The following is a 230,686-nucleotide window of genomic DNA, read 5'->3' as shown; positions in this document are numbered from 1 at the left end:
CGGTCACAACATCTAATGTAGTTGGATTCAGTAGTATGATATTAAATGCTGGAGATATCGAAAGTAAAGGTGTCGAACTGCAATTAAGAGGAGATATTCTGAAAAATGAAACTGGACTTAATTGGTCATCAACTTTGAATTATTCAAAAGACCGAAATAAAATATTAGAATTATATCCACAATTAAATCTGGATACGTATCAAATCGGTTGGACTTGGGGAATTGCAAATCAGGCGAAGGTAGGACAGCCTTGGGGAACATTGGTCGGACAAGGATATGATCGAGTTGAGAATGGGCCGATGAAAGGTGCTATTAAAGTGACTAATCAAGGGTTAGTTAAGCCTAATGCTGGTCAGGTAATTGGGAATGTAACACCGGATTACTTGTTGAGCTTTAGAAATGATTTTAGATATAAAGAGTTTAGTTTTGGATTCATGTTGGATTTTCGTAAAGGTGGCGATATCTGGTCTCAAACTATGAGTCACGCTTATGGTGCAGGTATCGCAGAAATTACTGCTGAAGATGGGATTCGTGAGCGCGCTATTATTGCGGGTAAAGATGTCATGAAAAACGAACGTTTCGTAATGGCTGATGGCAACGGTGGATGGAAGGAAAATACCATTGAAACAAACGCCCAAGATTGGTACGAATCAGGAGGAGTAGCAGCGATGTATGTTTTTGATGGTTCGTTTCTGAAATTAAGAGAAGCTTATGTTACTTATACCTTGCCACAGCATCTTTATAGTAGCATTAAAGGGATAAAACGTGCAAGTGTTTCTGTCATTGGTTCAAATTTAGCATTGTTATGGCTGGATAAGTCCAATACCATGCGATTGGATCCTGAAACTAGTGGGGTTTCTAGTGATAGCAGAGGAGTGGGCTTTGAACAGGCATCGGTGCCAAGTTCAAGAAGTATTGGTTTAAAATTAGGGGTAACATTTTAATCCTTTTAAAAGAGATTAGAATAGTTGAAAGCATAATGATATGAACATGAACAATCTAATTAAGAAAATAAGTATACCAGTTAGCCTGATGGCGTTGATTATTTCAGGATGTACAAAAGATTTTGAAAAAATCAATACAAATCCAGATGCCTTAGACCATGGCCCTCCCTTAAATATTTTAGCCAATGTATTTCGAAATACAGGACAATCATTTGGAGGTGATGTGGACGGCTATGGAACATTTGCTGGTTATATCGTGAAAATCCAGTACATGGATTATATGTCGGGCTTAGTTCCGACGAACAATACCTTTGGTAATCGCTGGTATGCGTGTTATTACAATAATACGCAGCTCAAGGATTTACTGGTAAAGACTGAAAGTACAGCTGAGGGAAATAAAAATGTCCGCTTCTTAGCTCGAATATGGCAGAACTACATGTGGTCCTATTTAACAGATGGATGGCGGGATGTGCCCTTTACTGAAGCAATAAAAGGCACTGAGGCAGAAGGGAATATTTTAATGGCAAAGTATGATAAACAAGAAGATATTTATCCAGCAATATTGGCGGATTTGAAAAAAATTGCTGATGAAATGGCAGAAGGCTTTGGAACTGATGAAATCGGAACTGGTGACGTCATCTATCAAGATAATTCGATAACTTTAAACGAAGAAATGATCAGATGGCAAAAGTTTTGTAATTCGCTTCGTCTACGTTTAGCCATGCGTATTTCAGGTGTAGCACCTGAATTAGCAAGAAAAACCATCGAGGAAATTGCCACCCAGAAAGATAAGTACCCAGTTATGGAAACAAATGAAGACAACTGTTACCTCAGATATCCTGGTGCTCCACCATATTATGAGCCTTGGTATGATTCGGGTATAGTAGGCAATAGAATCAATAATTGGAGCCTATCAGATATTTTTATTGATCACCTTTTAAAAACTGAAGATCCACGTATCGCCTCTATTGCTCAAAAAGCGAATGATGGGGAATATAGGGGATATCCAAATGGAGCAAAATCAGGACCTTCCAGTTTAACTTCTGTTTCATGGATCGGAGATATGTACATGAACAAAGCTGCGGGGTCTACTCCATTTTACAAATCATGTGAAACGTATTACATTCTGGCTGAAGCAGCAATGCTTGGTTACAACGTGGGGATTTCGGCTGAAGACGCTTATGAAAAGGCCGTTAAACTATCCATGGATGATAATGGTGTTTCTGAAAAAGATGTTGCTGCATACTTAGAAGGTGCTGGTAAATTTGATCAAACAAAAGAAAGGATTTGGTGGGATATGTGGGTAGCTCTATTTAAAGAAAATTTTGAATCCTGGTCATTGTACCGGAGAACAGGGATACCTTCTACGAATTATCCATCATTAAATTCTATATATGGGAAGGAACATAATGATCAACCATGGCGATTACCTTATCCAAATAATGAGTTTTTGAATAATAAAGCGAACGTAGAAGCTGCAGCTAGTAAAGTAAAAGACTTTGTTTGGGGTGAACAGATGTGGTGGGATAAACGTACCGGGAAATTTTAATTTCATATGTTTATATTTATTAAGCAGCAGGATGACTTTGGTCATCTTGCTGCTTTTTTTTAGGCTATTATTAAATTAGCCAATCTATATCAATATTTTGTAAAGTAATAAATTAAGTATACTACTTAATTTCTTCTTGGTGATACAAAATACTGTTACACGGTTCCTTATTGGGCAGATAAGTAAGTTTAATGCGGTATTTACAAACAAAAGCCATCCTTCAAGATGGCTTTTGTTTGTAAATACCTAAGTATATCTGAAGAAAACGTCCTAATGATCTCCATAACCTACATCATCCAGTTTTCCTTTAAATACCTTAAATTGAATGATAAAATAGATAATCACTAATACGGCTGCAACAGCGAACCAACCCACACCTACAGATAGACCATATTCGTGGGCTGCCATGTTTTGTACGGTTAAAGAAGGATTGATATTATTTGTAGAAGGTAATAGGATAGGGAACATCGATGCTATGGTAGAACCAAAACTTCCGAAAATAAAAAGCGATGAAAAGACAAAACCTGAAATATCTTTTTGGAATTTTTCAATTCTAAATAATCCAAATAGTCCAACAGCGGCTATGAAGGGGAATACCCACAACCAATAATTGGATTCAAAGTTATGAAGTGAAATCGGCTTTACATAGTGCCATACATATGCCGATAGTAACACTAAGAATAAAAGGATAAAGTTAAGCTTGAAAATAAAGCCTTTAAGGCGTTGGTTTAAGGTGCTCGCTGTTTTTAGGATAATCCAATTGGCTCCATGGATAGTCAATGTAACGACGGCCACTAAGCCCAAGAGGAGGGTGAAACCAGTCGATGACACCTTGGTGCTCGGCCAAAGGATCAAATGTGGGATTCCAGAGTGCTAAAAAGAAATAATGGGGTTCTTGTGTAGAAATACCATTTTCAACCATACCTAAGTTCACGCCGCGAACGACATTACCTAAGGCGGCCCCAAAAAAGAGCGCTAGTAAAAGGCTAGCAATACCAAAAGCTTTGTCCCACATCATCTCCCACATACGGTTATGGACCTGCCCTCTTAGTTCTAAACTAATGGCTCGAAAGATAAGCAACCAAAGTACCAGCATCAAGGGTAAGTAAAAACCGCTAAAAGCCGAAGCATATAAGGTCGGAAATGCAAAAAATAAAACACCTCCTGAAGCAATGAGCCAAACTTCGTTAGCATCCCAAAATGGTCCAATGGAATTGGTTACGGCTTTTCTTTCCTCCTCGGTCTTAGCAAAGAAAAGATGTACGATTCCCGCTCCAAAATCATAGCCATCAAGAATAACATAGATTCCCAGCATGACCATTAATACGATAAACCAAAATATTTCCATAACCTTTATTTTAAATTGATTTGAGCTTCGGGACCTTTTCTTATAATTTTTAAAACAAGCATTAAAAACAGCAATCCAAGCAAGATATAAAGACCTATAAATCCTAATAGCGTGAATAATGCATTTCCAGAGGAAACAGTAGGCGAAACGCCATCGACCATCCGCATTAAATTGTATACCAGCCAAGGCTGCCTACCCAATTCTGCTGTATACCAACCTGCCGTATTAGCGATGTAAGGAAATGGAATCATAAACATCAATATCCACAAAAGCCATTTAGTTTGATAAAGTTTGTTTTTCCACAGAAGAAAGGTTGCCAGCACCATGATTGCAATGAATATCGTTCCTAGTCCTGCCATAATATGGTAAGCATAATATAGACCTGGAATATTGGTTGGGTGTATTGATTCATCAAATTCATTTAATCCCTTAATCTCTGCGTCCCAACGTTGATAGGTTAGGAAACTGAGTACATTGGGAACTGCAATCTTGTTATCTAGTTTCTTATTTTTCATATCAGGCTGTCCGATGAGAACAATCTCTGACCCTCCTTTTTCGGTTTTAAAGATACCTTCCATGGCAGCAAAGGTGACCGGTTGGTATTTTACCACATTTTTGGCGGCCATATCACCAGTTGGAAATGCAACTAAAATAGAGGAAATGACTCCGAATATAACACCAGTTTTTACGAATATTTTTCCAAATCGACTCTGTTTATCGCTCAATAGATAAAAAGCACCTACTGCTGCTACAAAAAAGGAACTGGTAATCAATGAACCAGCTTGGTTGTGTAAGTAAGATGGCCAAAGCCATGGATTATTGAATAATGCCGTGAAATTGTTTAAGACAAATTTTCCATTTGCTACTATTTCATAGCCGACGGGGTGTTGCATCCAGGAGTGGGTTGCAATAATGAGGAAACCACTGGCCCAAGATCCTAAAAAAACCATCAGGCCTGCAAGGAAATGCAACCTATGGCCAAGGAGCTTTTCTCCAAAGAGAAACATGCCCAGAAAAGAGGATTCAAGAAAGAAGGAAAACATACCCTCCATTGCCAATGTCTGTCCAATTATTCCCCCTGTAAGCTCAGAGAATTTAGCCCAATTCGTGCCGAATTGAAACTCCATCGGGATTCCAGTTACGACCCCCATGGTGAAGTTCAAAGCAAATATCTTCATCCAAAATTTGGCGGCATGATTGTAATCTTCAAGCCTTGCTCGTAGAAATTTCCATTTAAAGTAAACGATCATGAGCGAGAGACCCATCGTTAATTGCGGAAACAGGTAGTGAAAGGTAATGGTGAAAGCAAACTGTAACCGGTTGTAAAGTATCATGTCTTCCATAGGACATTTTGATTAGGTTGAAAATGGTATTGAATATAGCTGTTTTTTGTTTGAGAAACAATATAGTACTCTGATTTATTTGGTGTTAAAGATTTAAGGGCATCCTGCAGAATTTTGAGTATTTTGCAGGATGGTTTAGTTTTTTTTAAAAACTATAGGATATACCTATAGATGCATTGTTAAAGACATTGCTTATGACATTAATTTGAGAGTTTTTATCGTCCTGCTCTTTATAACTTTTTTCAGAATATGATATTAGCTGATTGATGCGAGCTTCAATTCCTAGAGCTTTCGTGAATTGATATCGTCCACCTATATGTAAACCGGTCTCAAATGAATTGTAATTTTGACTATTAAAATTTAAAATTGTACCATCTGGTTGTTCAACTGTTTTGTGTTTGAAGTTTCCAAATAATCCATTGATTTCAGTAAATAATTGGACTTTGTCATTATCATATAAATAACGTTGTAGGTTAAGTCCATATTTCATGGTCGTGTATTTTTCTTTATAGGTTGCGTTGATATTGGACGCGTCATATTGTGAATCATTTGAGGTTCCTTGGGTTCGTTTACTAATTCCGATTCTCATTATAGGGCCAAAAGCCCAATGCTTATTGATCCGATATATCAGTTGTGGATTAATCAGGAAATCATGCGCATTTTTGGACTGTACAAAATTGTTATCATTATTCGTTGCGGAATATTGTAATGGTGCAGATAAAACAAATTTTTTTTCTTGTGCATGACTAATTTTTGTCAGGCCACCGATAAAGGTCAATAGGAGTATAGACTGAAAAATTTTCATATTAAAATTGGTATTGTACGCTGAAAAAATTATTGGATAAGATTTGCTCAAAAATACGATACCGGGTTGCTTTAAGCTCGCCAAATTGGTGTTGTACCTGCACAATTGACCTCAAACTCAATTGAAGAGCCCACTTTGGGCTAATTTGATAAGATGAGCCAATGGATATGGAACCGTCCAAACTATTTGATTCTCGGTTAATAGTGACATCTGTCAGGGTTTGAGTATTTTGAGATTCGGCATTATAGTTGATGTTTAATTCAGTAGAAAATTCTTTGCTCTTTTCAAGTGAAGGGGATAATTCTGCAAATACGTTCCATTTTGAAGTTTCCTTATCTCTAAAATAATAGCGGTAAAATACTCCAAAGCTGTTTGTTTTGATATTGCTTTTATAGGAACTTTCTGAATAACCTTCAGAGTGTGTAAATATGTTATTCTGTTCATAGCTCACCTTTTCATGTGAATATTGTATGCCTATGGTCGAATGTCCTGAGAGTTGGTAACCTAAACCTGTCCCTATTATTGGAGCTTTCCTGAAATAAGAGTATTTAGAATTTCCTAAATGTTGCTTGTCGTTGGATTGCTGATAAGATCCACCAACTTCAATAAATAATTTTGATTGTTGCGCAAATGCGACTGATGCGGACAAGATTAAAAAACTTGAAAGTATATATTTGTTCATAATTTGGATTAGTATAGAGTAAATATAGTTAATTTTGTTGTATTTTAATAAGGTTAATTAAAAAATGGTCGTTAAAGAGTAATTTGATTATGAACTGACTGGATGGAGATCTTTTTTACCTTGGGAGTTGAAAAATAAAGAAAATAGTAAACGATCATGAGGGAGAGGCCCATCGTTAATTGCGGAAACAGGTAGTGAAAGGTAATGGTGAAAGCAAACTGTAACCGGTTGTAAAGTATCATGTCTTCCATAGGACATTATTTATGTGGTTGAAATTCATGTTAAATATAGCTGTTTTTGCTTGAAAATCAATGGTATATATTGATTTGATGTTTGATTTTAATCTATAAAATCCAGGTTCTATATATAACAGTATAATAATCTATTCACCATTGAAGATATAAGTCTATGTTGAAATCTTTTGGAGAATGATGTTTTTTACTATAAATATTGCAACTATGTTGCATTTGTTGTAATATTATTTATATTTGCAACAGAGTTGCAATATAACAACTTGTATATGTTAAGTTTTTTACTAAATCAAAATCTAATCATGAAAACAAAATTTATTAAAAGTACATCCGCAATGCTATTCGTTTATGTAGGAATCTTATTCGGCATTGTATCTTGCAAAAAAGATGAGCATGTTCCCATACTCGGTGAAGAAGTACGCGCCTCTTTACAGTTTACTGAACTATTGGGGACAAAGGGAGCGGCACATGGAAATCATTTTCATGGTGTTAGCAGTGCCAAGGAAGGAGCTGTGATTACAATTAATTTTGATGCATCTGGTAACGCAATGTCAAATGATATAACTAATCTGAATGCAGAACTTGCCTATAAGATGGACCTGAAAATATTTGATGAAAGTGGTGCCGAAATTCAACAGCAGTACGTCGAGAATCTCTCGACTGCAAAGAACTATAAAGCATTTCTTACTGCGGATAATTTGATTGCCAATGCAAATTCTGAGACAAATGGTGGTGCTATCTTTCAGCCTCGAGATACATCCTATACCGATGGAACAAAGGTGAATGGTCAATATGAAATGACAGGATTGATATCCTTTTTTACTTTGGGACTTGAAAATAAAGGAAAAACAAAAAATATAACCTATAGTTTACGTAAAATAGAGCCAGGTGTTAAAGTGAAAATTGAACGTGCTGATTTGCTAGATCAGGATTATGCTAATAAATTCAACGGAAAGAATATCTTGGAACTTAAATTTAACATTAGATAAATAAGATAAGCTTGTTTTTTTATAAGAATGGGAGATGGGTATTGAAAAGGTGTAATCTTATGATTACACCTTTTTAATCACTTTTTGAATTTTAAAATAGAGCTTATTAACTCGATTAGAGTCCTCTACTATTCATTTTGATTGGCAATTAGTTTAATGATTTTCCAATAATGTAATGGCATCATATAATACCCCAGCTTCTCCTCTAAAAGTTCCAGATCCTTCGGGTTGATTATCTTTGGTATACCATTCATAAAATCCTTTATTTTTTATAACGCGATCCAACATCGGCTTCATCTGTTCATATGCTTCTTTTTCATAACCATTTTTCACCAACTGTTGAATCATACGGCCACCAAACCAGGTCCAATCGCCACCATTTTGATAACCATACGGGTACATGCCTTTATTTTTGAATGAACCCGCAGGGTAAGTCGGGTAGATGGTCAGACCGATCGTGGCGGCACCAGCATCTTTCACGTTTTTAACCATTTTATCTAATGCTATTTTAATCTGTTCTTTACTCAGTAGATTGGCTTCAATGGCAATTGCTGTTCCACCATGGTAGTAGATTTGATTCTCATCAAAGTCGGACGCAAATGGTGATCCATTGATATAGATATGAGGTATGAATTTCTGATTTTTCTCATCCCAAAGATGTTTCATTGTGTTGGAAGCTATATTATCTCGGATAGGTTGCCAATGTGATGCTTTTTCCGGAACCAACTCCATATAGTTGTCCAAAGCTATTAGAAACATCGCATTATCATAAATATCCAAAGCTATATGTGAGTTTTCGTCTAGATGTACTCCCCAATCATGTTCGGGTTGGACATCGCCCCAGTCCACAGTAGTAGCTCCCCATAACAACCCATAAGTTGTATTGTATCTTTCATTCATTAAGAATTGGAGTGCGTCTCCCATCTTATCTTTGACCGTACTGTTGCCGACTTTAGTAGATAAGAAAGCTGTGTCTTGAGATGCTTTTATATATTTTGAAACAGCTTGGATTAAAGAAGTCTCCTGATCCGTTTCTACCGTATTTTTATGTGCCGCGTGGTCGGGAGCAAGTAAACTGGTCATCGTATAATAGTCCGATATACCATTTTTCAAACTAGACTTTTTTACAAATCCATCTGCAATATTCCCATCAGTTCCTTGTAATTTGAAAAATAGCAATAACTGATCCTTAATCTGTTCATGCGGATGTACCAGGGTAGCCAAATTGATAAAAGTATTATAATCTCTGATCCAAACTTCTTCATATCCATCACCAGCATTGAAACCAGATTTTATGGTATTGGTAGCCATATTTTTGACAAGTTGAAAACTACTGTCATTTTTCATGGTTGACTGCCATTCTTCTTGCTTTCCTTTACTTCCATTCGGATTGCAGGAAAATAGGAGAGCAGAGGATGCTAATGCAAAAAATAGGTGTTTCATAATATTAAATGTTTAGTTTAAAATTGGTTACATTTTGAATCTTTAACAAAAGATTGGATTACTTTTGCCTGTTGCGTTCCAAGGTTTCGAAGTAGATACCATCCTGCTGCTGCAGGAATCGCAAAAGTTTCAACATAATGAAATACTTGTTTCATTCCGTTGGCTGTGGTCAGTTCAATAGCTTCACCTTCCACTAACATCAGGATATGGCATTGATTGTTGGTTTCAATCCGTATTTCTCTATCAAAGTCATAACGAACCACGTCGTAAAAATGATCTTCGTGGGTAGGTAAATGTACTTTCTCGGCTTGATCATCAATCTTCAGAGTGATAGGCTTAACAATTAGCGTCTCGTTGACGACCTCGCCTTTACGGTTAAAATTGAGATTGTCAAAAGCACGTTTGATATTCAATGGACGGGGTTTTCCATCTAAGTCTGGTCTCACCCAATCATACATTTTGAAAGTGAAATTATATGGTGTGGCACTAATTTCCAATACCAGATTATCAATGCCAGATGAATGTACAGTTCCATGGGGGATTAAGTATAATTGATGTTTTTTAGATTCGAACATTTGAATGTATTGATCTATGGCAATGGATTCGCCTGTTTCAAAACTCTGTTCCAATGCGGATCGGAATTTTTCTTGGTCAATATCTTCTTGAAAACCTAAATATACTTGAGCATCTCCTTTTCGGTCTACGATATAGTAGGTCTCATCCTGGGTAAAGTTCTCTCCAAATTCAGATTTTGCATACTGCGGACTTGGGTGACATTGTATAGATAGGTTTCCACCATCAAATGTATCTAAAAAGTTGAATCGGATGGGAAATTCAACACCAAATCGAGACTGAGCCAGTCCGAGGACATTTTTACTTTCAGAAAACATCAATTGATCAAATGAGATTTCGAGAACTTGGTCGTTAGATTTTAATGTTAATCCATTTTCAGGCACAATCATCTCAAAAGACCAAGCATAGTTTTTTGCATTTTGATCTATCCCTGTTAAATGTTCCTTCATCCATTGTCCTCCCCAAACACCCGATTCAAATGTAGGTTTTACCCTAAAATAGTTGATGGACATTTGATGCAATGTTTGTCTTAAATCACGGCCTAATATCCAGGGCAATGTTTCGTCAGACTGTTGGTCAGCCATGATTTCGATTCGAGGTAAGATTGATCTTTTGTGGTCATTCAGTGCTTCCCAATCGATAAAATAATACCTTTTGTATATTTGTTTTGGATCTTTTGAATTACTACATCCTAAATTCCATGCTTGACCAGCACGCATACGTTGGATCAATGTGCTTTTTGGAAGATCGACATACATGAGTGTATTAGTGCTATCTAGAAGAGCTGCACCAACTCCATAAAAGATGATATATTCTGTACTCTCCCTTAACGCCTCACGAAATTGCTCAATTTTTTTTGTATCAAAAAAGGACGATAATGGAAGCAGTGATTTTTTACCAAAAAGAGGATCGTCTCCTCCCAGATAGGGCATGACTAGATTATTGATAATCTCTTCGGAAAGAAGCGCATCATCGATAGCTACGAAATGGGGAATAATGTCGTAATCTTCAAACTCTTTTTTGATCTTATTTATGACAAATTCCCAATTTACACCGATAAAACCATCGATGATATGTATATTATTATCGATTAAGGTATGAGCCAGCTTGGTGAAAGATGATGATATCTCACCTTCTGCTTGGAAAGAAGGCCTGATATCGTACTGTAAAGTTTTGGTGTCTGTGTTGGTATGCATGTTTAATATTTTTGAAATCTGTTGAAGGTATCTGTTGCTTATTTGCGCGCTTTATCTTTCCAATATTTTTCTATTTCCTCTAAAGGTCTACCTTTTGTTTCGGGTAAAAATAACAGTACTGTTATAAAAGCAATAGCACAGAAGAAAGCAAATAGCCAAAAGGTATAACGGGCTCCCCAGGAGTCTAAGATCATGGGTGTTAATTGTCCAATAATAGCGTCTGAAATCCACATGACTAAAATGCTGATCCCCATAGCACGCGCGCGGATAGAATTTGGGAAAATCTCAGAAGCAACCACAAATTTGAGCGGACCAATAGAAAAAGCAAAGAAAAACATAAAAGAAAGAATCGAAATGATAAGAGCAGTATTGTTGATTTCCTGATTTTGTGTAAACAAATAGCCCGTGACGATTAAACTGAGCGTTGTCCCTAATGTTCCGAAAATATAAAGAGGGCGTCTTCCCCAACTATCTACTTTCCAAATTGCAAAACAAGTGAATAGTACATTCGCTAGACCAAAAAACAACTGTGCATGATAGGAATTGCTCATCGAAATACCTGAGTCCAACAGAATGGTGGGCCCATAATAAACAATGGCATTAATGCCACTTAACTGAGAGAATAGCGGTAATAAAACACCTAGTAGGAATGCCTTTCTATATATCGGTGAAAAAAGATCCCTTAGATTGCCCTTACTTTCTGGCACGCTTTCATGCAGGTCAGGAAGATTAAGTTTAGTGTTAATTTTTGTGACATCATCAGTTTCTGCCAACTTTTAATAGCCAGCGCGGGCTTTCAGGAACAAAATAAGCACCAATTGAGAGTAATATAGCAGGAATTGCTCCAACTAAGAACATGACGCGCCATAATCCCTGGTTCTGTGAAGGGAGGTATTGAATAAGTAGATAATTGCTGACGTAAGCGATTAGAATACCGAATGTAATGGCGAGTTGGTAGGTCGTGACGGCTCTACCTCTAAATTGGCTTGGAGATATTTCAGCTATGTAAAGGGGAACCACAATGGATGCAATACCAACACCTATACCGCCAATACCCCTAAAGATAATAAGCATTAGATAGGTGGAGCTGACTCCACAACCTACGGCTGAAATTAAGAATAATATTGACGCTACGGTAAGTACTGGTTTTCTACCATATTTATCGCTAAAACTCCCTGTGAAAAGCACGCCGACTATGCAGCCAATCAAAGCTGAACTGACGAATATCCCCTCTTGGTTTGGTGTCAGTCCGAAGAATTGTTTTACTAAAGGTAATGCGCCAGCTATAACAGCCATATCAAATCCAAAAAGAAGCCCACCTAAAGAAACGATACATAGAATAAGGATGAAAAATCTATTCATATCAAGGTTTATAATTTGTATGTATATACATACAAACATATATTTATTTTTTTAATAATGCAAAAAAACTTACTTTAGCTTAAGTACTAAAAGCGATGAATCTAAAAATAGACCATAAAAGCCCCATACCTTTACATTTACAGGCAGAGGCATTGTTAAGAGAGCTAATCAAATTGCCTGAATATATCGATGGAAAATTACTACCAAATGAAATTGAATTGGCGAAACGATTGGCTATTTCGCGTTCGACTTTGCGATTAGCGATTAATAAATTGGTCTATGAAGACTTGTTAATCAGGAAGAAAGGGATTGGTACGAAAGTAGCAAACGCTAAATTCAGCTCTAAATCTAAGAATTGGCTTAGTTTTTCGCAAGAGATGAAAAACAGGGGAATCGAAGTGAAGAATTTTGAACTTCATGTTAGTTGGGGAATTCCAGATAAGGCAATTTCTCAGTTTTTTGATATACCTCAAGATTTAAAATTACTCAAGCTAGAGCGGTTGCGGGGAAAAAAAGATGACCCATTTGTTTATTTTATCTCTTATTTTCACCCCCGTATTGGTCTGACTGGAGACGAAGATTTTAAACGTCCACTATATGAAATATTGGAATCCGATTTTCACATTGTAGCTGATCTTTCCCAAGAAGAGCTTGACGCAGTGGCAGCCAATAAATTTATCGCAGATAAATTAGAAATAGCGATAGGTGCACCTATTCTGTCACGTAAAAGATTTGTTTTTGATCAATCAGGTCGGCCCATTGAATATAATCTGGGCTATTATCGTGCGGAAAGCTTTACGTATACAGTAGAAAGTAGACGTGATTATTAATGTCATAACATTGGATCTGGTTTATCAGTAAGTATCTTGCCAGATCCATTGTTATGCTAGTTTGCTATTTTTTGTCTAAGGTTTCTTTAGCCCAATCATTCATTAATTGAATAGCTTTGCTTAGCACTCCTGCAGAGCCTTTGAATTTTCCAGAACCGCTAGGAATATTTTTTTGTATGTATATACATTTAAAATTTATTTTATAAGTTTGTGTATAAACCTAATTGATAGCAATGGTAAAATTAATATTCGTGTACTGCTTAGCAATCTTGTCCTGCAATACAAGATCCTACGCACAAAATAAACAGCATTTAACCCAATATGTAAAACCAAATATCGGATCTGCTCATAGTCGATATTTCTTTTATACGCCAGCAGCAGTACCATTCGGAATGGCCAAGTTAGCGCCAAGTACTGATGGAAGTTACGGTAATCCTTCAGGTTGGGAAGCGGTTGGTTATGATGATAGACACCATACAATAGCAGGTTTTCCTCATTTTCATGAATTTCAAATCGGGGGAGTTGTCTTTGCGCCAACCGTTGGTAAAATAAAAACTAATGCCGGTAAGTTGGATGTACCCCATAGTGGTTACCTTTCAGCATTTGATAAAGCAGATGAATTTGCCACATCGGGCTATTATCGTGTCAAACTCAAGGACTACGGTATTCAAGCAGAATTAACAGCGACTAAAAGGGTTGGGTTTCATAAATATACTTTTCCTGAAACAGATTCAGCTAATGTGATTTTCGATATCGGTCATGTGATGGGGGAAAGTGGACCAGTGTTGGATGCTGAGGTCAGTTATGACAAACAACATATCTGGGGTTATGTGGTCACAAGTCCGCTGTATGTTCAAAAATACCAAAAGGGAGCAAACGTGAAAATGTTTTTTTATGCAGAGGTCGATAAATTACCGACCTCATATGGCACGTTTCTGGATGCTGCAATTTATACTGATAAAAAAACAATAAGAGGTAAGGGGGCAGGGCTTTACTTGCAGTTTAAAATGAAGTCGGGTGAAGCAATTGAGTTGAAAACCGGTCTTTCCTATACTTCCGTTGAAAATGCGAAACTAAACTTGCTTCAGGAAGCAGAAAAGTTAAACTTTGAAAAAGCGAAGGAGAATGCCCTTCAGGTTTGGGATAGAGAATTGGGACGTGTTCTTGTTGAAGGCGGTCGTGTAGAAGATCGCACCAAATTTTATACAGCACTTTATCATGCCTTATTAGGAAGAGGATTGGCTAGTGATGTCAATGGTGCTTATCCTAAGAATGATGGTAGTGTCGGGCAAATACCTTTAAATACGAAAGGTATTCCAGTGCATCATCATTATAATACCGATGCCATATGGGGTGCCTTTTGGAATCTAACACAATTATGGTCTATTGCATACCCCGATTATTATAACGATTGGATTCAAAGCCAATTGCTGGTATATAAAGATGCAGGCTGGTTGGGCGATGGTATTGCAAATAGTAAATATGTGTCGGGTGTAGGAACTAATTTTACAGGTCTTGCCATTGCGGCAGCCTATAATGTAGGTATACGGGACTATGATATTGACTTAGCTTATCAGGCTGTCCGTAAAAATGAATTGGAGTCAGAAGGACGGATTCCAGGAGCAGGAAAATTGGATGTGGGTGTTTTTGTTCAAAAAGGATATTCACCCTATGTGAAAGACCAGACCGGTAATCCAGAACTCTTAACGAGTGGTTCACCTTTTGGAGCATCACATACGTTAGAATACGCTTTTTCTGCCGCAGCCGCAGCACAGTTTGCCAAATCATTGAAGCGTGAATCTGATTACGGTATTTTAAATAAATTGTCCGATGCTTGGCGCACTTTATACGACCCATCGACTAAGTTTATGCGCCCTAAGGATAGTGAAGGAACTTTTATTCAAAACTTTAATCCTTATGAATCATGGCGTGGTTTTCAAGAGGGTAATGCTTGGCAATACACGTTCTACGTTCCGCATGCTCCTCAAGAGCTTGTAAAGCTAGTTGGAGCGGACTTGTTTAATAGCCGATTGGACAGCATATTTACGGTCTCACAACGCAATATCTTTGGTGGTGGTGCACATATCGATGCTTTTGCGGGTATTGAAAGTCTATATAATCATGGTAATCAACCTAATTTGCACATCTCTTGGTTGTTTTATTTTTCCGGACGTCCTGATTTGAGTCAAAAATGGGTACGTGCAATCTGTAATGAATTTTATGGTACTGAACCTGTGCACGGATATGGTTTCGGACAGGACGAGGATCAAGGGCAATTGGGAGCTTGGTATGTCTTGTCGAGTATGGGGTTGTTTGATGTGAGAAGTTTAACATCTGAAAAACCGTCTTTTCAAATCGGCGCACCTTTGTTTGATCGGGTAACCATTCAGTTGCCAAAAGCACTACGTAAGAGTAAATTTGAGATTGAGGTTAAAAATCAGGATGTTAACAATATTTATCTGGATAAAATTCAGTTGAATGGGAAAACCTTGTCCAGTTTGGAACTACCATTTGAAGATTTGGTAAAAGGAGGAAAGATGGAAGTTGTGTTAAAGAATAAATAAGGTTCACAGTTGTTACTGTGATTGGCAAAGGTCTATGTCTCTTGAATGGAGATATAGACCTTTTTTCGTTTTTATACAGCTGCGATTTGCTGTTTTTAAACTTGTCTAACATCGCTGTCAGATTTCTGTTTTGGAATTATTTGTTGATCATTTGGATGAAGGGCGGGCTGGTCGTATTTAAGGTTAAGTTGATAAGTTTTTATAATAGTTCTGCGTTTAAGGGGTTAAGTATTAATGCGTTTTTGAAATAAAAGTAGAAACAACTTGCATGCTTGTGTTAACTTTTTATTAACTTAACACTGACGTAATCAAATTCCATATTTGATAATGTATACTTAACAATTTACCAATATTGTAAACCTTTTCTTTGCCAACAAAGAAAATGAAACCAAAAACTATGAAAAACAAGTATGTTCTACTGCCCATTATGATTGGGCTGTCCCTCCCCAATTGGGCAAAAAGTAAACCTGCGTTTCTATCATCTACCTATGATTTGGAATGGAATGGGCTAAAGCAGGAAACCATTAAAGGTATTGTAAAAAGCGATGGTCAGCCAATTGCCGGAGCTTCCATCACTAATCTTTCTACCGGTGCATCCACTCAAACAAATTCTTTAGGATCTTTCGAGATTATGGCCGTTATTGGTCAAGAACTTAAAATCACGATGGTAGGATATCATGCACAAACACTCAAAGTTGCATCGCATGCTTTGCAGGTCAACCTCCAAGAATCGGATCAGGCATTGGATGAAGTGGTGGTGGTTGGCTATGGTAAACAGAAGAAAGTCAATTTGACCGGAGCAGTTACGCAGATCGATTCTAAATTTCTAGAGGATCGTCCTGTAGCCAATGCGACACAAGCATTGCAGGGAGCGGTTCCCAATTTGAATGTAACCTTTACAAACGGTCGCCCAGGTGGGGGTGGTAATGTTAATATAAGAGGTTTTGCATCCATTAATTCCGCCAATGCTCAACCATTGATTTTGATTGATGGTGTACCAGGTAATATCAACACCATCAATCCGCGGGATATTGAGTCAATTTCGGTATTAAAAGACGCTGCAGCTGCAGCTGTCTATGGTGCTCGAGGAGCTTTCGGTGTTATGTTGGTGACAACGAAAAAAGGAAAAGCTGGAAAGATGAATATCAACTACAGTAACAATTTTGGATGGTCTGGGTTGACAGTGAATACTGATTTTATGACCAGTGGTTATGATGCCGCACTATTGAACGATGAGGCATTTGTACGTGCTACTGGTAATCGCTATACAGGTTATACAGATGAGGATTATGCGGAACTTCTGAAACGTAAGAACGACCCCTCATTACCATCTGTCGTAGTGCAAAATAGAAATGGTAAAGATCAGTATGTGTATTACGGAAATACGGATTGGTGGAACGAGATGTACCGTAAAACACAAACCGCAATGGAACACTCGCTCAATTTTTCTGGCGGTACAGATAAAATAGATTATTATATTTCTGGACGATTGTATGAGAAAGGGGGATTGATGAAAATCAATCAAGACAAGTATAATGCCTATAATGTACGCTCTCGAATAAATGCTCAAGTGACCCCTTGGTTAAAAGTAAGTGCCAATACACAATTAAACTCCCAGAATTACACTTATCCAGGTTGGAATACCAATCCAGACAATAACAATAATTTTATTTCAACCACCGTACATGCTTTACCTTCCTATGTTCCTCTGAATCCAGATGGTACAGCAACCTATCGAACCGAATTGAATAATTATAATATTGGTGATGGAATTTTTGCCGACCTATTGCATGGTAAATCTAAAGGGGGGCAAGATCAATTAGAATTCATCAATCTTTTTGAGGCTGTTGTGCAAGTCAATAAAGATTTGAGCATAACAGGTAATTATACCTATACCCATAATCCTGTACACAATTGGACCCGTCGTACACAAGCACCTTGGTCTGTTTTTCCTGGAGAAGTGAGCTTATTGGGAAATGATACTTTTTCTGAAAATATTGTTAACAATCCAAAACACTCCCTCAATATCTTTGCTAATTACAACAAGCAATTAGGAGACCATCAAATTGGTGGAACTGTAGGTTTTAATCAAGAGACAACAGGTTATAAAAGAATTGGTGGAACAGGTAATAATTTGTTATCCGAAGATTTAAATGATTTTGATTTAGGTACCGGTCAAATGCAACTGCTGGGTGGAGCAAATACCTGGGCATTACGTGGATATTTTGCTCGTATCAATTATAACTACAAAGGTAAATACTTGTTGGAAGTAAATGGTCGAGCTGATGGTACGTCCAAATTTCCAGTAAAACAGCGCAATGGCTTTTTCCCTTCTTTCTCAGGAGGATGGCGTTTGTCTGAAGAGGCTTTCATGGAGAATGCAAAGCCTTTTATCAATGAAGCAAAATTAAGAATTTCCTATGGGGCGTTGGGTAATGCACAGGAAGCTTCTGTATATGGTTATATACCTTTGATGGGAGCAGGACTGTCTAATTACATTACTAACGGTTCTAAATCGCAATATTTGAGTATTCCATTGCCCATATCAGCAGATCTGACTTGGGAGAGAACAAGTACATTGAACTTCGGCACAGATTTAGAATTCATGAAGAACCGGCTGAACGTTTCATTTGATTATTTTATTCGAAATACATTGGATATGTTGATACCAGGTAAAACTTTACCAGCTGTATTTGGAGCATCCTCCCCTAAAACAAATGCCGGTGACCTTAGAAATACAGGGTGGGAAGTATCGATGGCCTGGAGAGATCGTGTGGATTTAGCTGGTAAACCCTTTGGATATAATATCGGCTTAGGTTTGTCCGATTCAAAAGCAAAGATTACCAGATTTGATAACGATAAGATGTTGTTGAACAATTATTACGTAGGTCAGGAGTTAGGAGAAATCTGGGGGTATAAAACAGATGGATTTTTTAAGTCTGAAGAAGAAATTGCAAACTGGGGAATCAATCAGGATTACGTTGACAAGCAGCGTTTAGCAGCACCTGGTGACTGGTCGAAATTGCATCCCGGTGATCTTAAATTTGTGGATATAGGAGGTGAAATAGATGAAAATGGAAATAGTATAGGTGCTGATGGTAAAGTAGATAACGGAGATAATACGCTCAATAATCCAGGAGATCAATTCATTATTGGTAATAGCCGGGCACGTTATACTTTCGGTATTAACTTAGGTGCCAATTGGCAAGGTTTTGATGTTTCTGCTTTCTTCCAAGGTATTGGAAAACAAAATTGGTGGCCCGGTGCCAATGCAGATAAATTTTGGGGACCATATTCACGCCCTTATTATTCTTTTGTTCCAGAGAACTTTGAAGAAGATGTATGGACTCCAGAAAATACCGATGCTTATTTCCCGATGTTAAGGGGCTATATCGCTTTAAATGATCGGGGATCTTTGAATGTAAAATCGGATCGTTATTTACAAGATTTGGCCTATATCCGTTTGAAGAACTTAACAATCGGTTACACGGTACCTCAGCAATTTCTAAAACGGATGAAGTTGAGCAATGTAAGAATTTATGCCTCTGGTGAAAACCTTTGGACAGCAACCAAACTGAGGTCTAAATACATCGATCCAGAACAAGCTGCACAAGAAGCGAATGGTCGTTCTTATCCAGTCTCTAAAACAATTTCCTTTGGTTTGGATCTAACTTTTTAAAAACATGAAAAAGACATATTTATTATACGTATTACTAGGGTGTGGTGCCGTATCTTGTAATAAAGAATACTTGGACCGTCAACCTGAATCAAGCATATCGCCAGAAGCTTCTTTCAAAACAGAAAAAGATCTAGCATTATTTACGAAATCATTTTATGATGCAGCACTTCCAACTGCGGAAGGGGTATACAATGAATCTGTAGATAATATTGTAAAGACAACTTTGGATGATCAAATTACAGGAAAAAGGCTAGTTCCAATAACTGGTGGTGGATGGACTTGGGGAAATCTGAGGAATATTAACTTTTTTCTAGAAAATTGTTTCAATACCGTTCCCGAAAATCTAGCTGCTCCGTATGCTGCAGAGGCAAGATTCTTTCGAGCCTATTTTTATTTCGATAAGTTGAAACGTTTCGGAGATGTGCCTTGGTATGATCAGGTATTAAATGAGAATGACGCAGAGCAATTGGAGCGTGCACGCGATCCTAGAACAATCGTAGTGGATAACATCATGGCAGATTTGGATTATGCTATAGAAAATCTTTCAAACGTAAAAAATGATGAGCTCGTAACCAAATGGACCGCATTAGCTTTAAAATCTAGGGTAGCCTTGTTTGAGGGTACATTCCGTAAATACCATACAGATCTTGGTTTGCCAGGTGCAGCAGGTTTATTAGAACAATCCGCGGACGCTGCTAAAAAAATAATCGAAGGTGGACAATATAGCATATACAACGCTGTAGGTGTTGATTCTTATGGTTCCTTATTTCAGAGTGTTAATACTATACCACAGGAAGTGATTTTGGCTCGTAAATTTTCAGACGCACTCCAAATCTGGCATAATGTCAATTACTATACCATTACGGCTTCTTATGGAAAGCCAGGGTTGGATAAAAATTTGGTTAACTCTTACTTAATGAAAGACGGCACTCGTTTTACGGATAAACCAAATTATAGTACAATGACTTTTATGGAGGAAGTTGTTAATCGCGACCCACGTCTCAGTCAGACAATTCGTACTCCTGGATATAGACGGATAGGTGGTGCGGCCCCAATTGCTCCGAATTTTGGTAATTCAGTTACAGGATATCAGTTGATTAAATTTGTAGGTGATGTCAAATATGATAATTATAATCGGTCTGAAAATCCGATGCCAGTTTTTAGATATGCAGAAGTTTTGTTGAATTATGCGGAGGCCAAAGCTGAATTAGGTTCGTTAACGCAGGCAGACTTAGATATTTCGGTCAAATCTTTACGTAATCGTGTAGGTATGCCAAATATGGATTTAGCTGCTGCTAATGCAAAACCAGATCCATTTCTTGCACAAGATTATGACCCTAAAAATATCATGGGAGCTTTTAAGGGTGTGATTCTTGAAATACGCAGAGAGCGCAGAATCGAGCTTGTTATGGAATCGTTCCGTTGGGACGACATCATGAGATGGAAAGCGGGTCAATTGGTTACGCGTCAATTTAAGGGCATGTACTTCCCTGGTACCGGTAAGTTTGATTTAGACAAAGATGGTAAAGATGATATCTGGATTTATGAAGGAGATAAGCCATCAGGTTCGGGCATACAACTGTTAAAGTTGGGTTCTGAAATCCTTTTAGAGAATGGTACAAGTGGCAATGTGATTATTAATAAGCATATCGATAAAAAGTTTGATGAGCGAAAAGATTATTTATATCCTATTCCTGTGCAGGAACTTCAGTTAAATGACAATTTAAAGCAAAACCCGTATTGGGGGGAATAATTTTACATATAGTTCCTATCATTAGCTCATCAGTTATTGATAGGAACTTTTAACCAGAGACCTTTACTATGAAAATTACTTTAAAATATGTGTTACTGTTTTGTGCTTTCTTATTTTTTATAAATAGAAGTTTTGCACAGCAGAACGAAGATGTTAATATAACACATTTACCCTATATACAGGGGGTTACGACCAGTTCCGTCGATATTATCTGGACAACAAATAAACCAGCAACCGGTTGGGTAGAGCTCGCTCCTGACGATTCTTCACATTTTTACCATACCACAAGACCCAAATTCTTTGCGACTGAATATGGCTTTAAAAAAGTGGGAAAAGTTCATCAAGTTACGCTGACCGACCTGAAACCTGGCACAAGATACCGTTACCGAGTGTACAGTCAAGAGGTTCTAAAACATGTAGGTGTTCAGGTTGAATATGGGAAAATTGTAGCGACTAATGTGTACAAAGAAAAACCCCTGGCATTCAAAACACTAGGCCCTTCACCAAGTACGCAGTTTGCTGTGGTCAATGATATTCATGGACGTAATGAGGTGCTCGATAAATTGTTGGATCTTTCTGATTTGGCGAATCAGGATTTCGTGGTTTTTAATGGCGATATGGTAGACAACCTGTTGAGCGAAAATCAGATGTTTGCAGGCTTTATGGATACCGCAATTAAACGATTTGCAAGTGAAAAACCGATGTTTTATTCTCGTGGTAATCATGAAACACGCGGACCCTTTGCCATAGAATATCCTCGTTATTTCCCTACTCCGACAGGGAAGCTTTATTATCAATTCCATCATGGCGAAACAGGGGTTATTGTATTGGATTGTGGAGAAGATAAGCCAGATACAGATATGGAATATAGTGGTATTGTGGATATGGATCGGTACCGAACCGAACAAGCATCTTGGTTGGAAAAGGCAGTAGAGGATGAGACATTTAAAAATGCCAAGTATAAGGTTGTCATTTGTCATATGCCCCCTTTTGGAGGATGGCACGGCGAACAGGAAATATTGGATAAATTTGTTCCAATTCTCAATCGTGCAGGCGTTCAGATCATGCTGAGTGGACACCTACATAAGCACATTATCAAACAGTCATCTCAGGAAGTGAAATTCCCAATTATTGTGAATTCAAATAATAACTTGTTAAAGGTAAATCTCACTTCACAAAAGGGAAGTTTTCAAGTAGTCGATCAGCAAGGTAAAGTAGTAGATGAAGTGGTTTTAAAACCATTACGATAAGGCTGATTGATTGTTGATTATGCTTAATAAGCAGTACGTCATGTGTTGGTAGTTTGTTTGATTTAATAGTGTTTGAGGATAAGTATGCAGCATGTGTTAATAAAGTGTCTATCCTTGGTAATATTGTAGCAGTTTTTCGGTCAATATTTTTATAATTTTACTGAATGGCTCCTAAGTTGTCTAAACTGTTTGTCCATTTTATAACCTATAAATATATAATCGATTCCTAAGCTAATTATGATCAATAAAAACAAAATACTTATCATGATGCTCTTGAGCATGGGTTTTTCTGCTTTAGGGCAGTTTAAGGTACATATGCCGACATCATCTACACAAGCCAGTAAGCATCAGCTGGAACAGATCAAACGTAAATATGGCATGTTCGTCCATTTTGGTATCAATACATTTCACAATGAAGAATGGACCGACGGATCTAAACCAGCTACTTCTTATAATCCGACAGAGATAGATGCTAAGCAATGGGTTGCTACAGCCAAAAAATCAGGTATGAAATATATTATTCTTGTCGCAAAGCATCACGAAGGTTTTTGTCTATGGGATAGTAAATATACTGAGTATGACGTAGCCAAATCAGGGAATAAAACCAATGTCATAGCGGCCGTAGCCAAAGAATGTGAAAAACAGGGGATACGCTTGGGATTATACTACTCCTTATGGGATCGGAAAGAAAATGGGAATGTCAAGGATGTGAAAGCCGATTTTGTCTACAATAAATATATGCTGAATCAAATCAACGAGTTGATAGAAATGACGCAAAAGCATACCAAAGTAGTCGAACTCTGGTTAGATGGCGGATGGGAAAAGGAAAACTACCGTTGGCCCATACAACAGATCTATTCCAATGTTAAAGCACGTGCCCCGCAATGTCAAGTAGGTGTAAATTGGACCATTGGCTCACCGAAAAATGTAGACCAGCATCCTATTCTGCCAGATGATCAGCAGGAATATTTCCCTATACGCTATTTTCCAAGTGATTTTCGTTTAGGCGATCCCTATCTACCAAAAACCCCAGACCCGAAATTATTCATACATCAAGGTCAGGTATATTATATGCCATTTGAGACAACAGTAGTTTCTGGGCAAAAAGTGGTTTTATCATACAGAAGATAATACTCCACGTCCGGTACAAGAATTAGCGGATTTGTATACAAAAGCAACTGCTCAGGATAATATTCTGATTTTAAATGTTGGACCTAATCGCGAGGGGCGAATAAAAGATTCGGATGTCGAAGTATTGCAGAAACTAAAATTAAATCTAGGTCTGTAGCGGTTACAAATATAAGAGGACGTTTATATAAGGTTATTATCTATATTTTTTAAAAACTAAAACGACTAAAGTTAAAGGACTTTCACTTGAAGAGACTCGCAATCTCTGCGAAACATAATTGAAATAAATCTTTCTTATTAATATATTAAAAAATAAAAGCCATTCTGACAAGAATGGCTTTTATTGTTTTTCATTAACGTTATAACGACTATATTGTATATCGACTGTATCCGTCTGATAGCTATTATGAGACGGATAATAGCCTATGTAGTTGACTTATTAGCTATGAAAATTTAAGGACACAAAATTGATTCTCATATATTTTTCAAAAGAGGCATTCCAAAGCCAGCAGTTGGAGGCGGAATCAATTTACCATCTTTTATCTGATATCCAGATAGATCGACATCGTCCGATGTACTCGTTACCCCCTCTATAGTGACTGTATTGCCAAGTCCCCCTGTTAGATGTGCCGTATAATATGTCTTGAGTAAAGACCCCCATGCATGTGGGGAGGCTTGAGCGCCCAGTTTCTTTAATTCTGGCATCAACTTTCTCCAGTTTGTAAAACCAAGACCTTCGATATCGGTAAGATGCACATCCAAAAGTTTCTTTTCAAATAGTTCTTTTAACAGGATTGGATCAGGGTCAGCTTCTCCATCTGCTAATAACGTGCTTATTCCCTCTGCTTTTATATAACCTCTCAACTTTTGATAATCGGCAACGGTTTCATGGAATGGTTCTTCTATCCAAAATAGGTTTACGGAAGGAATACCTTTAAGATATTGGATGAATTGATCAACTGAAAAACCATTATTGCCATCTACTAAAATACCACAATCAGGAAAAGCTTTAGCAACGGCATTGGTTACATCGATATCTCGTTGTAGGCCTTCCTTGAAGGGCATCCATTTATGACCCCGCCCAATCTTTAGCTTGAATTGTCTATATCCCACTTCATAGTCATATCGACATTCTTCCAGTATACGGTCGATACCCGCAGGCTTTTCTGATGGTTCTAGGTCATCAAAATAGATCATGCCACTATAGTAATCAGTAGTGTAAGGTTTTTTTCGACCCAGCAGTTCATAAACAGGCTTCTGCAGTATTACTCCTGCAAGATCATGGAGAGCCATGTCAAAAGGGATATGTCTATCTTCCAAAGTACCCACATTGGATGCAAAAAGCTCCGATACTTTTTTACCCACCAGTTCTTTCGCTATCTGCTCTGCATCTTTTCTTGACCCACGGAGTGATGCCCACCCCATAGCGCCCTTGTCCGTCCTGATACAACATATTTCTACATTAGGACCATAACCGTGTAGGTCGAGACGAGCATTTTTCCCCACAAGACGAGGGTATTTCATCTGAACAGTAGAATATTTAATTTCCTGTATCCGGTGATACGACAATTCCTTTTCTAGCAATTTATTGTCCACGATAGATGTTAATGACATGGCTTGTCCTGCACCATTGTATAATGTTGCAGATGCAATACCCAAGTTTAGAGCCTGTAAAAATGTTCTTCTTTTCATGTTTGGTTTATTTTGAGTTTTGCAATTAGACAGTTGCTGATTTTTAAATCTTTCATTATTTTTTGATATTTTTGACAGAGACTATAATGTCTAATTCTGTGGTTTATAATAGATTATGAAAGTTACGTTAAAAAATAAAACTATTTATAGCATATTTGTTTCAATCGATTCACAAATCGTATCATTATTTTCTAAATAGAACGGTTTAGTATAGGTCTACATATTCCGATCCAGATATCTTGTTTTAAAATGAGGTTATTCTCTAGCCGTTTTCGCAAGGTTGCAATATTTGGAGTAGGGGCTACGGATATTTTGTGCTGTATTGGTTCGAGTGGTCCTGATCCCAGAGCTCAGGAATGTATTGCGGTTACACCATCCAATTGACCATTAAATATATTTTCTAAGCTTAAAAGTTTATTTGGGTAAAGTTTTTGTATCGACACCCTAAAAGTAGTTGATTAGGGTGTCGATACAAAAACTAATTATGTTAATTAAATGTATTTCGAAATTCTAAAGGTGACAAATTCACCTTCTTCTTGAATAATTTATTGAATGATGCAGGATATTCAAATCCCAATTCATAAGCAATCTCACTGACAGAAAGATCCGTAGTTGATAACCTTTCCTTCGCCTTTTCAATCAGCCTATTATGAATGTGTTGCTGCGTACTTTGTCCAGTTATTATTTTCAGTAAACTGCTGAGGTAATTTGGTGTAACATTTAACTGATTTGCTACCTCTGCTACACTAGGTATACTTTTGTTGATCAACACTTCTGAATTAAAATAATCATTCAACAGTTCCTCCAATTGGCTCAAAACTTTATGGTTGGTAATTTGACGCGTTATAAATTGTCGTTCATAAAAGCGGTCCGTATAATTCAGCAACAATTCAACCTGAGCTACAATAATACTTTGAGTAAATTTATCAATGTTAGATTGGTACTCTCGTTGAATATTTTTAAAAATATCGACCATCATTTTTTCTTCTTTTTCCGAAAGGAAAAGAGCTTCATTTACGGCATAGCCGAAAAAATCATACTTTTTAATTTTTTTTGCCAATGTCGTGTTCCACAAAAAGTCGGGATGAATCAGCAACAACCATCCCGAAGGATCGGCTTCGGCATTCTTATCGATCTCTATATGGATAACTTGTTGAGGTGCCACCAAAGACAAAACCCCTTCTTCAAAATCATAAGACTGTTGACCATAATTAAATTTTTTACTCACATTACGTTTTAATCCAATAGAATAAAAATTTTGCACCCATTTGATGTAACTGTATTCATCAGGATAATGTACAAGACTATAGTCAATCAAACTGATCAATGGATGCTCAGGCTTAGGTAGATTACTAAACTTATGAAAGTCATTAATGGAATTAAATTGCTGATTGATTCTCATAACCGTAAATTTAAATAGTTTTATTTAAAATGTTTACCACTCTTGATCCGTTGGTAAAATAAATAATTCTGAAACATCAACATGATCCGGAGCTTCCAAAACATAGATCAAACTATCTGCAATATCCTTTGGTGAGAGGAAAGTCATTTGATCACGTAAGTTTTCCATTCCTTCTTTTAATACGGTATCCGATATTTGATCATAAAGATTTGTTGCAACAGCTCCTGGTTGAATGCTTGTAACGCGAATATTATGTTTTTTTCCGATTTCCATTCTCATAATGTCAGAAAATGCAGCTACAAAAAATTTCGTTCCACAATATACAGACAAACCTTTGAACAATTTACGTCCGGCAATAGATGACAAATTAATAATATGTCCAGACTTTTGGTTAATCAATTCAGGCAATACTGAAGAGGTGACATTTAAGACTCCCTTGATATTTACATCTACCATTTTTCCCCATTCATCGATTTTAAAAGCATCGATATCTGATACCGGCATGATCCCAGCATTGTTCACCAAAATGTCAATTGAACCGAACTGTTCTTTTAATTTAGCGACTCCTTCTATAACGCTTTCTTTGTCAGTAACGTCCATTTCAATAATGCAGGCTTCTCCACCTTGCTTCTGAATTTCAGTCAAAACATGTTGTAATTTGTCTGTTCTTCTGGCAGCAAGGCCTAATTTTACTCCTTTCAGTGCAAGGGCTTTTGCAGCACCTTCACCGATTCCACTTGATGCGCCTGTTATAAGGGCTACTTTTCCTGATAAATTCATATTTCTATTTGTTTAAATTGTTGTTTTACTTTATATATCCAGTTGAGCTGGATAATTCTTTAAATGCATCCAAAGCTTTTTGTAAGGATTGTATTTTTTGTTTTGCAAGGCTATAAGCATCTTCTCCCATAAAAAAATGCACTGGAGGTTTTTTTTCTTTACTCAATTGAATGATTACCTCTGCTGATCTTTCGGGATCGTTAGGTTGATTTCCATTTATTTCATTTAAATGTGCTTGTTCAACCTGTCTAGCGTTTTCATATTCTCCAATTGGAAACTCAGGTGTCTTAACAGAATCCCCAGAAAGAAAATCTGTTCTAAAATATCCAGGGTAAATAAGTGTTGTGTTAATTTGAAAAGACTTCAATTCTTCGGCGAGAGATTCACTAAGCCCGGCAACGGCAAATTTCGTGGCGCAATAAACACCAAATCCAGGGAAATTTGCCACAAATCCACCTATAGAGGAAATATTAAAAACATGACCAAATCGTTGTTTTCGCAGGTAAGGAGTCGAATGCCTGATCACGTTTAATAAGCCAAAGACATTGACATCGAAGTTTTGTTTAACTTCTTTATCTGACAATTCTTCCTGCGTTCCAATCTGGCTATAACCAGCGTTATTAACAATAACATCAATTTGACCAAAATGAGCGATCACTTTTTCAATTGAAGCTTTTACGTTTTCATCATTAGTAATATCCATTTCCAATGGTAGAAAGGAATCTGAAAAACTTGGAATATTCTGTCTCAGAGCACTAATTGTTCTGGATGTAGCAGCTACCCGATAGTTATTTGCTAATAATTTTTTTACCAATGCTAATCCCAATCCTTTGGAAGCACCCGTAATGAACCATACCTTATTTGTATTCATGATCTTTGTATTTGATTATGATACAAAGTTGGTTAGAATGGAAATTATCTAGTTTTCCAAATCTAAGGTTGTGTTGTCCAAATCTAAAGTCTTCATTTTACAAACACCCAATTGTCATTTATTATGGAGATTATATCGTTAAGGAGCCATCAAAGTATGGAATGAAGACCCATTGGCGTCTTGACCTTCAAATGGCAAGACTGTGAGTCGAGACAGTCAATAAGCATGAGGCGATGAGTGGAGTTAAAAGATGCTTATACTACCCAAATAAAATGCGAAGACGAACTAGCCTATGGAGTAGTTTATTCAGTGAGGAATTAAACAAAGCTGTAGGGCAATACGTGAATTAATCACAGTAAACACGCAATCAGTAATAATGATTTGTAATTTTACAACACAAACAGAAAGCAATGGAACAAACAGTTTATAGATATTATTCATTTAATACAACAGTCTCGAAATAATGCGATAAAAGTCGTAAATGTTGAGTTAATTAATTTGTATTGGAATATTGGAACTTACATTAAGCAAAAGCTTTCCATTGCAGAGTGGGGCGATAAAATGGTTGACGAATTGGCAAAATTCATTCAAAAAAACAATCCAGAACTAAAGGGTTTCAATCGTGCCAATTTGTATCGAATGATACAATATCACGAAACGTATGCTTCTGTATAATTTGTCGCTCCAATGGTGCGACAATTCGAAAACAGTGAAAATCAAGAAACTAAAATGGTCGCACCAGCGGTGAAACAATTTGAATTCAAACCACAAGATATTAGAAAAACCATTTTGGTTCAGCTAAGCTGGATAAATAATCTCATTATTTTTTCACGTTGTAACTGGCTTACTTCAATAGGAAATCGTGCCATGGTGGTATTACCATCAACGACAATTATTTCTACGATTATATTTTTTATTAATTTGAAATCGGTACCTGAGCCTTTATCTTCGGTTCTTTTTTGTATTCGTCATTTTATCAAACCATTATTAAGACAGTCTTTTTGTGATGTAAATTCGGACATCCATTCAGTGTAACTTATTTCTCAAATAGTTTTTCCAATTTAGCTATCAATTCTTCTCCTCTTAATCCTTTTGCTATAATAACACCATTTGGGTCTAGCAAGTAGTTTCTCAGGTATAGCAGTTATTGAAAATAGTTTAGCAACCTCGTTATTAATTCCTTTTAGATCTGATACCTGTGTCCAAGTTAATCCGTCATCATGAATAGCTTTTAACCAAGATTTTTTTTCTTTATCAAAAGATACTCCAATGATATCAAATCCTTTTGACTTAAATCTTTCATAAGCTTTGATTAAATGTGGGTTTTCTACACGACAAGGTCCGCACCAAGAGGCCCAGAAGTCTACTAAAACGTACTTACCGCGCAAATCAGACAATTTTATTAAATTTGATGCTGTATCTGGCTGTTCAAAATCGGGTAGTACCCGACCGATGCTAGTCATTTCGTTAATTGAAATCTTAGCGTATATTTCCTTACCTAAATGGGTAGATTTAAGTGATTCAGGATAACTGGATATCCATTTCTTTATTTGATCAGAGTCAAAATTATTGGATTTCATTTCGTTATTAATCAAATACAGACCATAGTAATTTTTAGGTTCATCTAGAATAAAGTTATTTCTAACACTATCAAAAATAGCTAATGATTCATCATCTGTTAATTCTTTTCCTTGTTTATGAAAATCTATAGCGGCATGCCATTTCTTTTTGTAACTATTCTCAATACTATCCAAGTCCGAGTTTTTGATTGTGAAGCAATCTGTTTTAGTTACTAATCCATATTTTCCTTTTACTAACCAGCCTTTGTTGCCATTTACTAATATCGTTCTGCCAGGTTGCACCCAAAAGGCATATACATCAGAGTCGCCTGCGAATTTACTATTATATGTGGGTACACTTAGTGTAAATATAGTAGGCTCTGATAGTGTACCTTTGTACAGTAATCTGCTATTTGAATCTAATGTAACTGTATCTCGCATCATTTTTTCTCCATCAGAATACCTTATGAAATACGTAGCATTAGGTACAGTGTCAATGATTGCTTTTAATAGAAATTCATCTTTTGACTGCGCAGACAAATTATTGGAAAAGCAAAGTAAAAGTGCTAAGCATGAAAAAACACTAATTAAGTTGAACATATTTATAGAGGTTTAAAATTTATGATTCATAGTCACATATAATTATAATCAAAATACAATTAAATTTTTATCATAACTATTATTTTCTCGTCTTAGTGATAATTATATGTTCAATTCATTATCTATAATCAATTGCATGAAACTTATTTGTATTCAATGGTGATAATTTAATGTGGAAAAAAGTGAACGTAAATATGCTTTATGCGCAGCAATACCAGGTATATTTATGGCATTGATAACTTTTTGGGCAGGTTATCTACGAGTCGTAGATATTTATGTGCCTGCACATGATTATCTCTTAGCAGGACTAGCGATAGTGGCAATACATACAAAGTTCAATTTAACTTTTTCTTAAGTATTTTTTATATAATATATTCCTACATTTAAGATAATTATAAACTCAACAGTTAATGAGCATATTTTCTCTTATTCAAAATAAGAAAGAAAATGATTTACAAACTGTATGTTGCTATTTTTTAACAAATATCGAGTCTTATTCAAATTTTATGTTAAATCATCTTCTTTATAATCCTGTTCATTATCCCACATCACACCTATTCTGTCACAGTATTTTTTTCAAATTACTATATTATGGTTACTAGAGCACAATTCTTGGTTATTTTAACAATATTATTGTCGTCTTCTGCTTTTGTGTATGGACAAGGCCATATTAAAGTTAACATCAATCTAAGTGGTATTGATAAAGAAAAATTGGTAATGCATTTTGACGATGGAGTCATTTTAGATGTACTTGACCTAACTCAAGGAGATTCTACTATTATCGTTGATAAAGAAATTCATACACTCTACCCGACCTTTTCTGTTGTATATGATAGGAAATATTATAAAAAATTTTTTGTAGATAGTAACATCGCTGTTCTTAACCTTTATTTTGATGAAAGCAAAACTGCAGACCCATTTTATTATGATGGGAGTACAAATGTTACAGCTATTTATGATACCGTTTCAAATGAGATATACAGTAGCTTGAAAAGGGGACAAATAGCGGAAGTGCTAAAACTGAACGATCTGTTTACAAAGCATGGTCATGAGATTCGCACTAATGATTCTGTTAAATATGAACTTACTAATATAGTTAAAGTTATAAATGCTAAATCAATGGATTATCTTGCTCCATATGCCAATGACTTTTTCTCCTTCTACTATTTCAAAGATCAAGTACTTACATTGGCCAGTTTAATAGAAAATGATTCTGAATATTATAGTAAGTTATTAGCGTATTATAATAATACTTTCCCTGAAGAATTTAGAAATACTGGCGAGGGAAAACAGATAATTGCTCGATTGCAGCAGAAAATATCGCCTGTTCTTTTACAAGAGAATGAAATTATGCCCGATATTCATATTAAAGATATCAATGGGGATGCAATTCATCTTAAGGATCCAAAAGAACGTTTCGTTTTACTGGATTTTTGGGCTAGTTGGTGTACACCTTGTCTGCAACAAATTCCAGATATAAAGGCATTGCGCAACCAATTTTCGACAGATGATTTGAAAATAGTAAGTATTTCCATTGATAAAGATTCAACTAGTTTTCTCAATAGTATAAAGGAGCACAGGATGGACTGGGTTCATAGTTTGGATAGAAGTAGTTCATTGAGCGATTCGCTGGGAATTAGCAGTATTCCAACACTCTTATTGGTAGATCAAAATGGCAAGATCGTTTACTATAAAAATGGTGGAAAACTTGATATGGATAGAATTCGTGCTATTGTTAGGGCGAATTAACGCCAGTAGCAATTGCCATCACTATCATGATCTTCCTATGCTATCGGGAATAAATAAGTGAATGACAAACTATAAAAACTAATGCACAAAATTATGAAAAAATTTCATTTTAAAACTTAAATCTTAATGAGTTAGAATCACTATCTCGTGAGCAATTGAAAAATGTTCTTGACAGTTAATACTGGTGGAACAACGGATGAGAGTCCAACAGAGACGACTGTATAGATGTTTGTGGAGGTTCACTTGGATCATGTACAGGTAGGGGGCAGGCTGTTTGACCTATGATTGCGCTACAAATCCTGCAATAAGTTATAAAGCTTGTGGTTAAAATGGAAATGGAACTATAAGTTAGTTAGGTCATTAAGAGGGTGTTTAAAAGAACGGACATACTCTCTTTTTGTTTGTTATTTTTACAATTATCAGTATGAATAAAAAAGTATTTAGTCTACTTCAGTTTTTATTTTTTATAGTGCAGTTTTTTCTCTGCAATAACAGTTTTGCCAATATTAGTAATCATGCTATTTTAGTAGGAGTCATTAAAGGTAATAAGGGAGAAGGTATAACGCTATATAGGAATGATGAAACTAGTGAATTAATGAATTATTCAAATAGTCAGTATATCCCGACTGATAGTACGGGTCATTTTTATATCAATATCATACTTGATAAAGCAGATTATTACGATATAGGTTCCAATACATTATTTATTTCACCTAATGATTCTATAAATATGGTTATAGATATAGAGGATCCAAGTATCTCCAAATTCAGCGGAATTGGGGCGGATATACAAAAATATCTGAGTGGAAACCCATATTATAAGTCTGCTTCTTATTTGGAAGGAGGAAAAAATATTAGACGTAAACTGGAGGAAAACCTGGAGTTTATTTTGTCCCAGGAACAGAAAAGAAATGTTGAGTTGGGAATATTGACCAATGCTTCTAAATCATTTAAATATATGGAGACTGCCCGTATTAAAGCTGATGTAATCATTAGTTTGGTTCATTTAAGATCATATTATAAAAGAATGTTTGGAATAAAGCAGGGACTTGATTCCATACCAGAACTTAAAAATTACCATTCCAAGGCGATTCCAATTATTGAAGAATATGCCTATAATTTTACAGATAAAAAATATTTAGCTTTAATAAACTATAGATATATCCTGTCTACTATAATAAAATTTAACACTGAAAATAGTAAATTAAAGCCAATAATTCAATGGTCAAAATTTAGTCAACTAAGTTCCGAAATTGATGAGGCAATGAAAACTAATGATGTCGTTCTTTTGAATAAGTTGAAAAAAGATATCATTGCACTGCCTAATGAAGATTATAGAAATGCTGTTTTGAATAAACTTTCTACAGTTTCAAATTTAATTAAGGGGATGAAAGCAGTAGATTTTGATTTTGAAGATTCTGATGGCAACAAGCGAAAGCTATCTGATTATAAAGGGAAATCAATATTTATCGATCTTTGGGCCACATGGTGTGAACCATGTCTTGAGCAGAAACCTGATTTTGAAAAACTTTCAAAAAAGTATAAAGACAAAGGAATTTTTTTATCTATATCATTGGATAGTGATAAAAAGAGATGGTTGACATTTCTGAAAAATAAAGAGATATCTGTAATTGAAGGGTGGAGTAGTTTTAAATCGCTTTCGATGTATAACGTCGTAAGCATTCCAAGGTATATTATTATTGATGAGGATTTTAATGTTTTCATCCTAGATGCTCCAAATAGTTCTTCAAAAATAATCGAAGATTATTTCAGTGCATTATAGGAACATAATGGATATTTATTTGAATTGGTGATTATCAAAATCAAATTTGAAAAGCTAATTGTTTAAAAAAATAATACTGACATATACAAAAACAAAATGATTTATATTTCAGCACGTTACGGTGTATTCTATAAGCAGCAGATGGTGAAATTAATCAACAAATAGCACCTTGCAGCTGTAAAAACAGGTAAGAGCAAAGCACAACTTTTCTTTAGTCAGCAAAAGGGTAGGAAAGGGCTGAATAAAAAGAATTTAAATATTACAAGAGATAGAAGATACAAAAAATCATTCCTAAGTTGAATGCTGCATGACATATTACCGCACCTAAAATAGAGCCAGACCGTTTCCTGAAATGAAAAAATAAGAGACTAACTATAAACATGCTTAATACCCAAATTATTGTTGGTACTGTATAGAAGTGCCATTTATTATTGAGGAATACCAAGCCGAAATGTGAAATATGCGTGATCGCAAATGCCGATGCATCAATAATAGAGGCCTTTCTGTCGCCAAACGATTTTGAAAAACTCTCATGCACAATGCCTCTAAAGAATAATTCTTCACCAATTGGGCTGAAAATCATCCCCGTAATTGCCATTATGATAAACAATATAGTCTTATCACCGTGATTTATTCCTTCCGGAATATTATATGACTTAGCAATATATTGATACCAGTTTTCATAAGAGTTTCCATATAAAAAGTAGCCCATTGCATAAAGGACAATACTTGCAAATAATCCTGATATAAACGCTAATAAAAGCCATTTATATTTCTTAGGCTTTGTCAGCCCTATTTCTCTTCTGCCATGCTTATTTAAAAAGATGAATGGCACTAATGCCGATAGGATCATTATTAATCCAATATAGCCGTAGTTTGCTGTAGCATTTGCATTTAAAACCAATATAAAGCGAGGGATGCAAATAATAAGAATTAAAAATATTCCGAACTTCCAGTTCAAATCAAATAAGTTACTAAAAAAAGGTTTTAGTTCATTTTTATAAGATGTATTCTTTTCCATAATTTATTTATAATCAACGATTAGTTACTATCCCTAATTCTCCTTATTAACCTTAGCTTTCATCAACAACAATTTTAATGACTATATTTTCCATTATATTAGAATGGGTGCCACCTGTTTTCAAATACACTATCTTTAAGTATCTATTTAGGTAGAGGTTGTTTTTTATCCCCTCAGGGAGCTTGTCACAAACTGTGATAAGCTGTTTAATCATCTTAAATACGATGGCCTCATTCTTAAGTACGCCGTACGGAAAGAAGACTATCTGAGTTGCTCTCTGAATTTCAGCATTATTCTTTGAATATCATTTTCAATTTTTCTTCAAATTTTTAAGCGCCCCACTCTCTATTAAAGATTTCATCTGCGTGATTGCTACCTTATTCAATTCAATAAGTCGATCACTCTGTTATAATCCCTGTTGGATGAGTAAAGCATTTATGCTTTCGAGATTGCTCAATACAACCAGTTGCTCTATTGTTGCATCATCTCGCATATTTCCTTTTATATCAGGGTTACTTTCTCGCCATTCCTTAGCTGTGATACCAAAAAGAGCTGTGTTAAGCAAATCCGCTTCATTGGCGTATACAAGACCAGCCTGTTGCTTTGTGATTTCTTTAGGTATTAGATTTTCTTTAATAGCGTCAGTATGGATGTGGTAATTCACTTTTGCCAATGTCCGTTGCAAGTTCCAATTTAATTTTAGATGGTTGTATTCTTCATCTTTGAGACGTTGGAACTCTTTTATTTGGAACTCTTTTATAAGGTATATTTTGAACTGCGGGCTTATCCACATCCCAAATTCAAAGGCAATGTCTTTATGAGCAAAAGTTCCACCATATCTTCCAGCTGTGGCTTTCAAACCTATTGCATTTGTTTTTTCAACCCATTCTTTGACACTTAGCTTATAGCTGTTCAGGCCAGCTTGGCTTTTAATTATGGCAAATTCGCCATAATTTAAATTGGAATTGTAAACGCTTTCCCATATCCCAAGATATTCTAATGTGTTTTTATTTCTCATCTAATTCTTTATCAAATCATCAGTATGTTCAGGATCTTTGTGTCTCGCAATATCTGTTAAAGAAATAAAGTTATTGTCATTATCTTGATAAGTGGCGATACTAATTCCATGGACATCAATATTTATACAGTAGGTATAGGAAGCGAAAGTAATCTTAAAACTATTGGCATGGTATTAATTTGCTATCCCTTTTTTATTGAACCATTGGGTTTTTATTATTATTCAAAAAGTTTTCATTAACTTGTAATTTAATCAATTATTTAAAATATGAAGGGGAAAAATGAATATGTTATTAATAAAGGTACACCACAAGAAGTTAAAATAAAATACAATTATGAATTAACTTATGATGCAGTAAAAGGGAGATATCACTTTAAAGTAGTTCTATTAAATTACACAAAAGAAACCATAGATATATTCAGTGATGATTATAGTTACATAATAAATTCAAGAAATTTACCCGAAGCTTTAAAACACCAAACTTTTAGGGTGCATATCAAAAGATTTTTATTACAGCTTGTAAATAAAAGAAATTAAAGTTAAATAGTATAAAAACCCTCTTAGGAAATGTAAAATAAACTGTGTCAGGGGGTAATTCTCAGTTCGTCAGAGCTGATGATTACCCTTTGTTGTTATTGATCTCCTCCCAAAAAAATGGAACATTTAAAAGTAGAGAATTCGGTATAAAATTACTAATTTTAAATAGGAGGAAAAACGACGAAAAGATCGAAATAAGTTATGCTTTGCATGAGCTCTCTTCGGTCGGTTTACCGAAGCACAGATTGCCTTTGCGATACAGCAGTCTGAAACGGGGCCCCCAGGTGGAGGAAGTCTGCCGCAAGATGGGCATCAGCGAGGCTACATTTTACAATTGGAAGAAGAAGTACGGTGGCCTAGGAGTTTCAGAAACTCCGAAAACTGCGCCAGTTTGAAGAAGAAAATGCTCAGCTGAAGAAGCTTGTTGCGGATCTGGGTTCGGATGTGTTAAAAAAAACTAAGCACAGCGTCTCATGAATCCCTTTGAAATTAAACAATGATGAATAAAAGTATTCTTTCCGTTGAAGTGATTGAAAAACTATAAATAATTTACTACCATAAAATATACAGAGCCGAATGATCATCTGACCATTCGGCTCTGTCTGTTATAGTTCAATCTGCTTTACCTTACGTCGGTAATCAACAATCATCTTATCCCTCACTATCATCCTCATCAGCTGACTTAAGTAAAACCCTATCATTGGACGCTCGCCATTTCCGTAAAATTGTCCACAAGACAATCCATGATAACGATAAAAATCAAATCTTAATCATCATGAATTATTCGAAGTAGTGGAGCTGTGAATTGATAAATAATTTAGTTTAAATGCTAAATTTATTGGCTTTATGATTTTTATTTTTTACTTTTATACTGATAACCAATTATATATCATTATGAGCATGAAGAGAAATGATCTTTCGAAGTATATCGATATTTTAAGTGACTTCGGTTGGAAGTTTTATTTTGGTCGAGAGGAAAACAAGGGCAACCTGATTAATTTTCTGAACAGTCTTTTAGAAGGTGAACATGTTGTTGTCGACTTGCAATATAGTAATGTTGAGGAAGATGGTGATGAGCCGAGTGAGCGTAAGGTCGTTTTTGATCTTCGTTGTGTTGGTGCCAGTGGGGAAGTTTTTCTTGTGGAGATGCAGTTGCAAAATCAAGATTTCTTTTTTGATCGAGCCGTTAGCTACACCTCTCGTACTATTAGTCGTTTAGCAAAAAAAGGCAAGGAAGGTAATAATTATGAGTTACCGCCCATTTATTTTGTTGCAGTCTTAGGTTTTCGTCTCGATATTTCAAATAGAGAAAAGTACTATTATAGCGCCAAGATTATGGATGAGTTTGATCAGGAAGTGCTATACCCCAAGTTGAGCTATAAGCTACTTGTACTACCCAATTTTAATAAATCCAAGAACGATTTACCTACCATCATGGATCAATGGATGTATCTGATGAAGCACTTGGATGAGATTGATGAATTACCTAACTATTTGGATAAAAGAATATTCTCTCGTATCTTTGAAGTAGGAGAACTGGCAAAATTAACGCCTGATGAACAGATGTCATACATATCCAGCATAGATCGAAAACGTGATTATATTAATACGTTGGCATACGCGAAAAAGGAAGGTCGATTAGAGGGTGAGAAGCATGGTCGTACCCAAGCGGAGGCTAAGGCTTATGAAGAGAAGCTCGCTTCAGCAAGAGAGTTGAAAAAATCTGGTGTAAGCAATGAAATTATTTCAAAAAGTTTAGACTTACCTCAAGAAGTCGTCAACAAGCTTTAAACTGGCAAAACTAACGCCTGATAAACAGATGTCATACATATCCAGCATAGATCGAAAACGTGATTATATTAATACGTTGGCATACGCGAAAAAGGAAGGTCGATTAGAGGGGGAGAAGCATGGTCAGAAAGAAGCCGAAGCTAAGGCTTATGCTGAGAAGCTCGCTTCAGCAAGGAAAATACTCGCTAGAGGTATCGAAAAAGACGAGATTAGTGAAATTTTAGAACTTTCCATCGAAGAACTCCGGAGGACTCTGCGCAGCAAAATCTAAAAACTATAAATAATTTACTACCATAAAATATACAGAGCCGAATGGTCAGATGACCATTCGGCTCTGTCTGTTATAGTTCAATCTGCTTTACCTTCGTCGGTAATCAACAATCATCTTATCCATCACTTTTATCTCCATCAGCTGGTTTTGGTAATCCTATCATTGGACTGTCGCCGTATTTTAACGTTATCAGGTGAGTAAGATAGGACCTAAAGTCTGCGCATAATCCATGATACCGATAAAGAACAAATTCTATACATTATGAACTATTCGAAGAGCTGGCTTGAATAATTCAGTATGCAATACCAATTCGTGAATCTCGAGTTGGAATATTTTGGTCAAACCTACTTTATGTAAAAGAGACTTCAAATATGAAGCCCTATTATTTACTATTGTAGGTAGATATATAATCAAGTGTACTAACCCTCTTTGCCAAAGGGGTGTTTTTTGTTATAAATAGTAAGATAGTCAAATGATTTTAAAATTCAAGTTTTTGTCATTAACCTTTATCCCTAACTTGCAACCTCATATTCTGGCTTGAGTAATCTATGGATTCCAATATCGGTCAAGTTTGGTCCGTTCTTTAAAGGTCTTTAAACAAGCTATTGAGCTTTTCAACTTTATTATAAAAAAGATAATTTTAGTAAAAAGGAGCTGAGAATAGATATATAACTAAAATACTTTAAATTAGGGCACTCTATAAATATACTTATAGACAGAAGTAAGAAACTTTTGTCTTTTATACAAAAGTTATGAGTTTATCGAAATTTGATATTACGTTATCGTTATATGTCGAAGTATGGGTATGTTTTCCTGCATAATCGTATAAAACCGTTTCGATACCCAATTCCCTTCCCGCTTTTATTTCAGAATGGATGTCATCGCCAACAACCAATACTTCTTTGGAGCTTAAATTATATTTTACCATAATCTGGGCAAAGATGTTTTTTTTTGTAAGGTCTGACTTCGCTGGATCTACCACAAAACAAGCTTCAAAATCCTTTTCCAGTTCCAACTGCTTAATCTTGCTCCATTGAAGATTTGTAAAGCCAGTGGTCACCAAAAACTTTAAACAGTCGAGTTCTTTCGTTAATTGGTAATCTTCAAACGGTCGTATGGTACTCCTATATTCTAGAACGGATAATACTTCCAATGCTTTGGCGGTAAGTTCCTGGTTAAAATCAAATTCATTTGCTACGACCTGAAAAGGTCTCCGTTGGATCGCATCTTTGACGGCTTCGAGACTTCCGATATATCTCCCGTCCTGTTCTATCAATTTAAATAAATCGCTAAAAAGATTCCCCGCGATCGAAGAGACGGGGTAGATCGTATTGTCCAGATCAAAGATTATTGCTTTTTTTGCTGTCTTTCTCATTGTTAATTCGTTTATTTTTGCCGGTTCTATTGGGTAACTCCCAACCTGTATACTTCTTTATTTTAATGCCGCAATTTCAACACTTTTTATACTTATTAACTATAGTCTTTACCTTGCACATAGTAGGAATAACCAATAACAAGTGATTATCCACTCGTTATTGGTTTCTAGTATTTTTATTTTTACCACTTTTCTAGCCCCAATAGCTTTTTACCACGTTCTGATAATACCGCAATTGGGTAATTACGTTCTCTCTGTAATGGGTCGCCCGGATATGCATCGTCATCAGGAGCCAATCTATCATGCCATGCGTTGACTCGCCATTGTCTCAGCTCTTCGTTGCCTTCATCTGCCGGGATCATAGTGATATACTGTGCCACACGAACTTTATCACTATGGTTGGGGCGGATGCCGTGTGGTTGGGAACTGTTGAAAATCATCAGGTCACCAGCTTCCATTTTCACCTTCGTTGTGGTGAATCCGGTGGTATTCGGTCTAAATCGGTTCCTGTTTTCGGGCTGCATAAGTTTCCATGTATCATACGTCCGATAAAGTTCGGGGATGCATTGAAATCCTCCCATGTTTCTCATCCGTCTGATCGACCAACGCTAAGACTCCCTGAACGTATTGCGGTTTTGTTTCCGGGTCGTAATCCCAATGGATAAATCCTTTATGTTCATATCCGGGCTTTACGGGGAAGTTCAGGTTTGCCCTATCGATACTTACCCATAGCTTTTCAGTACCCCAGATGTCGGCAAAGGCCTGATGGATTCTTTCACTTTGTCGGTTATTCCAAAGGATCTGGTTATTATATAGCTCCACCATGCCGGAATTGTTTAGTTCCTGCATTTTATGATGAGTATCAGCTACTTTGTACCAAGTCTCCTTATCGTTCGGATCTTTACCCTCGAACTCCCAGATAAAGGTTGCACTTTCTGTCGCCTGCTCTTTAGAAATTGCATTTTTTATGATGACATAACCATTATCCAACCAGAACTGCCAATCTTCTTCGGATAATACACGTAGCGGCTCTCCGTTGACCCTGGTTGACAATTTGGGATTGTTTCTCGTCCTCATTGATGGATCGCCGGGCATAGCCAGTGCTTCCATTTTTTTTGTTACTTCCATAATATTACTTTCTTTGGTTTAAAAAAACTATTTGTGCTTATCATATGCTCACAATACAAATTTGACAACAAATAGCGGTCTTCTTTTTAACTCCAATGACCAATACTTGCTCTGTATTGACATTTATTATTATATTTACATTAATTATCTCTCAATACAGTGTTATGAAAATTATTAAAGAAGAAATAGAGATTGATAAAGGACGATCCTTTAAAGTCTTTTCACCCAGGCTTAAAAACTATTTTTACTGGCACTACCATCCTGAGATAGAATTAGTTTTCGTAGAGGCAATCAACGGGATCAGGCATGTCGGGAAGAACATTTCGGGCTTTGTCGAAAGCGATCTTGTACTTATCGGTTCCAATGTACCGCACCTTAATTTTGATTACGGTATAGAAACGGATTACCACCAGATTGTGGTCCAGTTCAATGACAGGTTTATAGAGAACAATATTAATTCTGTTCCCGAATTTCAAAGTATAAGGAAGTTGCTGGACGATTCCTACTTAGGGATATCATTTCATGGAGAAACAAAAACGAGGGTGGTAAAAAAGCTGAAGGAAATCCATCAGGTCAATGTCTTTTCCTCCTTACTCGATCTCATGGATATTTTGCAGACCCTTGCTGTTTCGACAGAATTTGAAAAATTGAACAGCGACGACACCCGTATCAAGTTCTTCTTGAATGATAAAATACGGATGGGAACAATCTATGATTATATCCACGAGAATTTCGATAAAAAACCTGATGTTAATGAAATATCCGACATCGTGCACCTGAGTACCTCGGCATTCTGCCGGTATTTCAAAAAGCAGACCGATATCACGTTTACCGACTTTGTCAACCGGTACCGCATCAATCAGGCTAAAACCTATTTACTACAGGAAGCCTCAATATCAGAGGTATGCTACCGTGTCGGTTATGAGAGCATTTCTTATTTTAACAAACTGTTCAAACAGCTGGTAGGTGAAACACCCTCTGCTTTTAAGCAAAGGTATAGCACAAAATCAAAAGAATGATTAAGTCTAACTGTGGGAATTAGTCATTTCTGTAGTCGTCACCGTTCAATTTTCCTTCGCTGAAATCCTTTCCTGTAAATAACTACCCAGATATAGTTATAATGGACAGCTTGTTAAAAAACAGCTAAAGTCGTATAATAAATCACTACCCATTTAAGAGCAAGCAAGCAAGAGCCTAAGTTATGTGGATTTTATTCGCATTTATTTATTGTAGGTAATTATTGCCGTTTTTTAATGTTATCTGGTTATTAGGTGAATAAGTTAGAACCTAAAGTTAGCGGATAATCCGTGATGCCGATAAAAATCAAATCTTAATCATCATGAACTATCTGAAAAGTTGACTAGTTTTTTTACAGTATCATCTTCTATTTTTATAACGCATCCTATAGGCTTTAAATCGAATATTTATATTTTTAACCAGGTTGATCAGGTATTTAATGATTCGGTAACAACCATAACCTATCAAGGCCATTATTAAAACTGTTATGGTATAATCCAGCCATTTAGGTAGGGAGTTTCTTAATACAAAATATCCCATAAACATTAAATATCCAACGATGTAGCATAATATTTGAAAACCTTTTTTCCAGCCAAACCAAACGGATAGATATAGGTAACTGCTTATTATCCCTACACATGGTAGTATATATACCAAGTTGGTGCCCTGTAGCTTCGGTTCGTATGGTGCATAAAATAACCTGCCGATAATAATGATGATCGCTAAGTTTAAAAGTATTTTAAAGATCCAACGGATATCAATTATAAACATAACTCTTTATTTTAATTCATTTAAATCAATTGTCGATTATTTTTTTATTTAAAACCCTTATCCCTCACTTTTATCTCCATCAGCTTGCTTAGGAAATAACCCTATTACTGGACGCTCACCATCTTCGTGAAAGATTTTTTTTGGTTAAATATCCGCTGTTATGCCTTACTATAGAGAAATATTGTTCTATTTGATTGGGTACTATCGTTATTGATGCGTGTAGATTTCTCTTTTTTAAGTTCGTTATCTACATATTTACGTAGCAATTCGTAGATGCGGCCAGATTCAAGTGTAAAGTCGAATTCCTTGGCAAAATCAACAACCATTTCAGCGATTGATTTTGGTTTAAGAAAATAATCTGTATGTAAAATGATGTATTTAATCATTTCCCGTTGCCATTTATTCCCATTCCCAGTAGGTTTTACTGAAAATTCGAGACTTTTATCCTGAATTATAGCCAGTTTTTCTAGTCTATAATTCGTTTGGAAGCTAATGACCTGATCTTTAATTTTATTATTAATGGTCAGTTTCTTACCTCCATTTGTAAAATCGGATAGTAAGATTCCGCAAGCTTCACAAATTTTATCTACGGTTTCCAATGATACAGGAACTGTTCCTGAATGATAGCTTCGGAAAGAACTAACTTTCACATTTGTATAGATAGCAAACTCTTCCAAACTCAAGCCTATTTCTTTCATTAGTGTATTAAAGCGTTTGCTTATGAACGCTGCCAATACTTTATTTTGTGTTCTAGCCATATTTTATTTGTATGAAAAATATTTTTAATAACATATTCTTGCATTTCTCATACAGTTGTATTATATTTGTCTTACAATCAGTTCACTGGTTGGAGTCTCGAGCATCGAAACGGCAAATTTCATCAACACGAGACGTAGGGTTTGCGAACCCCCATACTTTTTGTACTTTTACAAATCGAAAGGGGCTAGCCTCCCTATCTGGATTTGTGTTGAGGTTCTTTGCCGTACCAGATGTTCAATGAAAGATAGTAGAGGCTAGCCTTTTTTATTAGCCTAAATCTTCATCTAATGAGACTTATTTTCATTAACCAAATATTTTAACCAAATAAATGATGAAAATAAAAGAGTCCAAAAATCCACCCATGTTTCAGCTGATCCAGGATTGTGCTGTGCATAGCACTATCAATGCGTTGTTTAAAAACAAGATCCGACAACCGGAATAACTTGTTATGCATTAAAAACCAAAAGAGGCCTATCTTCCCGAAAGGGTAGGTAAAAGCACGCAATAATGGTAAATAGCCATTATAATAGCTTAGCTTCTAGTGGTTTCTCCGATTCGTATTAGCGTTATTATGCCATAAGCAATTAAACATTTGTTCCTTTAAATCTCACACTTTAAAAGTAATGAATATTTTTTGCAAAACAATAATTACGCTTCATAAATGTATAGATATTCTATATTTTATCGAATCGGATTTTATTCGAATACCTTAAAAATGCAATACTGAAGACCAATTATAACCAGCACGAAGACGTATAATTGCATTTTTTCACCTTATTTTTTAACTGTTGAGCGGTTGAACAGGCTGTGTAGTACCTAGGCTATACCATCCAATCCGCCTTCAACGAAACTTTTAAAATAATGCAAAAATCTTGCAATAGGGAGAGTTATGTGCTATCCCCAAGGGAAGAAATGTCTTTAGTTTTACTTAAAAAACGTGTTTCAATTATCAAAGAACCAATTATGATAAAAGATTTACTTATACAGTCATTGAAGAGACCTGTCCGAGTTCCTTATGAAGGGAGGCATGCGCATGCGCTGAAAAGTCTTGTCAAGGGAAGACCTAAGGAACGCTATTATTCGTTCCTGAATCCGTCCAAAGAACAAGTAAGTTCTTACAGTGCGGTCGTGCGTGATGACCGACAAGATGTACTCCGTATATCACTGGCTCATATGGCTATTTATGAGTGCTACTTATTTGCGCTAGGACTGCCTACCAATTTTCCGACAGAGCAGATCATCGTATATGGTTACGAACGAGACAAATACATTCCCTGTAAAATCTGTCCTGATAGTGAAAAACATCTGTACGATTATGAGCTCACCGTTCCTGCCAATACCGAACGAGAAGAATACCGACAGTGTATTTTGAACGATCTGAACGAACACTTTCAGTTAGATGTCCGCGTAGAGAAGCTTTCCATCGTGAAGGACAGTCGGCAGATCATGACCAAACGCGGTGAATCCGTGGAGCTCATCTGGCAAGAACAGCCAACGATGATCATGAAAACAAAGCGAGGAATGGTAGGAGGGATAATAAAAAATAGACTGTCTGCAAGTAGTTAAGAAAAAAGGATTCTAATCTTTCCGCCCCCTGTAAAACAGGAGTAAAACATAGCCTGAAAAAGGGTAAGGGGAGTGTTATGCCTAAAAATTTAAATTATGAAAAGAAAAATAAACCATATGAACAAGCTCTGGGGATATCTCCGGAAGCTATGTAAACATAGGGGAGATGGTGTTCTGCTGATGAGCAAGATGCTGTTTCTTACCCTAATCTTGAACTCTTTTATGGTTAGTTTATATGCTCAGGCACCCCGCAAGGACAGCGGGGTGAATGGGCAAAAACAGGAACTCACAGGGCGTGTAGTATCCGCCATAAATGGAAACGCTTTGCAAGACGTATCCATACGTATCGATGATGAGAATCTAAAAATCCGAGCATCCAAAGACGGAACTTTCCAATTACTCGTCAAGAACCGAAAAGGGAAAATTAAATTCAGTTACGTCGGTTATAAGACAGCTGAAATCAATTATACTGCAGGAGTATCGTTAACGGTGAAATTGATACCCGTAGAGAATGTATTGGAGGAGGTTGATGTAGTATCCACTGGTTATCAGAAAATACCAAAGGAACGCGCAACCGGAAGCTTCGAGTTTATCGACAATAAACTGTTCAATAGAAAGGTCTCGACAGATTTTGTAAGTAGGCTAGAGGATGTGGTACCGGGACTTGCAGCAAATAAGGTGTATAGCAATCGGGGAAATTATTTGAATGTCAGTATTAGAGGGATTAGTACAATGGGGCAAGATCGATATCCGCTAGTTGTTGTTGATGGTGTAGCTTATCCTATTTATTCGACAGACTATGGAAATGGTAATTTTAACAACATAAACCCTAATGATATAGAAAATATAACCGTGCTCAAAGATGCAGCTGCTGCATCTATATGGGGTGCTCAGTCAGGTAATGGCGTTATCGTGATTACTACTAAACGAGGTAAATTTAAACAACCTCTCGAGCTTAGTTTTAATAGTAATTTAACTGTTGTTGAAAAACCTAATTTATACCAATACCCACAAATGAGCTCATCAGACTATATTGATTTAGAAAAATACTTATTTGATAAAGGATATTGGAATAGTAGAATGAATCGTATAACAACTAGTCTAACTCCGGTGATTCAGCTTTTAAAAAAGAAAAAAGAGGGTAAAATAAATGAAAACGAATTGAACACCGAACTAGATAGATTACGTAAGATTGATATGCGTGATGATTTTGATAAATATATTTACCGCCGCGCAATTAATCAACAATATAATCTAGGGTTAAGAGGTGGTGGTGAGAAAGTTAATACTGCTGTTTCTGTAGGATATGACAAGAACATAGGAAATTTGGTTACTTCTTCATACAGTAGATTTACAGTTAAGAATAATACTCAAATCAAACCTGTTAAACGATTAACTGTCGATGTCGGAATTACCTATACCGAATCAAAAAAAGTGGATAGTGAACGCCCTATGGGATATAATAAAATGGCTTTTGGCGAAGCCAATTATCCCTACATGGAATTGGCTGATGCTAATGGTAAACCGTTGGAGGTAGATGCTGTTGTTAAAAATCCAATTTATCGGGATACAGCTGGTGGAGGTAGATTGCTTAACTGGAATTATTATCCTTTGTCTGAGTTATATCAAACCAAAGAAATTCAGCCGACGAAGGAAGCGATGTTAAATTTAAACTTCAATTACAAAATTTCTAATAGCTTATCCTTAAATGCTGTTTATGGATACCTTAGAAATGATTTTGATCCTGAATACTGGCAAGGCATAGGGTCACAATATCTTCGTGATAATATCAATTATTATGCTGAATGGCGTGGGCCTGAAGTAATTTGGAACTGGCCGGTTGGAGACTATAGATCTATTACACATTGGAACAGTTATCAAAATCAAGGCAGAATGCAAATTGATTTTAATAAGCAGTTTGGTAGTAATCACCAAATCACTGCCATAGTCGGTACTGAAATTAGAGAGTTTGTCAAAGATATGACCAGTAGTGTTTATTATGGTTACGATCGCGAAACGGGATCTTTTAAGTCTCTTCAATATGGAAAAATGGTCCCAGTTTCTCAATGGTGCACAGGGTACTAGTACTTTAAGTGATAAAAATCAATTGGGTGGTTACACAGATCGTTTTTTGTCATACTATGCGAATGGTGGATATACTTACAAAGACCGATATATTATTAATACTAGTTTCAGAAAAGATGCATCCAATTTATTTGGTGTTAAAAGTAATGACCGTGGCCAACCATTTTGGTCTGTTGGTGGGGCTTGGATTTTGACAAAAGAGGATTTTCTGAGAAATAGTGTATTTGATTTCTTAAAACTGCGAGTGACTTACGGTTATAATGGTAATGTAAATACCAGTAAGTCTGCATTTCCGATTATTGAGGTTCAAAGTGACCTTCAACCTATAACTAATCAAAATTATGCGTTTATGATGTCACCTCCCAATGCAGATCTGCGATGGGAAAGAGTTGGAACATTAAACTTAGGATTGGATTTTTCTATCAAAGGTGGTCGATTATCGGGGTCAATTGAACATTATAGGAAGAAACCAAAAGATTTAATTATTCTGACCAATGTAGATCCGACCACTGGATACTCGACTCTGATGGTTAACGGAGGTAATTTAGATATCAAAGGATGGGATATATCGCTTAACACCAAACCTTTAAAGTTTGATGATTTTGAATGGAGTAATAATGTGGTCTTTTCATATAATCGATCTATAGTTGTTCAATCTTCTGTAGAAGATCAACGAGGTGTAAGTAAGATTAGCAGTAGTAACTATATGATGATGACTCCAGTCGCTGGCATGGATCTCTTTAGCCAGTTAACATTTAAGTGGGCTGGGCTCGATCCGCAGACTGGTGAGCCTCAGGGATATGTTAATGGTGAGGTTTCCAAAGATTACATAGCTATTTACAACAGTAAAACTTCAGATCTTGAAAATCATGGTTCGCTTATGCCTTTATATTTTGGATCATTTAGAAATAATTTTCAGTATAAATCATGGGAGTTGTCATGTAATATCTCTTATCAATTGGGACATGTTTTTTTAAGAAATACGTTCACAAATGACAATTTCATAGCCAATAAAATTGGACATGCTGATTATAGTAAACGTTGGCAAAAACCAGGTGATGAATTGATAACTGATGTTCCTGCTTTTACCTATCCTAACAATTATTACGGAAGTAGATTTTACATGATGTCATCAGCATTGGTAGAGCCAGCAGATCAGATAAAACTACGTGATATCCAGTTTAGCTACACTTTTCCAATGAGGAAAAACACAAAGTTTAAAAATTTACGACTATATGCTTATTTCCAAAATATTGGAACAGTATGGCGCGCAAATAAATTGGGTATTGATCCGGAATATGGAAATTCTTTGCCTGATCCTTTGAGTAGTTCACTTGGTTTAAGTTTTAATCTTTAATGCGAAATATTATGAAAGCTATTGCTATAATTATTATAAGTGTAGGGATAATGTTTACCTCATGTTCCGAGTTCTTGGAGAAGAAACCCAATATTAAACTTGTGGTTCCTAAAAGTTTAAAAGACGCTGAACTATTGCTCAATGATTACAATACTATGAATACCGGATTTCCTATATGGGGTGAGATTTGTAGTGATGATTATTATTTAACAGAAGAAAGTTGGACTGCTATATTAGATATCGATCATCGAAATGCCTACGTATGGCTTGATGAGCCTTATGTAGATGCCACACAATGGCAGACAGCCTATAAAAAAGTGTATGTAGCAAATCAAATATTTTCTGTTTTGGAGGGACACGTTGGCGAAAAGAACACTGAACAGTATAAGAAAATTTACGGATCAGCTTTATTTTTTCGATCATTTGCCCTGCATCAATTGCTTGAGGTATTTGCACCAACTTATAGTGCTGCAACATCAGCTACGGAAATGGGTATTCCGTTGCGAGAAGATCCAAATATTGGAGAGGTTTCCGTTCGCTCGTCAATAAAAGACTGTTATGATAAAGTCATAGCGGATTATAAAACGGCTATCCGAAACCTCCCTGTACAGGAAGTTATTCCTGGTAGACCTCATCGCGCAGCAGCGTATGCGGGACTGAGTAGAGCATACTTAGATATGGGGAATTATGACCAGGCCTACCTGTATGCTGATTCTTGTCTGCAGCTGAAGCCAGATTTAATGGATTTCAACAATTTAGACAGGTCAGAGGAATTGCCAATACCTCGGTTTAATCCAGAAGTTTTATTTTCTGCCATCAGTACTTTTACCAGTTCAAAAGGATTTTATATTGCACTTGTTGATTCTACCTTATATAAACGATATGATGATGAGGATTTGCGGAAATACATATTTTTTCAAGATAACAGTGTTCCTGAAGGATCCTATTTATTTAAAGGTAATTATGATAATAATACAAGTCAGTTATTTGTTGGACTTACCACCAGCGAGGTTTATTTGATTAAAGCTGAAACAGGTATGCGGATAGGCAAAGTTCAAGAAGGATTGGCCGCATTAAATACCTTATTGAAAAAAAGATGGGAAGTAAATAAGTTTACAGAGATCCTCCCTGGAGATCCTCAAGAATTATTAAAATTAATTTTAACAGAACGACAAAAGGAGCTCTTGTTTAGAGGCCGACGTTGGGCTGACTTAAAACGTTTAAATCTAGATACAAGATTTCAGAAAACACTGGTTAGAAAAATAGGTGGAAAGGAATATCGCCTAGAACCAAACAGTAAAAAATATGCCTTTAGGTTGCCAGAAACGGTTGTTGACCTAGGTAAAATACCACAAAATTTAAGATAATCTTAATTTAAAATATCATGAAAAAATTAATATTAATTACCCTGTTTTCATTTAATATATTATTCAGTTATGCTTTGGCACAAAATGTCAATCTTGTTGATCGAAGTGAGGAGCTTGTAATTGGTGAAAAATTTATTGAACCAAAATCGATTTCAATGATGCGAGGTAATATAAAATCGATCGATTGGAAATCATTAGAAAATAAAGTAGTCATTCTAGATTTTTTTGATACTTTCTGCGGCACTTGTATTAATTTTATGCCCAAATTGCAAGAGCTCCAAAATAAGTATGCTGATAAGCTTCAAATTATTAGTATTACTTGGCAGGACAAGCAAACTATGGAACAGTTTTTTGCAAAGAACATATATTTAAAAGAACATTCGGTAAATCTACCAGTTATATACGCTGATAAGCAGCTCGCTTCTTTTTTTCCACATAAAGGAAAACCTCATGTAGTGATGCTATACAAAGGGATCGTAAAAGCTATAACCTTTCACCGTTCTATTACAGAAGAAAATATTAATGCACTCTATGATAATGGAAATATTGATCTACCATTAAAGAATGATTTTGGACATGCAAATTTGCAGACAAGTAGTGATGATAACATAATTGCAGGTACTTGGATTTCAGGATATCAGAACGGCGTGCCTGTTCAAGCATTAAAAATTGAGCAAGACAGTATTACAGGGAAATATAAAAGTTCCGTTTACAATAGGTCTATTTATCGATCATTACTGAACTCTTGGTCTTTTATAAAGGTACCTACCTATGTATTGTTACCGTCCCGGGTGATTTGGAAAGTAAGAGATTCTTCGATATTTGATGATTTCAAAAGAGAGGGTGAGGTTTGGTATCGAAAATTTGGTATATGTTATGAAAGAATAGATCAGAAAGGAAGGTCAGATGCGGAGCAAGCTCAGGTTGTTCTCGATGATTTACATAATTTCTTTGGTTTGAAAACCTATTATACTACTAAGGAAATGAACAGTTTGGTGCTGGAATCTTGCCCGAAAAAAGACAATTTGGACTTAAAAATTAATAATAAACGGGTTTATGAAGGAAGTATTGGATTAGCAACTTCACTTGATTTTAAAGGAGTATTTCCACCTGCAGTGGATGAAGTAAAATTAAATGAAAATATTGGAATTGGTGATTATAGTAATTTAGAGGAGTTGAATAAACAACTCGAAACTTATGGGATAAGAGCAAAATTTGGAAGAAGGACGTTGGAGGTTTTTGTAATTGAAGAAATCTAGTTTTTAAAGAAAGCAGGGGAGTTTCCCTGCTCTCTAGACTTTTGATCAATTATGGTCGATCTTTTAGTAGTACATTGGCAGATGATATACAATTTTGCAATGCTAAGATCATTTCATTTTGTAACGAATTTGTAATGACCGGATTATTGCTTCCGTCATTTGTAGCACGAATTGCACAAATCTGTTTTGAACCTGTGCAATTAGGTTTTGAGACGACCAAAGTATAATGTGCAGGATTCGTTGGATCGCTCCCAGTAAATAAATACCAATTCATATTTTTAAAATTGAATTTTATAAATTAATAAGGGTATGGCTTGTCACCATACCCTTTCCCAATCTAATTATTCCAAGAAATCAAGGACGATCCTTTAATTCTACATTGGTACTTGGCGAACCATTATGTAAAGCTAATATCATCTCATTCTGCAACGCATTCGTAATTACAGGATTTCCAGCACCATCATTCATTGCCTGAATAGAACAAATTTGTTCAGTACCAGGACAATTTGGTTTTGTAGCGCGAAATGTGTAATTCGAAGGTAAAGTTGGGTCAGAGCCCGTTAATTCAAACCATGCCATACCGGTAGATTTTAAGTGAAATTTATTGGTGTTACTTCAATGTGTATCTCTATACACATTGCATGTTATCATAATTATTTGCACGTGAAATTGCTGTGGCGTACCAACTGGCACACCATCCGTACGCGGCTTTTTTGGTTTTATTAATGTCTGCACCGCATTGCGGGGAATGTTGCGTGTCGACGTCCCTGTGCGTCGCGCACCGGACCGGCACAACAGCAATTGCCCAATAGGATCTTGCTACCCAGCGCAAGCTGATCGACCTCCTTGCAGCGTAATGCTGATGGCCAGAAGCTTGAATGCAAGCTGTCTTGGTATGTGCAATTTGGCTGCCGCTCAGTAAATCCTTTTTGGTATGTCTCTTGTTGTTCCATGTTTACCTCTTGTTTAAATCAGATCGGAAATACGCTTGATAATTGTACTCGTTACGTGCTATTTTCTTCTTTTTGTTTCGGGCATATCATGCGATGACCGATCTGATATTTCAAAGGTGAACAGAACTTTTTGGTGTTATTTGCGATTTTGACACCAATGAATTGCGATTTTATGCGCAAATGTTTGCGCATAAAATCACAATTATCTTGAGAATTTACCTTTCCAGAGTTTAAATGAAGTTTAAAGTGTTGGAAAGGATATTGTTAGCTTTTTGTTCAAAAACCATTTCTATATAATTGTCTTAAATATTCAACGCTGACACCCATAAAAAGCGCTAGTTCTTTATGTTTGATAAGCGTTCTGATGTATGGGTATTTTTTTAATACAAATTCATATTTATCAAAATTGGGTGTGCTAAGTAATTGTTGCCTATAGTCGATATGTTGCTGTTGCTTATCGATCAGATAGGTGTAAAATTCGAAGAACTTACTATTGCTTTGATTGATGGCGTGCAACGCTTGCCTAATGATGACATAGGCTTTAGTATCGCTTGCCGCTCGGAACTGAAAATTATGTCGGCTGTTAGGAATTAATAAGGGTTCGCCTGATAGGACGTAGCGTACCGGACAGGTCTTGTCATATTTACCCATCATACCCTCGGTAAGGAGATATAGATCTCCCCAATTGTTGGTCAATTGTTCTCCTTTGGTGAATTGTACTTCTTCAAATGCATCGGCCAGTTCAGGGATATCTGATTTCCAATTGGAATAGATGTCTTTAAAAATGGTATCCATTATTTCTTCTTTGGTTTTTCTCATATTTTGGTTTATTAGGGTGTCTTATTTCCCACCTCATTCATCAGTCCCACTCCGATGAAATGTCCCTGTACTGACCGAACCTGGGTGTCCGGTCAGAGGTGGGCCATTCCCATTACTTCGAATTATTGCTTATACTCCAGTAATTGATTTTTTGGGAATACAAGGAAGGATTGTGATCGGTGCAATTTTCCTTAATTGGTTTACTGAGCTGAACGATATCGAATATGGATGGAAATGGGGATTCGTGAAGAAGTAGTATTGAATAGTGAACTGGGGTCAATAACGACCAGATCTTTGACATCCTCTCCTGGAGCTGGTGTGTCTTTCTGAAATTGTATTGCTTGTCCAGATTCCCATGTTTCGGCTATGCCTGTTCCGGTAGTTTCCTTAAAGTCACTCGTCATGTTTAAAATATATACCTGTTGGCTGGGGCTCATGTCGAAATAATCAAGTAGGAACTGCCCTAGATCGGTACGTACCAGATCGATGACTACCTGGCGATCGGTGATGTTCAAAAAAAATAAATAATGGTGAAATGTCGCAACACCTGCGTTGTTGAAAGAATTTTTCATGTTTGTAAGTTCAGATTTAATGAAATGCAAATAAATACACATTTTTTGATGCTGTCAAGGGACATTTGCTATGAATATCCCAAATGTTCACATTTGTGAACATTTGCTTATCATTATAATAATAGCCCGTATTTTAACCTTAATTAAGGTTTTTGTTTGTTTTTTAGTAAAAAACATTTTTTATAGGTTTTATTATTTAAAAATGGGTTGTATCTATTTTTAATTTTGCTATAATTGTTGCTTTTTATAAAACAATTTGTTAAAAATCTATGCTTACAATTAAATTGAACTCCAAACATGTCTGGTATGCTACTGGAGTTGTATTCTATGCACTTTTAATTAATTTGGGAAGTGCTTGGGACAATCTGATGCCCCGAGTGGAGAGACCCATAATTTGGTTGACTATTTTGCTCACTATTCCCTTGCTAGTACTTTATCTGTATTATATAGCTCGAGTAATGCATGCCTTTAATTTTGGTTCAAGGTTTCAACAACTACCAACAACTGTCAAGTTGATCTTATTCTTGCTAGCTACTGTATTTGTCATTTGGGTATTTCATTTGATTTTATTGTATACCGTTATAGTAGGGAGAACCAGCACTTCACTTTTCTCTATGGCCTATTTTAAGGCCGATTTCTGGTTTTTTATCATCCCCATATTTCTTTATTGTATCTACCTGTTTTTTCATCCAAAGCTGTCGTTATTCTCTTTTGGTGAAGAGAAGAGGTTGTTGGCGGAAAATCAATTGTTGAAAGTTAATAACAGTTCTTTGGTAAATGTTAATCGCAAATTGGTGGATATAAAAACCGAATTGTTGTCGCAGAATAGAGCACTGTCTAGCAGTAAGGAAGAGTTGAAAAAATGCAATGAAAACCTGTCTGTTGAAATGAAGGAAAAAGGGCACTTATCCAAACAATTGCTGATCGAAAAAGAAGCCTTGACCCATGAGGTTGCACTGTTGAGCGACAGGGTCAAGCTATTGGAAGAAGGGATGGTCATTTCTGAAGAAAAATCACTACCGATACTTTGGGTTGAAAGCCGTAAGGTACATGTACTGTTGAACTACATCTATGAAAGGAACCTGCATCGGGTTTCATCTACTGAAATTCTAAAATTTGTATTTGAACTGATGATCATGGAAAGGGTAGAAAATGCTTATTTTGCTATTTATGCTGATGGAAGTAAATGGTTATTACCTACTGTGGTTGCAAATCAATTGATGGAAAATCCGTGGATGGTAAAAATTTCTAAGGATGCTTTTGTCAATATGTTGTATTGTGAAAAGAATTTGAAACCGGGGGTGCACGGGAGTGGTAAAAAAGATGTCGTTATGGTTGCTTTTTTTAGAGCGATCATAGATGATAAACTGGGTAATGAACGTATGACCAAGCTGTTGAAAACAGGTCGATTAAAGGAAAGATATGATAATTTTTGGGAGTATGATAACTTGCTAAAAATGGATGTTGCGAGATTGTACGATACCTTTCATTCAGATTTTGTAAGTGATAGTTGAAATGAATGACCGCTTAGGTATTGGGTTGCGAGGTGGTGCAATCTTGATCTTGAAACCCATGGATTCGGTGCCGGGCTTTAACAGTAAATTTTATGTTAAGTTTAATAAAACGAATCTGCCAACAACTGGAAACCATTATCAGTCTATTGGAAAAATCTGCACCTAAGGAAGAGCCATCTTTGCCTGTGCAACTGCAGCAACATGCGATCATCGAAGACGATTTTTCGAAGATTTCTGGATTGATGGATATCAACCAGGTGGTTGAGGTCTTGAATATTTCGACCGCAACGTACTACCGCTGGGTAAGGCAAGGGGAATTGGTACCGCGAAGAAAAGGAAAACGCCATTATTTTTTTAAAGAGGATCTAGTCCAACAATTGGCAGAAGGGAAACGGAGGGGGCGGATCTAGTCCTTTTTCGGGACAAGCTGTTCGAGGTTTGTTCGACGGTTGTTCGAGTCCGCTTCGATACTTGTTCGGGACTTGTTCGACTCTTGTTCGGGAGCGCTTCGACTGGGCTTCGACAAAGTGTCGAATAACAGCCGATAAAGCCCCTTTGTCAAACCGTATCTGTCTACCCACAGATACGGACCAATCTTGATATAAGGTCGAACCATCGTGCATGGTTCGACCTTTTTTTATTGCATCGATTTTGGTCATTATTCTAATCATTATGATAGTAGATGATAGGCACTACTATCATCTACTATCATGTCCTATCATTGTTCTTTTTACTTTGTTTTTGCCCCTACTTTAGTTCTCGATATCAGTAATGGCCGGCATGCAGGTCTATTTGTAAACAATTGAAAATTAACAAAATGGCAAAATTTTTAAAAGGTATAGTCGGGGCGTACTCCGGTAAAGTGGGCAGCATCGTAGGAAGCTCATGGCGAAGTGTAGATTACGTTCGTTCACTACCAAAAATAACAGGAAAAAAGGCGACGGATGGTCAGATTGCACAACGTGCTAAATTTGCTTTGGCAGTAGCATTTTTATCTCCAATCAAAGATTTGCTCAACTTGGGGTACTCGGACAAATCATTGGGAAAAGCAACGGGTTATAACAAGGCCTTACAGTCTTTGCTCAATTCGGGCATATCGGGTACGTACCCAGCATTGGCAATAGATTATGCGAAAGTGGTGATTTCAAAAGGTGGCTTATCCAATTTAATGGGCGTTTCTTGGTATGAGAATGCACCTGGTGAATTGGAATTGACTTGGACCCCCGAGACGAATAAATTTAATGCTTTTGATGACGATTCGGTGGTACTACTGATGTATAATAGGACCAAAAATTTCTTCAGTATTCTGGAGTCGGCTACTCGGGTAGAAGCGATGGTATCGTTATCATTGCCCCTTAGTTATGCTGGCGATACGCTGGAGGGTTGGATTTTCACGGGTCATCGTGATGGGGTAAAAACGTCGTTGAGTTATTATCTGGGCGAATTGGTATTGGCATAAACGAAAAATTAGTGTCAATGAGTTTTTAGGGAGGTGAGCTTTGGCTTGCTTCCCTAACTATTCACAATTGGTTAGGATGATTTTAAAATCTATGCTCATATCTATCTAATTCTCTAACCAAATAACTTTTATACAAATGAAAAAGATACTAAAAAAAATAAGTCGTGTGTTGCAAGTGGTCTTGTTGGCGCCGGTAAAATTGCCAGGGAAAGCGTTGAATATCCTGAAATATATAGCGCTGGGATTGGGGGTAGTGGAGACGGTGTTGGATAAAGAAGAGGAGACTCCTGAGGAAAGGGCAAATCGGGAGGAAACCTCCTGTGTCGAATGATAACCAACCATCGGTAGATGCGCGAGTTGATGAAATGTCTGCAGAGCAAGAGGTCGTGCAACATAAAGAAATGGGGGTACTGGATGAAAATGAATGATATCCGTATGGGTACTGTGGGTGGCACGCTGTGCTCCATCTGGGCGTCGGTTTCTTTAGGGGATGTCCTACAGACCGTAGTGATGGCAGTTATAGGTACAATAGTGAGTTTCCTTACAAGTCGATTGTTGGGGAGAATGGGCCGTAAAAATTAATATTATTGAAGCATAAATATGAACCGATTGGGGAGCTAAATCATGATCACTTGAATTAGCTCCCTTATATACCTGAACTGTTTGATTGTTTTACATAGCAAAACCAGGTAATAATTTTGTTTTTCTAAATTTAGTTATATTTTTGAAATGCAGTTTTATGTCTGACTATTAAAATAACCAATTAAAATGGAACGAGAAGAGGAAAGGATTAAGGTTAATGAGTTAATTACTGGAAGTAAATCAGCTTTTGAATTCTTGTACCATTACTATCGCCCCTTGATCTATACAGCGATTTTTAAAATGATAAAATCTCATGAATTGAGCCAAGAAATTTTTCAGGATGTATTTGTCAGAATTTGGGGCCAACGTGAGAACTTACACCCTGATAAATCTTTTAAAGCCTATATCTATATGATAGCCAAAAATCTAATATATGACCATTTCCGCCAAATATCTGCTGATCGGGTTAAATTGGATACTTTTAAAAGTTTTTATCTTAAAACCTCCAGTAACGATATTGAAACTGCTCTTGATCTGAAAGAAACTCAAGCTTATTTAGATCAAATATTAGAGATGGTACCAGAAAAATGTAGACATGTGTATGTGCTCTGTAAATTGGAAGGGAGAAGTTATGAAGAGGTGTCAAAAATGCTTAATATCTCTATTGCCACAGTGAATAATCATATCGTAAAAGCAACTCGAATTATTAAAAACAACTGGAAATCAGATGTTTATTTATTATTTTTATTTTTTCACATTTTTAAGTAGTTGGTTTTTCGTTACGATTCGTATTACTTACAATCAATACCAATAAACCATTGCGTGAACAAGAATTAAATCAGCTATTCGCAAAGTATTTGCGAAAAGAATGTGATGAACAAGAGTTAGAACTTTTGTTCACTTATTTTGACGACGTCGATTATGAAGATAGTCTAAAAAATCTAATAGAAGAGAACTGGTCTGAAGAATTAAGTGATAATCTTGATTTTCAACTTAAAATGCGTCATGCTTTTTTGAAGACAGATCTGCATCTTGCCCAATATGTAGGACGTGATTCATCCAAAAGATTTTCTAGAGGATTTATTAGATGGATGCCTTATGCAGCTGCTTGTTTATTATTGGCAGTTTCCTTATCCTATTATGTGTTCATCTTAAATTCTGATACGACTAAGGAAACTGTTAACGAAATGGTAAGTACACTGACTGTACAACCTAAGCTGAAATTTGCAAATGGACATGTGATTGATTTGGACACTCTAAGCAATGGACGGAAATTGTTATTTGAAAATAGTCGGGCTCGTGTTGTGCAAATATCAGTAGATAAAATTCAGGTTTACAACAATAATAGCCAGTCGGATATTATGGAGTGGGTGCAACTTGATGTACCTAAAGGAAAGCATGTTCAAGTGATATTGGCTGACGGTAGCTCTGCTTTGGTCAATTCGATGTCTGAATTTAAATTTCCACTTCTTTTTAATACCGATAAAAGACAAACAGAACTCGTGGGGGAAGGGTATTTTGAAGTGGCACATGTAAATAATAAAGCTTTTTATGTTAAAACTCCGGATCAATTGATTCAAGTATTCGGAACTAAATTCAATGTCCGGAATTATGGAGATGAAGATGTATCTTCTACGGCCCTGTTTGAGGGTAAGGTATCTGTTAAAGTAATTCGCGATAATCAAATAGAGGCAGAGCGTTTTTTGAAGCCTGGCGACCAATTGGATATACCAAAAGATCAAAAAGAAATAAATCAGAAAACAATAACGGACCATGCTGAGATATTGGGGTGGACCAAAGGAAAGTTTGTCTATAACAATACACCGCTAAAAGTTATGTTAAAAGATCTGACCCGCTGGTATAATGTGGAAGTGGATTGGGAAACAGTACCCAATTTACGCTTTCAGGGGACTATACCGCAGGATTATACCATAGTACAGGTTCTCGACTTATTAAACGAAGTTGGTAATCTACATATAAAACTAATAAACAATCAGTTAACCTTTAAAAAATGATTATGATAAAAGAAAACCCAAGTTAAAAAACGAATCGGATGTGGTACCAGCACACCCGATGATGTCAGGAATCTAAAAAAACTAATCTTATTAACCTAACCTTACAAAAGTATGAATTTTAAAATTCTATACAAGAAATTGTATGATGTACTCTATTGTCTAAAAATCAAGCATAAAACGATTATATATGACTTATTGATTATGAAATTAATCGTCACAATGACCCTTTTGGGTACTTTAGTTTCCTATGGAGCGGCATTTTCTCAAAAAATAACGCTGAAAGTAAAAAATGCTCCCTTTGCAAAAATACTGGAACAGATCAAGAAACAATCAAATCATGATATCTTTTATAATGTTGATTTTATTGAATCGCTCGGTAATGTCGATGCCGATTTTAATAATATGGATTTAGAAGATGCGCTTAATGTATTGAAAAAGAAGCGAGCCATAGGTTACAAAATAACAGACGGTATGATATACTTGTTCCCGCAGAAAGAAATGCAAACGCAGAAATGGACGGTGAAAGGGAAGATTGTAAACGAAGAAGGCGAGCCCATTGTTGGTGTTTCGGTGCTTGAGAATGGAACTTTAAATGGGACGACTTCGGATAATAATGGTCATTTCACACTAACGGATTGTAAACCTAATGCAACAATCCAATTTTCATATATTGGTTATTTTATGCAAGTGGTACAAGCAGGGCAAAACGATATATTGATAACAATGATTCGTGATGTTGCTGCATTGGATGAAGTGGTTGTAGTGGGATATGGTCGTAGCAGTCGGAAAAAAATCAATAGTTCTATCAGTACGTTGGATATTGATAATGTAGCCAAAATGCCCGTACAGTCAATAAATGATGGTATTGCAGGACGTATTCAGGGTGTAATCGTGACCAGTAGTTCGGGTGCTCCAGGTGCCAAAAGTTCAGTATCTATCCGCGGAGCAGGTACACCGCTTTATGTTATAGATAATGTGATTCGTTCAGCAAATGACTTTGTCAATATCAATCCAGGTGATATCGAAAGTTACTCTGTCTTGAAAGATGCTGCTGCGACAGCACTTTATGGTGCACAGGGTGGAAATGGTGTTATTTTGGTAACGACTAAAAAGGGTAAGGATGGACAGATGGATATCAATTATACATTCAATCAGACGCTTTCGCAACCCACCATATTTCCTGAAAAATTGAGTTCTTATGAGAATCTGAAAGCGATCAATGATGTATTCAAATTTGAGGGCTTACAGATACCTACACCAGAAAATATTCTTGAATATTACAGAACACAAGAAAAACCATTTGAATATCCAAATACCGATTGGCAAAAAGTTGGCATGAAAGATCATGCTACAGAACAGAGACACGATCTATCGGTAACTTCGGGAACGGAAAAATTGACGTATTTTGCATCTGGGTCTTACTATAATCAAAATAGTAATTTGCGCACGGATAATAATCATAATAAGCGCATGACTTATCGTTTGAATACGGTGAGTAATTTTAAAGAGGTAAATTTGAAAGTAACTACTGGGTTGGATGGTTACGTAGAAGATAACGTGATCCCGAGTTCTTCTACGGCTTCTTCTTATGGTGCATTCTTTCAACATATACAACAAAAGAAATCTTCACAGCTTGCTTATAATGAATTTGGGTTGCCTTCTGCAAACACAACGGATAATCCTGCGGTAGAAACTATCGGACCAGTCGGGTTATTATAAATCCAATTCTCGAATATTTAATGGTATACTTTCCTTGGAATATACTGCACCTTTTTTAGAAGGATTGACCTTAAAGGCGAATGGAAGCTATAACATGTGGAATTCGAAAAATAAATCATGGAACTTAACTGCTCCATCTTATGCCAATGGAAGTATGACTCCTATATTGGGCAATCCACCAAATCTAACAGCAACTCGAGGCGACGGAAGTACATTATTGCTACAGGGTTACTTGCTTTACAATAGACAGTTTGGAAAGCATAATGTCGATTTTACAGGCGTTTATGAACAGGCTCAAAATATGGGTAGTTCAGTTACAGCAACGCGTCAACAATATCAGATTTTGTTTGATCATTTTGTAGCAGGACCTACAGTAAATCAGTTGGCCAATGGCTCGGAGTCTGAAAGTGGCCGTGCGGGTTATGTTGGACGCCTATCTTATGATTATGATTCGAAGTACTTCTTAGATGCCTCACTGCGTTATGACGGACTGGATCTCTTTCCAAAACAAAAACAATGGGGTACCTTTTATGCCTTTTCTGGAGGCTATGCCATTTCTGAGGAAAGCTTTTTTAAAGAACTGAAAGAACGTAATATCATTAATTATTTGAAAATACGAGGTTCTTATGGACTGGTAGGAAGTGCAGAAGGAATTACACCGTTTTCATATGTACCCGGATATTCAATCAATGCAAATGCATGGGTAGTAGATGGTCGACCTGTACAGGGTACTTCAGAGCCAGGCAGTCTTCCGAGTACGATGTTTTCTTGGTATAGCATCCGTGAACGGAATATCGGATTGGATTTTAGTTCGATGAATAGTCGTTTAAGTGGTTCATTCGATTATTTCTATAAACGTACCACTGGCTATGTAGTCGCTGATACACGTTACGCAGCAACATTGGGAATAGGTCTTCCCCCAATCAATTTTGACCTAGGAGCAATGCGTAGACATGGTGCTGAATTTAACTTAACATGGAATGATAAAAAAGGTGATTTTTCTTATAAAGTAGGTGTTAACTTTACTTATTTCAATCAACTGTGGGAACGTAATCCTGGAGAGGATGAGGCCGCACTTAAAAATCCATATATAAGGGAGTCTGGAACGCTTAATTTGGGTGTTGCAACTGGATATACCGGTCAAGGATTTTACCAAGAGAATGCCGATTTACTGTATGACGCTCGTCGTATCAGTTCAATCAATGTTATTGCTGGTGATTTACGCTACCAAGATTTTAATGGTGATGGTAAGATCGATGGCAATGATCAGACTCGCATTGGTAATGCGTCATTTCCTAGAATCAATTACGGTACGACAATCGATCTTGGATATAAAGCTTGGTCACTTTCTGCAGTACTTATGGGGTCAGGCAACAGGGATCGCTATTTCGGAGGTATCATGCAAGGCAATAATCCTGATAATATGCTTATTTATGGTTTTCAACAGGATTATTGGCGTACAGACAATACCGATGCCTTATTCCCAAGACAAACATCAACCGCTGGAGTCAATGGTAGTAATAACTTTGTGAGCAGTGATTTTTGGATCCTACCGTCTCGTTTTGTGCGTCTAAAATATTTCCAAGTGGGGTATGATTTGAAAGCACAATTGCTGAAGAATACAAAATTCAAACAATTCAGGGTGTTTGCCAGTGGTACAAATCTGTTGACCATCTCGAATACAAAAAAATATTTTATTGATCCGGAATCTGATCAAAATAATGAAAATTATCCAATTCAACGAACTATTTCAATTGGTGTAAATGTTGGATTTTAAGCTTAATGTATATGAAAAACAATAAAAAGATTACCTATATATCGTCTGCTTTATTCATGTTGGCATTGTCTCTAAGCTCATGTAAAGATGTGCTAGATACGCAACCTTTTGATAAAGTGGGAGAAGAAGTTATTTGGACAAATCGTGCCAATGCCGAAACCTTTATTTTTAGTACTTATGGTATCATGAATAATTTTAATGGCGGGCCTGCGACTGATGCGTGGACCATGAATCTGATCAGCATGGATGGTACCTATAATGGTGCGGCCAATGTGTTTAATGAAAGATTGGATCGAACTTCGGATATGGGGTTTAATAACTGGGCTAGTATCCGTCGTTGTAATCTGATCATTCAGAATGTGGGTGCTTCTGCAGGAATCAGCGAGGCGGATAAAAAAGAATTAATAGCGGAAGCTAAGTTTCTTAAGGGCAATGTCATATTACAATGTCGCACGGAGGATAGGCCGCATTGTGTGGATCGATAAGGTGTTGACTCCAGATGATGAGCTATTGCTCCCAGCTACCAAAAATCCGACGGAATCGTATGCTTATATCATTAAAGATCTGGAAGAGGCAGTTGAAGCACTTCCAACTGGAAAAATAAGTGGTCGAGCCAATAAATATGTTGCGGCGGCGATGTTAACAGAGGTGTGCTTACAGGCACTTGCTTACGAAGGTTATCCACAAGCTAATACTGTAGCTCCTAATCATCCTTTATTGGCTAAAGTGATTCAATATGGTGAAATTGTCAAGTCTGGCGGGTATCAATTGGAGGCCGAATACGGTGCTATGTTTAATGAGGGAAAACCAAATTCAAATGAGATTATTTTTGGAGTTTACCGTAAAGCGATCAACACCACTTGTGATGCGACGCCGATGCAGGTAATGATCCCCAATCTGAATAATGATAATATTAAGTTAGCGGGTGCTACTCCATTATTGAAATCTTCTATTCGCATTTTTGAAGCTTGGGGAGATCATGGTCCATCAATGGATTTTACGGATGATTATTTAGTGATAGACCAACAAGATCCGCAGAAAGCTGTGCGTTGGTATGAGACTTCACAGTATAAAAATGCCGTGGATGAGCAAGCGACAATTGCGACATCATTGATACCTAAGGCAGCGGGTGAATCAGAAGTGAGACGTGGGTCGATTAAGTCTGGTCAAATGGAGACGATTTGGAAACTGACAAATTCAACTAGGGACGCACGCTGGAATGCAAGCGTATTGAGTGACTCTTCGACAATTTTTTATGGTGAAACATTAACGACAGATGTTAAAGGAAATGCAGGTCGGTGGATGAAACTTAATGGACAGGCTTACTATACTTCTTTGACGAATATGTACTGGCGAAAAGGAGTGTATAATAATGTTAATCCCCGCATTTTTGTGGGTGTTCCAACAGATTATCATTATGTGTCGACTCGTTTGGGGCGGGTATATTTGAATATGGCTGAAGCTTATCTCTTACAGCAAAATTTATCAAAAGCGGTTGAGTTATTGAATGAGACGCGCGTTACTCATGGTCAACTTCCGCCAGCAAAAGTTTCAGATCTCGCTACCGCTTGGACAGATTATAAAAGAGAAAGAAGAGTGGATTTGGTTTTGGAAAATGACTACTATTGGAGTTTATTGCGATGGGGAAGATATGGTGCAAATGCTAATCATGGTTTATCTTCAGGTAGTTCAATTCCCGAATTGACAACACTGCCACAAGTGATGGATATCAGTAAAGATAGAAAACATTATTCAATTGTAACAGGAGCTTTCTTTTCATCGAATAATGTACGTGAGTTTGATGCTTCTAGAAGGTATTTATTCCCAATAGCGCAATCTTATTTGGATCGTAATCCAAATTTTGGTCTTCAAAATCCAGGTTGGTAAATTTTAATGATTAATAATAAATTGAAATGAAAAGAATACATATAATAGGGCTAGCAGCAGTCATCATGCTGATCATGAACAGCTGTTTAAAAAAGGGTTTACCCGAATATGAAAACTGGGACGTAAACAATATTGATAATGTGTATGTCGAATATCGCTACGAGAGTGGGAAAATCTTGAATGATAAGCCAGTTGTGGCTTATCAACGCTTGAATGTGCAGAAGAATGTTATTGCGAACAGTAACACAATCGAATTGAGCATCGATGTACCGCTGGCATCGAGTACTTTTACGGAAGAAATTCGTAGTAAAGTGATGCAAAATAATTTGTGGATGTATATGGATATATCGACCGCTGCAAAAGTAACTCCAGTAGGTAATGCACCTAAATTGGGAGATCCGACAGACTTAACTAAGGAATGGCAGTACCAGGTCACCGCGGCAAATGGAGATGCTAAAACATGGACAATAAAGGTGGTTTCATTTAAGAAATTATAACGAAAACTTTTTAAAGAACGATAATGGAAACTTCTCGAAGAGATTTTATCCGCTTGGCTGGCTTGACAAGTCTAGGGATAATGGGAAATAAGTTAATGGCTAGTCCTGCTGCGCTAACATTTGATAACAGATCTGTACCAACGGGCAATATGTGCGGGTATGCTGCTCCAAAACTGGACGTAGTTCGTGTCGGATTTATTGGAGTGGGCAATCGGGGTGCATCTGCTGTTTACCGTATAGACCATATTCAAGGGGTGGAAATTAATGCCATCTGTGATATCAGAAGAAATTATGCTGAAAAGTCTGCTAATGGGGTAAAAGGAAGTAAAAAGCCTGCGATTTATGCTGATAAAGAAGAGGCCTGGAAAGAACTTTGTGATCGAAATGATATTGACCTAATCTATATTTGTACACCTTGGGATTTGCATACTAAAATTGCTCTATATGCCATGAAGGCCGGTAAACATGTCGCTATTGAAGTGCCAGCTGCGACTACGGTAGATGAATGTTGGGCTTTGGTAGAGACATCTGAAAAGTATCAGAAACACTGTATGATGCTGGAAAATTGTTGTTATGATTTTTTTGAACTCATGACTTTGAACATGGCGAGACAAGGTATGTTTGGAGAAATAATCCACGGCGAAGGAGCTTATATACATGATTTGTTAAACGAAAATTTTGCTAAGAATAGCTATTATGATATGTGGCGATTGAAGGAGAATTTTAAGAATGGCAATCTGTATCCGACACATGGTTTAGGGCCTATCTGTCAGATTATGGATATCAATAGGGGGGATAAAATGGAGTATTTGACTTCTATGTCCTCAAAGGATTTTAGCATGGGGCCTATGGCTAAATCGCTAGCTGCTAAAGATGCTTTTTATGAACCTTTTGCTAAACATAGTTACCGAGGAAATATGAACGTAACTACAATCAAAACCCATCAAGGTAGAACAATTGTACTGGAACATGATGTATCAAGTCCAAGGCCATATTCTAGAATCCACCAGATTTCAGGGACCAAAGGAGTAGCACAAAAATGGCCTGAACCAGAACGAATCGCTTTTGGTCATGATTGGTTATCCCATGAAGAGATGAAAAGATTGGAAGAACAATACAGACCTGAAATTGTTCAGAAGGTTGGTGAAATGGCTAAAAAAATAGGCGGACATGGAGGAATGGATATGATGATGGACTGGCGATTGATTGATTGTTTAAGAAATGGATTACCCTTGGATCAGGATGTTTATGACGCTGCACTATGGAGTGTAATAGCTCCATTAAGCGAGAAATCTGTGAAAAATCGGTCTAACTCAATAGATGTTCCTGACTTTACGAGAGGAAAATGGAAAACCAACCTAAAAATGGAACTTACATTGAATGGAGGTGGTACTACTTCTTTTAAATAAGCTAGATGAACAACTTATCTAATAAAACAAATAGATTGGAATCCTTGGATATACTCCGAGGATTCGATCTATTTTTACTTGTTGGTTTGCAACCTATATTGGTCGCAATCGGCCAGGTCTGGGATAATGAGTTTTATCATGGCTTTTTGTATCAATTTGATCATGAAATATGGGCTGGTTTCCGGTTGTGGGACCTGATTATGCCCCTGTTTTTGTTTATGACTGGTGTAACAATCCCTTTTTCATTGGATAATAAGAAAGGGGGCGCAGGAGGACCGATTTACCGCCATATTTTAAGACGGTTCTTGATTTTATGGTTATTGGGAATGGTCATGCAAGGAAATCTTTTGTCTTGGGATTGGCAGCAATTTAAATTGTATTCCAATACATTACAAGCAATCGCCATGGGTTATGCGGTGACAGCTGTCCTATACTTTAATCTAGGCATCCGGAAAATCGTTATGATGGCAATTTTCTTACTGGTTGTATATGCAGTACCATTTATGTTGGATGGCAATTTTTCGGAACAGGATAATTTTGCAATCCGATTGGACCGAATGCTGTTGGGTAGATTTATGGATGGGGCATATTGGGGAGATGGGCAAGTAGTTTTCTCTCAGTATTATAACTATACATGGTTGTGGAGTAGTTTAACTTTTTCAGTCACTGTGATGATGGGTTGTCTGGCCGGAAAGCTGATGAAAGATGGGGTAAAGGTTAATCCAAGTCGGGTGTTTCGTCAGTTAGTATTGTTAGGCGTGATTTGTATCGGACTGGGATTATTGTGGAGTATACAAATGCCGATTATAAAAAAGATATGGACGAGTAGTATGACACTTTTCTCTGGTGGGATCTGTTTTCTGCTGATGGGGTTGTTTTACTATATCATCGATTTAAAGAAAATAATCAAACCTTTTCAATGGCTTAAGATTTATGGTCTGAATTCCATCGTCGCTTATTTTTTAGGTGAAATGCTCAACTTTAGATCAGTGGTGCATTCCCTGACTTATGGACTGGAGAATATGCTACCTCAATATCAAAAGCTGATTTTAACAACAGGTAATTTTACGCTTGTGTTTTTATTTTTATTAGCACTATATAAAGCGAAGGTTTTTGTAAAAATATAGAATCAATACTGATCAATAATCCATCAACCCAACATGCAGATCGACGAAATGGTAAAATGATCAATGAAGCTGGGTCAGGTTATGAAGTGGGCAATCCGTATAAAGACAGAGATCCACGTCTGCAGTTTACGATCAAATTGCCGACTGAAGAATACATCAATCCGGATGGATCGGTGTTTGAAGAGTCTGATCCTTTATTGACGACCTATGTGCAAAAGAAATATGTAGACTTGTCGATGCTACCGTTCAACAGAACCAAGACTCCGCTTACGGATCAAAACATTATTCATACCCGCTACGCAGATGTTTTATTGATGTATGCAGAGGCTAAAAATGAAGTGAGCGGTCCGGATCAAAGTATCTATAAAGCCTTGAATGAGATCAGGGAAAGAAAGAGTGTCGGCATGCCGAAGGTAAATGAAACGCAATACAATACGAAAGATAAGTTACTCGATTTTATCTTGCATGAGAGACGTATAGAAACTGGCATTGGAGGGACATCGTTATTACGATTTCAAACGCCGAAATATGATGGAAAATGTCCTTTCTAGATTAAAAAACCCAAGAGGAGTTCAATTGAAATTTGGCGAAAAGAATAATGTCTTACCTTTTTCACAGGCTGAATTGGATAAAAATAAGAAACTGGAACAAAATGATGATTATACACCGTAATCTCTAAATATTCATGTTCAATATGAGCATTTCAAGCCCCCTGATCATGAAGTCAAGGGGCTTGAAATATTATAAGTCATTGCCTCGTATGGCTGATGACATATATTTGTTTCGATATTCCCGAGGGCTTAAACCCTTGGCTTTCTTGAAGAATTTATTAAAATTTGAAAGACTATTGAACCCACAGACATAGGCTAAATCGTTAACACGATAATCTACTTGCGTCAATAATTTGCAAGCATGTCCAATGCGAACCTCATTAACAAATTCAACAAAAGTTTTCTGCGTTCTGCTTTTAAAGTACCTACAAAAAGACTGCTTATTCATATAAATCATATCCGACACATCCTTCAGTGGGATCTCTTTAGCGAAATTATTGAAAATATGCTTTAAAATAATATCCATCCGATCGTTGTCCTTTAACTGATAGGTATTGGTATAGCCAGCCCCTGTTAGTACGTCGTACTCTTTGGTCTTACAGAGTATATGGAATATTTTTGTTAACAGTCCTAGTCGGATAAGTACGTCGACTTCTTCAGCCAGTTGGATCAAAAGTATTTTAATCTGTGATTTTGTATTTCCTCGAAATCGTATGCATCGTCTACTGCGTTGAAAAAAATCTGAAAGTTCTTTGACATCACCAAGCTGGGATAACATACTAATGACCTTCTCAGGATGAAAAAAGAGTGTGATGGATTTGGCCTGATTTTCATTTTCCGAGGTTACAAAATACTCTGCGCTGTTATGCCACACATGGGGGATGTTGGAGCCTACCAAAATTAGATCATCATGGCTGAAAGATTCAATACTATCGCCAATCATTCTTGTGCCATTACTTTCCACGACATAGTTTAATTGACATTCTTCATGAAAATGAAATAGGGTTGAAAAATAAGGTGAATTGACAATTTTGGTGTCATATACTTCATTTTCTTTACCTTCTAATATTTTAGCTGGAACTGGTTTCATATTTTTCGATAAAATATATCATAAAAGCGATGCTCTATAGCTGATATATCAAGGGTTGGTTTGTAATTATGCTAATATAGCGCATATATTGGGGAATTGTGAATTGGTATTTAATTTTTTAAGCCGCTACCTTAGTGTTGAAATTAATCGAGATTGAAATTAGTAATAGAGATATTTTTAAAAATTAAGATTTTAAAATAGATAAAAATTATGTTGACAGTATTTTCATTAACAGGTAAGACAGCCTTGATAACAGGCGGCGGAACAGGCATCGGCCTGGGGATAGCAAAAGCGATGGTAGAGGCAGGTGCGAGGGTTATTATTGTTGGGCGTAGAGAAGAAACGCTCCAGCAAGCACAAAAAGAGTTAGGTGGCGATGTCCATTACTTTGTGTTTGATCTGGCCAAGACCGAGGAAATGCCTGCGTTTATAGACCATGTAGAGTCTGCTGTGGGATCGATCGATATTTTGGTTAACAATGCAGGTATCCACTTAAAAAAATATGCGCTGGATACCACTGATGCTGAGTTTGAGAAAATAATACAGACTAACGTGGTTAGTGTATTTAGCCTAAGCAGGACGTGTGCAGCTAAGATGGTTGAGAGAAAAAACGGGGTCATATTATTTATAGGTTCCATGACCGGTATTTTTGGTATGGATCGCGTATCGGCTTATGGTACTTCCAAATCTGCGCTGACAGGATTGATGCAAAATCTGGTTACCGAATTTTCAATACATAACGTACGGGTCAATACCTTGGTTCCGGGATGGATAGAAAGTCCGATGTTTTTTAAAGCAATCGGCGATGATCCTCAACGTAAGGAGAAAATCGTCAATCGGATTGCAATGGAGGGATTTGGGAAACCTGAGGATGTAGGCCATGCTGCGGTCTTTCTTTCGTCGCCAGCAGCACGCTATATCACAGGTGTTTTATTACCTATCGATGGGGGTGCCGCAGTTAATTTCTAATGTAAGCTTCGAGTTTATCGTATTCAATATTAACATTTTTTAAAGAGAAATATGAAAGCAATTATATTGCGTGAGCCAGGTAGGTTTGAAGTTATTACAAAGGAAAACCCATCCAATATTGAACCCGATGAAGTACTCTTGAAAATAAAGAGAGTATCGATATGTGGGACTGATCTGCATGCTTATAAGGGTAGGCAACCCTTTTTTACCTATCCTCGTATTTTGGGGCACGAAGTATCGGCAGAGATTGTTGCTTTAGGAAGTGAAGTTACAGGATTAAAAGTAGGAGACCAGTGTACGGTGGAACCCTATCGTAATCTTGTCGTTGATCAGGCTGTACGTAAGGGCAAAACAAATTGTGGAAGTACTTTAACGGTATTAGGAGTTCATGAAGATGGTGCTATGCAGGAGTATATCACTTATAAGGCTTCAAATGTACATCTTACGGATGGTCTTAATGATGACCAGATTTCATTGGTAGAACCACTAGCGGTTTCGGCACATGCCGTAGATCGAGCTCAAATACAACATGATGATACGGTATTAGTAATCGGTGCTGGTCCTATCGGATTAGGGGTTGCTGCTATGGCACGCTTGGTTGGAGTGAAAGTTATTGTACTTGATTTGCTGAATGCCAGATTAGATTTTGTAAGGCAAAAATTTCCTGAAATAGAAACCATCTTATTATCCGATACCATGGAAGTGGATATCAGAAAGGCTTTTGACGGTGAGTTGCCGACCATCATATTTGATGCTACAGGTAATAAGGAATCGATGGAAAAATCGTTTAATCTAATTGCTCAGGGTGGGACAATCGTTTTTGTTGGACTGTTTGTCGGAACAGTTACTTTTGACGACCCTAATTTTCATCGAAAAGAAATTACGTTAAAAGCGAGTCGGTCTGCACGAGCAGTAGATTTTAAGAAAGTAATCCATTTATTACAAGCAGGGCTTATCGATACCGAGGGGTACATTACGCATCGGATTCCATTTGACCATCTCATTGAAAATTTTGATAAATTATATCTTCCGGAGGAAAATTTAATTAAAGCTGTAATCGATTTTTAAGATAATAATAAGAGTATATGAAGAAGGAGAAACTGGATTGGTCGTGCAACAGTTCGAACGATCAGCAGATGATCCCGATTTTGTTATTTCGGATCTTTAGGGAATACACCTTACAGGATTTTGAGCTTAAAATATTTTAATGGAAGAATTGAAGGATAAAGTAATCTTGATAACCGGTGGTACAGCTGGTATAGGATTGGCCTGTACAAAGGCATATGTTGCCGCAGGTGCATATGTTGCAGTGATTGGCTTGGAAGAAGATAGTGTCACGGAAACCATGAAACTAATAGGTGATGATCATCTCGGCATTTGCTGTGATGTGTCTAAGAGTAAAGATGTGCAGGAATGTATGGAAAAAGTCATCGTTCGTTTTGGGAGATTAGATGCCATTCATAACAATGCAGGAATTGGCTCGCCGTCAAAACCTTTGCATACGACAACTGATGAGGAGTGGGATCTTTTGATGAATGTGAATATCAAAAGTATCTTGTTGACGACACGTTATGGGTACCCGCATCTGAAAGCTTCAAAAGGTAGTATTGTACATACGGGTAGTTTGGTCGGGGAAATTGGACAGGAGAATCACGCCGCATATTCGGCCACCAAAGGAGCGGTCAGTGCGCTGACCAAATCCATGGCTTTGGACTATGCTAAGGACAGCATAAGGGTAAATGCTGTACTTCCCGCGGCGGTGATGACACCTATGCTCAATACATGGGCAAATGAGCAAGCTGAGCCGGATAAGGTATTTGATTTTTTGAAAGATATCCATGCGTTGGGCTATTGTCCGCAAGGTGATGTGATTGCCGATGCTTGTGTATTTCTTCTTTCGGATAAAGCTCGATTTATAACTGGCGTCAACTTACCAGTGAGTGGTGGTGCGGAACTAGGGTATAGAAAAAATGTATAGGGGGAGAAAGAGGCTTAGAATAATTTAATTTAGATGTTGTTTTTTAAAGTCGTGCAAAGTATCTTGCGCATTGAATAATATTCTATGCCATTATTCAAAATCTAAATAACAATGTTAATCAAATTAATAGAATTATGAATAAATCTATCCTATTGACATCTATATTAGGACTTGCTTCTATATATGGTCATGCGCAAGTGAATAGTAAGAAAATGCCTGTTAAGAATACGTACGAAATAAAGAGTACAGATAGTCCCGAAGATATATTAAGAAAAGCCGTCCATGTTGTGCCTACGGCAAATCAATATCAGGCTTTGAAAAACGAATTTATAGCTTTTATCCATATTGGGCCCAATACATTTACCAAATTGGAATGGGGGAATGGTATGGAGGATCCTAAAATTTTTGACCTTAAAAACCTAGATACGGATCAATGGTGTGAGGCAATGAAGGCCGCGGGGATGAAAAAAGTAATCATCACGGTGAAGCATCACGATGGCTTTGTGCTTTGGCAGAGTAGATATACGAATCACGGAATTATGTCTACCGGATTTAGAGATGGAAAAGGTGATATCTTGAAAGACTTAACAGCTTCCTGTAAAAAGTATGGCTTAAAACTGGGGGTCTATCTGTCACCTGCAGATCTTTTCCAGATTGAAAGTGCCGATGGACTCTATGGTAATCTAAGTGAATATACGCAACGTACTATTCCTCGAGAAGTAGCTGGAAGACCATTTAAAAATAAAACAAAATTCAATTTTAAAGTAGACGATTATAACGAATATTTTTTAAATCAGCTGTTTGAATTGCTGACGGAATACGGTCCGGTACATGAAGTATGGTTTGATGGTGCACATCCGAAGACAAAAGGTGGACAAAAATACAATTATGATGCTTGGCGCGAGCTGATTAGAAAGTTGGCCCCAGAAGCTGTAATCTTTGGTAAGGAAGATATCAGGTGGTGCGGGAATGAGTCTGGAGGAACGAGAAGTACAGAATGGAATGTGATTCCATATCAAGATAATCCAGCTGATTTAGTGAGTTTTCCAGATTTGACTTTAGCGGATTTGGGAAGTCGCGAGCAGATTCTAAAAGCGAAATATCTGCATTACCAACAGGCTGAAACGAATACTTCGATTAGAGAAGGATGGTTCTATAGAGATGATACGCATCAGAAAGTGAGAAGTACAGATGATGTTTTTGATATTTATGAACGATCTGTTGGAGGTAATTCTACTTTTCTGTTGAATATTCCGCCAAATAGGGACGGGAAATTTTCACCTGAGGATGTTAAGGTACTCCATGAAGTAGGAAACCGTATTAAGGAAACTTATGGCCAAAATCTATTGCGAGGGGCAAAAGGAAGCAAAGAAACATTGGATGACAACCTCGAGTCGTTTAGTATGCTATCGGATAAAAATTCGGAACTGATTTACACAACTCCACAACCGGTTAAAATAAATCGTTTTGTTATTCAAGAAGCAGTAAGCACGCATGGCGAACGTGTTGAAAAGCATGCACTAGATGCCTGGATTGATGGTCAGTGGAAAGAAATAGCGCATGCTACTAATATCGGTTTTAAACGTATTCTACGTTTTCCTGAAGTGACATCAAATAAATTCCGTATTCGAGTATTGGAGAGTCGGGCAACTCCAGTGATTGGTAATGTTTCCGCGCATTATGCGCCGGGAAGGCCTCCACAACTTACTTTTACGCGTGATGTAGCGGGTATGGTTGCCATTGTTCCTTTGAAAAGTGAATTTGGATGGAAACCCCATGGAGAGGATATCCTGAAAAATTTAAATACCAACTTTCAAATACACTACACATTGGATGGTAGTCAACCTACAGCACAATCAGCTATATATTCGCAACCAATCGCTGTAAAAGGCGGACAAGTAAAAGCTGTAGCAATAAGTGCTGATAAATTGGTAGGTGCACTTGCTGAAGAAACAATGGGTATTGCGAAAAAACAATGGAAAATTTTAGATTTTAGTAGCGAAGTGGCTAATCATAGCGCGAGTATGGCTTTTGATGCTGATTCAAAAACCTATTGGCAATCAGAGGATAACGGAGCAGCTCAACATATTTCAATTGATCTTGGGCAGCAGTATAAATTAACGGCATTTAGTTACACACCACAAAATGAGCACGGTAAAGGGATGATGGCGAAAGGTGTGGTGAAAATAAGTAATGATGGAAAGAATTGGGATGAAGTGGAACGATTTGAATTTGGAAATCTCATTAATGATCCAACGAAGCGTACGCATCGATTTGCAAAACAGATGATTGCACGTTATATCCGTGTTGAGTCTACAGAAATAACTGGTGGTGGAAATCTGCTTACGATTGCTGAATTGGATTTTGTAGAATAATTGGATAGGGTTAATCTCCTATGCTAGGGTTAATATAAGTATTTGCCAGAATTGTCAACTACTTATGATTGAAATAAAGTTTTTTACGAATACAGCGCCTGTTACAATTTTAGTATCAGGCGCTGTTTGTTTAACTACATCTGTTGTAGCACTATTTTTTCTCCTATCTTTAATGAGATGCTGTATATGTCACCTTCTTTGCTGATCGTTTTATTAGTTGTTGATTTTAATGGTTGCTCATAGCGCAATCTTAAAGTGCCGGTTTGTTCTGCTTTTATGATTACCTTATCTAATTGACCATTTGTTTTGCTGGCACTAATTAAAAAGCCACCTTCAGCCCTTAGCTCAGTAAAGGAAATGTTTGTCCATGATGCAGGAATTGCGGGAAATAGCTCTACATACCCCTGCTTGCTCTGCAACAATAATTCATGAACACCTTGTGCAAAAGCAAAGTTCCCTTCTAATGTAAATGGTCGGTAAGTAAAGCCTGAATACTGTCCACCTTTTTGATCTCCGTTAACATGAAAGGAGTTGGTCGAACAGAAGTTGCTTGCAAATTTTTGAAGATTCAGAACTGCCTGGTCTGCTTCCTTAGCTCGAGCATGAAGACAGGCCATCCAGCTGAAGGAATAACCGACCCAGGCACGTGTGCCAAGTTTCTCTAAATGACGCATAGATTTTTTGATCTGATCTTGGTCTTCTGCTTTGTTGATGTCCAAAAGCCCAAGTGGGTAAATGGCCATATAGGGTGACATATGACGATGGGAATGTTCCATAGGTACGTCTGTGGCTACTAATAGCCCTGTTTCATTATTTGCATAGTTGGGTAACTCTGAACCTGTGGTGCTCCATGCTTTGGCTTCGGCTACCAGTCCACTTGCCTCACTTACTTCTGCTGCAGCTTCAAATAAGAAGTGTGCTAGCGCTAAATCAAAATTGGTCCAATCTTTAAACCATGCGTTTCTACTGTTATCATTGTATTCGGGACTGGAACTTAACGGTAAGTAACGTTTTCCATTTCTGATTTCTGTGATGTTGCGGAGGTACGTGGCCGATTCAATGATGTAAGGTAATGCTCTTTCTTTGAGAAATTTTTTATCCATACTGTACTTCCATTGCCAATAAAAGTGCTGCGCAGTCCACGCACTTACAGTTGGGGATAATGCATATTGGATCCATCCACCCATTGGGATACCACTCAAGGTGAGTACACCTGGTATATTAAGTCCTTCAACGCCAAAATACTGCTTTGTGTAAGCTAGATTAGCGGGTCTGATTTTCCATAACCAATCGGTAAAAGTTTCGGCTTCAGCCAGGCGGTTTCCTGTATAAGCGGGCCAATAGCTGAGTTGGGTATTCAAGTCGTTGTGGAAATCGCCTTTCCATGGTGGCAACCCACCATTATCTGCTGTCCAAACGGCTTGAAGGGTGATGGCTGGTGCTCCTTTGCGTGCCGCAGCTCCGAGTTTGTACATTTCAAGATAATATTGTCTTTGTAGTAGGGCATCTGGTAGATTGATTGCGGATTGTTTCCAGTAGGTATCCCACCACGATTGATGGCTTGAAGTTAGCTTACTGGATGTCCTAGCATGCATCTCTTTGCTTAAGCTGGCTTTTTCATTATTGGAAACCGTCCACATGCCTATAAGCTTATTTGGAGAAATTTCTTTCCATTCCAACAGTACTTCATAAAATCGATTTTCATAAGTGGGTTGATGAATGAGCTGACTGTGTGTCGATGAGGTTAATCTTCCTTGGGTATATCCGAGACGTGAAAGATCTTGTCCATCGACTACAGATACTTCTTTATCCTTATCTGATGTTAGGACATATTGATGTGGTAGCAACTGTGGTAGTGCATTTTTTACATTTTCACCAGTAATCTCAAAGTAGCCAACTGGTTTGTTGGCATGAATGAAGCAGGTGAATGTGGTACCATTGTCAAAACGGATGGTGTTGGTTGCGGTCTTGATATCAAGTACATTGGATACGACTTTACCTAATGAAGCAAGATTAAAGGACATTGCTGCAGCAGGTAGTTTAGTCGGATAAGGGTAATCCCCATAAGGATTATCGCCCCACTTTTGTACCTCCTCATACTGTCCTGTATGAAGTTTTTGCTGTACCCATTTAAAGTCATGTTGCTCGAGTTGAAATGCTTTACGTTCATCCCAGAGATCTGCACGGTCTAAAGAAAGTCTCAATGTATTATCCTTTTGCCAGATCAATGCGCCAAGTATTCCATTACCCAATGGGATGGCTTCGTCCCAACGTGTCGCAAGATGATCATACTGGAGATTATGTTGATCTGATGGTTGGGCATATAGTGGGCAGCTAAGAGTCGCCGCCAATAGAAACGTTAAAAAGTATGATTTCATTTTAGTCTGAAGGTTTTGAGCCAAAAATAGTGAAATTAATACTTCTTCGTATGATGTTTATTACCTACTATTGATCCAAAATTAACAATTTGAAAAATTAGTAGAGAATTATTGCCCGTTTATTCTCTCAGAGAATATTGACGGAAATGTCATTACTTTATAAAGTTATTTTTGTAATCACTTGGAGTGCATCCTTTTATTTTTTTAAAAATCTTATTGAAATTTGATAGGCTATTATATCCACAATCGTAAGCGATATTTCCAATTTGATTTTTCTCGTCATTGATGAGCTTACATGCCTGACTAATGCGTACTTCATTGACAAACTGAATAAAAGTTTTTTGGGTCCGCGTTTTAAAATATCTACAAAAAGCATGTTTGGTCATATTGGATATTTTAGATACCTCTTCTAAGTTGATATCCTTCGAGAAATTTTCGAATACATGTCGAAATATCTTGTCAATTTTATCATTGTCTTTTACAATGTATGTATTTGTGTAACCTGCACTGGATAAAAAGGTATAGTCATTGTTTGTTGCATTTACTATTTTTTGAAAGAGTTCAAGCAATAGAATGGTTTTGGGGATTCCTTCACTATGAACCATCTTATACAGGATATTTTTAATTTCCGTTTTGACGTTACCATGGAATAATAAACCTCTTTGTGATATGGAAATGATGTGCTCAAGTTTGGATGTGTTAAAAAAGTGAGACAGCGCATTTACTAGTCTGTCAGGGTTGAAGTATAGAGCCAATGAAGCAGCAGTTTGGTTTATATTTAATTCTTGATGATCATTGTGCCATACATGTGGTAGGTCGGAAACCAATAAAGGTTAGCTCATCACACATAAATGTATCTAAGTTATCTCCAATCATTCGGCGTCCATTACTTTTGACAATATAGGTTATTTGACATTCTTTATGAAAATGGAACTCTGTTGAAAAGTAGGGTCTATTGATTTCGCGTGTGACAAAAACGTCACTTCCCATTCCTTCTAAAACTTTCGCAAAAACTGGTTTCATGAATATTGGTTACTTTTTAACGGTTGTTGATTGTAATAAGCTAATATAAGATTAGTTGAATGGAGTAACAAACTATTTTATAATGCTTATATAGTATTGTTACTACGGCCTCTACCATAAAATCTTTATGATAGGTCATGTCGGATGAACCCTGTTTGGGATGTATTCGGATTGAAAATTATTAAGATATTAATATTCTGCGCTACTAGGCATTTATTCGTAACCTAGTAGCGCAGCATTAATATGTTAATTTTCTTGAATCGATTTGGGAGGTAATCGGATATACATCTTTGTATATATCGATTCCAGTATCTGCTAGTGGAATTCCGGCCATTTTGGTTTTTGTACCTTCGATAATGATATTCTTCTTATGGTCTAGTTTGATCATAGCCCATATTGGATCTTCATAAACGAGTGTATAGCGGAGTATACCGTGCTTTTTATAGAATTCATCGGAGAAAGCGGTGCTTTTGAAATCTTCTCCTGCCCAATAGTATGATGAACTGTTTATCTGTACATAATGGATACCATTTATTTCATTATGATAGTTCATATGATGATGTCCGGTCAAGACCAGCACAATTTTGTTGAAACCTGCTTCTTTATTGACTTGTTCAAATAAGTAGCGCACTTCCATACCATTTTCTAAACCTCCTAATGTATTTTCAAGTCCTTGATGACAAAAGATAACGGTGCGTAACGCAGTGTTCTGCAAATCTTTCTTTAACCAATCAAGTTGCTTTTTAGTAATCGATCGGGGATAGCCTTCAATTTTTGTAGTTTCACTTTTTTCGTTACCATCTAAGACGATAAAATGGAATCCATTCTTGTCAAAGGAGTAATAGGGGTTCGTTGCTCCCCAAAAGGATAATGCCTGTTGTTTTGAAAATCCACCATCGGTATCGTGATTACCAAGGACATAGTGTTTATCTCCTGTGAATTTGTTCCAAACATCCATTAATGGTTTATTCTGAGGCTTTGGAACACAGAAGTCTCCTAATTGAATAATGAAATCTGGTTGTTCTTTATTCATGGTATCAATGAATAATTGCGCTCTTCTGTCACTGTCATGCATGAGGTCGTAGTGGAGGTCTGAGATGACGCCAAATTTGATATCTCGTGTCCTATTGCTGTCAGCATTACTTGCAGCTGATGTCGGTAGTCCTATAGCCTGATTTACAAAAAGAGAGGAGATACCTAGTCCCCCAATTTTTAAGAACGATTTTCTATTTATCATAATTTGTTATAACTAAATGGGTTTAATAAAAGTTTGAAATTTGCTGAGTAACGACATTCTTCTTAATCTATCAAAGATAATTAACGGTATTTTAATCATATATTATTTGATTGATGTCAGGTTTTACAAAGGATATAATAATTGCACACAGTGCACAAATGACAGCTACAGCAAGAAAGATGTTTGATGTATCACCGGTATAATCAATGATTTTTCCGAAAATAGGTTCTCCGATAGCGGCAAAGACATATGCAAACATATTCATCACACCTATACCTGTGCCTACTAATTTTGTGCCCAATAAATCTGGGCTCAATGTCCAAAAATTGGCTTGTGGACCATATACAAAAAAACCTGAAGTAAACATGAGAAATGCTGCTAAAATATGATGCGGTGTGGGAATAAAATAAATCAATAAAGCTATGGCGCAACTACAGACCATACCCGTTCGAATAGATTTACTTCTGTTTTTTTCGAATAGTAAATCTGAAATATAACCAAACGAAATCGCACCGACTGCCATACCGATTGGAATGAATAAGGTAAGCCATAAATTACCTGAAGATTCTTTATAATTATTACCCAAAAAGTGAATTGGAACCCAAAAGATAAGACCATATCTTGCCATGCTCTGAAATCCAATTGCAAATGATGCTATGATAAATTTTTTGTTCCCAAATACTTGTTTATAAGCATCTTTCCATCCTAAATCTTGAGTCTTGGAATCGGATTTATTGTCCGAAGTTATTGTAAAACCTTTTAAGGATGGGTGGCTGCGGGCAATAATTAAAAACAGAATGAGTGCAAAGCCAAGAAAAAGTATAGGAAATCTAAACAACGTGCGCCAACTTTGCTCTTGCTGTACGAGTTGCAAAGCCATAAAAAAAGTGAGCACGGAGGAACTACCTGCTGCCATGGTATAAAAGCCAAATGCTTTGCCTCGTTCGCTACTATCCCACCAGTTTGAAATTAATTTGCTGCCTGATCCCCAAGCCATAGATTGGAAATAACCATTCAAGGTCCATAAGATTAATATCATTCCATAGGAATTGGAATAACTGATAGATAGATTACAGATAATTGAAAGAAAACCACCTGTCAAAATCATGATTTTTGGACTAAACCTATCCGCTAGGTTTCCATTGATTAATTGTCCTATAGCATATCCCATCAACATCGAAAAGCTAATCCAACCAATCTGTTGGTAGCTAATACTCAATTCTTCTGTCATACCCTTTGCTGCCCAACCAAAATTATGTCTTCCTGTATAGAAAAATAAATAACAGAACATGGTGATAAATAGCATCTTCCATTGTTCCTTTCTGAAATTTTGTTGAATCTGCATCCTTATTTGATGTTCATATTGATACCTACTCTAATTGGCTTGTTTGCTATTGCATAGTCGAAGGCTTCATTCACTTTCTCTAGTGGGTATTCCTTCTCTACGAGTGATAAAAATGGATATTTCTGCCAGTTACCAATGATGAAATCCACTGCTGTATTAAAATCTTCGTAGTTGTAGTTATGAAGACCTTTAAGTGTTAACAGGCGTCTGATCATCTGCTCGGCATCGATCTCAATTTTACGTTGCTTGAACACTGCCCCTATAAATACTGCCACCCCGTTAATGTCTAGTTTTGCTATTCCAGCTTCCATAGCGTCGGGAGCACCACTCATGTCTATGAAGCAGTCAAATAAATTGTCTGTTTTAAAATGTTGTAAATCAGTGGCTGTGGGTGACTTCGTGTTGATTGTGGCAGTAGCACCGAATTTTTTAGCTAATGTTAAACGTTTGTCATCAATATCTGTAACCGTGATGCCAATAGCACCAGCCTCTCTACACATAGCGATACATACTAAGCCTAGTAAGCCCATCCCAGAAATTAAAACCTTTTTTCCGGATATTGCTCCAGCTAATCTAATTGCTCCTGCCGAAGTAGCTATTGCACAATTGATGGTGGCAGCAATAGGAACAGGAAGTTCGTTCGGTAGGATTCGGATATGTGTATGTGGTCTCAAGATGATATGCGACGCTAAACCACCATGAAAGGTGTCGGATTCGGTAATTATTCTGTGACCGTATTTGTAAAGTATATCATTTTTTTGTGGACTTTGGTCATTATAACTTGGGGTATTAGGATCACTGGCATATACGGTCCAAGTAATCATGTTGCCATTCCTAAGTAATTGTCCTGTGGCATCTTTTAAATTATTATCGAGATTGATACTTATTATTGTCCCTACAATTTCGTGCCCAAGTATCGTAGGACAAGGTTCTTGGCGAAGGCCACAAAAGGTATGTAAATCGCTGCCGCAAAGCGTTGCGTAGTCAATTTTAACGAGTATTTCACCGTCTTTAATATTTGGTATTGTACTTAATACGGATCGAAGTGGGGATTTAGCTTTGTCAAAAACGAAGAATTTACCTTGCTTAGTCATAATTGTATTTTAAATATAGTATAAAGTTTTGCAATACTAAACAATGTTTATGTATACTATATTTTGTAAGTATTAAATTTATGTTAATTTTGTCTTGAAAATTATTTCATTAGTTTTATTTTTTGAATAGATTTTATGTGATTATTTAACAATATTTAAACTTTAAATTGATGATTTAATAAGATAGAATGGCTAGTTTTAGAACAAATTATATTTATGAAATATCTATTTTATACGATAGGAATTTGTAGCTGTTTGCTTTTAAATAGTAAAGCTTTTGCTCAGAATATGCACACGCTGGCATTCGAATCAATCGAAGAAATGCATAATTTTTTTAGATATTCTCCAGGAAAGAAAATTATAAGTGGACACCGTGGAACAATTGAAGATGGTTTGCCAGAGAACTCAATACCTGCTTTTGAAGCGGTTTTGAAACAAACTCAAGCTATTTTTGAAATTGACCCTCGCTATACGAAGGACAGTGTAGCGATATTGCTCCATGATGCAACTTTGGATCGTTGTACTAATGGTTCGGGAAATGTGGCGGACTATTCATGGTCTGAGCTTAAAAAATTGAAGTTACGCGATCACAAAGGAAATGTAACTGAGTATGGTATCAATACCTTAGCAGAGGTTATTCAATGGGCGAAAGGTAAAACAATCTTAAATCTTGATAAGAAAGACTTGTCTCTAGAGAAAACAGCAAGTATTATGAAAAAATATAATGCTTATAGTTGGGTATGGGTAACGGTACACAATGTCGAACAAGCAAAGTTTTATTTAAAGCAAAATAAAGATCAATTTATGTCTGTACATCTCAAAGATTGGGATGCATTAATGAAGTATGATCAATCGGGGTTACCATACGACAGAATGATTGTATATATAGGACCAGAAATAAAAAAAAGCAATAAATCTTTATATCGTTTTTTGAATAAAAAAGGTGTTATGTGTATGATTTCTTCTGCTCCAACATATGATAAATTGGCCACAAGAGAGGAGCGAGCTTTAAAGTATAGCGCAATTTTTGCAGACGGTGCTTCGATTTTGGAAACAGATCTCCCTATTGAAGCTAGTAAATCTATTAACTAATGCCTTGGTATACATCTTTGATTTTGAAGTTTAACGTGCCAGTCTGATACCTGTATACTGCCATTGATGTTGGGTATGAAAGAAATTACGATATGTTTTTCTACTATGTCCTGGCGATGTTGCATCTGAAGCGCCTCTTAAAACCATTTGATTTACCATAAACTTACCATTGTATTCTCCCACTGCTCCAGGTTCTTTTTTAAATCCGGGATAGGGAAGGTACGCACTGCCTGTCCATTCCCAACGCGTGCCCCAATCAAATTTATCGGATGCGATTTCCCACTCTGCTTCAGTAGGTAGACGCATGCCTTTCCAATTTGCATAAGCCGAAGCTTCGAAAAAGTTGATATGATTAAGGGTAGCATCAAGATCAAGCTCATGTAATCCAGACAGCGTATAATACATCCACTGATTATCAATTTTATGCCAATATAATGGTGATTTGACTTGATTTTCTTTTACCCAGTCCCATCCTTCAGCATGCCAATGTCGAAAATCTAGATATCCGCCATCTTCCATAAATTGAAGATACTCACCATTGCTAACAAGGCGGTTGCCAATTTCGAACTCTTGGAGGTAAACTTTATGCTTTCCTAGCTCATTGTCAAAGCTGAACCCATCTCCTTCAAATCCGATTTCATATAGACCAGCCGGAAAGGGAATCATTTCAATAGGTAACGGTGTTGGAGATACAGGAGGAAGTTCTTTTGTGTAGGGCGGGAAAAGAGGATTGTGTCCTAAAATATATTTGATATCTGTAACTAACAACTCTTGGTGTTGTTGTTCATGGTTAAGCCCTAGTTCAAGTAAAGCAGCGATGGATGCTATAGTTTGAAGTCTTTGTTGGAAAAAAACGCGCATATGTTCATCTACATATGATCTATAGCGGTAGATATCTTCAACGGAGGGGCGACTGAGATTTCCACGGTCAGTTTCTGATAACACGTGCACCCACTGTTTCATAATAGCTGTTGAATACATAGGTGTATTGCGAGTCAAAAACTTGGTAGTTAGGGAGATGAGGCGTTAGTAGGAAAGTCTCAAAAAACCATGTAGTATGCCCTAAGTGCCATTTTGGAGGACTTACATCTACGATAGGCTGCACCACATAATCTTCAATTGCTAGAGGTGTACAGATATGAGTTGAATGCTGTCTAATGGCCAGATATCGGGTTTCTAGTTCAGCAAAATAACTTGCTATGTTTGAATCTGTTTTCATATTGTTTTTTTATTTATGTGACCTTCCAAATGGCATCCATAAACCATTTCTTCGTATCATATAATTCTGTAACTGTCACAAATCCCGATTCACGAGCAAGGTCATGGATATCTTCTGGTGAAAATTTTTGGGATATTTCCATGAATATTGCTTCATTCTCGTAGAAGGGTATCTGGTACTCTCCAATAGTAACTTGCTGGTTAATAAGACTGATGAGGTAGCTTCTACAAGCACCAGTGCTAGGGTCGTAGGTTTGGTAATGTTCAAATTGGCTGATGTCGAAATCAGCATCGAGTTCTTGATTAATGCGCTTTAGAAGGTTGAGATTGAAACTGGCTGTAATGCCAGTACGGTCATCATAAGCCTGTAATATGGTTTTGGGATGTTTTTTTAAATCAAATCCTATCAATAGATAATCGCCAGCACTTAATTTATTTTTTAGTTCTGAACAGAATTGTAGTGCTTGTTCATACTCCATATTGCCGATATTACTACCTAAAAATAACACTACTTTTCGTCTTGACGATAATGTTGTTGCCTGATCGATCATTTCAAAATATTCACCCTTTAAGCAAATGATTTCGAGATTTGGAATACTGTTGTTGAGTTTGTTTTTTAGAACGGAAAGGATATTGCCTGAAATGTCAATAGGCATAAAACTAAAAGTAGCGCCTTGGTCTACTAAATATTGGAGTAAATAAGAAGATTTTATAGCATCGCCTGCACCCAACTCAATAAGGTCAAAAGGTTCATTATTTGGACTAATAAAATCAGCAATTTGGGCCGTTTTAGTTTTGAAGATATCAAGCTCACAGTTGGTGAGATAATAGCTCTCCATGTTCATGATTTTTTGAAATAGCTCATCTCCAATCTTATCATAGAAGTATTTGGAGGATAACTTCTTGGGGTTGCTTCCTAAATCTAGTAAGATATCTTGGCGAAATCTATCAACTGTTTTGGAGATCTTATTTTGATGATATTTATGATGTGGGTTAATGTTCATTTCTCCCAGTTTTTTTATTATGTATATTTCAAGTTGGAATATTACTAACCATTTAGAGATATAACATATAAAATGTAAGAGTTGTTTGCATGAACCATGATGCTTATGTAATAAAGCTATTGATAAAATGTCATTATTTTCGTTTCTTCTTCTTCATTTTGTTGATCCAAATGATCATTCCTGTGACTGGAAGTGATGCACATATTAGTCCCATAAGAAATGTTAAAATTTTGGTTGTTAAACCTCCATAACTTCCAACATGTAGGTCATAGTTCATTGCTCCAATTTTATCACCTAACGGAGCATTTTTAGATTGATTTATCTTTTGAATTTGGCCAGTTGATTGGTTAAAGTAATACCAGATGAATTGACCCGTTCGATCTTCAACGAATCGTACTTGAATATCTTGGGGGTTTGCAATATTTTTCCGTAGTCGAATCGACATCATTTCTGCATTCGGATGTTTATCAAGGGTGTAAATGAGAGCATTGTCTAGGGTTTTACTTTGGGTTTGTGGTACTTTATCGAATTTTTTATCAAGGTTAATTTTTTGAGAGAAACTAATCGTATTGAATGTTTTTATATAAAAATCTTTAAAGGAAGGAAATGTGAACGCAATACCTGTGCATGCTAATAATAGAGCAAAAGAAAAACTATAGAAGCCAAGGATTTGATGTAAGTCATAATTCAATCGTTTCCACTTTACGTTGAAATTAAACCAAACTTGCCTTTTTACTTTTTTTAATTTCCATTTCTTCGGCCACCATAGGACGATGCCGGACAGCAATATAATAATGAATAGTACTATTGAAATACCAACTACCCAATGTCCTATTTGTTTTCCTAGTAATAGGTTCATATGTAATTGCAGTATAAGTTGAAAAAATTCCGTTTTAGAGTTTTCTACATACTGCACTTTACCCGAATAAGGGTTTATGAATATCCGTTTATGGTAAATGAAATATTGATTATGGCCGAAGGCATGTTCATTGGTTTTTACAGCTCGAAATACCCAAGTTCGGTTGGGAGAAAGGTATAGGTCTGCCCGACTGATATGTTCTTGTTTAGGCAGCGCCTTTTGAGCGTATTCAATAAGCTGAGTAAGAGGTAATGGTTCGTTATGATTTAATAAGCCATCTTGTAAATAGTATTTTTGCGGATAAATCATTAACTTGAGTTCATCATGGAATACATAGAGGCAGCCGGATAAGCTGACAATAAAAACGACTATGCCTGTAAAAAGACCTAGCCATTTGTGTAACCATAAAATACTTTTCTTAATCATTATTAAAATTGGTAATGTAAGTTTAGAGAAGTTACTGTACCGCTTCCCTTTACATACTCAGCATCTAATGCGCGATATTGACTTACTGTTGGATAATATGATGTATTGAAGAGGTTTTCAATGCCAAGACCTATATTCCAATATTTATTAAGCCTGTAGTTTCCAGATATATTGAAGATATCTACATTTTTTATAGGACCTTCACTATTATTGTATTTTCCTTTATCATTGCGCATGAATCGATCGCGTGATCCTGTATGTACCCAAAATAATTGCAAATTTAATTGTTGATTGGGTCTGTAATTGAAAAATCCTGTTGCCTTTGGTGGTGCAATCCTAGATCCATTAAGATACAATTTACTGCCGTCATCCATTTTAGCTTCACCTTCAACGTATGCGTAACTACCACCAATGCTTATCTTTTGACTAAGTTTTGCATCCAATGCGATCTCATAACCTGCTACTTCTTCTGGTTCGCGTTGTGGCATAAGGAAACCACCTACATCAACTAAATTGACACCTAGATCTGAGGTACTGATATAGTACGATGCTGAAATATTGAATATGCTGAAACGGCTTGAAAATCCGGCTTCATAATTATTGGTTATGATGGGGTCTGTTTCTAGATTTCCAAGTGTATTTTCTTTGGCTCTACGTAGTATACGTCCTAATTCATTGATGGCAAATCCCTGTGAAAAGCTGATGAAAGGATTGAAATAATCATATTTTGTATAGCGCAATCCAGCATTAAACATGGTAGCCTTATATGGAATACTGCCTCCACTCACCATTATGCTACCTTCACCGCCCGGACCTGTAGCTATAGTATGATAATCGTTGACCTTAACGGTAGCATTTTCATAGCGAAGTCCACCTTTGAAAACTAGGTTTTCAATAAGATCGGCTTTTATTTGCACATAAGGTGCAAAGTTAACCATATTCATTTTAGGTATATAAACACGGCCGTCTGTTAAGTTTTGATAGGTAACATCTTTCAATAAATCCAAGCCATAAGTTAATTCTGTCGGAATTGTCAAAAGTTGAAAAGGTGTATTCAGATTTAACCGTAATCCTTTTTTATCCGAATTGATCATGGTCTGGCCTGGGCCATACCAAGCTGTACCCGTAGCGACATATCTGTTCATGGAGCTGAATGAATTTAAATATGCCGTCATATCCAATTGTGTAGAACGAAAGAGATTATTTTTTGAGTAGGTCAACATGGCATTATGGTTATAAGGTGTGCCTGCGGGTTTCCCAGGTTCTTCTCCTTTTATACCGATTGTAGGGGATGCTCCATATACACCATTTTTACTGATATATTTTGCACGTTGTGTGCTGCCATAATAATTGTAAAATCCTGTCACCGTACTACTAGAATCAATTTTATAACCAAGCTTTACAAATGCATTGTACTGGTAGGAATTAGAAAGACCATCTGTCTGTCCGAGAGGTATGCCTTTGGAGTCTTTTTGTAATCCGGTATAGTCAACTGACCCTGATGCGGTGTAGCTCCATTTGTTTATATTGCCTGAAAGTTGCTGTGATAATTTATATCCCACAGTTTCTTGCGGATCAAAAGGATTAATAGATGTACCCACAACAGTTTGTCCGCTTATTTTTTTATCATCATTGTTTTTTTTGGTGATATAGTTGATTATACCTCCACCAGACCCATTTCCATAAATTGAAGTTGCTCCTTTGATAACTTCGATACGTTCAATGACATTTGGATCAATAGTACGTAAATCTCTAGCGCCGTTCATGAGTGGTGTCGATTGGGGAATACCATCTATCAATACTAAAACGGCACGTCCACGCAGTGTTTGACCTGAGTTTGTAGCTTTGTTGGTTGAGGTTCCTAAACCTGGGATAGCGTTACCCAGTACAGTCGCCAAGTTGTTTGTGATATTGGTTTGAGCCTGAATATCTTGTTGATTCAATATTGTGATAGAAGAAGGTATAGTCGAAATACTTTCGGGTTTGCGCCCAGCGGTAACGACAATTTCATCCAACACGCGTGTGCTCGTAAACATGACGATATCTTGAAGCTGATTATCTGGATGATTTGAGAATTTGAATGTTTCTTCACGAAATCCGATAGCAGAAAGGGTTATTTTTTGATTATTGATGGAGTCAATATTTAACAATAAAATACCGCTAGTGTCTGTACTTCCCAATAGGTCTTGATTGATACGGACTGTAGCTCCAGCGATTGGTAGGCCTTTCTCTGACTTGACCCGTACTCCTTGCTGTGCATGGCAAATGAATACTTGAAGCGATAGTATAATAGACAATAATTTCCATCTCTTTTCAATGGATTGTAATGAAATAGGCATCTGTATTATTCTTATATTAATTTAGATTTGTTCTAAACAATAGGCAAATATACGATCTATTTTATTTTAGCAAAATATTTTTTTATTTTTTATTGAAGTATTAGGCATATACTTCTTTTGTAAACGTTACTTTCCTGCAATTCTTTTTGTTCTATATTAGAATACAAAATGATTTTAATAAGATGATATGGAATTGTAAAATAAGGGAACTGCTATTAGCCGATTGTTTCATTGCTCGATAAATTTGCGGAGATTGAATAGTATCTTATCCCATCCCAATTGATAGTTTTCTGGAGCAAAATCTGGACCTCCATCGCTGAGGTTTTCAATACCGGAGTGTTGTAAGGTAACTGTGGTAAATTCATCTTTTTCTGTTAGTAACCAGGTAACCTTTGTAGTCCCTTTACTGTAGTCGGGATGCGTCCATGTGTGTGAAAATCTTTTAAAAGGAATTATTTCAAGAATAGTACATACATGTAGAAATTGTTGTTTAGCGCCTGGTTCATAGAAGTGGAATGTTGCACCTAGGATAAGTTCAAAATCTGGAATTTCAAAATACCAATTTTTGAACAGTTCTTTATTTGTAATAGCTTCCCATATGATAGCTGTATTTTTTCGAATTAAAACTGAAGATGTAATCATGATTGATATTTAATTGATTTGTCTAAATATAAGTGTAAAAACAACTACCATACCCTTGAAACAAAACGCATTATTTTCATAATTGTTTTTTAAAATGTTTTGTTGATTAGAGTAAAGATGTATGGTTTTTCGATTATTCGGACTGTGTTAAATAAGGACCAAAAATCGATATAAAAAAAGCCTCTAATTATTTTAGAGGCTTTTAGAATGGTTTGCGTAAATGTTCTAGCTATCTATTTATGTCCATTGCTTATATGCTTTTTTCATCTTAATTACAATTAGTGTAATAAAACCTAATATCGCAAATATTGCATATCCTATTCCTATTTCGGTTTGTGTTTGTGGATTGACTAAACTTACCACGATGTAGCTAAGTGCTGAGGTCACTAAATAGGTAATACCACCAGCTAAACCTCCTGCTATTCCTGCAGATGAAGGGAATCTACCCAGGCAGTAACCAAAATAGTTGTTGAATATAAACCCGGCCGTTACATGAATAAGGAATGCAAATAAGGCTAACGTGAAAAGATTGGTGATATATGGAGATATTACAATCATTAAAACAATGAATCCAATCTGTAGGTAGTTGGCAAATTGCAGTTTCGGAAGTAAGGATTTCTTTATTAATGCACGACCGATAAATCCGCCCGACATCCAGGCTAATCCCATAAGTAATGAAATATATCCTGTTGTAATGGAACTATAGCCAAGGTCATGTTCGATAAAAAAAGGACCACTTAAGTTATAGAACATAACGAGTCCGTAGCTAATACCACACATGAGTACACCAAAAGTAAAATCTTTGGTTTGCAACATGGTTTTGAATTCGGTAACTAAATATTCCAGTCTAAGTGGGTTTTTCTGACGGATTGTTTCTCCTGAAAATATGAGTTCCAAAAAGAAAAGTATTGTACTATACCCCGCAAGTAACATGAAATTGGAGCGCCAACCAAATTTTGCCTGTAAATACCCCCCGATAAATGGAGCTATTATGGGCGCTAGTGACCACACAATGGTAATGGCACTGAGATAACGTTTTCGTTCTTCACCTTCATAGACATCGACAAAATATGCACGCTTAGATACGACAACAAAGGCAGATAATATCCCTTGTATTATACGCATTGCATAGATAATCAATATATTATCGGTTGTTGCGGTAATCCAGAAGCTGATGGTGAAGAGAAAAAGAGAGATCAATGTAATTCGATATCGTCCCCAAGCGTCAACAAGAGCACCAGTAAAGAATTGTGCAACTCCATAACTAATTAGAAATAGGGATAACGTCAGTTGTATCTTACTTTCTGCTAATCCCAATTCTTGTGCCATTTGCGGCATAGAGGGTAAGTAAATATCTGTTGCTAAACCTGAAATGGGAACTAAAGCAAAAGCAATTAGTGTGGGAGCAATTGATCGGCGTGAATTTATAGTATTATTGTACATGTAATATGTGTAGTGCTAAAATGGGTTAAGCGAATATGTTTATATCTAATATCTACTTGCTAAAACATAAATGAAAGGATAGCAAGGATGCATGAGACACTTGACCTAAATTAAATGAACAGATGTGCAAAGGTATAAAATTCAGTTAAGATGATAACCGTTTATTTGCAGTCTTGGAATTTTGGGAGGTCCTTACCTAACCTTAAAAGTGATGATCGTTATTACTCGAAATCGTTTTCGTACTTTAATCGGACCTATATTGAACAGTCATCCTTATATTAATTATATTCGTTAAAATTATAAACTGTCCTTGCTTATTTTTTGTATTTATATAGGATTTGGTAGGTTGAGAAGTTACACTTGAAGTTTAATCGTTATGAACATTTTTCTGCTTTTGCCCCGCGGCCTATTAGTCTTATTTGCTATAAGTTTTTATACCAGCTTGCAAGCTCAAAAACAACCGCCAAATATTATTTTTATATTGACGGACGACATGGGCTATTCGGATTTGGGATCTTATGGAAGTCCAAATATTTCAACTCCTTTTCTAGATTCTATAGCAGGTAAGGGCGTACGCGCTACAAATTATGTGGTTTCGACTCCATCATGTACTCCTTCAAGAGCCTCATTGTTGACAGGTCGATATGCTTCTCGTTATAACCTGCCCCAACCCATAGGTCCCGGATCGGAATTGGGTCTACCTGATGATGAGGTAACCATCGCTGAAATGTTGAAGAATAGGGGATATGAGACTGCGTTAGTAGGAAAATGGCATCTTGGTGATAAACCAGAATCATTACCTAATGTACAAGGCTTTGATTTTTTTTATGGCATGCTTTATAGTCATGATTATCGTGCTCCTTATGTAAAGACCGACACCATTATCAAACTTTTTAGAAACCGTACTCCTGAAGTATTTGCGCCTGATGATTCGGATTTAAGCCAACATTATCATCGTGAGGCTCTTGGATTTATCGATAGGCAAAAAAAGGATAGGCCTTTCTTTTTGTATTATGCCCATAACTTTCCACATCTACCGATTGCATTCTCAAACAAGAAGAATCCCTATACTTCAGTACAAAATGCAGGACCTTTAGGTGCCGTACTATATGAATTAGATCAATATATAGCACAACTATGGCATGCATTGGAAGCAAAGGGAATGGATAAAAATACCATTTTGATGTTTTCTAGTGATAATGGACCTTGGATTGAATACCCATCACGTATGGCAGATGATCAGGCAACAAAAAATTGGCATGTAGGGACTGCTGGAGTATTTAGAGGGTCTAAAGCTTTGACTTATGAAGGTGGTGCACGTGTTCCATTTATTGTTTACGGTAAAGGAATCATTCCCGAGGGGAAAGTCATTCGTTCTTCAATTAGTAACTTGGATATTTTACCTACCATTGCTTCTTGGACTGGGGCTGCGCTACCAAATAAAAAGCTGGATGGACAATCGATTTGCACGTTATTGGAAGGTAAAGAAGCGGATTTAAATTATAAACATAGACCGATATTTTTGGTTAATTATGGCAAGCCCGAGGCGGTTAAGGTGGGCGATTGGAAATATCGAGTCATTACACAACGTACAAATCTTATTTCAGGTAAAAATGAACAAACGGTAGAAGAGTTATTCAATATTGCTTGGGACCCAAGTGAAAGAAGTAATTTGATTCATGAATACCCAGAAAAGTTTGTTGAGCTTAAAAAGGTGTTCGAATCATTTGATGAGAAAGAATGATTATTTTCAGACTTTTTGATAAAACCAATCCTTTTTGTGTTTTTTTGGCTTAAGTAAAGGAGGATGGAATGTCGTTGGTAGAAGAATATTGGACCTATTCATGCATTTTACACTTAAATTGATTGTGTTTGTCAGTTATTTTTTTATTATAAGATAAATATTAAATGGATATCCTTATCTTAGTTTAAACTAAACGCCCTGGTCTCAGGGGATTTAATATAAATCTAAACTTCATATGAAATTTTCAAGAAAGCTGAAAAGCGTTTTTGTAGCTGCTGTGTCAGCACTGCTTGTGCAATATGGTACATTAACGAATGCTGTTGCAAATCCGCTCCATGAGGAGAATCCAATTCGTTCATCTGAATTAGAAAATCAGAATCTGTTGCGTGCAATTCAACTCGTCGATAAGTCTGTCGCCACCTATTTTAAGGGCGATGGGATGGCGATGGGTAGATTTTACAACCCCGATACAAAAGAATTATCGCAGGAAAGAGGAAGTGTGTGGATGTATACTGCAGCTATTGAAGCTGTAAATGCGATATTAACGGGCTTGAAGTCCCAAAAAGATAATGGTAATGCTACATTGTATAATCAGCATTATAACCGCAATGTGGTGCTTTTGAAGAGCTTGTTTGAAAATGCTGCTTATTACTTGGGAACTTTTAAGTTGATTTCATTTACTCAAGAAAAAGAGTGGACAGTGTATGCGGTAGACCGCGTGAACGAAAAGGGAAAGGCAAATGTGACTGGGATATTGAATGTGTACGATGACCAAATGTGGCTTGTGCGTGAATTATTGGATGCGTACCACTTAACAAATGATTCTTCGTTTCTTGAGCAGGCAGAGTATTTGACGGACTATGTGTTGGATGGATGGGATACAACATTAGATGAAAAGGGTTTGGAGCATGGAGGTATTCCTTGGGGACCAGGTTATGTGACCAAGCATGGATGTAGCAATGGCCCAATGGTGAGCCCATTAGTGTGGTTACATGAAATCTATAAAGGTAAAAATGATAAAATTGAGCATCGTTATATCGATGTTAAAGATAAAAAAACACGTCGTGTATCTAAAGTAAAGAAGAGTGATTATTACTTGAGATTTGCACAGAAGGTATACGATTGGCAAAAACGTTATCTTTTAAATAATCAGGGCGTATATACGGACATGATGGGGGATTGTTCACCTGATTGTTCAATTGCTTATGAAACTGTAAAAGGTATAAAATATCGTGCAAATACATTTCTGAAATCAGCTGTAGGACCTTCTTTTTCTTATAATAGTGGTACGATGTTATCTGGAGCCGCAGATCTCTATCGGGTAACGAAATTGAAAAATTATCTTGAAGATGCCAAATTATTATCCCATGCTAGTTTCGACTACTTCGCTAAAATAGGAAAACAAGTACCGGGTTATTATAGTTACGAATCCAGTGGTTTTAATAATTGGTTTAATGGCATCTTACTTCGTGGTTTTTTTAATTCCTATCCACTCAATAAGGATACAGGAATTTATTTGGAGTCTTTTCAAAAAAATCTAGATTATGGGTATTCAAAATTCTTAAGGGATGGTTTTTTACCTACTGATTTACTAAAGGGTTGGGATAATGATAAAGAAAAAAATAATCTGGAAGGTATGTTTATGTTTACTTATGCAAGTCAATACGCCATCTTGTCTCAATATGAATTGAGCAAATCCAAATAAGGCTATAATATTGGAAATCTGTAAAATTAGAGGATACATGGGCATTTGACAGATTTTTAACACAAACAAAGATGAAGGATGCTATTGCAAATAGTCATTTTATAAAATACCCCATAATCATGGGGTATTTTTTCTTTTAAGAATGTTGTCTCTGTTGTTCTAAAAATTCGGATGGACTCAATCCGAATTGTTTTTGAAAATTTCTGGAAAAATGAGTCGCCGAACTATACCCGAGTAAGTGTGATATTTCATAAATTTTATATTTTCTTTGTATTAAGAGTTTCTGCTGCTTTCCTTAGTCGGGTTAAGTTAATGAGTTCATTGGGTGATAGGCTTGATACGACATTTATTTTTCGATATAATGTAGGTCTACTCATGCATAATATATCGGCCATACGGTCAACATTGAATTCAGGATCGTCCAAGTGATTTTGAATAATTTCGTCTAATTTTGATAGAAATTCTTGATCATTTTGGCTTTGTCCAATACTTTGAATTTGTGAAAGGGGGTTATTAACAAAAAAGGTTTTAACCTTGAGTCTGTTCTTCAGGAGGCTTGCTATTTGTGCTCGTAAAAAAGCTGGTGAAAATGGTTTTTCTATATAGGCATCAGCACCAAATTCTAAACCTTGAATTTTAGATTCTATACTGTTTTTGGCCGTTAACAAAATCACAGGAATATGAGAAGTCATGATATTTTCTTTTATATGCTGACATAATTCATAACCATCCATTTCTGGCATCATAATATCGCTTATAATGAGGTCGAAATTATCGGAAGACAATAATTTCATAGCTTCTACACCATTGCTACTTACTTGTATTTCGTAGTCTTCGCAGAGGTCATCTGCTATAAATTCAAGTAATTCTTGGTGATCATCTACTAATAGTATACTGGCTTTTGCATTTTTCATCATGATGTTAAGCTTTGATTTAAAGGTAACGTTAATACAAATATGTTGAATGAAGTTTCATCGGTTTTGTAAACTAATGAACCTTGATGTTTTAAAGTCAATGATTTTGTTAGGGCTAATCCTAATCCACTTCCTGAAATATTTTTATTTCTTTTTAGACGATTGAATGGTTCAAAGATATGTTCTCGATCTATTATAGGAATGAGTAATCCATCATTTTTTACGGTCATGGTCATTATGTTTTTTTCATCACTTATTAAGCTGATTTCTATATGCTTATCAGAATATTTAAGCGCATTATTAATGAGATTGTAGCAAATTTTTTCGAAAGCATCTAAATCAATTAATGCTATGATATCTACATGAATTGATTTGATTAATATACGATTCTGTGCATTTAATGTTTCTATGAAGTTTTGGATAATCTCTTCTAAAATTAGACTCACATTGTGGGAAGCAAAGTTTAATTTGAATCCCTCTGCCTCGACTTTTCTGAAGTCCAATAACTGATTGCTAAGCTCAATCAGTTTGTTGGTGTTGTTTTCCATTGTATTGAGCAACTTGTCTATTGTTGGACTTCGGTCGACTTTGTCCATTAATTTTTCCAAAGGTGCCTTAATTAGTGTTAAGGGTGTTCGGATTTCATGAGCCACATCAGTATAAAAATTAATCTTGGAGCGATATAGTTCTTGATCTCTTATATTTTGTGTTGTTAAGATATGTTGTCGGTTACGTTGCTTAATTCTTTCATTGAAATGATGGATAATGAATGCAATCAATCCGATAGTGATAAGAACATAGATGAAAAATGCAGGTATACTTGCCCAGATAGGTGGCAAAATTTCTATTTTTAGAGTTTTGAGTTGTTGAATCGGGACACCGTTTGGATCATTAGCCTTAACCATGAATGTGTATTTTCCTGGTGCTAGTTTAGTGAAGTATACTCGGGGGGTACCGTTAATTGGATTCCATTTTTCATCCATTCCCTCCATTTTATAGCTATAATTTATTGAGTGGGGCGCTTGAAAGTGCAGAGCCGCAAAATCTAGACTAAATGACGATTCATCATGTTTGAGTTGTATGTTTTCAGTAAATAGAATTGATTCCTTTAAAATAGGGGAATCGTCTGTTTGACTAATCTCACGATTATTAACAGTCATGTTTGTGATAAAAATTGGGGTGGCAGAATTGTAATTTATTTGATTTAATCTTTCTGGTTTAAATCGGATTAAACCATTGATAGTTCCAAAATAGAAATTACCATTGTCGTCATCAAATGAAGAATTATAATTGAATTGTAGTGTTGGTAGACCAGATTCCATATTGAAGATCCTTATTTTACGATCTTTTTGACGATAGCGGACAAGCCCTTTTGAAGTTGCCACCCACATATTATGTTGTTTATCTTCTAAAAATGACAGGACTACATTACTTGGCATGCCATCGTCCATATTAAAACTTTCAAACTCGTCTTTATCTGGGTCTTTCTTTACCATTCCACCTTCAGTGGCAATCCAAAGTTGTTTTTTTGAATCTTCAAATAGACTATTGATACGATTATTTGGAAGGGCCTTTATATTATTTGATTTGTGCGTATAGTGCTTAAAGTGTTGTGTATTGGGGTTGTAGCAAAATAATCCATCTCGCCAGGTTCCAATCCATAAGTTACCTTTGAAATCTTCTAGAATGCTGGTGTAGAAAATATGGGTAGGGACATTTTTAATCAGAAAGAACTTTTTTGCATCGAGGTCAAATCGATAGAGACCACGTGTGGATGCAGCAAGTATATTTCCATTTTTTGTTTGATATAGATGAAATATGAAATTGCTTTGTAGCTCTGAATTGTTTTGATCTAGATGATGGGTTACCTGCAACTGATTAAGATTGAATATATCAAGTCCATTTACAAAAGCCCCGACTAACAATTGATCATGAATGGCGAGTAGTCCATGCACATTATTATTAGCAAGGGAGCTATTTTGGCTCGTGAAGTTTTGTATTTTATTGTTGGAAATATTCCACTTTGCTACCCCTCCGTTTTCTGTACCAATCCAAATGTGACCCTCTTTATCTTTTTTTATGCCCCGAACAACTGATCCTTTTAAATTGTCAACATGGTCGCCAGGTAATATTTTTTCTATTATGCTATTATGGGCATGATAATAATTGAGTCCACCGAAATAGGTACCTAACCATATTCCGTTATCTCTGTCTTGTAATATATTGTAAATAGCATCGTCCGAAATACCCCAAGGGTTATGTTGTTCTTTACGTAGATTGACGAATGTCTTGCTGGAGATTTGATAAATAAATAAACCAGATTCGGTCGCAAACCAATACTCTTGGTCGTTTGGTTGGACAATATCTCTGACATATAAAAATTGTTTCAATTGTTTTTGCCCTAGTATAGGTGATAAATTACGATTATTTAAATCGTAAGAAAAAACACCTGCTTTTGAAGTTCCAATGAGTAAATCTCCGCTTTTAGTTTCTACAATTTTCTCAATACTAAACCAATCTTTTTTTTCAAAATCCGTTGTGAAATCAATAAAAATGGAGAGTTGGTATTCGTTGCTAACTTGATAGATGATCCCTTCTGGAGTCCCAAAATATAGCTTTCCTGATTTCGTACTACACAAAGCTGTGATATATAAATTGGATTTGGTTATTTGCTTTGTGGTTTTATTCATCAAATTGTGTACATAAAGCATTCCATTAGAGATGAACCATAATTGATGTTTTAAATCTGTTGTAATGACTGGAACTTCTGTACTTCGAAATTTCTCGTCTAATATTGTGAATTTTTCATGTAGTGGGTCGTAAGAATATATTCCTTGATCAGTACCAATCCACATTTGTTTCTGACTGTCTTCTTTTAATGATATAATGGAATTACTTCCTAAGCTATTTGGAACATGTTGCGAATGTGTAAATTTTTTGAATGTATTTCCATCAAAACGATTCAAGCCATCCTTTGTTCCAAACCACAGAAATCCATAACTATCTTGCATACTGCAGATGACTGCATTGTTGGATAGTCCTTCATTTATTTGATAATGATTGAAATAATAAGGTTGGGCATGAATACTAAATGAAAGTAGAAAGTAAGCCAAGGAAAGAAGCAACAATTTTATTTTTATCATGTCTAATTGGTTATTGATACAAAACAGCTACATAATGAAACTATTTCGTTTATCAATATTTTGAAAATTTAGGATTTTAGCTCTTGTTGAGTTGAAGATAAAAAGAAAAAAGTAAATCATACCTTTTATATGCAACTATTTCTGTCAAATTGTTGTTTTAAGATTGTTTTGAAGTATAGGATCTCTTAATTTAAAGAGATTTAAGTAGCGCACCGAATTGATACGAATACGCATATAATTGAGAAAATTCGAAAGTAAGGTTACTTCGTTATATCTTATATTTGATATAATCAATAATAACAAGGTAACCTAAATATATCGGTTTTTGGCTATACAGATTAAACAATGGAATGCTAATAAAAACGCAATCAGTATCATTAGGAGACCATTGACCTATGCCTTAAAAATAAAAGAAGATTATGTCCAAAAGGATGGAGGATCGACGATTTTAAATGTCAAGAGTCTGTTTATCCCACAAAATGACCCTCTTTTGAAATACTTCCTTTTAGTGAATGTAATGATGTTCTTTTACAAGATCAGTTGAATGATTTGAAAAATTAAAATTGGTAAAAAAAAAAGCAACGCCTAATGATGGATTCCAGTTTGAATCTCATGCAGAGTCAATTTTAATATTTGTAAAAGTAAAAAGAATATCAGGGTAGAAAATTGACGAGCATGGATTGACTGGTTTACTGCTAGTAAGTTTAGTAAAATCCGAGAGGCCAAGAGAGGAAGTTGAGTTAATTTTGATGGAGGATGCACGATTAATAATAACGGCTTTCCCTGCCGTAAAATAATGAAATTGTTAAAGATTAAATGTTTTTTATAATGAAGAGAACTGTATTATTTGCGAGCTTAATGTTAGCCGTACAAGTGAATTTTGCTCAGGATTGGAAACCTGCGGGTTCGCATATTTTGACTTCTTGGGGTGAACAAGTAAATGCACATAAACCACATCCAGAATACCCGAGACCACAATTGGTTCGTGCTAATAATTGGCAAAATTTGAATGGGCTATGGAAATATGCCATTACAACTGCCACTACTAATGATATTCCAACGCAGTGGGAGGGCAATATATTGGTTCCTTTTGCTGTTGAATCGGCTTTATCTGGTGTAGGTAAAGAAATTGGTAAGGACAAAGCACTTTGGTATAATAATACGATTACATTAGATAAAGCCGTTCAAAAAAATAATGTTTTATTGCATTTTGGTGCTGTTGATTGGCAATGTGATGTTTTTATCAATAATAAATTAGTCGGGCGGCATGAAGGAGGATTTGATCCATTTACTATGGATATCTCGTCTTTTCTTAAAAAAGGAGCTAAACAAGATATAGCTATCCGAGTCTGGGATCCTACAGATGATGGGCCACAACCACGAGGGAAGCAAGTAAATCATCCCAATGGGATTTGGTATACTCCGGTAACAGGTATATGGCAAACGGTATGGTTAGAGAGTGTTCCGCAAAGTCATATTGTAAGTACTAAACATACACCGCAACTGGATGCTGGAAATTTAACCTTTGAAGCTACAATAGCAGCGAGTCAACCGGGGGATCAAGTCATGGTAAGAGCTTTAGACGGAACTCGAGTTCTTCAGGAGCAATCTGGCGAACCTAATCATGCATTTAATATCGCTATACCTCAGGCTGAACCTTGGTCACCTTCTAATCCAAAGTTGTATGATTTAGAAATTCAGTTGCTGCGAAAAGGGAAGGTTATCGATCAGGCGAAAAGCTATTTTGCTATGCGTAAAATATCGATGGAAAAGGATAAAGATGGTATTCAACGATTGATGTTGAATAATAAGTTTACCTTTCAATATGGTCCGTTGGATCAAGGATGGTGGCCTGATGGGTTACATACAGCTCCCTCAGATGAAGCTTTGAAGTTTGATGTTATCAAGACCAAGGAGATGGGGTTCAATATGATCAGGAAGCATATTAAAGTGGAACCAGCTCGATGGTACCGTCACTGCGATAGTATAGGTATGTTGGTGTGGCAGGACATGCCAAGTGGTGATTTAGGAGGTAATAATTGGGATATGCAACCAGGGAAAATATCAGGAGGTATTCGCGATAAGGATCGTTCTGCCATATCTGAAGGATATTATAGGAAAGAGTGGAAGGCGATTATGGAAGTGCTACACAATTTTCCGAGTATCGTGATGTGGGTGCCATTCAATGAAGCATGGGGACAATTCAAAACCAAGGAAATTACAGAATGGACAATTGCGAATGACCCTTCTCGATTAGTAAATAGTGCCAGTGGTGGTAATTTTATGGAGACGGGGCATATATTAGATATTCATAATTACCCAGATGCAGCAATGCCAGATCCTTCATTGTTTGGGGCCAATCAGGTTTTAGCATTAGGAGAATTTGGAGGTTTGGGACTACCAGTTGATGGGCATTCTTGGCAACAGAAGGATAATTGGGGATACCAAAGTTTTAAGAATAAGGTTGAATTGTTTGATCGTTATAAGAGATTGATTCATGATTTAAATCGACTGATTCCTATGGGTCTTTCGGCAGCTGTATATACACAGGCAACAGATGTTGAGGTTGAAACCAACGGATTGATGACCTATGATAGAAAAGTGATTAAAATGTCTGAACTGGAATTGAATTCGCTGCATCAACCTTTGTATCAATTTCAATTAAAGTAATCTGAGTTCAGTATTTTAATTGAATTGTCCGAAAAGTGCTGACAATAGAAATTAGATAGGTTGGTTTGGGGGCCTTGCGTATACCTGTGTACGGAAAGGCCCTTTTTTATGACCGTATGAACCCAATTTATTTCTTTTCTGGGGAAGTTTTAGTGATGCCGATACACAAGGAACTTATGGGGTTGCATTGACCAATGATGGGTTAAAAGTACCTGATTTAGGAAGAAAATTTAAAGTAGCCGCTGGAGATTTTGAAGCTGTTATGATTCATAAACGCAGAGGGTACTATTATTTTTTTTGGTTCAAAATGTTCTTGTTGTGAAGGTATAAATAGTACGTATCTATCCCAATCATCGCCTTTCTTTAAATCAGTAAAATAATATTCAGAAGATGATTCATCATGTAAAGAAGCATATTAAAGTTTAGATTGTGTAAGGGGGAACAGCATTAATATAAAATTAAGAAGTTAAATCATCCATTTTCATATTTATCAAAAATATGAAAATGGATGATTTTTTGATTTAAATGAAAATAGCATTCTCCTACCTACTGTTATTTTGATACAAACTCCTCTGAAAGTAAACTTCGTATTGTTTAAAGGAGTTTGATATCATATTCAAGTTGTCATTTATGTGATGTATGATATTAATAAGCAGACTATTGAGATGAATTGATAGTGCCATGTTTTTCGCATTTATTAAATTTGATTAATCAATTGTAGAATTAAACCTTCTGAGATACATTAGATATTTTACTTTAAGTCGCCTGCTATTTTTAGGTAGCAAGATGACAATTTAGACGATTTCATTTGCGCTATTTTTAGAAAACTAGCCTATAAATCTGAAGGAAAGATATTCGTGAATACGCTTATGTTGTCTTAAAAAAAGGCGCAAATTATCGAAAGGAAATTATAAAAATAACAAATTATAAAGAAATTGAAGCCGTAATCAGGTTTTTTTTTAACCCTACAAGCTAATTCCATTTAGCTGTAATATTTTAGATCAATTATGCAGATATTAATATTAAACGCCTCCTTGAAAAGTGCTTTGTCGATAGGGCCATATGTACTTCTTAAGGAATATGAATTAAAATTGCTAACTACACCACCTTAAACTTATCGTCCAGTAGAAACTCACCTTTTAGGAATTTCTATCCATATTGAATTAATCAGATTAATCGATTATATATTTCCAACCTCAATATTATTGCTTGAAAAATATTGAAGTATAGGTGAGGCAATACATTAAAATAGAAGTATAAATTTTAACCAAATTATATTTATGATAACTAAACAGTTTATAAAAAGCAATAGTTGGTTCGTAAGCAGTATGCTATGGATTTTTATTGCATTTAGTTTTGGAATGGGGGGCTGTAAAGAGGAGAATAAGAGTGTCGTGGAGCCGGTAGCCTTTAATCCATCTAAACCCGTCGTAGTATCCGATTTTAGTCCTAAATCAGGAGGTATGGGGCAACGCCTTGTAATATATGGACAAAATTTTGGTAACGATGCCAAGAATGTAAAAGTGCTTATAGGTGGTAAGCAGGCGAAAGTAATTAACGTACTGGGAGAATCATTATATTGCTTGGTTCCAAGACAGGCATTTAATGGCGATATTGAAGTGCGTGTAGGTGATTCAGATAAACAGGTTATTGGTAAATCCGAGAAACCTTTTGACTACCAGCGCAAGATGGTAGTATCTACTGTTATTGGATATCGAAATGCTCGAGGTGACGAGCCCTGGAGAGACGGTAAATTTAAAGATGTAGACCAAAGTAAAATGGCGAGTGGATTCTGGGAACCTTCATTTATGAAATTCGACCCACTCAATCCAAAGCATCTCTGGATGACATTTGATAATAATAATGGTCTTTATTTAATAAATTTTGAGGATAGCACGGTTACCAAAAAACGTTCTGATTTTGATAGACCCCGTAGCATTGATTTTACAATTGATAGTAAGCATATGATTATAGCTGAAGATCGTGGAGGCGAAAATGATAGGGCTACATACAGGTTGTCGCGTGATCGACAATGGCAGGATAGAGAGGTGCTGACCACCTATAGGCAGTGTAATGGGGCCTCTGTTCACCCCATCAATGGGGAGATGTACTTTAATAGTTACGAGAAGGGTCAATTTTTTCGTTTCGATCTGAATAAATATTTTAATGAGGGACTTGGAGTTAAAGATTATCAACAGTTGTTCGTGGTGCATGATCCAAATTGGGAGTATAAGATATTGATACACCCCACTGGTAACTACGCATATATTGTAGTCATTAATCAGCATTACATCCTTCGTGTTGACTACAATTGGGAGAAGAAACAATTTAATCAACCCTATCTGGTCTGTGGTCAGCTTAAAAGTGCCGGCTATGAAGATGCAGTTGGCTCCTCTGCTCGTCTAAATAACCCTTATCAGGGTGTTTTTGTGAAAAACCCAGCCTACGAAGCTGATGGTAAAACGGATGTATATGATTTCTATTTTACAGAGCAGGAGAATCATGCGGTTCGTATCTTAAAACCAGATGGTAGTGTGACGACTTTTGCTGGTAGAGGTAGCTCGAGTATTAATGCTAATCCACATGGTTACGTAGATGGCGATTTGAGGCAGGAGGCTCGGTTTGATAGACCCTCTGGGATCGCATACAATGAGACCGAAGGTGCATTTTATATTGGAGATCAATCGAATCGTCGTATACGTAAAATAGCACTTGAAGAAATGGATCAAAGTATTAACGAATAATCAGTGATTTTCATGATGAAAAAATTCTTAATAACATGCATGTTACTGCTCGGCTTCACATCTAGTCTGTTGGCTCAAGAGATAGTCGAAGTAACCGGTGTCGTAACTGATGCCCAAAAGCAACCCTTAGTAGGGGTTAGTATTTATGTAACAGATTCACCAGGTTTAGGTACCGTTACGGATAGCCATGGTAAATATAAAATTAAACTTGAAAGATATAAGCGGTTAACATTTTCTTATATCGGTTATAATAAGCAAGAGGTATTGATTAAAGATGTGTTCGCAGTTAGTTTGGCATTACAAAAATCAGAGACGAGCGTTCTGGACGAAGTGGTGATAACAGGGACAGGGACGCAAAAACAATTGACATCTACAGGAGCTGTCAGTAGTGTAGATGTCAATAACCTGAAGTCTAATCCAACTTCTAGTTTATCCAATGCATTGGCAGGAAATGTACCAGGTGTTATGGCCATGATGCAATCTGGACAGCCGGGTAAAAATATTTCTGAATTCTGGATTCGGGGTATTTCAACTTTTGGTGGTGGTACAGGCGCATTGGTTTTGGTCGATAATATCGAACGTAACATCAATGATATTAATATTGAAGATATTGAGTCTTTCTCTGTCTTGAAAGATGCTGCGGTAACAGCAATTTATGGTTCTAGAGGAGCTAATGGAGTTATTCTGATTACTACTAAGCGGGGTAAGGAAGGGAAAATTAATATCAATTTTAAAGATGAAACGATTTATAATACCCGTACCATCACCCCTCAATTTGAAGATGGTGTAACGTACGCTAATCTCTTAAACGAATCGCGCATTACGCGAAATCAGGCACCTATCTATCAACCTGAGGAATTAGAAATTTTGCGATTAGGGTTGGATCCAGATTTATACCCAAATGTGGATTGGCAGGACTTGTTGCTGAAAGATGGTGCAATGACCTATAGAGCGAATCTCAATATGAGTGGGGGTGGACCTACAGCTCGTTACTTTGCTTCAGGGAGCTATGTGGAAGAAGGTGGAATGTATAAGATTGATGAAACGTTGCGTAATGATTACAATACCAATGCAAATTATAAACGTTGGAACTACCGTTTGAATACAGATTTTAATATCACAAAAACTACGGTGGCTAAAGTTGGTGTTGCAGGATCCTTAGATAAACGAAACAGTCCGGGATTGGGAGATAATGATTTTTGGGGTGTACTTTTCGGATATTCGCCCATACGAACGCCAGTTATGTATTCCAATGGGTATGTACCTGCTATCGGTGAAGGAAATCAAACGAACCCATGGGTTGTCGCAACACAAACAGGCTTTAACGAGAATTGGACAAATAGTATACAGACAAATGTATCCATAGAACAGAATTTCGATTTTATTACCAAAGGGCTTCGAGCTAGAGGGATTGTCGGATTCGATACTAACAATAAAAGTAATATATCTCGTCGTAAATGGCCTGAGCAATGGCGTGCTGAACGTGCTCGAGATGAAAATGGGGATCTAGTTTTTACACATGTTTCCGATCCCAGTGAAATGTTCCAAATGAGTGGTGCTGAAGGTGAAAGACGTGAGTTTTTAGATTTAATGTTCAATTATGATCGTAGTTTTGGTAATCATAATGTAGGTGGGGTAATTCGGTTTACACGTGATGCTTTGGTAAGAACGGTAAACATTGGTGATGATATCAAAAATGGGATATCCAGAAGAAATCAAGCTTTGGCTGGTCGGGTGACCTATAATTGGAAAAATAGATATATTACTGATTTTAATTTTGGCTACACCGGTTCTGAAAATTTTGCTATTGGACAGCAATATGGTTTTTTTCCGGCACTCTCAGCTGCCTGGAATGTCGCAGAAGAACCCTTCATCAAAGAAAATTTGGATTGGATCAATATGTTTAAGATACGGTATTCTTGGGGTAAAGTGGGAAATGATCAGTTGAAAGTTGGAGATAGTCAAGAACGATTTCCATACTTATATACCATTGAGGAGATCTGGCGGAGGAACGCTGATGGGAGTTTTGCGTTAGATGGCAATGGTAACAAAATACCTGATGGAGGTTATCAGTGGGCTGACTATGGTTTCGATCGGTACTATCAAGGAATGAAATATGCACAAGTAGCATCACCGTATGTAACCTGGGAGATGGCAACAAAACAAAATCTAGGTTTTGATATTGCTCTTTTTAATGATAAGGTCATTGCGAATCTTGATTTTTTCAATGAAGAGCGAACGGGTATTTATATGGAGCGAAGATTTTTACCGGCGATTGTTGGGCTTGAAAGTACGCCAAGAGCCAATGTTGGGGCAGTGCGATCAAGAGGTTTCGATGGACGATTTGAGTATAAGCAAAATATTGGAGAAGTCAGTCTTACCGCAAGAAGTAACATCACGTATAGTAAAAATGTTATTTTGGAAAGGGATGAAGAGAACAATGTGTATGGTTATCAGAATGAGCGTGGTTTTCGCGTTGATCAGGCCAAAGGATTAGTCGCTTTGGGTCTTTTTAAGGATTATGATGATATCCGGAATAGTCCGAAACAAAATTTCGGAAATTATCAACCTGGAGATTTGAAATATAAAGATATCAATGGTGATGGTGTGATTGATGATGGTGATCGAGTGCCCATCGGTGCTACCAGACGACCGAATTTGATTTATGGTATTGGTGCTTCCGTTAGTTGGAAAGGAATTGATCTTAATGTGCATTTTCAAGGAGCAGGGAAATCTACTTTTTCAACCTATGGAAAGACTGTACATGCATTTAGTGAAGGCGAGTGGGGGCAAGTCATGAAAGGCGTGATGGGTGATAACCGTTGGATTTCTGCGGATATTTCAGGAGATCCAGCTACTGAAAACCCTAATGCTTCTTATCCCCGTTTAAGTTATGGGGATAATCCTAATAACTTTAGGGAGTCTACTTATTGGCTTAGAAATGGCCAATACTTGCGTCTGAAAACTTTGGATATCGGTTATTCCATTCCAAAATCTTTGGCCAATCGGATAAAGACCAATAACATCCGTATTTTTCTTGTTGGTAGTAATTTACTGACATGGTCAAAATTTAAGCTTTGGGATCCTGAACTTGCTAGCCCTAGAGGAGAAGACTACCCGCTTCCCAAATCATTTACATTAGGCTTAAGTGTTAATCTATAAATTGAAAAGAAATGGAAAAGAAGATATATTTCCTGTTATTTCTTGTGTTTAGCACAAGTTTTATTTCCTCCTGTAAAAAAAATTATCTAGAATCTGATCAATATTTTAAGGATCGGATTACGATTGAAAAAGTGTTTAAAAGCAAAGTGTATACCGAAGAGTGGTTAGCGCATGTTTTTGGGGAATTAAAAGGTGAGAATGTCGATGTGGCCAGTAAAGGACTTACACCGCATAATTTTGCGGATGATATGTATTATGGCGATCGAGATAAGGATTTTGATCCTTCAAAGAATGAACTGTCATACAATATGTTCAAAATGGGCCTTTATGGCGAGAATGACAAACAGGGTACTTGGACACAATGTTACAGAGGGATTCGTAATGCGACTACTTTTATTCATAATGTCTATATGAATACAGAAATGACTCCTGTTGAAATTGAAGATTACCGAGGGCAAGCGCGCTTTGGAAGGGCTTATCTTTATTGGTTACTATTACGGAAATACGGACCCATTCCATTATTGCCAGATGAGGGAATCGATTATACTGAAAGTTATGAGGATATCGCTACTGCACGAAATACATATGAGGAGTGTGCAACATTTATTGCGGATGAGATGTTGCTAGCAGCGAAAGAAATGGAAAAACTGGGAATGAATCGTGGTCAAGATGGGTCTGCTCGTCCTAGTTGTGGGGCGGCATTGGCCACACGTGCCAAAGTATTGCTTTACGCAGCAAGTCCGCTCGCAAATGGAAACACATCAAGTTTTGCTGCAAGATTGGTTGATGATACCGGTAAAAAATTACTTTCAGCCGATTATCAAGGAGAAAAATGGGCAAAGGCTGCTGCCGCAGCAAGGGATGTAATTGAACTAGGAGTATATAGACTGTATTGGGTTCCGCTACAAGAGACAGGTGAGGATGCAACAGTTATATCTCCGAAAGACAATAATTTTTCAGAAAAAAATTGGCCAGAAGGTTGGGCAAATATCGATCCAGCCAAATCATATGCACAAGTGTTTGACGGTACGTTGCAAGCTTCGGGGAATCCTGAGCTAATTTTTACAAGAGGTAATAATCAGGATGGTGAAAGTATAGCTTCTATGGTCATCCACCAGTTGCCTCGTTCTGCAACGGGTTGGAATACGCATGGACTTACCCAGAAGCTCGTTGATGCATATTATATGAATGATGGGAAAGACGCGCCCGGTAAAGATAGTGAGATCGGACGTGGAAATGGATCTAACCGTCTAAGTGGCTATGTGTCGGAAGAAGATTACAACGCTGGGAAGTATAAGCCTTTGAGAGAAGGGGTTTCGTTACAATACGCAAATAGGGAACCTAGATTTTACGCTTCTGTTGCTTATAATGGTAGCTTTTGGACGTTGCTTAATGAGACTTTAGAACGTAATCGTAATCAACAGGTATTTTATTATCGCGATGATACGAAAGGTAATGGATTCAACTCTTCCAATGCATATTGGCTACGTACAGGTTTTGGAGTGAAAAAATTTGTTCACCCAAGTGATACTTATGAAGGTGGTAGTGACTCACGTGTAATTTCAAAAGCTGAACCTGCTATTCGCTATGCAGATATTTTATTGGCATATGCAGAGGCGCTAAACGAACTTGATGGCTCTTATACTATTCCATCATGGCGAGGTGGGGATTATGCTCTCAGCCGCGATATAAGTCAAATACAACGAGGTATTCATCCGATTCGAATTAGAGGTGGTGTACCCGATTATCCATCTCAGGTATATAGCAACAAGAGTGAATTAAGAAAAACATTGAAGCGGGAACGTTTTATAGAATTAATGGGAGAAGGACAGCGCTATTATGACCTACGTAGGTGGATGGATGCTCCTATAGAGGAGGCGTTGCCTATTTACGGCTGTAATGTATTGATGAATTCTAAGGAGAGGGATCTCTTTCATAGACCTGTGGCCGTATGGACACTTAAAACGAGTTTTGCGGATAAGATGTGGTTCTGGCCGATTAGTCATAGTGAACTTAAACGTAATAAACGACTGACACAAAATCCAGGATGGACATATAATGATTAAATATTTCATTTAAAGCTGCATGAACTAATAGAAGTAAGAATTTCAAGGGTTAGCTGATTACGGTCATATATGCCCGGTAGACATTTATAAAGCTGAAAATAAGATGGATGCCTATAAAATAAAAAGAGAGGTTAACAAACTTATTTATGCCATTTAAAATTTAAACTCATAATAATAGTCCAATGAAAAAAACATATATACAACTCTTTCTGTTCTTATTGCTGCTTGTATTTAGTGGATGCAATGATGAATGGAAAGATGAACAATTTGAAAATTTTGTTTCGTTTAAGGCTCCTTTGACAAATGAAGGAGTATCTAATATCTATGTTCGTTATAAGGGAGATCAAAAAACTACTTTCATGCTGCCATTAATCGTTAGTGGATCTACTTTAAATGATAAAAACATGACCATTAATGTTGCTGTAGATGCTGATACATTGAATATTTTGAATTATGAGCGCTTTCAAAACAGGGAAGATTTTTATTATAGAGAGCTCAATAGTCAATATTTTTCCATTTCCCCTACAGTAGGTATTAAGTCAGGCGAAAATACTGCTTTAATGCCTATCGATTTCACGCTCAAAAATATTGATATGGTTGATAAGTGGGTGCTTCCACTAACCATTTTGGATGATGTTTCCAATGGATACAAAGTGAATCCACGAAAACATTACCGTAAAGCACTATTGCGTATTTTTCCCTTTAATAATTATTCGGGTACATACAGTGGCACTGCACTAAGAACTAGTATGGAAGGCTATGAAAATGAAACTCCTATTGTTAAAAGTGAAATTCGGAGTTATGTGGTTGATGAAAATACCATTTTCTTTTATGCAGGAAACATAGATGAAGAGCGACAGGATCGTGGTCAATATAAAATTTATGCAACTTTTAACGAAACTGGTGGAGTTAGCTTAAGGGCTGATAATGCTAATATAAAGTTTAAAGCTAATAAAGACGCGAGTTATACGATTTCAGAGCAGATGGACGCTGTACGTCCTTACCTTTTGCATCGGTATATAGCCATCAATAACATCGACTATCAATTTACCGATTACACTATGGTTCCTAATGTTGATATTACATATAAGGTTTCTGGCTCATTGATTTTACAACGGCGGTTGAATACGGAGATTCCAGACGAAGATCAATCTATCGAATGGTAAAGGAAGAAAAACCGTACGCGGTCAAAGGAAAACTAGTTTGGTGATTTAGTTTGTAGGGAAATGCGGAGTGTAAAAGCTTCGCATTTTTTGTTTAACGAAATTGATCGCGAATTGTAATAGTTCTTTTATTTTTAGAAGGCTACTATCTCGTTGTGTTTTACGAGTAGTATCCTTCTAAAATTTGTATATGCCTTTTTTGATCAAAAAATATTTACTTTTAAATCATGTTTTTCAGAATTGGCAGTGTAAATCATTATCTATTAATAATTGGTTCATTTGTCTGTGCTAATCGCTGTGAGCCGTTATTGGCAGGACATGAGATATCATCCGTAGCATCATAGATTATTTTTTCACCTTCTTTTATTAATTCTTCGGGTACATAGATCTGTACCCGTGTAATGCTATAACCGCTAGGGAAATAGCGCATGTAGTAGCCATCGGGATGTAAAGTCCAAATTCCACTTGGAGTATCTGCTCTAGGTGTTGCCATTCCAGCTAGAATTGCATATTTTTCGAACTCTTCGTAAGAATAGTTTCCTGAAGATACGAGATTACGGATGTTATTTTCAGCCTCAAAAATAGCTTGTATGGATTCTGGTAGTTGCTCTTTAGCTGCGGCCATTGCATCAAAAGGTAAAACTCCTAGTGCACCTCCTTCGAGTTGGAGTAACTGTTTTGGTGTTAGTAATGTCAATGCTGTTGCTTTAACTGGCCCTGCGTAGTCGATAAATTTTGTTTTAGCTATTATTGTCCATAAAAGCATCTGGATATCATTTTGTTTTACTTCTGGATGATTTTCGGCACTTTTAAGTATGGTAGTAACAACTTCTTTTTTCTTACCTAACGAGGGTGCATACATATAGCCATCCCCTGACGAGGGTGCATGAGTTCCAGCTTTTAAGCAGTAGCTTTTGTTTGTCATCTCGAAATGACCAGCTTGCAAGATAAAACCATCATTGCCATTCCGGGGTAGATCCTGTAATGGTTTATAGGTTGCCTCTTGTTGAAAGCTAGGCATTTGTTCACCATTTCTATCTACATCTTCAAAATTTGTGGATATGGCTTCAGGCTCTTTAAGTAATTTGTCCAAACCTAGCGCTTGTGTGCCCTTACTTGATACTACTTTTCCGACTTTATTAAGCAAGCCACCAAATTGTGCAGTTGCAAGTTCTGTTGACAGTATAAAACATAACGAAAGTGATAGTTTTAATACTATTTTTTGAATTTTCATAATATGCTATTTATGGTTAGTTTTTATTTCTATCAAAATGAATGTAAATGATGTTCATCTTTTTACTTATTTACTAAATAGTAAAAGTCGTTATCATTTATTGGAAATGTATACATCGAAAATTAAGTATATATAAAATTACAAATAATATTTTGTGATTTCCGAACTTACTATATTGTCATTTCCGAACTTACTCTATTGTCATTTTAGAATTATACTATGTATGGATAGATGGGAGGTATTGAATACTATTAAAGCATCTCTCCATAAATCTGAAGTGGCATGTTGTAGTATAAATTTCTTCGGACAATCTCTATATATTGAAAGTTAGCATTATTGTTAGCAAGATACCAATAGGATGTTTAAATATTTATTGAGATTAATATGCGGTTTTGGAGGAAAAACAAAAGGTTTTCAAACGGGGAGAATGAAAACCTTTATAACCAATTATAAACCTAAATTATGATGCAACAAATATAGTGTTATTTTCACACTAAGTCAAGCTTTTTTTTAATATATTTTCTACTATTGTATAAATGAATAGTGTAAACATTAATTTAATACTATTGGTTAAAGGAAAAAGTGAAATATCACGAATTGAAGTTCTTTCTTTCCTGTTATTCATTTCTTTTTTATTTCTTTGTAATGAAGTGTCTTCAGTAATTTTGTGGATAGGTTTATTAGCCTGCTGTGGATAACAATTTTTTGATTATTGTTCGTGAACTACCAAATTTGGTTTGTAATCGTGCAAATAAATAACAGAGTTAACTATCAAAATATTCGAATATATTTCGTCTATTTCTTGATATTATCGTTGTTTATAGTAAGTCGAACAAAGCTATGTGCAAATATGGCTGGTATAATTCTGAGTTTATTTGTGATTATAAATTTTTATAATTACTATATGGATTTTTTAAAGAGAGTATGTGATGAAAACGTTAAAGGAATTAATTAATAAAGAGGCATTGGGCTGGGCTGCGGTCAAAAAATTGATGATGAATTCGAAGAATGCTGTTCAAGTTTTACCTAGGAGTCCTAAACGAGCAGATGAAGAATTGCTAAGATTACAAATTTCGACTAAATCTCCTGTAGGAGCTATCGTTTTTGAAACTGGAGGAATTCTTGTTGATGATGGTTGGTTGCGTATCTTAGGTTCAGGTTTCTATGAAGTTGAATAGGGGTATGATGGAATGGAATAAGGGGAAAAGCTATATAAATGAAGGAGAAAAAGGCGGCTTTTTATTAGTTGCGGAGGATGTTATTGGAGGGTATTTTGCTATTAACGCAGGAGAGTTAGGGGACGAAATTGGTAAAATATATTATTTTGCACCAAATACCTTACGTTGGGAAAGTTTGGAATGCGGTTATTCTGAATTTATTAATTGGGCTTTTAATGGTGATTTGTCGCTCTTTTATGAAGCATACAAATGGGATACTTGGAAAGAAGATGTTACTGCTATTGATGGCAATCAGGTCTATTCCTTAATGTTGAGCGGTATAAGTCAAGATGAGCTAATAAAGAGTGCTGCTAGTAAAAAAGTTGTTTCTGTGCAAGAACAGATTCTATCAGCTTTGAAAGCATTAGACTCTTAATTTTACAATGTGAAAGTTTTAGAAAAAAAAATTAGAACTTTCACTTAACATTATTTGGATAGCTAGGGTTAGTTCACGGATCGTATATTTTTTAAAATATAGTAGGATATTAAATTCTCACTTAGTGATGTTTCGTTTTAAGTTACTGAATATTAATGCTATAGGATGGTTTTTTAGTAAAAACAAAAGGTTTTCAAACGGGGAGAATGAAAACCTTTTTAACCAATTATAAACCTAAATTATGATGATACAAATATAGTGTTAATTATACACTAAGCAAAAATATTTTGTCATTTATTTTAATAAATGACAAAATAATGTCTTTGTTTTATTAAAAATAGTGATATCACGTTTTTTTAAGAGGAAGTGATGTCATTAATTTTGATTAGAAATTGTTTTGTAATGGAGAAGAGAAAAGAAAAACATCTTTCAATAAAAAAGGAAAAGGATCAGATTTTGGATCAACACTATTGGGATTTGAGGTGGAAAAACAATCTTATCGGTTGGGATCTTGGATGTGCTTCTCCGCCGATTACGGCTTATATGCGTGAATATTCTAATCGGAATGCTGCTATTTTAATAGCTGGCTGTGGAAATGCTTATGAAGCAGTCTATTTATTAGAAAATAAATTCACTAATATAACACTGATTGATATCGCTCCAAATGCTATAGAGCAGTTGAATGAGAAATTTAAAGGAAATCCTTTTGTGCAAATTATCTGTGCTGATTTTTTTAAGCATCAAGGACAATATGATTTGTTGATTGAGCAAACTTTCTTCTGTGCCATAGTACCAAACAGACGTCAGGAATATGTAGAGAAAGTATCTTCATTACTAAAGCCAGGCGGTAGACTAATAGGAGTGCTTTTTGATGAAATATTGAATAGAATTGGTCCTCCTTTTGGCGGTGATTTGCTAACTTATCAATCTCTTTTTTCAGCTTATTTTGATATTAAAAGAATGCAGAAGTGTTTTAATAGTATAGGACCACGTGAAGGAAAAGAAATATTCATTAATCTGGAAAAGCGATAATTAAAGTTTTTAAGGTTTTCTTCCATAAAGCAATAGTCTTTTGAATGCATAAATATTAGGAAATTTGATGAATTTTTGTTCAATACGTTTCTTATATGCATTGATAAATTCTTCTTTTTGATTGTCTTGGAATCTATCCAAGTAAGGAATTAATGCTGATCCAGATATAAAGTCAAATAACTCTTGTTTATTTTGAGCGATGATGGGGTATACTTTTTGAATAACTTGTATATTGATTAATCCAGCATTGTACATTATTTGTGTATACTCATCGATTGATAACAAGGGGGATTCTTTTTTCCATCCCTTTAAATAACTTTTGAACGGTTCCTCTTGCACTAATATTAATAGAATTTGATTCAATATATTAAGAGTCTGCATTGGCATTTGAACTGCAAATTGACCATTGGGGAGTAGTAGTGATAGAAGATTTGGAAACAACGTATGATGGTTATTTGACCATTGTAATGCGGCATTGCTAAATATCAAATCCCATTTTCTTTTGGAATCTAGAACCTCTTCAGTCGTAGCTTGTTTGAAAGATAATCTATCGTGGGAGAATTGTAAGGATTCTGAAAGCATAGCTTCGGATGGGTCAACACCCAAAAAGCGAGAATTTTTAAGCTTTTTAGTTAAGATAAACGTTTGTTCACCTGTTCCACATCCAATGTCAATACAATTTTGTGATTTTTCATCTGTTATCAGTTCGATTAAATCATAAAAAGGTTGATAACGTATATCTTTAAAGCGATTATAAATTTCCGGATTCCAATTCATATTGTTGTATTAAAATTAAAACGTAAGTGATCTTTTTAATCAAACAAGCATCTATACTAGCATGAGAAATTATAAGATTAGCATTGTTGCCTATTCAACACATTCAAAAGGATTAAATAGCATTTTTGTTTGTTAAGAAAAGCATATTCATTAAAATGAGATTGGTGATCCATGAATATTTAAGTTTTTATACATACTTTATGTAGTTGTAACTGTTTTGATTTACAGTTGATTGATGTTTTTTTACAGTTAAACTGACAATATGGCATTTCAATTAAATATTTGTAGACTTTTTGTCATCTAGTATTTTAGTTTTCCATTTTGGTATGGGAATTGAAATGTAGATGTAAATTGGATATAATAAATAAAGTATAAACATTAAAAGGAGGATAAAAAATGGCATTAATTAAATTTCCAACAAAAAGCTTGAATACCGATTCTGTAAATCCGTTTGTAAGTACAGTATTTGATAATTTGTTTAACGATTCTTTTATTTCAGATCGTTTAATCTCTCGTGTTCCAGCAGTTAACATTTCTGAGACGGAACAGGCTTTCCGAATTGAATTGGCTGCACCTGGTCTTTTGAAGTCAGATTTTAAAATTAACGTGGATAAAAAAGTCATTACTATATCTGCTGAGAAAAAGGAAGAATCGGTTAGTGATGAAAAACTATTTAGTAAAAGAGAGTTTAATTACACTTCATTTTCTAGGTCGTTTGCTTTACCTGAAACGGTAGATCATAGTAAGATCGACGCAGTATATGAAGGTGGTGTTCTGATTGTAACAGTTGGCAAAAAAGAAGATGCTATTGTTGCAAAAAGATTAATAGAAGTTAAGTAATATACGTTAGCAAGAAAAGCTTCCAGGATTTTATCCTGGAAGCTTTTTTTATTCTATGATTTCTACGTAATCCTCCGATTTAGGGATTTTATTGATGAAATGGTTCCATTCGTCGGGGATACGTGTTAGTTTTCTCTTTTCTAAATCTAACCAAGCACCATCAACAATAACCGTCGCACTCTTCGTTTCATCAGATTTAAAAACGCTATGTCGAAATGAAAAACGACTATTTGTTATATTGAATTTGGTTAGTTCTACTTCAACATAAATATTTTCATCCAAAAGAATTTCACGGTGGTAGATTAATTCTTCTCTAAATAAAATAGGACCAATCTTGTAGTCTGCGAACTGTTTCAGTGACAGACCGATTCCATTTAGCATGTTGCTCCTTGCTTGAGCGCAAAAATCTGCATAGGCAGAATGACGTAAATGTCTATTAGGGTCAATCTGGGCCCAAAGCACCTGGCCTTTAAAAAATATTTTATTCATATGCCGCTATATTTTGGTTATTAAACTAATTTAGAGAATTAAATTGTAAATCCTTAATCAAGCTGTACTGCAAAAGAAAATAGAAATTTCCTGTTGTTATTAAATTATGGAGTGATTTGAAATAGAATATGGAAATGATATTTTGATGTTTACATCATAATATCATTTTAATTTTTGATTTGTGTAACATTTAATAAAAAAAGGAACTAATTCGGTATGTTGAATTTTATTTACGGGCAAACGATTAAGAAATAACTGTGAAGTCAGCCGAGCAACAATTTTTGGAACAAATAGAGCGGAATAAAGGTGCTATCATTAAGGTGTCTCGTATGTATATGGACAACTTGGAGGATCAGCAAGATTTATTTCAGGAAATTGTTATGCAATTGTGGCGTTCTTATGCATCTTTCAGAAGAGAGAGTCTATTCTCCACTTGGCTATACCGTGTGGCGATTAATACGGCTTTAATCTATCTAAAGAAAGAGAAAAGAAGACCGGATCAACACGAATTGACGAGTGATATCGATGTGACAGAAGATTTGGGTACGGAAGATAAGGAAGAACAATTACGCTATTTTTATCAAGCAGTTCAGTTCCTTAATTCAGTAGAGAAAGCACTGATTTTCTTGTTTTTGGAAGGACAGAGCCATCGTGATATTGCGACAAATTTGGGTATTTCAGAGGTCAATGCTCGCGTGAAATTGAACCGAACAAAAGAAAAATTGCAACAGATTATTAAAAGGCAAGGTTATGAATTTTGATGAATTTAAAGAAAAATGGAATAATCAATCGGAAAATAGCTTCGAGGTTAATTCAAGTCTTAATCATTATAAGTCAGTAGGTAATATTCTCGCAAGACTGCGTAAAAATATTAAAATTGAGTTTATATCATGGTTATGCGCCATCATTTTCTTATTGGTACTCCCTAATATTGAAATATATAAAATTACTGGGTATGCGAAGGTCGCCTATTATTTTTTGTTACTTCAGATGGGGTTGGCTAGTTTATTATATTATAAAAAATTCTTTTATTTCTATCGTAGTACTAAACAATTTGAATTGTTGAGTTCTCGAGAAAATCTACTGAAACTATATTATGACTTGAAATTTTCAATTGAGACGTATAAGATGTCTTCTTATTTACTGTTTCCTCAAGGAATACTTATTTGTTTTATATTTTTCTCTCTTGGGCATGCAGGAGAATGGTTAGATAAGATTTATAATCTTGGAGAAACCTGGAATCAAGAGCCTTCTTTTATTGTGCTCCTAATATTGGGGCTTGTTATAGGACTGGTGTTTTTAGTAATCTGTATCGAGACGATGAGTTATTATTATTATGGGAAATATTTGAAAATGATAAAGGATAATATGGATGCTCTTGAAGAGGAGTAGTAAAAGGGGAATTGCACTTTGTTTTAATTTTTGGTAAACTATAAAATTATTGTTCTGTAGGCGATTTGTAGCAGGGTTTTTGTAACTTGATTACTAAATAGAAACAGGTTATGATCCAGAATTCAGCTAAAAAATTGCAGCGAAGTTCTCATATTATTAGTGTACTCGCTAAATATGGATTTCGTGATATATTGACTAGACTACCATGGAATACCAATAAAACTTCACTAGAGATAGGGGTTGATATCGCTAATATTTCTGTGTATAGACGTATTCGTATGGCGCTAGAGGAATTGGGGCCTGCTTTTGTTAAGCTTGGTCAGTCTGCTTCTACGCGTGAAGGATTGCTACCTAGAGAATTGGTGGAAGAACTTAAGTATTTAGAAGATCGTGTGGATCCGTTTACAGTTGAAATTAAAAGTTATATCGAGCAGGAGCTGAATATTCATTTTGATGAACACTTCTCACATATCGAATCAGAAACCTTTTGCTGCGGCTTCTATCTCACAGGTGTACAAAGCGAAATTAACTGACGGGAAAGATGTCGTTGTAAAGGTGCGGCGGCCTCAAGTTGATGAGGTTTTGAAAACAGACCTGTCGTTGATGAAAGATATCGCGCGCATATTAGTTGGTTATAGTGAACCCTTACAAAATCTTAATTTACCTTTAATTGTTGATTCATTTGCGACAACTTTGATACAAGAAATTTCACTACTGAATGAACGTCATAATATCGAACGCTTTGCCAAAAATTTTAAAGGGAATAATCTGATTACAGTTCCGAAAGTATATCCAAAATTAAGTTCGGACCGGGTTTTGACAATGGAGTATATGAATGGAGTCAAAGTGACAGATAAAGAGAAACTGAAGGCCATGGGACTAGATTTGGAAGAAATCGTGGATAATGGAATCAATCTTTATTTGGAACAAGTGATTGTACATGGTTTCTTTCATGGAGATCCACATCCTGGGAATTTAATGGTTCTTCCAAACGGTAAGCTGGCCTTTATTGATTTCGGTAACATGGGTAAGCTGCTGGCTATTGATAGGCAAAATCTTGAAGAATTCATTCAGGCTGCTGTCTCATCCAATGCCATACATCTGGCCGATACAATCGAAGATGTTGCTATAGTTAGCAATATCCCTGATCGTGCTCAGTTTGAAAGGTCTCTTTATGAGATTTTTGATTTAATTGAGAACGTGTCTTTAGGTGATATTAGTTTAGAATCTTTACTTGATAAATTATGGAATATTATAGGGGACAATCGTTTGTATTTTCCAGAGTATATCTATCAGTTAATTCGAGGTATATCCTTGATGGAAGGTATTGGTAGGCAGCTCAATCCTCATTTGAATATAATGAAAAGTATTAAGCCATTTGCTAATCGCATTATGCGTGAGCGGATGGACCCCAAATACTTATTTGAAAAGGGGAAAAATAAAGCATTTTCTTTTGCCCGTGATATTGAGAAGCTTCCTGATGACCTCAGAGGTTTATTTAGGCAAATTAAGTTAGGAAATTTTACACTAAATCATCACTTGATTAGTGCTAAGACATTTACACAGATTATCCGTAAAGGGATTAATCGTATCGTTATAGGTATTATGGTTTTGTCTCTAAATATGTTAGCAGGTATGGTGATAATTGCGCATGTTGAGCCTAAATTTTTAGGCATCCCGATTTGGGCTTGGGTATTCTTAGGTACTTCTTTTGCATTATCTATTTACCTGTTTACTGCTATGGTTCGAGCAAGAAATAATGATTAATTTGCTCGATTTAGAAAATATAAGAAACTGATTATGGATATAGATTTAGGAAATAAAAAGGCATTAGTGGGAGCGAGTTCCGGTGGCATAGGATATGCTATTTCGCAGCAGTTAGCCTTGAATGGTGCTTCGGTAACTTTGATGGCTAGAAATGAGGTGAAGTTGAAGCGGGCTTTGGCTGGATTGGATAGAAGTAAAGGGCAGGTGCACCAATATCTTGTCGTTGACTTTGATAATTTTGAGGAATTTAAAACAAAAATTTCAAATTATTTTGCCCATCATGTTGTTGATATTTTGGTTAATAATACAAATGGGCCTAAAGCTGGCTCTATTGCTAATCAATCTTTGGATGACTACCAAGATGCTTTTGATTTATTATTTAAGACACATTGTTATACAACGGAATTGGCATTGGCTCATATGAAAGAGTTAGGTTACGGGCGAATCATAAATGTGTCTTCCTTGACAGTGAAAGAACCGGTGTCTAATTTAGTGTTGTCAAATACAATCCGTACGGCACTGATGAGTTGGAGCAAATCTCTAGCTAAAGATATTGCATCTCATAATATAACGGTAAATAGTGTTTTGACAGGTCTTTTTGATACTGAAAGAATTCAATCATTGACGCAGTTGGATGCGGACCGTCTTCAAATTTCTTATGAGGCGGCCTTGGCTCTACGTTTAAAACAGGTGCCAATGGGCAGATTGGGTAAGCCTGAAGAATACGGTTATTTAGTTGCATTTATTTGTTCAGATTATGCTAACTATCTAACAGGGGCAAGTATTCCTTTGGATGGTGGAATGATGAACTGTTTTTAATAAAATAAAGCCCTTAAAGAATTATCTAAAGGGCTTTATCTTGTTATAATGTATTTACTCCATTAGTCTAATACAAGCTCTGTATTTACGGTAATCTCTACATTTGAAGATACAGCTTCTATTCCTGATGGTAACTTGTCGTTATACTTTATGCCGAAGTCAAAACGATTGATGGTTGTTTTAGCTGTGAATCCAGCACGTGTTTTTCCCCAAGGATCTGTAATAATTCCGTTATTTTGAGTTACATCAAAAGTAACTTTTTTCGTTACATCTCTGATGGTTAAGTCAGCTATTAATATGTATTTTCCCGTTTTCACTTTTTTAAATGATACCGATTTTAAAATCATTTTTGGGTATTTTTCAGCGTTGAAAAAATCATCAGTTTTTAGGTGACTATCACGTGCTTCGATGCGTGTGTTAATACTGTTTACATCTATTACGAAGTTAATTTTTGCATTATTGAAGTCTTCTTTATTTGCAGCATCAATTGAACCGGACACTTTTGTAAATTCCCCGTCAACAAAACTAATACCTAAATGATTTACATCAAATCTTGCGTTCGTATGTGCAGGGTCTGCACTCCATTTTACTTGTGCTACGGCTCCGTTAATCATTAAGGCTGCAGCTGCTACAATTTTAAAAAAATTATTCATCATGTTTCTTTTAATGTTTTAACAGTAAGCTTATTCAATGTGCTATGTGAAGAACAAACTGGCTGTTGTATTTTACTTCTACAAAAATCTGAAAACGTTTTCTTTTAAAGATTGACCTACATCAATAAATGTTTATTTATTTGGTTTAAGAATTTGTCTTTTCAATCTACTTAAGAATTCTTGGGTGACGCCAATATAAGATGCAAGTTGTAAATTGGATATTCGGGGATAAATCTTTGGATAGCGTTGAATAAAGTCTAAATAACGCTCTTGAGCAGTAAAGCCAAGTGCTGCGATGATACGATGTTGTGAAGCAACCTGAGCTCGCTGTGCCATAATTCGGAATAATCGTTCAACTTGTGTGCAATTAGTGAAAAGTCGTTCTTTTTGCTCTCTAGAGATAATCAATATTTCAGAGTCTTCTAATGCTTGAATATATAATTGTGCTGGTTTCTTGGTCGTTAAAGCTAGCGATATCTGAAATCCACCACTCTTCTATCGCAAAATACAAAATATGCTCTTCACCATTAGGAGTTAGGTAAAATATCTTAAAGCAGCCCTTCATGACAAAGCCTTCAAAATTGCATATTTCTCCGGCGCGAAGAATGAAGCTTTTTTTCTTAACTTGGGTAGGGGTATAACTGGAGATAATCTGTTCAATTTGCTCTGATGTAACCGCTATTCTCTTTTTTATATATGCTTTAAAAATTTCCATGTAATATTTAAATGTGAAATATTCGCTAATCACTGATTTTGATAAAAGATATCTCTTCTAAAGTATCAGAAATTCCGAAAATTTGATAGCCGTGCTGTTTTAAAGAATTTAATAAATATTTTGTTTTTTCCTTCCCATTATCAAAAAATCGTTCGTGTATTTCCAGTAAAATTTGCTTGATTTCAATTGGAGAATTTAAAATGCTATCGATTACACTATATTCCGCTCCTTCAATATCCATTTTTAAAACATCGATGTGGTTATGGTTGTTTTCAGTCGCAATATCTATAAATGATTTCATTTTAACTTCTATCATGTTATTTTCATCAACATGTTGATGATTGATAATTGATCCTGATACATAATCTTTGTTTTTCGGTAGGTTGAAAAAGGTTGTGCCAGTTTCCTTATCTAATCCAACAGGATGAAAATGGAAATTGGGTGACATATCTGTTTGTTTATCAATCCATTCAATTGATTTAGGAGTAGGGTCGTAACCATAGACTTGACAATCGTGATTGTCTATAATCGCATCGTCAAAGGAAGTGTCTTGACCGATGCCAAAGGAGTAAACGATAGCACCGGGATGTAATAGGTCTGGATTAACATAGAAGCCGCCGTAAGAATTGCCGTACCATTTATGGCTACATTTATGCTCGATTTTAAAAGATGATACTTTTCCTGAAAGGACTTTATATTGCTTTTTCAATGCGTTTATCAGACTTGGACTCATATAATTGTTATGTTTAATGGTGCCTGTAAGTTACGATAAAAATTAATTTTAATTGGAATTGAAATCGATTTTACAACATGAGGTTACCTATTTTCACCAATTTATCTGATGCAGCTAGACCATTGGGGTTACATCCCGATTTGCCTTCAGGCACTTCTAATCCTTGTTTGTGATAAAAATTAATCCAAAAGTCATCTGTTTTTCCTGTAGTTGGATTAATAAAAGTCATAGGTTCTAGTTGGAATATGTGATAGGAACGAAAAGCTCTTTCTATAAAGTCGGAACAATAATAGCTGTTTTCATTCAAGATATAGCTCCAATTATAGGGTTTTCCCAACATCTGTTTTGCTGCTGTAATTGCGATAGGGATACTTTTGTCGTAAGGTTGTTTTAACCGGAAAATAACTAAATCGTTGCGGCCGTTTTTTTGAGTTTTAAAGAAGTCTTGAATTTTCTCCCGTATTGTGCCGCTTTTGGAGCTAGCATGTAAAACAAAAATAGAGTCTTTATTGATTTCTATTATTCCAATATGGTCGAAAGAGCTGTTCGTATCTCTTTGAGTGACACGATTGATGGCGCCTGAAAGGTTCTTTTGTTCGGCTCCAACAAAGATAAGGTCGCCGTTAATGAGATTCGTGGAATGAGTCTGTTGTCCAATTGTTAGTTGTGTGAGAAATAGAAAAATACCACTTAAAATTATGTCCAATGATTTCATGGCATAAATGTACAGGCTATTTGGCAGAATAACATTCAATAGTTAAATTAAGTCTTGAAATGCTGGATTGTTTGTATATTTGTATTATGGGAAAGATGTACAATGATGTGGTAGAATTATTACCCGAATTGATTCATTGCTTCAATAATCATTTGATGTTTGATAGCTTGGAAGAAGAAGATGTGATTTCTTTTCTTCCGATAGAAGACGAGGAAATTGCGAAGGAATTTGTTGCTAATACTAATAAAGTGCTTGCTGATCATTTTGAAGTGGAGGATGGCGAATTGTGTTATCCAGAAGATAGTTACTTAGATAAGGTGGACAATCCTATTTTATTTTGGAAAGATTATTTAGGTTGTTTTTTTAATTTTGAATTGGTAGAGGATTTTATTGACCAAGAAAATATTAAAGGAACAAGCTTTGGAACTTTCAGAATAACGCAGATAGCCTATATTAATGAAGTGAACAAACGTATCAAGAAGAGGCGTTTGAACGGTATTAATTTAGAATACCGCGTGACACCAACACCTTTGGATAGTAATAAACATTGGAATCGTACTTATGATAAAGAATGCTAGTAAATTTATCAATTTGAAGTTATCCTAACATTCCATACCTAGACGATATATTGTTGTTGAGCCCAATCGCTAGCACTGTTGGTTTGACATGCTGCGTAAAGGTATGATTTAGTTATTTGTATTAAAAAAAATTGAAATGAAATATATTTTATTCGTATTGCCAATTTTGATTTTCATCAGTTGTACTGATGTTAAGAAAGAAAAACCATTGGAGACTTTGGATAAAAAATCGGCTCGAGAGGTTGTTTTGGTAACGGAGAGTAAGGGAGATTCCGTTTTGCATATTACAAAACAGCATATCTGGTTTAATGGTGAGAAAATCGCAGATAAGAGTGATACGATTGTTACTGCTAAAAGTGTTAATACTTGGACAGTGGCCGATTCAACTCAAACTTTGAGTGAGATTCCTATTTATGTAACTGTGCAATAATAATGAGAAAAAAAACATCTTCAACAATTAAATTAGTATTGATTACATCCGTATTGGCTTCTTGTGGGCGCCCACAATCAGGGCCTGAGACACATCAACAGCGTGTTTACATGCGAGCAGATTCTACAGCTCCATATACAGAAGTGACAAATGATTATCGAGAACAACATCGTACGGGTGGGGGAATGGGTACATCACTTTTATGGTTTATGGCTTTTAGACATCTTGGTGGTGGTATGGGGTATGCTAATAGCAATTTGAACCCAAACTCTGTTTCGGGTACTAACGCGCAAAAATCTGCAGCTTATCAAGCTAAACGTAATGGATTTGGCAATACTGCTGCTTCATCTCAATCTTCTTCTGTCGGAGCATAATGAAAATAAAACATTTGACTATCGATCCTAATTGGAAATCTCGATTGGAATCTATCGGATATGGCTTCCATACAGATCAAGATGAACCCTATTGGATTGATGATTACTATTTCGAAATCACGAGTAAGGAGGCAGATATGTTACACCATGCAACTACAGAAGTATGGGATATGTGCCTAAAAGCGGTTGAATATGTTATAACAAATAAGCGCTATGATTTATTTCATATTCCAGCCTATATGGTGCATCATATAGAGCAATCCTGGGAAAATGAAACGCCTTCTATTTATGGTCGTTTTGATTTCGCTTATGACTCTGAGAAAAGAAAATTAAAGTTGTTAGAATTTAATGCTGATACACCAACATCACTATTTGAATGTGGTATTGTACAGTGGTATTGGAAGAATCATTATTTTTCTGAATCGATAGATCAATTTAATAGTGTGCATGAGCAATTAATTGCGTGTTGGAAAGATATTAAACCTCATTTGAAAGGTGATATATTGTACTTTTCATGTGCGAAGGAAACACTGGAAGACTTAACAAATGTTGAGTATCTTAGAGACACTGCTATGCAGGCAGGTATTCAAACGCAGCTGATTTATATTGATGATATCGGATGGGAAGGACGGGAATTTGTTGATTTAGAGGGCAAATCAATTCAGTCTATTTTTAAGTTATATCCATGGGAATGGATGGTTCATGAGGAATTTGGGAAAAATATTGTCAATGATGTTAATGAGGCGCAATGGATAGAGCCTTCATGGAAAATGTTGCTATCTAATAAAGCGATTTTACCAATTCTGTGGCAATTATTCCCACATCATCCGAATCTATTGCCAGCATATTTTGATGATCACAAACAGCTTAGAAATTACATTAAAAAACCGATTCTTTCGAGAGAGGGAGCTAATATTGAAATGTACTACGATAAAGAGTTGATATACGCCACGGCAGGTGAGTATGGCCGTGAAGGCTATATTTATCAGGAATTAGCTACTCTGCACAAAGAGGAAACAGGCTTTTCAATCATAGGTAGTTGGATTATTGGTCAAGAACCCTGTGGTATTAGTTTTAGAGAATCAACAATGCCCATTACAACAGATAAAAGTCGATTTGTTCCGCATATCATTAAAAACTAATAATACCCTACGTGTGCTTCTCAAGCTCATCAAGTTTTATAAGACTGATAGAATATGGATTATTTTTTTCCTATAGTATATACATTATTCATGCGACCTTAGCTGTTTAATAGAGGGATTATACGATTGGCATCTATTCGATTTTCTTTTACCTTTCTACGTTTATCATATTTTTTGATGAGTTGTTCATTGATAATCTGTTGCTTTATTTATAATGAAAGGGATTCGTATGCTGTTAATTGTTACTGAATAGGGATTTAATTATTATTCAATTTGCAAAATAACAAAACAAATTTAAAACCGGTTTGTTTGAATTGTATATAAATCATTAAGAAAGGAGAGTTGTTATGAACCTAATTCATAAAATTGAAAACTGGGGAAATGTGCATCATCCACAATGGATAGACTACCTTAGGATAGTTGTAGGGTTTCTTATTCTGATAAAAGGATTAAGTTTTGTGTCAGATTTAAATAGTGTTAGTGCTTTGGTACAAGAAGTGAACTATACCTTTTACATTTGGGGGGGTGTTCACTATATTGTTTTTGCTCAAATCGTTGGCGGGCTGTTTATTATCTGTGGATTTCAAACACGATTAGCTTCAATCGTTTTGTTACCTATTTTATTTGGAGCAGTATTTTTTGTTAATATAACAAATGGGTTTAGTTATCTTAATGGAGAATTGTGGTTATCGATAGTCGTGCTATTCTTATTAGTACTTTTTCTAGTTATGGGATCAGGTAAGTACTCATTAGATAATTTGATGGACAAACCTGGCTATATTAGAAAGATATAGGGATTTTCAGAACAATAATAACTTTGTCCCATTAAACAGGTGGCATTATTATCCGTGTTTTTTGCAAATGGACTCAAACAATTTAAAAAAACCTCCTGTATATTGAAGTGCAGGAGGTTTTTTATTTACTATAAGCAATTTACTTTTTATTTGTTTCAATCCAGTTTCGTGCATTGACAAATGCTTCTAACCATGGAGTTACCTGGTCTTGGTGTCCCTTTGGATAGTTAGCCCAGTTCCATTGGAACGTAGAACGCTCAATATGTGGCATTGTCACTAAATGTCGACCTGTTTTGTCACAAAGCATCGCGGTATTATAATCTGAACCATTCGGGTTTGCTGGATATTGATCATAAGCGTACTTCGCAACAATATGATATTGTGATTCTTGTTGTGGTAAATTGAATCTACCTTCACCATTTGAAATCCAAGCACCTAATGTCGCACCCGCCAGAGTTGACAACATGATTGAGTTATTTTCTTGTACTGTGACAGCAATGAAATTGGATTCATGCTTTTGTGAAGTATTGTGTAGCAACTTACCATGAACTTCGTGCTCAGGGTTGATTAATTCGAGCTCCATAAACAGTTGGCAACCATTACAAATACCTACAGACATAGTATCCGGACGTTTGAAGAAATTTTCTAGTGCTGTTTTTGCTTTTTCGTTGTACAAAAATGCACCAGCCCAACCTTTAGCAGAACCTAAAACGTCCGAGTTCGAGAATCCCCCTACAGCTCCAATGAATTGGATATCTTCCAATGTCTCACGACCTGAGATTAAATCTGTCATGTGAACATCTTTTACATCAAATCCGGCTAAATACATAGCATTAGCCATTTCGCGTTCAGAATTAGAACCTTTTTCACGGATGATAGCCGCCTTTGGTCTTGGTTTTGAAGTATCTATTATTGGTTTTATACCTGTGAAATGTTTAGGGAATACAAAACTCAAAGGTTGATTTTTGTAGTTGTTATAGCGCTCTTGGGCCATTCCATTCTTCGATTGTTTTGAATCTAATAAGAAAGACGTTTTGTACCAAGAATCACGTGTATCCATGACATTGAAGGTGAACGTGTCAGTATAGTTTTTGAATGAAACTTCAGTACCGGCAATCGCTTGCCCAATTTTCACAGCATCTATACCAGCTTCAATTAATGCTTTTTCAAAAGCATTATCATTTTTTGCTTGTAATACAACTGCGATATTTTCATTGAATAAGGTTTTTACTGTATCTGTTTCGCCTAATCCTGATAGATCATAGTTAGCCGCCAAGTTTACATCAGCAAATGTCAATTCTAAAAGTGTTGTGATTAAACCACCAGAGCCAATATCGTGTCCGGCTTCAATTTGACCTGCTTTTATTAAATCTTGGATAGTGTTAAATGCTTTTTTAAAGTAAGCTCCATCTTGAATCGTAGGAACTTCTCTACCAATTTTATTTAAGATTTGAGCGAATGAAGATCCACCTAATTTGAAAGCATCTTTTGATAAGTTGATATAGTAGATTGAACCTCCATCTTTGTTTAAAACGGGTTCAATAACCTGTGTGATATCCGTACAGTTACCAGCTGCAGAAACGATTAAAGTACCAGGAGCAATAACATTATCTCCATTCGGGTATTTTTGTTTCATGGATAAGGAGTCTTTACCTGTAGGGATGTTAATTCCTAATTCTAATGCAAAATCTGAACAGGCTTTTACTGCTTTATAAAGACGGGCATCTTCACCTTCATTATTACAAGCCCACATCCAGTTAGCAGAAAGTGAAACACCAGCTAAACCATTTTTAATAGGAGCGAAGACCAAGTTTGATAAAGATTCAGCTATAGCAGTTTCTACTAGCAGCGGCAGAATCGATAATTGCAGCTACAGGTGAATGACCAATCGTAGTCGCAACACCTTCCTTACCTTTATAATCTAAAGCCATTACGCCCACGTTGTTTAATGGTAATTGCAATGGGCCAGCACATTGCTGTTTGGCAACACGGCCTCCTACACAACGATCTACTTTGTTTGTTAACCAATCTTTGGAAGCAACTGCTTCCAATTGCAAAACTTGTGTCAAGTAAGACGGAATATTTTCGGTACTGTACGATAGATCTGCGTAATTTCTTACTATCGTATTATCCTTCATAATTGTTTTTGGCGAAGAACCAAAGAAATCTTCTAGAGCATAATCCATTGGTTTTTCACCAGTAGTTTTTGATTCGAAGGTAAAACGGTGGTCATTGGTTACATCACCAACTGTGTACATCGGTGAACGTTCACGATCAGCTACACGTTTTAAAATATCGATATCTTTTTCTCCAATTACTAATCCCATTCTTTCTTGAGACTCGTTACCGATGATTTCTTTTGCCGAAAGAGTCGGGTCACCAACAGGTAAGGCATCTAGATCAATTAATCCACCAGTTTCCTCTACAAGTTCCGAAAGACAGTTCAAGTGACCACCTGCGCCATGATCATGAATAGATACAATTGGGTTATGGTCAGACTCTACCATACCGCGAACTGCATTTGCAGCGCGTTTTTGCATTTCTGGATTTGAACGTTGGATGGCATTCAATTCAATTCCAGAGCCAAATGCACCAGTATCAGCTGAAGAAACTGCTGCTCCGCCCATACCAATTCGATAATTCTCTCCGCCTAGGATAACAATTTTATCACCTACTTTTGGTGTATGTTTTTTAGCTTGATCTAATTTACCGTAGCCGATACCACCAGCTTGCATAATGACTTTGTCGAAACCTAATTTGCGAGCATCTTCTTCATGTTCGAATGTTAATACCGAACCTGTAATTAGGGGCTGTCCAAATTTATTACCGAAATCTGACGCTCCATTGGAAGCTTTGATTAAGATATCCATTGGAGTTTGATATAACCAAGGGCGCTCCTCCATCGCTTGTTCCCAGGGACGATTTTTCTCTAATCGAGAATATGACGTCATGTAGACAGCTGTCCCAGCTAACGGTAGGGAACCTTGTCCACCTGCCAGACGGTCACGAATTTCACCACCAGAACCGGTTGCAGCACCAGAAAATGGTTCTACAGTAGTAGGAAAGTTATGAGTTTCTGCTTTTACAGATAGAACGGAGTCAAATTCTTTCTCTGCATAAAAATCAGGCTTATCCGCTGATTTTGGAGCAAACTGTGTGACACGTGGTCCTTTGACGAAAGCTACATTATCTTTATAAGCTGAAACGATATCATTCGGATTCGTTTCAGAAGTTTTCTTAATTAATTTGAATAAAGAAGTTGGTTGTTCTTCACCATCAATAATAAAAGTACCGTTGAATATTTTGTGACGACAATGTTCTGAATTTGCTTGAGAAAAAGCAAATACTTCCGAATCCGTTAATTTACGATTCAATTTCGTTGCTAGATTGGCAAGATATTGAACTTCTTCGGGGTTTAAAGAGAGACCTTCTTGTTTATTATAAGCATCGATATCGTCAATCTCTAAAATAGGTTCAGGATCAATATTGATGGTATACATATCTTGTGTCAATGTTTCATATTTCTGTGAAATCATTGGGTCAAAATCGTTAAAATTTGCTTGTATTTTTCGAAATTCTTCAATACGAATAATTCCTTCAACGCCCATGTTTTGGGTAATTTCCACAGCATTAGTGCTCCATGGGGTAATCATAGCTGCACGTGGACCAACAAAATAATCGTCTAGGGTTTCTTTTTCGATTTTACTAGCGCTTCCAAATAGCCAGTTTAGCTTAGAAATATCATCGATAGATAAATCTTCTAGGGTTTGCACACCGTAAACGATGTCGCTTGGGTTCACAAAGAAATGAATCATTATAACTGTAAGTTTTGAACGTTCTTCAAATTAAAACACAAATTTACGTTAATCCTTTGACTTATTAGGAATGAAAAGTGCTAAATATTAGTAAAATTACTTTTTACAGATGCACTATTTTTTTTTCGTTTCGTTTTCACTCACTACCTCTTTGTAAGTCAACGCTCTTTTGTATGATTATTTATAGTAATAAAGAAGTACTATTATATTTTATGTTTTTTTTATTTTAAAGGATAATAGAATATTTCCTTTGAACACACGATATAACTCCACGTTTTATATTCCTTCAATAAAAAAACTATCAAAGGATGAGGAGAAAACGACAAATTTGCATTGATAACAATGCAATTATATTGCGAATCAGAGCAAATTTATCTAAGTTTGTGCGTAAAATCAGATTCTAAAATGAATATTTCATATAAGTGGCTTAACGATCATATTGATATAGATAAAAAACCAGAAGAGTTATCTTTAATTTTAACTAACGTAGGATTAGAGGTAGAGGTTTTAGATGTGGTGCAAAGTATTCCAGGTGGATTAGAAGGCTTGGTTATAGGAGAAGTAAAATCTTGTAATCAACACCCGAATGCAGATAAATTGAAAGTGACTACAGTAGACATTGGTCAAGCAGACTTATTGCATATTGTCTGTGGAGCCCCAAATGTTGCAGTAGGACAGAAAGTTATTGTTGCAACTGTTGGTTCAACTGTTCATCCAGTAAGCGGTGAACCTTTTAAAATCAATAAATCAAAGATTCGCGGTGAAGTTTCTGAAGGAATGCTTTGTGGTGAAGATGAAGTCGGTTTAGGTACTTCTCATGCAGGTATCGTAGAAACTGCCATTGGACGCAACTGTCGGAACACTTGTTAAAGATTTCTATGGGGTAGAAGATGATTATCGCTTTGAAATTGGATTGACTCCAAATCGTGCTGATGCAGCATCACATATAGGTGTCGCTCGTGACATTGCAGCTTATTTCAGAAAAGAAATGAAGGCTATTGATCTTTCATCGTTCCAAGAGGGCAACGGCGTTAATACGAAAGTTACTGTTGAGAATCCATTGGGTAGCCCGCGTTATTCTGGCATCAATATTTCTGGAGTAAAAGTTGCGGAATCCCCAGATTGGTTGAAGGAACGTCTCAATGTAATAGGTATACGTCCCATTAATAACATTGTTGATGTAACCAACTTTATTTTACATGATTTGGGGCAACCTTTGCATGCTTTCGATCAGGATAAGATTGCAGGGAACGAAGTGATTGTAAGACAGGCGAAGCAAGATGAAATTTTCATCACATTAGATGGCGTTGAACGCAAACTTTCTAGTGAAGATTTAATAATTGCCGATGCTGAAAAGCCTATGTGCATAGCTGGTGTTTTCGGAGGGGCTAATTCTGGAGTTTCGGAATCAACTACAAATATATTTTTAGAATCTGCATACTTTAACGCGGTTACTGTTCGCAAAACAGCAAAACGTCATCATCTGAAAACAGATTCTTCTTTCAGATATGAAAGGGGTACAGATCCAAATATTACTGTTAATGCACTGAAAAAAGCAGCAATTTTGATTCAAGATATAGCAGGAGGACAAATCAGTTCTAACATTATTGATATTTACCCGGCTGAAATTAAACCTTTCGCATTTAATGTAAATTACAATAATGTACGGAAGTTGATAGGACAAGACATTCCAAATGAAGAAATCAAATCTATTATTGTTGCCCTAGGTATCGGTATTGATCAAGAGTCTGAAGAAAGTTTAGATGTTTTGGTTCCTGCATATCGTGTTGATGTAACCAGAGAAGTTGATGTTATAGAAGAAGTATTGCGCATTTATGGCTATAATAATGTTGAATTAAAAAGACAAATTAAGTCATCATTAAATACTTCTGAAAAACCCGATAAAGAGGTTGTTTTGAATCAATTGGCTGATCTTTTGATTGCAAATGGCTTTAGAGAAATACTTTCAAATTCCTTGACTAAGCTAGATTATGTTGATGATGAGACTACGGCCGTTCGTTTATGCAACCCATTAAGTTCTGATTTGGATACAATGCGTCAAAACATGTTGTTTTCAGCCTTAACTGCAATTTCTTATAATCAAAAGAGAAGAAATGCAGATTTGAAGGTCTTTGAATTTGGTAAGACGTATGCAATAGATGGAGAGGGTTATCAAGAAAAACAACACTTAGCTATTACTATCAGTGGTAAGATGGAAGCCGAACAATGGAATAATAGTAAGCAACTTGTCAGTTTCTACAATATTAAAGCTGTCGTTGACCTTATCTTAAAACGGTTGAATATCGGAAATCTTCAGTTGCAAGATGCACCTACAGATCATTATGCATATGGACTCTGTTATATGAGAGGTGCAAAAGCTTTAGTTACTTTTGGTGCGGTATCTAACACTTCACTCTCGAAAGCGGATGTAGAGGGACAGGTGTTTTTTGCTGATTTTGACTGGGATCAAATATTGAAAATAATTCGTAAGAATGTCATTAAATTTAAAGAAGTATCTAAATTTCCTTCAGTTAAACGAGATCTTTCGTTATTGATTGATGAAAATGTTACTTTCAAACAATTGGAAACGATAGCACATAAAACTGAACGTAAGCTGTTGAAAGCGGTGAACGTATTTGATGTTTACAAAGGAGACAAGATTCCAGAGGGTAAAAAATCGTATGCTTTGAGCTTTATTCTCGAAGATGAAGAAAAAACTTTAATGGACAAACAAATTGACGCAATAGTTCAAAAATTAATTCTTAACTTTGAGAAAGAAGTAAGCGCAGAGGTGCGTGGTTAATTATGAATAATAACATTTAATTGTATAAATTTAGTATATGGTAGCATTATCTTCTCAAATGAATATTATCGTTGAGAAAACGAAAAATTTAATTCAAATGTGCGAAGTCTTGCAAGAAGAAAATGATTTACTTAAATTAGAAGTTCAATCACTTCAAGTTGCTTTTAATACAAGCAATAGTAAGAACAAGCAGATGGAAGAGCAAATGAAAGCTATGGCTGTTGCCCGTTCTCTAGATAGTTCAGAAGCTGATAAAGATGCAATAAATGAAAAAGTACTTGACACAAAGCAAAAAATTAACGACTTTGTGCGAGAAATAGACAAATGTATTAGTTTGTTGAAGTAAGTGGATAGGGTAGAGATAACTTACTAATACGACGTAAAGCTCAAATAACAATGGGAGAAATTTCCATCAAAATAAATATCGCTGATAGAGTGTATCCACTTCGTGTAGATACGGCTGAGGAGGAAATAATCCGCCATGCAGCGAAATTGATTAATGAAAAAGTGAAAGAATTACAGGATAGTTATACTGTTCGTGATAAACAGGATTTATTGTCGATGTGTGTTCTACAGTATGCAACAGGGATGTTGAAAGCTGAACGACAGGTACAGACACAAGATCAAGGTTTGGAGCAATCAGTTCATGAACTGGATCAGTTATTGTCTAATTTCTTTACAAAATAATCGTTCTTTATAGCGCTTTACTACAACGAATTTGCCGCAGTTGAATTCGGGTTGTCACTATTTTAAACTTAACGCTTCAATATTACAGGCGAAAAAGATGTAGGTCATTTTGCGTAAGCCATCTGGATCATGATCATAGCCTAATTATAGATATTAGAAGTTTAATAATATTAGATACCCGTTATTTAATTGCGGTTTTTTTTTGAAAATTATAAATAAATAAAATACATATAAACAATTAATAATACATGGACATCGCAATTTATATCATACTTTCTCTGATCGTTGGTATTGCAATTGGCCGTTATCTTTTAGCACTTTTGTTTAGTAAACAAACAGAAGAAGCTCAAGAAAAGGTGAAAAGCATTATAAAAGAAGCAGATCAAGAGGCAGAACATTTAAAGAAGAAAAAACTTTTGGAAGCAAAAGAGAAGTTTCTACAGCTGAAATCAGAGCATGAAAAGGAAGTTAGTCAACGTAACAATACAATCAGCCAAAAGGAGAATACTTTACGTCAGAAAGAGCAATCTGTAAATCAAAAACTTGAAAATTTAAATCGGGAGAAAGTAGATTTAGACATAACGCGCAAGCAACTCGACAAACTTGTTGAAATAAATGAAAAAAAATCCGAAGAGGTCGAATTGCTAAAAGTACAACAAATCAAACAATTGGAAGGTATCGCTGGCGTAACTGCAGAAGAGGCTAAGAACCAATTGGTAGATTCTTTAAGAGAAGAAGCAAGATCACAGGCTATTATTCAAATAAAAGATATCGTCGACGAGGCTAAGTTAACAGCTACAAAGGAAGCTAAAAAAGTAGTTATCCAAACGATTCAACGTACTGCTACAGAATCTGCAATCGAAAATACAGTTTCTATCTTTAATATCGAAAACGATGAAATTAAAGGGCGTATAATTGGTCGTGAAGGACGTAATATTCGTGCCTTAGAGGCGGCTACTGGTGTGGAGATTATCGTTGATGATACACCTGAAGCTATTATTCTCTCAGGTTTCGACCCTGTTCGCCGTGAAATTGCACGTTTAGCGCTGCACCGTTTGGTAACAGATGGCCGTATTCACCCTGCACGTATCGAAGAGGTAGTAGCCAAGACTCGTACACAAATTGAAGATGAAATTGTTGAAATCGGTGAACGTACCGCTATTGATTTAGGCATTCATGGCTTGCACCCTGAGTTGATCCGTATGGTAGGACGTATGCGTTACCGTTCTTCTTATGGTCAGAATTTACTGCAACACTCGCGAGAGGTGGCTAATTTCGCTGCAACGATGGCAGCTGAATTAGGCTTAAATGTGAAGCATGCAAAACGTGCTGGTTTATTACATGATATTGGGAAAGTACCGGATGATAATCCCGAGTTACCACATGCTATTTTAGGTATGCAACTCGCAGAGAAATATAAGGAACATCCAGATGTCTGTAATGCTATTGGCGCTCATCACGATGAAATCGAAATGACAGCGATGATTTCTCCAATTGTACAAGCATGTGATGCTATATCAGGAGCTCGTCCTGGAGCTCGTCGTGAGGTCGTTGAAAGTTATATTAAACGATTGAAAGAATTAGAAGATTTAGCATTATCTTATCCTGGTGTCGAAAAAACTTTTACTATTCAAGCTGGTCGTGAATTACGTGTTATTGTTGAAAGCGAAAGGGTATCAGATGCTCAAGCTGAAATTTTAGCAGCTGATATCTCAAATAGGATTCAAACGGAGATGACTTATCCAGGTCAGATTAAAGTGACTGTTATTCGTGAAATTCGTTCTGTTGCATACGCAAAATAAGAAGTATTTGAACGGTATAATTATGAAAGCCTCAACATTGTTGAGGCTTTTGTTTTAAATGACGAGTAGAATATATATTCAATTTTTATTTTTAGTATTTTTGTAAATATAATTTTGCAAAGCAGAAAACAGTTACGATTAGATGAAAAAAAAACAAGTTCCAGTACAAGAGGTGAAAAGACCTGTTGATCAATATTTTGATGATTTAAATAATAATTTTCAAGATCCTACGAATAGGATTTTGCAAATTGTTTTCTTACCATTGTTCTTTTTTGGCTTAATGGGGATCATCTGGATGATTCCTTTTCCACAATTTGATTTTTTGGTTAAATTAGGATGGCATACGTTTTTAAACTGGGGATCTTTTTTTATTGCTATTCTTATATATAGCTATTTGAAACTTTCACCGACTTTATCCTATGGAGTCCTATTGTGCATTGGTGTCATGAGCTATTTTATTGTTCAATTCGAATATATAGAACGTGATGGAGGGCCAGCTGTACTTCTTGTTTCAAGTATCATTGCGGTTATTTCTTTACTTGTATTATGGTATGGAAAATCAAAGGAGAAGAGTACAATCTCTTTTAAACAGTTTTGTTTATTTCTTTCGATAGGACCTATTTGGCTTTGGCATTTCGCTTTTAAAAAGTTCAAGCTAAAATATTAAGTTATTACCACGATTAAGATTTAATTGTTCTTGAAGAGAAAAGCCTTGATTGATTATTTTCAACAAGGCTTTTCTTATTTATGCTAATTTTTAAAACTTGTAAGTTATTCCCGCACCAAGTATTTGCTTTACTTGTAGGTCTGATTTGGAGCCTATTTGTACGCCATTTTCTATTTTTGGAAGTTTAGTATTATCATCATATATTAATTGAACTCCAGCATTAACGGAAATCCATTTGTTAACTTTCATAGCTAGCGTAGCTGTATAGTCAATGTCAATATTCTTCGGCTTATCTAAGTAGTTGGAATAAAGTTTTAAAATATTTTCGATCGTGACATTTTCCATGATTTGTTTCTTGTAATATGCATCGAAAGAAGCACCAAATTCAAAGCGCGAGTTTTTACCCTGATCTAAACCATAGGTAGTTGCTAAACTATCATTTTTAACGAATACGAAACGTGCTGCAGCTGGTGATAAGTTGAATTTTAAATTGTCAGATTTTTTATAAGCGAAACCAGGACCAAAGCTTAAGTAAGCAGGTGCAAATGCTTCTGATATGAGTTCTTTATTATTCGTAGTGTAATTATAACCTTTTGCAAATTGTGTGTTAAAATTGAGAAAAAAGGTATAAAGCCAGTTCTCTTTTGCTTCATGACCTAATAAACTACTTAAGGATACACGGTCATCATTTTTTCGCCAATCAACATCTTTTTGAAAAGTTTGACCGTAAGCAGCTATTACTTTATTATCCCACGACCATTTTTCTTTTTTATAATTGAAATCGTAATTTAAAACGATATTACCTGCAAAAGAATTTACACCTCCAGCGGCCCAATTGGAAAATGAGCTTTGATTTATTAAAAAAGTGTTTTCTCCATGTATCTTCCAGTTTTTTGCTGTATCAGTTTGGATTTCTTGCGCCTGAACCTTACCTATACATAATGCTGATAGGGCTAGTAAAATTAGTTTCGTTTTCTTCATATTTCTAAATTTTGTAAAACTATATTTTAAAACAAAAGGAAATGGAATTTTGTTTATTAATTGTCACCTTATAATTACAAAATATACAAAAATTAAAGCATTTTTGTAGAAAGTAAAAAAGTATGAAAATAACATTGTTGTGTATTGGGAAAACTGATGATAATTATTTGATTGAAGGAATTAATAAATATTTGAAACGACTAAAGTTCTATATCACCTTTAATTTGGTCGTTATTCCTGATGTAAAGAATATTAAAAGTTTGACACAAGATCAGCAAAAGAGAAAAGAAGCTCAACTCTTACAGAAATTGATTAATCCTCAAGATACGGTTGTACTGTTGGATGAATTTGGTAAAGAATATCGCTCTATTGATTTTTCATCTTATTTGGAAAAGCATATGATTCAGAGTACGCAGCATCTCATATTTATTATAGGAGGTCCCTATGGTTTTGATGATGAGATTTATGAGCGGGCAAACCAAAAAATATCATTATCTAAAATGACTTTTTCGCATCAAATGATTAGGTTATTTTTTGTTGAGCAGATTTATCGCGCTTTTTCAATTTTGAAGGGTGAACCTTATCATCATGAATAATTGTGGAATTTGAGTATTTTAGACATCTAATAAAGAAAGGAGTTAATATGTTACCAAGTAAAAGAGATTATCACTTCAAAAGCGATGATAATAATTCGAAAATCACTAAAATTATTATTGTAGTTTGTATTATTATTGTGCTGTTATTGGCCTATTTTACCTAGAATTTATTTGAGTAGTACTTTTTTAAAAGTTCTAATTCGACTTTAGAGCCTTTAAAGTTCGACATTAGAAATGTATTCAAATTAATTTACAAATGCTTGAAGATAGCAAATGATTTTATATTTGAAAAAAAACTATCAAGGCTTAGCTATGTATTGGTACTAGAGAAAGAGGATGCTTAGGTAGATAAACATGGTTTTAAATAAAATAAGCGATACCGGGAGTATCGCTTATAAAATCACACTAACTATTAAAAAACCTATAGAACTAGGAATTTACAAATTCGAGTAAACCAATAGTATATGTTTTCACATATCGAACAATATTAAATAATTAAAATTATTAGGTCTTTTTAATAAAAGTTGTTTCTCTTCTTGGTTTAAGTAAATTTAATAATACTATTTTATAAATACAAATTTATTTTCTATCCTTATAAAATATATCCCAAGCAGCTTGATCTGTCTTAAAAGTAAGATTTTTTTGTTCTAAATATTCTATTTTTACCCATCTAAATGACTGCGCTTTGCCATCCTCATATTCTTGACCCTCAAAATCAAATGCTTCTGTTGTTGTGCGTATCTCAATAGGGCTGCTATTTTTTATCAAATAATAGATTGAAATAATTTGACTTTCATTGAAACTCGATTTTTCATAAAAATCGGTAGTATAAATATGTGATATGATTTCAATATCAAAGTTACATTCTTCTTGATATTCTCTTTTCAAGGCATCAATTAATCCTTCTCCATATTCTAAACCTCCTCCAGGAAACTTTGTGAACGATACATTTTCAGTTTTCTCATCACTAATGAGTACTTCGTCATTATCATTAATCAAAATTCCGTATACTCTGACATTAAAAGGAAACATGTGCTATTGTTTTATTTTTTTGATAAATCTTTCAGATAAATATTTTTAAACTCTACAGGCTGGCCTTCACTTTGTAAGGCTATAAAACCTTGTTTTAATTTTTTTCCATCAATTTTGATTCTTGGATCATATTTATTTACCACTCCACCGCCGATAGTAGGTTGGCTATATTGAAGTACTGTGTCTCCATTTATAATGTGCGTTATCAATGAATCGCCATGGACAATCAGTTCTGCCTTTACCCATTGGTCTCCGTCGTAGGTTTTTGAAGTGGATTCTATACAGTGCGATTCTAATTGTTTTCCTTTATAAACGATTTCTGTGCCTGGTGAGCACATGTTGCCTGTAGGTCTTGGTTTTCCGTCACTTAAGCCACCTAAAAATTGCATCTCAACTGATATAGGCCAATCTTGTTCTTTGGGCATCGTTCTTGGATCCTGTGAATGAAACATCACACCACTATTTCTTAATGTATATGATGGAGCTCCTTTTTGTAAATCACCGTAGAAACGATACTCCATTTGAAGGTGATAGTCCGAATAAGGAGTGTCGTAGTAAAGGTGTCCAAACTGATCATTAAAGTCTTCATAGCCATCATAGTTAACCTGTATGACCCTGTCATGAACTCGGAAGGTATTGGCAAAGTTTACGCCTACTTCATGATGATGAATTTTTACGGTCCAATTATCTAGATTTTTGCCATTAAATAAGCTGATCCATTCATCCTTGTTTAATTTTTCTGATTGTCGACTCGTTGAACAGGAGCCTACTACTAATAATAGGCCAATCGGTAATATATTTTTTAATTTCATTATTATAAGGGCATAAAACCATTTTCAATTGTTTGTTCATCGATACCCATGTATGAGTAATGCCTCGGCAGAAACCATGATATGGATGACATAATCTGTTTGAAATCCTGTTCTGATTGAAACATGGTAGGTGTGATATTGAAAACCAAATCCTGACTTACTAAACTTTGGTCCTCATAGTTTCTCGCAATTAACATTATTTTAGGCTCTTTCACTCCCATGTTTACCAAGTATTCTCTTAAATTATGGCGCAAGTCTTGTGGAAGAATGGTTTCGGAGGGTTGTCCTATTAATATTTTTTCATCCTTATCGATGTGTGTCTCCTCTGTTTTTTTAGAAAAAATAGATTCGTCAGAATAAAATTCATTATTTAAAAAGTAGTTTACAATGTCGCCATACGTGAATATCCAGTCTGGTTGTTCTTGATGTGTGTTGATAGCTAGGCCCATACCTTTTTTCAAGAGAAAGGTTTTCAATTTATACTTGATTACAAATGCTTGAAAATTTTGGTCTTTAGGAGCATTTTCCAATTGAAAATAAGGGTAACCATCGGGACCAATAATCAATTCTGATTCGGCTAATTGAAAAGTTGATTCACCAATGTTACCTAGGAATTCTGCTACCCAATTTTCATCACGCTCCTTAAATGGCGTTTCTAGTAAGGAGTTGATAATGATGGTTTTAGAAAGGTCTCCGAGTAAGTTTTCGCTAGAATTTTCATCGTCGTTAAATAAATGTATTGTACTCATATTATATTTCAATCATTGTAATGAATGGTAAAAATAAACATTTTATTAAGAAAGGGATACAATGAAGAGGAACAATTTTAAATCTTATTTTTTTCCTCTCGTCAATTTTTTCAATTCACTGGTTGAGATCATTTGCTTCCAGCCTAATACATATGGATGTTCGTCCTCAATTTTTATTTGTTTATTTAAAGATAACTGCAGTTGAATCCATTTATTATTATCCTCAGCATCGCAAAAAGTATAGGCTTTACCCGTAATCATATTGCGTCCCGTCCTTCCAATTCTATGGAGATAAAGTTCACCGCTATCTGGAACTTCATAATTGATAATGACAGGAAGGCTATCAATATCAATTCCACGAGCAATTACGTCTGTTGCAACAAGGATTTGAATTTTTTTTTCTTGAAAAGCACCAAGTATTTGCATCCTGGTTTTTTGTGATTTATCTCCATACAAAGCTTCAACGACGATGTCTTCTCTTCTTAAGTCTTGAACGATGCGATCAACAGCATGCTTTGTTCTGCTGAAAATGAGTATTTGCTCATCTGGACTTGATGCTATTAAATGTTTTATAAGTTTCTTCTTATTGGCTTTGTCAACATAAAATACCTTTTCTTTTATTACGTCATTTTTTTCATCCTTCTTTATTTCAATCTTAATTGGGTTTTTAAGCACTTTATTTGCAATGCGTAAGATGTCATTAGGGAATGTTGCTGAGAAAAATAGAGTCTGTCTATTTTTTGGCAACAGATTTAGAATTTGATTTATCTCCTTTATGAAACCTAACTGTAGGAGTTGGTCAAACTCATCGACAACTAGTATTTTTATTAAATCAAATGATATTTTACTTTGTTCAAACAAATCAATTAGGCGCCCAGGTGTAGCAATAATAATTGCTGGATAATCAGCTAGGCCCTCTATTTGTTTGGCATAAGCCTGACCACCACAAATTGAAATCGTTTTTATTGGGCCACCTTGTGTTAACGCATCTATACGCTTTTGTGTTTGAATTGCTAATTCACGGGTAGGGTTCAGGATAAGTGTTTGTTCATTAAGAGAGTATTCCTGTGTTAAATAGTGGTGTAAAATTGGAATAGCAAATGCTTCAGTTTTCCCTGTTTCCTGTTGGAGAGATGCCTATCAGGTCATTTTTATTTAGAATACTCGGAATGGCATACTCTTGAATTGGAGTTAGATTTTTTAATCCTGATTGCTCCAAATTAGCTAAAAGGCTGGGGTGGATGGGAAGTTCTTGAAGTTTCAATTTTTTATTTATTTATTTTATCAAAGATAAGGATTAGCGATTAAATTGGTAAGACTCTTTAGTAGAGTAGCTATAAGGGAATTGTAGATGCTAATTCCCTCAAACAAATATTTATATTGTTTAAATAGATATCTACAATTTTTTATTAATGCTAATAATGATTATTTTAGAATATTATTTTTATTAAATTTGTTGGAAACTGAAATATAATATGTTGGAAACCACATTAGACCAAGGCAGTGATTTAAGTTCGAAATTAAGTTTTGATGACTTTAGAAAAATTATTGTTGAAGATTATAAGGTTGCAGTAGAGAGCAGGTATGTTAGTCTACTGGGACGTAAGGAAGTCTTGACAGGGAAAGCAAAATTTGGGATTTTTGGAGATGGGAAAGAATTGGCACAAATTGCTGTATCTAAAGTTTTTCAAAAGGGTGATTGGCGTTCTGGATATTACAGAGATCAGACATTAGCTTTTGCAAGTGGTCTAAGTACTGTTTATCATTTTTTCTCTCAATTGTATGCTCATCCAGATGTTGAGCATGATCCCTCATCTGCTGGTCGTCAAATGAATTGTCATTTTTCAGTTCGCGTAATAGATAAAGATGGAAATTGGATAGACCAAACTAAGCAAAAAAATACTTTTTCTGATATTTCAACAACAGGTGGACAAATGGCTCGTATTTTGGGTCTCGGTTTGGCATCTAAATTATATAGAGAAAATCCAAATTTATCTTATCTAAAGTACTTTTCGGATGAAGGTAATGAGGTGATTTTTTGTTCAGTTGGTAATGCTGCCACCTCTGAGGGGGTATTTTTTGAGGTAGTTAATGCTGCTGGTGTAAAACAAATTCCAGTTGTTATTTCTATCTGGGATGATGGTTATGGCATTTCAGTTCCTAATGAGGTGCAAACGACAAAGGGTGATATTTCTGAAATTCTAAAAGGATTTCAGAAAGAAGAAGGTAGCAACGGTTTTGAAATATTTAAAGTAAAAGGGTGGGACTATCCAGGTCTTTGTCAAACCTATGAACGTGCAGCAAAATATGCAAGAGAAAATCATACTCCTTGTATTGTACACGTGATTGAATTGACACAGCCTCAGGGGCACTCTTCTTCGGGCTCTCACGAACGGTATAAATCGAAAGAACGATTGGAGTGGGAATTAGAGCACGACTGCATTGTAAAGATGGAGAAGTGGCTTATTGATTCTGCTATTGCTACGACCGAGCAAATAAATGCAATTAATGAGGAAGCAAAGGACTTTGTGAAAAAGGAACAGAGACGTGCTTGGACTGATTATAACAAAGCATTAGCGATTGATGCCTCTCAAGCAATAGATTTATTGAGTCAGATTGATGATGAACTAGTCGAGTTACCTTTGAAACAATTACAGTCCTTAACAGAACCTTCATTAAAGGAAGTATATAGTACTGTACGTAAAGTTATTCGCGAATTGAAAGGAAAAGAAATTGCGGGTAAATCAGCTCTTTTAGCATGGTATAAACAACAGCAAGGCGTAAATTCTGAAAGATATAATTCGAAGTTATTTACATCAGGGTTAAATGGTCCGGATCATGTAGAAGTAATTGAACCACGATATTCTTCAGATGCTAAAATTATTGATGGAAGAGAGATACTTAACCTTTGTTTTGAAGAGAATTTTCATAGAGATGAGCGATTATTGGCATTCGGAGAAGATGTAGGTAAAATCGGGGACGTTAATCAAGGTTTTGCAGGTTTGCAAGAAAAATTTGGAGAGTTGCGTGTATTTGATACTGGAATTAGAGAAAATTCTATTATTGGTAAGGGAATTGGTTTGGCAATTAGAGGCCTTAAACCTATTGCTGAAATCCAGTATTTAGATTATCTACTCTATGGTATTACTGTTGCTAGTGATGATTTAGCGAGTTTGAGTTATCGGACTTTTGGAGGGCAGAAAGCTCCTGTAATCATTCGCACACGAGGCCATCGTCTAGAAGGAATCTGGCATTCAGGATCTCCTATGTCTATGATTTTAGGAACATTGAGAGGTTTACATGTTTGTGTACCACGCAATATGACTCAAGCTGCGGGTATGTATAATACATTATTTAGATCGGATGAGCCAGCTCTTGTTATTGAATGTTTAAACGGTTATCGACTAAAGGAACGCTTACCAGATAATATAGGAGATTTTACAATTCCAATAGGATATGCAGAGTGTGTCAGAACTGGTACTGATATTACGGTCGTTTCATATGGTTCTACTTTGCGTGTAGTGGAAGAAGCTGCCATGGAATTGGATAGATTAGGTGTAAATATCGAGATTATTGATGCACAGACATTACAACCTTTTGATAAGGCACATTTGTGTGCAGAATCATTAAAAAAGACAAACAAATTATTGGTCGTAGATGAGGATGTACCAGGGGGAGCCTCAGCATTTATATTGCAACAGATCCTAGAAGAACAGAATGGTTATTATCTATTGGACAGTCAACCCCGTACTTTAAGTGCAAAAGCGCATAGACCTCCATATGGATCAGATGGCGATTATTTCACGAAGCCTTCCAGTGATGATATAGTAGAAGTTGTATTTGAAATGATGAATGAAAGTAATCCAGATAAATATCCCCCACTATTTTAGTCAGTGAGGGATATTTAATCTAAGAGAACTGTGCTGCCGCACCAATAATAGCAGCTTCTTCACCTAAAGTTGCTGTTTTTATTGTAAAGCAGTTTAGCTGATCTTGTTTGTCTTTTAAGAGTATTGGTAGTGCTTTCGCAATATTTCCTCCTATTATAAAATTCGTACAATTATATTTTTCACTAAAAAAACACAAGAAATCAACAAGATGCGATGCGTATTCTTTACAAATAATGCTAAATGCTGGGTTATTTGTGTGTTCATTGATGATTTGCTTAAGTCCTGAAACTTCTAGCTCAGTGAGCTCCTTAAAGCGCCTTATAAACCATCTCGTTACAAGGTATTCTTCAAAGATCGAATTTTCATACGGGGTATCCCATAGATTAGCATCAAACGACTTATCTCCTTTGTTCCAGACTGCAGAACCTAATCCTGTCCCCAATGTTATTCCTAATACCCGCTCATGTGTATTTAGTTTTTGAGCAAAGACTTCACCTTGTAGAAAAGCGGCCGCATCGTTAATGAAATGAATATTTTTTTCGGGAATACCGATTAGAACTGCCAATGGGGTTTTCACGTTCATCTGATATAATGCATCATATTTGCTTTGACCTGAAATGAGTGAAATACCATTTTCATAATCGAAGGGACCAGGCATTGCAATGCCGATATAATTTATAGGAAGAGCTGTAGCTTTTATACAGTTATTGATTGTGTCTGCCCAAGATAGAAAAATCGATTTAGCACTTTCTTGCGAAAAAACGTGGTTTCTCACCACGTTATTAGAAACAATTTTCCAAGTCGATTTATTAACTAATGCAGCACTAATATGTGTACCACCAATATCTACACCTAAAATGAATTCACTTTTATCTGACATTTTTGTAACTAGATTGTTTTAATAAATGATCAGCAATTACTAATGCAGCCATTGCCTCAACAATAATAACGGCGCGTGAAACGACACAAGGATCATGCCTACCTTTTCCTTGGACTATTGCTTCGTTGCCATTAGCGTCAATAGTTTGTTGATCTCTCATAATGGTAGCAACAGGCTTAAAAGCTGTTTTAAAGGTGATGTCCATTCCATTTGAAATTCCTCCTTGTATTCCTCCTGAGAAATTAGTATGAGTTTTTGTACGGTGAATATCATTATCCTCCGATATAAAAAGGTCATTGTGTTCTGAGCCTAATAATTCGGATCCTGCAAAACCAGAACCATATTCAAAACCATGTACAGCATTGATGCTCATCATCGCTTTAGCCAAATCTGCATGAAGTTTATCGAAGACTGGTTCACCTAAACCAATAGGTACATTTCTAATTATTGTGGAAATGCGTCCGCCAACCGTGTCTCCAGATTTGCGAACAGAATCAATGAAAGCAACCATTTCATTAGCTGTGGCGGGGTCAGCACACCTTGCTATATTAGATTCTCGTAAATCTAATAATGCAGATAAGTCTTTGGTATCCAGATTTGGAGATTCAAGTTTACCAACACCAGAAACGTGTGCAAAAATCTCTATGCCATTTTGTTTTAAAAATAATTTAGCTATAGCTCCTGCCGCTACCCGCGCAGCCGTTTCTCGTGCTGAAGAGCGACCACCACCGCGATAATCACGATGACCATACTTCATATGGTATGTGTAATCTGCATGGGAAGGTCTAAAGATATCTTTTATATGTGAATAGTCTTTAGAGCGTTGATCTTCGTTAGGAATCAGTATCGCAATAGGTGTGCCCGTTGATTTACCTTCAAACACACCAGAAAGAATTTGAGCAGTATCACTTTCTTTCCGTTGTGTGGTTATTTTTGATTGACCAGGCTTGCGTTTGTCCAATTCTGATTGGATAAAATCCTCATCAATAGCTATATTTGGAGGACAACCATCTAAAATAACACCAATCGCTTTTCCGTGAGATTCCCCAAAAGTGCTAATTCTAAATAAATCGCCAAATGAATTTCCTGCCATGATTTAATATAATTTCTATAAATATAGGTAAAACCGCAATAATAGGAGTATTATTGCGGTGTTTATTACTAAGTAATAATAAAGTTTTGATTAGCTAAATGTTTCCAAAAATCTGGATAAGACTTTTCGACAACATGCGGCTCTTCAATGTTAATATTTTTGAAAACCAACGCAAGAGGAGCAAATGCCATTGCCATCCTATGATCTTCATACGTGGCAAAAGAAATAGTGGTCGGTTCGAAAACTTCATCTGTCTTGATATGATAAGTTGTTCCATCTTCCACCAATTTTGCGCCAAATTTGCCAATCTCAGTTTTTAATGCTGCAATTCGATCAGTTTCTTTAATTTTTAAAGTTTCTAGCCCTGTTAAGGATATATCTCGTCTTAAAGCTGCTGCTACAACGACTATCGTTTGGGCTAAATCTGGACATTCTTTCATATCGAAAAATGTTTTGCCAGAAGGTTCACTTATTTTAGTCAAATGTAAACCATCTTCTTCGAAAGAGGATGCAACACCAAAATGGCTCATGATTTCTACAATGGCAATATCACCCTGTAGACTGTTTTTTCTTAATCCTGGGAGTACGATAGAACCCGAGTTTGAAAGTGCTACAATAGCATACCAATAAGATGCCGCACTCCAGTCAGGTTCCACATAAATCGTCGCTTCTTGTATTTCTTGATGAGAGATATGAATCGTATTGTTGACCCATTCATATTGAATGCCAACTTCCTTCAACATATTCAAAGTCATTGTAACATATGGTCTTGAAGTTAATTCTCCTTCAATCTCAAGGGTTAAACCCTTTTTCAACGTCGCCGCGATAAGTAATAATGCAGAAATATATTGACTACTGATGTTTCCTTTAATGGATATCTTATCTTTTCCCTGTATCATACCGCCCTCGATTTTAAGAGGAGGAAAGCCCGATTTTGATTCATAATGAATATCGGCACCAATGGTCTTTAAAGCATCAACTAAAATACCGATAGGTCTTTGTTGCATACGTTCAGATCCTGTTAGGATGAAGTTACCTTTAATTAAGTTTAGATAGGCTGTTAAAAAGCGCATCGCCGTTCCTGCTGGTCCAATATCGATTTTATTTATTTCCGATTGTGGATTTGCGGCCAATTGAAGGGCTTCTTTTAGGGTAACCGTATCAAAAGCTTGCGAAAGATTTTTTATTTGTACTTTCTCTTTTCCCAGCGCTTGAATAATAAGGGCACGGTTGCTTTCTGATTTTGAACCAGTAAGCTGAACCGTACCATTTATGATTTTTGATGGGTGAGTAAGTGTAATCACCTGTTGATTCATTATGCCTCCGCCGTAGGTTGATTCATGATCGTATTTTGCTTACGAATAGATTCATTGTGAATTAATTCTAAAAATTTCACAGCAAAATCATTACTCAAAGTTAGAGCTTCAGCAAGTTGAGTACGTTTTTGAATGATTTCATCCCAACGGTTCATCTGCAAGATTGTCACATTGTTATCACGTTTATATTCGCCAATTTTCTCAGCAATTTTCATACGTTCACCAATTTTTTGAATAATTAAATCATCTAATTTATCAATATTGCTACGTAATTCAGCTAATTTATCTTCAAATGCAGGGTTGTCTGAATCTGCTTTACGCAAGTTCAGGTTGTCGATTAGATCAGATAGTGCAGCAGGAGTAACCTGTTGTTTTGCATCTGTCCAAGCTACTGAAGGGTCAATATGTGATTCAATAATTAAACCTTGCAAGTCCATGTCCATTGCTTTTTGAGAAATGTATGGTAACAATTCACGATTACCACAGATATGACTTGGGTCATTGATGATCGGTAACTCTGGGCATAAAGACTTCAATTGGATAGCAAGGTCCCACATAGGCTCGTTACGGAAAGCCGATTTCTCGTAAGAAGAGAAACCTCTATGTATAGCACCTAACTTTTTGATACCAGCACGATTTATGCGTTCTAATGCACCGAACCATAATGATAAATCGGGGTTTACCGGATTTTTAACAAAAACGGGGATATCTACTCCAACTAATGCATCAGCTATTTCTTGTACTGTGAATGGGTTTGCAGTTGAACGAGCACCTATCCATAATATATCTACTCCAGCAGCTAATGCTTCTTCAACATGTTTCGCAGTTGCAACTTCTGTTGCAATTAATAAACCCGTTTCAGCTTTTGCTCTTTTTAACCATTCTAAGCCAATAGAACCAATACCTTCAAATTCTCCTGGACGAGTACGAGGCTTCCATATACCAGCACGTAAAACATTTACCTTACCCGTATTTGCTAATAAATGTGCTGTAGAAAGTACTTGATCTTCTGTTTCAGCACTACAAGGTCCTGCAATAATTAAAGGTTTGTCTCCTGTATCTAACCAAGATTTTAAAGGGACGATATCCAATGTATTTTTCATGTTTTATTTTGAGTTTTTATTTTAAACTTTGATTTATTACTACTTAAATGCGGTCGTTTTTCACATATTCACCCATAATGTTGAAGTTGATGCTATGTTTTAGCACTTTACGAATAGCCGCATCATAGTCTGATTGCTTTTTCCATTCTACGTCAACAAAAAAATCATATTCATTTCTTTTTCCGATGACTGGAATAGATTGAATCTTGCTTAAATTGACATTTTGTTCCGCAAAACATTGCAATATAGATGCTAAAGAACCGACTGAATTGCCCGTTTGAAATGACAGGGATGCTTTATTCGTGTTCTTTTGTTCTTCCACATCATTGGATAATATCAAGAAACGTGTACTATTCTTTTTATTTGTTTCAATCTTTGCTTCTAAGATATTTAGTCCATATGTTTTTGCCGCTAGTGTACCTGCAATAGCGGCTGTGTCTGTTAATTTTTGACTTGCTACTTTTGATGCGGATGCTGCAGTATCAGAGCTTTCAGATATTTTAACATTAGGTAATTCCTGTAAAAACTCTTCACACTGACGAATAGCCATTTGATGGGACTCAATGAATTTTATATCTTCAAGTTTAACACCAGGCAACGCAAGTAAATTTTGATGGATACTTAAAGCAATTTCGCCTACAATGTTAAATTTATAGTCTCTTAAAAGATTGTAGTTCGGTAATATGCTTCCTGCAATTGAGTTTTCTATAGCCATTACGACATAATCGACTTTCTTCTGCTTTAATAATTCGCATGTTTTCTTAAAAGTATCGCATTCTACTGTTTCGATGTCTTCACCAAAATACTTAAATGATGCTTCCTCGTGAAAGGAGGCTTTTGCTCCTTGTATTGCAATTTTTAAACTCATTGTCTGTTTTATATGTTCTGATAAAAAGCAAAAGTTCCGATTGATGACCGGAACTTTTGCTTTTTAATATCGTGTGATTTTTACAAATTTGTTCCCGCTCTTATTTTTTAAAATAAAAGTAAATAAAAAAATATGTATTCATCTTTGTCATTATTTATCCGTTTTGATATTCCAAATATACGCATGTTTTTGATAAAAACAATATAAATATAAATTATTTTTTCATGCTGTTTTTTGTGTATTTATTGTAGCTTTTTTAATGATATTTATTCTATTTTTTAATCGATATAATCGTTGGTTATTTCGACCTTTATATGTTCTTTATAATGTTTAAATCATGTTTTATGCTAATTAAGCATATATTTAATCGATTATAAGTCTATTAAATACTGATATATTATTAGATATTTTAGTGATTTTTTACAGTAATAAATGGTGCAAAATTTTATATTTTTTGCATTATAAATACTGTAATATTTCATTTTTTTATTACAATTTATACCTTAATATTTAAGAATTTAATCAGGTATTTGCTCCTGTTTTTACATGTTACACCTATTTGTAGAGATGAAATACAGCTTTGTACAGATGAAATACAGTATAAACATCATTTTAAAATTAGAGAAGAATATTAGGTTATAAAAAAAAGTATAACACATTGATTAGTAAGTAATAAGTAATTAAGGCTAGTTGAAAATCTGATATATATCTTGGAACATCGTTAGGGGAAATACGATATTTTTGAGGTAACTGTTAAAATCATATTTGGAATAATTTATATGTATAGCTTTATTTATCTGAAATCGTTTTAAAAAAATATCATTCAACATCCTATACTACTACTACTAATGTGAAATATGCAGAATATTTCGTAAAATTGGAACAAGTGACCAGAACAAATGAAATTGGTCTTAAGAATTATTGAAGTTTATGATTTTTGTCCTTTTAAGTGTTTTGTGTAGCGTTACTGTTGCCATCTTATTAAAGTTTGCAAAACTCCAGCAGTTGAGTACAAAACAAATTATTGTTTGGAATTACCCGGTTGCAGCTATGCTAACCTATTTCGTTTTAGGACCAAAATTGGAAGGTATAACATTTTCGAATATGCCCTGGGGATTGTATTTTCCGTTGGCAACCTTGCTTCCAACTCTTTTTGTCTTTATTGCCTTAACCCTACAACATATAGGTTTGGTTAAAACTGAAATTGCACAGCGGTTATCTTTATTTATCCCTCTGTTAGCGTCTTTTATACTTTTTTCTGAGGTAATCACTTGGAATAAGGGCATTGGTATTCTTGTAGGTCTATTTGCTATAATATGTTCTATTGGATGGCAAAAAGACAATAAGACACAAATAAATAGATTTGGAAGTATAATCTACCCCATTATTGTGTTTATTGGAATGGGTATTATTGATATTCTTTTCAAACAAATCGCACTTCATCAGGCTATACCTTATATGACTTCAATGTTTATCGTTTTTCTATTATCGACGGTAGTGGCATTTTTATTCCTGATTTATTTTTTAGTTTTTGAAAAGCAAGTATTTTCTTTTAAATCTTTATTTTATGGAGTTGTACTTGGACTTTTTAATTTTGGAAATATCTTATTTTATATGAAAGCACATCGTGCTCTTCCCGATAACCCCTCCATAGTATTTACAGGAATGAATATTGGGGTTATCTCTGTTGGAGCGATTGTTGGCGTTCTATTATTTAAAGAAAGGCTAAGTTTTATTAATAAAATAGGTTTAGCACTTTCTATTGTCTCAGTTTTAATCATTACATATTTGTGAGTTTATTTGAAGATACATATCGTACCATTGAAGATAGAGGAGAAGGAATATTTCGCGATAAAGGAAGTAAATTTATAGCTTATGCTTACCCATTTAAGGATGAAGATCAATTAAAAGAAATCATCGGGGAATTAAAAGTATTACATCCAAAAGCGCGTCATCACTGTTGGGCCTACCGTATGAGTCCAGATCGAACTGTTTATCGACTGAATGACGATGGGGAACCATCTGGTACCGCTGGAAGGCCTATATTGAATGTGTTGTTGTCACAAGATGTAACAAATATTATTGTTGTGGTAGTCCGTTATTTTGGCGGAACACTATTAGGTGTACCGGGACTGATAAATGCTTATAAAACAGCAACCCAAGAAGTTTTAGCAGGGCTAAATATTGTCGAGAAAACAGTTAATGATATTTATAAGATTGAATTTGACTATTTAGCAATGAATGACGTCATGCGTGTGGTAAAAGAAGAAAATATTACCGTCAGTAAACAAGTTTTCGACAATAGGTGTTATATGGAAGTGGAAGTTCGAAAAATGCAGGTCAATTCTGTAATCGCTCGTTTTGATAAAATAGATAATTGTACACTTTGTTATTTAAGAACGATATGACGAGGTATACAAGATAAATATATGGAATAAGACTTCATTACTTTCTATTTGACTTTGCTTCCATTAAATATTGCAGAAATTATGATTGTTGCGTACTTTGATCATGTATTGTCAATATGACCAATGGTTTTGGTTGATAGCGTTATTGGATTAATTTTAGAGCTATTTGATTCCGATAGAAAAGGAATTGCTTTTACACAATTCCTTTTCTATTGGAATCAAACTTTAACATAATAAATAATAATATGGTAAAACTCCATAAAGAAGATCCCCCATAACTAATGAATGGTAGTGGTATACCAATAACTGGTACAATTCCAATGGTCATTCCTATATTAATGAAAAAATGGAAGAATAGGATGGAAGCTACACCATAGGCATAAATCCTGGCAAAGGCAGAGCGTTGGCGTTCTGCGATATGAATAATACGCAGTAGCAGTGTTAAGTATATACCAATCAGAAAGATAGAACCTACAAATCCCCATTCTTCTCCTACAGTACAAAATATAAAATCGGTACTTTGTTCTGGAACAAAGTTATATTTAGTCTGTGTGCCCTGAAGATATCCTTTACCCCAAAATTGACCAGATCCAATAGCAATTTTGGATTGATTTAAATTATAACCTTGGCCTCTAGGATCATCCATTTTTCCTAGGATGATGTCAATACGGTTTCTTTGGTGGGATTGTAAAACATGGTTATAGACAAGATCCACACATAGTATGAAAACAGAAGAAACAGCAAAAAGAATTCCTAAATTAATCAGATGTTTTCTCTTCTTTCTAAAAGTCCACATGAAAAATGCAGCAATAATGGCAAGTATACCAATTAGTATCCATGCATTAACTAACAAAGCCGCTACGAATAGGACGATACATAATCCACCAAAAAGCAGGAAATTATTATTAACATAACCCTCTCTGTAAAAGACAAATATTAAGGAAAAGAAAGCTAATGCAGAACCAGTATCTGGTTGGAGCATAACTAAAAATACAGGAAATAGAACAATACCAGAACCGATTGCAAGTGTGTGTAGATTCGGGTTTTTATTGCTTTGTGAGCTAAGGTAATTTGCCAAAAGTAGACAGGTAGCAAGTTTTCCAAATTCGGAAGGCTGAAGTCTAAAAAAACCCAAATCAATCCATGCTTGATTACCTCCTACGTTTTTACCAATGACTAGTACTGCAATTAATAATAGAATAACAAAAGCGTAAATGATAGGCGATGCTGAACTGAAAAATTTTGCATCAATAATTAATATAGTTATGCCTAGTATTAAAGCCGAAGCAATATACATAGACTGTTTCCCATATTTGGTTGCCATATTAAATAGACCTGGATTTTCTGGGTCATATACAGCCGCATGAATATTGAACAAGCCAATTATACATAGCGCAAGCCACAAAGAAATGGTTAACCAATCTATTTTTCCGAAAAAACTATTTTTTTGGTTATTCATGAACTCTCTTTACAACGTTATGATAAAAACTATATTCTTGTGGAATTGCTGCTGTTATGCGGGTTATACTTTTCGTAGTATCCTGCTTACTTCTAGTTGAATCTGTCGCCTTTTTTACTTCTGTCTTTTTTACTTCAACTTTTTGAACAGGCATGAAGTTAGCATTGTATATACGATCTTGGATATGCTTGGGCATAGTAATGGTGTCTTTTATGTATTTTTCCACCATCATACTCGCAATTGGACCAGCCCAAACACCTCCATACCCTGCGTTTTCAACAAATACAGCAATAGCAATTTTAGGATTATCTCTAGGTGCAAAAGCAAAAAATACAGCATGATCTTCACCATGTGGATTTTGCGCTGTACCCGTTTTACCACACATTTCGATATCTGCTATTCTATTTGCAAAAGCGGTTCCTCCTCCCATATTGACTGCTCTACTTAAGCCTTCTATAATAGGTGTATAATATTTAGCATCTACGCCGGCAGATATTTTTTCTGTGAACTCTTCCTTGACTATCTTTTTATCTCCAATTCCCTTTATTAAATGCGGTCGATAGTAAAACCCTCTATTTGCAACAATAGCCATTATGTTCGCCATTTGAAGGGGAGTAACCCCCATTTCACCCTGACCAATGGACAATGAAATATTAAATGATGAACGCCACTTATCATTTCCGTACCTTTTGGTGAAATAATCGGATTTGTACAATAAGCCTCCTTTTTCACCAGGTAGATCAATACCCAGTGGATGACCAATACCGAATTTTGAAATTGCTTCGTACCATAAATCATAAGCTTTAGGACCGGAAAGACCACGTGAATCAATCATTTTTGCAAACGTGTAACCATAGTAGGTGTTGCAAGAGACTTGAATTGATTGTATTAGCGAAGTAGGACCATGGTAATGCGTGCATCCCATGACAGCTCTACCTCCTCCATAACGATAGCCATGCGCACAAAAGAAGTTGGTGTTTTCATCAATAACACCAGCTTGCTGAGCAGTAAGGGCTGCCACAACCTTAAAGACGGAACCTGGGGGGTAAGATGCCTGAATAGGTCGATTAAAAAGTGGATTACTTTTGTTTTTTAATAATTTCATTAAATTATTACCTGTTTCGCGCCCAACCATATCATTGGGATTGTAACTAGGGCTACTCACGTATGCAAGAATTTCTCCGGTAGAAGGTTCAATTGCCACAATAGAACCCATCTTATTCTTCATCAGTTTTTCACCTAAGATTTGTAACTCTCTATCTAAAGACGATACCAATCCTTCACCAGCAACCGCTAAAGTATCATATCGACCTTCCATAAATACACCTTTCGGTCTATTTAGTGCATCAACCATTAGGTTTTTAACACCTCTTTTTCCGCGCAATAAATCTTCGTAAGAACGTTCTACACCTGTTCGACCTATATAATCTCCTGGGCGATAAAAACTATTCGATCTTTCAATATCTTTCTCATTTACCTCATTAACGTATCCTAGAAACTGAGCCGCTATACTATCCGGATAACTGCGGACAGTTCTATTTTGTACATAGAATCCCCTAAAGCGATATAAATATTCTTGTAAATGCGCATAGGTGCGAGAGGATAACTGTTTTTCGAACGCAGAAGCACGATAAGGTGAATGTGCCTTTGCTTTATTCATACGCTTTATAAAGCCTTCCTTATCAATATCAATTAATTGACATAACAATGCCGTGTCTATATCCTTCGCTTCTCTAGGTGTAACCATTAAGTCATATACAGGCTCATTTTGGACTAAAACCTGACCTTTTCGGTCTAATATGACACCACGAGCAGGATATACGATAACTTTCCGCATCACATTACTGTTTGCAGAATGTATATAAGAATCATCGATAATTTGAAGGTAGAATAGCCTAGCTATTATTAATATTGCAATACTAATAATAATGCCCTGGATAACGAATTTACGTGCAAAAAAACTATTCATAGATTTTTATGTCCTATTTTTTACCTTTCGGTACGATTAGATCCTACTCTTCTTCTTGTAAAAAAGAAAACTGAATATGAGTAAAATAGCCATTGTAAAGATACAACTTAAACCAATAGTTGCTAGTGTATATTGGAAGTGTTTGAAACTGAATGTTTCCAACAAAATCAGTACGAAATGATGGATTAGAGTTCCAAAAAAGGTGTACGATAAAAACCATTTAAAATTCATCTCACCTAATATGGGGGTAATGAAACTATCCATATCGTTTTCTATCGTAATCTTTAAGAAAAATACACGATACGCAGCTAATGCGATGCATGCAGCTGCATTTACACCTAATGTATCATAAAAAGTATCGACAGCCAAGCCTGTTAATAAAGCAATGGAAAACAAAACAAAGTTTGGCATTCCAGTAGGAAGGAGGAAGATTATTAGAATATAAGGAAATGGAGTCGCTAGATTATAATAGCCAATATTTTTAAATAAAAATACCTGCATACTTATAAGTACTATAAATCGAATGATATTAAATAATAATATTCTAGCCATTGTCCTGATTCGTTTCTTCTAATTGTTTTAATTCTTTTGCTAATCGATCTTTAACGACATATACGTGATCCAGATTTGAAAAATTAGTGCTTAATAAAATTCTTAAGTCCAGAAAAGAATCGCCAGAAGAGATCCCCGTTTCTACGACAGCTCCCACTAGAATACCTTTAGGAAAATGCCCGGAATAATCTGATGTAAAGACTTTTTCAGCAGTTTTAACTTTAACATGGTTTGGGATTTCTTTAACCATTGCAAATCTATAATCTACATTGTTTCCCCATACTAATGAACCAAAGACATCACTATGGTCTAAAGTAACAGAAATTTTTGTGTCTGGATGAAGGAGCGATTGAACTGTAGAAAAATGTGGTGTTACATTAAGAACAATACCTACTACACCATTAGGAGCGAGTACTCCCATCCCTTTTTCTATACCGTCCAAAGATCCCTTACTTAAAGTTAAGTAATTGCTTTTACGGTGGATACTGTTGTTGATGACACTTGCGGTGATAAATTCATAACGTCCAAAATCGCTGCTATCAATAGCAGGTTGTAGCATCTTAACACTATCTGTAGTCAGGTAGTTCTCTAATTTAGCTCTTAAATTAGCATTTTCTTTAACCAATCCATCATTGGTTTCCGTTAGTGAAAGATAACTTTTCCAAGAATTTATCTTTTCATAGATATTACCTATGAAACTATTTGATGAGTTCAGTGCACTAGCGCGTTGAAAGGTGTTATTGGTGACAACCAGGAACATCGAAAATCCAAAAAATAGGATAAACCAAAAGAAAGCGTTGTAACGTCTAAGGAATAACCAGAGGGATTTCATTTTTTAATTATTATTGCTTTGCTATTTAATAAAGAAGCGATATAGTGAAAAATCAACTATATCGCATGTGTAATCTTATGACGTGGCAATTATGATTGCATTAAGAATTTAAATCTTCCGATATTCTTCAATGCTATTCCCGTACCACGTACAACTGCGCGAAGAGGATCTTCAGCGATATGTACCGGTAATTTTGTTTTAGCCTGAATTCTGCGATCTAAACCTCTCAATAAAGCACCTCCACCAGTCAAGTATATTCCCGTTTGATAGATATCTGCCGATAATTCTGGAGGAGTGATTTCTAATGCCTTCAAAATTGCTTCCTCAATTTTCGAAATAGATTTATCCAAACAATGTGCAATTTCGGTATACGATACGGTGATCTGCTTAGGAATGCCGGTCATAAGATCACGCCCCTGAACAGCGAAATCTTCAGGTGGATCCTGCAACTCAGGTAGAGCAGCTCCAACTTCAATTTTAATCTTTTCCGCAGTACGCTCACCAATCATGATATTATGCTGTCTACGAATGTATTGAACAATATCCGAATCGAAATTATCACCAGCGACACGGATTGATTGATCACAAACAATCCCAGAAAGCGCTATTACTGCAATTTCTGTAGTTCCCCCACCAATATCAATAATCATATTACCCATTGGTTCTTCAACATCGATTCCGATACCTACAGCTGCTGCCATTGGCTCATGAATCAAATAAACCTCTTTTGCACCTGCAATTTCTGCAGAATCACGTACGGCACGCTTTTCTACTTCAGTAATTCCTGAAGGAATACAAACAACCATTCTTAAAGAAGGGAAGAACCAACTTTTACCATTATTAACTAATTTCACCATACCACGAATCAAATGTTCAGCGGCAGTGAAATCAGCAATAACACCATCTCGAAGGGGGCGTACTGTTTTTATATTATCGTGTGTCTTACCCTCCATTTGCATTGCCTGACGTCCGATTGCAATTACTTTGTTAGTCGTACGATCAAAAGCTACAATTGAAGGTTCATCAACTACTACTTTGTCATTATAGATGATTAAGGTATTTGCGGTACCTAAATCGATGGCAACTTCTTGTGTAAACCAGTTAAATAAACCCATTTGCTGTATTTTAAGCTACTTTTTATGAATATGCAAACCTACTAAAAATTATTAGTTTTTGTGTGTAAGTCTTGATTTTTTTTATTGATAATTTAGAACTCTTTTGTGGAGCTTTAAGTTGATAACAAGTAAACGTTTAATTAAGCATTTTCTTATGTTTTAACTCCGAAATTAATTTTTCTGAACGTCAATGTAGTAATTAAAAGTGTCAATCTTTATATTTTCTTTTGATAGATTGGGTATATTTAATGTTTGATCGTCATTCGTGATATTAATTGCTTTTAAATTATTATCAGCTGTCCCAATGTAGATGGGCATTTCGAAATTATCAACTGTATTTTTCCATTTTGCTTTGATTTTTCCATCATCTTGATCCGTGATTATGAGAACTGGAATGGCTGTGGTTTTTACATATTGTTCAAATATTGAACTGAAATTAAAACCAGATTCTTGATTGATGTAATTGACTATATCATCGTAATTAACTTGTTGATGATAAAATTTTGAATTTAATCCACGAAGAATGTTGCGCCATTTATGGTCGTCAGCTATAATCGTCCGGATCATATTGTGCAGTACACCACCTTTGTTGTACATATCTCCAGATCCTTCATTATTCACATGATACTGTCCCTGTATAGGTGTTTTGTTTTGTATGCTTCGGCGGTTTCCATGGAGGTATTCCTGACCCGCTTTTTTACCGAAATAGTAGTCAATATATAGTGATTCCGAATAGTTAGTAAAACTTTCGTGTATCCACATGTCAGCAATATCTGCTGCAGTGATGTTATTGCCAAACCATTCGTGTCCCGCTTCGTGGATGATAATAAAATCCCACTTGAGCCCCCAACCTGTACCAGACCCATCCCTGCCCAGATAGCCATTTAAAAAACGATTGCCATATGCTATACCACTTTGATGCTCCATCCCCAAGTGAGACGTTTCTACAAGTTTGAAACTGTCTTCATAAAAAGGGTAGGGGCCAAACCAATATTCAAAAGCGCTGAGCATCGGTTTAACATTCGCCTCGAAATGTGGTTTTGCTCGATTTTTATTTTCCCGTAGTACGTAGTAATCAATATCTAGCTTACCTTTCTCACCGTTAAAACTATCTTGAAAATGGACATAGTCTCCGATGTTGATTGCAATGTTGTAATTGTTTATCGGATTTGAGACAAACCAATTGAATTTGGATTTTTTCTTGCCAATGGTTTCGACACTTCTTAATCGACCATTTGAAACATTCATGAGATCTTTGGGGACAGTTACCGAGATGAGGACACTATCGGGTTCATCAGATTGATGATCTTTATTAGGCCACCACAAACTAGCTCCAACACCTTGATTTGCACTCGCTATCCAGGGTTTGTCATTACTGTCTTTTTTCCAGTCAAATCCTCCATCCCAAGGTGCGCGATTCGCTTGATGTGGAACCCCAGAGAAATAGACATTTATCGAATCTATACTCTTTGCCTTGATTTTCGAAGGGAAGTCTATAAATACAGCATTGAATTCACGGGTATATTTAAGTTTTTTTCCTTTATAAAGAATCTTATCGATAGCCATATTGTCAAATAAATCAATCTGAATACGATTGAAATCCGCTATGGTCTTAAATTTGATAAGGTTACTCCCAGAAATACTTCTTTTTTTGATATCAATATCTATGTCAAGATGATAATAAGTGACATCATAACACGTCCTTAATGGGGTCAATTGACCTCGTAATGAATCTTTTCGGGAAAACTCTTCTTTGTTGGATAATAATTGTGCCTTTGTAATAAAAGGGAGTAAAAAAAGAAATACGAATAAATAGGATAAATTTCTCAACACTTTATACTTTGATATAAATGCTAAATATAAGAGATTTTCATTGCTATTTAAAAATTAGCAATGGTTTTCCTTTAAAATCCTATTTCTTTTTTTTGTTGAAAAAATCCTCAATTTCTGATAAAGAAAAACTATTAAGGCAATTTTTGGCAGATAAACCACCTTTTCTTGCAACAAATATACCGTAATGCATATCCTTTAAGCCTTCAGTACGGTGTGCATCAGGATTAATGGCTAAAAGCACACCTTTTTCTATCGCGTAGCGATGCCATCTCCAATCTAAATCTAACCGTAACGGATTCGCATTAATTTCAATAACAACGTTATTGACTGCACATGCATCAATAATTTTTTTGTAGTCTAAAGGATAGCCCGACCTACTTAATAATAAGCGTCCCGTCGGATGACCTAATATAGTAGTATATGGATTTTCTATTGCCTTCAATAAGCGAGCAGTTGCTTTTTCCTCATCCATTTTGAGATTGGAATGAACGGATGCAACCACAAAATCAAAGCCAGCAAGAACTTCATCAGGATAATCTAAGGAACCATCGCCTAAAATATCAGATTCAATACCTTTGAAAATTTTAAAAGGTGCTAATTCTTGATTAAGTAAATCAATTTCTTCCCACTGTTTTTGCACACGTTCGATAGATAAACCATTCGCATAAACTGCAGTTTTAGAGTGATCACAAATGCCAAAGTAGTTGAGTCCAAGCTCGTCCTTACAATAGCGAGCCATTTCAGCTAAGCTATGCACTCCATCGCTATAGGTCGAGTGATTATGTAAAGTCCCTTTTAGGTCATCAAAATTAATCAGTATCGGTAATTCATGCGCCTTAGCCAAAATGATTTCATTTAAGCCCTCTCTTAACTCAGGTTCGATATAATCCATACCTTGAGCCATATAAAGAGCTTGTTCGGAAGCTAAAGCCGTAATAAGTTCATGGTTTAGACCCTCTAGGTGTTTTTTTGAACCCGTTGTTAACAGTAGGTTTTTATGAAAGTCTCCTGTAGTAGTTAAATAGATGTGAAAAGAAAATCCGTTTTCATCTCGCAGAGCGGTGTATTCGATTTCTTCTTTCAGACTATTTGGATAGTTTGTATTTAAGTAGGTTAATGTACTATTTTTATCTGCGTCCAATAAGATATCAACAGAGCTTAATACTTCACATTTTCTTCGAAAATCACCTGTAAAAGAAATCAAGGTGGGGGATAAGCTTTTTTGGAGTTTGGTAAATAGTTTTTCCGCATGAGATAAAACCTTCGCATATAAAAACCAGCCTTCATTGGATATTGAAAACTCAATGGATTTTTTAATATCTTCCTGCGTTTTTAAACCAAAACCCTTAGCTTCTATTAGCCTGTTTTCATTACAAGCATATAACAATTCACCTACACTTTCAATTTGGAGGTCATTCCAAATGATTTGAATTTTTTTAGGACCTAAGCCTTTTATGTTAAGCATTTCCAAAAGACCTTCTGGAGTGATGCTTAACATAGCGTCGAGTTCATCAAATGAACCAGTTTCGGCTAATTTTTTAACCTTTTCTGCGGTACTTTTTCCAATACCTGGTTGGCTACTAATCTCTTCAAAAGATGCAGTTTCCAAAAGAAAGGGTACTTTATCTAATTTAAAGGATGCACTGGCAATTGCTTTTGTTCGGAAAGGGTTTTCATTATGCAGTTCCATAAGTTGACTACATAACTTGAATTTTTTAGCAATTGTCTTGTTATCCATTTTAGTTATCTTCTAGTATTTAATCTTCTTTTTTTACTTCTGGAGCTGGCTGATTGAATTTGTAAAAAATTAATCGTACACCAGAGTTCTTTGTGAAGAATTTCACAGTCCAATTGATAAAGGTAACAACTTTGTTTCTAAATCCAAAAATAGACATTAAATGGACAAACATCCACACAATCCAACCAAAGAATCCATTGAAGTGAATTTTACCCATATCAACAACTGCTTTAGCACGGCCTATTGTTGCCATTGAACCTTTGTCAAAGTAAGAGAATTTTTCTGTAGATTGATTATTCATCACATTGCAGATATGCTGAGCAACATATTTACCCTGTTGTTGTGCTACAGGAGCCACACCAGGTAAACCCCGTGGTAATTCATCCGTAATAAAAGCTGATACATCACCGATAGCGTAGACATTCTCCATGTCTAATACACGGCATTGATCATCAGTTTGAATACGATTTCCTCGCTGGATGTTTTCTTTTTTGAAGCCCTCTGGAAACTGACCAGCAACTCCAGCTCCCCAAATTACAGTCTTTGTTTCAATCGCGCTACCGTCTCCGAAAGAAATTGCAGTGCCATCAAAGCCAGTAACAGAAACGTTTAATAATATTTTAACACCTAAAGCTTTTAAGTATTTTTCAGAATCTTCAGAGGATTTAGCCGATAGATTCGCCAAGACTTTACTTTGACCTTCAACTAAGTACACATTCATTTCTTCCTTGCGCAATTCAGGATAATCTTTTTCAAGAATATTATTTTTGATTTCAGCAATTGCACCAGAAAGCTCAACACCCGTGGGACCACCGCCAACTATTACAAAGTTTAAGAATGGCTTACGCTCTTCTGGATTTTCAATTTGAACAGCTTTTTCAAGATTTTGTAAGACATAACTCCGAATGTTTAACGCTTCTTGAATACTTTTCATAGGCAGAGCATATTTTGCAATCTGCTGATTTCCGAAGAAATTTGTAGTAGCACCCGTAGCCACAATTAAATAATCATATTCAAAATCACCGATATCCGTTTGAACCGTCTTATTGGAAGAGTCAATGTGATTTACACTTGCTATTCTGAAACTAAAATTTTCCTGAGACTTGAACATCTTACGTATAGGAAATGAGATAGAATCTGCAGATAATGTACCTGTAGCAACTTGATACATTAAAGGTTGGAATGTATGAAAATTATTTTTATCTAATAATAATACCTCTACATTCTTATTTTTTAACTTTTTAGCAACTTCAATTCCTCCAAAACCTGCACCAATTATGATAACTTTTGGGAATTTTCTATCTGAACGATTGCTTAGCATATTATTTGAAATTTATATAAAATATTCGGAAAATTGTAATCCTGCTGCAAATATCTTAATTTTTCATTCAAAAAACTAAAATATCTTTATATATAGTTGCTTTTTATTGTCATTTTTGCTCAAAAAATGCTCTTCTATTGTTTTGTTACGTTTATTAAGTGTTGTTAATCAGTAATTTGTAAAGCAGATTAATTGCATAGATTATTAATGTGTTTTTTTGTTGTTTGAAAAATTTGGGTGTAAAAAGTACACTTTGTTATTGTAATGCTCCCTTTATTTTGATTTTTAAGCCATCATTTTCATTCTTTAACCACAGTTGGCAAGCTAATCTACTATCATCATCGGCATCAGGCAGCGTGTCAAGCATATCCAATTCTTGCTCCTGTGGTTCTGAAAGATTTTCTGCGCCAGATTTTATCTGTACATGACATGTGGCACATAATGCTATACCACCGCAAGTTGCCAATACTTCATAATTAGTAGCCTTTAGTAATTCCATGAGCGATAAGTTCATGTCTGTTGGCACTTCAATTTTCTGTGTACTACCATCTCGGTCTTCAATTTCTATTTCAATAATATTTTCCATGGTTAAAAAGTATTGATTCCATTTACAGTTGTATATTTAAAACTCAATTTCTGATCGGGGTATACGAATTTGAAGGCACTTTGAGCCATTAATGCAGCTTCGTGGTACCCACATAATATCAATTTTAATTTACCCGGGTATGTATTAATATCCCCAATAGCGTATATACGTGCTACATTAGTCGAGTAGTCCATTGTATTCACCTCAATCGCATTCTTGTCTATATTTAAACCCCAGTTTGCGATAGGGCCTAATTTTGGTGTTAGACCAAATAGCGGGATGAAATAATCTGCCTCCATTTTGATTTCTTCTCTTTGTTTATTAATTGCTATTACATGAGATAAAAAATCTGATCCGTGCACATCTGCAAGATTATGGGACAATAATAAATTGATTGCCCCTTGTTGAGCAAGTTCATATACTTTGTCTGCAGAATCTGGTGCACCTCTAAAAGAGTCACTTCTGTGGATCAAAGTAAGCTCTTTTGCAATTCCTGACAAATAGATTGTCCAATCCAGTGCAGAGTCACCACCACCAGCAATAATAATTTTTTTATCACGATATTCTTCAGGATTTTTGACCATATAATCAACACCCTTTCTTTCATATTTGGCTAAATTGGCAAGTTCAGGCTTTCGAGGTTCAAAACAGCCCAATCCTCCTGCTATAACAACAACTTGACAGTGGATACGTGTTCCTTCAGAGCTTACAACGATGTAGGAACCATCTTCTTGTTTTTCTAAACCCTCAACCCGTTCGCCAAGCGTAAATGTGGGATGGAATGGTTCAATTTGCTTCATCTGATTGTCAACCAACTCTTGAGCACGAATAGTGGGGTACCCAGGTATATCATAAATCGGCTTATGCGGATATATTTCGGATAATTGACCACCAACTTGAGGAAGAATATCAATTAGATGACACCTCATTTTTAATAATCCTGCTTCAAATACAGCAAATAAACCCACAGGTCCAGCACCTATGATACATATGTCCGTTATAATCATATCAATTTTAATTACTTAAATTTTTATAAATTTTGTCCAATATACGTGTGAATGCATTAAAATCTTCGTCAGTCAAATTTTCCCATGCCTTCATTCTAATGCTTGAAACAATAGGGGAGAATGCTTCGACTTTTTTTTGACCATCATCTGTTAAATGTAAATAGAGACCACGGCGATCAGATGGATGGACAACTCGTTCTGTTAATCCTTTCTTGATTAATAAATCAACAATTCGTGTTAGTGTAGGTTGATCTTTACAACATTTCTCAGCAAGTTCTTTTTGCAGGAGATTATCATTCTCGTAAAGTGTTTTCAGGATTGTCCATTGATCCACAGTGATGTCAAATTCGTTTTCTGAAAATGAATTTTGTGCGAATTGCTTCACTTTTTTTGCTGTTCGCTCTAAAATGAATGAGTATTTATTGAATTTTCCGTCTTGCATATTAATATTTGTTGCAATAATATTTCGTACAACAAATATAGTGATTATAATACTTAGTGCAACAAGTAAAATAGTGAATTTATTGTAAAATAAAAAAGGCTTTCAGATTTAATCTGAAAGCCTTTTTTATTAATGATTTTTAATTTTATGGTGTCACTGGTTCTGCTTTTTTAGGAGCGCTTGCCAAGTGTTTTCCTTTACTCAAATCGTATACTGCAGGAGCAGCAAGGAATATTGAAGAGTATGTACCTACAATAATACCAATTAAGATAGCGAAAGAGAAACCTCTGATAACCTCACCACCGAAAATGAATAATACCGCCAAAACGAATATTACTGTTAATGAAGTGATAACTGTTCTACTCAATGTTGTGTTAATGGCATGGTTGATTGTTTCACCAAAGTCTTTACTCAATGCATTTGGTTTATTAACATCTTCACGAATACGGTCAAATACAACTACTGTATCATTTACCGAATAGCCCAAGACCGTTAAAATAGCTGCAATAAAATGTTGATCAATATCTAATGAGAATGGAACGATACCATCTAGAATAGAGAACAGACCTAACACAATAATCGCATCGTGTACAGTTGCAATTGCAGCACCTATAGAATATTGCCATTTATGGAAACGGACTAATATATAAACCGCTATGATTAATAAGGCAAAAATCGTCGCATAGATTGATCTTGCTTTCATATCAGTAGCAATGCTCGGACCCACTTTTTGAGAAGAAAGAATCTCATGTTTGTTTCCGCCATCAACTTTAGATAAGCCTTCATTCAATTTAGTCAAGACATCTTTATCAGCCTCGTCCGAAGTCTCATCAATATGATACGTTGTTGTTATACGAAGTTGGTTCGCTGCTCCAAATACCTTAACCTCAGTTGTTTTTTGAAAAATATCATCTAAGTTTTGGCGAACCGCTTCCAAATCAACAGGTCTTTCGTAACGGATAGTGTACGTACGACCTCCTTGAAAATCCACACCTTGACTGAATCCTTTAATAAAGATGGATGCAAAACAAGCAATAACAACAACAATTGAAACGATATAAAATCCTTTTCTTTTCTTAATGAATTGAAAGTTCGCATTCTGCAATGTCTTCGCGGACCAAGGGAAGGAAACTTTAATTTTCATATCACGTTCCAGCATCCACTCAAAAATAATTCGAGTCAGGAAGATACTAGTGAATAATGATGTGATAATACCTACCATTAATGTAGTCGCAAATCCTAAAATTGGACCTGTTCCGAAGAAGAATAACACCAAACCTACTAAGAAAGTTGTGATTTGTGAATCTAAGATAGAGGGTAATGCATTTTTATAACCATCTGCAACAGCTTGACGGATGGATTTTCCTCCAGCCAATTCTTCACGTATACGTTCATAAATTAAGACGTTTGCGTCGACGGCTGTACCCATTGTCAATACGATACCCGCAATACCAGGTAAGGTCAGCACTGCATTCAGTGATGCGAGTACCCCCATGATAAAGAATACGTTTACAAGAACCGCTATGTTTGCTACCAAGCCTGCGGTATTGTAATAAGCTATCATGAACACAAGAACAAGAACAATACCTATAACTGCTGAATTCACACCAGAATCAATAGCAGATTGTCCTAAAGTAGGACCTACAATTGCCTCTTCTACGATTTTAGCTGTTGTTGGTAGACGACCTGCTTTCAATACGTTAGCTAAATCTTTTGTGTCTTCAACGGTGAATGAACCTGAGATGGATGAATTACCACCTGCAATTTCTTCAGATACACCCGGCGCCGAGTATACCACATTGTCAAGGACAATCGCTATAGATTGCTGGCTTTGTGCAGCCTTAGCTGTGATTTTTTTCCACTCACGTGCCCCTTCGTTGTTCATTTGCATAGAAACAACAGGCTCATTTCTTTCATTAAACTCGTCACGTGCATTTACAATAACATCACCCGTTAAAACAGGTCCATTATCTACACCTGCAGGTCTTACTGCATATAGCGAAAGGAGATTAGGCGTTTTAGCCTCAGGCTTTACTGACCATAATAACCTTAAATTTCCAGGGATAATCGATTTAACTTCTGGTCTACTTAAGTAAGCATTTACTTTCGCTGTATCTTTCAGCTCTGCACTACCCACCATAGCTCCAGGCATTAAAGCCATTTGTTGATTTTCACCCATATAAACTGCGGGTCTCAAAACATCAAACAATGGATTTTCTTGTGATAATTTAGCGGCAGCACTATCTTTTGTATTTTTATTGACACCAAGATTAGCCAATAAGTCATCACCGTTTTTAGTTGAATCTGTTGTTGCTTTATCATTTGTAGACGCTATTTTTAAGGTAGCTGATAAAGTCTTGTTAATATTTTCTAACAAAGGATAAACCTCTTGGTTACCATGAGTTTCGTAAAATTCTAACTTCGCAGAACCTTGTAATAATTTGCGAACACGTTGCTCATCATTAACACCCGGTAATTCAATTAGAATACGATTAGTCCCCTGTTGAATTTGAATGTTTGGAGAAGCGACTCCAAATTTGTCAATACGAGTACGAAGTACTTTGTATGAGTTTTGAATAGCATTATCAGCTTCTTTTTGTAAAAAAGATTCCAATTGTGCATCTGTGTCCCCCGCCTTGATTAAAGAAGCATTATCTTTAGTAGCGAAGTAAGTTGAAAGTGGAGTCGTATTGCCTGTAGCTTTATATTCCTCTATGAATAAATTTACTAAAGATTTTTGACTTGTTTTACCTTTCGAAATGGCAGCAGAAAGTGCTGCATTGAACTTCTCGTCTTTAGGATTATCCGCTAAGTTACGAATCAACTCATCGATTGAGATTTCCATCGTAACGTTCATACCCCCTTTTAAATCAAGACCTAAAGCAAGTTCTTGTGCTTTAGCTTCTCTATAGGTGTATTTAGCAAAACCTAAATTGTAAACAACCTCGCCAGCGATAGAGTCTAGGTACGATTTTTCACGTGCCATATCTCCTTGTGCATAATTCTCAGCATCACGCTCAACTTTGCGGGTTACAAAAGTGAATGATAGGGCGTATAGACATGCTATTGATACCGCTATCACCAAAAATTTAATCAGCCCTTTACCTTGCATCGTCTGTTTTTAGTGTATTAGTTTGATATTATTGATATAATTGATAACTCATTCTTGTTTGAAAATTATAATTCCTCAAGAATGCCAAAGGTATAAAAATTTTGTAAAATGGAAAGCTTTATTTGATTAAGCTTATGATAAAAAGCGATTAAATTACGGTGTATAAGATATTGTCAATTATTCCCATAAAAAAAGCCTCCCTTTTGGGAGGCTTTTTTTATGCAAAATGCAGTTATGTTTATCTCAACGTATATTTAATACCGAATGAAAAAGTCGATGCGTCAAAGTCATTACCATGGTTTAATCTCCAATCCGGTTTCCAATCTGCATGAAGACCGATAGGAGCTGCAGGAATTTTAAATTCTAAACCTAATTGAGGGCGTAGTGCTACAAAAGTTATATTGTCACCTGCATCAATAAATGATAATTGTGCACCTACACCTGCATACCAACCTAAACCATTAGTACCAGAAAATGGTCTTGCATGTTGCCAATCAGCTCCAATAGCGACCACGTTATCATCGAACATAATTTGCGCTTGACCATTGTTTGCACCACCCATAGATTGTTTATACTGAACACCCCATAAATCACCTGCTGTACCGTCAAATACAACACCGATAGCAGCGCGTTGTGGTGATTGTGCTTTTGCCTCTTGTGCTCCTAGAGCTAATAAAGTAAAAGCGGCCACTGAGAGTAATACTTTTTTCATAATATGTGTTTTTTTAAAATTCAATTTAGAAAACATATGCAAATAACCTGCCAAAAGTTCTAAAAAGAGCTTTGCGGCATTATAAATTGGTATGGTGTGGCGAATTGTAATGAAGTTAATATAATGAGAACGAGATGTTAAGTTCATGTTACAATAATCATTTAAATGTAATTAGTGAAATTAATTTTCAGTTTTCATTAATAATTCTTAATTTTGCCTGGCAAATAGAAACCCCAATACATATTTGCCATGCAATTAGATCCACAAAAATTCGTAGCAGAAGGACTTACCTACGACGACGTATTATTAATTCCAGCTTATTCTGAAGTATTACCACGTGATGTCGATACAAGTACTTTCTTGACAAAAAAAATCAAATTAAATATTCCATTAGTTTCTGCGGCTATGGATACGGTGACGGGTGCTGATTTAGCTATTGCGATTGCACAAGCCGGCGGTATTGGTATGTTACATAAAAACATGACGATTGCAGAACAAGCTGCTGAAGTGCGAAAAGTAAAGCGCTCAGAAAGCGGTATGATTCAAGATCCCGTTACTTTATTGCAATCAGCGACCGTAGGAGATGCTTTCAAGATTATGAAAGATCATAAAATTGGAGGTATTCCCGTAATTGATGAGAATGGTAAATTAGTAGGGATTGTTACTAATCGCGATTTACGCTTTCAAAAGGTAATGAGTCAACCAATCGCATCGTTGATGACTAAGGATAACTTAGTTATTGCTCCAGAGGGTACTGATTTAGTAAAAGCAGAAGAAATTTTACAAAATCATAAAATAGAAAAACTTCCTGTTGTTAATCGTGAGGGTGTACTAAAAGGCCTCATCACATTTAAGGATATCCAAAAATATAAGCATTATCCAAATGCCGCTAAAGACACGCACGGACGACTATTGGTTGGCGGAGCAGTTGGTGTTACGCCCGACACATTAGAGCGCGTAGAAGCGCTCGTAAAGGCTGGGGTGGACGTTATTACTATTGATACAGCTCACGGCCACTCAAAAGGTGTAATTGAAAAGTTGAAATTGGTTAAAGCTACTTTTCCGGACTTACAAGTTATCGTTGGAAATATTGCTACAGGTGCGGCGGCGAAAGCTTTAGCAGAAGCAGGTGCTGATGCCGTGAAAGTAGGTATTGGACCAGGTTCGATTTGTACAACTCGTATCATTGCGGGTGTAGGCGTTCCGCAGTTGTACGCGATTTACGAAGTAGCAAAAGCTTTAAAAGGTACAGGTGTTCCTTTAATTGCAGACGGTGGTATTAAACAGACGGGTGATATTGCTAAAGCAATTGCTGCTGGTGCTTATACCATTATGGCTGGTTCATTATTCGCTGGTGTTGAGGAAGCTCCTGGTGAAACCATTATCTATGAAGGACGTAAATTCAAATCATACCGTGGAATGGGTTCTATAGAAGCTATGGAAAAAGGATCTAAAGACCGTTACTTCCAAGATGTGGAGGATGATATCAAGAAATTAGTTCCAGAAGGAATTGTTGGACGTGTTCCATATAAAGGAACTTTGGCAGAAGTTGTATATCAATATATGGGCGGATTAAAAGCATCAATGGGTTATTGTGGAGCTGCGACTATTGAGAAGTTGCAAGAAGCACAATTTGTTCGTATTACAGGTGCTGGATTACGTGAATCACACCCACATAACATATCGATTACGAAAGAAGCTCCTAATTACAATAGTAGAGGATAATTCAAAAATGAATCATAATAAAGGGTCACTCTATTTTTTGGAGTGACCTTTTATTATGATTATAATTCATCAGTTTTTTTCCTGAGGTAATGATAGATTTCAATCTGCGAACGACAAGGTTCTTTGTCGTTTTCAACGTAGTGGTTGTTAAGTTCGTTATTCAGAATACGTGCTTTCACATTATCTCGTAATTGAATCTGTAGCATATCCTTAATCTCATCTCTAATTTTTTTACTGTTAATTTTTACAGCTGCCTCGACACGGTGATCTAGATTTCTTGACATCCAATCCGCAGACGATATATAAATTACTTCTTTTCCAGAAGAATAGAAATACATCACTCGAGCGTGCTCTAAGAACTCATCTACAATACTGATGGCATTGATTGCCTTTTTAAATTTTGGTTGATTAGTTGCACAATAAATCCCTCTTACGATCAGGTCGACCTGAACACCAATTTCAGCAGCTTCATAAAGTTTTTTTATCAAAATTCTGTCACTGAGAGAATTTACTTTCAATATGACACGTCCTTTTCTACCCGCTTTAACTTCCTCGATTTCCTTATCGATGTAATGAGCAATTCCATTACGCATATCGGTGGGGCAGACGAGCAGGCTACTACAATTTTTAATGACTTCATGGGGATTGCTTTTTGGTTTTTTGAGAAAATGGAAAATTTTGTTGATATCAGCCATAACACTTCTATTGCTCGTAAGAAGACAGTAATCACCGTAAAGTTTCGCTGTTTTCTCGTTTATATTCCCAGTACTGACAAAGCCATATTGAATTGTTTTATTACCCACCCTTTTTTTTATGATACAGAGTTTAGCATGAATTTTTTTATTAGGCACGCCTGTTAAAACTCGAATGCCTTCCAGCTCGAGCTTTTCCTTCCAGAATAGATTATTCTCTTCATCAAATCTAGCTTGGAGCTCGAGCATGACCGTTACATCTTTACCATTTCTTGCAGCATTGATCAAAGCATTAACGATTTTACTGTTCGTAGCAAGTCGGTAAGCTGTGATTTGAATCGTTCTAACGTCGGGGTCCATCGCGGCCTCACGCAGCAGGTCAATGACTGGGCGAAAGGTGTGATAAGGAAATGATAATAAAATATCCTTTTTGATGATGATATCCGTTATCCGTTGCGTTTTATTAAGCTGTGGATGCGTAAATGCTGGATTCGTAATAGGAAGGATAGGTTGTTTAAAGACATTTGGAAAGTCCATAAAATGTTTGAAATTGTGGATTTTTTGACCGGGTATAATATTATCCTTTTTTGTCAACTGCAACTTCTTAATTAAAAACTCTACTAGTCTAGCATCCATTTCCTTGTCGAAAATGAACCTTGTTGTTTTACCCTTTCTTCGGTTTTTGACTCCTTTTGATATTTTTTCAGCTAATGTGGTATTGATATCATTATCGATGTCAAATTCAGCATCTTTTGTGATTTTGAAGACATGAGCGTCGAATTCGTCGAAATCGAAATATGAAAAAATGTAAGGAAGATTAAATTTAATAATATCTTCTAATAAAATAATGTGCTTTTCTTTAGCTGAAGCCGGTAATATAACAAAGCGGCCATTTAACGTAGTTGGGATTTCAATAATGGCAAATCGGGTTTCATATTCCCATTCTTTTTTTCGCATCGATATGCCTAAATAGAGACTTTTATCCCGTAGGTAGGGCATAGGACGGTTATCATCTAACAATAAGGGTATGACATTAGATTCAATTTCTTCAAAATAGAAATTTTTCACAAACTCTTTTTGCTTCGGATTTAATTGATAAGCGTCTTTCATATAGACATGCTGTTTAGCCATCTCTTTTTGTATCAGCGTCCAAATGCTATCAAACTTTTTTTGCTGTTTACTAACGATAGTATTGACCTCATCAAGTATTATCTGAGGGTCCTCAAAAAAAGATGAATTAGCTTCTTTATCTTTAATATCGATTGCACGCTTTAACCCTGGTATCCGTACTCTAAAAAATTCATCTAGGTTGTTAGAAAAAATCCCTAAGAATTTTATTTTAGAAGGTAGAGGTACTGTTTCATCAGCAGCTTCTTGCAATACCCTACTATTAAAACTTAACCAGCTGACATCTCTAGGAATGAATTTTCGAGCCATATTCTTTAATACTTCTTTAATGTAATGAGCTTCAAATGTAAATTTACTTACTTAATGTATTGTTTAAATAACATTAAATAATTGTTAAATATAACCACACTGACAATTGTTTGAACGCCTCTTTTGTGACTTAGGAATGTGATAAAATCTGCGCATATCATGATAACGTCAATCGACAACAAAAAAGAGAATACATAAAGTATTCTCTTTAAACTTAGATAAATTTGCTCAGATATGCAATATAATTACATCGATATAAAAGTAAATTTATTCTTTTGTCATTGTTTTAATATAGGTATTCAAGAATGCTCTGCAATTATTGTTGGAACATTTGACTTCATTAGGTATTATAGCAGCTTATTATTTATCCATTCCTGATTTCTTTGAAATTTGGATAGCATGAAACTGGTTTCCATCATAATGTGGAGCTTCTAAAGTAAGTGAAGTGGGGTACGGAGCATGCTGATCAAAAAAGTAAGCTGTAGTTGTACTTCCATAATCATTTACAGGAAGTAGGTCTAGACATGCCTTATAATCTGCTTCGGTTGGGTTGCCGACAGAAATTGCGTAAATGCGTATAATGCCACCTTTATTTTGCTCATTTCGAACAAAAGCAACTTCCTTAAAATTGCCAGGAAGATCTTCGATACTCTTTTGTGTAAACGAATCCTTAAACATGAATGCTAGAATTGCAAGAATGGGGACAATGATAAGCCAGATTCTTTTATTTTTTTTCATCAGAATATAATTATGTATTGTTGTTCATTTTTTATGAAACACATGAATAATTTTCAGTTATTTCATGAAGATAGTTTTTCAAAGACCGGATATTGGTATTTGAAAGTGCAGTAGCGACCATCGTTATTTCAATCCAGCTTGCGATGTATGATTAAGGCAGAAGCCGTTAAAATCATCCCGACTAAAGTGAGATTGTAACTCCTAGTAGTTTATAAAACTCTTTCAGTATTGCTTGATGACCAGGCCAAGCTGGAGAAGTAACCAGATTTCCATCAATAATAGCTTGATCAGCAGGTATGTTTTTCCATGTTCCTCCAGCCAATTCAATATCAGGTCCCACGGCTACATAAGCTGTCAATGTTCGTCCCTGAAGTACTTTTGCTGCAGTCAAGACTTGGATGCCATGACAGATGGCAGCAACAGGTTTATTACTGTCAAAAAAATGTTTCGTGATTTCCAGTACACGTTTATTTAGACGGATATATTCGGCAGAACGACCACCAGCAATGTAAAGACCATCATAATCATCAACCTGGATACTATCGAAATCTTTATTGATTGTAAAGTTGTGACCACGTAATTCTTTATAGGTTTGGTCTCCAGTGAAGTCATGCACTGCCGTAGGAATGACGTCACCTTTTTTACGGTCAGGTGCGACTGCATCAACATCAATACCTATTGCACCCATAGCCTGAAAAGGAACCATTGCTTCATAGTCCTCTACGTAGTCACCGACAAGTAATAATATTTTCTTCGCCATAATCTTATTTTTTTAATAGTTCCAAGTTACAAAAAAAGTCATAGTGATCTATGACTTTTTTTGTAAAGAAATGATTAAGTCAATAAAGGGAACTTTTCTTTTAAAGTACGTTTAGTTGCACGAACCTTAGCTTCCAATTTACTTCTATATGTGATGTTTGTAACACCTTTTCCTGACTCGAAGTTATTCCCAAATTCTGGTAAAGAGAATGAGTCCAATATTTCAGCACCATCCCAAGCAATTCTATTTACAGCTGTAGTCAATACCGTAGAGCCACCCATAGGGCCTGGGCTGGTTGCTAATAAAAAAACTGGTTTGCCATTAAATGTTTTACGGCCCGCAATTCTTGAAACCCAATCAATAATGTTTTTATAACCAACATTGTATGAACCATTATATTCTGCAATTGAAATCAATAGAAAATCAGATGCATCAATCTTTGCTGCAAAATCTAATGCCAACTGCGGAATACCAGATTCTAGCTCTCTGTCTATTGAATACAAGGGCATTTCGTAGTCATTTAGATCTAAAATATCGATAATATCGTCTTCTTCTTTATAATATTTAGAAACTGAGGTAACGAATGTTTTGTTAATTGAATTTCTGCTATTACTAGCAGCAAATGCTAATATTTTCATTGTATATGTTAATTTTGATGTTCAAACGTACAATAATATTTTTAAGACAATGTCAAAATAATGTTTGAAACCTTTAAAAGTGATGTTTTATTGATCTAGGTCAAGATTAAAACGTTCGTACATACCCAAAAAACCAGTTAAGCCTCCAGTGTGAATGATTAAAATGCGGGCGTCTTGCTTAAAATAGTTTTTGGCAATTAAATCGTTAATAGCAAAAAAAAGCTTGCCCGTATAGGTTGGTTCAATCATAATGCCTGTATTGGAAACGAATTTTTCGACAAACTGTAGCAGTTCATGTTTTGTTTTGGCATATCCGCCGAAGTGATATTCAGTATGCAGGGTAACAGGTTTACTATTGGGGTGTATTTTTTGAATTTCATCTTGAATAAATCCCCCGCCTTTTAGAACAGGGATACCATGTACTTCGGTCTTTAATCCAGATATGGTGACAGCTTGCTGAATTCCTGCAACAGTTGTTCCTGTGCCACAAGCACAGAAAATATGGTCATATGTTTCATTCAAGGAAGTAATTATTTCTTCACAACCTTTTGAGCCGAGAGCTCCATGGCCGCCCTCATCTATAAAATATGCCTGTGAATCGCGTCCAAAGTGTGTGTTAAAAAGAAATCTTTTATCTTTATAATCTACGCGATTTATATAGATAAGGTTCATTCCAAATAACCTGCACATAGCAATAAGGGGGTTATTAATACCTTCTTCGCTTCGTAAGAATGCAGTCGTTTTAAAACCGAATGTTGCACCAGCACATGCTGTTGCTAAGATATGATTAGACCAGGCACCACCGAAAGTAACCAAATGCTTTTTGTTTTGTGCTAAAGCCTCCTCAACGTTGAATTTTAATTTTCGCCATTTATTCCCAGAAATAAAGGGATGAATCATATCATCGCGCTTTACACTGACATGAATAGACTTATTTTGCCAATTTGGTAGGCTGATTTTCTGCTCGGGACTATAAAAATTAAAAGATATCATACACTTTGTTTACAAAGTTAGTAGAAATTGTATGAATTAGGTTATTTTTGTACGATGGCTGAAAATTTAGAGTTACAAGAGCAAGATGATCAAGAGTTATTTGAGCATTTGCGTATAGAGGTAGATAAAGGACAAGCGTTACTGCGAATCGATAAATTCTTGATGAATAGAGTAGAGAATGCTTCTCGAAATAAGATTCAGGCGGCTATTGAAGCAGAGTCCGTATTAGTAAATGAGAAGCCTATAAAGGCAAGTTACAAAGTGAGACCCCTTGATGTCATCACTATGGTTTCTGCCGGATCCTCCAAGAGATACTGAAGTTTATCCTGAAGATATTCCTTTGGATATTATTTTTGAAGATAATGATGTATTGATCGTTAATAAAGAATCAGGGATGGTCGTTCATCCTGGTTTTAATAATTATTCAGGAACATTGGTAAATGCTTTGACACATCATATCCAACAATTACCACAGCTGCCAGGCAACTCGGATCGTCCTGGTTTAGTGCATAGAATTGATAAAGACACGTCAGGTTTACTTGTGATTGCAAAGAATGAAAAGTCCATGACTCACTTGGCGAAGCAATTTTATGATCATAGTATCACTCGGAAATACATCGCATTAGTGTGGGGAGATATCAAAGAAGATGGTACGGTAACAGGCTATATTGGACGTCACCAAAAAGACAGACGTATTATGGCTATGTATGATAGTGAGGCAAATGGACGATGGTCAGTCACTCATTATCGTGTTTTGGAGCGATTAGGTTATGTCACATTAATAGAATGTCAATTAGAAACGGGGAGAACACATCAAATCCGTGCACATATGCAATCTATTGGACACCCATTATTTAATGATGCCATGTATGGCGGAGATAAAATTATTAAAGGCACAGTTTTCACAAAATATAAACAATTTGTAGAAAATTGCTTTAAGATATTGCCAAGGCAAGCTCTTCATGCCCAAGTGATCGGATTTATACACCCTACTTCAAAAGAAAATAGTAAATTTGAAGTACCATTACCAGAAGATTTTCGTTTAGGACTAGAGAAGTGGCGTCACTATGCTGCTTTATCGAAACCAACGGGTGAATAATACTTATACTTAGATGCCAAAAACATATATCAATTTTAACGGTAACATTGTACCTGAAGAACAAGAAATTTTCTCTATCGAGAATAGAGCAGTACGTTACGGCGATGGCTTGTTTGAGACGATGCTCTTTAAGGATGGTGAAATTAGGTTTTTAAATTTTCATTTAGAACGGTTACAGAAGGGTATGATTGCATTACACTTTGACGATGTCAATTTGTTTGATGAATTTTTCTTTCGTTCAAAAGTAGAGGAACTGATACGTAAAAATAATATGGTCGGGCAGCTTGTGCGTATTCGACTTACAGTTTTTAGAAATGGAGGCGGTTTATACAGTCCTAACTCTAATAAACCTTCTTACGTTTTTCAAGTATCGAGGCCAGAGCCTAATCTCAAAGATAAGAAAGTGGGATTGATTGTAGATTTATATACAGAGTATAAAAAGCCTTTTAGTGACTTATCAAAGATAAAGTCATTAAATTCGCAAATTTATGTCTTAGCGGGTATCCACAAGAAAAAAATGGGTTTTGATGATGTGCTTTTGCTAAACCAAGAAGGTTTTTTATGTGAGGCATTGAGTTCTAATATTTTTGTACATTATGAAAAAACTTTATATACACCAGCAATATCTGAAGGATGTATAGAGGGTGTTATGCGTAGAGTCGTAATCGATATGGCGATAGATGAAGGATTAGAAGTGGTAGAAGCGCAAATTAGTCCACAGATTATGAAGGAAGCCGAAGAAATATTTTTGACCAATGCAGTTCAAGGTGTACAGTGGGTCATGGGTTATAAACAAAAGAGATATTTCAATAAGATTTCTAGAATTTTACAAAATAAATTATTAGGATGGAATTATAACGAGTCCGAATAGTTGAAGAACAAAAATGAAAAAGCTCCTAAGGATATAAAATTCTTTAGGAGCTTTTGCGTTTATAACGTTTTGTATTGAAATTTCGACAAGTCAAGTAATGATGGAATGAAGAACATGATAAAAAACAAGCGTTCTAGAACATGTTAATTACTGTTTTTTCATTTTATTCTTCTTCACCAGTAGGTAGGATATATATAGAAGAACAACCCAAATTGGTATAAGCTCAACGGGTACTTTCATTCCTGTTATCCACATGATAACTAAAACTGCGAGTAGAAATAGAATGCATATATAATTACTGATGGGAAATAAAAAAGAAGGAAATTTTGTTTTGATTTCCCGTTTTATTTTATCTTTTTTAAAGAAAAAATGCGTTACTGTAATCATCACCCAGTTTATAATCAATGAAGAAACGACCAAAGACATGAGAATTTCCAATGCATTTTCAGGTATAATTTTATTGATTAATACACAAATTGCAGCGAATAAGGCTGAAACTAAAATGGCATTGACAGGTACATGATTCTTACTTAATTTATGTAAGAATTTTGGTGCATTTCCTTGACTAGCTAATCCATATAGCATGCGGCTATTGCTGTATACACTACTATTATAAACAGAGAGAGCGGCTGTTAATACGATTAGATTTAAAACATTCGCGATTAAACTTGTCACGTAGACTGTCTTCCCAAAGAAGGAAAACTGAAAACTTTTCAAAGATTCAAACACTGTAACAAAGGGACTCGTTTCAGCAGTTATGTTCTGCCAAGGAGATAATGAAAATAAAACGACTAAAGCACCTACATAAAAGATAAGAATTCTGTAGATTACCTGATTGGTCGCCTTTGGGATGTTTTTCTCTGGGTTTTCAGCTTCAGCGGCAGTAATGCCTACTAGTTCCAAGCCACCAAATGAGAACATAATCAAGGCAATAGCAGCAAGAAGACCTTCATATTTACCATCAGTACCTTGAGATAACCAACCTTTGGGGAAGAATCCACCATTATTGTATAGGTTACTTATTGACGAATCTGGATTTCCCGTACCACTAATAAGCAAATAAGAGCCAAATAAGATCATAGCAATAATTGCAGCAACTTTTACTATCGAAAACCAAAATTCGGCTTCTCCATAGACTTTTACAGAAGCTAAATTTATCGCATTAATAATAAAAAAGAATATTAAGCTCGATGTCCATAGCGGAATTTCAGGCCACCAAAATTGGACATAAAAGCCTATAGCTGTTAATTCAGCCATACTGACTAATATATATAATACCCAATAATTCCAACCGGAGGCATAACCTGCAAATGAACCGAGATATTTGTTGGCAAAAAAACTGAAACTTCCTGATACAGGTTCTTCCACGACCATTTCGCCCAGTTGGCGCATAATAAAAAAGGCAATGATACCCGCTATTGCATAGCCTAAAATTACAGAAGGGCCAGCTAGAATAGCGGCCTTACCTATGCCTAGAAATAGTCCTGTTCCAATCGCACCGCCTAGGGCAATTAATTGAATGTGTCGATTTTGGAGACCTCTTTTTAATTCGTTATTTTCTTTTGGAGTTTGATCCACGTATGAGTTTTTTAAAGTTAATATACGGGCTAATATTTAGATAGAGCTAATATAGTATTTTATCTATAGAAATAGGATGTTTAGGACAGGTTATAACAGACATTAAGAAAAACCATATGTATCAATTAAATCTATATTTGTCCTTTGTCAATAAAATTATAGCATCTATCACACCCTGAAAGGAAGATAAAAACCGTTGACATATTAAATGAACAACGGTTTTTGTATTAATGAGAAGGTGGAAGCTAAGCGCTAGAAGCTAACGCGGCCAACCTCTATTATGAGTTACTTTTATTATTAATCGGAGCCTTGTTCATATCACAACCACAGCCCTTACCACAAGTTTTCTTCCCGCTAAAGGAAGCTCGCATGGTCTTTGAAAAGTAGATGATGGCCACAATAATGATTGCTCCAACGATAATATATTGAATAATTAAATTCGTCATAATATTTTATTTTAGAGTTTGATATGCGATTAAAGCCGCAATATAGGCAAGACCCGTCATAAATCCTGTTTGAATCAAAGTCCACTTCCAAGAAGCCGTTTCTTTCTTTACAATTGCAATTGTACTCATACATTGCATTGCAAAAGCGTAAAATAGCAAGAGAGAAACACCTGAAGCTAAATTGTAAGCAGGTAAACCAGTATTCTTGTTAACCTCAGCTCTCATTTTACTCAAGATTGTTCTTTTCGAGGCATCATCTTCAATATCAGCATCGTCACCAATACTATATACTGTAGCCATTGTACCAACAAAAACTTCACGTGCGGCAAATGAAGAAATTAAACCAATTCCCATTTTCCAATCATAGCCCAAAGGCTCTACAATAGGCTCAATTACCATGCCTAGATAGCCTAAATAAGAGTGTTCCACTTTATATGAAGAAATTTCATGACTTAAGTCTTCTTCAGATAAAGTAGGATTATTTTGAGTAACGATTTCTTCTGCATTTTTAAATTTATCACCAGGACCAAAACTTCCTAATGCCCAAAGTATGACAGAAATTGCTAAAATTATCTTACCAGCTCCAAATACAAAGCTTGATGACTTATCCCAAACATTTAAGAGTAAATTTTTCCAATCGGGGAATTTGTATGTCGGTAATTCAAAAATTAAGAAAGACTTATGTTTTGTTTTAATTATTTTATTGAGTAACCATGCCGAACCCAGTGCGGCTAAAATACCTAAAATATAAAGGGCAAATAGAATAATACCCTGAATATTGAAACCTAGAAAGGTACTTTCTGGTATTACTAAGCCGATGATAACAATATAGATTGGTAGACGAGCAGAACAGGTCATGAATGGTGTAACCAACATGGTCACTAAGCGCTCTTTACTGTTTTCAATATTTCGTGCAGACATAACAGCAGGAACTGCACAGGCAACACCAGATATAAGCGGGATGACCGACTTTCCGTTCAAACCAAAGGGACGTAACCAACGGTCCATAAGAAATACAACACGACTCATATAGCCCGTTTCTTCCATCAATGAAATGAAAATATACAGAATAACAATTTGCGGAACAAAAATTACAATACCACCGATACCTTTGATGATACCGTTTGATAATAAGTCAGGTAGGGGGCCTGCTGGTAGCACACTTTGCACATAGGCCGCTAAATCTCCAAATTGCGTATCAATGAAATCCATAGCTGGGCCAGACCAATTGTAGATACCTTGAAATATTAAAAACAGAACTCCAAAGAATATTATGTAGCCTAATATGGGGTGTAGTAAAATTTTATCAATTGCATTTGTTATGCTTTTCAAACCTGAATCTTTTGAAATTATGGAGCTTAGCGATTGTTCTAAGTTCTTATTTCTTTGGATTGACTCTTCTTTTTGAAGGATCTGTGGCGTGATTTTATGTTTTCCCCTAATATTCTCTAGCTTATCATTTGTCTCTTTTGAGAAGAACTCGATATTTCCTTTAGCTAAATATTGCCATGTATTGTATTCACTCTCTAATGGGAAAAGCTTTTTTGCCTCTGCAAGTGCCAAAGCATGCTGCTCAGGAATGTCAAAGTTTCCGATATATATGGGAGGTATTGAATCGAAAGCCGAAATTAATTTATCAATTCCTACGCCAGTTCGCGCATTTGTTTGAAAAATTCTTGTCTTTAATAAAGATTCAAGTTTTGAGATATCAATATGTATACCTTTCGTTGTTGCCTCATCTATCATATTGATAACGAAAATGGCAGGTAACCCCAGTTCTCTAGCTTGTTGGTAAAGAATGATAGACCTTTTTAAGTTGGATGGTTCTCCGACTACAACGATTAAGTTTGGTTTCAGTTTATTATTTTGATCCACCAAAGTATTGAATACCACCTCTTCATCCAAGGAGCTCGGAAATAAAGTATAGGTACCTGGTAAATCGATGATCTTGTAGGTTTTATTATTTGCTGTTAGCGAGCCCTCGCGTTTTTCAACCGTTATACCAGGATAATTTCCAACTTTCTGGTTGAGTTTGGTAATACGATTAAACAAGGATGTTTTACCCACATTTGGATTACCCAAAAGTGCAATAATAGGATTGTTCATTTATTTTGGATCGATAATGATTACTTTGGCTTCAGATTTTCTGATAGCAATCAATGAGTTACTAGCAATTATATTCAGACAGATCGGACCATTTAGAGGAGCAATATGTTTGACTTCAATTTCAGTTCCAGGCAGGAACCCCATTTCATAAAACTTAGCAGGAATTTCGTTCGAATTCAAATCCACTATTACCGCCTTCTCTCCCTTTTTTAGCTTGTCTAAACTAGATTTATCGCGCATTATTTATCTTATTATGTAATTCTCAAATATAGGGATTTTATCTGATTTAGAATGATTCTAATGTAATTCTTATGTATTTATGATAAATATGTGATATATTTAAATTATGAAAATTGATGAAGCCATACAAGTGAAAAAATTTAGTACAGAGTGGCAGCGTGCCACGGTTAACCTACTGTACACAAGTAATTGGGTCACTGCCGTTTTGGAAAAAAGGGCAGAGCAGAAGCAAATAACTTTACGTCAATTCAATGTTCTTCGCATATTACGAGGGCAATTTCCAAATCCTGTTACCAATAATTTAATTAAATCTCGAATGTTGACGAATACGCCAGATATTTCCAGATTAATAGACCGCTTAGTCTTAAAAGGATTGGTCGATCGTTGTAAATCTAACGCAGATAAACGAGCTGTAAATCTCTTGATTACAGAAACAGGACTTCAGGTTTTGGAAGAATTAGAACAAGATATGCTCTTGAGTGATATGCTGCCAAATCATCTTACCGAATCAGATTGTAAGCTATTAAATGAACTCCTTGACAAATTCCGAGGAGGTTTAGAATCCGACGTTAAAAACTTTTAATGATCATGGTCATGACTGTGATCATGATTGTGATTGATCTCTTGGCTATCTGAAGATGGATGACTATGGTCATGTCCATCGAATAAGAAATTCATCAATGCAATCGCAACACCAACAAAGACGGCTATCATTTTCTTTTTATTGAATTTATGGTGGTCAGCAGATCCTGACTCGAATAAAATCGTTGTTGATATATGTAGAAATATACCAATAACTACGGCCATAATCTTATCGAAATATTGATGAATATTACCAATTTCTCCGGTACTGATTGCTTTACTAAAAGAGAAACCTAGTGGAGTCATGGCTGCAAAGATTACTAAAAGGGTTGTAATCTTCTTTTTGGAAAGATGTGTGCTAATTAATAAACTTCCTAAAGCAAATGCTGCCGGAATATGATGAATTGCAATGCCAAAGACAAGCTCTGTTTGATGTGTCGCAGCCAATGGCATCCCTTCTAAGAATGCATGAAGACATAAACTAATCATGATTCCCATAGGAAAGGCATGTTGATGGCCTTCGTCTTGATGCAGATGCCCATGTTCAATTCCTTGTGAAAATTGCTCTAAGACAAGTTGAAACAAAAATCCTCCCAATACATATATACCTAAGACTTCAGCATCTGTAGTACGTGTTTGATATACGTGCGGTATGAGGTGTAATACAGTGATTGCGAATAAATATGCACCACTGAAAGATAATATTAATTTAAGTAAATTAGTATTATTCCTTTTGACAAAAAATACGGCTAAACCACTTGCTAATGCGGAGAAGAATAGAATACTGACTAAGATGATTGCGCTCATTTCGCTATTACGGGATTAAAGAATGTTGGCATGATTTTTTTAAAGATGTATCCGGTTGCAAGACCAATAAGGATGCCTAAAATGGCGCCACAGAGGATATCGAATGGATAGTGGACACCTACATAGATTTGGGATACCGAGATTAATGTAGCCCATGTAATACATAGCCACATCGCATGTTTCCATTTCCTTCTAAATAGAACGATCCAGAAAAATGCCAAAGCAAAATGATTGGTCGCATGGGAGGAGGTAAAGCTGAATCCAGAGCCACATCTTACTCGTATATTGACATCTTCTTTGAATTCGATGTCATTACAAGGTCTTACTCGTTTGACTGTTTTTTTTATCACATGTGACGATATAGCATCAGATGCACCGAATGTAGCAAGAGTCATTACGACAATCAGAATGCCTGTTTTACCATAAGTCTTAATGAAGAAAATCACTAAAAATAAGTATAATGGTGCCCAAGTATATGGATTACGTAAAATAGGAAGTAGCCAGTCAAAAACCGGATTACTTAATCCTTGGTTGATGGCTAAAAAAATTTCCTGATCTATATGTACAATTTGGTCAATCATTTTGATGCTTTTAAATTGAAATTATTTAAAGACAGATTTCTCTAATCTGATTTCAAATGTATAAATAATTTCAATTTGATGTTGATATATATGTAAAAGAAACAATGTTGCAACAAAAGTATGTTAATTATTTTAGAAAAGGAAGCTCTTTATTATAAATATTAGGACTATTGTCTTATTTTTACAGAATAAACGTAATTTAACATGACTTTAATTAAATCAATATCTGGTATTAGAGGTACCATTGGTGGTCGTTCTGGAGAAGGGTTGACTCCAATCGATATCGTGAAATTCACAGCAGCTTATGGTAAAATCATTGTGAAACAGACTGGCATCAATAAAATTGTTGTAGGTCGCGATGCTCGAGTTTCTGGTGAAATGGTCAGTAATTTGGTTATTGGTACATTACAAAGCATTGGTGTAGATGTAATTGATCTCGGTTTATCCACAACACCTACCGTTGAGATTGCAGTACCTAAGGAAAATGCAGGTGGGGGGATTATTTTAACTGCTTCTCATAACCCAGGACAATGGAATGCCCTGAAATTGTTAAATGCAAAGGGTGAATTTATCAATGATGAAGAAGGTAAAGAAGTATTAGCCTTGGGTGAAAGTTTAGATTTTGACTTTGCTGAATTTGATAACTTAGGTTCCGTAACGAAAGACACTAGTTATATGCAGAAGCATATAGACGATGTATTAGCACTAGATCTTGTTGATGTTGAAGCAATAAAAAATGCAAACTTCAAAATTGCAGTTGATGCTGTCAACAGTACTGGAGGTTTATTTATTCCAGCTTTGCTTAAAGCTTTAGGTGTCGAAACTATTTATACAATCCATTGTGAGCCGGACGGTCATTTTCAGCATAATCCTGAACCATTAAAAGAAAATCTAAGGGATCTTTCCAAAGCCGTATTAGATAATGGTGCCGATTTGGGAATTGCAGTAGATCCAGATGTAGACCGTTTGGTTTTCATGATGGAGGATGGAGATTTATTTGGAGAAGAGTATACCTTAGTAGCTGTAGCAGATTATATTTTACAACATACAAAAGGAAATACAGTCTCCAATTTATCATCAACTAGAGCTTTGCGTGATGTAACGGTGAAACATGGTGGTCAATATTTTGCAGCAGCAGTCGGAGAAGTGAATGTTGTGACTAAAATGAAAGAAGTAAATGCGGTGATTGGAGGAGAGGGTAATGGCGGTGTTATTTATCCAGCATCCCACTACGGACGTGATGCATTGGTGGGTGTTGCAATATTTTTAACGCATCTGGCGAAATTAGGTAAAAAAGTCTCTACATACAGAGCTGAGTTACCGCAATATTTCATGTCTAAAAACAAGATTACGCTAACCCCTGAATTGGATATCGATGACTTATTGGCCAAAATGCAGGAAAAATATAAAGATGAAGAACACTCCATTGTTGACGGATTGAAGATCGATTTTGAAAACGAATGGGTTCATTTACGGAAATCTAATACAGAACCTATTATTCGTATTTATTCCGAAGGTCCTACTGCAGAAGCTGCAGAAGCTATTGCGCAAAAAATAATGACAGAGATTGAAGCAATCACGAAGTAAGTATAAAAAGTAATAAAAATGGGCTAATCATGATAAGTGAATAGCCCATTTTTATTTCGTTTTATATTCCGATATTAATCTGCTAAAGTCGAGATATCCATATTTGGTTTAGGGAAATTCAGCTTTTTAATTTCCTGTTTACACTTGTCAACCATTTCTTGGGTCATTTCATATGTATAGGTGCCGTAATCATCGTACGTAAATTTGCCTACATGAAAGAAGCCATATAGATCAAAGAAATCTGTCAGATCAAGTTTTGAAACCTCGGATGCAGTTTTTATAAAATTTAACTGATGGACAGCTGGGTTGTTTCCACGACCGCCCATAACTTGACCGTCACCACGCCTGCTTCTACGCTCTGGATTCTGATTTCGGAAGGCTTCAAATAGATCGGGATAAAAATTAGGATTGTTACCTTGATTTGTAAAATATAATTGCAATTGCCAGAAAGGCACTAAGCGATTGAATACATCTGGGTCCTGTAAGTAGCTTATTTTGCCATCAATGATGCTTGCTCGGGACTTTTTGTAATTCCCTTGTTCTGAAAGGCGACTTTTATTGCCGTAAGAAGTGGTTACATAGAGTGAGAAAATATTGTTGCTCACTTCACCCAGTCCTCCCCAATTGAGATAAGGTCTTAATTGGTGAACATGGCCGACTTCATGTGAAAAACCCCAACACGGGTCTCCTTTGATTACGCGAGCCGGATCTACAACAAGTGGCATCGCATTACCTGGCTCAGTACCCATATAGGCAACACCGTCGCCATCACGGAACATATAATAATTATAATTTACACGTGAAAGAATTTTATTATCAGGTACCTTATTGTATTTAATAAGTCCCATAATACGATGTTGTCTGTAAATCAGAGAATCATAGTTACTGATTAGCTCAACACCTTTACCGTAAGCATATTTTTTGATGTCAGCAGTAGGATATGCTATTTGAATATGTTTACCTTTTGCATCTATGATGGGGTAAACGGCGTGATCGACCAAATTATTCCAATCTTGATCATTGTTTTTGGCAATATCAAAATAACCATTAACAGGACTACCAATAAAATGGACCTTGATTGCTTTTTCTTTTTTAGGTTCTTCGGAGAAATAGTCGATATAAGCCAATCCATCAAAGTTCTTTACATCAATGATGTTAATACCATTGTTAAGCTTAAATTCTTGCTTCACGATACCCCATCCCTTTGGATCTTTGGTTGGGTCTATCCCTTTAGGAGCACGACGGTTCCAATTTGGAATAATCAATTTAACATTATTATCCGCAGATATATGATCAACAGATATGATATGACGACCTATCGGAAGATAGATTCCTGTCATGTTTTCATATTTACTATAGCCATCACCGATCATTAAGCTATGTCCTAAGGCAGTAGGACTTAGGACTGGTTTGTATTCTGCAAACCGATACTTTTGGTCATATTGATTATTAAGTAAGGAGATTGCAGTTGCTTTGACCTGTGGATTTTTGATTTTATTCAAATCAGATTTTTTGACTCCTTTTTTTAGCTTAACAGCTAGAGGGGTCTCAAATACTTGTAAGTCATGATAAGCGTCTGCATAATCTTTGGCAGATTGTGCATGCAGAATGCTTATGCTACTAGCGAATAATAATAAGGTAATAAATTTTAGCTTCATATTTTGAAGGTTAGTTGATCTGCTAAAGTATCAAATAGTGATAACATTAAATCACTTTTGAATTGTAAGATTATTGTTAAGTTTAAAGCTTCAAATCTATATATAGTAAATGGTTTGAAATATCTTATTAAAAAGGAAAGCCTTTCAAATTGAATTGAAAGGCTTTCTTTATAAAATTGAGATAATTTAATGATAAGCTTAATGCGCAGATAAATTCTTCGCTTTTTCTTCATCAAAATTAGCTTCCAATTCGGCTAATTTCTTCTTACCGTAAGCCATTCTCGTAATCACAACGAACAGCACGGGTACAAAAAAGATTGCTAATACTGTCGCTGCTGCCATACCGCCAAATACCGTCCAACCAATTGTTTGACGAGAGATAGCACCTGCACCAGTTGAAAGCATCAAAGGAATAATACCTAAGATAAACGCAAATGATGTCATGATAATAGGACGCAAACGAAGTTTAACAGCATCTAATGTCGCATCGTATAAGTTCATACCGATATCGACACGTTCTTTTGCAAACTCAACGATTAGAATAGCATTCTTCGCCGCTAAACCGATAATAGCTACCAAACCAATTTGAGCGTAAATATTGTTATCCAATGTTGGTATAAATATCAATGTTAAAATCGCTCCAAATACTCCTAATGGTACCGATAATAAAATGGAGAATGGAACTGACCAGCTCTCATATAATGCAGCTAATAATAAGAATACAAACAAAATACATAGACCAAAAATCATAATGGTCATATCACCAGATTGTGTTTCTTGTAATGATAGTCCTGAAAAGTCATAACTATAACCATTTGGTAATGTTTCTGCAGCAACCTCTTGTAACGCTCTAATGGCATCACCAGATGAGAATCCAGGAGCAGCACTACCGCTTATCTCTATACTCCTAAAGATGTTATAGTGATTGATAATGGCTGGATTTTGAACTAATTCCCATGTAACTAATGAACTTAAAGGAACAGATTCTCCTCTCGTATTATTAACATATAGTTTGTTAATATCCTCGATATTCATGCGGTAATCTTGGTCAGCTTGTGATACTACCCTAAAGTTACGCCCGTACCGTGTGAAATCATTAATATAGGACGAACCCAGATAAGCTGAAATAGTCGTGTAGATAGTCGAAACTGGTACACCCATCTTTTTCGCTTGTTCTCTATTGACAGAGAGTTTGTAATTTGGAGTTTTCGTATTGAATAGCGTATAAGCCATTCCAATTTCCGGTCGCTGATTTGCTGCAGCTAAGAATTTACCAACTACACCTTCGAATACTTTAATATCGACTGTTTGTTGATCTTGAATCATAAGACTGAAACCACCTGAAGTACCAAGACCTGGAATTGCAGGTGGGGTTACAGCAAGTACACGGGCTTTTGTATAGCCAGCATATTTACCCATGATGCCACCCGTGATTTGGTTTGCAGTACGGCCTCTTTCTTTCCAAGGTTTTAATGAAACGAAGACTGTAGCTACGTTAGGTTGGAAAGCACGGTTAAGGATATTAATACCTGCAATAGCAGTAATATCTTTAATCTCCGGATATTCTTTGCGTAAATCTTGCTCTACTTCATGTAGAATTTCCTGCGTACGTGTGGTAGATGATCCTTCTGGTAAACTAATACCAGCAAAGAACATCCCATTATCTTCACCTGGGATAAATCCTGTTGGCTTTTTATTGAACATATAGCCCGTACCAATGAAGATACATAGTAAGAGGATAAGAACTAATGGTGCTTTCTTGATACAATATTTAACACCATTTGAATAGCGGTTTGTTACTTTTTCAAACCAGATATTAAACTTATAGAAAACCTTGTTTAATCCTTTTGCCTCAGCATTAACCGCTGTAGGCTTTAACATGATCGAACATAAAGCTGGCGTAAGTGACAAGGCAATAAATGCGGATAACATGACCGAAACGGCGATGGTGATGGAGAATTGTTGGTACAATTGCCCAACCATACCTGGGATGAATCCTACCGGTACGAATACTGCTGAAAGAATTAAAGCAATGGCAATAACGGGAGCTGTAATATCTTTCATGGCGCGACGGGTTGCGTCTGCTGCCGACATTTTATAGTGATCGATATAATGTTGTACAGCTTCCACTACAACGATGGCATCATCTACCACAATACCAATGGCAAGTACGAATGCTAATAAAGTCAAGTTATTAATGGAGAAACCAAATAACAAGAAGAAGATAAATGTACCAACAATAGATACTGGAATAGCGAGTATAGGAATTAATGTTGCTCTCCATGATTGTAAGAAGATAAATACAACTAATGTTACCAATAACATCGCTTCTACTAAGGTGTAGATAACAGATGATATAGAAGCTTTAACAACAGAGATTGTCTCATAACCTACTACATAGTCAACGTCATCAGGAAATGATTTTTTCAATCGCTCTAAAGCTGCATAGATGCCCTCTGCTGCTTCAACAGCATTACCCCCTGGAGTTTGATTGATCATCATACCAGAAGAGACCAAACCATTTACGCGCGTACTTGTGGCATAACTGAATTGACCCAACTCAACTCGAGCTACGTCTTTTAATAAGACAATAGACCCATCCGTATTTGATTTAACGATGATTTCTTCAAAATCCTGTACCGAAGATAAATCAGAGTCAGTAATCACAGGGTATTCAAATACTTGATCTGATTTCTGTGGTGTAGAACCTACGGATCCTCCTGGTATTCTTAGGTTTTGCTCTGCGACAGCCGCTGAGATATCTGCAGGCGTTAGTTTTAAATTTGTTAACTTGTTGGCATCTAGCCAAACACGCATAGAAAATGGCTGTCCAAATGCAGTTACCTCACCCACACCATTAACACGCAAAATCGCATCCTTGATGTATAAATTGGCATAGTTATCCAAGAACTTAGCATCGCGTGTACCTTTTGGAGATACTAGAGAAACCAACATCAAGATATCCGTGTTTGCTTTACGTGTTGTTACTCCTAAACGCTTTACAGCTTCAGGTAACGCAGGTTCGGCAATACCAACTCGGTTTTGTACATCTAAGGTCGCAATATCAATATCGGTACCTACTTCAAAGGTTACTGTTATCTGAGATTGACCATTCGATGTACTATTTGAAGACATGTAAAGCATGCCTGGAGTACCGTTAATTTGACTCTCAATAGGAGTCGTTACTGTCTGTTCAACAGTTTGTGCATCAGCACCCGTATAGTTGGCCGTCACCGACACAGTCGGAGGGGCTACGGATGGATACTGACTGATCGGCAAAGACAGAATTGAAATTCCCCCTACGATCATAATCAGTATGGAAATCACAATGGATGTGACCGGCCTTTTTATAAAAACTTCTGAAATCATATGTTTTTGTATATCTTATTAAGTCTGTGAAAATTATTTTTTTGGCGCATTGGTATCTGGTGCAGGAGCTTCGGCAACTTTTACACCGGTTTGCACATTCATAATACCATCAACAACAATTTTTTCACCGACCTTAAGTCCTGATTTTATCACTACTTTGTCACCTAGTTTTAATCCCAAGACAACTGGGCGTTGTTCTGCTCTACTGCTGTCACCAACTACATAAACATTAAATACACCTAATTGATCTTGAACTGCTTTATACGGAATGACAATTTCTTCACTTGCAGAGTTTGTCTTAATATTCAACGATAAGTTCATTCCTGCTCTTAAGGAATTGTTAGGGTTGTCAAAATTAGCACGTACTTTAATTGTTCCTGTTTGAGGATCAACCGCACGGTCAATAGTAGCAACTCTACCTGGAGCAGTATATGCTGTTCCATCAGGCAGTATAGCCTCAATTTGTGAAGCAGTTCCTGATTTTTGTAGGCTTACAAATTGTGGGATATCACGCTCACTAACTTGAATTTCTACAGCTATCGGATTGATAGAAGATACCGTATTTAAGCGGGTACTACCAGGGTTAACCAAAGCACCAAGGCGAACATCTGAAATGCCTACAATGCCAGCAAAAGGAGCACGGATAGTAGATCTATTTAAGTTTGTTTGCGCTGTAGTGACTGCAGCCTTAGCTGCTAAGATTTGTGCTTTTTGGTTTGCAAAATCAGTCTTCGCATAATCTAAAGTTTGTTTTGCAATTGCATCTTTATCTGCTAATGCTTGGTAACGATTTAAATCTGTTTGAACGCGATCTAAGTTTGATTGTGCTATAGCAAGATTAGCCTTCGCTTGATCTAATGCTGCAGTATACCGTGTACCATCAATTTCATATAGTTTTTGTCCTTTAGAAACAGATGCGCCATCAGTTACAAATATTTGCGTCACATAACCAGAAACTTCAGCAAATAAATCAGCTTCGTTTAAAGGTTTTACAGTAGCGGGATAAGTCTGGCTTCCTGTCACGACCTCTTCTGTTGCAGCTGCAAGACTTACAGGTACAACACGTTCTGCTTGTTGTGCAGTTTGTTGTTTCTGTGCATCTTTATTGCCACATGACTGCCAGATAAGCGTAGTCCCGATAAAAAAAGCTGCTAATAAATGTTTTTTATTCATGATATTCTTGGTTTCTTAAAGTTGTTTATTTTATTTCTACGGTTCCTAATGCTTTCTGAACATCTAACTTAGTTGATAGAAGTGCATATAGCGCATTTAAATAATTCAATTGACTTGTCTTTAAATCAGTCTCAGCTGTCATTAAATCCAAGTAAGTTTTGATACCTTCATCATATTGTAATTTAATAGTATCATATACTTCTTTAGATAAATCAACATTATCCTTTGACGTTTTCCAATCAATCAAATTTGCATTGTAAGATGCCGTAGCTAACGCATACTCCGTGTTGACCTGGTTTTTCAAATCTTCCATACTTAAATCAATCCTACTTTCACGAAGTTTAGATTGATTGATCTGATGTTTTCTTTTAAATCCTTGGAAAATTGGAATAGAAACAGATAGTCCAGCTACAGAACTTGGAAAATTGTTACTGTATAAATCATTGAACTTATCATTTCTATAATTGAATGAATAATTATAGAAAGCACTTACATTTGGGAGGTAGGTCCACTTATAATATTGTGTTTCTAATTCTTGCATCTTTTTGGAAGTTTGCAATTGTTGGAACTCAATTCTATTTGTAACTACTGCGCTGGAAGTCGTATCGAGTAAAATCTCATTTTCCATACTTGTATTCTCGAAAGACAACGTGATATCTGCAGTTTTATCCACTGATAAGACATTCTTCAAGTATTCATATTTGTATCGACGTAATTCTACTGTACGTTTTTCGTCGGCATTTGCATTACTCAAGGCAATTTGCGCTCTTTTAAAGTCAGTTTTGTCAACCAGACCAACTTCATAGCGCACCTTGGCATCATTGTATTGCTTTTGAAGTCTAGCGATATTTTCGCGAACAATTTTGATTTGCTCTTCACTTGTCAAAATATCATAATAGGCCTTACTCACCTCAACGACAGTATTTATTTTTTGACTTTCTGTGTTTTGTTTGTTCGATTGACGGATTAATGTTGCGGCTTTAGAAGCTTGCATCAATGCCGGATTTAAAATCTGTTGATCAGCCTGCAGTACCAAAGCACTGGCATTCTTTTGACCTAAAGCAATGTTTTGTCCTCCTATAAAAGATGTTGGAACCTTAACATTATAGTTATAAGATCCAGATGCATTTACTTGTGGCAACCAACCTGACAATGCTATGTCTATATCCTTTTCACCAATTTCTTCATCAATTGCAGCTTGCATAAGACTAATCTTATTGCTAAGAGCATAGTCAATGAGCTGCTGCAGACTTGCTTTAGCAGGCAGTGCGTCATTGCCTGTTTGTTGGGCATAACCGACATTGTATATTGTCGTCATCGCAGCCAATGAAAAGGCTATTTGTCTAAACTTCATATAATTATTTATTTTTAACTCCATCCCAGATGATATTAATAATATCATCAATGCTTTCATTAGATTTTAACTTTCTGTATTTTATTCCTTTAATAGCTGAAACAGCTGCACCAAAAAAGATACAGGTTAATGCTTCGACATTCGTATTTCTTAATTCTCCTTTATTAATACCCTCAGTCAAAAATTTGAGAATTTTACTTTGTCCACTAATTGTTTCATTAATTTCACAACTGTTCACTTGATAATATGGAGAAGAGTAAAATTGTTCAAAAAAACTGAACATTTCTGCATTTTCTTGGTGAAATTCGACAAAAGCTTTCCATATATAGAAAAATCTATCTTTGTACGTTAGCTCCTCAATCAAAGGTTTAAAAAGTGAATTATTCAAATTATCACCACAATACTGAAACAAATTGATGATTAGATCATCTTTCGAAGGAAAATAATGATAAATCGTGCCGATTGCGACATCAGCCTCCTGAGCTATCTTACTCATGGCCGTGCCATGAAATCCATGATCTTTGATCAACCGAAGGGTTGTCTCGAAGATGGAAATCACTTTTGGATTATTTATTGTATATTGAACGTTCATTCGGTTTCAAATGTAGAAATTTTTCTTAAATCTAAATGTCAAAATAATGTAATGAAAAAGGTGATTTTATTCATTGCTGACAGTCATTTATCCGTAACGGAAAAGTTAACAGAATTTAACATTTAGTTAGTTTGCTAATTAATTAGGATAGCCTATATTTGTACTATCATAATTTAGGTTTATAATTGGTTAGTAAAGGTTTTCATTCTCCCCGTTTGAAAACCTTTCTTTTTTACCGAGCTTAGTGTTAAAATAAAAAAAGCCTAGTCAGGATAACTAAGCTTCTTTTTAATAGCATTAATCTTTTCTATATACGATCTTTCAAATCTTTTTGGACTTCTTCAAGACTAAATATTTCTTTCTGTTTCGCGAAATTCGTTGTAATATATGTGAGTACGTACGCAATATCGATGTCTGTTAAGTTTTCATTAGCAGGCATCTTACTGTTAAAGGTTTTTCCCATAACAACAATTTCTTCATCCAATCCATTTTTCACAATACTGGAGAGGCGATTTCTGTTTTTCGCAAGGAAGTCAGCATCGGTTAGAGGTGGGTATAATAAACCCAAACCTTCTCCTTTGTCACCATGACAATTTTTGCAGTGCGTGTTATATATTTTTTGTCCATTTACAGCATACTGGGCAGTTTTGATATCCTGTCCTGGTTGGCAACTGCTCATTGTACTTAAGAAATAGATAGAAATCAAAATCCCTATAAGATATAATTTAGCCATTTTATTTCTCTTGTAATAGAATAGCAAGTTCTTTTTGCAACTTTTCTACCTGTTCGTCATTTGTTCCGTCGTATGCACCGCGAATTCGCTTTTGTTTATCTACTAAAACTAAAAGTCCTTGATGGTCGTAACCCCCCGGAGCATTCTTATCCTCTGCTGTAAAAACCAAATATTGGTTGGCTATTCCGTAGATATCGGCTTTTGTTCCAGTTACAAAATTCCAATGGTTATTGGTGACGCCTAACTTGTTGGCATATTCTTTTAAAACTGACGGTTGGTCATATTTAAAATCGATACTGTGAGATAGGAAGTAAACTTGGTCATCGTTTTTATACTGTTCATAAATTTTCAATAGATTTCTATTCATTGTCGGACAGATACTTGGACAATGCGTAAAAAAGAAATTGGCAATATAAACTTTGTCGTCGTAATCCTTATTCGTGGTATAAGTGCTATCTTGATTTAAAAACTGAAATGCGGGGATAGTATGATAGATTGTGTCGGTTACGGTTACGCCGTCAACAATTTTTTCAACAGGTTTCACGCTGTCCATAAATAGGAAGGGTAGGGGTATTAGATTGGCAACTAATAAAACTTAGTGCTGTAAGTGCTACAATAATCGAAGCACGCAAATGCAGTGATTTTATCATATTAATATTTACTTAGAATTTGTTGTTGCTCTTTAGACACCCGATCAAAGACAGCTTTCATCTCCTTTACTCGAGTTAACTCGCGATGAGCATAATCCACAGTGGTGGAGTCCGTACTGTACTCTTTCATCCAATCCATCATATGGTCCGTTGCATCTTCTAGATCTTTTTTCAATAGCGTCAATTCTTGACGAGTTTGGGCTGTATCTAAAGTTGGTTTAGATGCTTTTATAGCATTAAGATTCGTAAGAATTGAATCAATAGTAACGGCACTCTTGTCAAACACACTGACTTGCGGCATGATTTCATCATGAATTTTCATGGTCTCCTCCTGTGTTTTTACTAAATCATTTTGACTGCTGGAGTTATTTGCACATGAAGTAATTGCAAAAGCTGATGTAATTAAAAAAGCTAATTTTTTCATATCGAAATATTTGTTGTCTATTAATGACAAACTTAGATAAATTTGTTTTATTTACAATTTTAATTGTGTCATATATAAGACAAAGTTATTGATTATCCCACTTCCATCAAGTGATGTTTTTTAAAGGAAATGTACTTAAATACATCAAGTAGATATGAAGTACACTTATCTTCTTACATATGTAAAATTCAGATCACGAATGTAGATTTCGTTTTTTGCAATGGCACATATTTCATTTTGATCATTGAAGATTTCTACAGAAAAAGTTTTAACAAGCCTTCCTCGACTTCTAAGGATGTCTATACATTCATAGAAGTCCTGATCACTTATATTTATGGAGAATTGGAGGTTGGTTAGACCAGGTTTCTTATATTCAATAGAAGCGGATTTTAACCATGCTACTGTTTTTTTAAAACCATGGGATTGTAAACGTTGATCAATGAGAATCGCATAAAATGGATCTACTGCAGAAAATATCGTTCCTCCAAAAATACTATTGTTTGAATTTTTATTGAAAATACTTTTGAAAATTTTAACATCAACGCCTTGAAAGTCTGTATGAATTCTTTTAACCCATATGCGTTGGAATAAAAATGGAGGGTAAATTCTTAATAACCATTTCAGGGATTTGGGACTATACAACATCAAGCAAAGTTACTATAATTAATTAAATTTCGTTTGCTATTTAGTTTGGAAAAACCAATATACAATGATATTTTTATTGAAAAATTAAACCATGACTATTGAATCTAAAATGTCGTCGAACAGGAATCTTTGGGTCATCATCTTAGTCGCCTCACTGGGATATTTTGTGGATATTTATGACCTTATTATCTTTTCTATCGTACGTGTCAAATCATTTGAAGAAATAGGCGTAGCGCCTGGAGATATGCGTAAGCAGGGTGAGTTTGTCTTGAATATGCAAATGGGTGGACTACTCATAGGAGGGGTTATTTGGGGCATTATTGGTGATAAATTTGGACGATTGAAGGTGTTGTTTGGTTCCATTTTGTTATATTCTGTAGCAAATATTTCAAATGGTTTTGTACAAGATGTTATGACCTATGGTATTGTTCGTTTTATTGCGGGTATTGGTCTTGCAGGTGAATTGGGGGCAGGAATTACTTTAGTTAGTGAAAGTATGCATAAATCAAAGCGGGGTTATGGAACAATGTTGGTGGCGACAGTTGGTGTTTTGGGAGCGGTTTTGGGATATTTCATTTCTGAACAGTACGACTGGAGGACAGCTTATTTTGTTGGAGGAGGAATGGGGCTGGTACTTCTTTTTATGCGCGTAGGTGTGCTGGAGTCTGGTTTATTTAAGACAGCAGAACAAAAGTCGATTGCCAAAGGGAAGTTTAGCATGCTTTTTACAGATAAGAAACGATTCAAAAGGTATATGTATTGCTTATGTATTGGACTCCCTATTTGGTTTGTGGTTGGAGTATTGGTTACTCAGGCACCTGAGATCGGAAAAGCACTCCATGCACCAATCACCTTGAGCGCTGGAAAAGGCGTATTATTTACATATCTTGGAATATCTCTAGGGGATTTATTGGCAGGTTTACTGGCACAATTGCTAAAATCTCGAAAAAAGGTAGTATTACTTTGTCAGATGGTTATCCTGATAAGCTCGTCATGGTATTTGCTGAGTGACGGTTTATCTGAAACTAAGTTTATGTGGTTATCCTTCTTTATGGGGCTTGGTGTTGGTTATTGGGCTACTTTTGTCACTATTTCGGCAGAACAGTTTGGAACCAATATGAGAGCAACTGTAGCGACTACGGCTCCAAATTTTGTTCGAGGGGCTTTAATCCCCTCCACGATGCTTTATGGTGTTTTTGTCAATTTCTGGGGAATCATTATTGCGGCCTTTGTCATGGTCTTTATATTATCTGGAATTGCAATCTATGCACTCACGCAGTTGGAAGAGAGTTTTGATAAGGACCTGAATTATGTGGAAGAATAATTCTCAGCTAGCGCTTTGGGCATTTTCCACAACGATTCCCTTTTTTATATTTTTTACAACATTTTTTGAAACAAGCACATGAAAAAGGAGAAAATGGATTTGAAGCTTTAGAATCCATGCAAAAATCTATTTTCTCCTTTGAAAAGGTTTCTTGATAACCACCACTTTGCATTTCTGAAGTATTCATAGTGCAAAGATATACATTATTTATAAACAGTCTAAATAAAAAATGTTAAATTACATTTTTTTAAGTAAGCTATCAATTACTTTGGGGTATTGCTGGTGCTCTAGTTGTTGACCTTTAAATTTAATGACTTCCAATGTGTCACCAGGTTCTACTTTAAATTTTCCTTGATAAATAATTTCTCCCTCATCAAAGTGTTCGTTGGCAAAATGGATAGTAATACCATGTTCGACTTCCTTATTTGCCAATACAGCTTTATGAACATGGTCTCCATACATTCCCTTTCCTCCATACTTAGGCAATAGCGCCGGGTGTATATTGATAATCTTATTAGGAAAAGCTTGAAGTAGACTGTTGGGAACTAGCCATAAAAATCCTGCGAGGACAATTAAGTCAATGTTTAGGTTTTTCAACATTTTTACAATCTCATCCGATTTAAAAAATTCATCGCGGTCAAAGATATGGGCAGGTATTTCAAAATTATCAGCTCTCTGGATGACATAAGCATCAGCATTATTACTCAATACTAAAGAGATTTCGGCATCTTCAGAATATTTAAAATATTCCATTATCTTTTGGGCATTGGAGCCAGAAACCTGAAGCGAATATGGCAATACGTTTTTTCACAGTTTAATTGTGTTAAATGACGTTTAAAATAAAGTTAATCAACCAAACTTACGTTTTATTTTGTAAATAAACTAACATATTGGCTCCATATCTGTGATTTGTCATGTATCTTTAGGTTTGTATAATGTAGTTTATTTTTAATACGATGAAAACGTTTAAATATTTAATAATAGCTTTTTTGTTCTTGGCAAGCAACATAGTGCATGCCCAGGCACCTGCTCAAATACCAGCATTCGCTATGCAAGAGCTGTTTACAGCTAAAGCTTTTGGACCTGATAATTTACCTAAAGAAGGTTTTATTATTTTTAATTTTTACGAGACAGGCTGTGGTCATTGCCAGAAAATGGGAGCAGGGATAGCCCAAAATTTAGATTCATTTAAAAATGTGAAATTCTATTTTGTAGCCATGAATGATCTGGATTACGTTGAAGGGTTTATAAATATGTTTGCTAAGAAATTGAAATCTAATCCTAAAGTTTCGTTTATTTGGGATAAGGAAGGACAGTTTATCACATTGTTTAAGCCTAGCCAGACACCATCAATCTATATATATGACGCAAAAACAAAAAAATTACTAAAACATTTGGATGGTGTAGACGATGTGAAAGAGTTGCAAGTGGCTTTGCAGCAGGTAACCAAATAGTTTTGGATGTCTTCTTCTTGTAATTTTTCCAAACAGGTTACTTTTTTGATACAATTAATTACAATTATTTGCTACTTTTGCGACATCAAATCAAGATATGAGCGACTCAATTAAACACGAGTGCGGTATTGCACTTATTCGACTGTTAAAGCCCCTTTCTTATTACCAGGAAAAATACGGTACGCCTTACTATGGCATAAACAAATTGTACTTATTGATGGAAAAGCAACACAATCGCGGCCAAGATGGTGCGGGTATTGCAACCATTAAATTCGATGTGAAGCCAGGAAATAGATACATATCTCGTTACAGAGCAATGGGATCTAGCGCTGTTGCTGATATTTTTGAATACGTACAAAAGAAATTTGCTTCTGTACACAAGGCTTATCCCGAAGAGTCTAAAGATACACAGTGGTTAAAAGATAATGTTAGTTTTACTGGAGAGGTATTATTAGGCCATTTACGTTACGGCACCCATGGTAAAAACAGTATTGAAAGCTGTCATCCATTTTTAAGACAAAACAATTGGATGTCTCGTAATTTAGTCCTTGCTGGTAACTTTAATATGACCAATGTTGACGAATTATTGCAACAATTGTATGAATTGGGACAACATCCAAAAGAAAAGGCAGACACTGTTACCGTTTTGGAAAAAATAGGTCATTTCCTAGATGATGAAAACCAAGAATTATTTGATGAGTTTAAGAAAGAGGGATATTCTAATATTGAAATCAGTTCTCTAATTGCTAAAAACTTAGATGTTCCAAAAATCTTAACGCGATCAGCTAAAACTTGGGATGGTGGTTACACGATTGCTGGTATCTTTGGACATGGAGATGCTTTCGTGATGCGTGACCCAGCGGGTATCCGCCCAGCCTTTTATTACAAAGATGATGAAGTACTTGTTGTTGCATCAGAGAGACCTGTGATACAGACTGCATTCAATATTCCAATCGATAAAGTACAGGAAATTAAACCTGGCTATGCTTTAATTGCCAAGAAAGACGGTACGGTTACTGAAGAGATGTTTAGAGAGCCTGTTGAACAAAAATCTTGTTCTTTTGAAAGAATCTATTTCTCTAGAGGTTCGGATGCTGATATTTATAAGGAACGTAAGAAATTAGGACTTCTTTTATGCCCACAAGTGTTAAGTGCTATTGATAATAATATCAAAAATACAGTGTTCTCTTTCATTCCCAATACAGCTGAGGTGTCTTACTATGGTTTGATGGATGGTATTAACACATACGTTAGAGAGTTTCAAAAGGATGCTTTGTTAAATAGAGCGGATAAGATTGAAGATGGCGAATTGGAGGAGATTTTAAATATTCAACCGCGATTCGAAAAACTGAATGTTAAAGATGCCAAACTTCGTACTTTCATTACACAGGATGCCGACCGGACAGATATGGTTCAGCATGTTTATGATACAACTTATGGTATTGTAAAGGATTATGAAGATACAATCGTAGCAATTGATGATTCGATTGTAAGAGGAACTACCTTAAAACAAAGTATCTTAACGATTTTAGATCGCCTGAATCCTAAAAAAATTGTAATTGTTTCGTCGGCACCACAGATTCGATACCCAGATTGTTATGGTATTGATATGTCTAGAATGGGCGAATTTATTGCTTTTGAAGCAGCTGTTTCTTTATTGAGAAAACGCGGTTTAGCACACATTATTGATGAAGTTTATCAAAAATGTTTAGTTTCCATTACGGCTGATATTAATGATATTGACAATTATGTAAAAGCCATTTACGAGCCGTTTACAGATGATGAAATATCCAATGAAATTGCGAGAATTATTACGCCACACCATTTAAAAGCGGAAGTTACAGTGATTTTCCAAACTTTAGATAACTTACATATTGCATGTCCGGATCATAAAGGAGATTGGTATTTCTCTGGTAATTATCCAACTCCCGGTGGGAATAAGGTCGTGAATAAAGCTTTTATGAATTGGGTAGAAGGAAAAAATGTAAGAGGTTACTTTAGTAGTTAATCGTTACAATAAGCATAAAAAAGGCTGATATTATTAATATCAGCCTTTTTTATGCTTATTTTTTTATAGACGTTTTAATACAAAATAGAAGCCCAGTGCTGTGCAGGCTAATACAGCCGACGTAGCCCACCATAGTGTTGTAAAACCGAAGGATCCGACAATATTCGTACCTAATAATGGTGAAAAGATATTAGCAGCAGAAAATGCCAAAGAGTTGAAACCCATATAGGCACCTTGTGTTTTAGGTGTTGATCGATTGATCGTGGCAGTTGCCATAAAGGGGAGTGTGAGCATTTCACCCAGTCCAAACACCAGAAATGTCACATATAGCATGAATACACCTGCATGTATATTAAACATGGCGTAAGAAATAGCACACAAGAGCGTTCCGAGGACGAGCGTTTTTGTAATCGAAAGTTTGTTTTCTGCTATATGTACAATAAACATTTCCAGTAAAACAATAATCAAACCGCTCCAACCCATCAAAAAACCAATCTCATGCTCATTCAATTGGTGTACCTCGCGATAGAAAATCGGTAGTGTCGATATCAATTGGAAAAAACAGATAGAGAATATACAACACAAAATATTAAAGGCAATGAATGGCCCGTCTTTGTAGGGATTTCTTTCTTGTTTATTATGAGAGCTTACTACAACAGGGTTTGCTTTTAAAGCTTTCAAGTTGTTTTTCTCCTTCTTATGGAAGAATAGGAAGAATACAATTGCCGCTGCCGTAGCAGCAATAGCATTACCGTAGAAAATCCAATTGAAGGATATACCAGCTAAAAAGCCACCTACTGCAGGCCCGATTGAAAAACCAAGATTAACGGCTAATCTATTTAAGGAGAAAGCACGTGTTATATTTTCAGGTTTAGCATAACTGGCAACCGAAACTGAGTTAGCAGGTCTGAAAGCATCAAAAACAGCACTTAGCACAAAAATCATAATCCCCAATGATTCGACAGTTTTAAAATACGGGGCAATCATAAATAGGGGGGCGGCCAAACTCAAACTCAAGAGTTGTACTTTAAAGCTTCCAAATCTGTCTGTAAGCCAACCTCCAGCGTAAGAACCACATACAGAACCAAAGCCAAAGCACATCAATACAATACCAACTTGTTTGATGTTAAAATCAAGCGCTTTGGTCATATATATACCTAAAAAAGGTATGACCATACTCCCCATTCTGTTTATTAGCATCACAATTGCGAGTAGCCATGCAGAGCGAGATAGCCCTTTAAAAGAACCGATATAAATGGATAAGAGTTTTTTCAATTAAATTTGCGGAAAAAGCCAAAGGAATATGACGAACCTTTGGCTAGATGAAAAATAGAATAGTTATTTTAAACCAATGATGACGCAGGTATAGACTCATTGACTTCATAAGTCGAAGCCAATAGTTTCTTTTTACCTGTTGATGGCTCGAAGAAAATATCAATTCTACCTAAGTTAATTCCTGCAAAACCCACTTGATTGACTGCTGTTTTTGTCCCTTTTAAATTGGTGACTAAAGTTGGTTCTTTCAAGAATGTGTGCGTATGCCCACCTATAATCAAATCGATATCGCTAGTTTTCGAAGCCAATACAATATCGGATACTTTATCACTTTCATATTGATAGCCCAGATGTGAAAGGCAGATAACTAAATCACATTTATGCTGCTCCTTGAGCTCCTTTACCACGCGATTTGCGACCGCAATAGGGTCTAGGTATTTCATCCCTTTAAAATTATTTGGATCGACTAGCCCCTCTATATCAACGCCAAGTCCAAAAACTCCGATTTTAATACCAGCTTTTTTGAAGATGGTGTAATCTTGTGTCTTACCTTCCAATACAGTACCTGTAAAGTCATAATTAGCCGTTAAGAATGGGAACTTCGCATGGTCTAAATATTTGATAAGGCCATTTAAACCGTTGTCAAATTCATGATTACCAAATGTTCCAGCATCATATCCCAATTTGGTCATTAAATCGAGTTCTAATTTTCCGACAAATAGGTTGAAATAGGGGGTTCCTTGAAACATATCTCCAGCATCTAATAATAGGACATGGTCTTCCTCTGCTCTTACTTTTTTTATAAGTGTACTGCGACGCGCAACTCCTGCTAGACCTTGGTACCTTCCGCCATCCATTGGAAAGGGCTCAATTCTACTATGCACATCATTGGTATGTAGAATCGTTAGTTTTATTTTTTTTGAACCTGCGAATGAAACGAGTGGTAAAGCTCCAAACGTGGCAACAGCGGAAAGACCAGCTGCTGTTTTCAGAAAACCTCTTCTATTTAATGATTTTAACTCTTCCATCTAATTGCATATTAATTTTTTGACCATTTTTAGTAAAGCCCGAGATGTAGTCCATTAAACTTTCGCGTACTTTTTGCGGGTAATCCGTTCGTTTTAGTGCATGTGTAAATAAGTCCAGATTATCGCCTCCATTGGCCAAGTAATCATATGTCACAACCTTATAAATTTTATCGTTTTCGATATTCTTACCCTGAACCTGAATGTCGATTGGTTTTTTATCCCGAATGGATAATGTAAGACCTGTCACGGGTTGCCCACCAGTTGCAGCAATGAAGGTTGCAAGTTCCTGAATCTGTAGACCATTGAGCTCCACTACGGTTAATTGATTTTCAAAAGGCATCACTTCGAATACACTTTCAACAGTAATATCTCCAGCTTTCATTTCATTACGAATACCTCCTTTTGTTGCAAATGCGATGTCAGCTTTATTGTTAACCTGCGCACTTGCATTTAATAAAGCTTGAGTAAAGAAGTTACCCATTAAAGTTTCTGGAGCCTTTTCCTTTGTCAGTGGCACCTCAGAAAAACCGATGACACGATTCATTTCTGCCTGCATCTGCAGCTTATAAGGGTTGTAAATAGCGACGATATCGGTATCCTCAACGGTATTTTTATTAATCTCATACTGTCTAAAGTCTTTTTGGGTCGGACTTAGGCTTTTGCTGCAGGATGTGCTAAGAAGAATAGCTAAAAACCCGAAGGTTACATATTGAAGTTGATGTGTATTTAGTTTCATCATGTAATAAGTATTTTCGATACAAATGTAGATAATAAAAGCCTAACATTTTGTTAAGCTTTTATTATCTATTTGGTGAAAAGAGCGTTTTTTAGTTTGCAATCTCTGGTTTTTTAGAGTCTCTTCTAGCAATTGCATCTCTTTGGTTTCTCAGTTTTATTGATTTTCTACGGTCAGCTATTGTTGTTTTCGTTATTTTTGCGACCATTTTATTGTTTTTATAGAGCTTCCAGTTCATCAGTAGTACTGAAAATAATATGATGATTAACCCTATGACCTGTGTGGATGTAACAGCATGGCTACTAAAAAAGTAACTCAATACCAATGCGACGATTGGATTTACATACGCATAGGTGCTGACTTCAGTTGCGGGTCTTACTTGCAATAGCCAGATATAAGAACTAAATGCTAATATCGATCCAAACACTATTAAATAGGATATATTGAACCAGTCGATAGGTGTAACTTGCTCAAATTTGAAATTAGCAAATTCACCATTGAAACTAGCAACTAAGGTAAATAGTATACCTGCGGTAATCATTTGCCATGCCGTTCTAACGGAAACATGTAAGTTTTCTTCTTCCTGATGCGCCTTCTTTTGATATTTTGAATAGAGGGAGCCTGCAGTCCATGCGATAGATCCCAAAACCATAATGACGAGCGCAATAACAGTAATTTCTTTATTGGCAGATGATCTGCTTGCCATGATTTGTTCTGCAAAAAGGAGAACAACGCCGCAGAAACCTAAAATCAATCCCGCGATGGTGGATTTGCTACTGAAATTCTCTTTCCATTTGGGCTTATCTAGAATTACAAACCAAATTGCAGCAGCAGCAGAAATAATAGCTGCGACACCCCCAGAGATATATTGCTCGGCCCAGATTAGACCTCCCATGTCAATGAATAAAAGTAAAAAACCTACGACAATAGAATCGCGGATCGCTCTTTTATTGAATAATTTGTAGCCTTTCAATGCACAATAGCCCATCAATAAAACACTTGCAGTAGCAAATCGAAATGACCCCAATATGAAGGGAGGGAAACTGTGAAGAGCTTTTTCAATAAAGAAAAAAGTTGACCCCCATACAATGTATACGATTGCATATGCGAGTATGATCATGAGGGAGCTTGCCTGTTGTACTTTATTATTTAACATCTTATAAATTCCTTTCTTAAATTATTCTGGTATCACTAATTGATGCTCCTCTTTAACTGTTTGTAAAACAATTGTGGTTCGCGTTGAAATTATTCCTTCAATTTTTGCTAATGTGTTTCGCATTAGATCTACTAAGGCCGTAGAATCAGCGGTACGTACTTTAATAAGGTAGCCATCATCGCCAGCAATATCATGGACTTCCTGTACTTCTGGTATTTCAGCTAATAGTATCCCAACTTTTTGTTCACCAATAATATCATTGGCCTTAATGAAGATGAATGACAATAATTTTTGATCAATCGCTGCCGGATTAATCTTAGCATTGTATTGAAGGATTACATTCTTCTGCTCCAATTTTTTAACACGCTCTAATATCGCAGAAGGGGCCATACTGAGTTTCCCTAGCAATATCTGCATTGTTAATACGCGCATTATCTTGCATTAAACGCAAGATTTTGTAATCCACATGATCTAAATTATATTCTATCTTTGTCATATCGAGTGCAAAGATAAGCATATTTCGAATAATATTCAAATTATTGGAGTTAATTCAGAATATTATTCTATTTTAAAAGACTATTTTATTTTTATAAATAGATGTTCACGTAAGTAAAAACAACTAATATTATTATAATATATTGATTTTAAGGTAGTTGTTCATTACTGTATAATATTTGGTAATTGCTCCTAATTGTCGAATATTATTCTTCTAAAAATTCAATTGCGTATTTGTTTCGTAATGCCTTAATAAAATAGCTCGTCATAAGGGTCACAAGTAAACCAATTATACAACCAATTGTGACGCATGCAAAACGTTCCAGGGCAGCCACGAATGATTTTAATTGCTGTTCATGAATAACGACGATAATCATAGCAACCATAGCTGTACGTGCCACACTCAATACATTGAATAATCGACAGATGGCAACCGAAGTAATCACGCCAAACAGCATAGACCACATTTCTGGCAGGTTAGTGAAATAAAAGAGAATACCAGTTGCAGAACCAATAAAATTGGACTTCGTTCTGTCAATAGCTATTTGGGTAGCCTCTTTATCATCAGGAGATATTACAAGCACAATAGAAATGAGTGTCCATGTCACGGAGTATTGAGGAAAGCTGATATAAAGAAAGTAACCGATAGAAAAACCAATTAAAATTCGAATTAAATAAATGATGAAATCAGAATGAAGACTATATCGAAGTAGCGTTTTTCGCATATTAAATTATTTCTGTAAAAATACAGCTTATTTGCAAAAGGAAAAACTTGATCTAATGCATTTTTATGCGTGTTTAAGATAATATTTTCATTATCTTGCAGTGTCAATTCTTTTGATTGTTTTAAATAATTAAATTTGTTTACACAAATTAAATCATACTGTGAAGGAAAATACCTCTTTAGATCAATTAGCGCAATCGTTGAATGGTGAATTATATTATGATGATTCAACGCAACATCATACTATTCGTATCGCTTATTCTACCGACGCGTCCGTATACCAGGAATTACCATTAGCTGTCGCAATTCCTAAAAACAGGGCAGACATTAAAGCTTTATTACAATTTGGCACCTCAAATGGAGTTACCATTATCCCGAGGACGGCTGGCACTTCCTTAGCTGGTCAGGTTGTTGGAAATGGAATAATCATGGATATCTCAAAGTATTTTAATAAGATTCTCGAGGTAAATGTAAGTGAGCAGTGGGTACGTGTAGAGCCTGGTGTTATTCGGGATGATTTAAACCATGCTCTCAAACCTTTTGGATTGATGTTTGGTCCCGAAACTTCAACCGCAAGTAGGGCAATGATTGGCGGTATGATTGGGAATAACTCATCGGGACTACATTCCATCGTTTGGGGCGATACCCGACAAAATTTACTGGAGGCAAATGTTATTTTAGATGATCAGTCTGAAGTTCTCTTTGAGGCTTTGAGCGCAGATTCGTACTTTAAGAAACTAATTCAAAAAAATCGAGAAGGTGTAATATATCGTGAGTTAAATGCCATGTTGACGGATGAGGAAAACATTCAAGCCATAACAGCTGGTTATCCAAAACGTTCCATAACAAGGAGAAATACGGGCTATGCTCTGGATATGTTATTGGATCAAAATAAGCCTTTCAATATGTGCCAGCTGCTTGCCGGTTCCGAAGGTACACTTGGTATTGTGACAGAAGCCAAACTCCAATTGATGCCTTTACCACCCGAAAACTTAGGTCTTTTATGCATCCACTTTGACGATATGATTGCGTGTATGAGAGGCAATATCGTCGCTTTATCTCATGCACCAGAAGCCTCAGAAACTTGTCGATAAATATATCATGGATTTTACGGTAGGGCATCGTACCTATCAACATAATCGCTTTTTTATAGAAGGAGATCCCAAAGCTTTGCTAATTGTAGAATTTAGAGGAAGCACCCCACTGGAGGTAGAAGCCAAAGCTATGGCTTTAAAAGCAGCATTGATTGAAAAGGGACTAGGTTATGCCTACCCTTATATCACCGGCGAGCAGACAAACTTAGTATGGGATGTGAGAAAAGCTGGTTTAGGCTTGATTCGAAATCTTCCGGGAGATAGTCAGCCTGTTAATTTAATCGAAGATTGCGCGGTTTCTCCTGAAGATTTACCGGCATATGTAGCAGATATCCAAAACTTATTGATTGAAGAGGGAGTTCATGCTTCTTATTATGCACATGCCGGAGCAGGAGAGCTGCACATTGAGCCTTTTGTAAACTTAAAAACTGAGGCGGGGGTAAAAACTTTTCGATCGATATTAGAAAAAACAACAGATCTTGTCTTAAAATATAATGGGTCTTTAAGTGGCGAACACGGAGATGGTCGCCTTAGAGGAGAATTTATTGAAAAGGTTTTAGGTGAAAAAGTTTTCGAACTGATTAAACAAGTAAAAGCTATTTTTGATCCTAAAGGCATTTTTAATGCGAATAAGATTGTCAATACACCACCTATGGATACTTTTCTTCGGTATGATAACAATAAGAATACAACTGAAATTAAGACCTATTTTGATTTTTCTAAAGAGGAGAGTATACTTCGATTAGCAGAGAAATGTTCGGGTTCGGGGGACTGTCGGAAGACAGAAATCACTGGAGGTACGATGTGTCCGTCCTTTATGGCTACGCGAGAAGAAAAGGATACTACTCGTGCGCGAGCAAATATGCTGCGTCAATTTCTGACAAATTCAACAAAAGAAAATCGTTTTGACCATGAAGAGCTGAAGGATGTGATGGACTTGTGTCTTTCTTGTAAAGGATGTAAGACGGAATGTCCATCTAGTGTTGACGTAGCTAAAATGAAAGCAGAGTTTTTACAGCATTATTACGATGAGCACGGTGTGCCATTTCGAACGCAAGTAATCGCTAATTTTACAGAATCCCAGAAATTGGGAGCTATGGTTGCTCCAGTTTATAATTTTGTGACTCAAAATAGCTTTTTAGCCAGTATCATTAAAAGAACTATTGGTTTTGCACCTAAGAGATCTCTTCCAAAGGTTTGTGGCACGACATTGACGCAATGGGTAAATAAACAGATTGAAAATCCGAAGGCAAAAAGGAAAGTGTATTTATTTGCGGATGAATTTACAGAGTACAATGACGCAGAAATTGGCATTAAAGCTTATAAATTACTGACGGCACTTGGGTACGAAGTAATTATACCAAAGCATATACAAAGTGGACGTACATATCTTTCAAAGGGTTTGGTTAAAGAAGCTAAGAAAATTGCCAATAAAAATATTAATTTCTTGAAAGATTTCATTTCAGAAAGAACCCCTTTATTAGGTATAGAACCTTCTGCTATCATTACTTTTAGAGATGAGTACTTAGCTTTGGTTGACCCTGAATTAATGCAGGATGCAGAGCGAGTAGCTAAGAATGCATTGATGTTTGATGAGTTTTTGTTAAAAGAAATTGAAGCTGGACGTCTGCATAAAGAACAGTTCAGTTCTGAAAAGAAAAAAATTAAGTTACATGGACATTGCTATCAAAAAGCCTTTCATTTGGTAGAGACTACGACGCAGGTACTTTCATTTCCCATGAATTACGAAGTAGAAGTAATTCCTTCAGGTTGTTGTGGTATGGCGGGGTCATTTGGTTACGAAAAGGAACATTATGAGTTGTCGATGAAAGTTGCAGAATTGGTGCTGCTACCTGCCGTCCGAAATACAGAAACGTCAACATTAATAGCTGCTGCCGGAACTTCTTGTAGGCATCAGATTAAAGATGGGGTAGGGAGGCATTCCTATCATCCTGTAGAAATATTATATGATGCTTTGATTAAGTAAAAACAATCATTCTAATTTATTTGTTTATCAGTAAAAATCGTTAATTTTAGTAAACGATTATACTGATAAACATAATTACTGAACATGATGAGTAAATTGAATCAAATTGCTGTTCTATCTGCGTTGGCATTTGCAACAGCATGTGGCAACACGAACCAAAAACAAGAAGGTGCTGCTAAGTCGAATAAAAATAAGCCTAGAGTGGTAGAGTTGACACTAGATGGGCCTGTGACCAATAATAAGCATCTTTTTTTAAGAATTGTTGACGACGTAAAAACAGATTCTAGCCATATCTATACAGCTAAAAGTGTTTATAAGGGAGATACAGTAGGCTTAAAGGTAGAAGTTGTTAATATGATTCCCGCAGGAATCATCAGTGATCAGGCAAATGAAGAAGTTGGTTTTACAAAAGGGAAAATTAAGTTTTCTTCTCTAGGATCGGAAAGCGACGCCTTTGTAAAAGCTCTAGGTGCAATTTATGAATTGCCTGCATCAGCCTCTTTTTCTAATACGACGCTTCTGCCGACTGTTTTTTCTTCTAATAAAGTAAATGTAGACCTTGATAAAACTGCAACTTATAGTTTTAAATTATTTTTAGAACAGAAAGCAGGAGATCCAGCTGAGATGTTTTTAAATGTAGATACGTATAAAAAATCGATTGAATTCCAAGAAAAAGACCCTAAATTTCGCGCACCGTTTATATCCGCGCTGGAAGGTAAATAAATGTTGATACGAACAAAAAGGGCTTTCTAAATATTTAGAAAGCCCTTTTTTATTTTTTAGAAATCAAATTTAATTCGTGCTCTGATTCCAGATTTAGGAGCACCGGGATTATCCAAATAGTTCAGTCTTCGGACATAATCTACACGTAAAATTTTGAAAATATTCGATAGACCGACACTGGCTTCCATATAAGGTTTAGACCCGAAAGTATACGATGATTGCTGGCCATCTTTGTTTTTTTGAAAATCAAATACTTGATTTGAATTTTCAGGATTGTTCTCATCTCTTAATCCTCCATATACTGCCTTGAAACTAAAAACCTCACGAAGTTTAAGCATTTTAATAACAGGAATTTTATTTAATAAAAACCCATTCATATAGTATTGGATATTTGCTGATGCATGGTGATCGCTGACAAATTCTAAAAAGTTCATCAAGTTGTAAGAATTTAGTTGATAAGCATAAGTCTGATTGGCTCTATGAATAGTCAAGAATGGAAAAGGTATCCCTTTCCCTGCAATATAAGTCCCTGCTACATCAATATCCGCATAACCTAGTTGGCTAAGGTAAAATCTTTTAAATGCACCGATGTTGAAATTATGGTAACTATAATCCCCATTAAATACATCTTTAAGACCAGCAGTATAGTTGAAATTGAAGATAGGGTACTGGTTGAAAATTGGTGTGCGATATAATTTTCCTTGATAAAACTGTTCATTTGGTGCATAACGTATATTGACAGATAATTCAGTTGAATTAATTTCATTAAAAACCTGCGCATTGCCATTTTTATCTGTGATCTGATAAATTAAAGTACCCGCAGGTGATTGCTTAGTTGCATTAAAACCTAGACCGATACTGAGGTGGTTTCTCAAATTCCTTACGGTAATCGACGCGATACACATCATTATAAATGTAACTCTCATTCTCTCCTCTTTTAAATGATAATAAGAAATTATCTTCTTGTACGAATTCCAGTTGTTGGCCAGGGATTTTTGTGTCACGCTGAAATGATCCCCTGATATAATGCTGTGGAAATGAATAAACAGATTTATTATTAAAGGCATAAGTTCCACTTAAAAAATATTTCCATTTCTCATCTTTAAAACCATATGCAGCATACGATTCAGCATAGAATCTTTTACTTAACGACTCCGTTGTTCGCCCTCCAAGACGTAACCTGAACCCTTCGACAGGGTTGAAACTATAAAACGTATTAACTGGTCCGATCTCTACGGGACCTGCCTGCTTATATCCTGAAAACAATAAAGCAGCAATATCCATAAAACTTTTGAAAGAGGGAATCTGCTGAAGAGTATCAATATTATGATAGATGTTCAGTTCGTTTTTAGTCAGTGGAATTTGACGTTTTGTATCAAATAGATTTTTAGTTCCCTTTCCATCAGTTAAATTGTATGCAATAACGGTTTCTGGCCCCTCATAGATACTATCGGGTTGGGCTAATCCTGTCTCATAGTTTTTGTAATTGACAGTCCGATTTCCACGAATACCCATTCCTTTGTCTGTTAAAGAAAAATCAATGCCAAGCGTACTTTGACTCAAATAAAATCTTTTACTATTATCTTGCTCGAATTGCAACTCTATATTCATATCCCTAACAAAATTCAGATTGATATCGTCAGCAACAGTCATATTAGCCGCTTGAACTGCATAGTTGCCATCTAAAGTAATATACAGTTGCCCTTTGAAAAGCATGTCAGCTTTATTGCGCGGAAAAAAACTAAGCTCTACCAACCATGGTTGTTGTGTTTTTATCGTATCTGTGATGAAGAATTTATAAAACGTGGGTGAAGAGTTTGCAATTGGACTCAAAAATTGATTTGTAACCAAAGTGATATTGTTATCGTAAATATCCACAGTCTCATATAATTTATTGAAATATGCACTTAGACCGTCATTGTCAATAAATTTAGGATCAAATTGAGCACGTTGCTCTCCCAATATATATTGTTTTGTCTTTTTTGGGTCTTTTCGATAATAAACTTTTGAAAGCTTTTCTTCCATGAACGCAGGAAGCATATATTTATTTGCTGTTTTGGCTGAGTCATCCAATTCGAAAAGAAATTGATAGTTTTTGAATATCTTTTTATTGACGAATTTCTCAGAAAGGTTACTCAATCCTAAAGAGATCTTCTCATATTGATTGTATTCTGCATACTGTTGGCCCGTCAATCTATTTTTACTTTTATTCTCTATGACCTTTCTTATAAGGGCAACAGCAGGATTATCCTTATTTGTATATTTTCTCTTTTTACCCCTAACCACAACCTCATCGAGCGTGTTGTCTTGCGATTCCATCAATATTTCGATTTGTTGCAATTCGTCGTTGGTAACAAATACATCTTTGTAGTCATAACCAATGCTCGAAACCCGAATTTTCGTATAGTTACTTGGGAATTTTAAACTAAATCGGCCAGATTCTTGAGTCGATGTAGCGTTGCCAGGAGCAGAAGGAGCTCCTACAACAGCAACAGTGGCAAACGCAATGGGCTGTTTTGTTTTACTATCCTTAACTATACCAGCCACAGTTTTCAATTGCCCTAATGCAGTTGTTATGCTCAAGACTCCGATTGTCAAAAGTAGGAATAGTGTTTTTATATTATTATTGGTAGTATGTTGGTGTTCCATATTTTTTAGCCTTAATTACATCATAATGAATAGATGCATGTTGTGACATAATCTTAATTTCTGACTTTTTAACTTAAAAGTTCTAATAATGCGTATGCAAAAGAAATAAAAAATAAAGAATTAATAAAGCATTTACATTATTTTAATGTTGGTGATTTTTAGATACTATGCTTTAACCTATTGATAAGCAGATTGTTTGTTTTAATGTCAGAATAAATTGACTGTAATTTTACTTCTGTATGATGAATATTGACCTAAATAAAATCATTTGCACTGACTATTGTAACAAAAAGGTCAGTGCGGTTGTTGTAGTTCTAAAAATTTGGTTCTACTTGGAAGTGAATTCGTTCATTTGTCATGGGATGATTGAATTCGATATATGCCGCGTGTAAATGTAATCGATTTGCCTTTTGACCATAGAGGTCGTCCCCAACAATTGGACAATTCATGCCATTTGGATGAGCGGAATGAATACGAAGTTGATGAGTACGTCCCGTTATAGGAAAATACTTAACTTTAGTTTTACCATTATCAACACTAATTTTTTGCCATTTTGTTACAGCACTTTTTCCATGTTCGTAGCAGACCAATTGACGTGGACGATCGTCAAGATCTACGCGGATGGGTAAGGAAATTTCACCTTCATCTTCCACAATAATACCATCTAATAGCGCAATATAGTGCTTGATGATACGATGATTGAGGAATTGATTTTGGATTGCTTTGTGGGATTCTTTCGTTTTTGCTAAGACGAGAATCCCGGAAGTAGACATATCTAGGCGATGTACGATTAGTGGACCCGCATTAGGATATTTTTTGATCATACGTGTATAGACAGAATCTTGTACATGAATACCAGGGACAGATAGGAATTCTTCGGGTTTATTAATGATCAATACATGATCATCCTCAAATATAATGGGAATCTCAGTAGCTTCATCGGGGCTTTCAAGCATAGGATTTTTATCTATACTTAATCCCTGTAACATAAATCCCAAAATAGGTTCGCATTTATTTCTGCAAGCTGGGTAAAAATGTTTGTGCCTACGAACTTCAGCCGATGGCGATTGTCCCCACCAGAATTCAGCTAAGGCGATTGGAACGTAGTCATGAAGATAGGCATATTGTAATAATTTTGGAGCAGCACATTCTCCTGAACCAGCTGGAGGTTGTATGTCGTTGAAGTCTTTGAATATAGCAATGACATTTTTGGTCTCTGACAGCGCATTCCGAAAATTGTATTGTGCAAATAATTGATTTTGCAATTGTGATGATCGTTTTTTACGATCATCTTTTAAAGCAGCTACTTTATTTTGAAAATCAAGTAAAGGCTGCTTTGCTAATGAAAGATCGTCATGATATTGCTTCTGAAAAATTTGTAACTCATATTTGTCTCGAAGGCTTTGTTTAATGAGGTCATCTTCCAATAGCTGATAAGCAGCATCAGAAAGATTTAAACGGCTCTCCTCTCTTAAAACCTTACGCTCTTTCTTTTGGTTCTTAAGTCTCTTTTTGAAGTTAGCTAAAGCTTGGTCAAGAGTCATTTTTGTATCGTCTAACTTCTTTTCGAGTACTATTCCTACACCACTTTGTTCCAATTTAGTTATTTGATTATTAATCTGATTTAGATTTTCTTCTTCTAACAGGAAAAAGGAATTATCTGTTAACATGTCAAAAACTGGTGGCACAAAATAACGATGATCATTTTTTCCTGCTAATTTTCCAGAAAAAGCTGCTAAAAAGCCAATATTTCCATTTCTATCCTGGACAACCAAAACACCAAACATTTTCCCAATAGCTTGCCCTTGAAACCGTAGCATCTAAACCAAAATTATGTGTCCATTCATCTTGTGTTAAAATATATTCTTGGACATGTGCGCTCGCTTTTTTTGCCAAAAGGTGAGGCTCATAACAGAATGGAAAAGTAAAATGTAGCGGTAATGGAGTTGCTGCGATTTCTGTTGTGAACTTATGAAAGTAAGTATCCGTACTCAAACAATTCGCTTTCAATATTGTTGTTTTCATTATACGTACAAAAGTACGAAAATGATGCTATTTAGATGACAATTTTACATGTTAATTTAAAAGGAATCCACGTTTGTTTTTGTTAATATTGTATATAAAGTAGCATAAATTTTAATAATTAAGTAGGTTTTAAATTTATTCATTATGAAAGCAAAAATTGGTATTAAAGAAGTAGATTTGGCTAAGGTAGCCGCTATTTTAAATAATCTATTAGCTGACGAGAGTATCGTATATCAGAAAACGAGAAATGCACACTGGAATGTAGAAGGTCCTGATTTTCATGCGGCGCATCTATTTTTGGAAGAACAATATAATGAGTTGGCTGAAATCATTGATGAGGTAGCCGAGCGTATCCGTAAGATTGGACATTATGCAGTGGGGTCATATTCAAAATATTTAGAAATGACTCATCTACAGGAAACCCAATATGAGCATACAGATAGTAAAGGTTTTTATAAGGAATTGCTGTCAGATCACGAGTCTGTTATTATGAATATAAGAGGAAATTTGGATGCTGTCGATAAAGCGGGAGACCAAGCATCAGAAGATTTCTTAGTGGGTTTATTGGCGCAACATGAAAAAATGGCGTGGATGTTACGTGCCCATACAGCTTAAGATATAACATAATGTTTAGGAAAGCAGTAATCATTTCGATTACTGCTTTTTTTTTGGTAAATGCAGTAAATACTGCATGATAATTGTTAAACCAAAGGTATACTTGTAAATTAGTTTTCTATTTAGATATGCGTTACCATCTTGTTCTAATCACTTTTCTTTTTTTATTTTCATCTTGTGCAGAATCTCTTGTGTTGCAATCAACAGGAGTTTTACAAAATGCTTCTAGGATGCATCATTTAAAAAATGGTGACCGCGAAATTATTTTCATTCCCATGCGACATTTAGGTAAGCGCAATTATTATGATTTTATTCAACATCATGTCGATTCTCTTCAAAAGGAAGGCTTTGTTGTCTTTTATGAAAGCATTGCATACCAGGTCGATAGTGCGCAACAAAGAGATTTATATGATCGGAAATTCAGAAAATTGGTGGGACACGTTATGGGCAGTACGAAGTTATATGAAAATTCATCTGATACCTCCAGGATATTAATGGCCCCTATTTATCGAAATTTAGGTAGTCGAATCATTCAACAGCCGGAGTATTCATTTTTTAAGGTAGATTATAATAATGCTGTGGTGGCGGATATACCCAAAAATGTATTGCTGGATGAATTTGAGTATACGTATGGTGATATTGTTTTGGATTCTTGTGACTGGAATACCCCTCTAAATGAATCTTATACTTGTAAACCGATAAAACCGAGGTTGAGAATTCTTTTCGACAAGGAATTTATTATGAAAAGAAGAGAAGAAAATTTAGCAGCTTTGGTTTCGGATGCTGCGCAAAAGAAAATTCTGATTATGTTTGGGGCTGCGCACTACAAAGGCTTCTTGAGACATTTGAGAGAGCGTAATCAGGATTGGAAAATTGTTAAATAAAAAAATATGGAGAAATTGTTTATTATCATTTTGGTTCCTGCTGCTATTTACTTTGTCTATTTTCTATTAAATAAAACAGAGAAAAACAGTAAAGCCATTAGAAGGGTTTTGAGTCAGGAAGGTAAGGGTATTTTAGAAAAGGAAGTGTCTTATTATCAGCGTCTGAGTGCTACCGATAAAATTGAATTTGAAGAACGTTGCCTGCATTTTTTGGACCAGATTGCTGTCGAAGGAGTCGGGGTTGAAGTTTCTTTAAAAGACTACATGCTTGTTGCAGCAAGTGCTATCATACCTGTTTTTGCTTTTAAAAAATGGGAATATGCCAACTTAACAACAGTAATGCTCTATCCAAATACATTTAATCCAGATTACCAATTTGAGGGCAATCAAGATCGTACCATTTTAGGTATGGTTGGAGAAGGCGCTATGAACGGTCAAATGATTTTATCAAAAGCAGCGCTAGAAGCTGGTTTCGCAAATACAAAAGATGGCCAAAATACTGCCATTCATGAATTTGTCCATTTATTGGATAAGACGGATGGGGAAGTGGACGGTTTACCTGATTTTTTAGTGGATCATACTTACACCTTAGCTTGGTTAGAAATGATACGAAAAGAAATTATCAAAATTCAAGATGGTAAATCGGATATTGATCCATATGGTATTACGAATAGAGCCGAGTTTTTCGCTGTAGCATCTGAGTATTTTTTCGAGAATCCAGATCGCCTAAAAAGTCACCATCCCGATTTGTATAGAGCTTTATGCATCGTTTTTAAACAGGATCTAAGCTTCGCTTAATTCTGAAGGGGGAAATTCCCATAATTTGATTTTAGCCGAATTATTTATCATTTTCACATCAATACGGAGGTGAAAATGATATAAATCGCTTGTGGTTTCTATTGAACAGATTAACATTAGCATTGCCGTCTCAAAACGAAAGCCCTTCAAATATTTGAAGGGCTTTCGTTTTGAGACGTATTCCCAGGTATTATAAGAAACCTATATGGCCTCTAGCAATTGTTTCTCATGCAATTCAAAGTATTGTCCCTTTAAGTTCATGAGTTCTTCATGAGAACCCTCTTCTGCAATTTTCCCATCATCTAAGACAATGATTTTATCCGCATTTTTGATTGTAGACACACGATGAGCAATAAAAACGCAGGTTTTTCCTTTCATGATACGACTTAGAGAAGTAAGTATCTGCTCTTCCGTCTTGGTATCTACTGCTGATAAACAATCGTCAAAGATTAATATCTTAGGCTCCTTAATTAGTGCCCGAGCGATAGAGACTCTTTGTTTCTGTCCGCCCGACAATGTAATGCCACGTTCGCCCACAGACGTTTCAAAACCCTCATCAAATGCGATGATGTTTTCATACACAGCTGCATCTTTAGCCGCTTGCTCCACCTGTTCTTGCGTAAAATGGTCAATTCCGAAGGCAATATTGTTACTGATGGTATCCGAAAATAGAAAAATTTCTTGGGGTACAAAACCTATCTGTTGTCTTAAATCTTGAAAATCAAGCTCTGGAATAGGGGTGTCGTCGTATTTAATACTCCCTTTGTCGATATCATACATACGGAGGAGTAGATTGGCTAACGTCGATTTTCCAGAACCCGTCTTCCCAATAATAGCAAGAGTTTTTCCTGCTTGAATATGGAAAGATAGATCTTTGATAGCTTGAATGCCGGTTTCTGGATAGGTAAACGAAATGTTCTCTACTTTTAGATCCCCAGTAAGTGTTTTTCTATTTGTTCCATTAACAATCGGTGAGTTTGTGTTCAAAAATTCATTAATTCTTTTTTGAGAAGCTGATGCTCTTTGGACTAGTGAAGTTACCCATGCTAAAGACATGGCAGGGAAGGTTAATTGGTTGACGTAAATAATGAATTCAGCAATATTACCGGCGGTAATCGTTCCTTTTGCAACTTCAATACCACCGACATAAATTGTTATAATTGTACTTAAGCCTACGAGCAATAATATTAAAGGAAAGAAAACAGCTTGTACCTTTACCAATGACAAAGCAGTATTTCGGTATATTGTACTCTCGTCTTCAAAGGCATCCATTTTATATTTTTCGCGATTGTATGTTTTAATAACTCTAATTCCAGCGAAATTCTCTTGTACAAAAGATGCTAAACGAGCCAGTTGTTTTTGAATTTTTTCACTTCTCTTGTTGATGATTTTATTGACGAATAAAATAACAACTGAAAGGATGGGGATAGGGATAAGCGCATAGGTCGCCAAGCGCGCATTGACGTCATACATGGCATAAATGACCATAATCGATAAGACAACAGTATTGATTGCATACATGATGGCAGGCCCCAGATAATTCCGCACCTGATTGACATCTTCAGTAGCCCTACTCATTAGATCTCCTGTATTGTTCCGCCTAAAAAAAGCAAAATCTAATTTTTGATAATGCCTATAGATCTCATTTTTTAAATCATATTCAATATGACGCGAAGTCAAGATAATCGTCTGGCGCATCATAAAAAGGAATATACCTCTTAGTAAGGACAGTAATAATACAACTGCTCCAAAAAACAACAAACTTGAACCAAAAACCTTATAGATGAGTTCCTGTCTTTCAAATCCATTATAGAGTTTATATAAATAGATGTTTTCCTGAACCAGGTCAAAAGCCTCACGAATGACTTTTGCAGGAAGGATACCAAAGTAATTCGAAATGATGACGAAAATAACACCTGGAACTAATTTCCAGCGGTACTTGTAGAAGTATTTATTTAAATAAGCTAATTCTTTCATATAATAATACAAATGTAAAACATATTCAGCATTTAATTTTCAATTTTCAGAACTTAAACTGTCATAGACAATTCATAAGTTTTGGAATTATTTTCAAAGAAAAATTTAGTGTGAAATATATTTTCTATTTTTGTTGTCAAATTACCATAAGTAAAACTTGAAGCATAATTTTATGTCAGCAACGCAAACTCCAATTTTCGAATTATTGGGCCAATTTGGTCACCAAAATTTATTTTTTTGTAATGATGAAGTAGTTGGTTTGAAAGCAATTGTCGCTATTCATGACACGACGTTAGGTCCAGCGATAGGAGGTGTTCGCATGTTGCCTTATTCGAGTACAGAAGAGGCTATCGAAGATGCACTTCGACTGTCTAAAGCGATTACCTATAAGTCCGCTATTAGCGGTCTTAATCTAGGAGGAGGGAGTGCCGTTATTATCGGAAATCACCGAATTGATAAAACGGAGGTTTTACTTCGAAGATTTGGACAATTTATTGAAGGATTAAATGGTAATTTTATTGCTTCGATAGATGTTGGCATTGGACAACGTGATTTGGAGCATATCTTTACGGAAACATCTTACGTAGCAGGACTTCCTAAAGCCATAAATGGGGGAGGAGACACTTCTATGTTTGCAGCACAGGGTGTTCTCTATGGAATAAAAGCATCTTTAAAAGAGCTATATGGTTCGGACAGTCTAGCTGGACGAAAAGTCATTGTGCATGGTATCGGGAGTGTTGGAGAACGATTAATCGAGATGTTACGCGAAGAAAACTCACGCGTATATGTAAGTGATATCACAGAAGATCGAATGCTTAAGATAGCCGCTAAATATAAAGTCGAAACAATTGCATTCGATAAAGTTTTTGATTTTGATTGCGATGTTTACGCCCCTTGTGCACTTGGAGGTACAGTTAACCCAGAGACAGCCTCAAGAATGCAATGTAAAATCATTGCAGGCGCTGCGAACAATCAATTGAAGGAAGAATTAATGACCAGTAATATCCTGCATGAAAGGGGTATTTTATATGCGCCAGATTACTTAATTAATGCCGGCGCGTTGGTTAGTTGTTATTCAGAAATACAAGGATATGGCGCTGATCATACCGAATTTGTAATCAAAAATATCTATAGCGCAACACGCGAAGTTTTCCAAAAATCGAAGCAAGAAAATATTTCTTCGTTCCAAGCTGCTAATGAAATCGCAGAAAAGCGTATCTTTGACATTCGAAAACTCAAAAGATAGAGTGAAAATAAAAAAATACAATCGTTCTTATATACAAATCGTTCTTTAAAATACTATGTTAAATAGAAGACACCTAAGGGTCAAAGTAGTGCAGACGCTCTATGCGTACAGTTTATCTGAAGATAAAGATATTAAAGCCTTCGAAAAGGCATTGTTGCAAAATGTGGATGAAGTGTACGAAATGTACATTTGGACTTTGAATCTCCTGGATGAAGTGACAGACTATGCATTAATTGATGCAGAAGGTCGTGCCAATAAGTTTTTACCAACTGAAAAAGATTTATCACACAACACCAAATTAAGTAGCAATACTTTTATTGAGTCTCTTAGACAGAATCCACAATATGGAGAAGCTGTGAAAAAGTATGACGTGTCATGGGGCTTTGACCCAGAAATAGTTCGCACTGTTTTTGCACAATTAAAACATACGGAGGATTACGCCTATTATATGCAATCTTCAGATCGTTCAATCGCCGTTGAGAAGGATATCATTAAATTTATTTTCAAAAAAATTATTTTGAAATCTCCGGTTATCGAACAGGTATTTGAAGAAAAGTTTATCAACTGGCCAGTGGATAAAGAAGTTTTGCAGGCATTAATTGCTAAAACATTCAAAAACTTTAGTTCAGAAGAACCAAGACAAAATAAGTTGGCAGATCTTACCCAAAATTGGTACGATGATAAAGATTTCATTTTGAATCTGATTGCAAAAACAATCCGTTATACAAATGAATATCAAAAAATGATTACGGAGAAAACGAAAAATTGGGAATCGGATCGTATCGCACTAATGGATACTTTATTGATGCGTATGGCGATTTGTGAGTTGGTGAATTTCCCTTCTATCCCAGTGAAAGTTACTATCAATGAATATATTGAAATCTCTAAGGTATTCAGTACATTAAAAAGTAATACTTTTATTAATGGTATTTTAGATAAAATTTTGAGTGATTTAAATCAAGATGGCCGTATTCAAAAACAAGGTCGTGGATTGAATAATTAGAAAGATATTTATGAAAAAATTGAACTATTCACTTTTTTTGGCATTAGGCATTTGGACATTGAGCTCATGTGGTTCAAGTACTAAAAGTGAAAACACATCTACAGACTCAACGATGACTGTAGCGGATCCTTCTGCAAATAATGAAGCAGCATTAGGAGCTATTGGAACCATTGAGTTTGCAGAGCCTGCATTCGAATTTGGACAGATTAAAGAAGGAGAAGAGGTAACACATATCTTTACGCTAGCGAATACTGGAAATGCACCTTTGATCATTTCAGAAGTAAGAGCATCTTGTGGATGTACTCAACCGGAGTTTTCTAAAAACCCTGTTCTTCCGGGAAAAACCTCAGATATTAAAGTTACCTTTAAAAGCGAGGGTCAGGTCGGTAAGCAACAGAAAATAATAACCATTCATTCTAATGCATCAAATGGACTCACAACTGTTCAATTAAAAGGTGAAGTATTAGCAGCTAAATAACTAAATATAAAAAAGATAACATATGAATACAGTTTTTTTACAGGCGGGAGGAGCAGGAAGCGGATTGATGAGCTTCTTACCGATGATTCTTATCGTGGTTGTTTTTTATTTCTTTATGATCAGACCACAAATGAAGAAACAAAAAGATCACAAAAAATATATTGAGGAATTAGGTGTTAATTCTCAAATTATTACAAATGCGGGTATTCATGGCCGTATTGTTGAAGTTTCAGAAACAACATTTTTAGTTGATGTAGGTTCTGGTGTAAGAATTCGTTTCGATAAATCAGCCGTTGCACTAGATGCTTCAAAAGCAGCCAATGCAAAAGCATAATTAAATATACATGTAGAGAAGCCGATCTTATCACAATAGGATCGGCTTCTTTATTTTGACGCGATAAGATTGACTTGTATTTCATCAGGATATCAATGTCAAAATGTTTAAGTTTGTATTATGGCAAGTATTATTCGTATCAGCAAATCTCAAAAAAGGAAATTAGTAACGTTTACACGTTGTATTCTTATTTCTTTATTTGCATGGTTATTATTTTCAATTTCAAATGAATATATAATTACTGTAAAAGCTGGGATTGAATATGTGAACTTGCCAGAGAAGCGTGCTTTCCATCCACAACAATCCGATACAGTTAACATTAAATTGAAAATGACGGGATGGCAAGTTTTGTTTTCCAAGATTAAATCGGAAGTCCCGACCGTGCATGTAGATATCAGTAGCCTAAAGACTAAAAATTGGATTGTTTTCTCAAATCAGATTGGTTTCATTAATCGTCAGTTTCCGCACGAGCAACTGGTGGTTTCTGTCAGTCCAGATACATTATACTTTGACTTTTCAAAACAGACCCAACGTAAGGTACCTGTAAGACCTATGGCTGACATTAATTTTAAAAAACAGTATGGTTTTATTGGTGAAACGCTTGTAAACCCCAAGTATGTGACGATTTCAGGACCTTATGAAGATGTTGCGAATATTGAATATTGGGATACAGATACAATAAGGGGCAAAGATGTTGAAACAGACTTGCGAACGGTTGCTTATTTAAATCGGAAACCAGAGAGCTAATATCAATGTCTATCCAACATCTGTAGAGGTATTGATGCCAGTTGGCGAATTGACTGAGAAAATTATAGAACTTCCATTGAAAGTTGAAAATAACACGCATTTTAAATCTGTAAGAACTATGCCAAGTAAAGTCGCAATTACAGTCCTGATGTCTGTAAAAGACTATAATAATTATACAGCAAGAGATTTCGAAGCTGTAGTAGATATTCATGATTGGGAGGAGGCTAAGGTGAAATACTTACCTGTTATTTTGACAAAAGTACCCGATTTCTGCTCTGTTTTACGAGTCGAGCCACAAAATGTTGATTTTTTTGTACGTAAATAATATGGGAATCAAAGTAGGTATAGCTGGTGGAATCGGCTCAGGAAAAACGATTGTATGTCAAGTTTTTAAAGTTTTAGGGATTCCTATTTATAATGCAGATTTGGAAGCAAAGTTGATTATGAATAAAAGTGATCAAGTTCGGATGGCGATTATCAAGGCGTTTGGAGAGGAGTCGTATCATGATGGTTTACTCAATAAGGAATTTATATCCACTCAGGTCTTTAATGATTCAGAGAAACTAAAACAGTTAAATAGCATTGTCCACCCTGCCGTGATACAAGCAGCTGAAGATTGGGCTGAGGTACAAACGGGTCCATATTCATTAAAAGAAGCTGCCATTCTTTTTGAAAGTGGCTCTTATAAAAAGGTTGATTATAGTATATTGGTAACGGCTCCTATCGACCTAAGGATAGCTCGTGTTATGCAACGTGACCACGTGACCAAAGAGCAAGTGCTAGCAAGGATGAATAGTCAAATGTCTGATGAAGAAAAGGCTAAGCTAGCAGATTTTGTGATTATTAATGATGGGATAACAGCAGTTATTCCACAAGTGATGGCCCTTCACCATCAATTTCAGAAATAAAATTTATGTTAAATATTTTATCAGACTTTCTGGTTAGAAAACCAGAAGGCTACTATTGTCAGTATGGGGATTTTTATATTGATGCTTTACTGCCAGTTCCGGTAGATGTTGTTTCGCATGGTCATGGGGATCATGCAAGACCTGGACATGCAACGATATATTGTACGGATGTTACTGCGGCAATTATGCGTTACCGCTATTCGCAACAACCTTTGTCAAGTTATAAGACGATAGCTTTCCGTCAAACTTTTAAGATTGGTGCAGTTGCATTAACGCTTATACCGGCAGGGCATATATTAGGATCAGCTCAAATTTTAATGGAGTATAAGGGTGTCAAGTATCTTTATACGGGTGATTATAAGCTGCAGGAGGATGCGACATGTGAAGCAATTGAGGTGGTGCAAGCAGATGTCTTAATTACAGAATGTACGTTTGCAGATCCAGAAGTAGTCCACCCGGATCCTGTTGCGGAGATAAAAAAATTGAATGACCAGCCCTTCAATATCTTGTTGGGGACATATGCACTTGGAAAAGCACAACGATTGACGGATTTGATTAATAAGCACTGTCCAGAGCGTAGGGTGTTAGTTCATCATGGTATTGCTCCATTGCATCGTATTTATGACGACATGGGGCTTAATAAGCTAGTTTACGAGCAGTATAACAGAAGAGAGATGAAGATCGGCGAACCCAATAAGGTGTATATGGTGCCGCCGATGACTTTCAATAGCTACATTCGAGCAACTAAAGTTGTCCGAGCTTTTGCATCAGGGTGGAAAAGATTGCAGCAGAATAACGACCTGTCACTCTATATATCAGATCATGTAGATTGGAACGATATCTTGTTTTTTATCCAAGAAGTAAAACCGAAAGAGGTATGGACTCTTCATGGAGATGGCCGAATATTGAAACAACATTTTGAAGGTGTACTTTCAGTAAGAGATATTTATTAATTCTTTTTATTTCAGGTATTTAACCACATTTGTTTAAATTTTAGCTTTAAACAAATGTGGTTATTTTTTTTACAGAATTTCTTTTAGATCTTATCAATAAAAAGCAGACTACTACCCCTGATAGGACCAAGAGCAGACTAAATGGAAAAATGAAATTCATACCAAATTGTTTTGCAATCAGTCCAACTAAAGGGCCCGAGATGCCAAGTGATATATCGATGAACAGGCCATACGCTCCCAATGCAGCACCTTTGTTGGCCGCTGAGGCGCTATTGACAGCTTCAACGCCAAGTGCTGGGAATACCATTGAAAAACCTAAACCCGTAATAGCCGCACCAATTATAGTCAGAAACGGAGAGGGCGCGAAAGAAATGAGTAATAAACCAAAACTTTCAATCACCATACAAAAAAGTGCTATTTTAATCCCTCCAATCTTATTAATGCTGTTGGTCAATACGAATCTTCCTAAAACAAACATCGTACTAAAGCAGGTGATACAGAGTGCTGCATTATCCCAACCTTTGTAATTGTAATAAAGCGTAATAAAGGTGGATATCGTACCGAAACCTATTCCTGCTAAGGCAAGCCCCATTCCAAAGGGAGAGACTGCTTTGAGCACAGTGAAAAAGGAATTTCTTATTTCTTTTGAAACCGACGAAAGGGCTTTTTTATTTAGAGTAGAAGCGAGCCCAACACTCCCAATAAATAGGGTCAATGCCGCTATAGTCCAATTGCCAAATTGTTGCGATAGAATAACGCCTAATGGTGCGCCTATAGCCATGGAAACTGTAGTTGAAGATACCATTATACGAAATTGCTGTACTGGTATGTTGGTCCCCAACACGCAAGATTGCCCAATTGACAGGACTAGCACCCACCATTCCTTCTCCACAACCCGTAAGTAATCGAGATAATGCAAGTAGAGAGATGGAAAGCAAGGGAGACGCACTGGTGTAAAATGCCGCCCAAAGTAATATGCCCGTTATCATAAAGCAAATCATGCTGATAATAACTGCTGGTTTTGGACCCCTTTTGTCTACGATCGTACCGGCATAGGCACGCATAAAAAAGGTCATGATATATTGTGAACCTATTACAGCACCCGCTATAATCGTATTGTAACCTAAAGTTTCATGTATGAATATTGGAAGAACAGCTAGCGAAAGGCCAATAGTGAAATAGCCATAAAAAGTTAATATCGCGTAGCTAGCAATCTGAAAACGGTAATCAAGAGCCGTTTTTTGTAGAGATTTTGATAACATGTTGCAAAGGAAGGAAACCTTATGGGGATAAAAAAATAAAACCCAAAATTACAGCATAGAATTTTGGGTTTTATCGAGAATCATTACCAGCCTTTTATCGCTCCGCCCTTGAAGATTTTCTTAGCAGTAGCTTCAACTTCAGCAGATTGGTATGCTTCGATGAATTGTTTGATACGTTCATCATTGCGATTATCTTCCCGAGATACGATGAGATTCACATAGGGTGAGTCTTTGTCTTCCGAGAATAAACCTTCTTTATCTGGGCTTAATCCAGCTTGAGCAGCAAATGTATTGTTAATGATTGCAATTATTACTTCTTTATCATCTAAAACTCGTGGTAGTTGCGGCGCTTCCAATTCCATGATGTTTAACCGCTTAGGGTTATCCACGATATCTGTCTTTTTAGGCAGAAGGCCAACATCATCTTTTAATTTTATTAATCCTTCTTTTTGTAATAAAAGCAAAGATCTTCCACCATTTGTAGGGTCATTGGGAATTACGATAGTGGCGCCGGGTTGCAATTCGCTTATCGATTTTATTTTTTTAGAATAAGCGACAATAGGAAAGACAAATGTATTGGCAACTGCTGCTAATTTATAGCCGCGTTGTCTCGATTGTTCTTGAAGATAAGGTAAGTGCTGGAATGAATTGATATCGATATCACCTTGGTTTAAAGCTTCATTCGGGATTACATAATCGCTAAAGCTTACAAGTTCTACATCAAGATTGAACCTTTCTTTAGCAATTTTTTTTGCGGTCTCCGCCAACTCTTGCTCTGGGCCTGCTACAATTCCTACCTTAAGTACCTTTGAATCTGTTTTTTTTCCGGTACAAGAGACCAGAACAAATAAGGTCAATGCGAGTACGCAAATTTTAGAATGTAATCTCATAATTATTTAAAATAGAATGTTAACGATGATTAGCTTTTTTAGACAAATAATCTCCTGTAAATTGTAGAATAAATACAATTAAAATTAGTAAAATTAATACGGCATTCATAATAAATGTGTCATAGCCAATATAACCATATTGATAGCCAATCTGTCCAAGACCACCTGCGCCTACTGCGCCTCCCATAGCTGAATAACCAACTAAGGTAATCAATGTAATCGTCAGATTATTAATGAGTGATGGGAGTGATTCAGGAAGTAATACTTTGTATATTATTTGTGTTGTTGTGGCTCCCATTGCACGGGCAGCCTCAATTAATCCGTTCGGGATTTCCAAAAGACTATTTTCGACCAAACGGGCTATAAATGGAGCTGCAGCAAAACTGAGTGGGACTAAAGCAGCATTGACACCAATAGAAGTTCCAACGATCTGTCTGGTAAAAGGTATCATCCAAACAATAAGGATAATAAAAGGGATAGAGCGGAATATATTGACCAATAGGGCTAATAGTTGATGTATAAACTTATTCTCATGTAACTGATTTTTTTGAGTTAAAAAAAGAAAAATACCAGTTGGTAGACCAATCACAAAGCCAAAAAAGCCTGATAAAAAAGTCATCACAACAGTCTCTATTGTACCCTTAATCAATAAATCTATAACTGTCTCAGACATATCCTATGATTTCAATTTGTGAATAATTTGATTTTAAATAGTGGAGGCTATCCGCAATCTTATCTGAAGGGCCGATTAGTTCCAAATTCATTATGCCAAATTTTATTGAGCCCACATAGTCAATCTGAGCACTGATAATAGCTACTTCAATGCCGTATTGGTCGTGTAGTTGCTTTATTATTGAAGTTTGACTGTGGTGTTCAGCGAGATAAATTTGCACAATAGGACGCCCACTTTCTTTCAATCGCTCTTGATAGATGGCCGGTAATTCCGCATGAAGGGATGACTGAATGAAATGTTTTGTTAAAGCTTCTCTCGGTGATGTGAAAATTTGTTCCACAGTACCTGTTTCAATAAGTTGTCCTCCATCAATAACAGCAACTTGATCGCAAATAATCTTAATGACCTCCATCTCATGTGTGATGAGTAGAATGGTCAAATTAAGCTTCAAATTGATTGCTTTAAGCAACTGCAAAATGGATTTCGTTGTTGCAGGGTCCAGTGCACTGGTTGCTTCATCGCATAATAATATTTCCGGATCACTAGCTAACGCCCTTGCAATCGCTACACGTTGTTTTTGCCCACCAGAAAGGCTGGCAGGATAATCATGTGCTTTGTCTTCAAGACCTACCAAAGCTAACAGTTCCATTACTTTATCGTTGATTTTACCCTTTGATTCTCCGATAAGTTCTAATGGGAAAGCAATATTTTCATAAACTGTGCGAGAAGATAATAAATTGAAATGTTGAAAGATCATTCCAATCTTTCGACGCTGTTGAATCAGATCTTGATTTGATAAAGCCATTAAATCAACACCATGTATCAAAATTTGTCCCGTATCTGGTTTTTCCAGTAAATTAACACATCTGATTAATGTGCTTTTTCCTGCGCCAGAACTGCCGATAACACCAAATATTTGTCCCTTCGGAATAGATAAAGATACTTGATCTAAAGCCTTCGTAAACTTATTTTTTACCGCAAATGTCTTGGAAATGTTAATTAATTCTATCATTTAGTAGAGTAAAAACTAATCTTACAAAAAAACCTTTCAAACATGTCCTGAAAGGCTAATATTTTTTTAAGCAATCCGACAACCTAAAGCTCGTCCAGCGCTACTTTAGCGCAAATGTATCAAATGTACCCTTAAATCACAATACTTATTCTTCAAATTAGAGATTTTTGATGCATTCCTCATTTAAAAGTGGGTATTTAAACTGAAAACCTGTATCCAGTATTTTTTGGTTACTTACTGTTGTGCTATTCAGCAGTACCTCTTTTCCCATCTGTCCTAAAACTAGTTTTATAGCAAATGCAGGAACGGAGACAGGAAGGTAGAATCGGCCTATTTTTTGCTTTGCAAGACGACTAAGGATTGTTTTTTGTGGCAGGACTTCCGAACTTACAGCATTGTAAATTCCGGATATATTGTTATTGCGAATTGCAGTCAAATATAATTGACAAACATCATCAATATGAATCCAACTCATTTTTTGTTTACCAGATCCTAAGTGAGTTGCTACTTTATACCTAAATGATTTGGTTAACTCTTTTAGTGCACCTCCATGTTGACTAAATACGACACCCAATCTAAAAATGACCATGCGTTTATGAAGAAGTTCTATTGGCCTGATACTATCTTCCCAAAGCTTACAGGTCCAGCTCAAAAAATCCGTTCCTTGTTCCTCGTTCTCAGTAAAGGCATGTGTATCCGATTTATCTTCACCATACCAACCAACCGCAGAGGTAGAGATGACAGCCTTGATCTTATTGGGGATTTGTTGCAGTGCATCTGCAATGAGCTTACAACTGCTCACCCGACTGGAAATAAGTTCCTGGCGTCGTTTTTTAGACCAACGTTTATCTGCAATAGAAGCTCCAGCTAAGTTGATGATATAATCAGCTTGCCTTATTGCATTATTGTTTATTTTTTTTGCATCAGGATCCCAGTGTAGGTGTTGCATCTGATTGGTTTCTTGATTTAACATCGGATTTCGACTGAATATGATGACACGATAGCCTTCGCGTATAAGCAGCTCTGCTAAACGTTTACCAATAGTTCCCGTTCCTCCAGCAATAATGACTGTTTCCATATGATCACATCTCCTATATTTAAAAAAAATAAGAATTTTTCTAAAAGCAATTTAATTCATATTTATCATATTTCCAGTCTTATTCAATTTGAAAATTGGTTATTTTGCTGCACATAGTTGGAGAGAATTGAATTATATGAATTATTTTGAAGAGCTTATAGTACTTTTGGATACCGAACAAAAGTTTGACCGTGAGCAATATGAGTCCTTGTTGTTAAAGTCTAGCTTAAGCGAAAGGAAACAAAAAGGTGTTACTTGGTTTCCCATTCAGATTAAGGGAGATGAAATGGGGAGAGGCGATTATTTGACTATTACATTGGGTAAAACAAATGATTTGGATGAACCACATCGGTTTCGTTTTGGAATGCCTGTGGTGCTCTTCTCTAACCACGATCCTAGATTGGATCGTTTGGAAGGATTGATTTCATATGTAAGCCGCGATACGATGAAGATTGCCCTCCGAGTAGACGAATTACCCGAATGGACCAGAAATGGGAAATTGGGAGTGGATTTGTTATTTGACGAAAATTCATACAAAGAGATGCATGATGCTCTGAAAATAGCAAAAGATTTTCGCCTAGATTTGCAAAAGGGTAAATTCATCAGAGCAATAATAGGTGAGGATGAGTTGATCGCATACCCTAAGAATGCCTGTGATAACGATGCAAGTTTAAATCAGAGTCAACATGAAGCTATTTCACATATTTTAAGTGATAATCCAATTTCGATTGTGCATGGGCCGCCTGGTACTGGAAAAACCACAACGTTGATAAAAGCTGTCCAGGCATTGTTGAAAAAAGAGAACAAGCAAATTCTGATTGTAGCGCCCAGTAATACGGCGGTTGATGTATTGACCGAGAGATTGGATGCTATAGGTGTTTTAGTGACACGTATTGGCAATCCCGTTAAGGTTTCAGATCATTTGCAGCAATTGACGTTGGACGCACAGGTGGATCTTCATCCAGCCAATAAAGAGGTGAAGCTCTTGAAAAAGCAATCTCGAGCTTATATGGATATGGCTCAAAAGTACAAACGAAGTTTTGGAAAGGCGGAGCGTGAACAGCGTAAAGCACTATTTGATGAAGCGCGAAAAATAGCGAGAGAAATCGGCCAAATCCAAGATTTTATGGTTGAAGATATTTTGAATAAAGCCCAAGTTGTGACCGCGACTTTGGTGGGTTCAAATCAGTATAGTATTAGAAATAGGACTTATGAAGTCGTCATCATTGACGAAGCTGCTCAAGCATTGGAGCCAGCCTGTTGG

The 230,686-nt window shown here is 36.0% G+C and carries 212 protein-coding genes and 5 pseudogenes (2 of these 217 only partly in view); 101 read left to right on the top strand and 116 right to left on the bottom strand.

Annotated features, from left to right (window positions below):
• Positions 1-944: the 3' portion of a SusC/RagA family TonB-linked outer membrane protein gene (locus ACFX5U_RS14780; RefSeq protein ID WP_400261203.1), read on the top strand. Its footprint begins 2,299 nt before the window's first position; the window shows 944 of its 3,243 coding nt (coding positions 2,300-3,243); the start codon falls outside the window, past its left edge; its stop codon occupies positions 942-944.
• Between the two features lie 46 nt (positions 945-990).
• On the top strand, positions 991-2,493 hold the full coding sequence (locus tag ACFX5U_RS14775; RefSeq protein WP_400261202.1) for a SusD/RagB family nutrient-binding outer membrane lipoprotein: 1,503 nt from the start codon (positions 991-993) through the stop codon (positions 2,491-2,493).
• A gap of 270 nt (positions 2,494-2,763) precedes the next feature.
• Here the strand turns inward: ACFX5U_RS14775 and ACFX5U_RS14770 are convergent, their stop codons facing one another.
• From ACFX5U_RS14770 to ACFX5U_RS14745, 6 genes are all read right to left on the bottom strand, one after another.
• Positions 2,764-3,288, bottom strand: a complete 525-nt coding sequence (locus ACFX5U_RS14770) for a cytochrome d ubiquinol oxidase subunit II (protein ID WP_400263604.1) — start codon at positions 3,286-3,288, stop codon at positions 2,764-2,766.
• Positions 3,209-3,841: a cytochrome d ubiquinol oxidase subunit II gene (gene cydB / locus ACFX5U_RS14765; protein ID WP_400261201.1), complete on the bottom strand. Its 633-nt coding sequence runs from the start codon at positions 3,839-3,841 to the stop codon at positions 3,209-3,211. The genes ACFX5U_RS14770 and cydB overlap by 80 nt, the downstream gene beginning before the upstream one ends.
• Positions 3,842-3,846: 5 nt before the next feature.
• On the bottom strand, positions 3,847-5,184 hold the full coding sequence (locus ACFX5U_RS14760; RefSeq protein WP_400261200.1) for a cytochrome ubiquinol oxidase subunit I: 1,338 nt from the start codon (positions 5,182-5,184) through the stop codon (positions 3,847-3,849).
• 145 nt (positions 5,185-5,329) lie between these two features.
• The gene (locus ACFX5U_RS14755) at positions 5,330-5,989 is read right to left on the bottom strand and encodes an outer membrane beta-barrel protein (RefSeq protein WP_400261199.1); all 660 of its coding nucleotides are present in this window, start codon (positions 5,987-5,989) and stop codon (positions 5,330-5,332) included.
• 1 nt (position 5,990) lies between these two features.
• On the bottom strand, positions 5,991-6,671 hold the full coding sequence (locus ACFX5U_RS14750; RefSeq protein WP_400261198.1) for an outer membrane beta-barrel protein: 681 nt from the start codon (positions 6,669-6,671) through the stop codon (positions 5,991-5,993).
• Positions 6,672-6,742: 71 nt separating this feature from the next.
• The gene (locus ACFX5U_RS14745; RefSeq protein ID WP_400263603.1) at positions 6,743-6,913 is read right to left on the bottom strand and encodes a cytochrome ubiquinol oxidase subunit I; all 171 of its coding nucleotides are present in this window, start codon (positions 6,911-6,913) and stop codon (positions 6,743-6,745) included.
• Between the two features lie 311 nt (positions 6,914-7,224).
• Here ACFX5U_RS14745 and ACFX5U_RS14740 point away from each other — a divergent pair, with 311 nt between their 5' ends.
• A complete protein-coding gene (locus ACFX5U_RS14740) occupies positions 7,225-7,911 on the top strand; it encodes a hypothetical protein (RefSeq protein WP_400261197.1) in 687 nt (228 codons plus the stop codon).
• Positions 7,912-8,064: 153 nt separating this feature from the next.
• On the opposite strand, the gene ACFX5U_RS14735 is transcribed toward ACFX5U_RS14740, so the two are convergent.
• Genes ACFX5U_RS14735 through ACFX5U_RS14720 form a run of 4 tightly spaced genes read right to left on the bottom strand, consistent with a single transcriptional unit; the run spans position 8,065 to position 12,485 of the window.
• The gene (locus ACFX5U_RS14735; protein WP_400261196.1) at positions 8,065-9,354 is read right to left on the bottom strand and encodes an amylo-alpha-1,6-glucosidase; all 1,290 of its coding nucleotides are present in this window, start codon (positions 9,352-9,354) and stop codon (positions 8,065-8,067) included.
• Positions 9,355-9,371: 17 nt separating this feature from the next.
• Positions 9,372-11,123 (bottom strand): class I mannose-6-phosphate isomerase, encoded by a 1,752-nt coding sequence (locus ACFX5U_RS14730; protein WP_400261195.1) that lies wholly within the window; start codon positions 11,121-11,123, stop codon positions 9,372-9,374.
• A 38-nt stretch (positions 11,124-11,161) separates the two neighbouring features.
• Positions 11,162-11,896 carry an MFS transporter gene (locus tag ACFX5U_RS14725; RefSeq protein ID WP_400261194.1) on the bottom strand — a complete coding sequence of 245 codons (735 nt, stop codon included), beginning with the start codon at positions 11,894-11,896 and terminating at the stop codon, positions 11,162-11,164.
• Entirely contained in the window at positions 11,883-12,485 is a 603-nt protein-coding gene (locus ACFX5U_RS14720; RefSeq protein ID WP_400261193.1) for an MFS transporter, read from the bottom strand. Before ACFX5U_RS14720 ends, ACFX5U_RS14725 begins: the two co-directional genes overlap by 14 nt.
• Positions 12,486-12,580: 95 nt before the next feature.
• On the opposite strand from ACFX5U_RS14720, the gene ACFX5U_RS14715 reads away from it, so the two are divergent.
• From ACFX5U_RS14715 to ACFX5U_RS14685, 7 genes are all read left to right on the top strand, one after another.
• On the top strand, positions 12,581-13,315 hold the full coding sequence (locus tag ACFX5U_RS14715) for a GntR family transcriptional regulator (RefSeq protein WP_400261192.1): 735 nt from the start codon (positions 12,581-12,583) through the stop codon (positions 13,313-13,315).
• Between the two features lie 233 nt (positions 13,316-13,548).
• On the top strand, positions 13,549-15,879 hold the full coding sequence (locus ACFX5U_RS14710) for a GH92 family glycosyl hydrolase (RefSeq protein ID WP_400261191.1): 2,331 nt from the start codon (positions 13,549-13,551) through the stop codon (positions 15,877-15,879).
• Between the two features lie 397 nt (positions 15,880-16,276).
• Positions 16,277-19,558, top strand: coding sequence for a SusC/RagA family TonB-linked outer membrane protein (locus ACFX5U_RS14705; RefSeq protein WP_400261190.1), 3,282 nt, complete (start codon positions 16,277-16,279; stop codon positions 19,556-19,558).
• A gap of 4 nt (positions 19,559-19,562) precedes the next feature.
• On the top strand, positions 19,563-21,311 hold the full coding sequence (locus ACFX5U_RS14700; protein WP_280566375.1) for a RagB/SusD family nutrient uptake outer membrane protein: 1,749 nt from the start codon (positions 19,563-19,565) through the stop codon (positions 21,309-21,311).
• A 68-nt stretch (positions 21,312-21,379) separates the two neighbouring features.
• On the top strand, positions 21,380-22,561 hold the full coding sequence (locus ACFX5U_RS14695) for a metallophosphoesterase (protein WP_400261189.1): 1,182 nt from the start codon (positions 21,380-21,382) through the stop codon (positions 22,559-22,561).
• 237 nt (positions 22,562-22,798) lie between these two features.
• Entirely contained in the window at positions 22,799-23,692 is an 894-nt protein-coding gene (locus ACFX5U_RS14690; protein ID WP_400261188.1) for an alpha-L-fucosidase, read from the top strand.
• Positions 23,658-23,849 carry an alpha-L-fucosidase gene (locus ACFX5U_RS14685; RefSeq protein ID WP_400263602.1) on the top strand — a complete coding sequence of 64 codons (192 nt, stop codon included), beginning with the start codon at positions 23,658-23,660 and terminating at the stop codon, positions 23,847-23,849. The genes ACFX5U_RS14690 and ACFX5U_RS14685 overlap by 35 nt, the downstream gene beginning before the upstream one ends.
• A gap of 314 nt (positions 23,850-24,163) precedes the next feature.
• Here ACFX5U_RS14685 and ACFX5U_RS14680 read toward each other — a convergent pair whose 3' ends face one another.
• The 4 genes from ACFX5U_RS14680 to ACFX5U_RS14665 form a co-directional block, all read right to left on the bottom strand.
• Positions 24,164-25,381 (bottom strand): enolase C-terminal domain-like protein, encoded by a 1,218-nt coding sequence (locus ACFX5U_RS14680; protein WP_400261187.1) that lies wholly within the window; start codon positions 25,379-25,381, stop codon positions 24,164-24,166.
• Positions 25,382-25,868: 487 nt separating this feature from the next.
• Entirely contained in the window at positions 25,869-26,783 is a 915-nt protein-coding gene (locus tag ACFX5U_RS14675) for a helix-turn-helix transcriptional regulator (RefSeq protein WP_280566378.1), read from the bottom strand.
• 33 nt (positions 26,784-26,816) lie between these two features.
• Positions 26,817-27,563 (bottom strand): SDR family oxidoreductase, encoded by a 747-nt coding sequence (locus ACFX5U_RS14670; protein ID WP_400261186.1) that lies wholly within the window; start codon positions 27,561-27,563, stop codon positions 26,817-26,819.
• A gap of 25 nt (positions 27,564-27,588) precedes the next feature.
• Positions 27,589-28,434 carry an SDR family NAD(P)-dependent oxidoreductase gene (locus ACFX5U_RS14665; protein WP_400261185.1) on the bottom strand — a complete coding sequence of 282 codons (846 nt, stop codon included), beginning with the start codon at positions 28,432-28,434 and terminating at the stop codon, positions 27,589-27,591.
• Positions 28,435-28,860: 426 nt separating this feature from the next.
• Between ACFX5U_RS14665 and ACFX5U_RS14660 the strand changes: the two genes are divergently transcribed.
• Together ACFX5U_RS14660 and ACFX5U_RS14655 are read left to right on the top strand one after the other, a co-directional pair.
• Positions 28,861-29,109 carry a DUF1016 N-terminal domain-containing protein gene (locus ACFX5U_RS14660; RefSeq protein WP_400263601.1) on the top strand — a complete coding sequence of 83 codons (249 nt, stop codon included), beginning with the start codon at positions 28,861-28,863 and terminating at the stop codon, positions 29,107-29,109.
• 12 nt (positions 29,110-29,121) lie between these two features.
• Positions 29,122-29,469: a hypothetical protein gene (locus ACFX5U_RS14655; RefSeq protein WP_400261184.1), complete on the top strand. Its 348-nt coding sequence runs from the start codon at positions 29,122-29,124 to the stop codon at positions 29,467-29,469.
• A gap of 26 nt (positions 29,470-29,495) precedes the next feature.
• On the opposite strand, the gene ACFX5U_RS14650 is transcribed toward ACFX5U_RS14655, so the two are convergent.
• Positions 29,496-30,593 (bottom strand): TlpA family protein disulfide reductase, encoded by a 1,098-nt coding sequence (locus ACFX5U_RS14650; RefSeq protein ID WP_400261183.1) that lies wholly within the window; start codon positions 30,591-30,593, stop codon positions 29,496-29,498.
• A 172-nt stretch (positions 30,594-30,765) separates the two neighbouring features.
• On the opposite strand from ACFX5U_RS14650, the gene ACFX5U_RS14645 reads away from it, so the two are divergent.
• The 3 genes from ACFX5U_RS14645 (at position 30,766) to ACFX5U_RS14635 (ending at position 34,125) form a co-directional block, all read left to right on the top strand.
• On the top strand, positions 30,766-30,948 hold the full coding sequence (locus ACFX5U_RS14645) for a hypothetical protein (RefSeq protein WP_400261182.1): 183 nt from the start codon (positions 30,766-30,768) through the stop codon (positions 30,946-30,948).
• Positions 30,949-31,184: 236 nt separating this feature from the next.
• Positions 31,185-32,342 carry a TlpA family protein disulfide reductase gene (locus ACFX5U_RS14640; protein ID WP_400261181.1) on the top strand — a complete coding sequence of 386 codons (1,158 nt, stop codon included), beginning with the start codon at positions 31,185-31,187 and terminating at the stop codon, positions 32,340-32,342.
• A 424-nt stretch (positions 32,343-32,766) separates the two neighbouring features.
• Positions 32,767-34,125 carry a TlpA family protein disulfide reductase gene (locus ACFX5U_RS14635; protein WP_400261180.1) on the top strand — a complete coding sequence of 453 codons (1,359 nt, stop codon included), beginning with the start codon at positions 32,767-32,769 and terminating at the stop codon, positions 34,123-34,125.
• Positions 34,126-34,384: 259 nt separating this feature from the next.
• On the opposite strand, the gene ACFX5U_RS14630 is transcribed toward ACFX5U_RS14635, so the two are convergent.
• Both ACFX5U_RS14630 and ACFX5U_RS14625 read right to left on the bottom strand, forming a co-directional pair.
• Positions 34,385-35,146, bottom strand: a complete 762-nt coding sequence (locus tag ACFX5U_RS14630) for a lysostaphin resistance A-like protein (RefSeq protein ID WP_400261179.1) — start codon at positions 35,144-35,146, stop codon at positions 34,385-34,387.
• A gap of 406 nt (positions 35,147-35,552) precedes the next feature.
• Complete coding sequence (locus ACFX5U_RS14625; RefSeq protein ID WP_400261178.1) at positions 35,553-36,164, bottom strand: KilA-N domain-containing protein; 612 nt, start codon at positions 36,162-36,164, stop codon at positions 35,553-35,555.
• 267 nt (positions 36,165-36,431) lie between these two features.
• Between ACFX5U_RS14625 and ACFX5U_RS14620 the strand changes: the two genes are divergently transcribed.
• The 4 genes and pseudogenes from ACFX5U_RS14620 to ACFX5U_RS14605 all read left to right on the top strand — a co-directional run bounded on the left by ACFX5U_RS14620 (position 36,432) and on the right by ACFX5U_RS14605 (position 38,763).
• Positions 36,432-36,701, top strand: coding sequence for a hypothetical protein (locus ACFX5U_RS14620; protein ID WP_038699588.1), 270 nt, complete (start codon positions 36,432-36,434; stop codon positions 36,699-36,701).
• Between the two features lie 244 nt (positions 36,702-36,945).
• Positions 36,946-37,145: pseudogene (locus ACFX5U_RS14615) on the top strand (transposase); the annotation flags it as partial.
• 456 nt (positions 37,146-37,601) lie between these two features.
• Positions 37,602-38,492: an Rpn family recombination-promoting nuclease/putative transposase gene (locus ACFX5U_RS14610; RefSeq protein WP_400261177.1), complete on the top strand. Its 891-nt coding sequence runs from the start codon at positions 37,602-37,604 to the stop codon at positions 38,490-38,492.
• A gap of 28 nt (positions 38,493-38,520) precedes the next feature.
• Positions 38,521-38,763: a hypothetical protein gene (locus ACFX5U_RS14605; protein ID WP_400261176.1), complete on the top strand. Its 243-nt coding sequence runs from the start codon at positions 38,521-38,523 to the stop codon at positions 38,761-38,763.
• A gap of 739 nt (positions 38,764-39,502) precedes the next feature.
• Here ACFX5U_RS14605 and ACFX5U_RS14600 read toward each other — a convergent pair.
• From ACFX5U_RS14600 to ACFX5U_RS14585, 4 genes and pseudogenes are all read right to left on the bottom strand, one after another.
• Positions 39,503-40,138 (bottom strand): HAD family hydrolase, encoded by a 636-nt coding sequence (locus ACFX5U_RS14600; RefSeq protein ID WP_400261175.1) that lies wholly within the window; start codon positions 40,136-40,138, stop codon positions 39,503-39,505.
• Positions 40,139-40,320: 182 nt separating this feature from the next.
• Positions 40,321-40,518: a hypothetical protein gene (locus tag ACFX5U_RS14595; RefSeq protein ID WP_400263632.1), complete on the bottom strand. Its 198-nt coding sequence runs from the start codon at positions 40,516-40,518 to the stop codon at positions 40,321-40,323.
• A 57-nt stretch (positions 40,519-40,575) separates the two neighbouring features.
• Positions 40,576-40,662: pseudogene (locus tag ACFX5U_RS14590) on the bottom strand (hypothetical protein); the annotation flags it as partial.
• A 13-nt stretch (positions 40,663-40,675) separates the two neighbouring features.
• Positions 40,676-41,191, bottom strand: coding sequence for a hypothetical protein (locus ACFX5U_RS14585; protein WP_400261174.1), 516 nt, complete (start codon positions 41,189-41,191; stop codon positions 40,676-40,678).
• 239 nt (positions 41,192-41,430) lie between these two features.
• Between ACFX5U_RS14585 and ACFX5U_RS14580 the strand changes: the two genes are divergently transcribed.
• Entirely contained in the window at positions 41,431-42,285 is an 855-nt protein-coding gene (locus ACFX5U_RS14580; protein ID WP_400261173.1) for an AraC family transcriptional regulator, read from the top strand.
• A 927-nt stretch (positions 42,286-43,212) separates the two neighbouring features.
• Here the strand turns inward: ACFX5U_RS14580 and ACFX5U_RS14575 are convergent.
• Positions 43,213-43,812 carry a helix-turn-helix domain-containing protein gene (locus ACFX5U_RS14575; RefSeq protein WP_400261172.1) on the bottom strand — a complete coding sequence of 200 codons (600 nt, stop codon included), beginning with the start codon at positions 43,810-43,812 and terminating at the stop codon, positions 43,213-43,215.
• 862 nt (positions 43,813-44,674) lie between these two features.
• On the opposite strand from ACFX5U_RS14575, the gene ACFX5U_RS14570 reads away from it, so the two are divergent.
• The 5 genes from ACFX5U_RS14570 to ACFX5U_RS14550 all read left to right on the top strand — a co-directional run bounded on the left by ACFX5U_RS14570 (position 44,675) and on the right by ACFX5U_RS14550 (position 51,447).
• On the top strand, positions 44,675-45,379 hold the full coding sequence (locus tag ACFX5U_RS14570) for a hypothetical protein (protein WP_400261171.1): 705 nt from the start codon (positions 44,675-44,677) through the stop codon (positions 45,377-45,379).
• Between the two features lie 96 nt (positions 45,380-45,475).
• Positions 45,476-47,464, top strand: a complete 1,989-nt coding sequence (locus ACFX5U_RS14565) for a TonB-dependent receptor plug domain-containing protein (RefSeq protein ID WP_400261170.1) — start codon at positions 45,476-45,478, stop codon at positions 47,462-47,464.
• Complete coding sequence (locus ACFX5U_RS14560; protein ID WP_400261169.1) at positions 47,421-48,821, top strand: hypothetical protein; 1,401 nt, start codon at positions 47,421-47,423, stop codon at positions 48,819-48,821. Before ACFX5U_RS14565 ends, ACFX5U_RS14560 begins: the two co-directional genes overlap by 44 nt.
• Before the next feature lie 11 nt (positions 48,822-48,832).
• A complete protein-coding gene (locus tag ACFX5U_RS14555) occupies positions 48,833-50,188 on the top strand; it encodes a RagB/SusD family nutrient uptake outer membrane protein (protein WP_400261168.1) in 1,356 nt (451 codons plus the stop codon).
• Positions 50,189-50,205: 17 nt separating this feature from the next.
• Positions 50,206-51,447, top strand: coding sequence for a TlpA family protein disulfide reductase (locus ACFX5U_RS14550; RefSeq protein WP_400261167.1), 1,242 nt, complete (start codon positions 50,206-50,208; stop codon positions 51,445-51,447).
• Between the two features lie 49 nt (positions 51,448-51,496).
• On the opposite strand, the gene ACFX5U_RS14545 is transcribed toward ACFX5U_RS14550, so the two are convergent.
• The 4 genes from ACFX5U_RS14545 to ACFX5U_RS14530 form a co-directional block, all read right to left on the bottom strand.
• Entirely contained in the window at positions 51,497-51,721 is a 225-nt protein-coding gene (locus ACFX5U_RS14545; protein ID WP_400261166.1) for a hypothetical protein, read from the bottom strand.
• A gap of 80 nt (positions 51,722-51,801) precedes the next feature.
• On the bottom strand, positions 51,802-52,026 hold the full coding sequence (locus ACFX5U_RS14540) for a hypothetical protein (protein ID WP_400261165.1): 225 nt from the start codon (positions 52,024-52,026) through the stop codon (positions 51,802-51,804).
• Between the two features lie 650 nt (positions 52,027-52,676).
• A complete protein-coding gene (locus ACFX5U_RS14535) occupies positions 52,677-53,219 on the bottom strand; it encodes a hypothetical protein (protein ID WP_400261164.1) in 543 nt (180 codons plus the stop codon).
• A gap of 200 nt (positions 53,220-53,419) precedes the next feature.
• Positions 53,420-53,791: a hypothetical protein gene (locus ACFX5U_RS14530; RefSeq protein ID WP_400261163.1), complete on the bottom strand. Its 372-nt coding sequence runs from the start codon at positions 53,789-53,791 to the stop codon at positions 53,420-53,422.
• A gap of 269 nt (positions 53,792-54,060) precedes the next feature.
• Here ACFX5U_RS14530 and ACFX5U_RS14525 point away from each other — a divergent pair, with 269 nt between their 5' ends.
• From ACFX5U_RS14525 to ACFX5U_RS14450, 16 genes are all read left to right on the top strand, one after another.
• Entirely contained in the window at positions 54,061-55,305 is a 1,245-nt protein-coding gene (locus ACFX5U_RS14525) for a hypothetical protein (RefSeq protein WP_400261162.1), read from the top strand.
• Between the two features lie 92 nt (positions 55,306-55,397).
• Positions 55,398-55,715, top strand: a complete 318-nt coding sequence (locus tag ACFX5U_RS14520) for a helix-turn-helix domain-containing protein (protein ID WP_400261161.1) — start codon at positions 55,398-55,400, stop codon at positions 55,713-55,715.
• Between the two features lie 407 nt (positions 55,716-56,122).
• On the top strand, positions 56,123-56,764 hold the full coding sequence (locus ACFX5U_RS14515; RefSeq protein WP_400261160.1) for a DUF6266 family protein: 642 nt from the start codon (positions 56,123-56,125) through the stop codon (positions 56,762-56,764).
• 136 nt (positions 56,765-56,900) lie between these two features.
• Complete coding sequence (locus tag ACFX5U_RS14510; RefSeq protein ID WP_400261159.1) at positions 56,901-57,095, top strand: hypothetical protein; 195 nt, start codon at positions 56,901-56,903, stop codon at positions 57,093-57,095.
• Between the two features lie 83 nt (positions 57,096-57,178).
• On the top strand, positions 57,179-57,346 hold the full coding sequence (locus ACFX5U_RS14505; protein ID WP_400261158.1) for a hypothetical protein: 168 nt from the start codon (positions 57,179-57,181) through the stop codon (positions 57,344-57,346).
• A 186-nt stretch (positions 57,347-57,532) separates the two neighbouring features.
• Positions 57,533-58,114, top strand: a complete 582-nt coding sequence (locus ACFX5U_RS14500) for an RNA polymerase sigma factor (RefSeq protein WP_400261157.1) — start codon at positions 57,533-57,535, stop codon at positions 58,112-58,114.
• A gap of 50 nt (positions 58,115-58,164) precedes the next feature.
• Complete coding sequence (locus ACFX5U_RS14495; RefSeq protein WP_400261156.1) at positions 58,165-59,361, top strand: FecR family protein; 1,197 nt, start codon at positions 58,165-58,167, stop codon at positions 59,359-59,361.
• 111 nt (positions 59,362-59,472) lie between these two features.
• Positions 59,473-61,080, top strand: coding sequence for a TonB-dependent receptor plug domain-containing protein (locus ACFX5U_RS14490; RefSeq protein WP_400261155.1), 1,608 nt, complete (start codon positions 59,473-59,475; stop codon positions 61,078-61,080).
• Between the two features lie 34 nt (positions 61,081-61,114).
• Positions 61,115-62,857, top strand: a complete 1,743-nt coding sequence (locus ACFX5U_RS14485) for a SusC/RagA family TonB-linked outer membrane protein (protein WP_400261154.1) — start codon at positions 61,115-61,117, stop codon at positions 62,855-62,857.
• A gap of 11 nt (positions 62,858-62,868) precedes the next feature.
• Complete coding sequence (locus ACFX5U_RS14480; protein WP_400261153.1) at positions 62,869-63,342, top strand: hypothetical protein; 474 nt, start codon at positions 62,869-62,871, stop codon at positions 63,340-63,342.
• On the top strand, positions 63,290-64,744 hold the full coding sequence (locus ACFX5U_RS14475; protein ID WP_400261152.1) for a RagB/SusD family nutrient uptake outer membrane protein: 1,455 nt from the start codon (positions 63,290-63,292) through the stop codon (positions 64,742-64,744). The genes ACFX5U_RS14480 and ACFX5U_RS14475 overlap by 53 nt, the downstream gene beginning before the upstream one ends.
• Before the next feature lie 26 nt (positions 64,745-64,770).
• On the top strand, positions 64,771-65,241 hold the full coding sequence (locus ACFX5U_RS14470) for a DUF5018-related domain-containing protein (RefSeq protein ID WP_400261151.1): 471 nt from the start codon (positions 64,771-64,773) through the stop codon (positions 65,239-65,241).
• A gap of 23 nt (positions 65,242-65,264) precedes the next feature.
• Positions 65,265-66,650, top strand: a complete 1,386-nt coding sequence (locus ACFX5U_RS14465) for a Gfo/Idh/MocA family protein (RefSeq protein WP_400261150.1) — start codon at positions 65,265-65,267, stop codon at positions 66,648-66,650.
• Positions 66,651-66,655: 5 nt separating this feature from the next.
• Positions 66,656-67,777, top strand: coding sequence for an acyltransferase family protein (locus ACFX5U_RS14460; protein ID WP_400261149.1), 1,122 nt, complete (start codon positions 66,656-66,658; stop codon positions 67,775-67,777).
• Positions 67,778-67,833: 56 nt separating this feature from the next.
• Positions 67,834-68,328, top strand: a complete 495-nt coding sequence (locus tag ACFX5U_RS14455) for a RagB/SusD family nutrient uptake outer membrane protein (RefSeq protein ID WP_400261148.1) — start codon at positions 67,834-67,836, stop codon at positions 68,326-68,328.
• The gene (locus tag ACFX5U_RS14450) at positions 68,306-68,449 is read left to right on the top strand and encodes a hypothetical protein (protein WP_400261147.1); all 144 of its coding nucleotides are present in this window, start codon (positions 68,306-68,308) and stop codon (positions 68,447-68,449) included. The genes ACFX5U_RS14455 and ACFX5U_RS14450 overlap by 23 nt, the downstream gene beginning before the upstream one ends.
• Before the next feature lie 69 nt (positions 68,450-68,518).
• On the opposite strand, the gene ACFX5U_RS14445 is transcribed toward ACFX5U_RS14450, so the two are convergent.
• The gene (locus tag ACFX5U_RS14445; protein WP_400261146.1) at positions 68,519-69,418 is read right to left on the bottom strand and encodes an AraC family transcriptional regulator; all 900 of its coding nucleotides are present in this window, start codon (positions 69,416-69,418) and stop codon (positions 68,519-68,521) included.
• Between the two features lie 210 nt (positions 69,419-69,628).
• Here ACFX5U_RS14445 and ACFX5U_RS14440 point away from each other — a divergent pair, with 210 nt between their 5' ends.
• From ACFX5U_RS14440 to ACFX5U_RS14425, 4 genes are all read left to right on the top strand, one after another.
• Positions 69,629-70,387, top strand: a complete 759-nt coding sequence (locus tag ACFX5U_RS14440) for a glucose 1-dehydrogenase (protein WP_280566384.1) — start codon at positions 69,629-69,631, stop codon at positions 70,385-70,387.
• 51 nt (positions 70,388-70,438) lie between these two features.
• Positions 70,439-71,455: a zinc-binding alcohol dehydrogenase family protein gene (locus ACFX5U_RS14435; protein ID WP_400261145.1), complete on the top strand. Its 1,017-nt coding sequence runs from the start codon at positions 70,439-70,441 to the stop codon at positions 71,453-71,455.
• Between the two features lie 139 nt (positions 71,456-71,594).
• Complete coding sequence (locus tag ACFX5U_RS14430) at positions 71,595-72,365, top strand: SDR family NAD(P)-dependent oxidoreductase (RefSeq protein WP_400261144.1); 771 nt, start codon at positions 71,595-71,597, stop codon at positions 72,363-72,365.
• 134 nt (positions 72,366-72,499) lie between these two features.
• Positions 72,500-74,740, top strand: coding sequence for an alpha-L-fucosidase (locus ACFX5U_RS14425; RefSeq protein ID WP_400261143.1), 2,241 nt, complete (start codon positions 72,500-72,502; stop codon positions 74,738-74,740).
• Positions 74,741-74,874: 134 nt separating this feature from the next.
• Here ACFX5U_RS14425 and ACFX5U_RS14420 read toward each other — a convergent pair whose 3' ends face one another.
• The 6 genes from ACFX5U_RS14420 to ACFX5U_RS14395 all read right to left on the bottom strand — a co-directional run bounded on the left by ACFX5U_RS14420 (position 74,875) and on the right by ACFX5U_RS14395 (position 81,817).
• Positions 74,875-77,118 carry a glycosyl hydrolase family 95 catalytic domain-containing protein gene (locus ACFX5U_RS14420; protein WP_400261142.1) on the bottom strand — a complete coding sequence of 748 codons (2,244 nt, stop codon included), beginning with the start codon at positions 77,116-77,118 and terminating at the stop codon, positions 74,875-74,877.
• 152 nt (positions 77,119-77,270) lie between these two features.
• On the bottom strand, positions 77,271-77,723 hold the full coding sequence (locus ACFX5U_RS14415) for a helix-turn-helix domain-containing protein (RefSeq protein WP_400261141.1): 453 nt from the start codon (positions 77,721-77,723) through the stop codon (positions 77,271-77,273).
• A gap of 187 nt (positions 77,724-77,910) precedes the next feature.
• Positions 77,911-78,141 (bottom strand): hypothetical protein, encoded by a 231-nt coding sequence (locus ACFX5U_RS14410; protein WP_400261140.1) that lies wholly within the window; start codon positions 78,139-78,141, stop codon positions 77,911-77,913.
• Positions 78,142-78,379: 238 nt separating this feature from the next.
• Positions 78,380-79,378: a metallophosphoesterase gene (locus ACFX5U_RS14405; protein ID WP_280566398.1), complete on the bottom strand. Its 999-nt coding sequence runs from the start codon at positions 79,376-79,378 to the stop codon at positions 78,380-78,382.
• A 91-nt stretch (positions 79,379-79,469) separates the two neighbouring features.
• A complete protein-coding gene (locus tag ACFX5U_RS14400; RefSeq protein WP_400261139.1) occupies positions 79,470-80,723 on the bottom strand; it encodes an MFS transporter in 1,254 nt (417 codons plus the stop codon).
• A 2-nt stretch (positions 80,724-80,725) separates the two neighbouring features.
• The gene (locus ACFX5U_RS14395) at positions 80,726-81,817 is read right to left on the bottom strand and encodes a zinc-binding dehydrogenase (protein WP_400261138.1); all 1,092 of its coding nucleotides are present in this window, start codon (positions 81,815-81,817) and stop codon (positions 80,726-80,728) included.
• A gap of 216 nt (positions 81,818-82,033) precedes the next feature.
• On the opposite strand from ACFX5U_RS14395, the gene ACFX5U_RS14390 reads away from it, so the two are divergent.
• Positions 82,034-82,909, top strand: coding sequence for a glycerophosphodiester phosphodiesterase family protein (locus ACFX5U_RS14390; protein ID WP_400261137.1), 876 nt, complete (start codon positions 82,034-82,036; stop codon positions 82,907-82,909).
• A 30-nt stretch (positions 82,910-82,939) separates the two neighbouring features.
• On the opposite strand, the gene ACFX5U_RS14385 is transcribed toward ACFX5U_RS14390, so the two are convergent.
• From ACFX5U_RS14385 to ACFX5U_RS14355, 7 genes are all read right to left on the bottom strand, one after another.
• Positions 82,940-83,872, bottom strand: a complete 933-nt coding sequence (locus ACFX5U_RS14385; RefSeq protein WP_400261136.1) for an ergothioneine biosynthesis protein EgtB — start codon at positions 83,870-83,872, stop codon at positions 82,940-82,942.
• Positions 83,838-84,128, bottom strand: coding sequence for a hypothetical protein (locus tag ACFX5U_RS14380; protein ID WP_400261135.1), 291 nt, complete (start codon positions 84,126-84,128; stop codon positions 83,838-83,840). Before ACFX5U_RS14380 ends, ACFX5U_RS14385 begins: the two co-directional genes overlap by 35 nt.
• Before the next feature lie 13 nt (positions 84,129-84,141).
• A complete protein-coding gene (locus ACFX5U_RS14375; RefSeq protein ID WP_400261134.1) occupies positions 84,142-85,131 on the bottom strand; it encodes an L-histidine N(alpha)-methyltransferase in 990 nt (329 codons plus the stop codon).
• Between the two features lie 133 nt (positions 85,132-85,264).
• Positions 85,265-86,416 (bottom strand): PepSY-associated TM helix domain-containing protein, encoded by a 1,152-nt coding sequence (locus ACFX5U_RS14370; protein ID WP_400261133.1) that lies wholly within the window; start codon positions 86,414-86,416, stop codon positions 85,265-85,267.
• A 2-nt stretch (positions 86,417-86,418) separates the two neighbouring features.
• Positions 86,419-88,755: a TonB-dependent receptor gene (locus ACFX5U_RS14365; protein ID WP_400261132.1), complete on the bottom strand. Its 2,337-nt coding sequence runs from the start codon at positions 88,753-88,755 to the stop codon at positions 86,419-86,421.
• Positions 88,756-88,983: 228 nt separating this feature from the next.
• Entirely contained in the window at positions 88,984-89,397 is a 414-nt protein-coding gene (locus ACFX5U_RS14360) for an SRPBCC domain-containing protein (protein WP_280566421.1), read from the bottom strand.
• A gap of 237 nt (positions 89,398-89,634) precedes the next feature.
• A complete protein-coding gene (locus ACFX5U_RS14355) occupies positions 89,635-90,840 on the bottom strand; it encodes an MFS transporter (protein ID WP_038699542.1) in 1,206 nt (401 codons plus the stop codon).
• Positions 90,841-91,216: 376 nt separating this feature from the next.
• On the opposite strand from ACFX5U_RS14355, the gene ACFX5U_RS14350 reads away from it, so the two are divergent.
• Positions 91,217-92,584, top strand: coding sequence for a sulfatase-like hydrolase/transferase (locus tag ACFX5U_RS14350; RefSeq protein WP_280566426.1), 1,368 nt, complete (start codon positions 91,217-91,219; stop codon positions 92,582-92,584).
• Positions 92,585-92,819: 235 nt separating this feature from the next.
• Positions 92,820-94,289: a glycoside hydrolase family 76 protein gene (locus tag ACFX5U_RS14345; RefSeq protein WP_400261131.1), complete on the top strand. Its 1,470-nt coding sequence runs from the start codon at positions 92,820-92,822 to the stop codon at positions 94,287-94,289.
• 136 nt (positions 94,290-94,425) lie between these two features.
• On the opposite strand, the gene ACFX5U_RS14340 is transcribed toward ACFX5U_RS14345, so the two are convergent.
• The 3 genes from ACFX5U_RS14340 to ACFX5U_RS14330 are packed head-to-tail and all read right to left on the bottom strand — an operon-like array spanning position 94,426 to position 98,346.
• The gene (locus tag ACFX5U_RS14340; RefSeq protein WP_400263600.1) at positions 94,426-94,536 is read right to left on the bottom strand and encodes an AraC family transcriptional regulator; all 111 of its coding nucleotides are present in this window, start codon (positions 94,534-94,536) and stop codon (positions 94,426-94,428) included.
• A 10-nt stretch (positions 94,537-94,546) separates the two neighbouring features.
• On the bottom strand, positions 94,547-95,206 hold the full coding sequence (locus ACFX5U_RS14335; protein ID WP_400261130.1) for a response regulator: 660 nt from the start codon (positions 95,204-95,206) through the stop codon (positions 94,547-94,549).
• Complete coding sequence (locus ACFX5U_RS14330; RefSeq protein WP_400261129.1) at positions 95,203-98,346, bottom strand: two-component regulator propeller domain-containing protein; 3,144 nt, start codon at positions 98,344-98,346, stop codon at positions 95,203-95,205. Before ACFX5U_RS14330 ends, ACFX5U_RS14335 begins: the two co-directional genes overlap by 4 nt.
• A gap of 325 nt (positions 98,347-98,671) precedes the next feature.
• On the opposite strand from ACFX5U_RS14330, the gene ACFX5U_RS14325 reads away from it, so the two are divergent.
• From ACFX5U_RS14325 to ACFX5U_RS14300, 6 genes are all read left to right on the top strand, one after another.
• Complete coding sequence (locus tag ACFX5U_RS14325; protein ID WP_144243335.1) at positions 98,672-98,890, top strand: hypothetical protein; 219 nt, start codon at positions 98,672-98,674, stop codon at positions 98,888-98,890.
• A gap of 284 nt (positions 98,891-99,174) precedes the next feature.
• Positions 99,175-101,016 carry a glycoside hydrolase family 2 protein gene (locus tag ACFX5U_RS14320; protein WP_400261128.1) on the top strand — a complete coding sequence of 614 codons (1,842 nt, stop codon included), beginning with the start codon at positions 99,175-99,177 and terminating at the stop codon, positions 101,014-101,016.
• Positions 101,017-102,296: 1,280 nt separating this feature from the next.
• The gene (locus ACFX5U_RS14315; protein ID WP_051959958.1) at positions 102,297-103,760 is read left to right on the top strand and encodes an IPT/TIG domain-containing protein; all 1,464 of its coding nucleotides are present in this window, start codon (positions 102,297-102,299) and stop codon (positions 103,758-103,760) included.
• A 12-nt stretch (positions 103,761-103,772) separates the two neighbouring features.
• A complete protein-coding gene (locus ACFX5U_RS14310; RefSeq protein ID WP_400261127.1) occupies positions 103,773-106,922 on the top strand; it encodes a SusC/RagA family TonB-linked outer membrane protein in 3,150 nt (1,049 codons plus the stop codon).
• Positions 106,923-106,933: 11 nt separating this feature from the next.
• Positions 106,934-108,988, top strand: a complete 2,055-nt coding sequence (locus ACFX5U_RS14305) for a RagB/SusD family nutrient uptake outer membrane protein (protein ID WP_038699530.1) — start codon at positions 106,934-106,936, stop codon at positions 108,986-108,988.
• Positions 108,989-109,170: 182 nt separating this feature from the next.
• Positions 109,171-110,154, top strand: coding sequence for a DUF4973 domain-containing protein (locus tag ACFX5U_RS14300; RefSeq protein ID WP_400261126.1), 984 nt, complete (start codon positions 109,171-109,173; stop codon positions 110,152-110,154).
• 253 nt (positions 110,155-110,407) lie between these two features.
• Here the strand turns inward: ACFX5U_RS14300 and ACFX5U_RS14295 are convergent, their stop codons facing one another.
• On the bottom strand, positions 110,408-111,385 hold the full coding sequence (locus ACFX5U_RS14295) for a hypothetical protein (RefSeq protein ID WP_400261125.1): 978 nt from the start codon (positions 111,383-111,385) through the stop codon (positions 110,408-110,410).
• A gap of 929 nt (positions 111,386-112,314) precedes the next feature.
• Here ACFX5U_RS14295 and ACFX5U_RS14290 point away from each other — a divergent pair.
• The 3 genes from ACFX5U_RS14290 (at position 112,315) to ACFX5U_RS14280 (ending at position 114,010) form a co-directional block, all read left to right on the top strand.
• Complete coding sequence (locus ACFX5U_RS14290) at positions 112,315-112,563, top strand: DUF2625 family protein (RefSeq protein ID WP_400261124.1); 249 nt, start codon at positions 112,315-112,317, stop codon at positions 112,561-112,563.
• Positions 112,550-112,978: a DUF2625 family protein gene (locus ACFX5U_RS14285; protein WP_400261123.1), complete on the top strand. Its 429-nt coding sequence runs from the start codon at positions 112,550-112,552 to the stop codon at positions 112,976-112,978. Before ACFX5U_RS14290 ends, ACFX5U_RS14285 begins: the two co-directional genes overlap by 14 nt.
• Positions 112,979-113,380: 402 nt before the next feature.
• Entirely contained in the window at positions 113,381-114,010 is a 630-nt protein-coding gene (locus ACFX5U_RS14280; protein ID WP_280566453.1) for a methyltransferase, read from the top strand.
• A 9-nt stretch (positions 114,011-114,019) separates the two neighbouring features.
• Here the strand turns inward: ACFX5U_RS14280 and ACFX5U_RS14275 are convergent, their stop codons facing one another.
• The gene (locus tag ACFX5U_RS14275; protein ID WP_400261122.1) at positions 114,020-114,787 is read right to left on the bottom strand and encodes a methyltransferase; all 768 of its coding nucleotides are present in this window, start codon (positions 114,785-114,787) and stop codon (positions 114,020-114,022) included.
• 396 nt (positions 114,788-115,183) lie between these two features.
• Between ACFX5U_RS14275 and ACFX5U_RS14270 the strand changes: the two genes are divergently transcribed.
• The gene (locus ACFX5U_RS14270) at positions 115,184-115,627 is read left to right on the top strand and encodes an Hsp20/alpha crystallin family protein (RefSeq protein ID WP_400261121.1); all 444 of its coding nucleotides are present in this window, start codon (positions 115,184-115,186) and stop codon (positions 115,625-115,627) included.
• Between the two features lie 48 nt (positions 115,628-115,675).
• Here ACFX5U_RS14270 and ACFX5U_RS14265 read toward each other — a convergent pair whose 3' ends face one another.
• Positions 115,676-116,116, bottom strand: coding sequence for a thioesterase family protein (locus tag ACFX5U_RS14265; protein WP_038699517.1), 441 nt, complete (start codon positions 116,114-116,116; stop codon positions 115,676-115,678).
• 257 nt (positions 116,117-116,373) lie between these two features.
• Between ACFX5U_RS14265 and ACFX5U_RS14260 the strand changes: the two genes are divergently transcribed.
• The 5 genes from ACFX5U_RS14260 to ACFX5U_RS14240 all read left to right on the top strand — a co-directional run bounded on the left by ACFX5U_RS14260 (position 116,374) and on the right by ACFX5U_RS14240 (position 120,094).
• Positions 116,374-116,877 (top strand): sigma-70 family RNA polymerase sigma factor, encoded by a 504-nt coding sequence (locus tag ACFX5U_RS14260; RefSeq protein ID WP_280566464.1) that lies wholly within the window; start codon positions 116,374-116,376, stop codon positions 116,875-116,877.
• A complete protein-coding gene (locus ACFX5U_RS14255) occupies positions 116,867-117,508 on the top strand; it encodes a hypothetical protein (RefSeq protein WP_038699513.1) in 642 nt (213 codons plus the stop codon). Before ACFX5U_RS14260 ends, ACFX5U_RS14255 begins: the two co-directional genes overlap by 11 nt.
• Positions 117,509-117,618: 110 nt before the next feature.
• On the top strand, positions 117,619-118,041 hold the full coding sequence (locus tag ACFX5U_RS14250; protein WP_400261120.1) for a hypothetical protein: 423 nt from the start codon (positions 117,619-117,621) through the stop codon (positions 118,039-118,041).
• On the top strand, positions 117,962-119,275 hold the full coding sequence (locus ACFX5U_RS14245) for an ABC1 kinase family protein (protein ID WP_400261119.1): 1,314 nt from the start codon (positions 117,962-117,964) through the stop codon (positions 119,273-119,275). Before ACFX5U_RS14250 ends, ACFX5U_RS14245 begins: the two co-directional genes overlap by 80 nt.
• Positions 119,276-119,308: 33 nt before the next feature.
• Positions 119,309-120,094 (top strand): SDR family oxidoreductase, encoded by a 786-nt coding sequence (locus ACFX5U_RS14240; RefSeq protein WP_280566473.1) that lies wholly within the window; start codon positions 119,309-119,311, stop codon positions 120,092-120,094.
• A gap of 62 nt (positions 120,095-120,156) precedes the next feature.
• Here ACFX5U_RS14240 and ACFX5U_RS14235 read toward each other — a convergent pair whose 3' ends face one another.
• The 5 genes from ACFX5U_RS14235 to ACFX5U_RS14215 all read right to left on the bottom strand — a co-directional run bounded on the left by ACFX5U_RS14235 (position 120,157) and on the right by ACFX5U_RS14215 (position 122,910).
• Positions 120,157-120,750, bottom strand: a complete 594-nt coding sequence (locus ACFX5U_RS14235) for a YceI family protein (RefSeq protein WP_400261118.1) — start codon at positions 120,748-120,750, stop codon at positions 120,157-120,159.
• Positions 120,751-120,879: 129 nt separating this feature from the next.
• Positions 120,880-121,083 carry a hypothetical protein gene (locus ACFX5U_RS14230; RefSeq protein WP_400261117.1) on the bottom strand — a complete coding sequence of 68 codons (204 nt, stop codon included), beginning with the start codon at positions 121,081-121,083 and terminating at the stop codon, positions 120,880-120,882.
• Between the two features lie 76 nt (positions 121,084-121,159).
• Complete coding sequence (locus tag ACFX5U_RS14225) at positions 121,160-121,462, bottom strand: Crp/Fnr family transcriptional regulator (RefSeq protein WP_400261116.1); 303 nt, start codon at positions 121,460-121,462, stop codon at positions 121,160-121,162.
• A 25-nt stretch (positions 121,463-121,487) separates the two neighbouring features.
• Positions 121,488-122,195, bottom strand: coding sequence for an FkbM family methyltransferase (locus ACFX5U_RS14220; RefSeq protein WP_400261115.1), 708 nt, complete (start codon positions 122,193-122,195; stop codon positions 121,488-121,490).
• Between the two features lie 70 nt (positions 122,196-122,265).
• Positions 122,266-122,910: a YiiX/YebB-like N1pC/P60 family cysteine hydrolase gene (locus ACFX5U_RS14215; RefSeq protein ID WP_038699507.1), complete on the bottom strand. Its 645-nt coding sequence runs from the start codon at positions 122,908-122,910 to the stop codon at positions 122,266-122,268.
• 86 nt (positions 122,911-122,996) lie between these two features.
• Between ACFX5U_RS14215 and ACFX5U_RS14210 the strand changes: the two genes are divergently transcribed.
• The 5 genes from ACFX5U_RS14210 to ACFX5U_RS14190 all read left to right on the top strand — a co-directional run bounded on the left by ACFX5U_RS14210 (position 122,997) and on the right by ACFX5U_RS14190 (position 126,228).
• Complete coding sequence (locus ACFX5U_RS14210) at positions 122,997-123,488, top strand: hypothetical protein (RefSeq protein ID WP_038699505.1); 492 nt, start codon at positions 122,997-122,999, stop codon at positions 123,486-123,488.
• 136 nt (positions 123,489-123,624) lie between these two features.
• Positions 123,625-123,918: a hypothetical protein gene (locus ACFX5U_RS14205; protein WP_280566487.1), complete on the top strand. Its 294-nt coding sequence runs from the start codon at positions 123,625-123,627 to the stop codon at positions 123,916-123,918.
• A 2-nt stretch (positions 123,919-123,920) separates the two neighbouring features.
• On the top strand, positions 123,921-124,292 hold the full coding sequence (locus ACFX5U_RS14200) for a hypothetical protein (RefSeq protein WP_038699501.1): 372 nt from the start codon (positions 123,921-123,923) through the stop codon (positions 124,290-124,292).
• The gene (locus tag ACFX5U_RS14195; RefSeq protein ID WP_400261114.1) at positions 124,292-125,434 is read left to right on the top strand and encodes a glutathionylspermidine synthase family protein; all 1,143 of its coding nucleotides are present in this window, start codon (positions 124,292-124,294) and stop codon (positions 125,432-125,434) included. Before ACFX5U_RS14200 ends, ACFX5U_RS14195 begins: the two co-directional genes overlap by 1 nt.
• 347 nt (positions 125,435-125,781) lie before the next feature.
• The gene (locus tag ACFX5U_RS14190) at positions 125,782-126,228 is read left to right on the top strand and encodes a DoxX family protein (RefSeq protein ID WP_038699497.1); all 447 of its coding nucleotides are present in this window, start codon (positions 125,782-125,784) and stop codon (positions 126,226-126,228) included.
• A gap of 139 nt (positions 126,229-126,367) precedes the next feature.
• Here the strand turns inward: ACFX5U_RS14190 and purL are convergent.
• Positions 126,368-130,043: pseudogene (purL, locus tag ACFX5U_RS14185) on the bottom strand (phosphoribosylformylglycinamidine synthase).
• A 405-nt stretch (positions 130,044-130,448) separates the two neighbouring features.
• On the opposite strand from purL, the gene ACFX5U_RS14180 reads away from it, so the two are divergent.
• The 6 genes from ACFX5U_RS14180 to ACFX5U_RS14155 all read left to right on the top strand — a co-directional run bounded on the left by ACFX5U_RS14180 (position 130,449) and on the right by ACFX5U_RS14155 (position 136,002).
• Entirely contained in the window at positions 130,449-130,913 is a 465-nt protein-coding gene (locus ACFX5U_RS14180; RefSeq protein ID WP_400261113.1) for a hypothetical protein, read from the top strand.
• The gene (pheT, locus tag ACFX5U_RS14175; protein WP_400261112.1) at positions 130,885-132,846 is read left to right on the top strand and encodes a phenylalanine--tRNA ligase subunit beta; all 1,962 of its coding nucleotides are present in this window, start codon (positions 130,885-130,887) and stop codon (positions 132,844-132,846) included. Before ACFX5U_RS14180 ends, pheT begins: the two co-directional genes overlap by 29 nt.
• A gap of 37 nt (positions 132,847-132,883) precedes the next feature.
• On the top strand, positions 132,884-133,192 hold the full coding sequence (locus ACFX5U_RS14170; protein WP_038699491.1) for a hypothetical protein: 309 nt from the start codon (positions 132,884-132,886) through the stop codon (positions 133,190-133,192).
• A gap of 50 nt (positions 133,193-133,242) precedes the next feature.
• The gene (locus ACFX5U_RS14165; protein ID WP_021191210.1) at positions 133,243-133,533 is read left to right on the top strand and encodes a cell division protein ZapA; all 291 of its coding nucleotides are present in this window, start codon (positions 133,243-133,245) and stop codon (positions 133,531-133,533) included.
• A 248-nt stretch (positions 133,534-133,781) separates the two neighbouring features.
• Positions 133,782-135,335 (top strand): ribonuclease Y, encoded by a 1,554-nt coding sequence (gene rny / locus ACFX5U_RS14160; protein WP_400261111.1) that lies wholly within the window; start codon positions 133,782-133,784, stop codon positions 135,333-135,335.
• A gap of 142 nt (positions 135,336-135,477) precedes the next feature.
• A complete protein-coding gene (locus ACFX5U_RS14155) occupies positions 135,478-136,002 on the top strand; it encodes a hypothetical protein (RefSeq protein ID WP_038699487.1) in 525 nt (174 codons plus the stop codon).
• Between the two features lie 90 nt (positions 136,003-136,092).
• Here the strand turns inward: ACFX5U_RS14155 and ACFX5U_RS14150 are convergent, their stop codons facing one another.
• Positions 136,093-136,983 (bottom strand): DUF3078 domain-containing protein, encoded by an 891-nt coding sequence (locus ACFX5U_RS14150; protein WP_400261110.1) that lies wholly within the window; start codon positions 136,981-136,983, stop codon positions 136,093-136,095.
• Positions 136,984-137,105: 122 nt separating this feature from the next.
• Here ACFX5U_RS14150 and rlmH point away from each other — a divergent pair, with 122 nt between their 5' ends.
• Positions 137,106-137,579: a 23S rRNA (pseudouridine(1915)-N(3))-methyltransferase RlmH gene (rlmH, locus tag ACFX5U_RS14145; protein ID WP_280566531.1), complete on the top strand. Its 474-nt coding sequence runs from the start codon at positions 137,106-137,108 to the stop codon at positions 137,577-137,579.
• A gap of 579 nt (positions 137,580-138,158) precedes the next feature.
• Here rlmH and ACFX5U_RS14140 read toward each other — a convergent pair.
• The 5 genes from ACFX5U_RS14140 to ACFX5U_RS14120 all read right to left on the bottom strand — a co-directional run bounded on the left by ACFX5U_RS14140 (position 138,159) and on the right by ACFX5U_RS14120 (position 141,436).
• Positions 138,159-138,611 (bottom strand): NUDIX domain-containing protein, encoded by a 453-nt coding sequence (locus ACFX5U_RS14140; RefSeq protein ID WP_038699481.1) that lies wholly within the window; start codon positions 138,609-138,611, stop codon positions 138,159-138,161.
• An 11-nt stretch (positions 138,612-138,622) separates the two neighbouring features.
• Positions 138,623-139,423, bottom strand: a complete 801-nt coding sequence (locus ACFX5U_RS14135) for a DUF1080 domain-containing protein (RefSeq protein ID WP_400261109.1) — start codon at positions 139,421-139,423, stop codon at positions 138,623-138,625.
• A gap of 2 nt (positions 139,424-139,425) precedes the next feature.
• Positions 139,426-140,172, bottom strand: a complete 747-nt coding sequence (locus ACFX5U_RS14130) for a hypothetical protein (RefSeq protein ID WP_038699477.1) — start codon at positions 140,170-140,172, stop codon at positions 139,426-139,428.
• 84 nt (positions 140,173-140,256) lie between these two features.
• Positions 140,257-141,261 (bottom strand): DEAD/DEAH box helicase, encoded by a 1,005-nt coding sequence (locus ACFX5U_RS14125; RefSeq protein ID WP_400263599.1) that lies wholly within the window; start codon positions 141,259-141,261, stop codon positions 140,257-140,259.
• A 16-nt stretch (positions 141,262-141,277) separates the two neighbouring features.
• Positions 141,278-141,436 carry a hypothetical protein gene (locus tag ACFX5U_RS14120; RefSeq protein WP_400261108.1) on the bottom strand — a complete coding sequence of 53 codons (159 nt, stop codon included), beginning with the start codon at positions 141,434-141,436 and terminating at the stop codon, positions 141,278-141,280.
• A 211-nt stretch (positions 141,437-141,647) separates the two neighbouring features.
• Between ACFX5U_RS14120 and ACFX5U_RS14115 the strand changes: the two genes are divergently transcribed.
• A complete protein-coding gene (locus ACFX5U_RS14115; protein WP_280566544.1) occupies positions 141,648-144,062 on the top strand; it encodes a thiamine pyrophosphate-dependent enzyme in 2,415 nt (804 codons plus the stop codon).
• A 19-nt stretch (positions 144,063-144,081) separates the two neighbouring features.
• Here the strand turns inward: ACFX5U_RS14115 and ACFX5U_RS14110 are convergent, their stop codons facing one another.
• The 5 genes from ACFX5U_RS14110 to ACFX5U_RS14090 all read right to left on the bottom strand — a co-directional run bounded on the left by ACFX5U_RS14110 (position 144,082) and on the right by ACFX5U_RS14090 (position 149,322).
• Positions 144,082-144,942, bottom strand: coding sequence for an ROK family protein (locus ACFX5U_RS14110; RefSeq protein ID WP_400261107.1), 861 nt, complete (start codon positions 144,940-144,942; stop codon positions 144,082-144,084).
• Entirely contained in the window at positions 144,932-146,035 is a 1,104-nt protein-coding gene (gene aroC, locus ACFX5U_RS14105) for a chorismate synthase (RefSeq protein ID WP_038699471.1), read from the bottom strand. The genes ACFX5U_RS14110 and aroC overlap by 11 nt, the downstream gene beginning before the upstream one ends.
• A gap of 68 nt (positions 146,036-146,103) precedes the next feature.
• Entirely contained in the window at positions 146,104-147,351 is a 1,248-nt protein-coding gene (gene aroA / locus ACFX5U_RS14100; protein WP_400261106.1) for a 3-phosphoshikimate 1-carboxyvinyltransferase, read from the bottom strand.
• A complete protein-coding gene (locus ACFX5U_RS14095; RefSeq protein WP_038699465.1) occupies positions 147,351-148,454 on the bottom strand; it encodes a chorismate mutase in 1,104 nt (367 codons plus the stop codon). Before ACFX5U_RS14095 ends, aroA begins: the two co-directional genes overlap by 1 nt.
• 43 nt (positions 148,455-148,497) lie before the next feature.
• Positions 148,498-149,322, bottom strand: a complete 825-nt coding sequence (locus ACFX5U_RS14090; RefSeq protein WP_038699463.1) for a prephenate dehydratase — start codon at positions 149,320-149,322, stop codon at positions 148,498-148,500.
• Positions 149,323-150,327: 1,005 nt separating this feature from the next.
• On the opposite strand from ACFX5U_RS14090, the gene ACFX5U_RS14085 reads away from it, so the two are divergent.
• Together ACFX5U_RS14085 and ACFX5U_RS14080 are read left to right on the top strand one after the other, a co-directional pair.
• The gene (locus tag ACFX5U_RS14085) at positions 150,328-151,116 is read left to right on the top strand and encodes an EamA/RhaT family transporter (RefSeq protein WP_284180463.1); all 789 of its coding nucleotides are present in this window, start codon (positions 150,328-150,330) and stop codon (positions 151,114-151,116) included.
• On the top strand, positions 151,113-151,730 hold the full coding sequence (locus ACFX5U_RS14080; RefSeq protein ID WP_400261105.1) for an IMPACT family protein: 618 nt from the start codon (positions 151,113-151,115) through the stop codon (positions 151,728-151,730). Before ACFX5U_RS14085 ends, ACFX5U_RS14080 begins: the two co-directional genes overlap by 4 nt.
• Positions 151,731-151,923: 193 nt before the next feature.
• On the opposite strand, the gene rodA is transcribed toward ACFX5U_RS14080, so the two are convergent.
• The 13 genes from rodA to ACFX5U_RS14015 form a co-directional block, all read right to left on the bottom strand.
• Complete coding sequence (gene rodA, locus ACFX5U_RS14075) at positions 151,924-153,189, bottom strand: rod shape-determining protein RodA (RefSeq protein ID WP_038699457.1); 1,266 nt, start codon at positions 153,187-153,189, stop codon at positions 151,924-151,926.
• Positions 153,182-155,158, bottom strand: coding sequence for a penicillin-binding protein 2 (gene mrdA / locus ACFX5U_RS14070; protein WP_400261104.1), 1,977 nt, complete (start codon positions 155,156-155,158; stop codon positions 153,182-153,184). Before mrdA ends, rodA begins: the two co-directional genes overlap by 8 nt.
• Before the next feature lie 36 nt (positions 155,159-155,194).
• Positions 155,195-155,659 carry a rod shape-determining protein MreD gene (locus tag ACFX5U_RS14065; protein WP_400261103.1) on the bottom strand — a complete coding sequence of 155 codons (465 nt, stop codon included), beginning with the start codon at positions 155,657-155,659 and terminating at the stop codon, positions 155,195-155,197.
• Positions 155,660-155,702: 43 nt separating this feature from the next.
• Positions 155,703-156,542 carry a rod shape-determining protein MreC gene (mreC, locus tag ACFX5U_RS14060; protein ID WP_038699451.1) on the bottom strand — a complete coding sequence of 280 codons (840 nt, stop codon included), beginning with the start codon at positions 156,540-156,542 and terminating at the stop codon, positions 155,703-155,705.
• An 89-nt stretch (positions 156,543-156,631) separates the two neighbouring features.
• Entirely contained in the window at positions 156,632-157,657 is a 1,026-nt protein-coding gene (locus ACFX5U_RS14055; protein WP_021191193.1) for a rod shape-determining protein, read from the bottom strand.
• A gap of 171 nt (positions 157,658-157,828) precedes the next feature.
• The gene (locus ACFX5U_RS14050) at positions 157,829-159,490 is read right to left on the bottom strand and encodes a M1 family metallopeptidase (protein ID WP_400261102.1); all 1,662 of its coding nucleotides are present in this window, start codon (positions 159,488-159,490) and stop codon (positions 157,829-157,831) included.
• Positions 159,491-159,569: 79 nt separating this feature from the next.
• Entirely contained in the window at positions 159,570-161,228 is a 1,659-nt protein-coding gene (locus ACFX5U_RS14045) for a helix-hairpin-helix domain-containing protein (RefSeq protein ID WP_400261101.1), read from the bottom strand.
• A 19-nt stretch (positions 161,229-161,247) separates the two neighbouring features.
• Positions 161,248-162,549 (bottom strand): NAD(P)/FAD-dependent oxidoreductase, encoded by a 1,302-nt coding sequence (locus tag ACFX5U_RS14040; RefSeq protein ID WP_400261100.1) that lies wholly within the window; start codon positions 162,547-162,549, stop codon positions 161,248-161,250.
• Between the two features lie 256 nt (positions 162,550-162,805).
• Complete coding sequence (locus ACFX5U_RS14035) at positions 162,806-163,135, bottom strand: 2Fe-2S iron-sulfur cluster-binding protein (RefSeq protein ID WP_400261099.1); 330 nt, start codon at positions 163,133-163,135, stop codon at positions 162,806-162,808.
• 2 nt (positions 163,136-163,137) lie between these two features.
• Entirely contained in the window at positions 163,138-164,142 is a 1,005-nt protein-coding gene (locus ACFX5U_RS14030; protein WP_400261098.1) for an NAD(P)/FAD-dependent oxidoreductase, read from the bottom strand.
• Between the two features lie 7 nt (positions 164,143-164,149).
• A complete protein-coding gene (locus tag ACFX5U_RS14025; protein ID WP_038699321.1) occupies positions 164,150-164,584 on the bottom strand; it encodes a MarR family winged helix-turn-helix transcriptional regulator in 435 nt (144 codons plus the stop codon).
• A gap of 145 nt (positions 164,585-164,729) precedes the next feature.
• Positions 164,730-167,696 carry a protein translocase subunit SecDF gene (gene secDF / locus ACFX5U_RS14020; protein ID WP_400261097.1) on the bottom strand — a complete coding sequence of 989 codons (2,967 nt, stop codon included), beginning with the start codon at positions 167,694-167,696 and terminating at the stop codon, positions 164,730-164,732.
• Between the two features lie 238 nt (positions 167,697-167,934).
• Positions 167,935-168,408, bottom strand: coding sequence for a hypothetical protein (locus tag ACFX5U_RS14015; RefSeq protein ID WP_400261096.1), 474 nt, complete (start codon positions 168,406-168,408; stop codon positions 167,935-167,937).
• Positions 168,409-168,657: 249 nt separating this feature from the next.
• Here ACFX5U_RS14015 and guaB point away from each other — a divergent pair, with 249 nt between their 5' ends.
• Positions 168,658-170,133: an IMP dehydrogenase gene (gene guaB, locus ACFX5U_RS14010; RefSeq protein ID WP_280566580.1), complete on the top strand. Its 1,476-nt coding sequence runs from the start codon at positions 168,658-168,660 to the stop codon at positions 170,131-170,133.
• A gap of 59 nt (positions 170,134-170,192) precedes the next feature.
• Here guaB and ppk1 read toward each other — a convergent pair whose 3' ends face one another.
• From ppk1 to ACFX5U_RS13985, 5 genes are all read right to left on the bottom strand, one after another.
• Positions 170,193-172,262, bottom strand: a complete 2,070-nt coding sequence (gene ppk1 / locus ACFX5U_RS14005; protein ID WP_400261095.1) for a polyphosphate kinase 1 — start codon at positions 172,260-172,262, stop codon at positions 170,193-170,195.
• Positions 172,263-172,622: 360 nt separating this feature from the next.
• Positions 172,623-173,000, bottom strand: a complete 378-nt coding sequence (locus ACFX5U_RS14000) for a hypothetical protein (protein ID WP_038699313.1) — start codon at positions 172,998-173,000, stop codon at positions 172,623-172,625.
• Positions 173,001-173,181: 181 nt separating this feature from the next.
• Positions 173,182-173,760: a DJ-1/PfpI family protein gene (locus ACFX5U_RS13995; RefSeq protein ID WP_400261094.1), complete on the bottom strand. Its 579-nt coding sequence runs from the start codon at positions 173,758-173,760 to the stop codon at positions 173,182-173,184.
• A gap of 74 nt (positions 173,761-173,834) precedes the next feature.
• On the bottom strand, positions 173,835-174,398 hold the full coding sequence (locus ACFX5U_RS13990) for an NADPH-dependent FMN reductase (RefSeq protein ID WP_400261093.1): 564 nt from the start codon (positions 174,396-174,398) through the stop codon (positions 173,835-173,837).
• Positions 174,399-174,485: 87 nt separating this feature from the next.
• Entirely contained in the window at positions 174,486-175,391 is a 906-nt protein-coding gene (locus ACFX5U_RS13985) for a 1-aminocyclopropane-1-carboxylate deaminase/D-cysteine desulfhydrase (protein ID WP_400261092.1), read from the bottom strand.
• 54 nt (positions 175,392-175,445) lie between these two features.
• Between ACFX5U_RS13985 and ACFX5U_RS13980 the strand changes: the two are divergent.
• Together ACFX5U_RS13980 and ACFX5U_RS13975 are read left to right on the top strand one after the other, a co-directional pair.
• A pseudogene (locus tag ACFX5U_RS13980) lies at positions 175,446-176,490 on the top strand (RluA family pseudouridine synthase).
• A 13-nt stretch (positions 176,491-176,503) separates the two neighbouring features.
• Positions 176,504-177,361 carry an aminotransferase class IV gene (locus ACFX5U_RS13975; RefSeq protein WP_400261091.1) on the top strand — a complete coding sequence of 286 codons (858 nt, stop codon included), beginning with the start codon at positions 176,504-176,506 and terminating at the stop codon, positions 177,359-177,361.
• A gap of 147 nt (positions 177,362-177,508) precedes the next feature.
• On the opposite strand, the gene ACFX5U_RS13970 is transcribed toward ACFX5U_RS13975, so the two are convergent.
• The 4 genes from ACFX5U_RS13970 to ACFX5U_RS13955 form a co-directional block, all read right to left on the bottom strand.
• Positions 177,509-178,939, bottom strand: a complete 1,431-nt coding sequence (locus tag ACFX5U_RS13970) for an amino acid permease (protein ID WP_400261090.1) — start codon at positions 178,937-178,939, stop codon at positions 177,509-177,511.
• Between the two features lie 278 nt (positions 178,940-179,217).
• Positions 179,218-179,385: a hypothetical protein gene (locus ACFX5U_RS13965; RefSeq protein WP_158500300.1), complete on the bottom strand. Its 168-nt coding sequence runs from the start codon at positions 179,383-179,385 to the stop codon at positions 179,218-179,220.
• Between the two features lie 6 nt (positions 179,386-179,391).
• Positions 179,392-181,491 (bottom strand): ferrous iron transport protein B, encoded by a 2,100-nt coding sequence (feoB, locus tag ACFX5U_RS13960; RefSeq protein ID WP_280566603.1) that lies wholly within the window; start codon positions 181,489-181,491, stop codon positions 179,392-179,394.
• Positions 181,492-181,731, bottom strand: a complete 240-nt coding sequence (locus ACFX5U_RS13955) for a ferrous iron transport protein A (RefSeq protein ID WP_400261089.1) — start codon at positions 181,729-181,731, stop codon at positions 181,492-181,494.
• A 106-nt stretch (positions 181,732-181,837) separates the two neighbouring features.
• On the opposite strand from ACFX5U_RS13955, the gene ACFX5U_RS13950 reads away from it, so the two are divergent.
• The gene (locus ACFX5U_RS13950; protein ID WP_038699295.1) at positions 181,838-182,314 is read left to right on the top strand and encodes a MarR family winged helix-turn-helix transcriptional regulator; all 477 of its coding nucleotides are present in this window, start codon (positions 181,838-181,840) and stop codon (positions 182,312-182,314) included.
• On the opposite strand, the gene ACFX5U_RS13945 is transcribed toward ACFX5U_RS13950, so the two are convergent.
• Entirely contained in the window at positions 182,311-183,120 is an 810-nt protein-coding gene (locus tag ACFX5U_RS13945) for a ZIP family metal transporter (protein WP_081918391.1), read from the bottom strand. The genes ACFX5U_RS13950 and ACFX5U_RS13945 overlap by 4 nt on opposite strands.
• Positions 183,117-183,701, bottom strand: coding sequence for a phosphatase PAP2 family protein (locus ACFX5U_RS13940; RefSeq protein ID WP_038699293.1), 585 nt, complete (start codon positions 183,699-183,701; stop codon positions 183,117-183,119). Before ACFX5U_RS13940 ends, ACFX5U_RS13945 begins: the two co-directional genes overlap by 4 nt.
• A 204-nt stretch (positions 183,702-183,905) precedes the next feature.
• On the opposite strand from ACFX5U_RS13940, the gene glmM reads away from it, so the two are divergent.
• Positions 183,906-185,288 (top strand): phosphoglucosamine mutase, encoded by a 1,383-nt coding sequence (gene glmM / locus ACFX5U_RS13935; RefSeq protein ID WP_038699291.1) that lies wholly within the window; start codon positions 183,906-183,908, stop codon positions 185,286-185,288.
• Between the two features lie 74 nt (positions 185,289-185,362).
• On the opposite strand, the gene ACFX5U_RS13930 is transcribed toward glmM, so the two are convergent.
• The 9 genes from ACFX5U_RS13930 to ACFX5U_RS13890 all read right to left on the bottom strand — a co-directional run bounded on the left by ACFX5U_RS13930 (position 185,363) and on the right by ACFX5U_RS13890 (position 195,886).
• The gene (locus tag ACFX5U_RS13930) at positions 185,363-186,946 is read right to left on the bottom strand and encodes a M60 family metallopeptidase (protein WP_400261088.1); all 1,584 of its coding nucleotides are present in this window, start codon (positions 186,944-186,946) and stop codon (positions 185,363-185,365) included.
• 198 nt (positions 186,947-187,144) lie between these two features.
• A complete protein-coding gene (locus ACFX5U_RS13925; RefSeq protein WP_280566616.1) occupies positions 187,145-190,315 on the bottom strand; it encodes a multidrug efflux RND transporter permease subunit in 3,171 nt (1,056 codons plus the stop codon).
• A 33-nt stretch (positions 190,316-190,348) separates the two neighbouring features.
• Positions 190,349-191,488: an efflux RND transporter periplasmic adaptor subunit gene (locus tag ACFX5U_RS13920; protein WP_400261087.1), complete on the bottom strand. Its 1,140-nt coding sequence runs from the start codon at positions 191,486-191,488 to the stop codon at positions 190,349-190,351.
• 25 nt (positions 191,489-191,513) lie between these two features.
• On the bottom strand, positions 191,514-192,842 hold the full coding sequence (locus ACFX5U_RS13915; RefSeq protein WP_280566621.1) for a TolC family protein: 1,329 nt from the start codon (positions 192,840-192,842) through the stop codon (positions 191,514-191,516).
• Between the two features lie 4 nt (positions 192,843-192,846).
• Positions 192,847-193,434 (bottom strand): TetR/AcrR family transcriptional regulator, encoded by a 588-nt coding sequence (locus tag ACFX5U_RS13910; protein WP_280566623.1) that lies wholly within the window; start codon positions 193,432-193,434, stop codon positions 192,847-192,849.
• Positions 193,435-193,741: 307 nt separating this feature from the next.
• Positions 193,742-194,167, bottom strand: coding sequence for a c-type cytochrome (locus ACFX5U_RS13905; RefSeq protein ID WP_400261086.1), 426 nt, complete (start codon positions 194,165-194,167; stop codon positions 193,742-193,744).
• A gap of 1 nt (position 194,168) precedes the next feature.
• Complete coding sequence (locus ACFX5U_RS13900; RefSeq protein WP_400261085.1) at positions 194,169-194,720, bottom strand: SCO family protein; 552 nt, start codon at positions 194,718-194,720, stop codon at positions 194,169-194,171.
• A gap of 98 nt (positions 194,721-194,818) precedes the next feature.
• On the bottom strand, positions 194,819-195,241 hold the full coding sequence (locus tag ACFX5U_RS13895; protein ID WP_280566629.1) for a transposase: 423 nt from the start codon (positions 195,239-195,241) through the stop codon (positions 194,819-194,821).
• A 165-nt stretch (positions 195,242-195,406) separates the two neighbouring features.
• On the bottom strand, positions 195,407-195,886 hold the full coding sequence (locus ACFX5U_RS13890) for a DUF4442 domain-containing protein (protein WP_280566632.1): 480 nt from the start codon (positions 195,884-195,886) through the stop codon (positions 195,407-195,409).
• Between the two features lie 91 nt (positions 195,887-195,977).
• On the opposite strand from ACFX5U_RS13890, the gene ACFX5U_RS13885 reads away from it, so the two are divergent.
• Complete coding sequence (locus tag ACFX5U_RS13885; protein ID WP_400261084.1) at positions 195,978-197,210, top strand: MFS transporter; 1,233 nt, start codon at positions 195,978-195,980, stop codon at positions 197,208-197,210.
• Between the two features lie 7 nt (positions 197,211-197,217).
• Here the strand turns inward: ACFX5U_RS13885 and ACFX5U_RS13880 are convergent, their stop codons facing one another.
• Both ACFX5U_RS13880 and purN read right to left on the bottom strand, forming a co-directional pair.
• On the bottom strand, positions 197,218-197,397 hold the full coding sequence (locus tag ACFX5U_RS13880) for a hypothetical protein (RefSeq protein WP_038699269.1): 180 nt from the start codon (positions 197,395-197,397) through the stop codon (positions 197,218-197,220).
• A 50-nt stretch (positions 197,398-197,447) separates the two neighbouring features.
• Positions 197,448-198,021: pseudogene (purN, locus tag ACFX5U_RS13875) on the bottom strand (phosphoribosylglycinamide formyltransferase).
• A 145-nt stretch (positions 198,022-198,166) separates the two neighbouring features.
• On the opposite strand from purN, the gene ACFX5U_RS13870 reads away from it, so the two are divergent.
• Together ACFX5U_RS13870 and ACFX5U_RS13865 are read left to right on the top strand one after the other, a co-directional pair.
• Positions 198,167-198,664, top strand: coding sequence for a thioredoxin family protein (locus ACFX5U_RS13870; RefSeq protein WP_038699265.1), 498 nt, complete (start codon positions 198,167-198,169; stop codon positions 198,662-198,664).
• 97 nt (positions 198,665-198,761) lie between these two features.
• Positions 198,762-200,672, top strand: coding sequence for a class II glutamine amidotransferase (locus ACFX5U_RS13865; protein ID WP_038699263.1), 1,911 nt, complete (start codon positions 198,762-198,764; stop codon positions 200,670-200,672).
• Positions 200,673-200,735: 63 nt separating this feature from the next.
• On the opposite strand, the gene ACFX5U_RS13860 is transcribed toward ACFX5U_RS13865, so the two are convergent.
• From ACFX5U_RS13860 to ACFX5U_RS13830, 7 genes are all read right to left on the bottom strand, one after another.
• A complete protein-coding gene (locus ACFX5U_RS13860; protein ID WP_280566644.1) occupies positions 200,736-201,947 on the bottom strand; it encodes an MFS transporter in 1,212 nt (403 codons plus the stop codon).
• Positions 201,948-202,015: 68 nt separating this feature from the next.
• Positions 202,016-202,975, bottom strand: a complete 960-nt coding sequence (locus ACFX5U_RS13855; protein WP_400261083.1) for a metallophosphoesterase — start codon at positions 202,973-202,975, stop codon at positions 202,016-202,018.
• The gene (locus tag ACFX5U_RS13850) at positions 202,950-203,714 is read right to left on the bottom strand and encodes a 5'-nucleotidase C-terminal domain-containing protein (RefSeq protein ID WP_235212262.1); all 765 of its coding nucleotides are present in this window, start codon (positions 203,712-203,714) and stop codon (positions 202,950-202,952) included. Before ACFX5U_RS13850 ends, ACFX5U_RS13855 begins: the two co-directional genes overlap by 26 nt.
• An 88-nt stretch (positions 203,715-203,802) precedes the next feature.
• Positions 203,803-204,867, bottom strand: coding sequence for an EamA family transporter (locus ACFX5U_RS13845; RefSeq protein WP_051959952.1), 1,065 nt, complete (start codon positions 204,865-204,867; stop codon positions 203,803-203,805).
• 21 nt (positions 204,868-204,888) lie between these two features.
• Complete coding sequence (locus ACFX5U_RS13840) at positions 204,889-205,299, bottom strand: Lrp/AsnC family transcriptional regulator (RefSeq protein ID WP_400261082.1); 411 nt, start codon at positions 205,297-205,299, stop codon at positions 204,889-204,891.
• The gene (locus tag ACFX5U_RS13835) at positions 205,226-205,384 is read right to left on the bottom strand and encodes an AsnC family transcriptional regulator (protein ID WP_400263598.1); all 159 of its coding nucleotides are present in this window, start codon (positions 205,382-205,384) and stop codon (positions 205,226-205,228) included. The genes ACFX5U_RS13840 and ACFX5U_RS13835 overlap by 74 nt, the downstream gene beginning before the upstream one ends.
• Positions 205,385-205,568: 184 nt before the next feature.
• The gene (locus tag ACFX5U_RS13830; protein ID WP_038699257.1) at positions 205,569-206,087 is read right to left on the bottom strand and encodes an FUSC family protein; all 519 of its coding nucleotides are present in this window, start codon (positions 206,085-206,087) and stop codon (positions 205,569-205,571) included.
• A 160-nt stretch (positions 206,088-206,247) separates the two neighbouring features.
• On the opposite strand from ACFX5U_RS13830, the gene ACFX5U_RS13825 reads away from it, so the two are divergent.
• The 3 genes from ACFX5U_RS13825 to ACFX5U_RS13815 all read left to right on the top strand — a co-directional run bounded on the left by ACFX5U_RS13825 (position 206,248) and on the right by ACFX5U_RS13815 (position 209,890).
• Positions 206,248-207,180 carry an FAD-binding oxidoreductase gene (locus ACFX5U_RS13825; protein ID WP_400261081.1) on the top strand — a complete coding sequence of 311 codons (933 nt, stop codon included), beginning with the start codon at positions 206,248-206,250 and terminating at the stop codon, positions 207,178-207,180.
• Complete coding sequence (locus ACFX5U_RS13820; RefSeq protein ID WP_400261080.1) at positions 207,149-209,167, top strand: FAD-binding and (Fe-S)-binding domain-containing protein; 2,019 nt, start codon at positions 207,149-207,151, stop codon at positions 209,165-209,167. Before ACFX5U_RS13825 ends, ACFX5U_RS13820 begins: the two co-directional genes overlap by 32 nt.
• A gap of 84 nt (positions 209,168-209,251) precedes the next feature.
• Positions 209,252-209,890: a hypothetical protein gene (locus ACFX5U_RS13815; protein ID WP_280566655.1), complete on the top strand. Its 639-nt coding sequence runs from the start codon at positions 209,252-209,254 to the stop codon at positions 209,888-209,890.
• 56 nt (positions 209,891-209,946) lie between these two features.
• On the opposite strand, the gene ACFX5U_RS13810 is transcribed toward ACFX5U_RS13815, so the two are convergent.
• The 4 genes from ACFX5U_RS13810 to ACFX5U_RS13795 all read right to left on the bottom strand — a co-directional run bounded on the left by ACFX5U_RS13810 (position 209,947) and on the right by ACFX5U_RS13795 (position 214,564).
• On the bottom strand, positions 209,947-210,765 hold the full coding sequence (locus tag ACFX5U_RS13810) for a DUF5686 family protein (protein ID WP_400261079.1): 819 nt from the start codon (positions 210,763-210,765) through the stop codon (positions 209,947-209,949).
• Positions 210,731-212,539 (bottom strand): DUF5686 family protein, encoded by a 1,809-nt coding sequence (locus ACFX5U_RS13805; protein ID WP_400261078.1) that lies wholly within the window; start codon positions 212,537-212,539, stop codon positions 210,731-210,733. Before ACFX5U_RS13805 ends, ACFX5U_RS13810 begins: the two co-directional genes overlap by 35 nt.
• Positions 212,540-212,853: 314 nt before the next feature.
• The gene (locus ACFX5U_RS13800) at positions 212,854-214,359 is read right to left on the bottom strand and encodes a pseudouridine synthase (RefSeq protein WP_400261077.1); all 1,506 of its coding nucleotides are present in this window, start codon (positions 214,357-214,359) and stop codon (positions 212,854-212,856) included.
• Positions 214,298-214,564 carry a hypothetical protein gene (locus ACFX5U_RS13795; RefSeq protein WP_400261076.1) on the bottom strand — a complete coding sequence of 89 codons (267 nt, stop codon included), beginning with the start codon at positions 214,562-214,564 and terminating at the stop codon, positions 214,298-214,300. Before ACFX5U_RS13795 ends, ACFX5U_RS13800 begins: the two co-directional genes overlap by 62 nt.
• Positions 214,565-214,708: 144 nt before the next feature.
• On the opposite strand from ACFX5U_RS13795, the gene ACFX5U_RS13790 reads away from it, so the two are divergent.
• The 3 genes from ACFX5U_RS13790 to ACFX5U_RS13780 all read left to right on the top strand — a co-directional run bounded on the left by ACFX5U_RS13790 (position 214,709) and on the right by ACFX5U_RS13780 (position 216,861).
• Positions 214,709-215,179, top strand: a complete 471-nt coding sequence (locus tag ACFX5U_RS13790; RefSeq protein ID WP_038699251.1) for a Dps family protein — start codon at positions 214,709-214,711, stop codon at positions 215,177-215,179.
• A 230-nt stretch (positions 215,180-215,409) separates the two neighbouring features.
• Positions 215,410-216,063, top strand: coding sequence for a hypothetical protein (locus ACFX5U_RS13785; RefSeq protein WP_144243330.1), 654 nt, complete (start codon positions 215,410-215,412; stop codon positions 216,061-216,063).
• Between the two features lie 6 nt (positions 216,064-216,069).
• Positions 216,070-216,861, top strand: coding sequence for a zinc-dependent peptidase (locus ACFX5U_RS13780; RefSeq protein WP_038699247.1), 792 nt, complete (start codon positions 216,070-216,072; stop codon positions 216,859-216,861).
• A 201-nt stretch (positions 216,862-217,062) separates the two neighbouring features.
• Here ACFX5U_RS13780 and ACFX5U_RS13775 read toward each other — a convergent pair whose 3' ends face one another.
• Positions 217,063-218,838 (bottom strand): ABC transporter ATP-binding protein, encoded by a 1,776-nt coding sequence (locus tag ACFX5U_RS13775; RefSeq protein WP_400261075.1) that lies wholly within the window; start codon positions 218,836-218,838, stop codon positions 217,063-217,065.
• A gap of 172 nt (positions 218,839-219,010) precedes the next feature.
• Between ACFX5U_RS13775 and ACFX5U_RS13770 the strand changes: the two genes are divergently transcribed.
• The 8 genes from ACFX5U_RS13770 (at position 219,011) to ACFX5U_RS13735 (ending at position 224,507) form a co-directional block, all read left to right on the top strand.
• Positions 219,011-220,084 carry a Glu/Leu/Phe/Val dehydrogenase gene (locus ACFX5U_RS13770; RefSeq protein ID WP_038699243.1) on the top strand — a complete coding sequence of 358 codons (1,074 nt, stop codon included), beginning with the start codon at positions 219,011-219,013 and terminating at the stop codon, positions 220,082-220,084.
• Positions 220,085-220,139: 55 nt separating this feature from the next.
• Complete coding sequence (nusB, locus tag ACFX5U_RS13765) at positions 220,140-221,087, top strand: transcription antitermination factor NusB (protein WP_038699241.1); 948 nt, start codon at positions 220,140-220,142, stop codon at positions 221,085-221,087.
• A gap of 10 nt (positions 221,088-221,097) precedes the next feature.
• Positions 221,098-221,565, top strand: coding sequence for a DUF1573 domain-containing protein (locus ACFX5U_RS13760; RefSeq protein WP_144243329.1), 468 nt, complete (start codon positions 221,098-221,100; stop codon positions 221,563-221,565).
• Positions 221,566-221,587: 22 nt separating this feature from the next.
• Complete coding sequence (gene yajC, locus ACFX5U_RS13755; protein WP_280566682.1) at positions 221,588-221,899, top strand: preprotein translocase subunit YajC; 312 nt, start codon at positions 221,588-221,590, stop codon at positions 221,897-221,899.
• 120 nt (positions 221,900-222,019) lie between these two features.
• On the top strand, positions 222,020-222,646 hold the full coding sequence (locus ACFX5U_RS13750) for a hypothetical protein (protein WP_400261074.1): 627 nt from the start codon (positions 222,020-222,022) through the stop codon (positions 222,644-222,646).
• Between the two features lie 34 nt (positions 222,647-222,680).
• Positions 222,681-222,971, top strand: coding sequence for a hypothetical protein (locus ACFX5U_RS13745; protein ID WP_400261073.1), 291 nt, complete (start codon positions 222,681-222,683; stop codon positions 222,969-222,971).
• A gap of 1 nt (position 222,972) precedes the next feature.
• Positions 222,973-223,554 (top strand): dephospho-CoA kinase, encoded by a 582-nt coding sequence (gene coaE / locus ACFX5U_RS13740; RefSeq protein ID WP_038702732.1) that lies wholly within the window; start codon positions 222,973-222,975, stop codon positions 223,552-223,554.
• A gap of 5 nt (positions 223,555-223,559) precedes the next feature.
• Positions 223,560-224,507, top strand: a complete 948-nt coding sequence (locus ACFX5U_RS13735; RefSeq protein ID WP_400261072.1) for an MBL fold metallo-hydrolase — start codon at positions 223,560-223,562, stop codon at positions 224,505-224,507.
• 46 nt (positions 224,508-224,553) lie between these two features.
• On the opposite strand, the gene ACFX5U_RS13730 is transcribed toward ACFX5U_RS13735, so the two are convergent.
• The 6 genes from ACFX5U_RS13730 to ACFX5U_RS13705 form a co-directional block, all read right to left on the bottom strand.
• Positions 224,554-225,288, bottom strand: coding sequence for an MFS transporter (locus ACFX5U_RS13730; protein WP_400261071.1), 735 nt, complete (start codon positions 225,286-225,288; stop codon positions 224,554-224,556).
• Positions 225,176-225,769, bottom strand: a complete 594-nt coding sequence (locus ACFX5U_RS13725) for an MFS transporter (RefSeq protein ID WP_400261070.1) — start codon at positions 225,767-225,769, stop codon at positions 225,176-225,178. The genes ACFX5U_RS13730 and ACFX5U_RS13725 overlap by 113 nt, the downstream gene beginning before the upstream one ends.
• An 83-nt stretch (positions 225,770-225,852) precedes the next feature.
• Complete coding sequence (metQ, locus tag ACFX5U_RS13720; RefSeq protein ID WP_280566698.1) at positions 225,853-226,659, bottom strand: methionine ABC transporter substrate-binding lipoprotein MetQ; 807 nt, start codon at positions 226,657-226,659, stop codon at positions 225,853-225,855.
• 19 nt (positions 226,660-226,678) lie between these two features.
• Complete coding sequence (metI, locus tag ACFX5U_RS13715; protein WP_038699227.1) at positions 226,679-227,332, bottom strand: methionine ABC transporter permease MetI; 654 nt, start codon at positions 227,330-227,332, stop codon at positions 226,679-226,681.
• The gene (locus ACFX5U_RS13710) at positions 227,325-228,344 is read right to left on the bottom strand and encodes a methionine ABC transporter ATP-binding protein (protein ID WP_400261069.1); all 1,020 of its coding nucleotides are present in this window, start codon (positions 228,342-228,344) and stop codon (positions 227,325-227,327) included. Before ACFX5U_RS13710 ends, metI begins: the two co-directional genes overlap by 8 nt.
• Positions 228,345-228,501: 157 nt before the next feature.
• Positions 228,502-229,422, bottom strand: coding sequence for a TIGR01777 family oxidoreductase (locus ACFX5U_RS13705; protein WP_400261068.1), 921 nt, complete (start codon positions 229,420-229,422; stop codon positions 228,502-228,504).
• Positions 229,423-229,510: 88 nt separating this feature from the next.
• Here ACFX5U_RS13705 and ACFX5U_RS13700 point away from each other — a divergent pair, with 88 nt between their 5' ends.
• Positions 229,511-230,686, top strand: partial view of an AAA domain-containing protein gene (locus ACFX5U_RS13700; protein ID WP_400261067.1) — the 5' portion only. Its footprint extends 780 nt past the window's final position; only the first 1,176 of its 1,956 coding nucleotides appear in the window; its start codon is at positions 229,511-229,513; the stop codon falls past the right edge of the window.

This window comes from Sphingobacterium sp. SG20118, assembly GCF_044740685.1.
Classification (GTDB): Bacteria; Bacteroidota; Bacteroidia; order Sphingobacteriales; family Sphingobacteriaceae; genus Sphingobacterium.
Note: the sequence above shows the minus strand (reverse complement) of the source record. Positions and strands in the feature narration are given on the sequence as shown.

What these genes read in the sequence shown, in the direction of transcription:
- ACFX5U_RS14655 (WP_400261184.1), top strand. Translation starts at nt 29,122, where the DNA reads ATGGTGCGACAATTCGAAAACAGTGAAAATCAAGAAACTAAAATGGTC.
- ACFX5U_RS14405 (WP_280566398.1), bottom strand. Translation starts at nt 79,378, where the DNA reads ATGATAAATAGAAAATCGTTCTTAAAAATTGGGGGACTAGGTATCTCC.
- ACFX5U_RS13865 (WP_038699263.1), top strand. Translation starts at nt 198,762, where the DNA reads ATGAGCGACTCAATTAAACACGAGTGCGGTATTGCACTTATTCGACTG.
- ACFX5U_RS14140 (WP_038699481.1), bottom strand. Translation starts at nt 138,611, where the DNA reads ATGTTTCCTTTTAATGTCAGAGTATACGGAATTTTGATTAATGATAAT.
- ACFX5U_RS14745 (WP_400263603.1), bottom strand. Translation starts at nt 6,913, where the DNA reads ATGATACTTTACAACCGGTTACAGTTTGCTTTCACCATTACCTTTCAC.
- ACFX5U_RS14035 (WP_400261099.1), bottom strand. Translation starts at nt 163,135, where the DNA reads ATGGAAAATATTATTGAAATAGAAATTGAAGACCGAGATGGTAGTACA.
- ACFX5U_RS13855 (WP_400261083.1), bottom strand. Translation starts at nt 202,975, where the DNA reads ATGGAAGAGTTAAAATCATTAAATAGAAGAGGTTTTCTGAAAACAGCA.
- ACFX5U_RS14705 (WP_400261190.1), top strand. Translation starts at nt 16,277, where the DNA reads ATGAAAAACAAGTATGTTCTACTGCCCATTATGATTGGGCTGTCCCTC.
- ACFX5U_RS14250 (WP_400261120.1), top strand. Translation starts at nt 117,619, where the DNA reads ATGATCCAGAATTCAGCTAAAAAATTGCAGCGAAGTTCTCATATTATT.
- ACFX5U_RS14750 (WP_400261198.1), bottom strand. Translation starts at nt 6,671, where the DNA reads ATGAACAAATATATACTTTCAAGTTTTTTAATCTTGTCCGCATCAGTC.
- ACFX5U_RS14165 (WP_021191210.1), top strand. Translation starts at nt 133,243, where the DNA reads ATGGGAGAAATTTCCATCAAAATAAATATCGCTGATAGAGTGTATCCA.
- ACFX5U_RS14740 (WP_400261197.1), top strand. Translation starts at nt 7,225, where the DNA reads ATGAAAACAAAATTTATTAAAAGTACATCCGCAATGCTATTCGTTTAT.
- ACFX5U_RS14025 (WP_038699321.1), bottom strand. Translation starts at nt 164,584, where the DNA reads ATGCAAGACGGAAAATTCAATAAATACTCATTCATTTTAGAGCGAACA.
- metQ (WP_280566698.1), bottom strand. Translation starts at nt 226,659, where the DNA reads ATGAGATTACATTCTAAAATTTGCGTACTCGCATTGACCTTATTTGTT.
- ACFX5U_RS14235 (WP_400261118.1), bottom strand. Translation starts at nt 120,750, where the DNA reads ATGATGAATAATTTTTTTAAAATTGTAGCAGCTGCAGCCTTAATGATT.
- ACFX5U_RS14635 (WP_400261180.1), top strand. Translation starts at nt 32,767, where the DNA reads ATGAATAAAAAAGTATTTAGTCTACTTCAGTTTTTATTTTTTATAGTG.
- ACFX5U_RS14275 (WP_400261122.1), bottom strand. Translation starts at nt 114,787, where the DNA reads ATGAATTGGAATCCGGAAATTTATAATCGCTTTAAAGATATACGTTAT.
- ACFX5U_RS14775 (WP_400261202.1), top strand. Translation starts at nt 991, where the DNA reads ATGAACAATCTAATTAAGAAAATAAGTATACCAGTTAGCCTGATGGCG.
- ACFX5U_RS14415 (WP_400261141.1), bottom strand. Translation starts at nt 77,723, where the DNA reads ATGGTTCATAGTGAAGGAATCCCCAAAACCATTCTATTGCTTGAACTC.
- metI (WP_038699227.1), bottom strand. Translation starts at nt 227,332, where the DNA reads ATGTCTGAGACAGTTATAGATTTATTGATTAAGGGTACAATAGAGACT.
- ACFX5U_RS14500 (WP_400261157.1), top strand. Translation starts at nt 57,533, where the DNA reads ATGGAACGAGAAGAGGAAAGGATTAAGGTTAATGAGTTAATTACTGGA.
- ACFX5U_RS14675 (WP_280566378.1), bottom strand. Translation starts at nt 26,783, where the DNA reads ATGAGAATCAATCAGCAATTTAATTCCATTAATGACTTTCATAAGTTT.
- ACFX5U_RS14230 (WP_400261117.1), bottom strand. Translation starts at nt 121,083, where the DNA reads ATGGCACAGCGAGCTCAGGTTGCTTCACAACATCGTATCATCGCAGCA.
- ACFX5U_RS14280 (WP_280566453.1), top strand. Translation starts at nt 113,381, where the DNA reads ATGGAGAAGAGAAAAGAAAAACATCTTTCAATAAAAAAGGAAAAGGAT.
- ACFX5U_RS14575 (WP_400261172.1), bottom strand. Translation starts at nt 43,812, where the DNA reads ATGGCTAGAACACAAAATAAAGTATTGGCAGCGTTCATAAGCAAACGC.
- ACFX5U_RS14715 (WP_400261192.1), top strand. Translation starts at nt 12,581, where the DNA reads ATGAATCTAAAAATAGACCATAAAAGCCCCATACCTTTACATTTACAG.
- ACFX5U_RS14490 (WP_400261155.1), top strand. Translation starts at nt 59,473, where the DNA reads ATGAATTTTAAAATTCTATACAAGAAATTGTATGATGTACTCTATTGT.
- ACFX5U_RS14525 (WP_400261162.1), top strand. Translation starts at nt 54,061, where the DNA reads ATGCTTACAATTAAATTGAACTCCAAACATGTCTGGTATGCTACTGGA.
- glmM (WP_038699291.1), top strand. Translation starts at nt 183,906, where the DNA reads ATGACTTTAATTAAATCAATATCTGGTATTAGAGGTACCATTGGTGGT.
- ACFX5U_RS13850 (WP_235212262.1), bottom strand. Translation starts at nt 203,714, where the DNA reads ATGATGAAACTAAATACACATCAACTTCAATATGTAACCTTCGGGTTT.
- ACFX5U_RS14535 (WP_400261164.1), bottom strand. Translation starts at nt 53,219, where the DNA reads ATGAGAAAAACCAAAGAAGAAATAATGGATACCATTTTTAAAGACATC.
- mrdA (WP_400261104.1), bottom strand. Translation starts at nt 155,158, where the DNA reads ATGAATAGTTTTTTTGCACGTAAATTCGTTATCCAGGGCATTATTATT.
- ACFX5U_RS14270 (WP_400261121.1), top strand. Translation starts at nt 115,184, where the DNA reads ATGGCATTAATTAAATTTCCAACAAAAAGCTTGAATACCGATTCTGTA.
- ACFX5U_RS14730 (WP_400261195.1), bottom strand. Translation starts at nt 11,123, where the DNA reads ATGCATACCAACACAGACACCAAAACTTTACAGTACGATATCAGGCCT.
- ACFX5U_RS14265 (WP_038699517.1), bottom strand. Translation starts at nt 116,116, where the DNA reads ATGAATAAAATATTTTTTAAAGGCCAGGTGCTTTGGGCCCAGATTGAC.
- ACFX5U_RS13905 (WP_400261086.1), bottom strand. Translation starts at nt 194,167, where the DNA reads ATGGCTAAATTATATCTTATAGGGATTTTGATTTCTATCTATTTCTTA.
- ACFX5U_RS14350 (WP_280566426.1), top strand. Translation starts at nt 91,217, where the DNA reads ATGAACATTTTTCTGCTTTTGCCCCGCGGCCTATTAGTCTTATTTGCT.
- ACFX5U_RS14330 (WP_400261129.1), bottom strand. Translation starts at nt 98,346, where the DNA reads ATGATAAAAATAAAATTGTTGCTTCTTTCCTTGGCTTACTTTCTACTT.
- ACFX5U_RS14605 (WP_400261176.1), top strand. Translation starts at nt 38,521, where the DNA reads ATGTCATACATATCCAGCATAGATCGAAAACGTGATTATATTAATACG.
- ACFX5U_RS13820 (WP_400261080.1), top strand. Translation starts at nt 207,149, where the DNA reads ATGCACCAGAAGCCTCAGAAACTTGTCGATAAATATATCATGGATTTT.
- ACFX5U_RS14220 (WP_400261115.1), bottom strand. Translation starts at nt 122,195, where the DNA reads ATGAGTCCAAGTCTGATAAACGCATTGAAAAAGCAATATAAAGTCCTT.
- ACFX5U_RS14110 (WP_400261107.1), bottom strand. Translation starts at nt 144,942, where the DNA reads ATGTCAGATAAAAGTGAATTCATTTTAGGTGTAGATATTGGTGGTACA.
- ACFX5U_RS13940 (WP_038699293.1), bottom strand. Translation starts at nt 183,701, where the DNA reads ATGATTGACCAAATTGTACATATAGATCAGGAAATTTTTTTAGCCATC.
- ACFX5U_RS14475 (WP_400261152.1), top strand. Translation starts at nt 63,290, where the DNA reads ATGTCATATTACAATGTCGCACGGAGGATAGGCCGCATTGTGTGGATC.
- ACFX5U_RS14370 (WP_400261133.1), bottom strand. Translation starts at nt 86,416, where the DNA reads ATGATTAAGAAAAGTATTTTATGGTTACACAAATGGCTAGGTCTTTTT.
- ACFX5U_RS14515 (WP_400261160.1), top strand. Translation starts at nt 56,123, where the DNA reads ATGGCAAAATTTTTAAAAGGTATAGTCGGGGCGTACTCCGGTAAAGTG.
- ACFX5U_RS13945 (WP_081918391.1), bottom strand. Translation starts at nt 183,120, where the DNA reads ATGAGCGCAATCATCTTAGTCAGTATTCTATTCTTCTCCGCATTAGCA.
- ACFX5U_RS14625 (WP_400261178.1), bottom strand. Translation starts at nt 36,164, where the DNA reads ATGAGAAATAAAAACACATTAGAATATCTTGGGATATGGGAAAGCGTT.
- ACFX5U_RS13925 (WP_280566616.1), bottom strand. Translation starts at nt 190,315, where the DNA reads ATGATTTCAGAAGTTTTTATAAAAAGGCCGGTCACATCCATTGTGATT.
- ACFX5U_RS14460 (WP_400261149.1), top strand. Translation starts at nt 66,656, where the DNA reads ATGAACAACTTATCTAATAAAACAAATAGATTGGAATCCTTGGATATA.
- ACFX5U_RS14560 (WP_400261169.1), top strand. Translation starts at nt 47,421, where the DNA reads ATGGAAAAATGGTCCCAGTTTCTCAATGGTGCACAGGGTACTAGTACT.
- ACFX5U_RS14620 (WP_038699588.1), top strand. Translation starts at nt 36,432, where the DNA reads ATGAAGGGGAAAAATGAATATGTTATTAATAAAGGTACACCACAAGAA.
- ACFX5U_RS14695 (WP_400261189.1), top strand. Translation starts at nt 21,380, where the DNA reads ATGAAAATTACTTTAAAATATGTGTTACTGTTTTGTGCTTTCTTATTT.
- ACFX5U_RS13805 (WP_400261078.1), bottom strand. Translation starts at nt 212,539, where the DNA reads ATGGAACACCAACATACTACCAATAATAATATAAAAACACTATTCCTA.
- ACFX5U_RS13750 (WP_400261074.1), top strand. Translation starts at nt 222,020, where the DNA reads ATGGCAAGTATTATTCGTATCAGCAAATCTCAAAAAAGGAAATTAGTA.
- aroA (WP_400261106.1), bottom strand. Translation starts at nt 147,351, where the DNA reads ATGAATCAACAGGTGATTACACTTACTCACCCATCAAAAATCATAAAT.
- ACFX5U_RS13985 (WP_400261092.1), bottom strand. Translation starts at nt 175,391, where the DNA reads ATGATATCTTTTAATTTTTATAGTCCCGAGCAGAAAATCAGCCTACCA.
- ACFX5U_RS14755 (WP_400261199.1), bottom strand. Translation starts at nt 5,989, where the DNA reads ATGAAAATTTTTCAGTCTATACTCCTATTGACCTTTATCGGTGGCCTG.
- aroC (WP_038699471.1), bottom strand. Translation starts at nt 146,035, where the DNA reads ATGGCAGGAAATTCATTTGGCGATTTATTTAGAATTAGCACTTTTGGG.
- ACFX5U_RS14155 (WP_038699487.1), top strand. Translation starts at nt 135,478, where the DNA reads ATGAAAAAAAAACAAGTTCCAGTACAAGAGGTGAAAAGACCTGTTGAT.
- ACFX5U_RS13930 (WP_400261088.1), bottom strand. Translation starts at nt 186,946, where the DNA reads ATGAAGCTAAAATTTATTACCTTATTATTATTCGCTAGTAGCATAAGC.
- guaB (WP_280566580.1), top strand. Translation starts at nt 168,658, where the DNA reads ATGCAATTAGATCCACAAAAATTCGTAGCAGAAGGACTTACCTACGAC.
- coaE (WP_038702732.1), top strand. Translation starts at nt 222,973, where the DNA reads ATGGGAATCAAAGTAGGTATAGCTGGTGGAATCGGCTCAGGAAAAACG.
- ACFX5U_RS14435 (WP_400261145.1), top strand. Translation starts at nt 70,439, where the DNA reads ATGAAAGCAATTATATTGCGTGAGCCAGGTAGGTTTGAAGTTATTACA.
- ACFX5U_RS14430 (WP_400261144.1), top strand. Translation starts at nt 71,595, where the DNA reads ATGGAAGAATTGAAGGATAAAGTAATCTTGATAACCGGTGGTACAGCT.
- ACFX5U_RS14530 (WP_400261163.1), bottom strand. Translation starts at nt 53,791, where the DNA reads ATGAAAAATTCTTTCAACAACGCAGGTGTTGCGACATTTCACCATTAT.
- ACFX5U_RS14385 (WP_400261136.1), bottom strand. Translation starts at nt 83,872, where the DNA reads ATGAAACAGTGGGTGCACGTGTTATCAGAAACTGACCGTGGAAATCTC.
- ACFX5U_RS14470 (WP_400261151.1), top strand. Translation starts at nt 64,771, where the DNA reads ATGAAAAGAATACATATAATAGGGCTAGCAGCAGTCATCATGCTGATC.
- ACFX5U_RS13880 (WP_038699269.1), bottom strand. Translation starts at nt 197,397, where the DNA reads ATGAATACTTCAGAAATGCAAAGTGGTGGTTATCAAGAAACCTTTTCA.
- ACFX5U_RS14315 (WP_051959958.1), top strand. Translation starts at nt 102,297, where the DNA reads ATGATAACTAAACAGTTTATAAAAAGCAATAGTTGGTTCGTAAGCAGT.
- cydB (WP_400261201.1), bottom strand. Translation starts at nt 3,841, where the DNA reads ATGGAAATATTTTGGTTTATCGTATTAATGGTCATGCTGGGAATCTAT.
- ACFX5U_RS13835 (WP_400263598.1), bottom strand. Translation starts at nt 205,384, where the DNA reads ATGCTTATCTTTGCACTCGATATGACAAAGATAGAATATAATTTAGAT.
- ACFX5U_RS14640 (WP_400261181.1), top strand. Translation starts at nt 31,185, where the DNA reads ATGGTTACTAGAGCACAATTCTTGGTTATTTTAACAATATTATTGTCG.
- yajC (WP_280566682.1), top strand. Translation starts at nt 221,588, where the DNA reads ATGAATACAGTTTTTTTACAGGCGGGAGGAGCAGGAAGCGGATTGATG.
- ACFX5U_RS14360 (WP_280566421.1), bottom strand. Translation starts at nt 89,397, where the DNA reads ATGATTACATCTTCAGTTTTAATTCGAAAAAATACAGCTATCATATGG.
- ACFX5U_RS14670 (WP_400261186.1), bottom strand. Translation starts at nt 27,563, where the DNA reads ATGAATTTATCAGGAAAAGTAGCCCTTATAACAGGCGCATCAAGTGGA.
- ACFX5U_RS13975 (WP_400261091.1), top strand. Translation starts at nt 176,504, where the DNA reads ATGCCAAAAACATATATCAATTTTAACGGTAACATTGTACCTGAAGAA.
- ACFX5U_RS14310 (WP_400261127.1), top strand. Translation starts at nt 103,773, where the DNA reads ATGATGAAAAAATTCTTAATAACATGCATGTTACTGCTCGGCTTCACA.
- ACFX5U_RS14690 (WP_400261188.1), top strand. Translation starts at nt 22,799, where the DNA reads ATGATCAATAAAAACAAAATACTTATCATGATGCTCTTGAGCATGGGT.
- secDF (WP_400261097.1), bottom strand. Translation starts at nt 167,696, where the DNA reads ATGCAAGGTAAAGGGCTGATTAAATTTTTGGTGATAGCGGTATCAATA.
- ACFX5U_RS14305 (WP_038699530.1), top strand. Translation starts at nt 106,934, where the DNA reads ATGGAAAAGAAGATATATTTCCTGTTATTTCTTGTGTTTAGCACAAGT.
- ACFX5U_RS14665 (WP_400261185.1), bottom strand. Translation starts at nt 28,434, where the DNA reads ATGAATACAAATAAGGTATGGTTCATTACGGGTGCTTCCAAAGGATTG.
- nusB (WP_038699241.1), top strand. Translation starts at nt 220,140, where the DNA reads ATGTTAAATAGAAGACACCTAAGGGTCAAAGTAGTGCAGACGCTCTAT.
- ACFX5U_RS14355 (WP_038699542.1), bottom strand. Translation starts at nt 90,840, where the DNA reads ATGTACAATAATACTATAAATTCACGCCGATCAATTGCTCCCACACTA.
- ACFX5U_RS14255 (WP_038699513.1), top strand. Translation starts at nt 116,867, where the DNA reads ATGAATTTTGATGAATTTAAAGAAAAATGGAATAATCAATCGGAAAAT.
- ACFX5U_RS14505 (WP_400261158.1), top strand. Translation starts at nt 57,179, where the DNA reads ATGAAAATGAATGATATCCGTATGGGTACTGTGGGTGGCACGCTGTGC.
- ACFX5U_RS14190 (WP_038699497.1), top strand. Translation starts at nt 125,782, where the DNA reads ATGAACCTAATTCATAAAATTGAAAACTGGGGAAATGTGCATCATCCA.
- ACFX5U_RS14335 (WP_400261130.1), bottom strand. Translation starts at nt 95,206, where the DNA reads ATGATGAAAAATGCAAAAGCCAGTATACTATTAGTAGATGATCACCAA.
- ACFX5U_RS13725 (WP_400261070.1), bottom strand. Translation starts at nt 225,769, where the DNA reads ATGTTATCAAAATCTCTACAAAAAACGGCTCTTGATTACCGTTTTCAG.
- ACFX5U_RS13735 (WP_400261072.1), top strand. Translation starts at nt 223,560, where the DNA reads ATGTTAAATATTTTATCAGACTTTCTGGTTAGAAAACCAGAAGGCTAC.
- ACFX5U_RS13705 (WP_400261068.1), bottom strand. Translation starts at nt 229,422, where the DNA reads ATGGAAACAGTCATTATTGCTGGAGGAACGGGAACTATTGGTAAACGT.
- ACFX5U_RS14450 (WP_400261147.1), top strand. Translation starts at nt 68,306, where the DNA reads ATGATGGAAAATGTCCTTTCTAGATTAAAAAACCCAAGAGGAGTTCAA.
- rny (WP_400261111.1), top strand. Translation starts at nt 133,782, where the DNA reads ATGGACATCGCAATTTATATCATACTTTCTCTGATCGTTGGTATTGCA.
- ACFX5U_RS13910 (WP_280566623.1), bottom strand. Translation starts at nt 193,434, where the DNA reads ATGAACGTTCAATATACAATAAATAATCCAAAAGTGATTTCCATCTTC.
- ACFX5U_RS14095 (WP_038699465.1), bottom strand. Translation starts at nt 148,454, where the DNA reads ATGAAAAATACATTGGATATCGTCCCTTTAAAATCTTGGTTAGATACA.
- ACFX5U_RS14420 (WP_400261142.1), bottom strand. Translation starts at nt 77,118, where the DNA reads ATGAAATCATACTTTTTAACGTTTCTATTGGCGGCGACTCTTAGCTGC.
- ACFX5U_RS13800 (WP_400261077.1), bottom strand. Translation starts at nt 214,359, where the DNA reads ATGCTACGGTTTCAAGGGCAAGCTATTGGGAAAATGTTTGGTGTTTTG.
- ACFX5U_RS14395 (WP_400261138.1), bottom strand. Translation starts at nt 81,817, where the DNA reads ATGACTAAGCAAGGTAAATTCTTCGTTTTTGACAAAGCTAAATCCCCA.
- ACFX5U_RS13900 (WP_400261085.1), bottom strand. Translation starts at nt 194,720, where the DNA reads ATGGACAGCGTGAAACCTGTTGAAAAAATTGTTGACGGCGTAACCGTA.
- ACFX5U_RS13995 (WP_400261094.1), bottom strand. Translation starts at nt 173,760, where the DNA reads ATGGCGAAGAAAATATTATTACTTGTCGGTGACTACGTAGAGGACTAT.
- ACFX5U_RS14365 (WP_400261132.1), bottom strand. Translation starts at nt 88,755, where the DNA reads ATGCCTATTTCATTACAATCCATTGAAAAGAGATGGAAATTATTGTCT.
- ACFX5U_RS14610 (WP_400261177.1), top strand. Translation starts at nt 37,602, where the DNA reads ATGAAGAGAAATGATCTTTCGAAGTATATCGATATTTTAAGTGACTTC.
- ACFX5U_RS14580 (WP_400261173.1), top strand. Translation starts at nt 41,431, where the DNA reads ATGAAAATTATTAAAGAAGAAATAGAGATTGATAAAGGACGATCCTTT.
- ACFX5U_RS14650 (WP_400261183.1), bottom strand. Translation starts at nt 30,593, where the DNA reads ATGTTCAACTTAATTAGTGTTTTTTCATGCTTAGCACTTTTACTTTGC.
- ACFX5U_RS14240 (WP_280566473.1), top strand. Translation starts at nt 119,309, where the DNA reads ATGGATATAGATTTAGGAAATAAAAAGGCATTAGTGGGAGCGAGTTCC.
- ACFX5U_RS14425 (WP_400261143.1), top strand. Translation starts at nt 72,500, where the DNA reads ATGAATAAATCTATCCTATTGACATCTATATTAGGACTTGCTTCTATA.
- ACFX5U_RS14440 (WP_280566384.1), top strand. Translation starts at nt 69,629, where the DNA reads ATGTTGACAGTATTTTCATTAACAGGTAAGACAGCCTTGATAACAGGC.
- ACFX5U_RS14540 (WP_400261165.1), bottom strand. Translation starts at nt 52,026, where the DNA reads ATGGCATGGTTTGAATTAACGGGCTCTGACCCAACTTTACCTTCGAAT.
- ACFX5U_RS14550 (WP_400261167.1), top strand. Translation starts at nt 50,206, where the DNA reads ATGAAAAAATTAATATTAATTACCCTGTTTTCATTTAATATATTATTC.
- ACFX5U_RS14200 (WP_038699501.1), top strand. Translation starts at nt 123,921, where the DNA reads ATGAGAAAAAAAACATCTTCAACAATTAAATTAGTATTGATTACATCC.
- ACFX5U_RS13965 (WP_158500300.1), bottom strand. Translation starts at nt 179,385, where the DNA reads ATGACGAATTTAATTATTCAATATATTATCGTTGGAGCAATCATTATT.
- ACFX5U_RS14760 (WP_400261200.1), bottom strand. Translation starts at nt 5,184, where the DNA reads ATGGAAGACATGATACTTTACAACCGGTTACAGTTTGCTTTCACCATT.
- ACFX5U_RS14040 (WP_400261100.1), bottom strand. Translation starts at nt 162,549, where the DNA reads ATGCTAAGCAATCGTTCAGATAGAAAATTCCCAAAAGTTATCATAATT.
- ACFX5U_RS14630 (WP_400261179.1), bottom strand. Translation starts at nt 35,146, where the DNA reads ATGGAAAAGAATACATCTTATAAAAATGAACTAAAACCTTTTTTTAGT.
- ACFX5U_RS14570 (WP_400261171.1), top strand. Translation starts at nt 44,675, where the DNA reads ATGCAAAAATCTTGCAATAGGGAGAGTTATGTGCTATCCCCAAGGGAA.
- ACFX5U_RS14195 (WP_400261114.1), top strand. Translation starts at nt 124,292, where the DNA reads ATGAAAATAAAACATTTGACTATCGATCCTAATTGGAAATCTCGATTG.
- ACFX5U_RS14465 (WP_400261150.1), top strand. Translation starts at nt 65,265, where the DNA reads ATGGAAACTTCTCGAAGAGATTTTATCCGCTTGGCTGGCTTGACAAGT.
- rodA (WP_038699457.1), bottom strand. Translation starts at nt 153,189, where the DNA reads ATGAATAACCAAAAAAATAGTTTTTTCGGAAAAATAGATTGGTTAACC.
- ACFX5U_RS13730 (WP_400261071.1), bottom strand. Translation starts at nt 225,288, where the DNA reads ATGGCTATAGGCGCACCATTAGGCGTTATTCTATCGCAACAATTTGGC.
- ACFX5U_RS14210 (WP_038699505.1), top strand. Translation starts at nt 122,997, where the DNA reads ATGGGAAAGATGTACAATGATGTGGTAGAATTATTACCCGAATTGATT.
- ACFX5U_RS14390 (WP_400261137.1), top strand. Translation starts at nt 82,034, where the DNA reads ATGAAATATCTATTTTATACGATAGGAATTTGTAGCTGTTTGCTTTTA.
- ACFX5U_RS14055 (WP_021191193.1), bottom strand. Translation starts at nt 157,657, where the DNA reads ATGGGTTTATTTAACTGGTTTACACAAGAAGTTGCCATCGATTTAGGT.
- ACFX5U_RS14445 (WP_400261146.1), bottom strand. Translation starts at nt 69,418, where the DNA reads ATGAAACCAGTTCCAGCTAAAATATTAGAAGGTAAAGAAAATGAAGTA.
- mreC (WP_038699451.1), bottom strand. Translation starts at nt 156,542, where the DNA reads ATGAAATCCCTCTGGTTATTCCTTAGACGTTACAACGCTTTCTTTTGG.
- ACFX5U_RS14215 (WP_038699507.1), bottom strand. Translation starts at nt 122,910, where the DNA reads ATGAAATCATTGGACATAATTTTAAGTGGTATTTTTCTATTTCTCACA.
- ACFX5U_RS14735 (WP_400261196.1), bottom strand. Translation starts at nt 9,354, where the DNA reads ATGAAACACCTATTTTTTGCATTAGCATCCTCTGCTCTCCTATTTTCC.
- ppk1 (WP_400261095.1), bottom strand. Translation starts at nt 172,262, where the DNA reads ATGGCTCGAAAATTCATTCCTAGAGATGTCAGCTGGTTAAGTTTTAAT.
- ACFX5U_RS13920 (WP_400261087.1), bottom strand. Translation starts at nt 191,488, where the DNA reads ATGAATAAAAAACATTTATTAGCAGCTTTTTTTATCGGGACTACGCTT.
- ACFX5U_RS13915 (WP_280566621.1), bottom strand. Translation starts at nt 192,842, where the DNA reads ATGAAGTTTAGACAAATAGCCTTTTCATTGGCTGCGATGACGACAATA.
- ACFX5U_RS14150 (WP_400261110.1), bottom strand. Translation starts at nt 136,983, where the DNA reads ATGAAGAAAACGAAACTAATTTTACTAGCCCTATCAGCATTATGTATA.
- ACFX5U_RS13785 (WP_144243330.1), top strand. Translation starts at nt 215,410, where the DNA reads ATGCATCATTTAAAAAATGGTGACCGCGAAATTATTTTCATTCCCATG.
- ACFX5U_RS13950 (WP_038699295.1), top strand. Translation starts at nt 181,838, where the DNA reads ATGAAAATTGATGAAGCCATACAAGTGAAAAAATTTAGTACAGAGTGG.
- ACFX5U_RS13815 (WP_280566655.1), top strand. Translation starts at nt 209,252, where the DNA reads ATGATGAGTAAATTGAATCAAATTGCTGTTCTATCTGCGTTGGCATTT.
- ACFX5U_RS13760 (WP_144243329.1), top strand. Translation starts at nt 221,098, where the DNA reads ATGAAAAAATTGAACTATTCACTTTTTTTGGCATTAGGCATTTGGACA.
- ACFX5U_RS13790 (WP_038699251.1), top strand. Translation starts at nt 214,709, where the DNA reads ATGAAAGCAAAAATTGGTATTAAAGAAGTAGATTTGGCTAAGGTAGCC.
- ACFX5U_RS14400 (WP_400261139.1), bottom strand. Translation starts at nt 80,723, where the DNA reads ATGCAGATTCAACAAAATTTCAGAAAGGAACAATGGAAGATGCTATTT.
- ACFX5U_RS14300 (WP_400261126.1), top strand. Translation starts at nt 109,171, where the DNA reads ATGAAAAAAACATATATACAACTCTTTCTGTTCTTATTGCTGCTTGTA.
- ACFX5U_RS14225 (WP_400261116.1), bottom strand. Translation starts at nt 121,462, where the DNA reads ATGGAAATTTTTAAAGCATATATAAAAAAGAGAATAGCGGTTACATCA.
- ACFX5U_RS13775 (WP_400261075.1), bottom strand. Translation starts at nt 218,838, where the DNA reads ATGAAAGAATTAGCTTATTTAAATAAATACTTCTACAAGTACCGCTGG.
- ACFX5U_RS13955 (WP_400261089.1), bottom strand. Translation starts at nt 181,731, where the DNA reads ATGCGCGATAAATCTAGTTTAGACAAGCTAAAAAAGGGAGAGAAGGCG.
- ACFX5U_RS14045 (WP_400261101.1), bottom strand. Translation starts at nt 161,228, where the DNA reads ATGGATAACAAGACAATTGCTAAAAAATTCAAGTTATGTAGTCAACTT.
- ACFX5U_RS13870 (WP_038699265.1), top strand. Translation starts at nt 198,167, where the DNA reads ATGAAAACGTTTAAATATTTAATAATAGCTTTTTTGTTCTTGGCAAGC.
- ACFX5U_RS14720 (WP_400261193.1), bottom strand. Translation starts at nt 12,485, where the DNA reads ATGAATAGATTTTTCATCCTTATTCTATGTATCGTTTCTTTAGGTGGG.
- ACFX5U_RS14410 (WP_400261140.1), bottom strand. Translation starts at nt 78,141, where the DNA reads ATGAAACCAGTTTTTGCGAAAGTTTTAGAAGGAATGGGAAGTGACGTT.
- feoB (WP_280566603.1), bottom strand. Translation starts at nt 181,491, where the DNA reads ATGAACAATCCTATTATTGCACTTTTGGGTAATCCAAATGTGGGTAAA.
- ACFX5U_RS14130 (WP_038699477.1), bottom strand. Translation starts at nt 140,172, where the DNA reads ATGAGTACAATACATTTATTTAACGACGATGAAAATTCTAGCGAAAAC.
- ACFX5U_RS13710 (WP_400261069.1), bottom strand. Translation starts at nt 228,344, where the DNA reads ATGATAGAATTAATTAACATTTCCAAGACATTTGCGGTAAAAAATAAG.
- ACFX5U_RS14455 (WP_400261148.1), top strand. Translation starts at nt 67,834, where the DNA reads ATGATCAATGAAGCTGGGTCAGGTTATGAAGTGGGCAATCCGTATAAA.
- ACFX5U_RS14510 (WP_400261159.1), top strand. Translation starts at nt 56,901, where the DNA reads ATGAAAAAGATACTAAAAAAAATAAGTCGTGTGTTGCAAGTGGTCTTG.
- ACFX5U_RS14090 (WP_038699463.1), bottom strand. Translation starts at nt 149,322, where the DNA reads ATGAGTTTAAAAATTGCAATACAAGGAGCAAAAGCCTCCTTTCACGAG.
- ACFX5U_RS14115 (WP_280566544.1), top strand. Translation starts at nt 141,648, where the DNA reads ATGTTGGAAACCACATTAGACCAAGGCAGTGATTTAAGTTCGAAATTA.
- ACFX5U_RS14680 (WP_400261187.1), bottom strand. Translation starts at nt 25,381, where the DNA reads ATGAAAAGAAGAACATTTTTACAGGCTCTAAACTTGGGTATTGCATCT.
- ACFX5U_RS13830 (WP_038699257.1), bottom strand. Translation starts at nt 206,087, where the DNA reads ATGCGAAAAACGCTACTTCGATATAGTCTTCATTCTGATTTCATCATT.
- ACFX5U_RS14030 (WP_400261098.1), bottom strand. Translation starts at nt 164,142, where the DNA reads ATGATTATAACGGACATATGTATCATAGGTGCTGGACCTGTGGGTTTA.
- ACFX5U_RS13780 (WP_038699247.1), top strand. Translation starts at nt 216,070, where the DNA reads ATGGAGAAATTGTTTATTATCATTTTGGTTCCTGCTGCTATTTACTTT.
- ACFX5U_RS13745 (WP_400261073.1), top strand. Translation starts at nt 222,681, where the DNA reads ATGCCAGTTGGCGAATTGACTGAGAAAATTATAGAACTTCCATTGAAA.
- ACFX5U_RS14520 (WP_400261161.1), top strand. Translation starts at nt 55,398, where the DNA reads ATGTTAAGTTTAATAAAACGAATCTGCCAACAACTGGAAACCATTATC.
- ACFX5U_RS13845 (WP_051959952.1), bottom strand. Translation starts at nt 204,867, where the DNA reads ATGTTAAATAATAAAGTACAACAGGCAAGCTCCCTCATGATCATACTC.
- ACFX5U_RS14375 (WP_400261134.1), bottom strand. Translation starts at nt 85,131, where the DNA reads ATGAACATTAACCCACATCATAAATATCATCAAAATAAGATCTCCAAA.
- ACFX5U_RS14065 (WP_400261103.1), bottom strand. Translation starts at nt 155,659, where the DNA reads ATGCAGGTATTTTTATTTAAAAATATTGGCTATTATAATCTAGCGACT.
- ACFX5U_RS14545 (WP_400261166.1), bottom strand. Translation starts at nt 51,721, where the DNA reads ATGAATTGGTATTTATTTACTGGGAGCGATCCAACGAATCCTGCACAT.
- ACFX5U_RS14345 (WP_400261131.1), top strand. Translation starts at nt 92,820, where the DNA reads ATGAAATTTTCAAGAAAGCTGAAAAGCGTTTTTGTAGCTGCTGTGTCA.
- ACFX5U_RS14245 (WP_400261119.1), top strand. Translation starts at nt 117,962, where the DNA reads ATGAACACTTCTCACATATCGAATCAGAAACCTTTTGCTGCGGCTTCT.
- ACFX5U_RS14380 (WP_400261135.1), bottom strand. Translation starts at nt 84,128, where the DNA reads ATGAAAACAGATTCAAACATAGCAAGTTATTTTGCTGAACTAGAAACC.
- ACFX5U_RS13990 (WP_400261093.1), bottom strand. Translation starts at nt 174,398, where the DNA reads ATGAAAATATTAGCATTTGCTGCTAGTAATAGCAGAAATTCAATTAAC.
- ACFX5U_RS13885 (WP_400261084.1), top strand. Translation starts at nt 195,978, where the DNA reads ATGACTATTGAATCTAAAATGTCGTCGAACAGGAATCTTTGGGTCATC.
- ACFX5U_RS14000 (WP_038699313.1), bottom strand. Translation starts at nt 173,000, where the DNA reads ATGAAAAAAAATAAAAGAATCTGGCTTATCATTGTCCCCATTCTTGCA.
- ACFX5U_RS14180 (WP_400261113.1), top strand. Translation starts at nt 130,449, where the DNA reads ATGAATATTTCATATAAGTGGCTTAACGATCATATTGATATAGATAAA.
- ACFX5U_RS14290 (WP_400261124.1), top strand. Translation starts at nt 112,315, where the DNA reads ATGAAAACGTTAAAGGAATTAATTAATAAAGAGGCATTGGGCTGGGCT.
- ACFX5U_RS14555 (WP_400261168.1), top strand. Translation starts at nt 48,833, where the DNA reads ATGAAAGCTATTGCTATAATTATTATAAGTGTAGGGATAATGTTTACC.
- rlmH (WP_280566531.1), top strand. Translation starts at nt 137,106, where the DNA reads ATGAAAATAACATTGTTGTGTATTGGGAAAACTGATGATAATTATTTG.
- ACFX5U_RS13770 (WP_038699243.1), top strand. Translation starts at nt 219,011, where the DNA reads ATGTCAGCAACGCAAACTCCAATTTTCGAATTATTGGGCCAATTTGGT.
- ACFX5U_RS14700 (WP_280566375.1), top strand. Translation starts at nt 19,563, where the DNA reads ATGAAAAAGACATATTTATTATACGTATTACTAGGGTGTGGTGCCGTA.
- ACFX5U_RS14600 (WP_400261175.1), bottom strand. Translation starts at nt 40,138, where the DNA reads ATGAGAAAGACAGCAAAAAAAGCAATAATCTTTGATCTGGACAATACG.
- ACFX5U_RS14295 (WP_400261125.1), bottom strand. Translation starts at nt 111,385, where the DNA reads ATGAAAATTCAAAAAATAGTATTAAAACTATCACTTTCGTTATGTTTT.
- ACFX5U_RS14320 (WP_400261128.1), top strand. Translation starts at nt 99,175, where the DNA reads ATGAAGAGAACTGTATTATTTGCGAGCTTAATGTTAGCCGTACAAGTG.
- ACFX5U_RS14205 (WP_280566487.1), top strand. Translation starts at nt 123,625, where the DNA reads ATGAAATATATTTTATTCGTATTGCCAATTTTGATTTTCATCAGTTGT.
- ACFX5U_RS14285 (WP_400261123.1), top strand. Translation starts at nt 112,550, where the DNA reads ATGAAGTTGAATAGGGGTATGATGGAATGGAATAAGGGGAAAAGCTAT.
- ACFX5U_RS13795 (WP_400261076.1), bottom strand. Translation starts at nt 214,564, where the DNA reads ATGAAAACAACAATATTGAAAGCGAATTGTTTGAGTACGGATACTTAC.
- ACFX5U_RS14710 (WP_400261191.1), top strand. Translation starts at nt 13,549, where the DNA reads ATGGTAAAATTAATATTCGTGTACTGCTTAGCAATCTTGTCCTGCAAT.
- ACFX5U_RS13895 (WP_280566629.1), bottom strand. Translation starts at nt 195,241, where the DNA reads ATGAAAAAATTAGCTTTTTTAATTACATCAGCTTTTGCAATTACTTCA.
- ACFX5U_RS14565 (WP_400261170.1), top strand. Translation starts at nt 45,476, where the DNA reads ATGAAAAGAAAAATAAACCATATGAACAAGCTCTGGGGATATCTCCGG.
- ACFX5U_RS14135 (WP_400261109.1), bottom strand. Translation starts at nt 139,423, where the DNA reads ATGAAATTAAAAAATATATTACCGATTGGCCTATTATTAGTAGTAGGC.
- ACFX5U_RS14480 (WP_400261153.1), top strand. Translation starts at nt 62,869, where the DNA reads ATGAAAAACAATAAAAAGATTACCTATATATCGTCTGCTTTATTCATG.
- ACFX5U_RS14170 (WP_038699491.1), top strand. Translation starts at nt 132,884, where the DNA reads ATGGTAGCATTATCTTCTCAAATGAATATTATCGTTGAGAAAACGAAA.
- ACFX5U_RS14015 (WP_400261096.1), bottom strand. Translation starts at nt 168,408, where the DNA reads ATGAAAAAAGTATTACTCTCAGTGGCCGCTTTTACTTTATTAGCTCTA.
- ACFX5U_RS13840 (WP_400261082.1), bottom strand. Translation starts at nt 205,299, where the DNA reads ATGCGCGTATTAACAATGCAGATATTGCTAGGGAAACTCAGTATGGCC.
- ACFX5U_RS13890 (WP_280566632.1), bottom strand. Translation starts at nt 195,886, where the DNA reads ATGTTGTATAGTCCCAAATCCCTGAAATGGTTATTAAGAATTTACCCT.